At 53.1% G+C, this 225,714-nt stretch carries 244 protein-coding genes, 3 tRNA genes, 1 other RNA gene and 2 riboswitches (2 of these 250 only partly in view); of the genes, 59 read left to right on the top strand and 189 right to left on the bottom strand.

Annotated features, from left to right (window positions below):
• The 3 genes from EVJ29_RS04050 to EVJ29_RS04040 form a co-directional block, all read right to left on the bottom strand.
• Positions 1-1,208, bottom strand: partial view of an alanine/glycine:cation symporter family protein gene (locus EVJ29_RS04050; RefSeq protein WP_201738974.1) — the 5' portion only. The gene continues 211 nt to the left of window position 1, outside the view; 1,208 of the gene's 1,419 nt are visible here — the first part of the coding sequence; it begins with the start codon at positions 1,206-1,208; its stop codon lies beyond the left edge, outside the window.
• A gap of 60 nt (positions 1,209-1,268) precedes the next feature.
• Positions 1,269-2,174: a Gfo/Idh/MocA family protein gene (locus EVJ29_RS04045; RefSeq protein ID WP_131504739.1), complete on the bottom strand. Its 906-nt coding sequence runs from the start codon at positions 2,172-2,174 to the stop codon at positions 1,269-1,271.
• A gap of 69 nt (positions 2,175-2,243) precedes the next feature.
• Positions 2,244-2,426 (bottom strand): hypothetical protein, encoded by a 183-nt coding sequence (locus tag EVJ29_RS04040; RefSeq protein ID WP_016509062.1) that lies wholly within the window; start codon positions 2,424-2,426, stop codon positions 2,244-2,246.
• 197 nt (positions 2,427-2,623) lie between these two features.
• On the opposite strand from EVJ29_RS04040, the gene EVJ29_RS04035 reads away from it, so the two are divergent.
• Both EVJ29_RS04035 and EVJ29_RS04030 read left to right on the top strand, forming a co-directional pair.
• The gene (locus tag EVJ29_RS04035) at positions 2,624-3,586 is read left to right on the top strand and encodes a DNA/RNA non-specific endonuclease (RefSeq protein ID WP_131504738.1); all 963 of its coding nucleotides are present in this window, start codon (positions 2,624-2,626) and stop codon (positions 3,584-3,586) included.
• Positions 3,587-3,828: 242 nt separating this feature from the next.
• Positions 3,829-4,050 carry a hypothetical protein gene (locus EVJ29_RS04030; RefSeq protein ID WP_131458076.1) on the top strand — a complete coding sequence of 74 codons (222 nt, stop codon included), beginning with the start codon at positions 3,829-3,831 and terminating at the stop codon, positions 4,048-4,050.
• Positions 4,051-4,151: 101 nt separating this feature from the next.
• On the opposite strand, the gene EVJ29_RS04025 is transcribed toward EVJ29_RS04030, so the two are convergent.
• Positions 4,152-5,318 (bottom strand): THUMP domain-containing class I SAM-dependent RNA methyltransferase, encoded by a 1,167-nt coding sequence (locus tag EVJ29_RS04025; protein WP_131504737.1) that lies wholly within the window; start codon positions 5,316-5,318, stop codon positions 4,152-4,154.
• 110 nt (positions 5,319-5,428) lie between these two features.
• Positions 5,429-5,796: RNase P RNA component class B (rnpB, locus tag EVJ29_RS04020), an RNA gene on the bottom strand.
• A gap of 120 nt (positions 5,797-5,916) precedes the next feature.
• On the opposite strand from rnpB, the gene EVJ29_RS04015 reads away from it, so the two are divergent.
• The gene (locus EVJ29_RS04015; protein WP_070327210.1) at positions 5,917-6,321 is read left to right on the top strand and encodes a hypothetical protein; all 405 of its coding nucleotides are present in this window, start codon (positions 5,917-5,919) and stop codon (positions 6,319-6,321) included.
• Between the two features lie 55 nt (positions 6,322-6,376).
• On the opposite strand, the gene EVJ29_RS04010 is transcribed toward EVJ29_RS04015, so the two are convergent.
• Both EVJ29_RS04010 and EVJ29_RS04005 read right to left on the bottom strand, forming a co-directional pair.
• On the bottom strand, positions 6,377-7,831 hold the full coding sequence (locus EVJ29_RS04010; protein WP_236633378.1) for a S8 family peptidase: 1,455 nt from the start codon (positions 7,829-7,831) through the stop codon (positions 6,377-6,379).
• 106 nt (positions 7,832-7,937) lie between these two features.
• On the bottom strand, positions 7,938-8,345 hold the full coding sequence (locus EVJ29_RS04005; protein WP_131440802.1) for a hypothetical protein: 408 nt from the start codon (positions 8,343-8,345) through the stop codon (positions 7,938-7,940).
• Positions 8,346-8,514: 169 nt separating this feature from the next.
• On the opposite strand from EVJ29_RS04005, the gene EVJ29_RS04000 reads away from it, so the two are divergent.
• From EVJ29_RS04000 to EVJ29_RS03980, 5 genes are all read left to right on the top strand, one after another.
• Positions 8,515-9,405 carry a hypothetical protein gene (locus tag EVJ29_RS04000; RefSeq protein ID WP_131489710.1) on the top strand — a complete coding sequence of 297 codons (891 nt, stop codon included), beginning with the start codon at positions 8,515-8,517 and terminating at the stop codon, positions 9,403-9,405.
• Positions 9,406-9,484: 79 nt separating this feature from the next.
• The gene (locus EVJ29_RS03995) at positions 9,485-10,150 is read left to right on the top strand and encodes a response regulator transcription factor (protein WP_131489709.1); all 666 of its coding nucleotides are present in this window, start codon (positions 9,485-9,487) and stop codon (positions 10,148-10,150) included.
• Positions 10,147-11,502 carry a sensor histidine kinase gene (locus EVJ29_RS03990; RefSeq protein WP_131504736.1) on the top strand — a complete coding sequence of 452 codons (1,356 nt, stop codon included), beginning with the start codon at positions 10,147-10,149 and terminating at the stop codon, positions 11,500-11,502. Before EVJ29_RS03995 ends, EVJ29_RS03990 begins: the two co-directional genes overlap by 4 nt.
• Positions 11,503-11,568: 66 nt before the next feature.
• Complete coding sequence (locus EVJ29_RS03985) at positions 11,569-12,573, top strand: ABC transporter permease (RefSeq protein WP_131504735.1); 1,005 nt, start codon at positions 11,569-11,571, stop codon at positions 12,571-12,573.
• Positions 12,570-13,205 carry an ABC transporter ATP-binding protein gene (locus tag EVJ29_RS03980; RefSeq protein ID WP_131504734.1) on the top strand — a complete coding sequence of 212 codons (636 nt, stop codon included), beginning with the start codon at positions 12,570-12,572 and terminating at the stop codon, positions 13,203-13,205. Before EVJ29_RS03985 ends, EVJ29_RS03980 begins: the two co-directional genes overlap by 4 nt.
• Positions 13,206-13,382: 177 nt before the next feature.
• On the opposite strand, the gene EVJ29_RS03975 is transcribed toward EVJ29_RS03980, so the two are convergent.
• On the bottom strand, positions 13,383-13,802 hold the full coding sequence (locus EVJ29_RS03975; RefSeq protein ID WP_131504733.1) for a hypothetical protein: 420 nt from the start codon (positions 13,800-13,802) through the stop codon (positions 13,383-13,385).
• 171 nt (positions 13,803-13,973) lie between these two features.
• On the opposite strand from EVJ29_RS03975, the gene EVJ29_RS03970 reads away from it, so the two are divergent.
• Entirely contained in the window at positions 13,974-14,852 is an 879-nt protein-coding gene (locus tag EVJ29_RS03970) for an alpha/beta hydrolase (protein ID WP_070327201.1), read from the top strand.
• On the opposite strand, the gene EVJ29_RS03965 is transcribed toward EVJ29_RS03970, so the two are convergent.
• Positions 14,830-15,528: a CPBP family intramembrane glutamic endopeptidase gene (locus tag EVJ29_RS03965; RefSeq protein ID WP_131458005.1), complete on the bottom strand. Its 699-nt coding sequence runs from the start codon at positions 15,526-15,528 to the stop codon at positions 14,830-14,832. The two genes, EVJ29_RS03970 and EVJ29_RS03965, sit on opposite strands and share 23 nt — an antisense overlap.
• A gap of 87 nt (positions 15,529-15,615) precedes the next feature.
• Here EVJ29_RS03965 and EVJ29_RS03960 point away from each other — a divergent pair, with 87 nt between their 5' ends.
• A complete protein-coding gene (locus tag EVJ29_RS03960; RefSeq protein WP_236633385.1) occupies positions 15,616-16,299 on the top strand; it encodes a lysozyme in 684 nt (227 codons plus the stop codon).
• 33 nt (positions 16,300-16,332) lie between these two features.
• Positions 16,333-16,920, top strand: coding sequence for a DUF1643 domain-containing protein (locus tag EVJ29_RS03955; protein WP_131463566.1), 588 nt, complete (start codon positions 16,333-16,335; stop codon positions 16,918-16,920).
• Positions 16,921-16,933: 13 nt separating this feature from the next.
• On the opposite strand, the gene EVJ29_RS03950 is transcribed toward EVJ29_RS03955, so the two are convergent.
• The 9 genes from EVJ29_RS03950 to EVJ29_RS03905 all read right to left on the bottom strand — a co-directional run bounded on the left by EVJ29_RS03950 (position 16,934) and on the right by EVJ29_RS03905 (position 25,777).
• Positions 16,934-17,671 carry an energy-coupling factor transporter transmembrane component T family protein gene (locus tag EVJ29_RS03950; protein ID WP_131489705.1) on the bottom strand — a complete coding sequence of 246 codons (738 nt, stop codon included), beginning with the start codon at positions 17,669-17,671 and terminating at the stop codon, positions 16,934-16,936.
• Positions 17,671-18,999 (bottom strand): ABC transporter ATP-binding protein, encoded by a 1,329-nt coding sequence (locus tag EVJ29_RS03945; protein ID WP_161567326.1) that lies wholly within the window; start codon positions 18,997-18,999, stop codon positions 17,671-17,673. Before EVJ29_RS03945 ends, EVJ29_RS03950 begins: the two co-directional genes overlap by 1 nt.
• On the bottom strand, positions 18,992-19,567 hold the full coding sequence (locus EVJ29_RS03940) for an ECF transporter S component (RefSeq protein ID WP_070327197.1): 576 nt from the start codon (positions 19,565-19,567) through the stop codon (positions 18,992-18,994). Before EVJ29_RS03940 ends, EVJ29_RS03945 begins: the two co-directional genes overlap by 8 nt.
• Positions 19,560-20,153 (bottom strand): YkoF family thiamine/hydroxymethylpyrimidine-binding protein, encoded by a 594-nt coding sequence (locus tag EVJ29_RS03935; RefSeq protein WP_131504731.1) that lies wholly within the window; start codon positions 20,151-20,153, stop codon positions 19,560-19,562. Before EVJ29_RS03935 ends, EVJ29_RS03940 begins: the two co-directional genes overlap by 8 nt.
• A 79-nt stretch (positions 20,154-20,232) precedes the next feature.
• Positions 20,233-20,333, bottom strand: a riboswitch (TPP riboswitch).
• A gap of 65 nt (positions 20,334-20,398) precedes the next feature.
• The gene (locus tag EVJ29_RS03930; RefSeq protein WP_070327195.1) at positions 20,399-21,592 is read right to left on the bottom strand and encodes a GTP-binding protein; all 1,194 of its coding nucleotides are present in this window, start codon (positions 21,590-21,592) and stop codon (positions 20,399-20,401) included.
• Positions 21,593-21,927: 335 nt separating this feature from the next.
• Entirely contained in the window at positions 21,928-22,194 is a 267-nt protein-coding gene (locus EVJ29_RS03920) for a hypothetical protein (protein ID WP_131463576.1), read from the bottom strand.
• A gap of 12 nt (positions 22,195-22,206) precedes the next feature.
• Positions 22,207-23,088, bottom strand: a complete 882-nt coding sequence (locus tag EVJ29_RS03915) for an SMP-30/gluconolactonase/LRE family protein (protein ID WP_070327194.1) — start codon at positions 23,086-23,088, stop codon at positions 22,207-22,209.
• 163 nt (positions 23,089-23,251) lie between these two features.
• The gene (gene rlmN, locus EVJ29_RS03910) at positions 23,252-24,313 is read right to left on the bottom strand and encodes a 23S rRNA (adenine(2503)-C(2))-methyltransferase RlmN (RefSeq protein ID WP_016509033.1); all 1,062 of its coding nucleotides are present in this window, start codon (positions 24,311-24,313) and stop codon (positions 23,252-23,254) included.
• A 69-nt stretch (positions 24,314-24,382) separates the two neighbouring features.
• A complete protein-coding gene (locus EVJ29_RS03905) occupies positions 24,383-25,777 on the bottom strand; it encodes an amidase family protein (RefSeq protein ID WP_131463578.1) in 1,395 nt (464 codons plus the stop codon).
• 42 nt (positions 25,778-25,819) lie between these two features.
• Here EVJ29_RS03905 and EVJ29_RS15540 point away from each other — a divergent pair, with 42 nt between their 5' ends.
• Both EVJ29_RS15540 and msrA read left to right on the top strand, forming a co-directional pair.
• Entirely contained in the window at positions 25,820-26,059 is a 240-nt protein-coding gene (locus EVJ29_RS15540; protein WP_141737205.1) for a hypothetical protein, read from the top strand.
• Positions 26,060-26,103: 44 nt separating this feature from the next.
• Positions 26,104-26,203, top strand: a riboswitch (SAM riboswitch).
• A 61-nt stretch (positions 26,204-26,264) separates the two neighbouring features.
• Positions 26,265-26,783, top strand: a complete 519-nt coding sequence (gene msrA, locus EVJ29_RS03900) for a peptide-methionine (S)-S-oxide reductase MsrA (protein ID WP_131463580.1) — start codon at positions 26,265-26,267, stop codon at positions 26,781-26,783.
• Positions 26,784-26,812: 29 nt separating this feature from the next.
• Here the strand turns inward: msrA and EVJ29_RS03895 are convergent, their stop codons facing one another.
• The gene (locus EVJ29_RS03895; protein ID WP_131504730.1) at positions 26,813-27,676 is read right to left on the bottom strand and encodes a GRP family sugar transporter; all 864 of its coding nucleotides are present in this window, start codon (positions 27,674-27,676) and stop codon (positions 26,813-26,815) included.
• A 144-nt stretch (positions 27,677-27,820) separates the two neighbouring features.
• Here EVJ29_RS03895 and EVJ29_RS03890 point away from each other — a divergent pair.
• The 3 genes from EVJ29_RS03890 to EVJ29_RS03880 all read left to right on the top strand — a co-directional run bounded on the left by EVJ29_RS03890 (position 27,821) and on the right by EVJ29_RS03880 (position 28,975).
• A tRNA-Ala gene (locus EVJ29_RS03890) sits at positions 27,821-27,893 on the top strand.
• Between the two features lie 115 nt (positions 27,894-28,008).
• Positions 28,009-28,341 (top strand): four-helix bundle copper-binding protein, encoded by a 333-nt coding sequence (locus tag EVJ29_RS03885; RefSeq protein WP_131463583.1) that lies wholly within the window; start codon positions 28,009-28,011, stop codon positions 28,339-28,341.
• Between the two features lie 67 nt (positions 28,342-28,408).
• Positions 28,409-28,975: a 3'-5' exonuclease gene (locus EVJ29_RS03880; protein ID WP_131463585.1), complete on the top strand. Its 567-nt coding sequence runs from the start codon at positions 28,409-28,411 to the stop codon at positions 28,973-28,975.
• Positions 28,976-29,002: 27 nt separating this feature from the next.
• Here EVJ29_RS03880 and EVJ29_RS03875 read toward each other — a convergent pair whose 3' ends face one another.
• From EVJ29_RS03875 to EVJ29_RS03855, 5 genes are all read right to left on the bottom strand, one after another.
• Entirely contained in the window at positions 29,003-30,064 is a 1,062-nt protein-coding gene (locus EVJ29_RS03875; RefSeq protein WP_131504729.1) for a bifunctional glycosyltransferase family 2/GtrA family protein, read from the bottom strand.
• A 111-nt stretch (positions 30,065-30,175) separates the two neighbouring features.
• On the bottom strand, positions 30,176-31,165 hold the full coding sequence (locus EVJ29_RS03870) for a sodium:calcium antiporter (RefSeq protein ID WP_070327186.1): 990 nt from the start codon (positions 31,163-31,165) through the stop codon (positions 30,176-30,178).
• 213 nt (positions 31,166-31,378) lie between these two features.
• The gene (locus EVJ29_RS03865) at positions 31,379-32,227 is read right to left on the bottom strand and encodes an HD domain-containing protein (protein ID WP_131463588.1); all 849 of its coding nucleotides are present in this window, start codon (positions 32,225-32,227) and stop codon (positions 31,379-31,381) included.
• A gap of 115 nt (positions 32,228-32,342) precedes the next feature.
• Positions 32,343-33,047 carry an SDR family NAD(P)-dependent oxidoreductase gene (locus EVJ29_RS03860; protein WP_131463590.1) on the bottom strand — a complete coding sequence of 235 codons (705 nt, stop codon included), beginning with the start codon at positions 33,045-33,047 and terminating at the stop codon, positions 32,343-32,345.
• Positions 33,048-33,085: 38 nt separating this feature from the next.
• The gene (locus EVJ29_RS03855) at positions 33,086-33,643 is read right to left on the bottom strand and encodes a glycerol-3-phosphate responsive antiterminator (RefSeq protein WP_131463592.1); all 558 of its coding nucleotides are present in this window, start codon (positions 33,641-33,643) and stop codon (positions 33,086-33,088) included.
• A 121-nt stretch (positions 33,644-33,764) separates the two neighbouring features.
• On the opposite strand from EVJ29_RS03855, the gene EVJ29_RS03850 reads away from it, so the two are divergent.
• From EVJ29_RS03850 to EVJ29_RS03840, 3 genes are read left to right on the top strand one after another with little or no spacing between them, the layout of a single operon-like run.
• Entirely contained in the window at positions 33,765-34,184 is a 420-nt protein-coding gene (locus EVJ29_RS03850) for a GNAT family N-acetyltransferase (protein ID WP_070327182.1), read from the top strand.
• A gap of 37 nt (positions 34,185-34,221) precedes the next feature.
• Positions 34,222-35,415 (top strand): cation:proton antiporter, encoded by a 1,194-nt coding sequence (locus EVJ29_RS03845; protein ID WP_131463594.1) that lies wholly within the window; start codon positions 34,222-34,224, stop codon positions 35,413-35,415.
• Positions 35,416-35,421: 6 nt separating this feature from the next.
• Positions 35,422-35,832, top strand: coding sequence for an arsenate reductase ArsC (locus tag EVJ29_RS03840; protein WP_131489700.1), 411 nt, complete (start codon positions 35,422-35,424; stop codon positions 35,830-35,832).
• Positions 35,833-35,868: 36 nt separating this feature from the next.
• Here the strand turns inward: EVJ29_RS03840 and EVJ29_RS03835 are convergent, their stop codons facing one another.
• Entirely contained in the window at positions 35,869-36,498 is a 630-nt protein-coding gene (locus EVJ29_RS03835; RefSeq protein WP_131463598.1) for a DedA family protein, read from the bottom strand.
• Between the two features lie 104 nt (positions 36,499-36,602).
• Here EVJ29_RS03835 and EVJ29_RS03830 point away from each other — a divergent pair, with 104 nt between their 5' ends.
• The 7 genes from EVJ29_RS03830 (at position 36,603) to EVJ29_RS03800 (ending at position 43,668) form a co-directional block, all read left to right on the top strand.
• A complete protein-coding gene (locus EVJ29_RS03830) occupies positions 36,603-37,160 on the top strand; it encodes a DNA-3-methyladenine glycosylase I (RefSeq protein WP_131489699.1) in 558 nt (185 codons plus the stop codon).
• Positions 37,161-37,287: 127 nt separating this feature from the next.
• Positions 37,288-38,775, top strand: a complete 1,488-nt coding sequence (gene putP / locus EVJ29_RS03825; RefSeq protein ID WP_131463601.1) for a sodium/proline symporter PutP — start codon at positions 37,288-37,290, stop codon at positions 38,773-38,775.
• Between the two features lie 138 nt (positions 38,776-38,913).
• Positions 38,914-40,050 (top strand): CapA family protein, encoded by a 1,137-nt coding sequence (locus EVJ29_RS03820; RefSeq protein WP_236633384.1) that lies wholly within the window; start codon positions 38,914-38,916, stop codon positions 40,048-40,050.
• 128 nt (positions 40,051-40,178) lie between these two features.
• Complete coding sequence (locus EVJ29_RS03815) at positions 40,179-41,390, top strand: argininosuccinate synthase (RefSeq protein WP_070327175.1); 1,212 nt, start codon at positions 40,179-40,181, stop codon at positions 41,388-41,390.
• Positions 41,383-42,768: an argininosuccinate lyase gene (gene argH, locus EVJ29_RS03810; protein WP_070327174.1), complete on the top strand. Its 1,386-nt coding sequence runs from the start codon at positions 41,383-41,385 to the stop codon at positions 42,766-42,768. The genes EVJ29_RS03815 and argH overlap by 8 nt, the downstream gene beginning before the upstream one ends.
• A 110-nt stretch (positions 42,769-42,878) precedes the next feature.
• Complete coding sequence (locus tag EVJ29_RS03805) at positions 42,879-43,409, top strand: biotin transporter BioY (RefSeq protein ID WP_016510846.1); 531 nt, start codon at positions 42,879-42,881, stop codon at positions 43,407-43,409.
• Positions 43,410-43,473: 64 nt separating this feature from the next.
• Complete coding sequence (locus tag EVJ29_RS03800; RefSeq protein WP_016510851.1) at positions 43,474-43,668, top strand: hypothetical protein; 195 nt, start codon at positions 43,474-43,476, stop codon at positions 43,666-43,668.
• A gap of 29 nt (positions 43,669-43,697) precedes the next feature.
• On the opposite strand, the gene EVJ29_RS03795 is transcribed toward EVJ29_RS03800, so the two are convergent.
• The 5 genes from EVJ29_RS03795 to EVJ29_RS03775 form a co-directional block, all read right to left on the bottom strand.
• The gene (locus EVJ29_RS03795) at positions 43,698-44,549 is read right to left on the bottom strand and encodes a sulfite exporter TauE/SafE family protein (protein WP_131463605.1); all 852 of its coding nucleotides are present in this window, start codon (positions 44,547-44,549) and stop codon (positions 43,698-43,700) included.
• Between the two features lie 68 nt (positions 44,550-44,617).
• Entirely contained in the window at positions 44,618-45,505 is an 888-nt protein-coding gene (locus tag EVJ29_RS03790; protein WP_131463607.1) for an alpha/beta hydrolase, read from the bottom strand.
• Positions 45,506-45,546: 41 nt separating this feature from the next.
• Complete coding sequence (locus EVJ29_RS03785) at positions 45,547-46,329, bottom strand: aminoglycoside N(3)-acetyltransferase (RefSeq protein WP_201738342.1); 783 nt, start codon at positions 46,327-46,329, stop codon at positions 45,547-45,549.
• Between the two features lie 5 nt (positions 46,330-46,334).
• The gene (locus EVJ29_RS03780; protein WP_131504727.1) at positions 46,335-49,346 is read right to left on the bottom strand and encodes an SbcC/MukB-like Walker B domain-containing protein; all 3,012 of its coding nucleotides are present in this window, start codon (positions 49,344-49,346) and stop codon (positions 46,335-46,337) included.
• Positions 49,343-50,449 (bottom strand): exonuclease SbcCD subunit D, encoded by a 1,107-nt coding sequence (locus EVJ29_RS03775; RefSeq protein WP_131463613.1) that lies wholly within the window; start codon positions 50,447-50,449, stop codon positions 49,343-49,345. Before EVJ29_RS03775 ends, EVJ29_RS03780 begins: the two co-directional genes overlap by 4 nt.
• A gap of 105 nt (positions 50,450-50,554) precedes the next feature.
• Between EVJ29_RS03775 and EVJ29_RS03770 the strand changes: the two genes are divergently transcribed.
• The 3 genes from EVJ29_RS03770 to EVJ29_RS03760 are packed head-to-tail and all read left to right on the top strand — an operon-like array spanning position 50,555 to position 53,436.
• On the top strand, positions 50,555-52,288 hold the full coding sequence (locus tag EVJ29_RS03770; RefSeq protein ID WP_131463615.1) for an ABC transporter ATP-binding protein: 1,734 nt from the start codon (positions 50,555-50,557) through the stop codon (positions 52,286-52,288).
• The gene (locus tag EVJ29_RS03765) at positions 52,285-53,157 is read left to right on the top strand and encodes an NAD(P)-dependent oxidoreductase (protein ID WP_131463617.1); all 873 of its coding nucleotides are present in this window, start codon (positions 52,285-52,287) and stop codon (positions 53,155-53,157) included. Before EVJ29_RS03770 ends, EVJ29_RS03765 begins: the two co-directional genes overlap by 4 nt.
• 57 nt (positions 53,158-53,214) lie before the next feature.
• Entirely contained in the window at positions 53,215-53,436 is a 222-nt protein-coding gene (locus tag EVJ29_RS03760; protein WP_370454204.1) for a hypothetical protein, read from the top strand.
• Positions 53,437-53,458: 22 nt separating this feature from the next.
• Here EVJ29_RS03760 and EVJ29_RS03755 read toward each other — a convergent pair whose 3' ends face one another.
• From EVJ29_RS03755 to EVJ29_RS03700, 12 genes are all read right to left on the bottom strand, one after another.
• A complete protein-coding gene (locus EVJ29_RS03755) occupies positions 53,459-54,106 on the bottom strand; it encodes a DUF975 family protein (RefSeq protein ID WP_070327163.1) in 648 nt (215 codons plus the stop codon).
• Positions 54,107-54,165: 59 nt separating this feature from the next.
• Positions 54,166-54,828 carry a copper homeostasis protein CutC gene (locus EVJ29_RS03750; RefSeq protein ID WP_131463621.1) on the bottom strand — a complete coding sequence of 221 codons (663 nt, stop codon included), beginning with the start codon at positions 54,826-54,828 and terminating at the stop codon, positions 54,166-54,168.
• 18 nt (positions 54,829-54,846) lie between these two features.
• Positions 54,847-55,617, bottom strand: a complete 771-nt coding sequence (locus EVJ29_RS03745) for a DeoR/GlpR family DNA-binding transcription regulator (RefSeq protein ID WP_131439717.1) — start codon at positions 55,615-55,617, stop codon at positions 54,847-54,849.
• A gap of 225 nt (positions 55,618-55,842) precedes the next feature.
• Positions 55,843-56,457 carry a glycerol-3-phosphate 1-O-acyltransferase PlsY gene (gene plsY / locus EVJ29_RS03740; RefSeq protein WP_370251742.1) on the bottom strand — a complete coding sequence of 205 codons (615 nt, stop codon included), beginning with the start codon at positions 56,455-56,457 and terminating at the stop codon, positions 55,843-55,845.
• A gap of 11 nt (positions 56,458-56,468) precedes the next feature.
• Positions 56,469-57,353, bottom strand: a complete 885-nt coding sequence (locus tag EVJ29_RS03735) for a M15 family metallopeptidase (RefSeq protein ID WP_236633377.1) — start codon at positions 57,351-57,353, stop codon at positions 56,469-56,471.
• Positions 57,354-57,429: 76 nt separating this feature from the next.
• On the bottom strand, positions 57,430-57,849 hold the full coding sequence (locus EVJ29_RS03730) for an acyl-CoA thioesterase (RefSeq protein WP_071397620.1): 420 nt from the start codon (positions 57,847-57,849) through the stop codon (positions 57,430-57,432).
• 30 nt (positions 57,850-57,879) lie between these two features.
• A complete protein-coding gene (locus EVJ29_RS03725) occupies positions 57,880-60,141 on the bottom strand; it encodes an AAA family ATPase (RefSeq protein WP_131504726.1) in 2,262 nt (753 codons plus the stop codon).
• A gap of 57 nt (positions 60,142-60,198) precedes the next feature.
• A complete protein-coding gene (locus EVJ29_RS03720; protein ID WP_131504725.1) occupies positions 60,199-60,888 on the bottom strand; it encodes a hypothetical protein in 690 nt (229 codons plus the stop codon).
• Positions 60,889-60,991: 103 nt separating this feature from the next.
• Positions 60,992-62,557 carry a BCCT family transporter gene (locus EVJ29_RS03715; protein WP_131489692.1) on the bottom strand — a complete coding sequence of 522 codons (1,566 nt, stop codon included), beginning with the start codon at positions 62,555-62,557 and terminating at the stop codon, positions 60,992-60,994.
• Positions 62,558-62,684: 127 nt separating this feature from the next.
• Positions 62,685-63,173, bottom strand: a complete 489-nt coding sequence (locus EVJ29_RS03710) for a DUF3939 domain-containing protein (RefSeq protein ID WP_131463629.1) — start codon at positions 63,171-63,173, stop codon at positions 62,685-62,687.
• Positions 63,174-63,279: 106 nt separating this feature from the next.
• Positions 63,280-65,994 carry an aconitate hydratase AcnA gene (gene acnA, locus EVJ29_RS03705; RefSeq protein WP_131489691.1) on the bottom strand — a complete coding sequence of 905 codons (2,715 nt, stop codon included), beginning with the start codon at positions 65,992-65,994 and terminating at the stop codon, positions 63,280-63,282.
• A 202-nt stretch (positions 65,995-66,196) separates the two neighbouring features.
• Positions 66,197-67,792, bottom strand: coding sequence for a peptide chain release factor 3 (locus tag EVJ29_RS03700; protein WP_131458805.1), 1,596 nt, complete (start codon positions 67,790-67,792; stop codon positions 66,197-66,199).
• Positions 67,793-67,972: 180 nt separating this feature from the next.
• Between EVJ29_RS03700 and EVJ29_RS03695 the strand changes: the two genes are divergently transcribed.
• Positions 67,973-68,404 carry a DUF2621 family protein gene (locus EVJ29_RS03695; protein ID WP_131504724.1) on the top strand — a complete coding sequence of 144 codons (432 nt, stop codon included), beginning with the start codon at positions 67,973-67,975 and terminating at the stop codon, positions 68,402-68,404.
• Between the two features lie 45 nt (positions 68,405-68,449).
• Here the strand turns inward: EVJ29_RS03695 and EVJ29_RS03690 are convergent, their stop codons facing one another.
• A complete protein-coding gene (locus tag EVJ29_RS03690) occupies positions 68,450-68,908 on the bottom strand; it encodes a CcdC family protein (RefSeq protein WP_174545499.1) in 459 nt (152 codons plus the stop codon).
• 13 nt (positions 68,909-68,921) lie between these two features.
• A complete protein-coding gene (locus EVJ29_RS03685; RefSeq protein WP_016510637.1) occupies positions 68,922-69,620 on the bottom strand; it encodes a cytochrome c biogenesis CcdA family protein in 699 nt (232 codons plus the stop codon).
• Between the two features lie 189 nt (positions 69,621-69,809).
• Here EVJ29_RS03685 and EVJ29_RS03680 point away from each other — a divergent pair, with 189 nt between their 5' ends.
• Entirely contained in the window at positions 69,810-69,989 is a 180-nt protein-coding gene (locus EVJ29_RS03680) for an aspartyl-phosphate phosphatase Spo0E family protein (RefSeq protein ID WP_070327150.1), read from the top strand.
• A gap of 80 nt (positions 69,990-70,069) precedes the next feature.
• On the opposite strand, the gene EVJ29_RS03675 is transcribed toward EVJ29_RS03680, so the two are convergent.
• From EVJ29_RS03675 to EVJ29_RS03645, 7 genes are all read right to left on the bottom strand, one after another.
• On the bottom strand, positions 70,070-71,833 hold the full coding sequence (locus EVJ29_RS03675; RefSeq protein WP_131504723.1) for an ABC transporter ATP-binding protein: 1,764 nt from the start codon (positions 71,831-71,833) through the stop codon (positions 70,070-70,072).
• Positions 71,823-73,577 (bottom strand): ABC transporter transmembrane domain-containing protein, encoded by a 1,755-nt coding sequence (locus tag EVJ29_RS03670; RefSeq protein WP_131504722.1) that lies wholly within the window; start codon positions 73,575-73,577, stop codon positions 71,823-71,825. Before EVJ29_RS03670 ends, EVJ29_RS03675 begins: the two co-directional genes overlap by 11 nt.
• A 122-nt stretch (positions 73,578-73,699) precedes the next feature.
• On the bottom strand, positions 73,700-73,933 hold the full coding sequence (locus EVJ29_RS03665; RefSeq protein WP_070327147.1) for a YneF family protein: 234 nt from the start codon (positions 73,931-73,933) through the stop codon (positions 73,700-73,702).
• Positions 73,934-74,062: 129 nt separating this feature from the next.
• Entirely contained in the window at positions 74,063-76,054 is a 1,992-nt protein-coding gene (tkt, locus tag EVJ29_RS03660; protein ID WP_070327146.1) for a transketolase, read from the bottom strand.
• 199 nt (positions 76,055-76,253) lie between these two features.
• Positions 76,254-76,487 carry a DUF896 domain-containing protein gene (locus EVJ29_RS03655; protein ID WP_070327145.1) on the bottom strand — a complete coding sequence of 78 codons (234 nt, stop codon included), beginning with the start codon at positions 76,485-76,487 and terminating at the stop codon, positions 76,254-76,256.
• A 60-nt stretch (positions 76,488-76,547) separates the two neighbouring features.
• The gene (locus EVJ29_RS03650) at positions 76,548-77,192 is read right to left on the bottom strand and encodes a YneB family resolvase-like protein (protein WP_035386380.1); all 645 of its coding nucleotides are present in this window, start codon (positions 77,190-77,192) and stop codon (positions 76,548-76,550) included.
• 73 nt (positions 77,193-77,265) lie between these two features.
• Complete coding sequence (locus EVJ29_RS03645; protein WP_070327144.1) at positions 77,266-77,502, bottom strand: hypothetical protein; 237 nt, start codon at positions 77,500-77,502, stop codon at positions 77,266-77,268.
• Between the two features lie 200 nt (positions 77,503-77,702).
• Between EVJ29_RS03645 and lexA the strand changes: the two genes are divergently transcribed.
• Entirely contained in the window at positions 77,703-78,323 is a 621-nt protein-coding gene (gene lexA / locus EVJ29_RS03640) for a transcriptional repressor LexA (RefSeq protein ID WP_070327143.1), read from the top strand.
• Positions 78,323-78,763: a metal-binding protein gene (locus EVJ29_RS03635; protein ID WP_131463638.1), complete on the top strand. Its 441-nt coding sequence runs from the start codon at positions 78,323-78,325 to the stop codon at positions 78,761-78,763. The genes lexA and EVJ29_RS03635 overlap by 1 nt, the downstream gene beginning before the upstream one ends.
• 103 nt (positions 78,764-78,866) lie before the next feature.
• Here EVJ29_RS03635 and glnA read toward each other — a convergent pair whose 3' ends face one another.
• From glnA to hflX, 4 genes are all read right to left on the bottom strand, one after another.
• On the bottom strand, positions 78,867-80,207 hold the full coding sequence (gene glnA, locus EVJ29_RS03630; RefSeq protein WP_071397634.1) for a type I glutamate--ammonia ligase: 1,341 nt from the start codon (positions 80,205-80,207) through the stop codon (positions 78,867-78,869).
• Between the two features lie 45 nt (positions 80,208-80,252).
• Positions 80,253-80,657 (bottom strand): MerR family transcriptional regulator, encoded by a 405-nt coding sequence (locus EVJ29_RS03625; RefSeq protein WP_131463640.1) that lies wholly within the window; start codon positions 80,655-80,657, stop codon positions 80,253-80,255.
• 93 nt (positions 80,658-80,750) lie between these two features.
• The gene (locus EVJ29_RS03620; protein WP_131439743.1) at positions 80,751-82,046 is read right to left on the bottom strand and encodes a methionine gamma-lyase family protein; all 1,296 of its coding nucleotides are present in this window, start codon (positions 82,044-82,046) and stop codon (positions 80,751-80,753) included.
• 3 nt (positions 82,047-82,049) lie between these two features.
• The gene (hflX, locus tag EVJ29_RS03615; protein WP_070327140.1) at positions 82,050-83,294 is read right to left on the bottom strand and encodes a GTPase HflX; all 1,245 of its coding nucleotides are present in this window, start codon (positions 83,292-83,294) and stop codon (positions 82,050-82,052) included.
• 104 nt (positions 83,295-83,398) lie between these two features.
• On the opposite strand from hflX, the gene EVJ29_RS03610 reads away from it, so the two are divergent.
• The gene (locus tag EVJ29_RS03610; protein ID WP_070327139.1) at positions 83,399-84,394 is read left to right on the top strand and encodes a tyrosine-type recombinase/integrase; all 996 of its coding nucleotides are present in this window, start codon (positions 83,399-83,401) and stop codon (positions 84,392-84,394) included.
• 38 nt (positions 84,395-84,432) lie between these two features.
• Here the strand turns inward: EVJ29_RS03610 and EVJ29_RS03605 are convergent, their stop codons facing one another.
• Positions 84,433-84,981 carry a GNAT family N-acetyltransferase gene (locus EVJ29_RS03605; protein ID WP_131463642.1) on the bottom strand — a complete coding sequence of 183 codons (549 nt, stop codon included), beginning with the start codon at positions 84,979-84,981 and terminating at the stop codon, positions 84,433-84,435.
• A 147-nt stretch (positions 84,982-85,128) separates the two neighbouring features.
• Here EVJ29_RS03605 and EVJ29_RS03600 point away from each other — a divergent pair, with 147 nt between their 5' ends.
• Complete coding sequence (locus EVJ29_RS03600; RefSeq protein ID WP_131463644.1) at positions 85,129-86,286, top strand: MFS transporter; 1,158 nt, start codon at positions 85,129-85,131, stop codon at positions 86,284-86,286.
• Positions 86,287-86,350: 64 nt separating this feature from the next.
• On the opposite strand, the gene EVJ29_RS03595 is transcribed toward EVJ29_RS03600, so the two are convergent.
• Both EVJ29_RS03595 and EVJ29_RS03590 read right to left on the bottom strand, forming a co-directional pair.
• Positions 86,351-86,878, bottom strand: a complete 528-nt coding sequence (locus EVJ29_RS03595; RefSeq protein WP_131489689.1) for a hypothetical protein — start codon at positions 86,876-86,878, stop codon at positions 86,351-86,353.
• Entirely contained in the window at positions 86,868-87,623 is a 756-nt protein-coding gene (locus tag EVJ29_RS03590; RefSeq protein ID WP_131504721.1) for a hypothetical protein, read from the bottom strand. The genes EVJ29_RS03595 and EVJ29_RS03590 overlap by 11 nt, the downstream gene beginning before the upstream one ends.
• A gap of 147 nt (positions 87,624-87,770) precedes the next feature.
• Here EVJ29_RS03590 and EVJ29_RS03585 point away from each other — a divergent pair, with 147 nt between their 5' ends.
• A complete protein-coding gene (locus EVJ29_RS03585; RefSeq protein WP_131489687.1) occupies positions 87,771-88,319 on the top strand; it encodes a DUF4256 domain-containing protein in 549 nt (182 codons plus the stop codon).
• A gap of 24 nt (positions 88,320-88,343) precedes the next feature.
• On the opposite strand, the gene EVJ29_RS03580 is transcribed toward EVJ29_RS03585, so the two are convergent.
• From EVJ29_RS03580 to EVJ29_RS03465, 24 genes are all read right to left on the bottom strand, one after another.
• Positions 88,344-88,826, bottom strand: coding sequence for a hypothetical protein (locus EVJ29_RS03580; protein WP_131489686.1), 483 nt, complete (start codon positions 88,824-88,826; stop codon positions 88,344-88,346).
• Positions 88,826-89,071, bottom strand: coding sequence for a hypothetical protein (locus EVJ29_RS03575; protein WP_131463654.1), 246 nt, complete (start codon positions 89,069-89,071; stop codon positions 88,826-88,828). The genes EVJ29_RS03580 and EVJ29_RS03575 overlap by 1 nt, the downstream gene beginning before the upstream one ends.
• Positions 89,072-89,361: 290 nt before the next feature.
• Positions 89,362-90,543, bottom strand: a complete 1,182-nt coding sequence (locus EVJ29_RS03570; protein ID WP_070327133.1) for a glycine C-acetyltransferase — start codon at positions 90,541-90,543, stop codon at positions 89,362-89,364.
• A 15-nt stretch (positions 90,544-90,558) separates the two neighbouring features.
• Positions 90,559-91,635 carry an L-threonine 3-dehydrogenase gene (gene tdh / locus EVJ29_RS03565; protein WP_070327132.1) on the bottom strand — a complete coding sequence of 359 codons (1,077 nt, stop codon included), beginning with the start codon at positions 91,633-91,635 and terminating at the stop codon, positions 90,559-90,561.
• A gap of 169 nt (positions 91,636-91,804) precedes the next feature.
• Positions 91,805-92,065, bottom strand: coding sequence for a stage V sporulation protein S (locus EVJ29_RS03560; protein WP_016509762.1), 261 nt, complete (start codon positions 92,063-92,065; stop codon positions 91,805-91,807).
• Positions 92,066-92,091: 26 nt separating this feature from the next.
• Complete coding sequence (locus EVJ29_RS03555) at positions 92,092-92,886, bottom strand: TIGR00282 family metallophosphoesterase (protein WP_035386387.1); 795 nt, start codon at positions 92,884-92,886, stop codon at positions 92,092-92,094.
• 48 nt (positions 92,887-92,934) lie between these two features.
• The gene (rny, locus tag EVJ29_RS03550) at positions 92,935-94,497 is read right to left on the bottom strand and encodes a ribonuclease Y (RefSeq protein ID WP_370246299.1); all 1,563 of its coding nucleotides are present in this window, start codon (positions 94,495-94,497) and stop codon (positions 92,935-92,937) included.
• A gap of 189 nt (positions 94,498-94,686) precedes the next feature.
• Positions 94,687-95,736, bottom strand: a complete 1,050-nt coding sequence (recA, locus tag EVJ29_RS03545; protein ID WP_070327130.1) for a recombinase RecA — start codon at positions 95,734-95,736, stop codon at positions 94,687-94,689.
• Between the two features lie 76 nt (positions 95,737-95,812).
• Entirely contained in the window at positions 95,813-97,039 is a 1,227-nt protein-coding gene (locus EVJ29_RS03540) for a competence/damage-inducible protein A (RefSeq protein ID WP_131489685.1), read from the bottom strand.
• Positions 97,040-97,101: 62 nt separating this feature from the next.
• Complete coding sequence (gene pgsA, locus EVJ29_RS03535; protein WP_035386389.1) at positions 97,102-97,680, bottom strand: CDP-diacylglycerol--glycerol-3-phosphate 3-phosphatidyltransferase; 579 nt, start codon at positions 97,678-97,680, stop codon at positions 97,102-97,104.
• A gap of 29 nt (positions 97,681-97,709) precedes the next feature.
• Positions 97,710-98,564 carry a helix-turn-helix domain-containing protein gene (locus EVJ29_RS03530; protein WP_233589550.1) on the bottom strand — a complete coding sequence of 285 codons (855 nt, stop codon included), beginning with the start codon at positions 98,562-98,564 and terminating at the stop codon, positions 97,710-97,712.
• Between the two features lie 48 nt (positions 98,565-98,612).
• Complete coding sequence (locus EVJ29_RS03525) at positions 98,613-99,389, bottom strand: YmfK family protein (protein WP_071397654.1); 777 nt, start codon at positions 99,387-99,389, stop codon at positions 98,613-98,615.
• A 99-nt stretch (positions 99,390-99,488) separates the two neighbouring features.
• The gene (gene ymfI, locus EVJ29_RS03520) at positions 99,489-100,184 is read right to left on the bottom strand and encodes an elongation factor P 5-aminopentanone reductase (protein WP_131504720.1); all 696 of its coding nucleotides are present in this window, start codon (positions 100,182-100,184) and stop codon (positions 99,489-99,491) included.
• On the bottom strand, positions 100,181-101,440 hold the full coding sequence (gene yfmH / locus EVJ29_RS03515; RefSeq protein WP_131463660.1) for an EF-P 5-aminopentanol modification-associated protein YfmH: 1,260 nt from the start codon (positions 101,438-101,440) through the stop codon (positions 100,181-100,183). The genes ymfI and yfmH overlap by 4 nt, the downstream gene beginning before the upstream one ends.
• Positions 101,437-102,675 carry an EF-P 5-aminopentanol modification-associated protein YfmF gene (gene yfmF, locus EVJ29_RS03510; protein ID WP_071397657.1) on the bottom strand — a complete coding sequence of 413 codons (1,239 nt, stop codon included), beginning with the start codon at positions 102,673-102,675 and terminating at the stop codon, positions 101,437-101,439. Before yfmF ends, yfmH begins: the two co-directional genes overlap by 4 nt.
• Positions 102,676-102,682: 7 nt before the next feature.
• Positions 102,683-103,234, bottom strand: coding sequence for a cob(I)yrinic acid a,c-diamide adenosyltransferase (locus EVJ29_RS03505; protein ID WP_131439764.1), 552 nt, complete (start codon positions 103,232-103,234; stop codon positions 102,683-102,685).
• Between the two features lie 53 nt (positions 103,235-103,287).
• A complete protein-coding gene (locus EVJ29_RS03500; RefSeq protein WP_071397658.1) occupies positions 103,288-104,991 on the bottom strand; it encodes a HAMP domain-containing sensor histidine kinase in 1,704 nt (567 codons plus the stop codon).
• Entirely contained in the window at positions 104,991-105,707 is a 717-nt protein-coding gene (locus EVJ29_RS03495) for a response regulator transcription factor (protein ID WP_070327120.1), read from the bottom strand. Before EVJ29_RS03495 ends, EVJ29_RS03500 begins: the two co-directional genes overlap by 1 nt.
• 160 nt (positions 105,708-105,867) lie before the next feature.
• Positions 105,868-107,052, bottom strand: a complete 1,185-nt coding sequence (gene ccsB / locus EVJ29_RS03490; protein ID WP_071397659.1) for a c-type cytochrome biogenesis protein CcsB — start codon at positions 107,050-107,052, stop codon at positions 105,868-105,870.
• Positions 107,052-108,599 (bottom strand): cytochrome c biogenesis protein ResB, encoded by a 1,548-nt coding sequence (gene resB, locus EVJ29_RS03485; protein WP_236633376.1) that lies wholly within the window; start codon positions 108,597-108,599, stop codon positions 107,052-107,054. The genes ccsB and resB overlap by 1 nt, the downstream gene beginning before the upstream one ends.
• A gap of 19 nt (positions 108,600-108,618) precedes the next feature.
• The gene (locus EVJ29_RS03480; RefSeq protein ID WP_071397661.1) at positions 108,619-109,200 is read right to left on the bottom strand and encodes a redoxin domain-containing protein; all 582 of its coding nucleotides are present in this window, start codon (positions 109,198-109,200) and stop codon (positions 108,619-108,621) included.
• Between the two features lie 136 nt (positions 109,201-109,336).
• Positions 109,337-110,095, bottom strand: a complete 759-nt coding sequence (locus EVJ29_RS03475) for a pseudouridine synthase (RefSeq protein ID WP_071397662.1) — start codon at positions 110,093-110,095, stop codon at positions 109,337-109,339.
• Positions 110,096-110,689 (bottom strand): SMC-Scp complex subunit ScpB, encoded by a 594-nt coding sequence (scpB, locus tag EVJ29_RS03470; RefSeq protein WP_201738973.1) that lies wholly within the window; start codon positions 110,687-110,689, stop codon positions 110,096-110,098. It lies immediately after the preceding gene.
• Positions 110,667-111,434, bottom strand: coding sequence for a segregation and condensation protein A (locus EVJ29_RS03465; protein ID WP_070327115.1), 768 nt, complete (start codon positions 111,432-111,434; stop codon positions 110,667-110,669). Before EVJ29_RS03465 ends, scpB begins: the two co-directional genes overlap by 23 nt.
• A 79-nt stretch (positions 111,435-111,513) precedes the next feature.
• On the opposite strand from EVJ29_RS03465, the gene EVJ29_RS03460 reads away from it, so the two are divergent.
• Complete coding sequence (locus EVJ29_RS03460; RefSeq protein ID WP_131504719.1) at positions 111,514-111,984, top strand: DUF309 domain-containing protein; 471 nt, start codon at positions 111,514-111,516, stop codon at positions 111,982-111,984.
• Positions 111,985-111,994: 10 nt separating this feature from the next.
• Here the strand turns inward: EVJ29_RS03460 and EVJ29_RS03455 are convergent, their stop codons facing one another.
• From EVJ29_RS03455 to xerD, 6 genes are all read right to left on the bottom strand, one after another.
• Positions 111,995-112,351 carry a GCN5 family acetyltransferase gene (locus EVJ29_RS03455; protein WP_070327113.1) on the bottom strand — a complete coding sequence of 119 codons (357 nt, stop codon included), beginning with the start codon at positions 112,349-112,351 and terminating at the stop codon, positions 111,995-111,997.
• An 89-nt stretch (positions 112,352-112,440) separates the two neighbouring features.
• Positions 112,441-112,881, bottom strand: a complete 441-nt coding sequence (locus EVJ29_RS03450; protein WP_035386247.1) for a peptidylprolyl isomerase — start codon at positions 112,879-112,881, stop codon at positions 112,441-112,443.
• Between the two features lie 106 nt (positions 112,882-112,987).
• A complete protein-coding gene (locus EVJ29_RS03445; protein WP_131439774.1) occupies positions 112,988-114,289 on the bottom strand; it encodes a pyrimidine-nucleoside phosphorylase in 1,302 nt (433 codons plus the stop codon).
• A gap of 28 nt (positions 114,290-114,317) precedes the next feature.
• Positions 114,318-115,127, bottom strand: a complete 810-nt coding sequence (locus EVJ29_RS03440) for a purine-nucleoside phosphorylase (RefSeq protein ID WP_016509380.1) — start codon at positions 115,125-115,127, stop codon at positions 114,318-114,320.
• 13 nt (positions 115,128-115,140) lie between these two features.
• Positions 115,141-116,307 carry a phosphopentomutase gene (gene deoB / locus EVJ29_RS03435; protein ID WP_131439776.1) on the bottom strand — a complete coding sequence of 389 codons (1,167 nt, stop codon included), beginning with the start codon at positions 116,305-116,307 and terminating at the stop codon, positions 115,141-115,143.
• Between the two features lie 21 nt (positions 116,308-116,328).
• Positions 116,329-117,213, bottom strand: coding sequence for a site-specific tyrosine recombinase XerD (gene xerD, locus EVJ29_RS03430; RefSeq protein ID WP_016509359.1), 885 nt, complete (start codon positions 117,211-117,213; stop codon positions 116,329-116,331).
• Positions 117,214-117,420: 207 nt separating this feature from the next.
• Between xerD and EVJ29_RS03425 the strand changes: the two genes are divergently transcribed.
• Positions 117,421-117,801 (top strand): VOC family protein, encoded by a 381-nt coding sequence (locus tag EVJ29_RS03425; protein ID WP_131463668.1) that lies wholly within the window; start codon positions 117,421-117,423, stop codon positions 117,799-117,801.
• Between the two features lie 55 nt (positions 117,802-117,856).
• Here the strand turns inward: EVJ29_RS03425 and fur are convergent, their stop codons facing one another.
• Positions 117,857-118,336 (bottom strand): ferric iron uptake transcriptional regulator, encoded by a 480-nt coding sequence (gene fur / locus EVJ29_RS03420; protein WP_016509373.1) that lies wholly within the window; start codon positions 118,334-118,336, stop codon positions 117,857-117,859.
• A 112-nt stretch (positions 118,337-118,448) separates the two neighbouring features.
• On the bottom strand, positions 118,449-118,979 hold the full coding sequence (locus EVJ29_RS03415; RefSeq protein WP_071397666.1) for an NUDIX domain-containing protein: 531 nt from the start codon (positions 118,977-118,979) through the stop codon (positions 118,449-118,451).
• A gap of 77 nt (positions 118,980-119,056) precedes the next feature.
• On the opposite strand from EVJ29_RS03415, the gene EVJ29_RS03410 reads away from it, so the two are divergent.
• Positions 119,057-119,887 carry an aldo/keto reductase gene (locus tag EVJ29_RS03410; RefSeq protein ID WP_236633375.1) on the top strand — a complete coding sequence of 277 codons (831 nt, stop codon included), beginning with the start codon at positions 119,057-119,059 and terminating at the stop codon, positions 119,885-119,887.
• A 3-nt stretch (positions 119,888-119,890) separates the two neighbouring features.
• Here EVJ29_RS03410 and EVJ29_RS03405 read toward each other — a convergent pair whose 3' ends face one another.
• Complete coding sequence (locus EVJ29_RS03405; RefSeq protein ID WP_071397683.1) at positions 119,891-120,430, bottom strand: PadR family transcriptional regulator; 540 nt, start codon at positions 120,428-120,430, stop codon at positions 119,891-119,893.
• A 126-nt stretch (positions 120,431-120,556) separates the two neighbouring features.
• Between EVJ29_RS03405 and EVJ29_RS03400 the strand changes: the two genes are divergently transcribed.
• On the top strand, positions 120,557-120,871 hold the full coding sequence (locus tag EVJ29_RS03400; RefSeq protein ID WP_071397668.1) for a thioredoxin family protein: 315 nt from the start codon (positions 120,557-120,559) through the stop codon (positions 120,869-120,871).
• Positions 120,872-120,897: 26 nt separating this feature from the next.
• Here EVJ29_RS03400 and EVJ29_RS03395 read toward each other — a convergent pair whose 3' ends face one another.
• The 9 genes from EVJ29_RS03395 to EVJ29_RS03355 all read right to left on the bottom strand — a co-directional run bounded on the left by EVJ29_RS03395 (position 120,898) and on the right by EVJ29_RS03355 (position 129,203).
• Entirely contained in the window at positions 120,898-121,833 is a 936-nt protein-coding gene (locus EVJ29_RS03395; protein WP_131463674.1) for an NAD(P)/FAD-dependent oxidoreductase, read from the bottom strand.
• Positions 121,830-122,411 carry a CDP-alcohol phosphatidyltransferase family protein gene (locus EVJ29_RS03390; RefSeq protein WP_070327104.1) on the bottom strand — a complete coding sequence of 194 codons (582 nt, stop codon included), beginning with the start codon at positions 122,409-122,411 and terminating at the stop codon, positions 121,830-121,832. Before EVJ29_RS03390 ends, EVJ29_RS03395 begins: the two co-directional genes overlap by 4 nt.
• Entirely contained in the window at positions 122,411-123,295 is an 885-nt protein-coding gene (locus EVJ29_RS03385; protein ID WP_131490355.1) for an ABC transporter ATP-binding protein, read from the bottom strand. The genes EVJ29_RS03390 and EVJ29_RS03385 overlap by 1 nt, the downstream gene beginning before the upstream one ends.
• A complete protein-coding gene (locus tag EVJ29_RS03380; protein WP_070327102.1) occupies positions 123,292-123,993 on the bottom strand; it encodes an ABC transporter permease in 702 nt (233 codons plus the stop codon). Before EVJ29_RS03380 ends, EVJ29_RS03385 begins: the two co-directional genes overlap by 4 nt.
• Positions 123,990-124,766, bottom strand: coding sequence for an ABC transporter permease (locus EVJ29_RS03375; protein WP_070327101.1), 777 nt, complete (start codon positions 124,764-124,766; stop codon positions 123,990-123,992). Before EVJ29_RS03375 ends, EVJ29_RS03380 begins: the two co-directional genes overlap by 4 nt.
• Complete coding sequence (locus tag EVJ29_RS03370; RefSeq protein ID WP_131504718.1) at positions 124,753-125,925, bottom strand: ABC transporter substrate-binding protein; 1,173 nt, start codon at positions 125,923-125,925, stop codon at positions 124,753-124,755. The genes EVJ29_RS03375 and EVJ29_RS03370 overlap by 14 nt, the downstream gene beginning before the upstream one ends.
• 19 nt (positions 125,926-125,944) lie before the next feature.
• Positions 125,945-126,691 carry an SDR family NAD(P)-dependent oxidoreductase gene (locus tag EVJ29_RS03365; protein WP_236633374.1) on the bottom strand — a complete coding sequence of 249 codons (747 nt, stop codon included), beginning with the start codon at positions 126,689-126,691 and terminating at the stop codon, positions 125,945-125,947.
• On the bottom strand, positions 126,688-127,665 hold the full coding sequence (locus EVJ29_RS03360) for an MBL fold metallo-hydrolase (protein ID WP_236633373.1): 978 nt from the start codon (positions 127,663-127,665) through the stop codon (positions 126,688-126,690). Before EVJ29_RS03360 ends, EVJ29_RS03365 begins: the two co-directional genes overlap by 4 nt.
• Before the next feature lie 101 nt (positions 127,666-127,766).
• On the bottom strand, positions 127,767-129,203 hold the full coding sequence (locus tag EVJ29_RS03355) for an NADP-dependent glyceraldehyde-3-phosphate dehydrogenase (RefSeq protein WP_070327910.1): 1,437 nt from the start codon (positions 129,201-129,203) through the stop codon (positions 127,767-127,769).
• 228 nt (positions 129,204-129,431) lie between these two features.
• Here EVJ29_RS03355 and EVJ29_RS03350 point away from each other — a divergent pair, with 228 nt between their 5' ends.
• The gene (locus tag EVJ29_RS03350; protein WP_084812901.1) at positions 129,432-130,307 is read left to right on the top strand and encodes a chemotaxis protein CheV; all 876 of its coding nucleotides are present in this window, start codon (positions 129,432-129,434) and stop codon (positions 130,305-130,307) included.
• Between the two features lie 40 nt (positions 130,308-130,347).
• Here EVJ29_RS03350 and EVJ29_RS03345 read toward each other — a convergent pair whose 3' ends face one another.
• The gene (locus tag EVJ29_RS03345) at positions 130,348-130,719 is read right to left on the bottom strand and encodes an Hpt domain-containing protein (RefSeq protein ID WP_236633372.1); all 372 of its coding nucleotides are present in this window, start codon (positions 130,717-130,719) and stop codon (positions 130,348-130,350) included.
• Positions 130,720-130,865: 146 nt separating this feature from the next.
• Between EVJ29_RS03345 and EVJ29_RS03340 the strand changes: the two genes are divergently transcribed.
• Complete coding sequence (locus tag EVJ29_RS03340; protein WP_131490359.1) at positions 130,866-131,801, top strand: magnesium transporter CorA family protein; 936 nt, start codon at positions 130,866-130,868, stop codon at positions 131,799-131,801.
• Positions 131,802-131,848: 47 nt separating this feature from the next.
• Here EVJ29_RS03340 and EVJ29_RS03335 read toward each other — a convergent pair whose 3' ends face one another.
• On the bottom strand, positions 131,849-132,961 hold the full coding sequence (locus EVJ29_RS03335; RefSeq protein ID WP_131463684.1) for a PP2C family protein-serine/threonine phosphatase: 1,113 nt from the start codon (positions 132,959-132,961) through the stop codon (positions 131,849-131,851).
• A gap of 161 nt (positions 132,962-133,122) precedes the next feature.
• Here EVJ29_RS03335 and ytzI point away from each other — a divergent pair, with 161 nt between their 5' ends.
• The gene (gene ytzI, locus EVJ29_RS03330; RefSeq protein WP_131439801.1) at positions 133,123-133,290 is read left to right on the top strand and encodes a YtzI protein; all 168 of its coding nucleotides are present in this window, start codon (positions 133,123-133,125) and stop codon (positions 133,288-133,290) included.
• A 27-nt stretch (positions 133,291-133,317) separates the two neighbouring features.
• On the opposite strand, the gene EVJ29_RS03325 is transcribed toward ytzI, so the two are convergent.
• Positions 133,318-135,444 (bottom strand): DNA topoisomerase III, encoded by a 2,127-nt coding sequence (locus EVJ29_RS03325; protein WP_131504717.1) that lies wholly within the window; start codon positions 135,442-135,444, stop codon positions 133,318-133,320.
• A gap of 127 nt (positions 135,445-135,571) precedes the next feature.
• Here EVJ29_RS03325 and EVJ29_RS03320 point away from each other — a divergent pair, with 127 nt between their 5' ends.
• Positions 135,572-136,441, top strand: a complete 870-nt coding sequence (locus EVJ29_RS03320; protein ID WP_236633371.1) for a DMT family transporter — start codon at positions 135,572-135,574, stop codon at positions 136,439-136,441.
• Here the strand turns inward: EVJ29_RS03320 and EVJ29_RS03315 are convergent.
• The 3 genes from EVJ29_RS03315 to EVJ29_RS03305 form a co-directional block, all read right to left on the bottom strand.
• Complete coding sequence (locus EVJ29_RS03315; protein WP_131504716.1) at positions 136,436-137,818, bottom strand: MATE family efflux transporter; 1,383 nt, start codon at positions 137,816-137,818, stop codon at positions 136,436-136,438. The two genes, EVJ29_RS03320 and EVJ29_RS03315, sit on opposite strands and share 6 nt — an antisense overlap.
• Positions 137,819-137,899: 81 nt before the next feature.
• A complete protein-coding gene (locus EVJ29_RS03310) occupies positions 137,900-139,153 on the bottom strand; it encodes a peptidase U32 family protein (protein WP_070327090.1) in 1,254 nt (417 codons plus the stop codon).
• A gap of 10 nt (positions 139,154-139,163) precedes the next feature.
• Positions 139,164-140,066 (bottom strand): peptidase U32 family protein, encoded by a 903-nt coding sequence (locus EVJ29_RS03305; protein WP_131504715.1) that lies wholly within the window; start codon positions 140,064-140,066, stop codon positions 139,164-139,166.
• Positions 140,067-140,211: 145 nt separating this feature from the next.
• Between EVJ29_RS03305 and EVJ29_RS03300 the strand changes: the two genes are divergently transcribed.
• Positions 140,212-141,009, top strand: a complete 798-nt coding sequence (locus tag EVJ29_RS03300) for an SDR family NAD(P)-dependent oxidoreductase (protein ID WP_070327908.1) — start codon at positions 140,212-140,214, stop codon at positions 141,007-141,009.
• Between the two features lie 59 nt (positions 141,010-141,068).
• Here EVJ29_RS03300 and EVJ29_RS03295 read toward each other — a convergent pair whose 3' ends face one another.
• The 7 genes from EVJ29_RS03295 to rnz are packed head-to-tail and all read right to left on the bottom strand — an operon-like array spanning position 141,069 to position 145,730.
• Complete coding sequence (locus EVJ29_RS03295; RefSeq protein WP_236633369.1) at positions 141,069-141,410, bottom strand: hypothetical protein; 342 nt, start codon at positions 141,408-141,410, stop codon at positions 141,069-141,071.
• A gap of 17 nt (positions 141,411-141,427) precedes the next feature.
• Positions 141,428-141,973, bottom strand: a complete 546-nt coding sequence (locus EVJ29_RS03290) for a hypothetical protein (RefSeq protein WP_131439815.1) — start codon at positions 141,971-141,973, stop codon at positions 141,428-141,430.
• The gene (locus tag EVJ29_RS03285) at positions 141,946-142,908 is read right to left on the bottom strand and encodes an ATP-binding cassette domain-containing protein (protein ID WP_131504714.1); all 963 of its coding nucleotides are present in this window, start codon (positions 142,906-142,908) and stop codon (positions 141,946-141,948) included. The genes EVJ29_RS03290 and EVJ29_RS03285 overlap by 28 nt, the downstream gene beginning before the upstream one ends.
• On the bottom strand, positions 142,868-143,545 hold the full coding sequence (locus EVJ29_RS03280) for a hypothetical protein (protein WP_131490364.1): 678 nt from the start codon (positions 143,543-143,545) through the stop codon (positions 142,868-142,870). The genes EVJ29_RS03285 and EVJ29_RS03280 overlap by 41 nt, the downstream gene beginning before the upstream one ends.
• The gene (locus tag EVJ29_RS03275; RefSeq protein ID WP_233589555.1) at positions 143,523-143,918 is read right to left on the bottom strand and encodes a DUF4430 domain-containing protein; all 396 of its coding nucleotides are present in this window, start codon (positions 143,916-143,918) and stop codon (positions 143,523-143,525) included. The genes EVJ29_RS03280 and EVJ29_RS03275 overlap by 23 nt, the downstream gene beginning before the upstream one ends.
• Positions 143,919-143,932: 14 nt before the next feature.
• Complete coding sequence (locus EVJ29_RS03270) at positions 143,933-144,823, bottom strand: hypothetical protein (protein ID WP_131490365.1); 891 nt, start codon at positions 144,821-144,823, stop codon at positions 143,933-143,935.
• 1 nt (position 144,824) lies between these two features.
• Entirely contained in the window at positions 144,825-145,730 is a 906-nt protein-coding gene (rnz, locus tag EVJ29_RS03265; RefSeq protein WP_131458475.1) for a ribonuclease Z, read from the bottom strand.
• Positions 145,731-145,804: 74 nt separating this feature from the next.
• Between rnz and EVJ29_RS15445 the strand changes: the two genes are divergently transcribed.
• Positions 145,805-145,978 (top strand): hypothetical protein, encoded by a 174-nt coding sequence (locus EVJ29_RS15445; protein ID WP_167615642.1) that lies wholly within the window; start codon positions 145,805-145,807, stop codon positions 145,976-145,978.
• Between the two features lie 45 nt (positions 145,979-146,023).
• On the opposite strand, the gene EVJ29_RS03260 is transcribed toward EVJ29_RS15445, so the two are convergent.
• Both EVJ29_RS03260 and EVJ29_RS03255 read right to left on the bottom strand, forming a co-directional pair.
• On the bottom strand, positions 146,024-147,154 hold the full coding sequence (locus tag EVJ29_RS03260) for a M20/M25/M40 family metallo-hydrolase (RefSeq protein WP_131463704.1): 1,131 nt from the start codon (positions 147,152-147,154) through the stop codon (positions 146,024-146,026).
• 171 nt (positions 147,155-147,325) lie between these two features.
• On the bottom strand, positions 147,326-148,324 hold the full coding sequence (locus tag EVJ29_RS03255) for an aromatic acid exporter family protein (protein ID WP_131490366.1): 999 nt from the start codon (positions 148,322-148,324) through the stop codon (positions 147,326-147,328).
• A gap of 67 nt (positions 148,325-148,391) precedes the next feature.
• Here EVJ29_RS03255 and EVJ29_RS03250 point away from each other — a divergent pair, with 67 nt between their 5' ends.
• Both EVJ29_RS03250 and fadH read left to right on the top strand, forming a co-directional pair.
• Entirely contained in the window at positions 148,392-149,474 is a 1,083-nt protein-coding gene (locus tag EVJ29_RS03250; protein ID WP_236633383.1) for an N-acetylglucosaminidase, read from the top strand.
• Between the two features lie 90 nt (positions 149,475-149,564).
• Positions 149,565-150,335 (top strand): 2,4-dienoyl-CoA reductase, encoded by a 771-nt coding sequence (gene fadH, locus EVJ29_RS03245; protein WP_201738976.1) that lies wholly within the window; start codon positions 149,565-149,567, stop codon positions 150,333-150,335.
• A 33-nt stretch (positions 150,336-150,368) separates the two neighbouring features.
• Here the strand turns inward: fadH and EVJ29_RS03240 are convergent, their stop codons facing one another.
• From EVJ29_RS03240 to EVJ29_RS03205, 8 genes are all read right to left on the bottom strand, one after another.
• Positions 150,369-150,956 carry an HD domain-containing protein gene (locus tag EVJ29_RS03240; RefSeq protein WP_131463708.1) on the bottom strand — a complete coding sequence of 196 codons (588 nt, stop codon included), beginning with the start codon at positions 150,954-150,956 and terminating at the stop codon, positions 150,369-150,371.
• Entirely contained in the window at positions 150,956-151,630 is a 675-nt protein-coding gene (locus EVJ29_RS03235; protein WP_131463710.1) for a metal-dependent hydrolase, read from the bottom strand. The genes EVJ29_RS03240 and EVJ29_RS03235 overlap by 1 nt, the downstream gene beginning before the upstream one ends.
• Positions 151,631-151,668: 38 nt before the next feature.
• Positions 151,669-152,391: an amino acid ABC transporter ATP-binding protein gene (locus EVJ29_RS03230; RefSeq protein WP_070327076.1), complete on the bottom strand. Its 723-nt coding sequence runs from the start codon at positions 152,389-152,391 to the stop codon at positions 151,669-151,671.
• Positions 152,388-153,047 (bottom strand): amino acid ABC transporter permease, encoded by a 660-nt coding sequence (locus EVJ29_RS03225; RefSeq protein ID WP_201738347.1) that lies wholly within the window; start codon positions 153,045-153,047, stop codon positions 152,388-152,390. Before EVJ29_RS03225 ends, EVJ29_RS03230 begins: the two co-directional genes overlap by 4 nt.
• Positions 153,048-153,103: 56 nt before the next feature.
• Positions 153,104-153,772, bottom strand: a complete 669-nt coding sequence (locus EVJ29_RS03220) for a transporter substrate-binding domain-containing protein (RefSeq protein ID WP_236633368.1) — start codon at positions 153,770-153,772, stop codon at positions 153,104-153,106.
• Between the two features lie 305 nt (positions 153,773-154,077).
• Positions 154,078-154,419 carry a DUF952 domain-containing protein gene (locus EVJ29_RS03215; protein WP_131490368.1) on the bottom strand — a complete coding sequence of 114 codons (342 nt, stop codon included), beginning with the start codon at positions 154,417-154,419 and terminating at the stop codon, positions 154,078-154,080.
• Positions 154,420-154,478: 59 nt separating this feature from the next.
• On the bottom strand, positions 154,479-154,907 hold the full coding sequence (locus EVJ29_RS03210; protein WP_070327072.1) for a BrxA/BrxB family bacilliredoxin: 429 nt from the start codon (positions 154,905-154,907) through the stop codon (positions 154,479-154,481).
• 34 nt (positions 154,908-154,941) lie between these two features.
• Positions 154,942-156,126 (bottom strand): class I SAM-dependent methyltransferase, encoded by a 1,185-nt coding sequence (locus EVJ29_RS03205; protein WP_131490453.1) that lies wholly within the window; start codon positions 156,124-156,126, stop codon positions 154,942-154,944.
• Between the two features lie 99 nt (positions 156,127-156,225).
• Here EVJ29_RS03205 and EVJ29_RS03200 point away from each other — a divergent pair, with 99 nt between their 5' ends.
• Positions 156,226-157,002, top strand: a complete 777-nt coding sequence (locus EVJ29_RS03200; RefSeq protein WP_070327070.1) for a sporulation protein — start codon at positions 156,226-156,228, stop codon at positions 157,000-157,002.
• A 41-nt stretch (positions 157,003-157,043) separates the two neighbouring features.
• Here EVJ29_RS03200 and EVJ29_RS03195 read toward each other — a convergent pair whose 3' ends face one another.
• From EVJ29_RS03195 to EVJ29_RS03160, 8 genes are all read right to left on the bottom strand, one after another.
• Entirely contained in the window at positions 157,044-158,357 is a 1,314-nt protein-coding gene (locus EVJ29_RS03195) for a dihydrolipoamide acetyltransferase family protein (RefSeq protein WP_131463714.1), read from the bottom strand.
• Positions 158,358-158,368: 11 nt separating this feature from the next.
• Entirely contained in the window at positions 158,369-159,346 is a 978-nt protein-coding gene (locus tag EVJ29_RS03190; RefSeq protein WP_070327068.1) for an alpha-ketoacid dehydrogenase subunit beta, read from the bottom strand.
• Positions 159,346-160,344 (bottom strand): thiamine pyrophosphate-dependent dehydrogenase E1 component subunit alpha, encoded by a 999-nt coding sequence (locus EVJ29_RS03185; RefSeq protein WP_131464898.1) that lies wholly within the window; start codon positions 160,342-160,344, stop codon positions 159,346-159,348. The genes EVJ29_RS03190 and EVJ29_RS03185 overlap by 1 nt, the downstream gene beginning before the upstream one ends.
• Before the next feature lie 23 nt (positions 160,345-160,367).
• Positions 160,368-161,777, bottom strand: a complete 1,410-nt coding sequence (gene lpdA, locus EVJ29_RS03180) for a dihydrolipoyl dehydrogenase (RefSeq protein ID WP_131504712.1) — start codon at positions 161,775-161,777, stop codon at positions 160,368-160,370.
• Positions 161,761-162,852 (bottom strand): butyrate kinase, encoded by a 1,092-nt coding sequence (gene buk, locus EVJ29_RS03175; protein WP_131490370.1) that lies wholly within the window; start codon positions 162,850-162,852, stop codon positions 161,761-161,763. The genes lpdA and buk overlap by 17 nt, the downstream gene beginning before the upstream one ends.
• Position 162,853: 1 nt before the next feature.
• On the bottom strand, positions 162,854-163,975 hold the full coding sequence (locus EVJ29_RS03170; RefSeq protein ID WP_131463720.1) for a Glu/Leu/Phe/Val family dehydrogenase: 1,122 nt from the start codon (positions 163,973-163,975) through the stop codon (positions 162,854-162,856).
• 24 nt (positions 163,976-163,999) lie between these two features.
• A complete protein-coding gene (gene yqiS / locus EVJ29_RS03165) occupies positions 164,000-164,896 on the bottom strand; it encodes a phosphate butyryltransferase (RefSeq protein WP_131504711.1) in 897 nt (298 codons plus the stop codon).
• Between the two features lie 122 nt (positions 164,897-165,018).
• Complete coding sequence (locus tag EVJ29_RS03160; RefSeq protein WP_131463724.1) at positions 165,019-166,656, bottom strand: sigma 54-interacting transcriptional regulator; 1,638 nt, start codon at positions 166,654-166,656, stop codon at positions 165,019-165,021.
• 132 nt (positions 166,657-166,788) lie between these two features.
• On the opposite strand from EVJ29_RS03160, the gene EVJ29_RS03155 reads away from it, so the two are divergent.
• Positions 166,789-167,037 carry a DUF2627 domain-containing protein gene (locus EVJ29_RS03155; protein ID WP_016510497.1) on the top strand — a complete coding sequence of 83 codons (249 nt, stop codon included), beginning with the start codon at positions 166,789-166,791 and terminating at the stop codon, positions 167,035-167,037.
• Between the two features lie 616 nt (positions 167,038-167,653).
• Here the strand turns inward: EVJ29_RS03155 and spo0A are convergent.
• The 10 genes from spo0A to nusB all read right to left on the bottom strand — a co-directional run bounded on the left by spo0A (position 167,654) and on the right by nusB (position 177,260).
• Positions 167,654-168,385 carry a sporulation transcription factor Spo0A gene (gene spo0A, locus EVJ29_RS03150; RefSeq protein WP_131439845.1) on the bottom strand — a complete coding sequence of 244 codons (732 nt, stop codon included), beginning with the start codon at positions 168,383-168,385 and terminating at the stop codon, positions 167,654-167,656.
• Positions 168,386-170,083 (bottom strand): DNA repair protein RecN, encoded by a 1,698-nt coding sequence (gene recN, locus EVJ29_RS03145; protein WP_070327062.1) that lies wholly within the window; start codon positions 170,081-170,083, stop codon positions 168,386-168,388. It lies immediately after the preceding gene.
• Positions 170,084-170,096: 13 nt separating this feature from the next.
• Positions 170,097-170,546, bottom strand: a complete 450-nt coding sequence (gene ahrC, locus EVJ29_RS03140; RefSeq protein ID WP_016510386.1) for a transcriptional regulator AhrC/ArgR — start codon at positions 170,544-170,546, stop codon at positions 170,097-170,099.
• Positions 170,547-170,694: 148 nt separating this feature from the next.
• A complete protein-coding gene (locus EVJ29_RS03135) occupies positions 170,695-171,516 on the bottom strand; it encodes a TlyA family RNA methyltransferase (protein WP_070327061.1) in 822 nt (273 codons plus the stop codon).
• A gap of 6 nt (positions 171,517-171,522) precedes the next feature.
• Entirely contained in the window at positions 171,523-173,415 is a 1,893-nt protein-coding gene (gene dxs, locus EVJ29_RS03130) for a 1-deoxy-D-xylulose-5-phosphate synthase (protein WP_070327906.1), read from the bottom strand.
• A gap of 124 nt (positions 173,416-173,539) precedes the next feature.
• Positions 173,540-174,415, bottom strand: a complete 876-nt coding sequence (locus tag EVJ29_RS03125; protein ID WP_070327060.1) for a polyprenyl synthetase family protein — start codon at positions 174,413-174,415, stop codon at positions 173,540-173,542.
• Complete coding sequence (gene xseB / locus EVJ29_RS03120; protein WP_016510387.1) at positions 174,412-174,642, bottom strand: exodeoxyribonuclease VII small subunit; 231 nt, start codon at positions 174,640-174,642, stop codon at positions 174,412-174,414. The genes EVJ29_RS03125 and xseB overlap by 4 nt, the downstream gene beginning before the upstream one ends.
• Positions 174,611-175,960, bottom strand: a complete 1,350-nt coding sequence (gene xseA / locus EVJ29_RS03115; RefSeq protein WP_070327059.1) for an exodeoxyribonuclease VII large subunit — start codon at positions 175,958-175,960, stop codon at positions 174,611-174,613. Before xseA ends, xseB begins: the two co-directional genes overlap by 32 nt.
• Entirely contained in the window at positions 175,953-176,789 is an 837-nt protein-coding gene (locus EVJ29_RS03110; protein WP_131439853.1) for a bifunctional methylenetetrahydrofolate dehydrogenase/methenyltetrahydrofolate cyclohydrolase, read from the bottom strand. Before EVJ29_RS03110 ends, xseA begins: the two co-directional genes overlap by 8 nt.
• Before the next feature lie 87 nt (positions 176,790-176,876).
• Complete coding sequence (nusB, locus tag EVJ29_RS03105; protein WP_071397713.1) at positions 176,877-177,260, bottom strand: transcription antitermination factor NusB; 384 nt, start codon at positions 177,258-177,260, stop codon at positions 176,877-176,879.
• A 252-nt stretch (positions 177,261-177,512) separates the two neighbouring features.
• On the opposite strand from nusB, the gene EVJ29_RS03100 reads away from it, so the two are divergent.
• Complete coding sequence (locus EVJ29_RS03100; RefSeq protein ID WP_131504710.1) at positions 177,513-178,628, top strand: RNA-guided endonuclease InsQ/TnpB family protein; 1,116 nt, start codon at positions 177,513-177,515, stop codon at positions 178,626-178,628.
• Between the two features lie 279 nt (positions 178,629-178,907).
• Here the strand turns inward: EVJ29_RS03100 and accC are convergent, their stop codons facing one another.
• From accC to aroQ, 5 genes are all read right to left on the bottom strand, one after another.
• The gene (accC, locus tag EVJ29_RS03095; RefSeq protein WP_131504709.1) at positions 178,908-180,251 is read right to left on the bottom strand and encodes an acetyl-CoA carboxylase biotin carboxylase subunit; all 1,344 of its coding nucleotides are present in this window, start codon (positions 180,249-180,251) and stop codon (positions 178,908-178,910) included.
• 7 nt (positions 180,252-180,258) lie between these two features.
• Positions 180,259-180,705, bottom strand: a complete 447-nt coding sequence (gene accB / locus EVJ29_RS03090) for an acetyl-CoA carboxylase biotin carboxyl carrier protein (protein WP_131504708.1) — start codon at positions 180,703-180,705, stop codon at positions 180,259-180,261.
• Positions 180,706-180,819: 114 nt separating this feature from the next.
• Positions 180,820-181,386, bottom strand: a complete 567-nt coding sequence (gene efp, locus EVJ29_RS03085; RefSeq protein WP_070327053.1) for an elongation factor P — start codon at positions 181,384-181,386, stop codon at positions 180,820-180,822.
• Positions 181,387-181,416: 30 nt separating this feature from the next.
• On the bottom strand, positions 181,417-182,484 hold the full coding sequence (locus EVJ29_RS03080) for a M24 family metallopeptidase (protein ID WP_070327905.1): 1,068 nt from the start codon (positions 182,482-182,484) through the stop codon (positions 181,417-181,419).
• Positions 182,480-182,917 carry a type II 3-dehydroquinate dehydratase gene (gene aroQ / locus EVJ29_RS03075; protein ID WP_131504707.1) on the bottom strand — a complete coding sequence of 146 codons (438 nt, stop codon included), beginning with the start codon at positions 182,915-182,917 and terminating at the stop codon, positions 182,480-182,482. Before aroQ ends, EVJ29_RS03080 begins: the two co-directional genes overlap by 5 nt.
• Before the next feature lie 141 nt (positions 182,918-183,058).
• Here aroQ and EVJ29_RS03070 point away from each other — a divergent pair, with 141 nt between their 5' ends.
• Both EVJ29_RS03070 and EVJ29_RS03065 read left to right on the top strand, forming a co-directional pair.
• On the top strand, positions 183,059-184,000 hold the full coding sequence (locus EVJ29_RS03070; RefSeq protein ID WP_070327051.1) for a DUF1385 domain-containing protein: 942 nt from the start codon (positions 183,059-183,061) through the stop codon (positions 183,998-184,000).
• A 16-nt stretch (positions 184,001-184,016) separates the two neighbouring features.
• Entirely contained in the window at positions 184,017-184,430 is a 414-nt protein-coding gene (locus tag EVJ29_RS03065) for an SA1362 family protein (RefSeq protein ID WP_016510385.1), read from the top strand.
• Positions 184,431-184,456: 26 nt separating this feature from the next.
• On the opposite strand, the gene hpt is transcribed toward EVJ29_RS03065, so the two are convergent.
• Together hpt and mntR are read right to left on the bottom strand one after the other, a co-directional pair.
• Positions 184,457-184,984, bottom strand: coding sequence for a hypoxanthine phosphoribosyltransferase (gene hpt, locus EVJ29_RS03060; RefSeq protein WP_070327050.1), 528 nt, complete (start codon positions 184,982-184,984; stop codon positions 184,457-184,459).
• 174 nt (positions 184,985-185,158) lie between these two features.
• Complete coding sequence (gene mntR, locus EVJ29_RS03055; RefSeq protein ID WP_070327049.1) at positions 185,159-185,587, bottom strand: transcriptional regulator MntR; 429 nt, start codon at positions 185,585-185,587, stop codon at positions 185,159-185,161.
• Between the two features lie 164 nt (positions 185,588-185,751).
• On the opposite strand from mntR, the gene EVJ29_RS03050 reads away from it, so the two are divergent.
• The gene (locus EVJ29_RS03050) at positions 185,752-186,132 is read left to right on the top strand and encodes a rhodanese-like domain-containing protein (RefSeq protein WP_016510373.1); all 381 of its coding nucleotides are present in this window, start codon (positions 185,752-185,754) and stop codon (positions 186,130-186,132) included.
• Between the two features lie 59 nt (positions 186,133-186,191).
• On the opposite strand, the gene EVJ29_RS03045 is transcribed toward EVJ29_RS03050, so the two are convergent.
• The 16 genes from EVJ29_RS03045 to EVJ29_RS02970 form a co-directional block, all read right to left on the bottom strand.
• The gene (locus tag EVJ29_RS03045) at positions 186,192-186,419 is read right to left on the bottom strand and encodes a thioredoxin family protein (RefSeq protein WP_070327048.1); all 228 of its coding nucleotides are present in this window, start codon (positions 186,417-186,419) and stop codon (positions 186,192-186,194) included.
• A gap of 13 nt (positions 186,420-186,432) precedes the next feature.
• Positions 186,433-187,377, bottom strand: coding sequence for a permease (locus EVJ29_RS03040; protein ID WP_131504706.1), 945 nt, complete (start codon positions 187,375-187,377; stop codon positions 186,433-186,435).
• Positions 187,370-187,681 (bottom strand): ArsR/SmtB family transcription factor, encoded by a 312-nt coding sequence (locus EVJ29_RS03035; protein ID WP_236633367.1) that lies wholly within the window; start codon positions 187,679-187,681, stop codon positions 187,370-187,372. Before EVJ29_RS03035 ends, EVJ29_RS03040 begins: the two co-directional genes overlap by 8 nt.
• A 167-nt stretch (positions 187,682-187,848) precedes the next feature.
• Positions 187,849-189,324 (bottom strand): aminomethyl-transferring glycine dehydrogenase subunit GcvPB, encoded by a 1,476-nt coding sequence (gene gcvPB, locus EVJ29_RS03030; protein ID WP_070327045.1) that lies wholly within the window; start codon positions 189,322-189,324, stop codon positions 187,849-187,851.
• Positions 189,324-190,661 (bottom strand): aminomethyl-transferring glycine dehydrogenase subunit GcvPA, encoded by a 1,338-nt coding sequence (gene gcvPA / locus EVJ29_RS03025; RefSeq protein ID WP_131464900.1) that lies wholly within the window; start codon positions 190,659-190,661, stop codon positions 189,324-189,326. The genes gcvPB and gcvPA overlap by 1 nt, the downstream gene beginning before the upstream one ends.
• Before the next feature lie 25 nt (positions 190,662-190,686).
• Entirely contained in the window at positions 190,687-191,760 is a 1,074-nt protein-coding gene (gene gcvT / locus EVJ29_RS03020) for a glycine cleavage system aminomethyltransferase GcvT (RefSeq protein ID WP_070327044.1), read from the bottom strand.
• A gap of 147 nt (positions 191,761-191,907) precedes the next feature.
• Complete coding sequence (locus EVJ29_RS03015; protein ID WP_070327043.1) at positions 191,908-192,246, bottom strand: hypothetical protein; 339 nt, start codon at positions 192,244-192,246, stop codon at positions 191,908-191,910.
• A complete protein-coding gene (locus EVJ29_RS03010) occupies positions 192,243-192,728 on the bottom strand; it encodes a shikimate kinase (protein ID WP_236633366.1) in 486 nt (161 codons plus the stop codon). Before EVJ29_RS03010 ends, EVJ29_RS03015 begins: the two co-directional genes overlap by 4 nt.
• Entirely contained in the window at positions 192,721-192,981 is a 261-nt protein-coding gene (locus tag EVJ29_RS03005) for a hypothetical protein (protein ID WP_131504704.1), read from the bottom strand. The genes EVJ29_RS03010 and EVJ29_RS03005 overlap by 8 nt, the downstream gene beginning before the upstream one ends.
• A gap of 5 nt (positions 192,982-192,986) precedes the next feature.
• Positions 192,987-193,481 (bottom strand): hypothetical protein, encoded by a 495-nt coding sequence (locus EVJ29_RS03000; protein ID WP_131504703.1) that lies wholly within the window; start codon positions 193,479-193,481, stop codon positions 192,987-192,989.
• The gene (locus tag EVJ29_RS02995; RefSeq protein ID WP_131504702.1) at positions 193,417-193,653 is read right to left on the bottom strand and encodes a hypothetical protein; all 237 of its coding nucleotides are present in this window, start codon (positions 193,651-193,653) and stop codon (positions 193,417-193,419) included. Before EVJ29_RS02995 ends, EVJ29_RS03000 begins: the two co-directional genes overlap by 65 nt.
• Positions 193,640-194,077: a prepilin-type N-terminal cleavage/methylation domain-containing protein gene (locus EVJ29_RS02990; RefSeq protein WP_131504701.1), complete on the bottom strand. Its 438-nt coding sequence runs from the start codon at positions 194,075-194,077 to the stop codon at positions 193,640-193,642. The genes EVJ29_RS02995 and EVJ29_RS02990 overlap by 14 nt, the downstream gene beginning before the upstream one ends.
• On the bottom strand, positions 194,074-194,397 hold the full coding sequence (locus EVJ29_RS02985) for a prepilin-type N-terminal cleavage/methylation domain-containing protein (RefSeq protein ID WP_083273936.1): 324 nt from the start codon (positions 194,395-194,397) through the stop codon (positions 194,074-194,076). Before EVJ29_RS02985 ends, EVJ29_RS02990 begins: the two co-directional genes overlap by 4 nt.
• A gap of 14 nt (positions 194,398-194,411) precedes the next feature.
• Positions 194,412-195,389, bottom strand: a complete 978-nt coding sequence (locus EVJ29_RS02980; protein ID WP_070327037.1) for a type II secretion system F family protein — start codon at positions 195,387-195,389, stop codon at positions 194,412-194,414.
• On the bottom strand, positions 195,359-196,177 hold the full coding sequence (locus EVJ29_RS02975; protein ID WP_236633365.1) for an ATPase, T2SS/T4P/T4SS family: 819 nt from the start codon (positions 196,175-196,177) through the stop codon (positions 195,359-195,361). The genes EVJ29_RS02980 and EVJ29_RS02975 overlap by 31 nt, the downstream gene beginning before the upstream one ends.
• Before the next feature lie 59 nt (positions 196,178-196,236).
• Positions 196,237-196,608, bottom strand: a complete 372-nt coding sequence (locus EVJ29_RS02970; RefSeq protein WP_016510368.1) for a Spx/MgsR family RNA polymerase-binding regulatory protein — start codon at positions 196,606-196,608, stop codon at positions 196,237-196,239.
• 265 nt (positions 196,609-196,873) lie between these two features.
• On the opposite strand from EVJ29_RS02970, the gene EVJ29_RS02965 reads away from it, so the two are divergent.
• Positions 196,874-197,137 (top strand): DUF2626 domain-containing protein, encoded by a 264-nt coding sequence (locus tag EVJ29_RS02965; protein WP_070327035.1) that lies wholly within the window; start codon positions 196,874-196,876, stop codon positions 197,135-197,137.
• 39 nt (positions 197,138-197,176) lie between these two features.
• Here EVJ29_RS02965 and EVJ29_RS02960 read toward each other — a convergent pair whose 3' ends face one another.
• Positions 197,177-197,797: an MBL fold metallo-hydrolase gene (locus EVJ29_RS02960; protein WP_070327034.1), complete on the bottom strand. Its 621-nt coding sequence runs from the start codon at positions 197,795-197,797 to the stop codon at positions 197,177-197,179.
• 157 nt (positions 197,798-197,954) lie between these two features.
• Between EVJ29_RS02960 and EVJ29_RS02955 the strand changes: the two genes are divergently transcribed.
• Positions 197,955-198,134, top strand: a complete 180-nt coding sequence (locus tag EVJ29_RS02955) for a DUF2759 domain-containing protein (protein WP_070327033.1) — start codon at positions 197,955-197,957, stop codon at positions 198,132-198,134.
• Positions 198,135-198,225: 91 nt separating this feature from the next.
• Here the strand turns inward: EVJ29_RS02955 and EVJ29_RS02950 are convergent, their stop codons facing one another.
• The 22 genes from EVJ29_RS02950 to EVJ29_RS02845 form a co-directional block, all read right to left on the bottom strand.
• Positions 198,226-200,139 (bottom strand): LTA synthase family protein, encoded by a 1,914-nt coding sequence (locus tag EVJ29_RS02950; protein ID WP_131490377.1) that lies wholly within the window; start codon positions 200,137-200,139, stop codon positions 198,226-198,228.
• 223 nt (positions 200,140-200,362) lie between these two features.
• Positions 200,363-201,325: an ROK family glucokinase gene (locus EVJ29_RS02945; RefSeq protein WP_304984974.1), complete on the bottom strand. Its 963-nt coding sequence runs from the start codon at positions 201,323-201,325 to the stop codon at positions 200,363-200,365.
• A 93-nt stretch (positions 201,326-201,418) separates the two neighbouring features.
• Positions 201,419-201,613: a YqgQ family protein gene (locus EVJ29_RS02940; RefSeq protein ID WP_070327032.1), complete on the bottom strand. Its 195-nt coding sequence runs from the start codon at positions 201,611-201,613 to the stop codon at positions 201,419-201,421.
• Between the two features lie 2 nt (positions 201,614-201,615).
• Entirely contained in the window at positions 201,616-202,632 is a 1,017-nt protein-coding gene (locus tag EVJ29_RS02935; protein WP_131490378.1) for a M42 family metallopeptidase, read from the bottom strand.
• A 15-nt stretch (positions 202,633-202,647) separates the two neighbouring features.
• Complete coding sequence (locus EVJ29_RS02930; RefSeq protein WP_131490379.1) at positions 202,648-203,706, bottom strand: rhomboid family intramembrane serine protease; 1,059 nt, start codon at positions 203,704-203,706, stop codon at positions 202,648-202,650.
• Positions 203,707-203,854: 148 nt separating this feature from the next.
• Positions 203,855-204,811: an L-lactate dehydrogenase gene (locus EVJ29_RS02925; protein ID WP_070327029.1), complete on the bottom strand. Its 957-nt coding sequence runs from the start codon at positions 204,809-204,811 to the stop codon at positions 203,855-203,857.
• 169 nt (positions 204,812-204,980) lie between these two features.
• Entirely contained in the window at positions 204,981-205,751 is a 771-nt protein-coding gene (locus EVJ29_RS02920) for a DUF92 domain-containing protein (protein ID WP_131490380.1), read from the bottom strand.
• Positions 205,730-206,284, bottom strand: a complete 555-nt coding sequence (locus EVJ29_RS02915; RefSeq protein WP_071397741.1) for a 5-formyltetrahydrofolate cyclo-ligase — start codon at positions 206,282-206,284, stop codon at positions 205,730-205,732. Before EVJ29_RS02915 ends, EVJ29_RS02920 begins: the two co-directional genes overlap by 22 nt.
• A gap of 56 nt (positions 206,285-206,340) precedes the next feature.
• On the bottom strand, positions 206,341-206,505 hold the full coding sequence (gene rpmG / locus EVJ29_RS02910) for a 50S ribosomal protein L33 (protein ID WP_016510885.1): 165 nt from the start codon (positions 206,503-206,505) through the stop codon (positions 206,341-206,343).
• An 84-nt stretch (positions 206,506-206,589) separates the two neighbouring features.
• A complete protein-coding gene (locus EVJ29_RS02905) occupies positions 206,590-208,791 on the bottom strand; it encodes a 1,4-alpha-glucan branching protein domain-containing protein (protein WP_131463756.1) in 2,202 nt (733 codons plus the stop codon).
• A gap of 12 nt (positions 208,792-208,803) precedes the next feature.
• Positions 208,804-209,568 carry a DUF4912 domain-containing protein gene (locus EVJ29_RS02900; RefSeq protein ID WP_131504699.1) on the bottom strand — a complete coding sequence of 255 codons (765 nt, stop codon included), beginning with the start codon at positions 209,566-209,568 and terminating at the stop codon, positions 208,804-208,806.
• Between the two features lie 119 nt (positions 209,569-209,687).
• A complete protein-coding gene (gene phoU / locus EVJ29_RS02895) occupies positions 209,688-210,350 on the bottom strand; it encodes a phosphate signaling complex protein PhoU (protein ID WP_131463758.1) in 663 nt (220 codons plus the stop codon).
• Between the two features lie 15 nt (positions 210,351-210,365).
• Positions 210,366-211,127: a phosphate ABC transporter ATP-binding protein PstB gene (pstB, locus tag EVJ29_RS02890; protein ID WP_233589588.1), complete on the bottom strand. Its 762-nt coding sequence runs from the start codon at positions 211,125-211,127 to the stop codon at positions 210,366-210,368.
• Positions 211,128-211,230: 103 nt separating this feature from the next.
• Positions 211,231-212,142: a phosphate ABC transporter permease PstA gene (pstA, locus tag EVJ29_RS02885; protein ID WP_131463761.1), complete on the bottom strand. Its 912-nt coding sequence runs from the start codon at positions 212,140-212,142 to the stop codon at positions 211,231-211,233.
• A gap of 1 nt (position 212,143) precedes the next feature.
• Complete coding sequence (pstC, locus tag EVJ29_RS02880; protein WP_131463763.1) at positions 212,144-213,088, bottom strand: phosphate ABC transporter permease subunit PstC; 945 nt, start codon at positions 213,086-213,088, stop codon at positions 212,144-212,146.
• A gap of 84 nt (positions 213,089-213,172) precedes the next feature.
• Positions 213,173-214,111: a PstS family phosphate ABC transporter substrate-binding protein gene (locus tag EVJ29_RS02875; RefSeq protein WP_131463765.1), complete on the bottom strand. Its 939-nt coding sequence runs from the start codon at positions 214,109-214,111 to the stop codon at positions 213,173-213,175.
• Positions 214,112-214,263: 152 nt separating this feature from the next.
• Entirely contained in the window at positions 214,264-216,321 is a 2,058-nt protein-coding gene (locus tag EVJ29_RS02870) for a peptidoglycan D,D-transpeptidase FtsI family protein (RefSeq protein ID WP_199749299.1), read from the bottom strand.
• A gap of 153 nt (positions 216,322-216,474) precedes the next feature.
• Positions 216,475-217,083 (bottom strand): superoxide dismutase, encoded by a 609-nt coding sequence (locus EVJ29_RS02865; RefSeq protein ID WP_071397750.1) that lies wholly within the window; start codon positions 217,081-217,083, stop codon positions 216,475-216,477.
• A gap of 84 nt (positions 217,084-217,167) precedes the next feature.
• Positions 217,168-218,637, bottom strand: a complete 1,470-nt coding sequence (locus tag EVJ29_RS02860) for an alpha-amylase (protein ID WP_131490381.1) — start codon at positions 218,635-218,637, stop codon at positions 217,168-217,170.
• Between the two features lie 122 nt (positions 218,638-218,759).
• Positions 218,760-218,833, bottom strand: a tRNA-Ile gene (locus EVJ29_RS02855).
• 4 nt (positions 218,834-218,837) lie between these two features.
• Positions 218,838-218,914, bottom strand: a tRNA-Met gene (locus EVJ29_RS02850).
• A gap of 114 nt (positions 218,915-219,028) precedes the next feature.
• Positions 219,029-220,675 (bottom strand): Na/Pi cotransporter family protein, encoded by a 1,647-nt coding sequence (locus EVJ29_RS02845; protein WP_131490382.1) that lies wholly within the window; start codon positions 220,673-220,675, stop codon positions 219,029-219,031.
• Positions 220,676-220,875: 200 nt separating this feature from the next.
• Between EVJ29_RS02845 and EVJ29_RS02840 the strand changes: the two genes are divergently transcribed.
• Positions 220,876-221,316 (top strand): hypothetical protein, encoded by a 441-nt coding sequence (locus tag EVJ29_RS02840; RefSeq protein WP_236633364.1) that lies wholly within the window; start codon positions 220,876-220,878, stop codon positions 221,314-221,316.
• A 21-nt stretch (positions 221,317-221,337) separates the two neighbouring features.
• Here EVJ29_RS02840 and EVJ29_RS02835 read toward each other — a convergent pair whose 3' ends face one another.
• Positions 221,338-223,023 (bottom strand): methyl-accepting chemotaxis protein, encoded by a 1,686-nt coding sequence (locus tag EVJ29_RS02835; protein WP_131490383.1) that lies wholly within the window; start codon positions 223,021-223,023, stop codon positions 221,338-221,340.
• Positions 223,024-223,241: 218 nt separating this feature from the next.
• Here EVJ29_RS02835 and ispG point away from each other — a divergent pair, with 218 nt between their 5' ends.
• The gene (gene ispG / locus EVJ29_RS02830; protein ID WP_016508052.1) at positions 223,242-224,363 is read left to right on the top strand and encodes a flavodoxin-dependent (E)-4-hydroxy-3-methylbut-2-enyl-diphosphate synthase; all 1,122 of its coding nucleotides are present in this window, start codon (positions 223,242-223,244) and stop codon (positions 224,361-224,363) included.
• A 70-nt stretch (positions 224,364-224,433) separates the two neighbouring features.
• Positions 224,434-225,018 (top strand): hypothetical protein, encoded by a 585-nt coding sequence (locus tag EVJ29_RS02825; RefSeq protein WP_236633363.1) that lies wholly within the window; start codon positions 224,434-224,436, stop codon positions 225,016-225,018.
• Between the two features lie 32 nt (positions 225,019-225,050).
• On the opposite strand, the gene EVJ29_RS02820 is transcribed toward EVJ29_RS02825, so the two are convergent.
• A protein-coding gene (locus EVJ29_RS02820) for an NAD(P)H-hydrate dehydratase (protein WP_131490384.1) crosses the window boundary here: on the bottom strand, positions 225,051-225,714 show its final stretch. Its footprint extends 734 nt past the window's final position; 664 of the gene's 1,398 nt are visible here — the last part of the coding sequence; its start codon lies beyond the right edge, outside the window; it ends in the stop codon at positions 225,051-225,053.

Genomic DNA, 225,714 nt, shown 5'->3' with positions numbered 1-225,714 from the left:
ACGAGTCCGGCCGAGCGGACCGAGCCGAACATGATCATCCCTAGCACGGCGATACGATAGATGACAACATACACTTTCCGTTCCGAGATGAACTCGATGTTCGTCTCTCCATAGTAATAGTTCGCTAAAATCGAGCTGAAGGCGAACAGCAGGATGGCGATCGTCATGAGCGTCGTCGCGACCGGTCCGATCTCCGTCAACAGCGCCTCTTGCGCGAGCTCGATACCTTGGAAGTCTTCAGAACCAGGAACCCCGGAGATCAAGACGATCATCGCGGTCGCCGTACAGATGAACAGCGTATCGACGAAGACACTGAGCGATTGGATCAACCCTTGCTTCACCGGGTGGCTGACCTCAGCGGTCGCGGCGGCGTTCGGCGCCGACCCCATCCCCGCCTCGTTCGAGAACAAGCCGCGCCGTATACCTTGAAGCACCATCGCTCCGACGGCCCCGCCGAACAATTCTTGGAAGCCTAGCACACCTTCTGAGAAGATGGCCGAGAACACGGCCGGAACGACGTCGAGATTCGTCAGCACGACCCAGAGCGCGAGCAAGATATATCCACCCGCCATGATCGGGACGATGATCCCGGACAACGTCGAGATCGACCGGATCCCGCCGAAGATGACGATCCCCGTCGCAACGGCCAAAATAACACCAATCCAGACCGTATCGATGGCGAAGACGTTATTGACAGAAAGCGCGATCGTGTTCGCCTGCACGGAGTTAAAGGCAAAGCCAAACGCGAACGTGATGAGGATCGCAAAGACGATCCCGAGCCAACGTTGACCGAGCGCCCGCTCGATGTAATAGGCCGGTCCGCCGCGCCACGCCTTGCCGTCATGCACTTTGTACACTTGGGCGAGCGTGCTCTCGACGAAAGCCGAGGCCGAGCCGATCAAGGCGATGAGCCACATCCAAAACACGGCCCCAGGTCCCCCGAGCGCGATCGCGGTCGAGACACCGGCGATATTTCCGGTGCCGACCCGTGCCGCCGTCCCGATGGCGAACGCCTGGAACGAAGACACTTGCCCTTTCTCGTGTTTGATTCCTTTGACGAACAATAACTTGAACATTTCCGGCAACATTCTAAACTGCACGAATCCCATCCGGATCGTGAAGAAAATCCCACCGGCAATCAATACAAAAATAAGAACGTACGTCCATAACAGGTCGTTCGCTTGCATGACCAATTCGCGGACATCCACTGCGCATCCCCTCCTTTTATGGAGTTCTTACCCGGTCTAGCCCCGCCAGAAACGATTCCGTCACCGCGTTGCCGCGTCCAGTATTTGTTCACAAAGGGCATGGGTCGTCAAGCTGTCCTCGGCGCGAACACAACCGTTCGGCTCCCCGTTCAACAGTTTGAGAAACGAGTCGATCATCGTCGTAAAGCCGCGCCGTGTCAAATTCGACTCCCACGGGCTCAAGGCGCGCTCGAGCATGCCGTCGGGCGTATAGTCGTAGACGCGCTCGACGTCTCGAGAGACGCGTTTTAGACCCGGTGACATCACTTCCATCACTTCTTCGGTGCAGCCGTTGTCCCGGTTCATGATGCCGACCGCCTCGACGCCGCCGGCCGTGAAATTGATCTGGAGCTGTTTGAGCGTATCCCCTTCATAACGCGTCCGAACAGACAAGTCCTCGACCGGATTGAGACCGGTCAAGTAACGGAGCGTATCGACGACGTGGACGAAGTCCTCGATGATGAACTCACGCAGCGTCGCCGGCTGATATGTACGATTCTTTTGGATCAAGACGAGGTTCGGGTTCTCGACTTCTTTGAGCGCCGCCGTCGCCGTCGCAAAACGACGGTTGAAGCCGGTGACGAGTTCGACCTCGTGCTCGTCTGCGAGCCGGACGAGACGTTCGGTCTCCTCGAGCGTGAACGTGACCGGTTTATCAATGAAGACGTGGACGCCTTGCCGAAGGGCGTACTCGGCTTGTCCGGCATGCGCTGACGTCGTCGAATGGATCAACACCGCATCCATCTCACCGAGCGGGACGTCCTCAAGCGCTCTGAAGTGACCGCTGAATCGATATTGACGGACGAGTTGTTCCGCTTTCCCCTGATCCCGCGAGACAAGATAAACGTCTATCCCGTCTAGCCCGGCATAGACCGGTAAGTACGCTTTCTTGGCAACATCACCTAAACCAACAACGACTAATTTCATTTCAACATCACTCCTCTTTCGATTGACTGAACAAAACCCCAAAGCGTCGGCCCGGGGTCGATGGTTCATTTAATGGACCGCTAAAATTTCAAAACTTGTGATTGGCTTACGAATGGCGTCCGATACGATTTGATAAAGATCAGCGAGTTGCTCGTTATCGTTCAAGTCCGGCGTTCGATCAAGCTCGACTTCACACGTTCGTGTCGTCTGCTCCTTGTCTTGAAACGCATATTCAATCGTGTATAGTTGCATGAGACGTCTCCTCTCCACTATGTATACGTATGTATTACCTGTAACTGAACGATTGAAACGCTTCAAGTACACCTAGTCAAATCGTTCATGTTATATATATTCAGAAATCCTACAATTTCCAATCATAAGCCTTGTATAATCATTCAAAGATTCCTAGAATGAACAAGTATGTACCAAGTGATTAAAGGAGTTTTTTAATGAAAGCACGATTTACTTATTTAGCCTTACCGCTGGCGATGTTTCTACTGGCCGGATGTAGCACCGAAGAAGAGACGTCTCCTATCGATGATACGATTGAAGTGACCGATTCGCAAGAAGAATCGTCCGATGTGGCTGAGTCTCAAGCGGAATCCGTTGAAGTGACCGATTCACAAGAAGAACCCGCTGTCGAGACGGAAGCGGAGGAACAACAATCGACTAGCGATCGCTTCTCTGGTTATGAACGTGTCGAAGTCGATGGTGGTGATTTATCCGGACATCGCGAGGCGAATGTTGTCGTCGACGTCGGTTTCGGAGACCGTGAGTATTGGGCGTTCACGAACGATCATGGGCAACTCGTGAAAGTGACAGCTGACGAGATCATCCTACAAGATGATGAGAGCGAGGACGTCACCTCGTCAGGACGCTACTACTGGGACGAGGCGAAAGTCCCCGGCGTTGAACATCAATCTTTAGATGAAGGACATGTCATCGCCGATTCACTTGGGGGCGTCTCTAACGCCTTTAATATCACCCCGCAAGACAGCACGCTCAATCGGCACGGGGACCAGGCTTATATGGAAAGTGTGATCCGTAGTGCGGGCGGGGCAACCGATTTCGAGGCCATCATCACGTATCCGGATACCGAGACGCAAATCCCGTCGAGCTATCAATACACATACACGTTGAAAGGCAATGTCATCGTCGACAAGTTTGACAATGTGAACCCGGACGAGGTCAATGCCGGCCTCGGTCTGACCGAGAGCGAACCAGAACCGGAGGCTGCTCCCGCTCCCGCTGCAGAGCCGGTTGGCGACGTATCAAGCGTCGATGCGAACGGGAACGGGCAAGTGACGATCCAGGAAGCGAAAGACGCCGGCTTCAGCATGCCGATCACGAGCGACCATTGGCTCTACCCGCATATGCGGGATAATGATGGGGATGGAATGGTCGGCGAATAACACGTAACCTCCCCGCGTCAGTCAACTTTTTTAACGCCGATTTCACAGTATATGTGACGACGCTCTTTCTAATTAGAGGAAGAGCGTTTCTTTTTGTTGAATAAGATATGCAGTCGAATGTTTCACGTTTCTCTTGAATGATGGTGAATCGGGATGGAACACAAATTTCCAAATTTTTAACCCCGCCTTATTAGGAGTTATTGCTGTCAGTACGGTATACATATAGTTTAGGAGGTTCAAATATGAAACGTTTAGTGGGTTTGCTGATCATTACGCAAACAATTTTGTTTGGCATGTTAATCTTTCAATTGAATGAATTAGCTGATTCTGTCTTACAGGCTGCATCTTACGTAGCAACACAAGAAGGATCGCTTGCATGGGGTGGAAACATCTCGCCTTGGTTTTTGTTTTTACTTCTCGGATTGACATTGCTAGGCGCCTATTTAACGTTTTCTAAAGAATAAGAAGCATTTTTGTCGTCCGAACAGAAAAAAGACCATAGACATGTGTCTACGGTCTGAAGTCGCTCTAGAAGCGTTTCTTTGTATCTACGAGCAATGACGACTTACTTACCTTCTGAAGTCGTCTCGACTGAACGTCTCGGCGGACGTTTGCCGAAGAACTGGTAGTACTGCGTCTCGATATTCCCGTTATACAGCTTGCGGCGCTTCGTCGCCGGGCGGCCGTAGGCTTTCTCGAAGTCTTCGTAACTCGTCAACATATAGACGCTATAACCCGGATATTTGGCATATTGCTGCCCAATCCGCTCGTACAGCTCGATGATCTCGTCTTCCGTCTGCAACCGCTCACCGTAAGGCGGGTTGCCGATGATGATCCCGTAATCCTCGGTCGGCTTGAGCGCCGCCGCATCGGTGTGGACGAACGTGATCGCGTCACGGACGTCGGCGAGGTCGGCGTTGTCTTTGGCGAGTTTGACCATGCGCGGGTCGAGGTCGATGCCGTAAATCTTGAGCGGCTTGTCCCACTCGGCTTTTTCGTTCGCTTCATTGATTGCCTCGTACCAAGCTTTCTTCGGTACACATGGCCAATCTTGCGAACAGAATTCACGGTTTAATCCCGGTGCGATATTGCGACCGATGAGTGCGGCCTCGATCGCGAGCGTACCAGAGCCTGTGAACACATCATAGAACGGCATGTCCGGCTTCCAGTTCGTCAGCTTGATCATCGCTGCGGCCATCGTCTCTTTGAGCGGTGCCTGCGAATGAAGCTCGCGGTAGCCGCGACGATGGAGCGCGTCACCCGACGTGTCGATCGTGATCGTCGCCACGTCTTTCAAGAGCGCAACTTCAATTGGATAGATCGCACCCGTCTTCGGAAGCCATTCATCCGGTTTGTTGTATCCGCGTTGCATCGCATCGACGATCGCTTTCTCGGTGATTTTTTGGCAGTCGCGGATCGAGAACAGTTGCGACTTGACCGAACGTCCGTCGACGGTGAAACGGGCGTCCCACGGCATCAGCTCCGTCCAAGGCAAGTCGACGACACCGTCGAATAGTTCCGTGAACGTCGTCGCCTTGAACTCGGCGACGACGAGTTTGACGCGGTCGGCCGTTCTGAGCCAAATGTTCAAACGGGGAATATCCTCCATCTCGGCGTCGATGTAGACGCGTCCATTCTCGATTTCACACGTGTAACCGAGGTCACGTACTTCTTTAGCGACGAGCGCTTCGATGCCCATCGCTGCAGTTGCGATCAGTTTTCGTTTTGCCATATGATCCCTACTTTCCTAATTCGTAATTGTTAAGCGTAAAATGGTCAAGTAAAAAGGAGCTCAAGTAAGATTGCTTGAACTCCTTGTCAATGTAAGTTGAGACTATGCTGCCCTGTAAGCCATGTTCTGTACTCCGGTGCTCGTAGCGGTTTCCCTGGCACGATGGAGTGACAATCATCTATCTGCGCCGCTTGGCGCCTTCCGTCCCGTTCGATTCCAGTCAGGAAGTTCCCCTACCATAGTTTGGGTTTCTCGCTCGTGGGGTTTACCTCGTTCCACTCTGAACGTTTCCGAACAGACTCCGTCACTGTGGCACTTTCAAGAAGCTTGCACCGTATCCGAAGACTTAGGTGCTTCTTCTGCCGTCAACTTGCGTTGCCTACACTTATCTTTTCGTGTAGCACGATCACTACAGCCATCACAGGCTGTGCGAGCATGGACTTTCCTCAAGACTTGCGTCCCGCGATTGTCCAGACTTCATAGTCACTTAATCATTGTAGCGGATATTGCCAAATATGACAACTAAGAAACCGAACTTGATTTTCATTGGCGTCAGCGCTAAAATAAGGCGTGTTCCATTGAACAAGGAGGGATTTTGATGCGTCAAGATGCAAAGAAAGGTTGGATCCAACGACTGACCTATGTGATCGAGATCGATGACATTAAAGCGCTCCACCCGAACAACGGCGTATTCGCCTTCTACCGTAAAAATCGACTCGTCCGAGGATTTGAGCCGTTTGACATTAAAGGACCGAATGAATTGTCTAAACGCGCTTATCACTTCGATCACCATAACTTGGCCCATTTACAGGAACGTTTTCCTGAATCGATTCCTTTATTCGACGCGTCGAAACAGACGCGACGCGTTTGGAGCGACGCCGTTCGCGTCGGTCTATGTGAAATCATCATCGACGGGAAGCTAAGTTTTGAACACATCGACGACAACGGCAACGTCTTAGAAGCGAATATCCGCTGGAGCGGTGAAGCTATCACAATCGATTAACGAATTAAAAACGCCCGCATCTTTCGACTCGTCTGTCGGAGATGCGGGCGTTTTTTTATATCGCTTCAGTCGTGTCCGTCGTTTCTTCGACGACAGGTAATGCCGGGGCATACTTCGTCGAGACGACTTTTTCGGAGATGTCGGTCGGTTTCAAGAGGACGGTAAGGCCTTCGGCGGTACTTTTACGGACCGGAAACGTTCCCGGTATATGCAGTGCCTCATAGACGACTTGATTGTCTTTATCGAGCACGGTGACGGTCCCTTTGCGCGTCGTCGTCAGTTCGAACGTCTGCGCATCGGCCACTTTGATCGCCACGGACGGTTTGACCGGGTTCACGTACGTGAATGAACGACTGGCTGAACGTTTAAATTTCCCGTCCGTCACGACCGCGGTTAGACGGTACTGCCCGCTCGGGAGCCAGTCCCCACCGGCGAACATGGTAAAAGCCGGATTGTTTGCGGTCAACGTCTTCACTTTGCGCGTTCCCTGATAGAGGTAATAAGACGTCTTCAAGTTCGGTTTGTTCGAAAGAGCCAGCTTCGCCTCCGTCACATAACGGTTCCGTAGCGTCGCTGGTGACGTGATCGTGACCGGACGCGGCGTCGCGTCAAGCAACCGCTTCGTGTTCAGTTCGGTGTACGTCTTCCCGCTGACGCGAGGCATTTTTTGAAGCAGTCCCTCGATCTCAGCCGGTGTCAAATACGGATTGACCGACTTGACGAGCGCAAGCCCAGACGAGACCATCGGCGCCGCCATCGATGTCCCATCCATGTAGATAAAACTGTTCTTGACGCCGAGCGATAAAATGTTCACGCCCGGTGCGACGATTTTCACTTGGCTATCCATGTTGCTAAACGAGGCGACACGGCGATTCGCATCGACCGCTCCGACGGCGATGACTTCTTTCATATTGGCGGGGAAAGAAGTCTTCGCGCCGTCATTTCCAGACGAGGCGACGATGACGACACCTTTCGCCCGGGCCCGGCGGATCGAGTCGGCGAGCACTTTATCGTAATCCTGTCCCCCGAGTGACAAATTGATGATGTTCGCACCTTTGGCAACGGCCGTGTCGACGGCTTTGGCGACCGTCCACGAATCCGTGAACTCTGAGTTCTTCCCGTAGAAGACGTTATAGAAATGATAGCGGACGTTCGGTGCGAGACCGGCCATCCCAAATTTATTGTGCAGTCCCGACATGATTCCGGCCGTGTGCGTGCCGTGATAGTCGACACTGTATGGCCCTTTAATCGAATTGACGACTCGTGGTACGTTATAGAGCTCTTTATGGCTCCGGTCTGCAGATGAATCGATCAAGGCGACGACAATGTCTGACGCCCCACGGGTCGTGTTCCACGCTAAATCGGTACCGGTCTGCTTGATGTAATATTGGTTCCCGACCCGCGGCTCTGTCACAACGTACCCATGCTTCTCTAACAACACCGGCTTAGACGCCCCGGCAGTCGAAGGCACGAGTAACGTCAAAGCCGTCAGTAGAAGAATTTTTTTCATCGCCTTACGCTCCATTCCAAACTTCCTAAGATTTACCCATTATCTCAAATTTCACGACGGATTTCCCTTTTTTCTTAAAAAAAGGTTGTGACATTTTTCTGACGGTTTACCAGTAGTCCGGCTCATCAGGATGTTCCATCTCAAAATCGATAATTTTACCGATCGTCAAGTACGTATAATACCGGGCCAACTCCGTCCGGTAAGGGTCCGGTGTAAAACCTTCTAAATCTTCACCGAGCGGCGAACCGTCAATCGTTTCGAACTGTTGACAGAAGAATGACTCCGTCTCTTTATTCCAGACGATATTGTCACCGATATAGCCACTTCCAAAGCGGATATAGTCGATGATCGAAGGGACGATCACTTCAGCCGGGAGCCGTTCACTCATCCGTCCGACCAATTCATAGCGATCCCGGTCCGCATAATCAGCTTGTTCAAGCGACGTACATTTCAACACTTCTTTATTGATCTCGATCAACACGACATAATCCCCAGACTCAATCGACAGCTTCATCTCTTCACCTCATCTCAATCTCCACTGATCCGTCTATGTTAACAACTATTCGGAATAAAATGCCGAAATCCTGTATACCTGTACAAATTTTCCAACGGCTCGATTCGCACAACATGATGAAATCTGTTTTTGTTATACTAAGGATATGAATCAAGAGAGGAAGTGCACTATGGCCAAACGCCCTTTGACCCCTCGTGAAAGCGAATTGATCGCGACCGCCCTGTTTGTCGTCGGGAGCGTCCCTTACGCCGGACATATCGACCGGCTCGAATCGCTGACACTTCGCGACATCGCAGACGACTACTTGTCCGGAAAACGTCCTGCCGCGGACGCCGTCGAGGCGCTCGACCAGTACATTTTCGTACGCCGCCATCGCTTTAAAAATGTTACGCCTCATAACCTATGGACGCTCGACGACCGGACCGAGCAGGAAGCGCTCCGTTATATCGTCAGACGTCCGGAATTGAAGAAAGGTGAGACGTTAAACAAGCAAAACTCGCCGTTCACGATCGGACAAGATGTCGAATTCAAAGTCGACAAACAACTCGACCGCGGGCAATTCCGCATCTATATCGGGAAATTGAACGGGTACACGATCAAAGCCCAGTCGAAAGAAAAAGACAAGCTTAAATCCGTCAAAGGCTGGATCACCCATCTCGACCGCAAAGACCGGCTCGTTTTCGTCAATATTTCCGAGTTCGGGCGCGAACCGATTGACGCCGACATGTTGGTCCAGTTCGAGGCGATGAGCGCGGGACTGCTCGGCTGGTTCGATACGGCCACCCTGCCGACCGAAGACGAAGCGAAGACGGCCAAACAAATGATCGCCACGCTACAACGACGCGACCAGCCGTATTGGTTCACACTGACCCAAGCGTTGAACCATCCTCGACCTGAACATGTGAAACGCTGGAATACGGTCGTCAACTTGCTCGTCAAAGCAAGCGCCGGTGACGCGGCCGCCGTCGAGACGCTAGAAGTCAAAGAAGACAAATACTTTAAAGACGCCTTTTTACGGGCGCTGCGATCACTTCACGCCGAGTTGACGAAACCGACGTGACCGTGTCTTGACAGGTGGCTTCGGATTACCCGAGGTCACCTGTTTTCACCGTGGTCGCCATATGGAAAGGAAGAGGGATATGCACGTATTGATCGTAGAAGACGACCCGGCCATCTTGCGCCTCATTGAAGGGACGCTGCGGCAAGCCGGACATCACGTGTCGGTCGCCATGGACGGACACGTGGCCGAGCAATTGTTTTTATCGAACCCGGCCGACGCCGCCGTCATCGACATCATGTTGCCCGGGATGGACGGGCGACAGTTGTGTCATCGCTTGAAGGAGCTCGTGGACATCCCCGTCATTTTGCTGACGGCGCTCGGGGAATGGGAAGACAAACGGAGCGGGTTCGAGCATGGCGCCGATGACTACATGACAAAACCGTTCATTCCGGAAGAACTATTATTCCGGCTTCAAGCCGTGGCCAAACGGTATGAAAAAGTCGCCGCCTCATTGATCAAGGCCGGGCCGCTCACGTTAAATCTCCGGGAATATCGCCTCACCTTCAATCAAGAGACGATTCACCTGCCAAAACGCGAATTTGAGCTGTTGTACCAGCTCGCTGCCTTTCCGGGACGCGTGTTCAGTCGCGACGAGCTGATCGAGAACGTGTGGGGGTTAGAGTTTGACGGCGACGACCGGACGATCGACGTCCACATCAAACGGCTCCGTAGCCGCCTACCTGATGAGACCGTCATGATCCGAACCGTCCGGGGCATCGGCTACACGCTCGAGGTGAAGCCATGAGATCGCTCTATTCGCGAATCGTCGTGACCGTGTTCATGATTTTACTCTTGTCGGGTGCCATCGCCCTGCTCGTCAGTAACGTCGCCTATTACACGTGGTGGCAGCCATCGTACAGCGCGAAGACTGAACAGATGGCAAGTTCCGCGCGCGGCTACTTTGACAATCATACCGATCAGGACGAGACCGCATTTTATTCGTTGCTCGCTCAAAGCGGCTACCAACTGTTCGTCGTCAAACCTGACGATCGCATCATGCGTTACGGTGGAACGTTCCGAGACGAGACGATCGATGACGAAACGATCGATGCGGTCCGCTCGGGCATCGCCTATGAAGGGATGCGCGATTACCCGTTCCACTTGTTTTTGCTCGGTCTGTTCGATAACGAGGTCATCAATACGTACGGCTTCAACGTCGCAGGGGCTGACGGGGATGATGCCGTCTTCCTACGTCCGGACTTGAGTGCCCAAATTCGTGAGCTTCATCTGTTCGTCGGACTATTTTTCGCCGTTCTGACCGCTTCGGCTTTCATCTTGATCGCCTTGGCGACCACGCTGCTCGTCCGGCCGCTTAAGATCCTCACGGCTGCGACGAGCTCTGTCGCCTCCGGAGAGCGCCCGAGTTCGCTCCCGCTCAATCGTCATGATGAGATCGGTACGCTCGCACGTCGTTTCGCCCTCATGATCGATTCACTCGAAAAGTCAGAAGGTGAACGGCGACGGTTCGTCTCGAACGTATCGCACGAATTTCAATCACCGCTCACTTCGCTCACAGGCTACGCGAGTATTCTGGCCGATCAGTCGACAGGCGAGGCGAAAGAATATGCGACGATCATCCGGAATGAGACGGAACGTCTGTCAGGGTTGACCAAACAGCTGTTGATGCTCGCCCGTCTAGATGAGGCCAACGTGTCTCTCCAGACCGAGGTCGCGATTGGCCGCTCCATCGAAGACGTGATTCGCATGCACGCGTTCGAACTCGATCAAAAAGGAGTCGCCGTCACGACGGATCTCGATGCGTCGCTCGTCGTCACGGGCGACCCCGTCTTGTTGTCGCAAGTTTGGTCCAACTTGTTGTCCAATGCGATTCATGCCTCACATGAGGGCGGGATGATCACGATCCGGGCCTACGAGGAGACACGTCCGACCGTCTCGATCCAAGACGAAGGTGTCGGTATGGACGATGCGACAAAGGCTCGCTTGTTCGAACGCTTCTATAAAGCCGATCTGTCCCGGACGAGTCGCGGCACCGGACTCGGGCTCGCGATCGCGAATGACATCGTCCGCTTGCACGGCGGGGAGCTCCTCGTCACTTCAGAGCTCGGGCGTGGCAGCGTCTTTATCGTTCGCTTGTAGGTTTGTTCATATTCCGTTCATGTTCGTCAGCTATGCTTCCTTCATCGACATGAAGGAGGTTTTTTTATGGAGTTAGGACTGAAAGAAATGTGGCGTCAAAAACGGAGGTTCTCGCTCATTTTTGTGATCACGCTGCTCATCGTCTTGTTGACGACGCTGATCACCGGACTCGCCGATGGGCTCGCTTATGATAACGGTGCGACCGTACGTGAACTTGATACAGACACGTTTCACTTGTCCGCTGACGCGGAAGGTCAATTGACGCGATCGTTCATCGAACAAGCGCCAACGGACGGTTTGACACCCCTTGCAGTCAAACCGCTCACGTTCGTGAACGAGACGAAAGTCGATGCGACCATTTTCGCCTTGCCGGCCGATTCGTCGATTGGACCGTCACTCGACCTCGAAGTCGGGGAAGTGCTCGTCGACCCGAGTTTTCTTGAGACATTTGTCGTTGGAGATACGGTCGAAGATTTCACGAGTGGGTATCGCTTCACCATCGCCGGCGTGACGGATGGACGGTTCAGCCACGCCCCGGTCGTCTGGACGACGATGGAGACATGGGCCGCCTATCAACAGGCGGCCGGTGGTCCGACTTACGTGTCTGCTTTACTTGGAGAAGGCGACACGTCCCTCTCCGCGTACACGAAACAAGAAATCATCGAGTCCGTTCCTGGCTATTCGGCCGAACAAGGCACGTTCGATATGATGCGCGGTTTTCTATTAGTAATCGGCGCATTCATCTTGACAGCATTCTTCTATATGGTGACGCTACAAAAGTTGCCAGAGCTCGGGATTTTAAAAGCAATCGGCATTCGGACACGTTCGATCGGCACAGCGCTCGTCAGCCAAGTGTTCGTCACCGTCGTCTTCGCGAGCGGCGTCGCGTCACTGATCACATGGCTGTCGACACGTATCGTCCCAGAAGCGATTCCATTTCAATTTGAGCTTGCGAACGTGATGCTCTTTAGCGCACTCTTCGTCCTCATCTCGCTCCTTGGGACGATCTTGCCACTACAAACACTACGCCGGCTCGACGCAGCTGACGCCTTAGGAGGTCGAATGACATGAAACTGACTGGCATTTATCACGCATATGAACAACCGATTTTGTCTGGGATCGACTTGACCGTCTCTCCTGGTGAGTGCATCGGGATCGTCGGACCGAGCGGTAGCGGGAAGAGTACGCTCCTGCAAATTCTCGGGTTATTGAAACAGCCGGATGCCGGGACACTCTATCTCGATACGGTCGATGTATTTACACTAGACGAAGAAGCGAGACGGAAGTTACGCCTCAATGAGATCGGGTTCGTCTTTCAAGACGCCCACCTCGTCCCGTATTTGACGGTCATTGAACAACTTGCACTCATTCAGGCGGAAAGTGACACAGACGGCGACGCGAAACAGCTGTTGACAGATTTCGGACTCGGCCATCGATTGAACGAGTTGCCGAATCGTCTCTCCGGCGGCGAACGGCAACGGGTCGCTGTGGCCCGCGCACTCATCAATGACCCGTTGCTCCTGTTGGCTGATGAACCGACAGCAAGTCTCGATTATACGAATGGCCGCCTCGTTATGGAGCGTCTCGCCGCAGCGGCGCATGAACGGAACAAACGAGTGATCGTCATCACCCACGATGAGCGCATGCTTGATGTGTGCGACCGAGTTCTCCGTTTACGAGACGGTCAGCTCGAAACGCTGTAACATGTATGTCGCATGCTTGCACACTACTCGCTTAATCGGGGGCGCTAGCATCGGGACACCCCGCTTCTGATTGAGGAGACTATAGAACTTTAACTGATTATGAGAAGAGGAGCGCCGACCCGGAGGGGATGACGCTCCTCTTCTTTCAGTATCTATGGCAGCGTGTTGAAGTTTTCATCAACCGACCCGATGCCTTTCCGGATGACGGATGAGGTCGAGATGATAGGACAACCAGGCGCTGAACGTGATATGAACGGATAACGTCCGCATCACATCGATGTCAATCTGTTGAATCTTCAGAAGCCTCTCTTCGATATGGTGTGAGACGAGGAAGACGTCGGATAACGCCAGGAGCGCCCGCATCGCCTCATCTGGTTTGACGCCCGCGGTTATCGCGAGCGTATGTAGCGACAGATGAATGCTGCGAGTTGTCCCGGCCAAGTAACATTCGATCAACGCATCGAGTACAGGCGACAAATGTGTGGTCTCGTGCGTCCCCCGCTGATAGATGCTGATCCCCTCTTCGGTCACGTAATCCGTCCGCCCCATTAAACAAGCTTGAATCATCCGATACATCGCTTCACGCGTCACGTTCATCCGCCTCCTTCTTTTCTGCCGTTTCAGCATAATGTCAAACGACTCACGGGGCAAATATCCTTGTTCACACTTCCATAGACAATTCGGTCACATATGCTCGGACATTAGTAACTCGAACGTGAACGAAACGATTCGTTTCGGGTACAATAATGGAGAAGGGAGCGGTTTTATATGCAGAAAAAATGGAAGTACGGTCTCGCGACTTTGTTCACAGGCTATTACGCCGTCAGTTATTACGCGTTCAAGCGGATGACTCGCGGAAAACGTAAGACGCCCGAGATGCTCTTAGCACCCTATACGAAAGAAGATCAATCCTTTTATCACGACGTGCCGTTCGAGCACGTCTCCCTCCGTTCCCGTGACGGCTACCGTCTGTATGGCCGGGTCTATCGGAACAATAATCATAAAAAGTGGATTGTTTTTGTCCACGGTTATACGGCCTCCCACAGCTTTATGGCACCGCACTTGGCGATGTTCCACCGGCTCGGCTATAACTTGCTTGCGGTCGACTTGCGCTCACACGGAGAGTCGGAAGGGGTGTACGCCTCGTACGGATACCACGAGAAACATGACATCGTCGACTGGGTCGAGTGGTTACGCGACCATGAGACGGTCGATCAAGTCGGGCTCCACGGCGTATCGATGGGCGCCGCGACGATTCTTCAGGCCGGCCCGCTCACTGATGTGGATTTTTTGATCGCCGAGTGCCCGTTCGATGACATGAGGCAACTCATGCGTCACCAATTGAACGTGCTACATCGCTTACCGGGTGACTTGTTGTTGCCCGGCATCAATTACTTCTTGTGGAGTCGGGCCCGGTTCACGATGCGGCAAGTCCGACCGAAAGTAGCGCTCGCATCAATCACTGCACCGGTGCTGTTCATCCATGGCACGAAAGACGACTTTGTCCCGACCTGGATGTCCGTCGAGATGAACGCACTCAACCGCCAGAACGCGCTCGCACTCATTCACGGCGCCGAGCATACGAATTGTATCTTAAAAGACCAACCTGCCTACGAGAACGCTGTCAGTCAGTTTTTGCGTCGGTGACGTGAATCGGCCCGGCGATCAAGTCGAGCAACGTATGGATGAGGATCAACGGCCACAGCATTCCCATCGCCAAATATAAATAGCCGAACAGGAAACCGACAAGGCCCGTCGTGACAACCCCTTTCGGACCCTGGTACGCATGGGCCAGACCGAACAGCCCGCCCCCGATGATGGCGAGCGTCGCATCCGGGACGTCCGTGTATAAAGAAATCGTATACAAGAGGACGCCGCGGAATATGAACTCTTCGGTCGCCCCGGCCGTGAACGATACTGCGCCCCACGCCCTCGCTTCGTCGGTCGTGCGCGGAAGGAGCAATCGTTCAATCTCAAGCCCGTAAAACGGCCGAAGCTTTGTCCGTAACGCGGCCGACGTCTTGACGAGCAAATAGAACGCGATGAGACCTGAGATGACTATGGTCGAAAAGAAGAAATACTGCCAGGCGCGCCCGTCCCCATCCGGCGGCGCGAACCCGAGACCGACCGCTTCCGGCGGGACTTGGAACAAGAAGACGAGCGCTAGTAAGAGCAGGCTCAGCCCCCATGCCGACTTGATCGTCTCTTCATAGACACGGGTTCTCCCGAGCGCCTCGATCATCGGCTTCACGAGCCGGGCGTTGAATAGTTGTACGATCAATAAATACGCAAGAATAATCGTAAAGACGACCTGTTCAAGCATCTATATCCTCTCCTGTCCTTCCTGTTAGCTATATGCTACACTATTCGGGTATTGTCTAGAAAGCTAGGAGGCGGAATCTTGAAACGAATGATGCTGCGACTGACCGGCGTAATGCTTGTGATCGTGCTGTGCCTCGGCGCAATCGGCTGGTTTGGTCAACATGATAAAGTGAACAACGCCCTCTACCGGGCCTATTACGGTGACCACGGTATCCCGGCGGTCCACCAAGACGTCTACAAGGAAGCCGCGGCCACCTATGACGTCGATTGGCGGCTACTCGCCGCCGTCCACCGTGTCGAGACGATCTTCTCGCACAGTTCATCGATGCGCTCTTCGGTCGGCGCGATCGGACCGTTCCAATTTATGCCGCGGACGTGGCTCGGTTGGCAGTACGATACGGATGACCAAAAAGGTGATGTCCCGGAAGACGAAGTCGATTTGACCGACTTGACGCTGATTGAGCAGTACGGCGGCTTAGGCCGAGACGGGGATGATGACGGCAAGGCCGACCCTCATAGTTTGGTCGACTCGGCCCATGCCGCCGCTTACTATTTGAGCGAGCACGGCGGGCAGACGACTGATTCAGTCGACTCGATTCAAAACGCCATCTTTGAATACAACCGGAGTGACCAGTACGTGTCAGACGTCATGTCCTTTTATGAGCAGTATCAGGACGAGCTGTCTTTACTGCCTGGTGACGCGACGACGACGACGCAGCAGGTCGCCCGGTATACGATCCGGTATCTCGATTGGTTCGCAGGCTGGGCATGACCCGGCACTACTTGGTTAAAGTGAGGAAACAACATGAACACGCATATCGAGGAAGTGACGATTCGAGTCAAATCGATATTTAACGAAGACAAGACAAAGCGTTACATGCGAACGTATGAATTCACCGACGTCGTCGATGGGGTGATTTGTGCCGTCATCATCTATTCTCCACGGATGAGCGATGCATTTTTATCTGGTACGACGACTCAACGCGCCTACATGCTCATGCGGAACCATTTGGACAAACCGATCCGCGAGATGCGCGTCATCAGTCTCGTCCCGACGCTCGCCATCAATGACAACCTACCCTACGTCGAGTCTCAACTCGACGAAGTGAACTTTCATTACGTGGAAGAGACGCTCGACGAGGTCGAGACGAGCGGCGGCATGATCATCGTCGGTTGGGGTTCGCCTGGGCGCCTCATGCACCATTCCACACTGTACAAGACGTTATTCGCCGAGCACGAGGCGAGCATGTATTGTATCGGTACGACGTCAAAAGGCGAACCGCAACAAATTCGCATGGCCAATGAAAATACGGTACTCGAAGCGTTCAATAACGAATCGATCAAACCGAAATTTAAGATCTTGAAAGAGACAAAACAGGACGACTCGAAATGAGTCGTCCTGTTTTTTATCGCACGCCGATCCATACACTTACTCCGAACAGCGTGAACAAGAGTGACGCCAACAGAAAATCGTTTCGCGTGACCGGAATCACCTCGTACGTGGAACGATGTTCACCCGTAAATCCCCGAGCCTCCATCGAGAACGCGATCCGCTCGGCTTGACGGATAGCGCCGGCAAGAAGCGGGATTAGGAGTTTCGGGATGTGCCGCACGTGATCGATCCGGGTGTCGAGGCGCACGCCACGTAAGGCATGCGTTTCATAGAGCTGCATCAGTTCGATCTTTAAAATCGGGAAAAAGCGAAAGCCGACGAAGACGCTATAGGCGATGTTCGGAGACAATCTCGCCTGCTGCATCAGACTGTAGACGAACCGCTTCGGGTCCGTCGTCAGCGTGAACAGAAGCGACAGGACCGTAAAGGCGAGGACCCGAAGCGAAAGTGTCGCCGCCAACAACACGTTCTCCTCGGTGACATCATTGCCGAAGAGCGAGAACACGACTTGCCCGCTCGCCTCTCTGCCGAAGACGAGCGTCGTCCAAAGCGTCCCGAGCGCGGTCAGTAAAAATGGGATCATGAACAGTCCCCATCGCTTCCAGCTCACGTCGGAAAAGATGAATTGGAGGGCGATTGTGCCGAAGAAGACGACGAGCGGAGTCCACGGGTTGTACACGAAGGCGAGACCGAACATGAGACACGTCACGGTCAAGAACTTGATTGTCGGGTTCATCTCGTGAAACGTCATCAAAACGCCTCCGTCAACAGTCCGTGGGCCCGCAATAAGTCCGAGTCGTCCCAAATCGACGCATCGTACGGCCCACTCAAGTTCCCGTCACTCATCAAATAATACGTGCTCGCGGCACGGGCGAAACTGAGATCGTGCGTTACGAACAAGACCGTCTGCCCCGCACGGACTCGTTCAGCCATCAATGCATGGAGCGCTCGAAGTGATGCCTCGTCTTGACCGGCCGTCGGTTCATCAAACGCGAGCAGTTGTTTACCCGACAGAAGCATCACCCCGATGGCGAGTCTCCGTTTTTGACCGTGACTGAGTGAGAGTGGATGGGCGTCACGCAGACGTTCAAGCCCGAGGCGTGCCAACATGTCCTCGATTGAACGGTTATGTCCATATGCTAGTTCCCGCGACACGTCACTCGTCACAAACAAATGCGCCGGGGATTGCGGGACGAGCCCGACTTCACGGTGATGCCGCGCCAGGCTTTTTAGCCACGTCGATTTGCCGCTGCCGTTCCGACCGAGGATGGCGATCACATCCCCGGGGGCCACTGCGATTTTGCTCGCTGCAAGTTGAAACTTTTTGTGATTCACTTTCGGTATCTGAAATAATGTGTTTGTGCCCCGTGTCGTTTCAATCGGCGTAAATGTATAATCCGGTTGAACGACGAACGATCCATCGCCTGCGATCCTTCCGTTCACGAGTTCCAGGTGCCGGTCAAAGAAGTCGCCCCACATGTACGGACGATGCTCGATGACGACGATATTGACGTTCCGTGCGGACTTGTCGAGCCAGCGAACGAACCGACGTGCCGTCGCCGGGTCGAGGTGTGAGAGCGGCTCGTCGAGTAAGAGCCATTCCGGACATCCGATCAAGGCACAGGCGACGTCGATTTGCTGCTTCTCGCCCCCTGATAAATCATGGATGGTGCGGTGGCGATAATCGGACAAATGTAACTCGTGCAAAATCGCTGAGACACGGTCCATCATCTCGCTTCGGGCGACCGAAAAGTTTTCGAGCGTGAAAATCAGCTCTTCCTCTACCGTCTGCATGACGAACTGGCTGTCCGGGTCTTGAAACACCGTCCCGACGCGGCGATTCACCTCGCCAGGCCGATACGTGGCATAGGACCGACCGAATAGATGCAATCGCCCCGTCACAATCCCATCACAGTTGTCCGGGTAGAGCCGATTGAACAAGGCGAACAAAGTCGACTTCCCCGACCCGCTCGCCCCGGTGATGAGCGTTCTGCCGTCCTTAAGACGAAGTGTGATATCTGTCAATACGTCGCGTTCTTCCCCCGGGAAACGAAACGCCAGACGCTCGGTCTCAACCATGTGCCTTCCTCTGCCGGGTGACGGCATACCCTTCTAGCGCACCCGTTCGAAGCAACAAGTCGCTCAAAATCTTCCCGCCGATCCCTGCGATGAGCATCCCGCTCGTCGCCCGTAGTGCGAACATCAAAGCCACGTACGTCGGACTGAGCGCGCTGAGACCTCCCATGACGTACGTATATGCGAAACTCGTCACTGCCGCACCGAATCCGGCGAGCATGAGCACCCACAAGTCATACCGCTTATACCCGGTTAGTGCGAACGCCGCTTCGGCGCCGAGTCCTTGAATGATGCCGACGAGGATGATGCGCGGACCGATCGCATTGCCGATCATCATCTCGATCGACGCTGCGAGCACTTCCGACAAAAAGGCGGCGCCTGGCTTTCGAATGATGTAGGCGGTAATAATCGAGACGATGAACCAAATCCCAAAAATCCATTCATAGGCGATCGGCCCGATCAAGCCGGCCCACAAGTTCCCCACATGGACGAACGCCAAATAGACGACGGCAAAGACGACCGATAAAATCGACAACAAGACGATTTCTTTCAACTTCCATGAGTTAAGCATCGATGCGTCCCTCGTGTGACGGACTGTTCACACTGAACGTGACCGACATGACGACGTGGCTCGACTTCTCGCGAACACGGTTGAACGTCGCCTCATAAAACGCGAACACCGGCTCGATGTCTCCGTGAATTCCTGAGGCATAATGCATCGCGTCATTGAACACACCCCGTGCTTTCGCGAAATCGATCTCTTCATAGATGATGTCCATGTAATCATCATCACCGAGCGGGTAGAGCGCGAACTGTGAAGAGACGTATTGCGCACCTACCCGCCCGTTCACAGGTTCACTCGATACGTCGAGCAGATTGTCCCCGGCTGTGTCACCCGGACAGCCAACCGAGAACGTTCCACTCATCGAGACGTGGGTCCCTGTCTTCGTTGCGTGTGACAAGACTGCTTTCGCGACGTCAAACACGTGCTCGGCCCGACCGCGAATCACGGTCGACACATCGTCCGTGTGCCTCCAGACGTTGCTTAAATCAGTTTCTTTGAGTGCTCCTTTGATGACCGGTATGAACTCTGACGTCATCGGGCTTAGCGTAAAGCGGAACCCGACGATCGGGCTCGTTCCACATTGTTGATTCATGATGATTCCCCCTTTATTTGGTTACACAAAAAAGCCGCATCCATGAGAATGCGGCCACTTATCCAATCATCAATCCATCAGAAAAAGTGCCACACTTCCTCACGCCAGTATTACCTGGATCGAGTTATAAGGGATTGGAGCCATGCTCACATCTCAGCCGAAGCACCCCTAGTGTAGTCCAATGTATGCGGTTGTTCATGCAAGCAAAAGTATAGCCGTTCGATTCTGAATTGTAAACGGTTAAATCATGAAAACGTCGCGATTCCGTTTCCTGGAAGCGTATCCCGTAACGTTGTCCAGTCTGACGCCATCTCTTCGTCTGACAGTAGACAGGCGTCAAGTTCAAGCTCGACGCGCACGCGGTCCATTCGGTGACCGATCAAGACGAGCTCCGTCTGGCGGTCGCCGTACGGCTCGATGTAATCGGCCTCAAGCTCTGGTTCGGCGGCGAACATCTGCTTTCGTTCCGCGTCAGGAAGCGTCGCGAGCCAACGGCCGGCATGTTCGAGCGTCGACGCGTACCCCGCTTGGGAGAACAGGCAAGCGATGTCGTTCCGTGAGGCGATCCATAAAAAACCTTTCGCCCGGACGACTTCTTCCGGGAACTGTTCGATCCACGCATGTAAACGCTCCGGGTGGAACGGACGGCGGCGGCGATAGACGAACGAACTGATGCCGTACTCTTCGGTTTCAGGGGTATGGTCGTCTGTCTCGAGCTCTTGGATCCATCCGGCGGCATGCATCGCCTGGTCGAAGTCGAACAAGTTCACGTCTAACAGGTCGGACAACAATACGTTCCCGTACGTACTTGTCAAAAGTCGCGCCGCCGGGTTTAACGCGCGCAACAGACTTTCGATCTCGTGCAGTTCCGGTTCCGTGACCCGGTCCGCCTTGTTGAGGACGATGATGTCGGCAAACTCGACTTGATCGACGAGCAAATCGACGACTTCCCGGACGTCACCCGTGTCGACAGCCTGTTTCCGTTCATGCAGCGATTCGCCCGAGTTGAAGTCTTTTAAAAATCGATATGCGTCGACGACCGTCACCATCGCGTCAACATACACACGGCTCGTCAAGTCGATACCCAAGGCGTCATCCGCATATGTAAACGTCTGCGCGACCGGGATCGGTTCCGAGATACCTGACGACTCGATGATGATGCCGTCGAGCTGTCGGTCGTTCGCAATCTCGCTGACCGCCTCGAGTAAATCTTCTCGCAACGTGCAGCAGATGCAGCCGTTAGACAGCTCCACCAACTTCTCGTCCGTCCGTGAAAAACCTGCCCCGTCAATCAATCGCTCATCGATGTTCAGCTCGCTCATATCGTTGACGATGACGGCATATTTTTTACCATCCCGATTGTTCAACATATGATTGAGCAACGTCGTCTTGCCACTTCCTAAATATCCGGACAAGACTGTGATCGGAATTCGTTTCATGATGTATACCACCTTTAAATCGTAATCATTACTTTTTAGATAATGAACGGGATCACGTCCGTTGTCAACAAAAAAACACGCTCAAAAGGAGCGTGTTTTCTTGTTGACTAACATGATTGTTATCGCTCGTCCTTCCAGCGCCCACGCTTTCCGCAGGCAATCCCGGAGCCGCATCGCGACTCACGTCGCTGCTGGGTCTCCGTTGGTTTGCTTTCCTGCAGGAGTCGGGGCGCCATCGAACGAGCAACGCAAACGGTCGCCATCTAGCGGCCATTTGTCTTTTTCTGAGGCCCCGACGGCCGAAGAAAAAGCTCTGGATATGTTCTTCGTACCAGTTATTCTTCTAACGCTTTCCGTTCCGCCTCGGAGCGAGGATACGTGTTCGCCTGCCACTCGGCCCGGTAAATCGAATCGAGTTGCGTCAATCCGACCTCGTCATCATCCTTATCGGCATCCACACTCGGCGTCTCGTCCCACTTTGGTTCAAGATACGTATGGTCTTCTTTCCGGGCCCGGTCGTCCAATAACTTTTGAATCCCGACCCGAGCCACCGCCGCTAGTGCCAATCCGATTCCCGCTCGCACGAGCAATCGCTTCACCATAGCCGTCCCTCCTTAACGTCCAAACCGATAAAGTGGCATCCCTTTCACGTCCGTATCGATCTTGAAGACCGAACCCGCATCCGGATGAGCGGCGAGCGCCTCGTCGTCCATGCCTTCCCGTGCCGTCGTGATCGCCAATTGTTTTAAGTCATCCCCGATAAAACTACACGACGTGACGTTCGGCGCCGGGACGATGACTTCAAGCACTTTTTCACCCGTCTCCGGATTCCACCGCGTGACGCGCCCGCCTGCAAAGTGGGCAATCCATAAAAAGCCGTCTTCATCCGACGTCATGCCGTCCGGGAACCCGTCCTCATTCTTGAAATCAATGACGACCTCACCTTCCCCGAGCGTGCCCGTTTTCAAATCGAACGGGAACTTGCGAACCGTCTCGGTCGGCGTATCGATATGGTAAAACGACGTATGGTCAGGTGACCACGTCAACCCGTTCGATAACGTCAATCCGCTCAACATGACCTCGGTCGTGCCGTCGCGGTTCAAGCGGAACAACGTCGCCTGCTCAGACTCGTCTTTTAAGTGGAGCGTCCCGGCGAAGACACGACCGTACGGGTCGGCTTTCCCATCGTTGAAGCGAAGGACACCTTCCGGGTCATCAAGTTCGACGAGTTTATCGAGTTGTTTCGACGTTTCATCCCACTCATAGATACCATCCTTCAATCCGACGATCACGCCGTCGGTCACTTTAGGGACGACAAACCCGACCTGCTGTCCCATATCAAACGAAGATAATTCATCTTCTTTCTCATCGTACCACCAGAGCGCGTGCCCTTCGATATCGACCCAGTAGAACCGCTTCAGTTCAGCGTCCCAGCAAGGCCCTTCCCCGAGCGTGTTTCTGACTCGAATCCATAACGTAGCGTTTACTGTCTCCATTGAATTGCCTCCACTCTCTGCTTTGATATCAAAAGACTATTCCCTGAGGGGGTAAGGACTATTCATCATTCACAAAAATGTTTAAAGATATTTCTCATCTGACGCATTATACGCCCGGGCACGATAAAAACGCTCCGAATCGGTTTCGATTCGGAGCGTTCGTTTATTTGGCGCCTTCGACGTTCATTTGTTTACTGCGTAATTGGCCGCACGCCGCATCGATATCGGTCCCGTGCTCGAGACGCACGCCCGTATTGATGCCCCGTTTTTTCAAAACGTCGTAAAACGCCATGATGTCCTCGGTCGTACTCCGTTCGTACTGGATGTGCTCGTTGACCGGGTTGTATGGGATCAAGTTGACGTAAGACTTGTCTTTGATGTCATCGATCAACGCCGCGAGTTCTTCGGCATGTTCCGGCAAATCGTTCACTTTCGAGAGCAAGATGTACTCGAACGTGATCCGTTTATTCGTCTTCTCGACGTAGTAGCGGATCGCCGGCATCAGTTTATCGAGCGGGAACGCCCGGTTGATCTTCATGATTCTCGTCCGCAGCGCATCGTTCGGCGCGTGCAGCGAGAGGGCCAAGTTGATGCGCAGGTCAAGGTCGGCGAACTTGTAGATCTTGTCGGCGAGCCCACTCGTCGAGACGTTGATTTTACGAGGAGCGATCGCGAGACCGCGCTCGTCTTTGACGACACGGAGGAAGTCGACCAAGTTATCAAAGTTATCGAATGGCTCCCCGATTCCCATGACGACGATGTGGCTGACGCGGTCATCTTCACCGACCTCGTCTAAATAGTGTTGAACGGTCATGATCTGTTCGACGACCTCACCCGCCGTCAAGTCGCGTGTTTTTTTCAAGAGGCCGCTCGCACAGAAACTACAGCCGATGTTGCACCCGACTTGTGTCGTCACACAGACGGAACGTCCATACTTATGGCGCATGAGCACCGTTTCGATATAATGCCCGTCGTGCAGTTTAAGTAAGAATTTGACCGTGCCGTCACCCGCTTCTTGTTTGACGAACAGTTCTTGTGTCGTCAGCGCATAGTTCGCCTCAAGCTGTTCGCGAACTTCGGGACGAACCGCGATCTCGTCGAGCCGTCTGACACGGTCGATGTAAAGCGAGTCCCATATTTGTCTGGCGTGGTAGGCACTGTATCCCCAAGATACGCAAGCGTCCGACAGCTGATCAAATGTCAGCCCATATATAGATGATTTCATTGTAATCTGTCCTTTCTTCAATCCGCATACGTACCATTGTAGCGGACGTGAGCGACAGGTGCAACGTTCTTACATAGGCGGGATCGGACGCGTCACGTGGCGTTCGAACGCGTAGGCGATACGGATGAGGTCTCGTTCCGCATAGCTCGTACCCGTGAATGACAGCCCGAAAGGTGCCCCGCTCTGTTTGAGCTTGTATGGGATCGTGACCGTCGGGTGCCCTGCCTTCGCCGCCATATCGTAATTCAAGTCGTGTGGCAACGCCAGGGCGTGAAGCGTTTGTTCCATCAATAAACGATCGAGGCCGTCCGTTTTCGCGTGCCGGACGTCGGCTAAGCGTCGCTCGAGGTAGCTCGACTCGGTCAAACGCCCTGATAACTGATTCGCTTTCTCGAACGTAACTTGTCCGTGCGGGATCGTTTCCGGGTGAAGCTTGTTCCAGTCCATCAAGTCCTTGAGCGTTTCATACGGGAGCGCTGTCGTCGCCAAATACGCCTCGATCCCGAGCTTGAACTCATGGTAGAGGACGTCGCCTTGGTCAAGTCCGTCGTTTGACGGCAGGTCGACTTCGACGAGCTCGACCCCGCTCGCTTTGAGTAACGCCAGCGCCGCTTGATAGAGCGTCTGTTCTTCATCCGACAGTTCCGCCTTCACGAAACCGACGCGCATGCCGACGGCTTGACGTTCGTCGAGACACGTCCGGTACGGTGGACCGGCCGGTAGATGTGTCGTCGCCGGGTCCGAGTCGTCTTCCCCGCACATCGCTTCTAGTGCGAGCACCGCGTCGCGGAGCGTCCGCGCCATCGGACCGGCCGTATCTTGCGACCGCGAAATCGGGATGATCCCACTCCGGCTGATGAGCCCGACCGTCGGTTTGATGCCGACGATGCCGTTATGGACGCTCGGGTGGATGATCGACCCGCTCGTCTCGCTGCCGACAGCGAGCATCGTCAAGTTCGCAGCGACCGCTGACGCCGAACCAGAACTCGAACCGCCGACGTCGAGATTGTCACCATACGGATTGAGCGTCTGGCCACCGACCCCGCTCCATCCGTTCGGCATGTCCTCCGTCAAAAAATTGGCCCATTCCGATAAATTGGCTTTGCCGAGAATGACCGCCCCGTGCTCACGGAGGCGACGGACGAGTTCAGCGTCACGACCGGCAAAGTGATGCTCGAGCGCTACGGCGCCGGCAGTCGTCCTCATGAGTCCCGCCGTCTCGATGTTGTCCTTGAGTAAAACGGGAATACCGAGGAGTGGCAGCCGGTCTCCGCGTCGGTAGGCACGGTCAGCCGCCTCCGCCTCAAACAACGCGTCCGGGTTCACTTGGATGACCGCTTTCAGTTTATCGTTCAAGCTAGCGATCCGTGTCAAATAGTAGGCCGTCACGTCCCGGGCCGTGAACGTCCCTTCTTTATATCCGCGCTGTGCGGTCTCGATGTCTAGTTCAAATAAGTCTTGCATCCAATTCCCTCCTTATAGGCAATGTTATTCGGTATTCGCTTAATGCATCGAATCCCCTTCTTTTTATCGCCATTGGATGTGCAACTTGATACACTAGAAGAAACGTTATTGGAGGTAGCCATGTCCCGCTCTTACATCCTTGTTTTACTGTCCGTGTTCGCCCTGTTCTTTCTACAATTGTTTGGGGATGATTTGCCGTGGGCATTCCCTGCGTCCATCGCCCTCATTATCTTGATTGTTGGTGCCACGCTATTTCAACTTCGGCGCACACCAAATCGTTGACGTTTAAACGAGACAGATGATATGATGCTGTCACCAACTACATATCGATATCTTGAGTGAACGAGAGACCTGGCTCTACGACTTCACAGCAACCTGCTTCGGCAAGGTGCTACTTCCAGCAAGGCATCGCCTTGGACGATATGACAAAACGCTCATGTCGATGACATGGGCGTTTTTTTGGAATGAACATGAGGGGGATTTTATTTTGGAAAAAGCTACATTCGCAGGTGGTTGTTTTTGGTGCATGGTGACACCGTTCGAGGAACAGCCAGGAATCGAAGGAATCGTATCCGGTTATACAGGCGGACACGTTAACAATCCGACGTATAAAGACGTCAAGACAGGCACGAGTGGTCACTACGAGGTCGTCGAGATCACGTTCGATCCTTCTCAATTCTCATATGAGCGCCTGCTCGAATTGTATTGGATTCAGACTGATCCGACCGACGACGGCGGCCAGTTCCAAGACCGCGGGCAACAATACGCGCCCGCCATCTTCTATCATACGGAAGAGCAACGCGTGGCGGCAGAACAGAGTCGCGACGCGCTCGCCGCGAGCGGAAAGTTCAAACAACCGATCGTGACGAAAATCTTACCGGCTGACGTCTTTTACCCGGCCGAAGACTATCATCAAGATTATCATAAAAAAAATCCGGCCCACTATAAAGCGGACCGGAAACAATCTGGCCGTGACGAGTTCATCGACCAGACGTGGACAAGCTGACAACGACGGGCCTCATGCCCGTCGTTTTTTTAGCTCTTGGCAAGCCCGAGCATGAATCCAGCGACCACGATCAGACCGATCCCCATAAACACGAAGACACGTTCTTTCGTCGTCTTTTCTTCTTTTAACAAGTAAATGCCACCGAGCGTTGCGACGACGACGTTCAATTGTGACAAGGCGAACGACGTGGCGATGCCGACTTCTCCGCTCGAGACGAACAACCCGAAATTCCCGATGCCCCAGGCAAGCCCGGCGAAGATGTTCTTGAACGTCTTCGGATCAATTTTTTTCACATCTTTTTCACGAAGACTGAACAAGAGCGCGGCGATGAACATCCCGAGTGACTGCGGTAGGATGGCGGTGATGCCGTCCACTTCAAAGTAGTTGGTCAGGACGGCGTACGTCACGTAACCGATGCTCGAAACGAGGAGCACGAGTAGCCCTTTTTTCAAAGCACTACTGCTGTCCGATTCTTTATTTTGTTGATATGACGTCATGACGGCCCCGATGATGATCAAAACGAGGGCCGAGAAGCCGAGCCATAGCTCGGTCGATGTCTTCCAGTCCCCGAGAACGATGACTCCGAACAGTGATGTCCCGACAAGCTGCATCCCTGTACTGATCGGCATCGCTTTCGAGACGCTTAAAATTTGGAACGACTGGAACTGAAGGTACTGTCCGAGCGCCCAGAACACACCCGAAATGAAACCAGTCACGATCGCGAGCGTCGTGAACTCTGGTTTGAAGACGAGCGCGATGACAACCGCCATCACCATCGCGCCGATCGTCGTGCCGATCAATTGTTGAATCGGCTTGCCGCCGACAATAGATACGATAAGCGGGATACTCCCCCACATGAGTGCGGGCAGTAGCGCTAGCAAAATCATCTCCATACGTTGCACCTGCTTTCTTAATATAACATTCTGTCTATTTTTCCCGGCTCTAGCGCTCATTAAACTTCAAAAAAATGATTTTCAAACTTCTTTCGTTTTTCTTGTTGCCAAATCATTTATTAGAATGATATAATAATTTCCAACGGGGCATTAGCTCAGCTGGGAGAGCGCCACGCTGGCAGCGTGGAGGTCAGCGGTTCGAGCCCGCTATGCTCCATTCCTTAAGTCGGTCCACTGATGTGGGCCGGCTTTTTTGTGTCCCCGCCTCGGTTTAAGTCGACACGAACCGGGTAATGATTGTAAGACATCATTTATCTTAAGGGGGACTTCCAATGAACCGAGCCTCTGTCGAAGAGACGATTTTGGCCGTGATCGATTGTATCCGGGCGAGCAACCATTGCTTCTCGAAATGTTTACAAGAAGAAGACCTGCTGATGGTCTCGGAATGTATCCGGTTGACGAAAGAATGTGCCGAAGTCGCCACACTCACCTTGAACGCGCTCGAAACCGACTCTGCGTTCACAAGACCGATCGCGGCGCTCTGCGCGCAAGTGTGTGATACGTGTGCCGTCGAATGCGGGCGTCACTTATACGACCATTGCCAACGTTGCTCTGAGGCGTGCTTGCGCTGCGCCGAGGCGTGTCGGCACCTCTCGGCCGCATGATCGCTTTCCAGTCTAACCTTGTGTTAGACTTTTTTTGTACAGATTTTTAACGAAGAGAGGAACTTTTATGCCACATTCTATTCTAGCAATCGACGTCGAGACGGCCAATCGCGACAGTCGGAGCATCTGCTCTGTCGGTTGGAGTTTACTTACAGACGGTGAAGTCGTCGAGACGAACCAATTGCTCGTCAATCCTGAGGAAGACTTTGACCAAGGCAACATTCGCGTCCACGGGATTCGCCCGAGCGACGTCTGGGACGCCCCGGCATTGCCCGAAGTGCTCGAACAGCTCTATCCGACACTGAACGCCGTCGACGTCGTCATAGCCCATAACGCCGCGTTTGACATGGGTGCGCTCCGCAAAGCGATCGCCAAGTACGACTTGTTCACTTTCCCGACGATTGAATACGGCTGCACCGTCAAGTTGTCCCGCAAGCTATACCCGGGGCTACCGAACCATAAGTTGAACACGATGGCCGAGCATTTGAACGTCCCGTTCATCCACCACGATGCCGCCGAGGACGCCCGCGTCTGCGCCCTGCTCATGCGCGACATGATGATCAAGACCGGGATTACCGACGTGCGCGAGTTGCACCGCTACACGTCGGTCAAACTCGGAACGCTCGCTTATTGACGAAAGGCCCGACAGCTGTCGGGCCTTTTAGCGTTTGAAGATCCATCTCTTTTGGACGTAGTAACTCAATACGAACAACACACTGTCGACGGCGACCTTGAGGATGACCTCGCCGTCCCGGAACAGCAGGAACAACACGTAGACGAGACTCGCCGACAGCGCCATCTGCACAGCGACCAGCCCAAAGTATTTCAACATCGAGCGCTTCGCTTTCGATTTGAAGACGACTTTCCGGTTGACGTAATAATTGAATAACGAAGACACGATTCGCGCCAAAACCGTCGCCACGATGACATGGACTGATTCGAACCATGGATTCAATAAGAAAATCAACAACGCGTAAACGCCGATGTCCATTAAGAATGAAGCGACTGATGATAAAGAATAGGCCAAAAACATGCGATAAATGAGAATCGAATCGATGACTGGACGAAAATGTGAAGACGCGTTCTCGTCAACGTATACCGTTTCGATCGGTGTTTGATGGATCGGTACTTGCAATCGTTTCGTGAACGTCAACATGTTCATCTCGAACTCATAGCGGTTGCCCGGAATATCGATCAGTTGCTTGGCATAGCGGAGCGGAATCGCCCGCAGTCCGGTCTGTGTGTCGTTCAGACGGAGACCGCTGCCGAGCAACATGACAAATCTCGTCATTTGATTGCCGAACCGGCTCCGGAACGGAATCGCAGGCGACGAGAAATCACGACAACCCATGATCAGATGATGCGGCCACTTCACCCCTTCATCGTACAGGTTACGGACGTCCGCCGGCAGATGTTGTCCGTCCGCATCGACGGTGATCACGCCGGTCGTCTCCGGGTACGCATCGACGATGTGGCGGAGCCCGGTCTTTAGCGCTGCGCCTTTGCCGGCATTTTGTTCATGCTCGAGCACAGCGGAGACGTCCGCCTTTACGCCATCAAACACGGCACGGCACGTATCGGCACTGCCGTCGTTCACGACGATGACATGGACGAACCCTTTGTCCTTCAACTCCTGGACCAGTGTGACGAGCGCTTGATCAGGGTTATAGGCCGGTATTAATACGACATAGTCGTCTAAACGTTCCACGGCATGCATTTGCATCGCCACCCCTCCTTCTTTCCTCTTATACCCCAGTCAGACGAAAGTGATACCGAGACAAGAAAAAAAACGTGATGGCTTTGCGCCATCACGTCAAACAGACGAGCTGATGATTCATCCGGTAAAGATGAGATATGAAGAAACGGCGTAGACGAAGACGACGAGAATCGAAGGAAGGGCGTATCTGACTTTCGATGTCACGTCTTTGCGAAGGACGCTGTACATGACCAAGATCGACAGAATCGTGATCCCGATCGCCGTGACCAAGTGTGATGCCGACACATCCGCTAAAATCGACCCGTTCTGATAAAATACGTCCGACATGGCGATGATGAGCATGTTGAAGATGTTGCTCCCTAAGATCGAGCCGAACGCCAAGTTGACGTTACCGAGTTTCAAGGCGACGAATACCGCGACCGCTTCAGGCAGCGACGTCGACGCCGCAATCAAGAAACTACCGACGAAGCTTGAACCGAGCCCTGTGACGACAGCGATCTGGTCACCCGTGATCGACAGCGCCGTCCCGGCCGCCATGATGACGAGTGCCGCGATAACAAACCCGACGCCGGCTTGTTTCACTGAAATCGTATCAGTCACGCTCGCACCGACTTCTTGCTCGACTTCTCGTTCGGCCGTCGGTTCTTGAGGCCGCTTCCCGATATAGTAAATCCCAATCGCATACAAGACGGCAATTAATATCGCGTCAATGCCAATGCCTAGTACCGTATAATCAATCCGGACGATGAGCGCGATCATCGTGACGAGCGTCAACATCAATCCGAGACTGGCCGTATATAGGTGGTCTCGACTTGCGTCATTGAACAGTCGCTTTTGACGATAAAATAGATCGAACATCGCCAAAATGAAGATGTTGAACAAGTTCGAACCGAGCATGTTCCCGATCGCGATATCCGGGTTGTTGATCAAGACGGCGGATACGCTCGTCGTCACTTCCGGAAGTGACGTCGCACCTGCAAGCAAGACCGTCCCGACGAGCATCCCGCTCATCGTCGACTTCTCACTGATGACATCAGCGTACGTCGATAATTTTATGGCAGCATACACTGTAATCGCAGCGGCCAAAATAAAGTAAATAAATACCATGTAAATTTTTCTCCCCTTTTCATGAATTCAAAAAGACCTTTTTATGGACGCCGAAAACGCATCCATAAAAAGGTCTTGCGGACTTGGTAAGAAGCTCGATGGACCGAGTGCATACGCACCGTAATGACGACCCATCGACCACGTTCGTGGTCGCTACTCCCCTTCTCATGTTCATGACGAATATAACACGTTCAAGGTCACTTGACAATCATTTCACTTCAACAACGTGATGACGTCCTCAGACCGGAGCGCGGCCCGGTAAGATAATTCGTTGATTGCTTGCAAGACGGGAATTGACAAGTCTTGTCTAAGACCGCTGTCTTGCAGTTGGTCTTTCAGCGTTTCGAGTTCAAGCCTTTCCGCTTCAGAGCCGTGACGATAGCCTTCCCGCATCGACTCGTTCAACTCGTAAGCAGTTTGACAAAGCGTCGACGACTCTTGGAGCCAATCGTCTTCGTGAAACCCATGCCCGATCACATCGAACAGTTTGTTCAATTTCTCGTCACGGTCTTCTTCGACACCGTAGAACAGCAAATTCAACTCGATCTCAAATTCATCGATCAAACTCGTCGTCTGACTGAAAGGCTGAAGCGCGTGGAGCAGCTCATGATAGTACCAAGACTGATCACGAAGTGGCCGCTTGAATCGTCCCCACACCTGCTTTCCTTCACGCTCAATGTCGAGTCGGATCGAGCGCAGATTATGTAACTTGTCTGCCGCTAGAAGCGCGACTTCATCATACTGGAGAGTGTGCACTTTCTGAATCGTCATCCGCTTACGTTCTTCCCACGAGTGATGCTTCCCCGGTTCCGAAACGGCTTGGACTAACCGGGCGACTTCTCGTCCGAACTCCTGTTCAATCTCCTCGGCCGTCGTCAGCGTGTCTTCTAGTAAGTCATGGAGCAGTCCGGCCGCTACGACCGGAATCGGCTGCCGGTCTTCGACGAGCAACATCGAGACGGCGACCGGGTGGGTCACATACGGAATGTTCGTCCCTTTGCGAAACTGTCCGTCATGACGGACGGCCGCAAAACGTAAAGCCTCTTCGATCAGCTGGTGCACGACGCTTCCCCCTTCAAATTTGTTTACTCACTCCTTCCTGTTATACCCATGACTAGGACTTATCACTCACATCCGCATTTAAAATATAGGGTAATGCTCCTACCGGCAGACTTCATCAAGACTCGTAAATCATTTTCTTTGTCATTCCACCATCGACGACGAGGTTATGTCCGTTCACGAAATCGTTCATCGGATCGATCAAGTACGTAACGGCACGGACGATATCTGTCGTCGTACCGACCCGGCCCGACGGATGTTGACGATGGTCGACGTCTCGCAACGGTTCGTCGGACGTATGGATCCAACCTGGGCTGATCGCGTTCACCGTAACCGGTCGAGACGCGAGCGAGACGGCCATCGAATTGGTCAATGCGACAATCCCGCCTTTTGACGCTCCGTACGCTTCCCAGTCCGGCTCGTTTTGGTGCGCGCGCGTCGAGGCGAGATTGATGATGCGTCCATACTCCGCCCCTTCATTTAGCGTCAAAAATGCTTTTGAACAAGCAAACGTCCCGACAAGGTTGACATCGATGACATGTTTAAACGTCTCGACGTCCAACTCTTCAATCGGGGTCTCAAGTGACGACACGCCCCCATTATTGATTAGAATATGTACGACACCGAAGTCTTGTCCAATCTTCTTGAAAGTGTTGGACACGTCCTCATGGTTGCCTAAATCCATCTGTATGAACGTCACATCACGAAGCAACGGGTCCTCTCCGATGTCGAGTCCGATGACGTGATAAGACTCCGCAAAATGATGCGCGAGCGCGTAACCGATCCCTTGACTGACTCCTGTAATGATCATTGTCTGTTTCATCGTCTATCCCCCCTCGAAATCATTTACCCGGAATGTGCTTACTTAAGTCCTGCCGTACGCCAAAGCGTTTGATCGGACGTCGTCACGACCGTCGCCCCGGCCGCGAGTGCTTGCTCAACTTCGTCTAGCGACGTAATCAATCCGCCCGCGAACACGGGGATACCCGTCTGTTCTTTGACGAGCCGGATGTATTTAGGGACGAGCCCCGGCAAGACCTCGATGTAATCAGGTTGCGTCCGATTGATTAACCGATAGCTTTTTTCGAGCGAGCTCGAATCGATCAAAAATAGGCGTTGCACGGTCTTGACTTGTTTTTGTTTCGCCTTTAGGATCACATTCCCTTTCGTCGAGATGATGCCGTACGGTTTATACGACTGACAAATATATTCGGTCGCGAACTCGTCGGCCTTCAATCCTTGGATCAAATCGAGATGGACGAAGACCTGCTTACCGTGCGTCTCAAGCAACCGAAAGACCGCATCGAGACGCGATATGTGGATCTCAAGCAAGACGCCGATGGCGAATTCACTTTCCAGAAAAATTTCTACATCCCGCATATCACGAAGCGCGGGCAAAATCGATTGGTTCTCAAACATTTGGCCGTCACACCCTTTCCATTTTCTTTCATTATTCGGACAAAGGCTTTATGAAATCAAGGTTTATGAATTCAATATAGCGGGAAAACGATTACAACTTGTGTGGAGGGGGACTCATCTTATGGTAAATGAAGTCGAGGTACGGATTGAAACACCGACACCGGAGCAACATCAACAGCTCAGGGTCAAGGCCGGAATGCCAAAGCGTTCAGACAAAGGAACGATTAAAGGACTGGCCAACACGCTATTCGGTGTGTGCCTATATAGAAACGATGAGATGGTCGGCATGGGTCGCGTCGTCGGGGACGGGGGGATGGTATTCCATCTGGCCGATATCGTCGTCGACCCGGATTGCCAAGGCCTTGGGCTCGGGAAGCTGATCATGGAACATTTGATGGACTGGATCTTGAAAGAAGCGGACGAGACGGCCATCATCAGCTTGATTGCCGACATCCCGGCCGACGGGCTGTACAAGCATTTCGGTTTTGACTATTCGCGGCCAGAATCGGTCGGCATGGAGTACCAGTGGAATCAAGACTAGTCGCTGTGGACGGCGACTCGTCACAAAGGGGTGACGTATGGAACTATTGAATATTATCGTTTTACTCGGTTTAGGACTGACCGTCATCTCCGTTCTTAGCCTCATCATCGAGCGACTCTTCTTCCCGAGTATATTGGCATTTATCGCGATCGGGGTCGCCGTCGGCTTCTTCTGGGATGGGAACGAAGTGTTCAAGGTCGCCGGTGAGATTGGGATCATCTTATTGTTTTTCTTGCTCGGACTGAAGTTCCCGTTAACAGAGCTCGTCAAGCGAATGAAACAAGTTTGGAAAGCAGGCGTTTTAGACATCGTGCTCGCGTTTGGTGTCACGATCGGCATCGCTTTGCTGTTCGGGCTCGATTTTCCGCAAGCTTTCTTGATTGGGGCCGTCCTTTATGCGACGAGCTCGTCCATCTCGGCCCGGTTGCTCGAACGGAACCCGGACAAGCACGAAGATATTAAAGAATTCGTGCTCGCCTTGCTCATCTTTGAAGACATCTTCGCACCACTCATTTTGACCGTCGCTCCGTTCATCATTCAAGACGAACCGATTGCTTTCTCTGACATCGGCAAAGTGTTCGTCGGTTTCCTCGTGTTCGGGGTATTATTGTTTGTCGGATCACGCTTCGTCACGAAACAACCGAAGATCGCGAAGCACCTGCTACGTCAGGACGATGCGAGCATCGGCTTGATCGGCTTGATCTTATTCTTCGCGGGCATCGGCATGATATTCGGGTTATCGGAGATACTCGGAGCGTTCATCGCGGGGATCATGTTGGCCGGCATTCACGACGTCAGACCGTTGAAACGTCTGACCGTACCGGTCCGTGATTTGTTCTTACCGATTTTTTTCATCTCATTCGGAATCTCGATCAACCTCGAGCAAGGAGTGATCATCAACACGCTCTTCTTCGTCTTGATCGTCTGGGGCGTGCTGTCGAAGTGGATCGTCGGCCGTGTCGGCGGCAGGCTGTACGGGTTGACGCGGGTTCAAGCGAACGAGGCCGGTTTCTCGCTCGCACCTCGAGGCGAGTTCTCGATTCTTTTCACCGCGCTCTCGAACGGTGCCATCAACTTGTTCGTCGGATTATACATTTTCGTTTCCGCCATCATTGGCATCGTCTTGTTCCGCTTCTCTGAAAGTTTAGCGGCGAAGACGGAGCAGACGCTCAAAAGAGTCTTGCCCGAGGAAACTGATAGAAAACCTGACCAAACCGATAAAGGAGACTGAAAACTCATGGTTGAAGTTGCCTTCGTATGTATTCATAACTCATGCCGCTCTCAAATGGCAGAGGCGATCGGACGCGATGTGCTCGGAGATATCGCCCGCGTCCACTCAGCCGGCACGGAAGATTATCCGGAAGTAAAGCCGCTCGCGCTCGAGGCCGTCCGGGAGATCGGTCTTGATCCGTCGGGTCAACACCCGAAACGGCTTGACGAGATTCCGGACCGGCTCGACTATTTGATTACGATGGGTTGCGGGGTCGAGTGTCCGTACGTACCGACGACATATCGGGACGACTGGGGGCTCGACGACCCTTCCGGTCAGCCGCTCGAAGCGTTTCGGGAGACGCGTTCGCAAATCATCACGAAGATGAAGCAGTTGCGCGAACAGATTTTGAACGACCATCCTGAACTCCAAAAATAACGGGCCCTCTTAGGAGGACCCGTTTTTTAGTCGCCATCAAACCGACGACGCTTTGTTCGACTGTTTCCGTTTCCGCCGCTTCCGCCACAAGACGAAAGCGATGATCGCGATGACGAGAAGCGCGTACATCACGTATGAATACACGTCGAGATAGCCTAAGATCGATTCCCAGTTCTCCCCGACCCGAATTCCAATATAAATCAGAATCGAATTCCAGATCACCGTTCCGGCTGTGCTCAACAGCAAAAATTTAAGGAACGGCATGTTCGACATACCGGCCGGCAGCGAGATCAAACTCCGAACGACCGGCATGAGCCGACCAAAAAAGACCATCCAGCCGCCATAGCGGTCAAACCACGCGTCCGCTTTTCGGACGTCATCGATATCGAGTCGAATCCACTTCCCGTGTCGTTTCGTCCACCGCTCAATCTGTTCGACGTCTAAATATAATCCGATGCCATACAACAAGACCGCTCCTAAAATGGCACCCGCTGTCGCCGCCAAGACGACGACCCAGACAATCAAGTTTGTTTTGACCGCAAAGAACCCACCGAACAGCAAGACGACTTCTGACGGGATCGGCGGGAACACGTTCTCGATAAAGATCATGAACGCGATGCCGAAATAACCGTACTGTTCAATGATACTGATCATCCAATCTCGCATAAATCCATCAACCTCCAATATGACGTATTATACCCGTCCATGAACGTCGGCAATCGTTCCGACGTGCTAAAATGAATCGACAACGAAAAGGAGATGAAAGCAACATGGAAGAGACGTCACGCTGCCCTTGGTGCGGCACAGACCCGGACTACGTTCGGTATCATGACGAGGAATGGGGCAAGCCGGTCCACGATGACAAGAAACATTTCGAATGTTTGACGCTCGAGAGCGCGCAGGCAGGGCTCAGCTGGATCACCATCTTACGGAAGCGTGAGAATTATCGGCGCGCGTATGCCGATTTTGATGTCACGCGCGTCGCCGACTATACCGATGTCGACATCGAACGGCTGCTGTCAAACGATGGCATCGTCCGTAATCGCCGCAAGATTGAAGCGTCGATCAACAACGCCAAACGGTTTCTCGAGATCCAGCACGAGTTCGGTACATTCGATGCGTACATCTGGTCGTTCGTCGACGGAAGGGTCATCAACAACGACTGGACGTCGGTCGAAGAGGTTCCGGTGACGACGGAGCTATCGCATCGCTTGAGCACAGACTTGAAACGACGCGGCTTTAAATTTCTCGGTCCGACGACCGTTTACGCCCATCTGCAAGCGACCGGTCTCGTCAACGACCATCTGATCGACTGCCCCGCCAAATGATTTTTTGTTATTTTAGTCAATGATGAAAAATAAACGTGCAGCCGATTCAATTTTGTGACAAAATCTTGTCAAGGTATAAGATATAGATTTTGAAAACGTTTTCACAACTGAATGAGGGGGCTGTTACATGAATGGGATTTTAGTTTCCATCACGATTTACATGGTGCTCATGGTCGTACTTGGCGTCGTCGCCTATCGCCGTACAGAGAGCATCGGCGACTATATGCTCGGAGGAAGAGGGCTCGGTCCAGGCGTAGCCGCCTTGTCGGCCGGGGCATCTGACATGAGCGGTTGGCTACTGATGGGCTTGCCGGGCGCCATGTTCGCGACCGGTCTCTCGAGTGGGTGGATCGTCATCGGGTTGACGATCGGCGCCTACTTGAACTGGCTCCTCGTCGCCCCGCGTTTACGCACGTATTCGTATTTGTCAGAAGATGCGATCACGATTCCAGACTTCTTCGAAAAGCGGTTCAAAGATTCTCGGGGCACGCTGCGGACGTTCTCAGCCGCCGTCACCTTGATTTTCTTCACACTGTACGCGACGAGCGGATTCGTGGCCGGCGGCCGGTTGTTCAACGCCGTCTTCGGCATCGAATTTGTGACGGGCGTCTTGATTTTAGCGTCGATCATCATCCTGTATACGTTCATCGGCGGGTTCCTCGCTGTCAGTTGGACGGACTTCGTCCAAGGACTGATCATGTTGTTCGCGCTCATTTTCGTTCCGGCGATCGCGATCACGGCGACTGATGGCGTCTCGAACGCGCTCCAAACGATCGGTGATATCGATTCGGCGCTGCTCGATCCGTGGACGGGCCAATCGTTCATCGGGATCGTGTCTCTATTCGCCTGGGGGCTCGGTTACTTCGGACAACCACATATCATCGTCCGCTTTATGGCCATCGAAAAATTACAAGATATTAAGACCGCCCGCCGGATCGGCATCTCGTGGATGCTCTTCACCGTCGTCGGGGCGATGGCGACCGGATTGATCGGTCTCGCCTACTACACGCAGCAAGGACTTGAGATCGACAATCCAGAAAATATTTTCATCAATCTATCAGACCTATTATTCATCGACTTGATCACGGGCGTGTTACTCGCTGCACTGCTTGCCGCCATCATGTCGACCATCTCGTCGCAGTTGCTCGTCTCGTCTAGTGCGGCGACGACCGATTTCTATCAGAAGTTTTTCCGCAAACAGGCAGGTGACCGTGAACTCGTCATGGTCGGCCGGATCACCGTCATTCTCGTCTCGGTCATCTCGATTTGGCTCGCCTTCGGTGCTGATGATACGATCTTGAACCTCGTCGGCTACGCTTGGGCCGGTTTTGGTTCCTCGTTCGGCCCGCTCATCTTGTTCAGCTTGTTTTGGAAGCGGACGACGCGCCAAGGCGCACTCGCGGGCATGTTGACGGGTGCATTTATCGTCATCGTCTGGAAGAACTTCGCCAGCGACTGGTTCGGGACCGTCGGTGAACTGTATGAGATGATTCCAGCGTTCTTCTTGTCGGCGCTTGCCATCTATGTCGTCAGTTTGATGACACCGCCACCAAGCACGACAATCACGAACGAGTTTGAACAGATGGAGCACATATTGAAAAAAGAAGGCATCTGAACCGCACAAAGTACCGGGATCCACTACCCCGGTACTTTTTTGTCTGTCGTGACAAAAGGAGATTTAGCGCTTTTGCCGAACTCCTCTATATACACGTTCGATTTCAAACGAAAGGAAGTGACCACTCACTTGAAACGAGTGATCTTGCTAAAACAACCTGCCCTGCTTTTGTCCCTCCTTTTCCTGTTCGGCTGCACCTCAGCCGATGTCGAAACTACGCAACCCGAGCAAACTGAGAATCCGCCGGTCGAGACGGAACAACCGGTTGATACCGTGCCCGAAGAACCGGAACCGGTCGTGACGACGACGTCCATTTACGCGATCGGCGATATTTTATTGCACGACTCCGTCTACAACGCCGCCAAGAACGGTGACGGCTATGACTTCACCCCCGCGTTTGAAAAAGTTGCGCCCGCTTTGGCCGAAGCCGACATTACCGTTGCCAACCAAGAGAGCATGATCGGCGGCAGTGACATCGGATTGTCGAGTTACCCTGCCTTCAATAGCCCCTACGAGATCGGTGATGCGTTGCAAGAAGCAGGCATCGACCTCGTGACGACAGCGAACAATCACACGCTCGACCGCGGCGTGAAAGCGATTGAGAATTCAATCGCCTACTGGAACTCGATCGATATGCCGTATACCGGTTCGTTCTTATCCGAAGCAGATAAAGCCAACGTCCGGACGCTGACCGCGAACGACATCTCGTTTGCGTTCCTCGCCTACACGTATGGGACGAACGGTGTCGTACCGAAGCAGCCGTATCACGTCAATTACATTGACGTCGAAGCGATGAAACGAGATATCGAGGCGGCCGAACAAACCGCCGAGCTGACCGTCGTGGCACTCCACTTCGGGAATGAGTACGAGCCGCTCCCGAACGAAACGCAAGAAACACTCGTCCAACAACTGTCCGATCTTGGTGTCGATATCATCATCGGCCATCATCCGCACGTCCTGCAGCCGACGGCCTGGGTCGACGGCGCTGCAGGCAATCGAACGTTCGTCGCCTACTCACTCGGAAACTTCTTGTCTGGCCAGCAAGGCGATGAGCGGAATACGGGCGGCATCGTCGGTATCGACATCGTCAAGACAACCATCGACGGCGAATCGACGTTTGAGCTCACGAACCCGATGTTCTATCCGACGTTCACACGGCAATCGAGCGCGGGCCATTTCGAGGTCGTCCCTCTCCAGTCCGCCAAACCTGAGCTATTCAACGAGACGAGCGAGCATATGAAACAATGGATGCCAGAACTCGAGATCATTCAGTGACGAACCACTTTTCATAAGTGGTTCTTTTTTTTTTTAGGAAAACCATTGCTTTCCACCCCAGCATCCTTTAATGTAAGTTGTATATTTATAAAAACAGATGAATAATTATGTATAAGGGGTGCAACGAAATGAAACAAAAACTCGTATTAGCTTATTCAGGTGGATTGGATACTTCGGTCGCCATCAAATGGTTGAACGAACAAGGGTATGACGTCATCGCTTGTTGTTTGAACGTCGGGGAAGGCAAAAATTTGGAGCATATCCAACAGAAAGCGCTCAAGGTCGGCGCCGTCAAATCAGTCGTCATCGATGCCGTTGATGAGTTCGTCAATGACTTCGCTCGTTACTCGATGCAGGCTCACACGATGTACGAAGGTGTCTATCCGCTCGTCTCCGCCTTATCACGGCCGCTCATCTCGAAAAAGCTAGTCGAGGTCGCACAAGCCGAAGGAGCCGTCGCTGTCGCTCACGGCTGTACCGGCAAAGGCAACGATCAAGTCCGGTTCGAAGTATCGATCCACGCGCTCGACCCGTCGCTCGAAATCATCGCACCGGTCCGGGAATGGAAATGGTCGCGGGAGGAAGAAATCGCCTACGCCGCCAAACACGATATCCCGATTCCGATCGTGCAAGCAGAACCGTTCTCGATCGACCAAAATATTTGGGGTCGTGCCGTCGAGTGTGGCATCCTCGAAGACCCGTGGGCCGCTCCGCCAGCAAGCGCCTATGAATTGACGGCGCCGCTCGAGGATACGCCGCATGAACCAACGTACGTCGAGATTGAATTCAAACAAGGCGTCCCGGTCGCCCTCGATGGGAAACCAGCGACGTTCACGTCGATCCTTGAACAATTAAACATCGCCGCCGGCGCCCACGGGATCGGCAAGATCGATCATATCGAGAACCGGGTCGTCGGTATCAAGTCGCGTGAAGTGTATGAGGCACCTGGGGCGATGACGTTGATCACGGCACACCACGCGCTCGAGGCGTTGACGCTCGTTCGTGAAGTCGCCCATTTCAAGCCGATCGTCGAACAAAAATTGACCGAGACGATCTATAATGGCCTGTGGTATTCACCGCTCACGAAAGCACTCCTCGCCTTCATCGATGAGACACAACAGACGGTGACCGGAACGGTGCGGATGAAACTGTTCAAAGGTCAAGCCATCGTCGACGGACGGAAGTCGCCGATCTCGCTCTATGATGAACAACTTGCCACGTACACGTCAGCCGATACGTTCGACCAACAGGCTGCCGTCGGCTTCATCAAACTTTGGGGCCTACCGACAAAAGTCCAGGCCGAAGTGTTAGCCGAGAAAGGATTGATGCCCCATGAGTAAACTATGGGGGGGACGGTTCGAGCAGACAGCGAGCGAATGGGTCGACGAGTTCGGTGCCTCGATCCATTTCGACGCCCAGCTCGTGCTAGAAGATATCGAAGGGAGCATCGCCCATGTGACGATGCTCGGGGACCAGCACATTTTAACCGCTGACGAGTCCGAACAGATCATCGGCGGTCTGAACACCCTCGCTGAGAAAGCACAAGCCGGCGAGCTGTCGTTCAGCGTGTTCCATGAAGACATCCACATGAACCTCGAGTCGTTACTTCGCGAGGAAATCGGTCCGGTCGCCGGGAAGATGCATACGGCACGCAGTCGAAACGACCAAGTTGCGACCGACATGCACCTGTATTTGAAGCGTCGCGTCGGTGAGACGATCGAAGGCATTGAAGCACTACAGACGGCGCTCTATAACCATGCGGCAAACAACGTCGAGACAATCATGCCAGGCTACACGCACTTGCAACGGGCACAACCGGTTTCGCTCGCCCACCATTTGCTCGCATATTTTTGGATGCTCGACCGTGACAAGGAACGCTTCAGTGACAGTTTGAAACGGATCGATATGAGTCCGCTCGGTGCCGGTGCGCTCGCCGGGACGACGTTCCCGATCGACCGTCATCGGTCGGCCGAGCTGCTCGGTTTCAGTCGGGTCTATCCGAATAGCCTCGACGCGGTCAGCGACCGTGACTTCATCTTAGAATATTTATCAAACGCATCACTCCTGATGATGCACTTGTCACGGTTTTGCGAGGAACTTATTTTGTGGAGCAGCGAAGAATTTAAATTCATCACGATCTCAGACGTGTTCTCGACCGGTTCGAGCATGATGCCGCAAAAGAAAAACCCCGACATGGCCGAGCTCGTCCGCGGCAAATCGGGTCGTGTCATCGGTAACCTGATGGGTCTACTCACGATCATGAAAGGTCTACCGCTCGCTTACAACAAGGACTTGCAAGAAGATAAGGAAGGTATGTTCGACACGGTCAAGACACTTCAAGGTAGTTTGAGCATCATGACCGGCATGATTCAAGACATGACGTTCCACGCTGACACGATGAAACAAGCGACCGAGCGCGATTTTTCGAACGCGACCGAGCTCGCCGATTACTTGACCGCGAAAGGACTGCCGTTCCGCGAGGCCCACGAAGTGACGGGTACGCTCGTCCGCTACTGTATCGAGCAGCGCCTCTACTTGTCAGAGCTTCCTTTAGAGACGTATCAAACTCACTCCACTTTGATCGGGACTGACGTCTACGAGGCACTCTCACCGGTCACGGCCGTCAAACGCCGGAATAGCTACGGCGGGACCGGCTTCGATGCGGTACGGACGCAACTTACGGAAGCGGCCACCAAACTTCATCAACCAACGAGTTGACACGAAAGCACCTGGCCAATCATGACCAGGTGCTCATTTTATGCTTGCCAACGTAAATCACTAGATGTTAACCTATATGTAGTCAACGTTAACAGAAATGAGGTTTACATATGAAAATTCATGATTTGACACAAGTGGCCATCGGTGCCGCATTGCTAGCTAGTATCGGTTCTGTCGCCATCCCGATCGGACCCGTCCCGATCACGCTACAAATGCTCGGCATCATGACGATCGGCGCCATTCTCGGTGCCAAAAAAGGCGGACTCGCCGTCGTCGTCTATCTACTTCTCGGAATGATCGGTCTCCCGGTGCTCAGCGGTTCCGGCGGCTTGGCTCCGTTCGTCGGCCCGACGGTCGGTTATTTGATCGCGTTCCCAATTGCTGCTTACTTGATCGGGTGGTTGTCGGAGCGATATCGCTCTTTCCCCGCCCTCGTTGCCTACAACTTGTTGATTGGTCTCGGTTTCGTCTATCTCGTCGGCAGCCTTGGCCTCCAAGCCGTATTCGGTCTATCGTTTATCGATGCGCTTAAAGTGAACATCCCGTTCATCTTCGGCGACGTCATTAAAGCGGTGCTCGCCGCAGCCATCGCCGTCAAAGTCTCGGCAAATTCGCAAGTCCGACGTTTACTTGCTTCGTGAGTGTTCAAACGTTTCGCCTTCTTCCTTATGTGGAACTTATATAGTATGGAAGGGGGGTGTCCTTATGAGCGATTCAACGTTTAAAAAACGCTTGATGAAAGCGACCCATCTCCATCGCTCCACAAAAGGACCAAAGCGCGGCAAAGATGAATCGCGTGATGAGAAACGCGACACAGAGGCGTTCGAACGACGACTCCGTGAAGCGAAGAGCAAAGTCGGCGAAATCCAAGAAAACATTGATCATATTTCTAGACGCTAAAAACCCCGTCCACGGACGGGGTTTTGTTGTCATTTCTTTCGTCGCGGCCGGATGAACAGTGCGACGATGAACGAAAGCGCCAGGACGACGAGCAGTCCGAGCGAGATGTCATTGAAGCCGAGCAAGTTAAGGGTGACGCTGATGGCGACGGCGACGTAAAATCCGCCGAGCGCTTTCTTGACGAGCTGCGAACTGAACCGTTGTAACTGCTTCGCCCCGATCGGCGAACCGATCATCGCACCGGCAATAAGCGCCAAACCGTGCCAATAGTTCGTATCAGCACCGGCGACCGCGTAATTGATCACGCCCGAGACGACGATGAGGAACGCCGCGGCGATACTCGTCCCGACAGCCCGTTTCATCTCGGTGTTGAGCAGTTTGACTTGGAGCGGGGTCAATACGAACCCGCCGCTGACGCCCATGAGTGACGAGATGAATCCGCCGAACAGACCGATAAAACCGAGTCGTGGCACCGATTCCGATCCGATACTTCCCTCCTCATGTTGCTTCGAACGGAAAAACGAGACGGCGAAGTATGTGAGTAGCGCGATGTAGGCGAGCGAGATAACGGGCTTCGCACCGTCGAGCGTCTCTAAGTAAAAGACGAGCGGCGTCGCCACCCACGTCCCGACGACCCCGAACGCCCCGATCAAGAGGGCGTGTTTTGGATTGACGTTTTTCAGTTTGAGATGTGAAATCGTCCCGGCCGTCGTCGACCCGAGCGTCAGCATCAAGCTGAGCGCGATGGCCGCACTCGCCTCATATCCGAAGACGAGTAAGAGCGGCGTGAGTAAGATACCGCCCCCGATGCCGAAGAATCCGCTCAAAATCCCGATGAGCGTTCCGAGCAGTAAAAATGATAGTAACGCAGTGACATCCATATAGAACCCTTCTTTCATTCATTCTCGTTAGCAATCATATCAAAAAGGAGCGCAAGATGCGCCCCCACTCATAACGACCGCTCTAAAAAGTCGAACAGTTTTTGACGGTACTCCGTCTGGAATGATTCGTGTGACGCCACGTGTCCGTCATTGTCGGTCACCCAGAGCTCGATCCCGTCATTTTTCTCCACCAACTGCTCACTTTCAGACACTGGGATGGCGTCGTCGCCTTTCCCGTGAATGAGCAGGATCGGGGCCTCAATTTGAGCGACATCGTCAATCGGCTTCACGATATCCGCGTCAAGGCCAGTGAACCACGGCGTCACGGTCATGATGACCGGTGTGAACGGGAAGTTCGGCAAATCGCTCCATATCGGCAGATTCGTCTCGAGATAACCGCGAAGATCGCTAAACGGACTGTCGGCGATGACGGCCGCGACATCCATCTCATCGGCTGTCGCGAGTGCCGTCGCCGCTCCCATCGATACGCCGTATAAGACGATCGGTCCATCCGTCCGCTCATTCGCAAAATCGATGGCCGCCATCAGGTCCGTCTGTTCTTTCGCCCCGACCGTCACGCGATCGCCTTCCGAGATGCCCGAGCCACGAAAATCAAACGTCAAAAACTGGTAGCCTTGCTCATGGAACTCAGGGATGAGTTCTTTCAGCGGCAAGTCGGACTGCTCGCGGTTTTTTCCATAACCATGGGCGAAGACGATCGTCGCCCGTGGCGTCGGATGAGGGATCCACCAGCCGTACAGGTCGCTGTCGTCCTCTGCCTGGATCGTCACGTTCTCATATTTGATGCCGAGCGCCTTTGGCGTGAACGTCAGCGTCTCCCGCACCGGTGACGTCAATTGGTCGCCGATATGGGCCGAGATGCCGACGACGGCCAACATGGCGACGATCACCACGACACTTACCGCAATTCCTATATATTTTCCCCATCGACTCATCGCCCGACTCTCCTTCATCTTCAAAATATTGCCCGATCGTTTCATCGGAGCCAGCTCCGTAACGCGATCAAGGCGTGTTGCACCGGCTCCCATGTCGACGCCGGGATCAAGTAACACGTTGCTTCATGGATCACGAACGTCTTGACGTCCGCCCGCTTGACGATGTTCTCCCCGATGGCACCGAACGGGTCGCTGTTGACGTCCGTATGTTCGAACGTCTTCCACACCCGCTCGCCATTCTCGTATAAGGCGCAACCGAACTGCTTCACCGGTCCGTCGATCCCATATTCGGCATAATGCCATAACGTCGTCGCATCGAGCGGCGACCCGAGATGGAGGATACGAGCGTCTCGTTCAATCATTTTTTCGATCGGTGACCCTGGTCCGAATCCGATATCGGTCGTGTGATTCGCGACCAGTTGCTCGGCGTCACGACCCCAGGCCGCGACCGACCACATCGGATGCTCGCTCCGGTGTACGTCCGGATACGTCCGGAACAGCTCGGGGACGCGGCCCATGCCGCGAGTCGCCGTTTTCCGTTGATCAAAAGCAGGCATCTCGGCTCGGATTTCGTCCCACCACTCGCTTGGGACGGGCGGCGCCTCCCATTCGGCCGGGTCGGAGTTGTCCCCACTTTGAGTCGCCATCATGATGAGCCCGGTCGGCCCGACGACGTCTTGTAACGCTTCGATCACCGCCTCCGGTCCGCCGCAAACCCACCCGAGCTTGGATAACGAGCTGTGCACGAATAATGATTCCCCCGACTTGATGCCGCTCTCGCGCAACCGGGCGACCAAACTTGATCTTGTTTCCATATGTTTCATCGGTTTCACTCCACAACGAGCTGGATCGTCGACCCGCTTCTTGATTTTTTCACTTCGATCCGCGCATCGACGCGGTCTTTCAACTCTTGGACGTGGCTGATGACACCGACGAGACGTCCGCTCGACTGCAGCGACATCAACAGTTCGATCGCCTGGTCGAGCGATTCGGCGTCGAGCGTCCCGAATCCTTCGTCGATGAGCATCGTCTCGAGACTGACACCACCGCTCAGTTGCTGGACGACCTCGGCCAACCCGAGCGCGAGGGCGAGCGAGGCTTTGAACCCTTCTCCACCCGACAAGTTTTGGACGCGCCGGGATTGTCCCGTATAGGCGTCAAAGACCAATAATTCGAGTCCAGATTTTGCGTTCCCTTTCGCCGTCTCGACTTTTCGCTCGAGTTGGAACTGCCCACTCGTCATCAGATCAAGATGAATGTTGGCCGCATGTAAAATCTGATCGAAGAACGCCGTCTGCACATACGTCTCGAACGTCAGTTTCTGTGGGTTCAAACCACGACCCGTGTCGGCGATCAGTTTGACCGTCTCGAGATTACGTTGCTCGTCTGCGGTCTGGTCTCGAAGCCGGTCCCATTCCGAAATGACATGGCGATGGCGCTTCAATTGGCTGTCCGCATTGACGAGTTGTTCCGCCAATGCGTCGAGACTTGCCTGCGCTGTCGTCAATCGGTCGTTTAACAGAACGAGATCCGGTTTGACCGCATCACCGATCTTGTCGGTCAATGCGTTGAAGCCATGTTCGAGGCGGATCCCGTCTGCCTGTTCTTCCGCGAGTTGTTCTTGCAGCGACGACAACGTGTCGATCTGTTCGACGTGTGTCAAAAAGACGTCACGGCTCAATTCGTTTTTCGCTAGCGACTCCTCGAGCTCGGTCTCGGTCTGGTCAAAACGTTTCTGCTCGAGGTCGAGCCGTTCGTTCAGAAGCCGCAAACGTTCTGCTTCGGTCCACTTCAAGCGTGTCACGTCTTCGAGTTCGCGTTCATACTGCGCGATAACTTGCTGCAGTCGTTCGAGCCGCGTCGATTGCGCGTCACGTTCGGCTTGCAGGTGTTGCAGCGAGGCCGCGTCCGGTTGCCGCATCGCTTGCAGCCGTTCTTGGACGGCTTGCAACCGCTCGAGCAATTGCTGCCGTCGCTCCGTCAGTTCGCGTTTCTCTTTCTCTAATCGTTTTAGTTCTGTCATGACCGTGCGGTACGTGCGTTCCGCTTGAGCACGCGCCCGCTCTTCATCTCGAAGCGAACGGATGAGTCGCTCTTGCAGAGCGGTCGCCTCTTGAACCGACCCGGGCAAGTCGAGTGCCTGTCGTGACGATTCGAGTTCGTCTCGGACTTCTTCGGCCTGTTGCTTCAACGCCCGGTAGTCCGCTCTCGCCTCGTGCAAGGCCGCCTCATATTGTTTCAGCGTCTCTGTCGCGGCGACGAGCTCGCCTTGGTCACTCGTCACCTCGTGCGACGCGACCGTCCCATGGGTCCGCGATCCACATACGGGACAAGGCTCACCGTCGACGAGCGTCGCACTGAGCTTCTGTGCCCATAACGCCTGCTCTTCATGCATGAACTGCTCGACGATATCCGACTGGGCCTTGTGACGCCGTTGTGCTTCCTTGCCGTTGCGCTCGCACGATGCGAGCCGCTCCGTTACAGCTTGAAATCTTGCCTCGAGTTGCGCGTGTGCCGTGAGCCGGTCATACTTCCGTTCAGCTTCGACGAGACGGTTCGGTGTCGTTTCCTGTGCGAGCTCTGCTGACAACGCCTCTTCCTGCCGTCTCAGTTCGGTTAAACGAGAATCGTCCTTGAAGACGGCGAGTTGGTCGGTCAAGCGTTTCAACTCGTCTCGCTCTGTCACGGCGGTCTGCCATTCGTCCACGAACGGAAGCATGTCATCGATGGCTTTCAGACGGGCGGTGATCGTCTCGACTTCTTGCTTCGAAGTCGCGATGCGCTCCGTCTTGGCGTGGAGCTCGTCTAGTTTGCTCGCGTATTGTGTCGACCGTGTTTGAACACCGTCGATGTCATGATTTAGCCGTTCAATATCTTGTCGATTCGCCAAGTAGCGATCGTATAACGGTCGGACACGGCTTGATGCCTCCAACCGTTCAATCAATCGGCGGCGCTCCACCCGGTCAGCTTCACCCGATTTGTAGCGTTCAAGGGCGCGTGCCTGCTCGTCACGTTCGACGAACAAACGGACGAGCGCGTTCGCCTGTTCGAGTTCGCTCCGTATCGCATCGACCCGTTTCGATTGTACGTCCCGTTCGCCTCGTAACGACTCGGTCGCCGTCAGCAGACGCTCTTCTCTGGCCTCGAGCCAGTCCTGAATCTCCGGCAAGTTACGCCCGGCGACGGTTTCGATGTCATCGTCTTCAAGTTCGAGCAGCTTCAAGCGTGTCGTCTCGGTCGCCCACTCGACTTGTTTCCGGTACTTGCCATACCGCTCGACCCAATTCTCTTGAAACGCTCGATACGCCTCGGTCTTAAAGATCGACTGGAGGATCTGTTGTTTCTTCATCGAGTCCGAGTCGAGTAGTTGGCGGAACTGGTTTTGCGGGAGCAGCAGGATTTGGCTGAACTGCTCATAATCAAGTTGCAGCAACGATTCGATCTGCTGCTCGACATCCCCGACTTTCGTCGCTAGCGGTTTCCAGCTGTCCGCCCATTCATAGAGGACGGCCTCATGCGGGATCGGTGTCTTATTTTTCGGGTGCGGTTGTTGGGGCTGGCGGACGATCCGGTACCGCTCCTCACGAATCGTGAATGAGAAATCGATCTCCGTCTTTCGTTCCGGTTCGGCGTATTGGCTTCTAAAATCGCTGGCGTTCCGGAGGGCACCGCTCGCCCGTCCATACAAGGCGAACGTCATCGCGTCAAAAATCGTCGTCTTGCCGGCGCCGGTTCGTCCACTGATGACGAACATCGAGCGCCCTTCAAGCTGTGTGAAGTCGATCTGTTCCGTCTCGGCATAAGGACCGAATGCGGTGATCGTCAATCGTTCAGGTCTCATATCGGTCCATCTCCTTCCACGAATCGTCGTACCGTCTCATCGGCGTCTCGGCCATGGACAGCTTTAAAAAACTCCATATAGACGTCCTCGATTGACTGCCGTTCGAGCGTCTCACGCTCGAAGCGGGACGTCTCGTCTTGGCGGCGCAACAGTTCAAGCTCGAGATGCAAAATGTTCGGATAGACGGTCCGCAGTTTCGCCATCGGGTCGAATAACGCAGACTCGTCGGTCAAGACGATTTTCAAGTAATCATCCGTTTTCTCGTCTTGATAGAACACCGGATCGAGTAGTTCATTCAACGTGCCCGTCAAGATGCGCAAGTCGCGTCTTGCTTGAAGCGGACGACGGCGGCGCGTCCATCCTCCGTCCCATTCGATGACGTCGACCGATTTCACGTGGTTCGCCTCAGAGAATGAATATTTCATGAGCGAACCGCTATAGGCGATCTTATCATTGCGGAGCGCGTCGCGGTTATGGAGATGGCCGAGCGCCGTATAACCGAACGGTTCGTATAGTCCTTTGGCGACTTGTCCGGCCGTGCCGACCGACAGTTGCCGCTCAGAGTCGGTCTCGAGACCGCCGGCGACGAAGCTGTGGCCGATCCCGACCGCTCGGGCATCGATGGAACCGAACGATTCGACGACGGCCGTGAGCGCGTCGTGATGGGTCCGGATCGTCTCGTCTTGCAGCGTGTAGCGGATCCGGGCCGGTTCTAAAAACGGCATCAAGTAAAACGGGATGCCCGCGACGATGATCGGTCCCGCACCCGGCTCATACTTCCCGACGATATGGAGCCCGACTTTCGTCAACAGTTTCGAACTATATTGGAGCCGTTCGGCCGAATCGTGGTTGCCGGCGATTGCGAGCACGGGGATGTTCCGCTCGAGCACGAGCGCTTTCCACATCTCATCGAGCAAATCGACTGCTTCAACCGGGGGAACGGACCGGTCATACAAGTCCCCGGCGACGATGATCGCGTCCGGTTGTTCCTCGTCGACAATCTGTAGAAACGATTCAAATAAAATGATGCGTTGATCTTCTGTCATGTGGCGGCCGTGGACGATTTTTCCTAAATGCCAATCGGCCGTATGTATCCATTTCATTCGTCCTCACCTCTATTTCTATTCTAGCATTTTTCACCGTAACGGTTCGACGTCTTGACACTTGTTTTCGAAACAGCGACAGTTAATAGGAAAGGGGGACGTTCGATGGAGTCCACAACTACTTGGCAAGCTTTCCTTCGCTTGTTCCGAGTCGCCAAACCGCCGAAACAATTGTTTATCGGTGCCGTATTGATTTCTTTAGTCCAAGCGATGGCGGCCCTCGCCATCCCGCTCATTTTGCAACGTGTCGTCGACAATTGGAGCGAGGCCGTGCTCGACGCCCGGCTCGTCGCCATTTTTGTCGTCGCTTTTCTCGTCCAAGTCGTCTCGAGCGCCATTTCCATCTATTGGCTACATATCGTCGGACAACGCGTCGTCGCCAATCTCCGGACGACGTTATGGGAGCACCTCGTCGCGTTGCCGATCCCGTTCTATGACGGTGTCAAATCGGGGGACCTCGTCTCACGCCTGAACAACGATACGACGACGCTGCAACAGCTGTTGTCGGAACAGAGCGTCCGCCTGCTCACTTCGTTCGTGTCGGTCATCGGGGCCGTCGGTATCTTGTTCACGCTCGACTGGCAGATGACGCTCGTCATCTTGTTCTCAGTCCCGACGACGCTCGTGATCGTCATCCCGCTCGGCCGCAAACTTCGAACGATCGCCAAGAAGACGCAACACGAACTTGGCGGGTTGTCTGGATTTTTCGCCGAGCTGCTCGGTGAGATCCGGCTCGTCAAATCACAGGCGACCGAACGTGAGGAAGTCGCCGAAGGGAGCCGGCGGATTGAACGCTTGTTCGATTACGGTGTGAAAGAAGGACGGATCCAAGCGATCTTGATCCCGCTCTTGAACGTCACACTGACGGCGATGCTGATCGCCATCCTCGGTTTCGGGGCGTACCGTGTCTCGACCGGGGCGTTATCGACCGGGGCGCTGCTCGCTTTCATGCTCTACTTGTTCCAAATCATCACCCCGCTCATCACGATGACAGAATTTATCACGCGCCTGCAAAAGGCTCGCGGCGCGACCGAGCGCATCTCTGAACTGCTCGCGGTCGAACCGGAACGTTACGCCGCTGCCACGGAACACATCCAACAGTCGACACTGACGTTCGAGGACGTCACGTTCCGCTATGATGAGCAACCAGTCATCGACGCCATCTCGATGACCGTGCCGTTCGGGGCGACGACCGCGATCGTCGGACGGAGCGGCGCCGGCAAGACGACGCTGTTCGCGCTCGTCGAACAGTTTTACGTTCCATCGTCGGGGCGCATCCTTTATGGCGACCGCGACATCGATTCGTACGGTCGCGACAATTGGCGGCAAGTCATCGGCTACGTCGCCCAAGACTCGCCCGTCCTCTCGGGAACGGTCCGCCAGAACATCTTGTACGGCCTGAAGCGTGACGCGACCGAGACCGAGATTAAAAACGCCTGTGAGATGGCGAACGCTTGGTCGTTCATCGAGGTGATGCCGAACGGGCTCGAGACCGAGATCGGTGAACGCGGTGTCCGTTTATCGGGTGGCCAACGGCAACGGCTCGCCATCGCCCGGGCGCTGCTCCGCGACCCCCAAATCTTGTTGCTCGATGAAGCGACGTCGAGCCTTGATTCAGAGTCCGAGCGTGTCGTCCAAGAGGCGCTCGACCGGCTCATGCGAGGACGGACGACGCTCGTCATCGCCCACCGCCTCTCGACCGTCCAACACGCCGATCAAATTATCGTCCTCGAGAACGGAGGAATCAGCGGACTCGGTACGCACAAGACGCTGCTTCAAGACAACGAATTATATGAACGGCTCGTTAAACAGCAACTACTAGGAGGAAATCAACCATGAAGACAATCGGATTTATCGGACTCGGCGTCATGGGTCAATCGATGGTCAGAAACTTAATGAAGGCAGGCTATACCGTCCAAGCGTACACGCGGACGAAAGACAAGGCCGCCGACCTGCTCGCGGAAGGTGTGACGTGGTGTGACTCCATCGAAGCGGCGTGTCAAAACGCCGATGCGGTCATCACGATCGTCGGCTATCCGTCAGACGTCGAAAGCATCTATTTCGGTAAAGGGATGATTCTCGACTCCGCCGAACCCGGCACACTCGTCATCGACATGACGACGTCGTCACCGAAGCTCGCCGAACGAATCGCTGAGGCCGCGATCGACCGCAGCCTACTCCCGCTCGACGCCCCGGTCACGGGCGGCGATGTCGGCGCCAAGGACGGGACGCTATCGATTCTCGTCGGCGGTGGCGAATTCGCGTTCACGAAAGCAATGCCGCTGTTTGAAGCGATGGGGCAAGCGATCGAACGGATGGGATACGCCGGGAGCGGCCAGTACGCCAAACTCGCCAACCAGATCGCGATCGCCGGCATCATGATGGGCAACGCCGAACTGCTCGCCTTCACGAAGCGTGCCGGGCTCGACCCCGATCAATTGCGCCAGACGATCCGTGGCGGCGCGGCCGGCAGTTGGACGCTCGAAAACCTGGTACCTCGCATGATCGTCGCAGATTATTCCCCAGGCTTCTTCATCAAACACTTCATCAAGGACATGGCGCTCGCCCTCGAGAGCGCGCAAGAGTTAGGTGTCAAACTGCCGAGCCTCGAGCTCGCATACCGACTCTATTCGATTTTAGAAGAGAACGGATATGGTGAGAACGGGACGCAGGCGCTCATCGAATACTACATGCACCAGGACGTTTGAATCGACGTTGTTGTGGAATTAGTAGTACAGAAGGGAGTGATCATGATGCCTTGGAATATGAAAGATTATCCAGAGTCACTGAAAAACTTCGACCCGCTCGTCAAAAAGAAAGCGATCGATATCGCCAATGCCCTCATAGCTCAAGGGTATTCCGATCAAAAAGCGATACCGATCGCGACAGAACAGGCTAAAAAGTGGCATGAACATGCGACGAATGAAGAGAGACAAGACTTTAAGGATGCGCCCGATCCACAGAAGACGGATCGGCACGGATCATAAAAAAACCACGGTCGGCTGAGATTCAGCCGGCCGTGGTTTCGTTTGCTTGTCTTTCTGCTTTGATTTCAAGGTAGAGCCCGCCGAGCGCCGTATGAAGATACGGCTGGACGAAGATATAGGCGATCCCGCCTGTCATGAGGACAAGCACGTACCAACCGATAAAGCTTGCATACAGCCTGAGCATGATCTGTTTTTTCCCGCGCATGAGGCGTCGGCTCTCACGCATCGCCGTGAACGCCGTCAGTTCGGGCTGATCGCGCAGGATGAACGGGACCATTCGATACGTCAAGTAAAACCAAACGCCCGGGACGATCAAAAAGAGCATGAGCACGTTCAGTCCAAGATAGAACACGGCGTAATACGTGACGGCACGGACGTAGTCTTTAACGGACCCGAACGACTCGAGCAAAAGACCGAACCTTGGTTTTTCCGCTTTGGCGATGTCGAGGAAAATCCAGTTTCGTCCCATTTCGAGCGGGGCGAGCAAGACGGTCGCACCGTACAAGAGACCGATCGAGACGAGCATGACGGACGGGTCCGTCGATGACAAATCGAGTTGCGTCGTGATCATCGCTTGAACGAGCATCGTCGAGAGCACGGCAAGGAGTGAGATCCCCCAGTTTCCGGACAACATCCGGAGCGCAAATTGTTTATAGACTGCTGATTGCATGACGTCACCTTCATTATCGTTTTTTTCATTATAGCAAAAAAACAGTCATCCGACTGTTTTTAGCGTGTCATTTGCTCGAGCAGGTTTTGAAATTTCGCCTCGTCGAGTCTCCCGTCCGTCCGAACGCCGTTGCCGACATGGACGAAAGGAACATCGAGTCGGGCGACGAGTTGAGCGACGTTGTCCGCCGTGATCCCGGCTCCAGGCAGTATCGTCATCGTCGCCGTGTCCCGCATCGCTTCGAGACGTTCGATCCCTTCAACGGCCGTCACCGCTCCCCCGGACGTCAAAATTTGATCAACTTCCGGAAATCCGTTCAACACGTCCAGCGCTTGAATGAGATCAGCCGCCTCGTCGATCGCCCGGTGGAACGTGAGCGCCATGTTACCTTTATGCTTGATGACCTCGCCGAGCAGCCGTTCATCGATTCGTCCGTCTTCCGTCAATGCGCCGAAGACGATCCCGTCGGCCTCGAGCTCACGGCATAGCCCGACATCCGCCAAAATCGTCTCACTATCATCTTCGCTGTAGACGAACGAGTCGGTATGCGGCCGGATCATGACGTGGACAGGGATCGTGACGTTCTCCAATACGTTACGGATCGTCCCGAAGCTCGGGGTCGTCCCACCGGCACGCATATCGGCAATCAGTTCGAGCCGATTCGCCCCGTATCGTGCCGCTGCTTTCGCTTCGTTTAACGTCGTGACGATGACTTCGATCATAAATGACTCCTCCTTTAGTTATGGAGCGAAACGCCATTCGACCTCGTGTTCGGCCAACGTCCGCTTCCAATCGGTCGGTTCTGGAAAATCTGAGATAATCGTCGTCACCGTCGAGAAGTCGGAGACACGATATCGTTTCTGTTGATTGAACTGGGTGTGGTCGGCGAGCAGATAACACATGCGGCTCTGCGTCATGACGGCTTGCGTCACAGTCGACAGCCCATGGGCGTCACACGTCAGCCCGAGCGTCGCGTCGACCCCTTCGACAGACAAGATCGCCATATCGAACACGTACGCTTTCAGTTGTTGAAGCACTTGTTCGCCGACGGTAACGAGATGTTTCGGGTCAATCGTACCTCCGAGCAATTGAATATCGCCCGTGAACACACCTTTGGCCCGCTGCTCGAATAGCGCTTTCGCGACCATGAGTGAAGGCGTGACGACCGTCAAGTTTCGCCCACGGAGCCTTGACGCGACTTGCTCGGGGGCGACACCATGCCCGATGTAGAGCAGCATGTCGTCTTCGACAAGTTGAAACGCCGTATAGGCGATGCGACGAATCCCGTCCATGTTCGAAATCGTCATCGGCTGGAACGAGACGCTTTGATGCAAGACGGCTCCCCCGTATACCCGTTTGATGCGATGTTCTTTCTCAAGCTCTTCTAAGTAGCGGCGAATCGACTCCCCCGAGACGTTCAACCGTTCGATCAGTTCACTCGTCTTCACTTTACCTTCCCGCTCGATCCACTCGACAATCTTTTGTTTACGTTCTTCTCCAATTAACGACACAAGCCTGCCTCCTCCGCAAAAATCACTTCCTCTCTCATTTTAGCGAACGGATGTAAATTTAACGTAAACTGAAAGTAAAGAACGGGCAAATCCAACACTTTTTTCATTCTTTTTAGCAAAAATCCACGGAAATCCACAACAATTGGTCGGTCGTTCGAAATCGTTTCGTCGCAAACGACAAAAACCGAACAGAACCTGATAGACAGGTCCCGTTCGGCAACATCTTTATTTTTTCTTTTGGAACAGCGGCACTTTCGGTTCGGTGCCCGCGCGGATCCGTTGCCAGTTCGTACGGTGCTTGATGATGATGAACAAGGCGAGCGGCACGATGACGATGAGCGGCAACCAATCTTTCGTGATGACGCTATACGTCACGACCGTCACGAGTCCGACGGCTGACGCCGCCATCGACGAGAGCGACACCATCTTCGAGATGAGGAGCGCCACGATAAACGTCCCGACGACGACGAAGAAGAACCATGGGAACGCCGCGAGTAAGATCCCGGCGCTCGTCGCGACCGATTTTCCGCCTTTGAACTTGGCGAAGATCGGGTACGAGTGGCCGATGATGGCTGGAATCCCTGCGAGCAAGAGACTCATGTCGCTCCCGAACAGGAGCGGCAACAGCGCCGCGACCAACCCTTTTCCCATATCTCCTAACAATACGAGCGTCCCCGCTTTTTTTCCGAGCACGCGGAACGTGTTTGTCGTCCCTAAGTTCCCGCTCCCATGCTCCCGCACATCGACTCGATAACCGAGCTTTCCGACGATGAGCGCAAATGGGATCGAGCCGAGCAAATAGCTGACGATGATGATCATCACTTCTGTCATGTAAGGCATCGCAATTCCCCTTAGTCCATTAATTGCTCGAGGTAGCGCTCGAACGGAACGTTCGCTTTATGAACGTTCGTCGCATGGTCTACCCCGATATATCGTAAGTGCCACGGTTCATACATATAACCGGTTTCCGCTTCGTAAGCACGTTGGTAACGGACGATAAACCCGTACTTGTGTGCATTGTCGGCAAGCCACTTGCCCTCTGTCGTCTGTTCAAGCTCTTGCGTCAGTTGATAACCGACCGATGCGCTCGAGACGTCGATCGCGAGCCCTGTCTGATGCTCAGAGTGTCCCGGAGGCGCCGAGTACTTCATGGCCTGCTCCTTGCCGTCACGCGCGACGTAGGCGTTGAACAACTGCACTTGATACGCATACGTCCGGAACGCGCTCGTCCCTTTCAAGTCAATCCCGGTCGCTTTCGCGTCCTTCATGAGTGACTCGATGGCACGGGCCGCTTCTTTACGCAACATTCTACGCTCACCGGTCGCCGAATCCACGAAATCGATGTTCGCCGGCACCAAATCGGCCGGTTGATAATCACTCGGCAAGGCAATCTGTTTATTGACGAGGACAAGTGCGTCCAACTCAAGGTTTGCTTGCCCGTTCAATTCGATCGGTTGACTCGGGTCGTCTGGTTCGGCCACTGGTTCTTCCTCGACCGGCGGCTCTGGTTCGGTCGCCGGTTGTTCGTCCTTATCCGTTTCGGCCGGCTCTTCTGCTTCCGGAGCTGGCTCTGCCGGTGCCGTCTCGTTATCAGTCGGCGTTTCCGCCGGCTTCTCCGTGTCAGACACGGTCGGTTGCTCTATCGGTTCGTTCGGATCAGCTTGTTCGCTTGTCGTACATCCCACTAACGTGAGCGTCAAGGCGCAGCACACCATCAACATAGATGGTTTTCGCATGCGATCTTCCCCTTTCTTCATACAAAAAAATACCGTCAAGATATGATACCACACTGACGGTACAAAGGAACGACTGTTATTGAACCGGGCTCAAGACTTTCAAATACATATTGTGCCATGCCGGGAATTCCCGATCGAGCCGGATCGGCTTGAAATCGCCGCGCTTCACGACGACATGCGTCGTCTTCGCGGTCCCGACCAAATCGTTGTTTTGGTCGGTCAACTCATATCCGTAGACGGTACGGATCTTCGAATAACTGTCGACCCAGACGCGCACGTTGACCGTGTCTCCGAACGTGACGCTCTTCTTATAGTCGACCGTCACGTTCGTCACCGGCGACACGAATCCGGCCTGTTCCATGTCTTTATATTCCACTCCGAGTTGTCGTAACAACTCGGTTCTCGCGATCTCAAGGTAGACTAAATAATTCGCATGATAGACGATCCCCATCATGTCCGTCTCTTGGTATCGTACAGGAATCTGAATCGTATGCATCAAATCGCCCTCTTTTCAGTATACAGTATATTATAACTTACTATTAATATCTACTACTAAAATCTGATTTAACTCGCTATCTTCGGCGTTCTCGGCGATGAGCCGGTACGATTGCCGGGCGATCGCCTCATCGACGAGCGACAGCGCTGTCCGTGCGTTCGGTTTATCTGCATGCTTCAGTCGTTCGGCCAGTGCGGCTTCGACACCGTCCCCGAACGCATAACCGAACTTCTCGGCATAGCTGTTCGCGATTTGGGAAAGTTGGGCGAGTGAATAGTCGTCGAACTGAATCGTTCGTTTGATCCTACTGCTCAGTCCTGGGTTCGAATCGATCAACCGGCGCATCGGCGCCTCATAGCCCGCCAAAATGACGACGAGGTTCTCCCCGTGCTTCGGCATCTCGTCGACGAGCGTATCGATCGCTTCGCGTCCGTAGTCGTTCGGACCGCCGTTCAAACTGTACGCCTCATCGATCAGCAATACCCCGCCGAGCGCGTCGCGGATGGCTGCTTTCGTCTTTTGAGCCGTCTGTCCGACGTAGCCGCTGACGAGGTCGGCACGGCTGACGACTTTCAAATGTCCCCGTTTCAAGTAGCCAGTCTTCTTCAACAACTGAGCGTACACGTGCGCAAACGTCGTCTTGCCGGTACCGCTGTTGCCGACAAGCGCGGCGTGAAGTTGGACCGGAGCCGTCTTCAGCCCGAGCTCGCGCCGCCGTCTTTGAATCGTGATCAACGCCTCGATCTCCTGAAGCTGTCGTTTCGCTTCTTCCATCCCGATCATGTCATCAAGCGTCGGAGCCGTGCCATCTTCGCTCGTTGCCTCTTCAAAGTCGAGCTCTGTCAACAAAGCCATCTCATCGAGCGGGGCGTCGGCACCGAAACGAGATCCTTTTTTGAACATCGCATCGAGCAAGATGTTATGGACGGTCCGGGCGTTCCCGAACGTCGCATCGACTCGTTCCCGGTCAATCCGGGCGATGAGGGCGCGCTTGGCATCGGTCGTCAGCACATAGTTGTTCTCCTCGGCCACTTTCTCACCGATCGCGACGAGCTCTTCGTCGCTGTAGTTCGGCAGCTCGTAATGGTTCGATTCAGGGAACCGCGACCTGAGTCCTGGATTCGCGAGTAAGAAGTGGCGCATCTCTTCCGGATAACCGGCCAGGATGACGACGAACTTTCCGGCATATTCCCCGCTCGTCATAGCGGCGACGAGTGTGTCGATTGCCGATTGTCCATAATCGCTCCCGCTCGCATCTTGCCGTTTGAGCGCGTATGCCTCATCGATGAACAAGACGCCCCCTTCGGCTTCCTTGACTTTATTCATGACTTGTTCTTCCGTCTGGCCGACGAAAGCACCGACAAGGCTCGAACGGTCTGCCTCGATAACATCAGGCCGTCCGAGAAGACCGAGCTCGAAATAGATCTCGGCCATGAGCCGGGCGAGCGTCGTTTTGCCGGTACCGGGGTTCCCTGTGAAGACGAGATGGAGCGATGGTTGATGTTTCGACGAGAAACCGGCCTTGTCCCGTTCTTTTTGGAACAACAAGAACCGATACCACGCTTTTACCCGCTGCTTCACTTCCGTTAGACCGATCATCGACTCGAGCGACTCGATCGCACTCGAACGGACCTCCCGTGGGCGTTCCGGCAACAGCTCGCAAATCGCATCGATCCGTTGTTTGACGAGACCGACCCGCTCACCGAAACGACGGAACGCCTCCCGGCTGAAGTAGTTGCCTTGCATCGACGCGAGCAGTGACGCGGTGTCATCTTCGAGTGACGCGACTTCTTGCATCGCTTCGATGACGACCTCGAACAAACGCTCCAATTGATCTTTGAACTCGGAGTCCCGCAGATCTGACTTGGCCCGTTCGATTTCGTCGTGTAACCGATCGAGCTGATCGAGCAGTTCGGACGTCTTCGCTTCGTACTCAGTCAAAATTTGGACTTTCATCGAGGCGTAGTCGGCTTCGCGAAGAGTCGGCCAGTCGACATGGAGCGATTGTCTGAAACGGCGCAACTTCTCATTCAGTTGGCTGACCCTCAGTTCGGCCGGTAAAGCGCCGAGCGACTCGAGTTCCTTCACCCAGCGATTGAGGAGCGGATCGATCGTTCGGTTGTGCTGCAACCGTCTCGTCGAAAGCAGTGTCAACGTCCGGATCAACTCGTCGTTATGCTCTGTCGCACGCGACCAGTGGGCATAGGACAAGAGCGCCGCTTCATCGACCTTGTCGCCTTGTTCCCACCGTTCCAAGTCATTCTGAACTTGTTCCAAATGGATTTGTTTCATAAAGTTCTCCCTTTCAGACGACAAAGGAGCCGACGTCTCAGTCTGCTCCTCGTCGGGTTATAGTGCTTCAAAAGAAGTCATGCGAATTGAGTGGAACAAGTTCCCGTTGTTGCGTGACTCAGCAGCGAGCAGGATCCGTTCGTTCACATCGACGTAATACGTCACCGCTTCCTCATTTTCGTCTTCGTCGAAGATCGATGGGTATTTCTCGACCCACTCCGCAGGCACCGCCTCGGCGGATTCCGTTTTGACGAACGCCTGAGCTGTCCGACCGATGATATTGACGTCACCTTCACCCGTGCCTAACGTCCCGTCATCAAGCCACTTGCGAATCTGTTCGTTCGTCGCCCGCGACAAGAACGGATGGGGAGCGACTGCACCCGAACTCGTCTCTTGACTGTTCGTTTCGTCGCCTTCCGGATTGAACTCACGGTACATCGTGCCATCCCATGCGGCCCGGGCACCGGCGTTCGGTCCCGATACGACCTCGGATACGAAATGTCCGTTCTCATCGTACGTGACGAGGTAGTTGCGAACTTCGAGCGTCTCCCCGTTTTCTGGCAACTTCTTCTCTTCATAGCCGATTTCGACGGACGTGTAGAACGGTTCGGTCCGATTCTCACGACCATTGTCATCATCATCATTCAAGTTGGTGACCAAATAAAAATTATAAGCGAGCAGAGCCCCGACGATGAGGATGCCGGCAAAAATGATCCAACTGAGCCGCTTTTTCACTTCTCGTTTCATAACATGCCCTCCCAATATTCTTCACTTACTATCCTACACTAGCGAGGGTGCCATGCAAAACATTTACAACTAAAAAAAGGGCCTCGACTGAGACCCTATAATTTTATCCAAGTTTATCTTCATCACGCTTATAGCTTTCAATCCACTTATCCCGTTCGTCCGGTTCATCGGCCAAGTCCTTGAACAAGGCGACAATCATCAGAATCAGCACGAAGATGAACGGGAAGGCGACAAGGATCGCGACGGCTTGAAGCGCGCCGAGACCACCCGCATACAAGAGCACGGCTGCGATCGATGATTGGATGAAGCCCCAAATCAACTTGATCCGCATCGGCGGGATGAGTTTCCCTCCTGTCGTCAACATCCCGAGCACATATGTCGCCGAGTCGGCTGATGTGATGAAGAACGTCGAGATCAAGAAGATGGCGACGATGCTGAGCACCGTCCCGAATCCACCGAACGTCTCGAACAAGGCGAACAGTCCGACTTCCGTTCCGATCTCGTTGACCGCGTCGATCAAGTTCGCCCCGCCGAACAAGTCAGCCCAAATGGCCGATCCGCCGAAGACAGAGAACCAAAGCAGTCCGAACGATGTCGGCACGAGCAAGATTCCGATGATGAACTCACGGATCGTCCGACCTTTTGAGACACGGGCGATAAACGTCCCGACGAACGGTGACCATGAGATCCACCACGCCCAGTAGAAGATCGTCCAGCCGTTGATCCACTCGCGCTCGACCGGTTCAAAAGCACCCGTTCGGAAGCTCGTCGTCGGCAATTGTTGCAAGTACGTCCCGATTGTCTGCGTGAACAAGTCGAGAATGAACGCGCTCGGTCCGGCGATGAGCGTCGCGACGAGCAAGACAATGGCTAGGAAGATGTTCGTGTTACTGAGAATACGAATCCCTTTATCTAATCCGGTCGAGGCACTGAACATATACAGCACCGTCACGACGGCGATGATGATCAACTGCGTCGAGAACGCGTTCGGTACGCCTGGAATTAAGTAGTGAAGCCCACCGGCAATCTGCTGGGCACCGAATCCAAGTGACGTCGCGACCCCAAACGCTGTTGCGACGACGGCCAAAATGTCGACCGTCTGTTTGACCGGACGTTCATAGCGGTCATTGACGAGTGAACCGATCGTCTCCCCGATCGTCGCCGGACGCCCTTTGCGGAACGTCGAGTAGGCGATGGCGAGAGCGATCATCGCATAAATCGCCCATGGGTGGAAGCCCCAATGGAAGAAGGCGTAACGCATCGCCGTGCGCGCATCACCTTCCGGCGTCGGCGACTCGAATGGTGGCGCATGGAAGTGAAGCAACGGTTCCGCCGCTCCCCAGAAGATGAGACCAATTCCCATCCCGGCACTGAACAGCATGGCGAACCATGTCAAATATCCAAAATCTGGTCGGTCTGTATCTTTTCCGAGCCGAATCGACCCGAAGCGCGAAAAGATTAAAAAAATCGCGACGAGTAAAATCCCGGTCGCGCTGAGCAGGTAGAACCAGCCCATCCCGTTCGAGAGCAAACCTTGCAGTTTCGTCGTCACGTTGATCAAGCTTGCGTTTCCGAGCAAGCTTTCAGGGAAGATTCCCCAAATCGTAAAGAGGACCGTAATGATGGCTGATACGATAAATACGGTCGTCACTCGACTTTCTCTTTCCATAATCTCACTCCTATTCAATTTTCTTATTTTCATATACGTTTTCCACCCTAACACAGTTTACAATCTCGGCACAACCCGAAAACGTGTTCGCTCGTGTCGCGATGAAAAAAGTGACGATGGAATCTCGTCACTCGGTCGACTTCGGTTCTAACGATACGATCAACGTCTCATCGACGACGTAATAGGGCCGTTTTGGCAACACTTTCAAATAGCCGCCTTCACGCAGACGCGTCAAATCAAGTTGCGCCGTCTGTTGGAATTTACGTAGCGGTAATTTTTTTTCTTGCTCGAAATATAAGTCGAGCGCCCGCTGCACCTGGTCCATCTCATAGACGACGTCACGCTCGTCCTCTGGGGCGATGTGGAACGTCTCTTTTGACATGTAAAACCGCTGTCTTGGCTTGCCAGGCAAGTGACGTTTCAAACGTCCGAGATCGATCTCTTGGGACTCGTCCAACAGCACCGTCCGGTTGACCCCTTTCGGTAACGTCTGTTCATACTCATGAATGGCTTCTCGTAGCTGCGGCAACGTGATATCGACTTCTTGCTCGACCACGTCTTCTTTTTGCGTCAGACGCTGCCACCAATTTTTACCTGACCGTGTTTGTCGCTCCATACACTCCCCCCTCTCCCCGTTCCTTTCCCGTTATCTTTGACCATCTCACCTTATATTCGCATATTCACGAAAAAAACCTTCCTTTTTTCAAAGGAAGGTCTGACGCTTATTTCAATTTGTTACGGAGGACCATCTGGAGGATCCCGCCGTGACGGTAGTAGTCGATCTCAATTTCCGAGTCGAAGCGGGCGACGACTTTGAACGATGTCACCGTGCCGTTTTCATGCGTGGCCGTGACGTTCAAGATGTCGCGCGGACGTACCGACTCATCGACTTGGATATCGAGTGCCTCTTCGCCTGTCAGTCCGAGTGACTCCGCAGACTCACCGTCCATGAACTGGAGCGGTAACACACCCATCATGACGAGGTTTGAACGGTGAATCCGTTCGAAACTTTGGGCGATGACGGCACGAATACCGAGCAGGTTCGTACCTTTGGCTGCCCAGTCACGCGACGAGCCCATGCCATAGTCGTTTCCGGCGAGCACGATCAAGCCTGTGCCCTGCTCTTTATATTTCATAGCCGCATCATACATCGGCATGATCTCACCTGTCGGCCAGTACGTCGTGTATCCGCCTTCTGTGCCAGGCGCGACTTGGTTACGGATACGGATGTTCGCGAACGTACCGCGCATCATCACTTCGTGGTTACCACGACGCGACCCGTATGAGTTGAAGTCGAGCGGCGCGACGCCTTTCGACTGCAGGTATTGCCCAGCTGGTGTCGTCTTCGAGAACGCTCCTGCCGGCGAGATGTGGTCAGTCGTAACCGAATCGGCGAACTTACCGATGACACGAAGACCATTAAGTGGGAGCACAACGCCCGCTTCCGGTTCGAGGTTTTCGAAGAACGGCGGGTTTTGGATGTACGTCGAGTCGTCCGAGAAGTCGTACAAGTTACCTTCTGGGACGGCGAGTGCGTTCCAACGTTCGTTGCCCGTGAACACCGTGTCGTACTCTTTACGGAACGCTTCCGGCGAGACGACGTCTTGGACGACCATCTTGATCTCATCGTTTGACGGCCAGATGTCTTTGAAGAAGACTTCGTTGCCGTCTTTATCCGTCCCGAATGATTCGTTCATGATGTCGAAGTTGACCGACCCTGCGAGCGCGTAAGCGACGACGAGTGGCGGTGACGCCAAGAAGTTCGCTTTGACGAGCGGATGGACGCGGCCTTCGAAGTTACGGTTACCCGAGAGCACGGACGACACGAGAAGATCGTTCGACGTGATCGTCTCTTCGACTTCGCGGTCGAGCGGCCCAGAGTTCCCGATACATGTCGTACAGCCGTAACCGACCGTGTTGAACCCGAGCTGGTCGAGGTACGTCGTGAGTCCGGCTTTATCGAGGTAGTCAGTAACGACTTTCGAGCCCGGGGCGAGCGACGTCTTCACGTATTTCGGTACCGTGAGTCCACGTTCGACGGCTTTCTTGGCCACGAGGCCAGCGCCGACCATGACGTAAGGGTTCGACGTGTTCGTACAGCTCGTGATCGCCGCGATCGCGACGTCACCCGTCTGCATGTCGACCGATCCATCCTCATAATGGATGGCAGCTTTCTTGTCGAGCTCGGCACGGTCGAGACCGAAGCCGCTGTGTCCGGCCGGTGCGCTCAAGCTGTCGATGAACGCCGTATGCAAGTCAGACAAGTTGATGCGGTCTTGCGGACGTTTCGGGCCTGCGAGTGAAGGTTCTACTTTAGACAAGTCGAGTGTGAGCGTCTTTGTGAACGCCGGATCGGCTTGATCAGGTGTGTAGAACATGTCGTTCGCTTTCGAGTACGCCTCGACGAGGTCGATCAACTCTTCTGAGCGACCTGTCGTACGCATGTAGTTCAACGTTTCCGTATCGACCGGGAAGAAGCCGCAAGTCGCCCCGTACTCAGGCGCCATGTTGGCGATCGTCGCCCGGTCAGAGAGCGGCATCGTGTGGAGCGACGGTCCGAAGAACTCGACGAACTTGCCGACGACTTTCTCGTTACGAAGCATCTCGGTCACGACGAGCGCGACGTCTGTCGCTGTGACACCTGGGTTGACCTCACCGATGATCTTGACGCCGACGACGTCTGGTACCGGGAAGTATGACGGTTGGCCGAGCATGCTCGCTTCGGCTTCGATTCCGCCGACGCCCCAGCCGAGGACACCGAGTCCGTTGATCATGGTTGTGTGCGAATCCGTTCCGACGAGTGAATCTGGATACGCGACATTACCTGTCCCATCATTCTTTTCAAGCACGACCGACGCCAAGTACTCGAGGTTGACTTGGTGAACGATTCCCGTCGCCGGTGGTACGGCACGGTAGTTGTCAAACGCAGTCTGAGCCCAACGCAAGAATTTGTAACGCTCTTCGTTCCGCTCGAACTCGATGTCCATGTTTTTCATGAGCGCGCCGGCGAATCCGTAGGCATCGACTTGGACCGAGTGGTCGACGACGAGATCGACCGGGATTTCCGGGTTGATCTTGTTCGGGTCGCCACCAAGGTCAGCCATCGCTTTACGAAGTGAAGCGAGGTCGACGACAGTCGGGACACCCGTAAAGTCTTGCAAGACGACGCGAGCCGGTTTGAACGGTACGTCAATGTCTTTCGAGACTCCGGCAGTACCCCATTTTGCCAAGTTCTCGACGTGTTCTTTCGTGATGGCACGACCGTCTTGTTGACGCAAAACTGATTCGAGCAAGACGCGAATCGAATACGGGAGGCGGCTGAGTTCCGTCACCCCATCTTCCTCTAACTTTTTAAGCCGGTAATAATCGTAAGCTTGTCCGTTGACCTCGAACTGTGTCCGAGATGAAAAAGCGTCTACTACGTTCGTCTGTTCCATACAATTTCCCCCTTTTTGAAAGCGACGACCACAGCAGTTGCCGTAATCGCTTACTTATCACATGTTTATCATAATACAACTATAGCGCGACGTAAAATACATTCCGTCACAAATTAGTCATAAGTAAAACTTATCATTTACTCCAATCGTCTCAAAACACGAAAAAAAAGACGGCCATCTAAGGCCGTCTTTACAATCTAGCTTATTCGGCACCGATCTCGACATTGACATCGAGTGCGTCGACGAGCGTCAACTCATCTTCATAGCGTTCTTTGAAACGGTCAAACGTGAACTCGTTGGCGAACAAGAACACAGGGCGTTCCCAACGGTCGGTCACGAGCATGTTCCGTGAGTCTTGGAACGGCTTGAGCGCCTTCAATTCTTTGTCTTTCACCCAGCGAGCGACACTGTACGATACCGGCTCCATCCGGATGTCGACCCCGTACTCGTTATTGAGACGATATTCGAACACCTCGAACTGGAGTTGACCGACCGCGCCGAGATAAATTTCGTTATACTCGTTGCGGTACACTTGGATCGCTCCTTCTTGGGCGAGTTGCTCGACACCTTTGTGGAAGTGTTTCGACTTGAGCGAGTTGATCGGCGAGACGCGCATGAACAATTCCGGCGGGAACGTCGGCAACGCCTCGAACGCGATCTTTTGCTTCGACGTCGTGATCGTGTCACCGATTTGGTACGTCCCAGAATCGTAGATCCCGATGACGTCACCGGCAAACGCCTTATCGACAGTCTCCCGGTCGTTGGCCATCAACTGCGTCGATTGACTCAGTTTGATTTTCTTGCCGGTCCGCGTCAACGTGACGTCCATTCCCCGTTCGAACACACCCGAACAGATGCGGACGAAGGCGATGCGGTCACGGTGGGCCGGGTTCATGTTCGCTTGAATCTTGAAGACGAAACCACTGAAGTCTTCAGACGTCGGGTCGATCGGACCGACGTTCGATTTACGGGCCTCTGGGGCCGGCGACATATCGAGGTAGTGGTCTAAGAAAGACGTCACCCCGAAGTCGACGAGCGCCGTACCGAAGAAGACAGGTGTCAGCTTACCTGATTGGATCGCCTCGACGTCGATGTCGTTGCCGGCACCGTCTAACAGGTCGATCTCGTCGCGCAAGTTCGTCAAGTTTTCTTCTGTCAAGTAGTCGGCGAGCACAGGATCGTTGACCCCGTCCTCGTTCAACGTGAGCTTGCCTTTCTCGCCACGGAACAAGTGGATTTCGTTCTTGATACGATCGAACACACCTTCGAACTGCATCCCGCTGCCGATTGGCCATGTGACGGCGACCGAAGGCATACCGAGCACTTCTTCAAGTTCTTCCATGAGCTCGAGCGGATCTTTCGCCTGACGGTCCAACTTGTTCATGAACGTGAAGATCGGGATACCACGCATACGACAGACTTGGAATAATTTCTTCGTCTGTGTCTCGATCCCTTTGGCGGCATCGATGACCATGACCGCGCTGTCGACAGACGTCAAGACGCGGTACGTGTCTTCTCCGAAGTCGTTGTGACCCGGCGTGTCCATGATCGAGACGACCTTGTCGCGATAGACGAACTGCATGACAGACGACGTGACAGAGATGCCCCGTTGTTTCTCGATCTCCATCCAATCGGACTTGGCGTGTTTTGAGTTTTTGCGGGCTTTGACCGTCCCCGCCTCGCGGATCGCTCCCCCGTGTAAGAGCAATTTCTCCGTGAGTGTCGTCTTACCGGCATCCGGGTGGGAGATGATGCCGAAAATGCGGCGTTTCTCTACTTCTTGTTTTAATTGGTTCATATATTGTCCTTTCCCTTCCAGACTTTCAACTTCATTCTCATTTCTGACTGCAACGCTCTCTATTCTAACGAAACGGTGTCGTTTCGTCCATCATTATAGGATGCTCATGCTTTTGTATTCGCGGTCTTTTTTGTATACTAAGCTTGAATGATTGTGAAATGAAAGAACGGGGGAAAGACGATGCCAGAAAACTTGATGATGTATTTCATTGTCTTCTGGGGATTTGTGATGATCGGGTTGATGACGATCGGCGGATACTTCATGTTCCGTAAGTTTTTAAAACGGATGCCGAAAGAAGACGGCCGCTCTCTCCTAGATGTCGAGGACGATTACATCGCGAAGACACGCCACCTGTGGACGCCCGAGACACGGACGCTACTCGATCGGCTCGTCACACCAGTGCCTGAGCTGTTCCGCGATGTCGCCATTCGCAAGATCGCCGGCAAGATCGGACAGTTCGCGCTCGAATCGAGAGCGAAAGTGATGACGACGGAACTCGTCGTCAAAGGATATATCGCCGCCACACCGAAGCGGGACCACAAGTTTTTGAAGAAAGCGCTTGAAGAAGAGCAAATCGATTGGATGACTTATAAGCGTTATTTCCAACAGTGAAGATTCGAAAAACAACGGCATACCTCGCTCGAGGTATGCCGTTGTTTATGTCGTCGCGATGCGCTTATATTTTTGATACATGGCGATCCGCCACGGCACGATCATGCCCCAGGCGATCAAATAGAACAAGCCGCCCGTCGCGAAAATGTTGACCTCATCGCCGAGGAACGCTTTCATGACCGTCCTGATCGCGAGTAAGGCGAAGACGACGATGAAAAACGCTTTCGAGCGGGATAAATAAACCTCACCATCACGTTTTTCGAAATTGGACGTCTTGATCAAAAAGATACTAAAAATCAAGCCTACGACAAGCGCCTCACCGACTTCGAGCCATGTCAGACGAAAAGCCGGCACTAAAAATTGAAGCATGCCCGTCGACATCGCGAGCGGTGGAATCAAGATTTTTTTCGCATTCGTCGGTCGGGCTGATGCCTTCACGCGAACGAAACTCGCGATGACCCCCATCAGCAGTGCGACGAGAGTCGATCCCCAAAATATCGACATATGGTCAGCCCCTTTAGAATCCGGTGAATCCCACTAGTTCGCTCATCCAGGCAGCGAAGCGGTTCATTCCATCAAAATATAATACGACTCCGAAAGCCATCATCAAATAGCCTCCGAACTTTGTTACTTTCGCGCTGTTGCGCGCCAAATATTTGATTTTGCCGACGAAGCCGGCCATGACGAGAAACGGGATCGAGAACCCGATGACGTAAGCGAGCATATACCCCATGCCTTGGCTCGGGTTAGACGCAGCCAGTGCGATCACCCCGGCGAGAATCGGTCCTGTGCACGGCGTCCATCCGGCTGCGAACCCGATTCCGATCAACACGGTCCCAAAATACCCGCTCTTCCGTTCTCCAAGTGCGAGTTTCTTTTCGCGCATCATGAAGCGCGGTTGCCATAGCCCCGCTAAAAAGACCCCGAACACAAAAATAAGGATTGCCCCGAACATGCGTAGACTATCTTTAAATTGAATGAAGAAGTCGGCGATCAACGAAGTTGATAAACCGAGGACGAGAAAGACGATTGAGAATCCGAATAAGAATGAGAACGTATGAAACCAAGCCGTCCGTTGCCGGAGCCCTTCGCTTTTCAAGTCAGAGACAGATACCCCTGTGATATACGACAAAAAGACCGGATAGAGCGGCAGCGTACACGGTGATAAAAAAGACAAGACGCCCGCCCCAAAAGCGAGCCATAAAGTGACTTCCATGCGTTTTTCCACCTTTCAGCCCCATTATAGCGAAAACCATTTCAAAATGCTCGCATCTTTTCTCCGTCCACTTCGTCCGATTTTGTAATCATTGAAATGGAAATGTAACTTGTGATGTGTAGTGTTGAATGCTAAGATTTGGATATTCTACTTCACCAGGTTCTATTTTAATATGATGGGGGAAATACCGTGGCGGTCATCACAGCTGAAACCTTACACTATGCCATTGAACAAAAACGCGATGAACTGTATGAAATCGCCTCGCAGTACAGTTGGACGTCTCCAGAAGTGATTCATGTCAGCCAAGAGCTAGACACGTTAATCACGTCTCACGTCCTCTCGAAACACCTAGCAGACAACTTAAATTGATCATCAACTCCAGCTCGTCACTTTCTAGTGGCGAGCTTTTTCCATGGAAAAAGGACACCCCTACGGGTGTCCTTTGCAAATTATGACATCAGACGTTGTCCTGATTGTAACTCGTACATTTTTTTGTACAATCCATCATGCTTCAATAAGGCCTGATGATTGCCCCGTTCGACGATCTCGCCGCGATGTAAGACAAGAATCAAGTCGGCATCCTGTATCGTCGACAAGCGGTGGGCGATCGCGATCGTCGTTCGTCCACGACGCATCCGGTCGAGGGCGAACTGTACCCGCTCCTCCGTCTCCGTGTCGATCGAGCTCGTCGCCTCGTCCAAGATCAGGATTTTCGGATCACGGGCGACCGTTCGGGCGAAGGCGAGCAACTGCCGTTCCCCGCTCGAGAACGTCGCTCCCCGTTCGCCGACTGTGTGACCATACCCCGTCTCGAGTTTTTCGATGAACGTATTGGCTTGGACAAACTCCGCCGACTGGCGTACTTTATCGGAATCAACTGTCGGGTTGAACAATTTTAAATTATCTTCAATCGTGCCACTGAACAGGAACGGGTCTTGTAAGACGAGACCGATCTTATCGCGAAGTTCCACTTCCTCGAACTGTTCGAGCGGGTGTCCGTCGATGGTGATCCGTCCCCCTTCATACGGATAAAACCGAGTGAGCAAGTTGATGATCGAGCTTTTCCCGCTCCCCGTGTGACCGACGAGCGCGACCGTCTCACCCGGCTTGGCGACGAATGAGATGTTCTTCAAAACATCGACTTCCCCGTCATAACTGAACGTGACATCGTCAAACCGCACTTCTCCTGCCCCGATTGCTGCCTCGCCAGAGAGACTTTTTCCTGGCGCCGGTTCATCGGTGTCGAGCACTTTGAAGACGCGGTCTGCCGAGACGACCGCTTGTTGGAACTCACTCAGCCGTTGCATGATATCGAGCACGGGGCGGAAAATGCGCTCGATGTAACTGATGAACGCATAGACGACCCCGACTTGAACTTGTTCCGTCATCGACAGGAAGCCATAGTAGCCGAGCAAACCGATGATCGAGAACGCAAGCAACAGCTCGATGATCGGGCGGAGCAACATACTATCGAGCTTCAAGTTTTTGAAGCGTGCTTCTTGATGCGCCTCGTTCGTCGCTTCGAATTGACGGACGAGACGCTCTTCTTGACGGAATTGTTGAACGATACCCATACCGTTGATCGACTCGCTCAACTGCGCGTTCAGTTGCGATAACAAATCACGGACTTGGGCAAAGTATTTAGTCGAGTACCGGCGATACGCCCAAATGATGAGCCAAAACAACGGGAGGAGGACGAGCCCGATCGTGGCAAGCGTCGGCTCTAAAATGTACAGGAAGATGTACGTCCCGAGCAATTGAACGCCCGACTGGACGAACGTGCTCATCACGCCGACGTACAACTCTTTCACCGCTTCCGTGTCGTTCGTGATCCGGGAGACGAGCACACCCGCCGGCGTCCGGTCGAAATAGGCGAGACGCAGCCCCATCACATGGCGGAAGATGTCCATTCGAATATTTTGGACGATTTTAAGGGCGATCTTCTGAAACGCAATCGATTGTAAATAGTCGAAGATGACGGCTGAGATGTGTAACACCATATAGACGACGAGCAGCGTGACGACCCAATTCGTCGGATAGACGCCCGGTGTCACGAACTCATCGATGAACACTTTGATTAAAAACGGTCCGGCAAGCTTCGCTCCCGTCGCAAGAAGCAAAAAGACGAAGGCGAGGCTGAGCGGCCGGCCGTATCGTTTCGTATAGGCCAATAACCGCTTGATGACCGCCCATTCTTGAATATCATGCTTCATGGTGGCCCCCTCCTTCCACGATCGCCTCAAGTTGTTGGCGGTCGTACGTTTCTTTGTACCAGCCCGGTTCTCGGATGAGATCGTTGTGTCGGCCTCGCTGAATGACTTGGCCATCAGCGAGTACGAGAATCTCATCGGCATGCTCCACTGCCGACAGACGGTGGGCGACGATCAATCGAGATTGCTCCGGATTGCCGACACGGAAATGTTCGATGATGGCTTCTTCCGTCTTCGCATCGACGGCGGACAACGCGTCATCAAGGATTAATAGATCGGCCTCGATCATAAGCGCCCGGGCAATCGAGATACGTTGCTTCTGTCCCCCCGAGAGCGTTACGCCGCGTTCCCCGACGAGCGTGGCATACCCTTCCGGCAACCGTAAGATGTCGTCATGCACTTCGGCGATTTTGGCAGCCTCCATGATCTCATCCATTTTTGCTTCCGGTTTTCCGAAGGCGATATTGCTCGCAATCGAATCCGAGAACAGGAAGTGGTCTTGCGGGACGAGGGCGACTTTATCTAGTAGAAGTGATTTTTTGACTTGACGAACATTGACGCCGCCGATTTTGATTTTACCGTCGGTCACGTCATATTCACGGGTCAACAATCGAACGATCGTCGTCTTACCAGAACCGGTCCGACCGACAATCCCGAGTGTCTTGCCACGCTCGATCCGGAACGTGACATCACGCAGCACGGTCGTATCGTCATAACGGAACGAACCGATATCCGCCTCGAGCTCGGAATGATCCAGTTTCGTCGAAGCCATCGGATCGTCTTGGATCTCCGGCTTGATGGCGAGCATGCGCTCGATCCGGTCGTACGAAGCCCGACCACGTTCGACGATATTGAACAACCAACCGAAGGCGAGCATCGGCCAAGTGAGCAGACTAAGATAAGCGGTAAAACTGACGATTTGACCGATCGTGAGCTCGCCTTGTTCAATCAAGTAGGCCCCGTAGCCGATCGACAATATGTAAGATAATCCGACGATCCCGAAGATTGTCGGGTCGTACAAGGCGTCAATTTTAGCGACACGGACGTTTTTTGCCATGACTTCATCTGACAACTTCTCGAACGATTCGACGTCGTGGTCGACTTCCCCGGTCGATTTCAAGACGCGAACCCCACTCACACTCTCCTGAACCTTGTCATTCAATTCGGAAAATGCCGCTTGGGCGACACCGAACCGGCTATGGAGCATCTTTCCATATCGTGTCGTCAAAATGACCATGATCGGCAGCGGCAGTAAAGCGACGACCGTCAGCTTCCAGCTGATCGTCGTCACCATCGTGATGATGACGAACGTACCCATCGTCACACTGTCGACGAGCGTCAAAATACCCGCCCCCGCCGTCGTCGAGACAGCCTGGACATCGTTCGTCGCGTGCGCCATCAAATCGCCGACACGCGACTTTTTATAAAACCGTTGATCCAAATCCGTGAAGTGACGATACAGTTGGCTCCGGAGCAGGCGTCCGAGCCGGATCGAGGCCCCGAAAATGAAATAGCGCCAAAAAAAGCGCGCCACATAGTTTCCGATCCCGACAGCCGCAAGGCCTCCTAACAGCATCCACAGCAAGTCCGCTTCGAGCGAACCTTGGTTCATCCCATCGATGACTCGACCGATGATGCGCGGCGGTATGAGCTCGAGTGCGGCGACAAACATGAGCAAGACGATACCGACTGCATACGTCCGCCATTCGAGCCTGAAGAACCAAGCTAATTGTTTAAATACACGAATCTGAAACGCCCCCTATATCTTGAAATAAGACTATTCATTTATGGTAGCGAAAGTTTGTTCGATTGTCGAACAAAAGATGAATAAAAAAGCACTTCGCGGGTGCGAAGTGCTTCGGTGACTCATTATGATTTTTTTTCGTTCTTCGCTTGAACGTTCATGGCACGCATCACTTGGTTGACTTTTTTCTGTGACGGCTTTTGACCCATCTGCATCATTAACGTACGAATCATGTCTTCGTTGATTGGTGGGTTCTGTTCAAGGTAGTTCATCATGTATTTACGAGCGATGAAGAACCCGATCGCGATACCCCCGATAAGTGCTGCCACGACAAGAAGAATCCAAATAAATGTACTCAAGGTTTTACCTCCTCTACCATATGAAACATCGTTTTTTACTATACACTATATTGCGCTAATTCGCTAGTCGTCAGAAAAAAAAGTGATGACCTAGACATCGTCTAGGCCATCACACGTTTTTAATGATAATTATAGTGATTTGACAGCGTCGACGACGTTCTCGACCGACATGCCGTATTCTTTCATGAGGAGGTCTCCAGGAGCCGAGGCACCGAACTTGTCGATTCCAAGCACTTTACCGCCGAATCCGACGTATTTGTACCATCCGAGCGTCGAACCTGCTTCAAGCGAGACGCGTTTCGTGATCGACGAAGGAAGAACTGATTCCTTGTACTCTGCCGATTGGGCTTCGAACAGTTCCCATGACGGCATTGAGACGACAGCAGCGTTCACGCCTTCAGCAGCGAGTTGCTCGCGTGCTTCGACGAGGACATGGACTTCTGAGCCTGTACCGAGAAGAAGGACGTCCGCTTCGCTAGACTTACCTGCGACGACGTAGGCACCTTTCGCCGCGTCTTCGACAGATGTTCCTACGAGTTCTGGCAACGCTTGACGTGTCAAGACGAGAAGTGACGGAGCTGACGTCGTCGTGATCGCTTGTTTCCAAGCGGCGATCGTCTCTTTACCGTCTGCCGGACGGAGAACTGACAAGTTCGGCATCGCCCGGAAGCTCATCAAGTGCTCGACCGGTTCGTGCGTCGGACCGTCTTCACCGACTGCGATCGAGTCATGCGTCAAAACGAATGTCGACGGAATTCCCATGAGTGCAGCGAGACGGACCGCTGGACGGAGGTAATCCGAGAAGACGAAGAACGTTGCGCCGTAAGGAAGTACGCCACCGTGAAGTGCCATCCCGTTGACAGCTGCCGCCATTGCGAATTCACGGACACCGAACCAGATGTTACGGCCAGCCGGATCTTCGTCGAAGTCAGCCGCTCCTTTAATCATCGTGTTGTTCGAGCCGGCGAGGTCAGCCGATCCACCGAACAATGTCGGTACCGCTTTCGCAATCGCGTTCAAGACTTCTCCGCTCGTTTGGCGCGTCGCTTTTTTCGAACCGACTTCAAACGTTGGCAACTCGCTATCCCAACCTTCAGGAAGTTCGTTGTTCATCGCACGTTCGAACTGAGCACCGAGTTCAGGATGAGCCGATTTGTAGGCTGCGACGAGCTCGTTCCAATCCGACTCAGCTTTAGCGCCAGGCTCAACGACTTTATCGTTGAACAAGTCGTACACTTCGTTCGGGACGTAGAAGTTCTCGCCTTCCCATTTATAGAACTGTTTCGTGAGCTCGATTTCTGCTTCTCCAAGTGGAGCGCCGTGTGATGCCGATTTACCTGATTTATTCGGTGAACCGAAACCAATGACCGTCTTCACTTCAATCATCGTCGGTTTAGACGTCTCAGCTTTCGCCTCGTCGATCGCTTTGGCGATCGTATCGATGTCCGTTCCATCCTCGACGCGAATGACTTGCCATCCGTAAGCGTTGAATCGATCTTCTACGCTTTCCGAGAACGACTTATGGAGATCCCCGTCAAGCGAGATGTCGTTTGAATCATACAAGACGACGAGTTTACCGAGTTTCAAGTGACCGGCGAGTGAGGCAGCCTCAGCCGACACACCTTCCATCAAGTCACCGTCTCCACAAATTCCGAACGTATAGTGGTCAACCACGTTGAACTCGTCGCGGTTGTATGTTGCTTCCAAATGCTTCTCAGCCATTGCCATACCTACAGCCATCGCAATCCCTTGACCGAGTGGTCCCGTCGTCGCGTCTACACCAGCCGTGTGACGATACTCAGGGTGTCCTGGCGTCTTCGAGTCTTTTTGACGGAACGACTTGAGGTCGTCGAGTGAAAGGTCGTAACCAGACAAGTGAAGCAGCGAGTACAACAGCATCGAACCGTGTCCCGCTGAAAGGACGAACCGATCGCGGTTGAACCAGTTCGGGTTTTTCGGGTTGTGACGCATTTTGTCTGTCCAAAGCGTGAACGCCATCGGGGCCGCACCCATCGGCATACCTGGGTGACCTGAGTTCGCTTGTTGGACAGCATCAATCGAGAGCGTCCGAATCGAGTTAATCGCTAATAATTCTTTAGTAGTTGTTTCCACTAATTTCATCCTCTCTGTTGTTAAGAAAGTTTCTACCCGTCATATTTTAGCACACTCAATCGTGTGTCACAACTAATTAAATAGTATGTCACATTGATTGGAATCGTTTACTTCCATACGTCTGTTTTCGAGGGAATGGTCGAACCTTATCGAGCTTCGTGTATAACAAACATGCACATCCTATACGAAATAGGATGTGCATTCGAGTTCATTCAGAACGGTGTCGGTTCTGTTCGTCTTTTAGTTTTTCTGGTGTCACGTCGTTGCCTTCCGGATCGACGACTTTCATGCCCATCATCTGGGATTTGAACGATTGACGGAACGCTTTTAAATATTGTTGACGCAACGCTTGTTGCTCGTCCATCTCTTGTTGTGACAAGCCGTCTGTCTTTGCCTTGTTGGCGAGGAAGTTAATCCGCTCCAATTGTTCGGGTGCTAACATGAGGTTCGCCCCCTCTCTACTGAATTTGTAGTTCTACTGTACAAAATCAGGGCGCAGGAATCAAGTTTCTGGCACTGCCACATGTTCCAAATAGCGACGGTTCACAGTCGCTTTCGAGACTTCGTAGCCGAATCCGCGGAGCGTGGCCGCGATCTCAGCGAAGGTGAGCCCCCGCTCCCGAAGTTGGACGATCTCCTCGATCGGCACTTCGATCCGGCTCCTCCCACCTTGGTCATGGTGCTGAATGTTGCGTTGCGGGTTGAAGCCGTTCGCGACCGCCCGGCGCATACCGCGCGATATCTTGGCGTTATGAATCTTCCGTTGATACTCCTCGACGACGCTGACAATCTCAAGCACCATCTTCTCGGCGTCAGAGACGACGTATTCGTCGGACGACTGCATCGTCAACAGCCGGACGTTATGCTTCATGAGCGTATGCAAGATGGCGATTTTTGCATTCCCTCGGCCGAGGCGACTGTCATCGCTCACGAGCACGGCATCGAGCTTTGACGCCGACACATGCTCTAACAGATCGAGCAGACCCGTCCGATTGACCTCGAAACCGCTCTCTTGTTCGGTGATCACATCGATCACTTCCGCATCGAGACGTTTGGCCATCTGTAACAATTCCGCTTCTTGCCTCGTGAGCGAGGTTTCCTGAGTTGACTTGTTCGTCGATACGCGACAATAAATGACGACTCGCATCTCGTCACTCCCTTTCTTTCCAGTCATCCTTTTACGATACACAGGATGAGCGGGTGTTCGCAATCCAAATCGATCATTCAGCGGCGAACCACGTCGTTTTCCGTTCTTCTTTTTCCGCACGTTCCGCTAACAGCTGGGCTTCGAGCGTTTCCGCTTCGTTGAACGCAACTTCTTGTTCGATACTTCTTTCGACCGTCATCACTGTCGGCTCGACAACTTCGCCTTGGCGAAACTCGCCGACTAAGTAAAAGGCGAACATCCCGAGCACTACCATTCCGACCAATATGAATCCGTTGATTGTATCTTTCATTTGAACCGCCTCCAAATATGAGAATATGCGTTCTTAGGAACGTCTGTTCGTTTATCTGTTCTCATCATAAAACAAGAACTTCTGTTCGGTCAAGAAAAAACGAACGAATGTTTGTACGCTCATATGTTCTTGTGTTAAAATAAATCCATAAAGAATAGGATGCGTTCGCAGGTTATTCGACATAAACGAGGTGAAATCCATTGAAAAAAATGTCAGCAAGACAGCAACAGATTCTTGATTTTATAAAAGCTGAAGTTCGGACGAAAGGTTATCCGCCGTCAGTCCGAGAAATTGGTGAAGCCGTCGGTCTCGCATCGAGCTCGACCGTGCACGGTCACTTGGACCGTCTTGAAAAACGTGGATTGATTCGGCGCGATAAGACAAAACCGCGTGCGCTCGAAGTGTTGAGCGAGGACGCCCCGTCAATCGAGGAGCGTGAGACGGTCATGTACGTCCCGGTCATCGGGAAAGTTACGGCCGGAACACCGATCACGGCGATCGAGAACGTGGAAGAACACTTCCCGCTCCCGGCCCATATCGTCGGTTCGGATAACGTGTATATGCTCTCCGTCTCTGGCGATTCGATGATCAACGCCGGAATCCTCGACGGAGACCGTGTACTCGTGAGACAACAGAACACGGCAGACAATGGAGAGATTGTCGTCGCGATGACGGACGAGGGTGAGGCGACCGTCAAACGGATCTACAAAGAGGCGTCGAAAGTCCGACTCCAGCCGGAGAACGATGAACTTGAGGCGATGTATTTCGATAACGTATCCATTTTAGGGAAGGTCATCGGTGTATACCGGACGATCCATTAATGGCTAGCGGCAAGACACATACGCGTACGAACCTCGTGGCAATCGGTGCTTTAGCGATTGCCACGCCTTTTATTGATGTCGATATCCCGACTACCCTTTTCCTCGGTGCGCTTATCGGGACGTTCTGGCTCTCCCCGGACCTCGATTTAAAATCGGATGCATACTATCGGTGGGGACCGCTGCGTGGCTTTTGGCTCCCTTACGTGAAGCTGATGCCGCACCGGTCTCCGCTGTCGCACTTGCCGGTGTTGAGCGATCTCATTCGTGTCATCTACCTTGGCTTCCCGCTCGCGCTCATCCTTACGTTCACTCCGTATGAAGCGGTTGTGAAGACGTGGCTCGACTTGAACGGCATCCCGTTCTTCCTCGGTCTCGTGTTCGCGACGACACTCCATACGGCGCTCGACTACGCGTCCACGTTTTTCAAGCGTGCGTTCTAATCCCAAAACAAGCGACCACTCAATTTCGAGTGGTCGCTTGTTTTGACTAAAAAAACGCCCGATCCAAGAAACTGGATCGAGCGTTTTTTCAAGTTCATTCGACTTAGTAGAGCGTCATGTACTGATCGCGTTCCCACTCTGTTACTTGCGTGCGGAACATGTCCCACTCGATCTCTTTCAACTCGAGGAAGTGTTCGCCGATGTGGTCACCGAGCGAATCCATGACGATTTTGTCGGCGCGGAGTACTTCGAGCGCGTCGAAGAGTGTCGCCGGAAGATCGTCGATCCCGTTCGCAACACGCTCTGGCTTGTCCATCACGTAGATGTTGCTGTCGATCGGTTTCGGTGCTTTCAAATCTTTCTCGATGCCGTCAAGACCAGAAGCCAAGAGGGCCGAGAGCGCGAGGTACGGGTTCGCCGCCGGGTCGACCGAACGTACTTCGATACGTGTCGAGAGGCCGCGGGCAGCCGGTACACGAACGAGCGGTGAACGGTTACGAGCGCTCCATGCGACGTAGCATGGTGCTTCGTATCCAGGCACGAGACGCTTGTACGAGTTGACCGTTGGGTTACAGATCGCCGTGAACGCACGTGCGTGCTCAAGGATACCAGCTGTGAAGGCGCGTGCCGTATCCGAGAGCTCCATGTCACCGTTCGGGTCGTAGAACACGTTCGTGTCGCCTTTAAAGAGTGACATGTTCGCATGCATCCCTGAACCGTTGACACCGAAGAGTGGTTTCGGCATGAACGTCGCGTGAAGGCCATACTTCGCCGCGATCGTCTTGACGACGAGTTTGAACGTTTGGATGTTGTCGGCAGTCGTTACCGCATCCGCGTATTTGAAGTCGATTTCATGCTGTCCTGGTGCGACTTCGTGGTGTGACGCTTCGATCTCGAAGCCCATGTTTTCGAGCTCGATAACGATTTCTTTACGGCAGTTCTCGCCTGAATCGACCGGTGCCAAGTCGAAGTAACCGCCTTGGTCGTTCAATTCGAGTGTCGGCTGTCCGTTCAAGTCTTTCTTGAAGAGGAAGAATTCTGGCTCTGGTCCGACGTTGAACGCTGTGAAGCCGAGCTTTTGCATGTGCTCGAGGTTGCGTTTCAAAATGCCGCGCGGGTCACCGCTGAACGGTGTGCCGTCCGGATTATAAATATCACAAATTAAGCGAGCGACTTTACCGCTGCCGTCTGTCCATGGGAAGACAACCCACGTGTTAAGGTCTGGATAGAGGTACATGTCTGATTCCTCGATGCGTACGAACCCTTCGATTGAAGAGCCATCGAACATCATCTTGTTATCAAGTGCTTTGTCCAATTGGCTGATTGGCACCTCGACGTTTTTAATCGTACCGAGGATATCCGTGAATTGAAGACGAATAAAGCGTACGTCCTCTTCTTGTGCGATCCGTTTGATGTCTTCTTTTGTGAACGTTTTTCTGGCCATGGTAAAAGTCCCCTCTCACATTGTGTAATGGTTTGTGTACTGGCGTCATCGATAAAAACGTGACAACTCTCCTTGGATGAGCGACGTTTTATTGAAACGACCAGCTTCTTGAAGCTGCGTTTTCAATAATTGATGTAACTCTTTCTCGGAAATCTTTGGCGGTTCGCTTGGCGGGGCCGTAGAAGCAGATTGTTCTGTCTCTTTGGCACCGTCGTTGTCGAGCATATGGCGAATCGCCGCCAAGTTGAAGCCTTGGTCAATGAAATCTTTGATTGCGAGTAAACGTTCGACATCATTAAAGGAATAAAGTCGTCGTTTCGATTCCGTCCGACTAGGCGAAACCAGACCCTGTTCTTCGTAATATCGAATCTGCCTGCCTGTCAGTTGCGTCAGATCTTGGACGATCCCAATCGGAAACAACGGGTTGGAGCGACGAAATTGATCGGCCATCCCTTACCCCTCCTTTTCTGTCTCACAATGTGAGAATAATACATGACAACTTTCCTGTCAATAGATGTTAAGAAAGTTAACATGACATTTCGGTTACAACGTTTGAGTTGAATTTTCACGGTCAAATGTGACGAGCCCTTTCGTCCGCAATTGGCTCAAGGCGAGCATTAACGCGACTTTAACGTGCGCATAGGTCAAGCCGCCTTGGACGTATGCCGTGTACGGTGCCCGGAGCGGTCCGTCCGCTGATAGTTCGATCGACGAACCTTGGATGAACGTCCCGGCTGCCATGATGACGTCATCCTCATATCCTGGCATATAGGCCGGTACCGGCAGTGCGTGGGCGTTGACCGGGGACGCCATCTGAATGCTCTGACAGAACGCGATCATCTTGTCGCGGTCGCGGAACGTGACCGATTGAATCAAATCGGTCCGCCGTGACGTATAATGCGGATCGGTTTCAAAACCGAGCAGGCCGAGCAGGCTCGCCGTCAAATGGGCCCCTTTCAACGCTTGGGCGACCGTGTGCGGCGCCATATAAAAGCCTTGATACATCTCCTGCAGCGAATAGAGCGACGGACCGGCCTCGCTGCCGATGCCTGGCGTCGTCATCCGGAACGAGCATCGTTCGATCAATGCTTTCGTCCCGGCGATATAGCCACCCGTCTTCGCCAAGCCACCGCCCGGGTTTTTAATGAGCGAACCGGCCATGAGGTCGGCCCCGACATGTGTCGGCTCAATCGTCTCGACAAATTCGCCGTAGCAGTTGTCGACGAAGACGAACACGTGCGGGTGCGCTGCTTTGATCGCCGCGATCGCCTCGCCGATTTCTGTGACTGGGATGCTGCGTCGATTGGCGTACCCTTTCGAACGTTGGATGCCGACGAGCTTCGTCTCGGGGCGGATCCGTTCGATCGCAGCCGCGACATCGATTTGATCGTCTTTCAACTCGACCGTATCGTAGCCGACACCGAGTTCTTTCAATGAACCGCGGCCGTCGCCACGGATGCCGACGATCTCTTCGAGCGTATCGTACGGTTTACCCGTGATATACAAGAGTTCATCTCCCGGTAACAACACACCGAACAAGGCAATCCCGATCGCGTGTGTCCCCGAGATGATTTGCGGACGACAGAGGGCGAGTTCGGCCCCAAACACGTCCGCATAGATCGACTCGAGCGTGTCGCGCCCGATATCGTCATAGCCGTACCCGGTCGTCGGATTGAAATGAAAATCCGACACTTTATGCTTCTTGAACGATTCGAGGACACGGTATTGGTTGAACTCCGCCGTTTCCTCGATCGCTTCAAAATAAGGTTTCACCCGTTGTTCCGCTTGCTTGACGAACGGGGCCAATTCATCGTAATGCTCAATCTTTTCTTGCCACATCATTCACACCTCAAATGGTTTCAGCGTCGCATATAGACGCGTGTCTTCTCTCATATAACCGACAAGTTCGACCGAGCCGTCGTCAAGGAAGTTCTCCTCGAGCCGGTACATCGAATCTTTGGCCGGATGGTAATGTTCGAACGAGCTGACTGGCAAGACGACGTGCACTTTCGTCAACACGTCCGAAATCTTGTCCTCGATCGCGCCGATGAGCGTCTCGATATCGGCCGAGTCGAGCGCCGAGATGACGAGCGGTCCACCGACGAAGTCAGCCGTCAAGCGATCTTTCTTGTTGTACACTTCGAGCTGCGGCAACTCACTCGCGCCGAGATCAGACAAGACCGAATTGGTCGTATCGATCTGGTTCATGTAGTGCGGGTTTGACGCGTCGATGACATGAAGCACGAGATCGGCCCCGAGCACTTCTTCAAGCGTCGAGCGGAACGCGGCGACGAGTTTCGTTGGCAAGTCGCGGATGAACCCGACCGTGTCGGTGATCAGCACTTTCCCGCCGCGCGGCAGTTCGAGCTCACGCGTGAGCGGGTCGAGCGTCGCGAACAGTTCGTCCTGTTCGTATGTGTCGGCATCGGTCAGACGGTTGAAAATCGTCGACTTGCCGGCGTTCGTGTAACCGACGAGCGCGACTTGGAACACACGGTTCTCTTTCCGGCGCACACGGTAGCGGTCACGGTGCGCGACCGTGCCTTCAAGTTGCTTCTTGATCTCATCGATGCGGCGCTTGATGTGACGACGGTCACTTTCAAGTTTCGTCTCACCCGGTCCACGCGTCCCGATCCCGCCTCCGAGTCGTGACAACTGTGTGCCTTGCCCGATCAGGCGTGGGAGCAAGTAGTTCATCTGGGCGAGCTCGACTTGGAGCTTCCCTTCCTTCGACTGGGCCCGTCCGGCGAAGATGTCCAAGATAAGTTGCGTCCGGTCGATCAATTTCATCTCGTCCGGGTCGTTCAACGAGATCCGAATGTTTTTCGATTGGGCCGGTGACAGCTCAGCGTTGAAGATGACAATATCCGGCTCGAACTGTTCGATGAGTACGGCGAGCTCCTCGACTTTCCCTTTCCCGATAAACGTCCGGCGGTCGACTTGTTGCCGTTTCTGGTCGAGTCTTGCGACGACCTCACCTTTTGCTGTATCGACCAACTCGACGAGTTCACCCATCGATTGTTCATATGTCCAATCGTCGACGGTCGGTAGCTGACACCCGACGATAATCACTTTCTCTCGTTCCATATACATCCCTCATTCCTAATAAGTCTCATCCTCCATCTTACCACGAATCCATGAATGGAGAACGTCCGTTTGTGGTACGATATGAAGAGAAGGAGGGACGTCCCATGACGAAACGCAGAAAAGAGTACTCGCTCCCCGAGTATATCGAAACGTATTTATATCATCTCGGTGCGAGCGGCCGCCAGCCATCGACGCTGAAACGCTATCGCTACGACTTGATCGACGTGCACAAATACTTCAGCGACCATAACGTCGAACTCGTCACCCCCGAGGAATGGCTCGCCGTCCCGCTCGAGTCATGGAAGACGTTCATCAACGATTTTTTGATCGAAGAGAAACAGTACCAACAGGCGACGGTCGCCCGCATCGTCACCGTCATCAACAGCTTGACCCAGTTTTTGAACCCGCTCCGCAAAAAGATGCTCGCCTATTCGCAACCGGCGCACACGCTCACCATCGACCAGATCGCGTTACAGTCCGAGTTCGACAAGCTCGTCCGGACGATCCGGTCGCCGCGGGGATTGAGCGAGAACCAGCTTCAGGCCCATCCGTACCTCGTCAACCGCAACGCGCTCATCGTCACACTGTTCTACAAATACGGTTTGCGCGTCCATCATATCATCCGTCTGAAAATGAACGACCTACACTTGGCGAGCTACGAGTTCGATGTCTATGACCGGCTCGGTAACAAATTCACGCTGAAGCTGACGCCTGAGGACCAATCACTCCTCATGAACTATCTCGCTGACATCCCGACACCGGTGCGCCCGCGCTGGTACTCGGAAGATCCCGTCTTCGTCTCGTTCGACTTTGCCCGGATGACGTTCCGCTGGGTGTACGCCAAGAATCAGCCGAAACAGCTGACGATCGTCATGATCACGAAGATGATGCGCCAGTTGAACGAGCGCAGCGGCGTCACCCGCTCGGTCACCCCGTCGATGCTCCGGAACGCCCATGTCTTGAAGACGTATGCGACCGACATGACCTCTCTCGAGCGGATGAACGTGACGTGCATGCATAAAGAGTCGTCGCTCCGCCGTTATGAGCAGGCGTATGCCGAGTTCGGTGCCGAGCTGTTCGGTGAAAATGTGACGAACTAAAACCCGCCCTTTTCCGAGGACGGGTTTTGCTTTGTCGATCAATGGGCCCATTCATCTTCTAGTAACCCGTAGACGACATGGTCGACGTACCGGTCGTACAGCCATTCGGCGTCTCGAAGCACGCCTTCTTGTTTGAAGCCGAGCCGTTCCGGCAGCGCCCGGCTCTTCACGTTCCCGGTCGCGACACGGATCTCAATCTTATGTAAGCGGAGTTCCTTAAATCCGTACTCGATGATCGTTTCAAGTGCTTGGCTCATGATGCCATGCCCTTGAAAGTCTTGGCCGAGCCAATAGCCGACCGTCCCGCACTTGATGCCACGATCAAGATCGTTGAAGCCGATCGTCCCGGCTAGCTCGCCTTGATACAGAATCGCGAACGATTTTGGATAGCCACCCGTCTCGATCAATCCTTTGATTCGTCCTTCGATGTTCTGCCGCGAATCCTCAACCGTCTCCGTGTAATCGAGCCACCCGAGCCACTCGCGAAGATATGGCTTCGATGCCATCGTCAGTTCGAACAACGCCTCCGCGTCGTCGACGGTGAACATCCGTAGCTGTAATTTTTCATCGATATTATAAGCCAACATGTTACCGTCCCCCCATCCATCTCCCATTTATTGTGTTCACTGATGATTTATTGTAAGCTATCTGTAAATAATTTGAAAGCGGTGAAAATATGTAATCTGGCTTCATCCATCCCATCCAAAATTGAATAGTCCTGGGGGAGATTTGTGATGAAGTCATTTTACACGCTCTTGGTCAGTCAATGGCTGGCCAACATCGGTGACGTGCTCTATATCGTCGCCTTGATCGCCTTATTGTATCAACAGAGCGGTTCCGCCCTCGCAGCGGCTAGTTTCCCGATTGCCGTCACGATCGGCATGACCGTGAGCGGTCTGTTCTTTGCCCGCGTCCTATCTCGGTTCACGCTCGGTCAGACGCTACTCGTCACGCAATTACTGAAAACAATCCTACTTCTTGCGGTGATTCAGACGGAATCGGTCTACGTCCTCGGTCTTGTCGTACTAATCGCTTTCTTAGACGGGTTCGCCCGTCCGGTCCAGGCGTCGTTCATTCCCCGGCTGACGACAAATCGCCAACAAGCAAACAGTCTCGTCCAAGGGTCGAACCAGTTCATCCAGCTGGCGATGTGGCCGCTTGGGACGATTCTTGTCGCTTCGTTTTCAAGCGAGGTGGCTCTAACCGTCGCTTTGATTTTGTTCACGCTGTCAACGCTCGTCACGTTTCAATTCGTCCATTCGCTCGACCACGATGTGACGGAAACAGAGCTTGAATCGGACATTTCCCTAAAGGACAGCCTCGCCTTCGTGCGAACAGCACCTTATGCTCGACTGATCACGGTGTTCGTCACGTTCGAATCGTTCGTCAGCACACTTTGGATTTCAGCGCTCCTACTCGTCTATTTGGAGCGCCATCTCCACATCGATACGAGCTGGTGGGGAACGATGAACGCGAGCTTCTTGGTCAGTATGATCATAGCGAGCGCTTACCTGTACCGTGCAAAGCGCAACAGTTCGCTCGCCATCAGCTCCGTCTTGTCTGTAGGGGCCGCCCTGTTGTTCGGGCTGACGTCTCACATCGTGTTCGCACTCATCGCGCTCGCGATTCAAGGATACGCCACCCAGCTCCTCATCATCCAGACGAACACAGCGCTCCAAGAGACGACACCGGCCGCACAACTCCCGTACGTCTACAGCGTCCAACAGACGACCTACACGTTCGCCTTCAGCATCGGCAGCCTGACGTTCGGTATGCTCGCGGACGGATTGCCGATTGCGGTCGTCTACTTGATTGGCGCAGGTTTGACCATCCCACTCGTCTGGCTCGGCCGACAAATCGACCAGATGGACGACTTGGTCCAATCCGTGTAATAGTAAGGCGCCTTCTCAGTAGGAGATGGCGCCTATTTGTATTTTCGAATGTTCTACATATCGCTTACGACTTCTCGTAGTAATGCTCCCCGCCAAAATAGATGGTCGGGCTGCCGCGACGGATACAATTCAACCCAATCGCCGTCTCGACAGTCGGGTCCGATATAGTGATGATTTCGAGGACCGTATCCAATCCGCAAATCCGATAGTGACAAAATGTAGCAACATCCGATTTGATGCACTCCCACAATTGGAAATGCGTTTCTTGTAGCTGCTCGAGATAGCCTGATCTTGAATAGCGAACGATTTGATGCCCTTCACATTTGTCGTGAGGCGTCATCACCACCCCATCGGCATACGATTCATCGATGATTTCCATATAGATGACGTCTTTGAAGCAAAGCTTCACGTTCACCATCTCGCTTTGCGGATGAATCCCATTCGCCTCGAGCCGCTCACGGAAGGAGGCGTTCCGTTTCCTAGGGTGGTCGAAGAGCTGTAGATTGAACGTCAAAGTTTTGGGTCCGATGTCATAATTGAAAGCAAACACGTGCATCATCCCGTCATACAGAAACAAATCTTCAAATCTCATTTGAAACCACCTCACCAGGATGTTCATACTGAAACACACCGTACCCATACCCTTGCGTCAAATCGCCTCCGATGAACAATGAGACGGTTCCTGTCTCGGTTGGGATTAGGAATCGAACACCTTCCCACTCTTCATAGTGATCCAGAATTGACACAAGTTGATGGATAGCTTGTTCCGATTGTTGAGAGACATCACAGCTCACCTTATACGTTTTCGGCCACACCCATTTTCTACTAGATTCAACTGTATAATTGCTTCCCGTCCGCTTCGCCCATGACTCAATATCTGATAATAATTTATTTTTGTATAAGACGACTTGGAATGAGATAACACCGAATGTGGTTAATAAGTTCGCAATGAATGCCGCAGGGGCCTTCACTTTCGGTAAACCGAACTGTCTCCAATGGCTATCCGGTGACAAACCATAAGCATCCTCCATTTTCAAAGAATATGTATCCGGATCATGAAACGTTTGCCCGTGCGCGATTAAAAAATCGACAATCGATACGTTAGGGTGGTTTTGCTCGAGTATACCCCCTTCTTCCGTATGTAGCTCGCGAGCGTACGGATCATACAAAAAAACTAGTTTTTCATTTGAATAGATGCCGAACGGTAACGTCAAATCGATCCATCGAAGCTGAATCAATTGTGGCTTCGTCACATGTAAGTTCAGCTCTGAAAAGTCTGTCACCCGGTAAGACGCATGCGGCAGACAACCTGACCAAATCGTTTTGAGTTGAAACAAATCAATTTTCTGGAACGTCTTTGCGTGTAGTTGCTGAACATTTATGTTATCGAAGTTCATCGTGCGTTCTCCTTTCGCTCAATGAATTATAAATGATGACGAAAAATATCTTATACTAAGAGAAACTGCTGAAATGGAGTGAGAAACATGCCCAACCTCTCAAACGAAGAAACAATCGACTTGTTAAACACGCTCAAATCGCGCTTTCAAACCCACATGGAGCGGCATCCCGATGTCGTCTGGTCAGACGTGTTGACGAAGCTTGAGACGAATCCGGACCAGCTCCTTACACTCTCTGAAATGGAACGGACCGGCGGCGAACCTGACGTGATTCGACTTCCGAACGGTGACCTCGCCTTTTGCGACTGCTCACCGGAAACTCCGAGCGGACGACGGAGCCTCTGCTACGATGAGCAGGCGTTAGCCGCACGGAAGAAGAACAAACCAGAGGGGAGCGCCGTCGCGTTGGCCGAAGAGATGGGGATTGAACTATTGGATGAGGTCACGTATCGTCATCTGCAAACACTCGGCGCGTTCGACTTGAAGACATCGAGCTGGATTGCCACCCCGGGAGCGATTCGTCAAAAGGGCGGCGCCTTGTTCTGTGACCGCCGCTATGACCACATCTTCGTCTACCACAATGGTGCGGATTCCTATTACGCGGCCCGCGGGTTCCGAGGGATGTTCATTGTTTGAGCAAGGCCAAGTGCCTTGCTCTTTTTATGTGAATAGCCACTTGAAGACGAGCGGAATGTATTTGACGAAAAAGAGACTCACGAAGAAGAGCGACGGTGCTTTCAACAACCAGATGTACCAGGCATTCTCTTTACGCATCATAATCAACACGATGCCATTAATCAAAGCGTTCTGTGTAACATGAGGTTCGTGCATCCATTTACTTACTAACGTCCCCCATCCTGGAAAGGAATCCAGACCAAACGTTGCCGAAAAATCCGGCGACGTATCGTACTTAATTCGGACGTACCATGCCATCGCATAAACCGAAACGAAAACCGAGGCCCAAATCGTCATCCCTAAAAACAAGAAAAAGTCTTTCCATGACTCCACGTCGATAGAGAACACGACGACCAAAATCCCGATCCCAATCACAACGTTAATAATGAACAGCGGTGAAATCGTCAGAATAGAGAATTCTTCCGCTGTCATAAACGACCCTAAAACTAAACTTGAATGTTGGTCCATCAACGCATCCTCATCGCTTTCACGTGCGGTAACAATGCGTCATACAGTTCGACGTATAGTCCCATCCCCAAGCCGATGCCGATAAGTAACAAGATTGCCCCCAAATGTTTTGTCGTCATAAATATAAGGACAACGTGAATCACAATCGTAGCGATGATGCCATCCACGCTCCCTGAACTATCCGTGATCGCTTTTCCCGGTTTAATCAATAGATAAATGCCCGCTGTCGAAAAAAGTACACTCATACAGGCGATTCCGATAACATCAATCCATAATGACATTCTTTGAACTTTTTAATTCTAAATTCGGTATTTGAAATAAAATTAAATTCTAAATTATTCTTTTTCAAATTTTAGAGTCTGCACCCTCGAATGTCTACCAAAATTTTCAAGACGAACCAGTATAACTTGTTCAAATAGGTCATCTCTTACTCCACGGTTGATTAAGTTGACACGATATATTCATAGATTGAAGAGGATAGTATAGACGTTTTTGACACATAAAAAACTGCAGACAAATCGTCTGCAGTCCAATCTTACGCGTGAAGCGTGACGTTCAACTCTTCGGCGACCGCCTTGAAAGCGGCGAGCGCGCGTTCGAGGTCGTCACGGGTATGTTCCGCCGTCACGATCGTCCGGATACGGGCCTTGCCTTTCTCGACCGTCGGGAAGGCGATGCTCTGTGCGAACACGCCGTGGTCTTTCAGCTTGTCCGAGAACGTGTGCGCGAGCGTCTCCTCACCGAGCATGACCGGCGTGATCGGCGTCGTCGCGTGGCCGATGTCGAAGCCGAGGTCACGGAGACCCGATTTGAAGAACTCGGTGTTCGCCCATAGCTTGTCGAACAGTTCCTCTTCTTCTTTCATGACCCGGATCGCCTCACGGTTCGCCGCGACGACCGCTGGCGGGTGTGACGTCGAGAACAAGAACGGACGCCCTTTTTGGATCAAGAAGTCACGGACGTCGTTCGAACAGGCGACGTAGCCGCCGAGGACCCCGATCGCTTTCGACAACGTCCCGACTTGGAGGGCGACGCGGCCGTCGAGACCGAAGTGGTTGACCGTCCCGCGTCCATTCTGACCGAGGACGCCCGACGCGTGCGCGTCGTCGACCATGACCGCAGCATCATACTTCTCGGCGAGCTCGACGATCTCCGGGAGCGGTGCGATGTTGCCGTCCATCGAGAAGACGCCGTCCGTTACGACGAGCCGCGTCCGGTAGTCTTGCGTCTCTTTCAAGGCCGCCTCTAAGTCTTCAAGGTCGGTATGCTTGTAGATGCGACGGGCCGCTTTCGTCAGACGGATTCCGTCGATGATCGAGGCGTGGTTGAGCGCGTCACTGATGACGACGTCTTCCGGTCCGAGCAGCGCTGATAAGACGCCGAGGTTCGTCGCGAATCCCGATTGGAACACGAGTGCCGCTTCCGTATGCTTGAACTCGGCGAGCTCGCGCTCGAACGCTTCATGCATCTCGAACGTTCCGGCGATCGTCCGGACCGATCCCGTCCCGGCCCCGAACGCTTCGACCGCTTCAATCGCGGCTTGTTTTAAGCGTGGGTGGTTGGCGAGTCCGAGGTAGTTGTTCGACGATAATTGGACGAGCGACTTACCGTTGATCATGACTTCGTTCCCTTGCGCCGATTCGAGCGGCACGAGCGAGCGGAACGTGCCCGCTTGCTTCATTTCATTGACTGCTTCTGTAATATGTTCAAATGCCATATCGATTCCCCCTGTTTATGGTAGTAAGACGACTTTCCCGCATTTCCCGGCCCGCATGAGCTCGAAACCTTGCTCGAACTCCTCGAGCTTGAAGACGTGGGTGATGATCGGTTCGACGTTCAATTGGCCGGACGCGAGCATTGTCGACACTTGGCCCCACGTCTCGTACATTTTACGACCGGTTATGCCTTGGACCCGGATTCCTTTGAAGACGACGTCACGCGTCAAATCGAGCGCGACCGGTCGTGCCGGAAGTGATAACACGTTGACGTCACCGCCCGCCGTCACCATCTTGAACGCCTGGTCGATCGCGACCGGATGCCCGCTCATCTCACAGACGACGTCGATCCCGTCCCCGTCCGTCTCAGCCATGATCAGGTCGAGCGGATTTTGGTCCATGCTGTTGATGACGACGTCCGCTCCCATCTGTTCTGCGAGCTTCAACCGGTACGGATTGATGTCAATCGCATACACGCGGCTCGCACCGGCCGCCTTGGCGACGCCGACGGCCATGAGACCGATCGGGCCGCAGCCGACGATGGCGACAGATTGTGCCGTTACGTCACTTGCGAGCACTGTATGGACCGCGTTCCCGAGCGGTTCTTGAATCGACGCTAGCTTCGACGGCATCGTCTCCGGGTTGACCCATAAGTTCTCTTCCGGCATGACGACATACTCGGCGAAACAGCCTTGTGTGTCGACCCCGATGATTTTCGTATTTTTACAGATATGATACTGGCCACGCAAACATTGTTTACACTGATGGCAGACGATGTGCGTCTCAGCCGACACGGTCTGACCGACTTTGATGCGCTTCGCGCCTTCCCCGAGCGCCACGACTTCCCCTGAAAACTCATGCCCGAACACGTAAGGCGGTTTGACCCGGCTCTTTGCCCAGTCGTCCCATTCATAAATATGGACGTCGGTCCCGCAAATCGATGTCGCTTTCACTTTGATCAATACTTCACCGGCACCCGGTGTCGGAATCGGCACCTCGACCAGCTTTGCCCCAAATCCGGCCGTGTGTTTTTGAATCGCTTTCATAACAGGTGTCGTTGCTTCCTTCTCTGTCGTTGACACGAGCTGTTCCATCGAAAACGTCCCCCTCTTGTCTGTTTGTCGAACTTCACGTTCTCTTTCATCTTGTCATAAAATGACGAAACTGAGAAGATAGAACCTCATTTTTCAACAAAAAAGAGAAGCCATCCGCTCCGATGGCTTCTCTTCACAAGAATAGGACCTATGTCCCGACCGCACAAGCTCATCTAGGTTCGATGATGAGCTTGATGGCAGTTCGTTCTTCCCCGTCAATTAGAATATCCGTGAACGCTGGAATACAGATCAAATCAAGACCGCTCGGCGCGACGAAACCGCGGGCGATGGCGACAGCTTTGATGGATTGATTGAGCGCACCGGCGCCGATCGCTTGAATCTCACACGTTCCTTTTTCACGAAGAACGCCAGCTAATGCACCCGCAACGGAGTTGGGATTCGATTTTGCTGAAACTCTGAGTACGTCCATTCTTGTTTCCCCCTCGGGTAGGTTGTTCAATCAAACCAGACGGTCTGATCATCTAGGTGTATGCGTTCGATCTTGGTCGCTCGTTTCGACTGGTCGTCGATCGTGATTAAAACTCCATTAAGTTGTTCCCGTCCCTCGGCAACTTCAAACCGGACCGGGAGTTGTGTCACAAACTTTTTCAACACGACAGACGCGTCCATGCCGAGGACACCGTCGAGCGGACCGGTCATCCCGACATCAGTGATATACGCCGTCCCGTTTTTGAGCACACGCTCATCAGCGGTTTGGACATGGGTGTGCGTCCCGACGACGGCTTGGACACGGCCGTCTAGGTGATACCCCATCGCGATCTTCTCACTCGTCGCCTCGGCGTGCATGTCGACGAAGATGGCATCGACGTCGTCCCGCACCTCATCGACGAGGGCGTCGACTTTGCGGAACGGACAATCGAGCGACGGCAAGAACACCGTCCCCATGACGTTGATGACGGCAAGCTTCTTCCCGTTCTGCTTGAGCACCATCATGCCGACACCGGGCGTGCCGTCCGGATAGTTGGCCGGACGGACGATACGCTCGGCGTCGTCGATCCAATCAAAGATTTCACGGTTGTCCCATGTATGGTTCCCCATCGTCACGCCATGGAATCCAAGTTCGAGAAATTGTTGGTATATTTTTTTTGTGATACCGCGTCCGTTGGCTGCGTTCTCACCGTTGACGAGCATGAACGTCGGACTATATTTGCTTTTCAAGCGCCCGATTTGTGCTGCCAAGATGTCACGACCCGGTTTCCCGACGACGTCACCGATAAATAAAATCTTCATAAATATTTCCTCCTTCAAAACAGAAAAAGCGGAGAATGTCTCCGCTTTTTACTTCGCATAATCGACGGCACGCGTTTCACGAATGACCGTCACTTTAATTTGTCCTGGATAATCCAGTTCATCTTCGATCCGTTTGCAAATATCGCGGGCCATCTTGTTCGCCACGACGTCGTCGACGACGTCTGGGCGGACGATGATGCGGACTTCGCGTCCTGCTTGGATCGCATATGATTTCTCGACACCTTCGAACGACTCACAAATTGACTCGAGGCGTTCTAAGCGGCGAATGTAACTCTCGAGCGTCTCTTGACGAGCGCCCGGCCGTGCCGCAGACAGCGCGTCTGCCGCTGCGACGAGAACAGCGATCGTCGATGTCGCTTCGACGTCTCCATGGTGCGAGGCGATCGAGTTGATGACGACCGGATGTTCTTTATACTTCGTGGCCAGCTCAACGCCAATTTCGACGTGGCTGCCCTCGACTTCATGGTCGATCGCTTTCCCGATATCGTGGAGGAGTCCCGCTCGCTTGGCGAGCGTCACGTCTTCCCCGAGCTCGGCGGCCATCATGCCGGCGAGGTGGGCCACTTCGACCGAATGGGCGAGTACGTTTTGACCGTAACTCGTCCGGTAACGCATGCGCCCGAGTGTTTTGATAAGGTCAGGATGTACCCCGTGGATACCAGCCTCGAACGTCGCTTCCTCACCGTATTCACGGATGCGCTCATCGACTTCGCGGCGTGACTTCTCGACCATCTCTTCGATCCGGGCCGGATGGATCCGTCCGTCTTGCACGAGTTTTTCTAGCGTCATCTTGGCGATCTCACGACGGACCGGGTCAAATCCGGACAAGATGACCGCTTCAGGCGTGTCATCGATGATGAGATCGATCCCAGTGAGCGTCTCGAGCGTGCGGATGTTACGTCCTTCACGACCGATGATGCGCCCTTTCATCTCGTCACTCGGCAAGTTGACGACGGATACCGTCGTCTCAGCGACATGTTCAGCCGCATAACGTTGCATCGTGAGAGACAACAAGTGTTTCGCTTTTTTATCAGCTTCAAGTTTTGCTTTTTGCTCGATGTCTTTTTGAAGGAGAGCAGCATCGTGAAGCGCTTCCTGCTTCGCTTCGTCCATGATGATGGTTCGTGCTTCTTCTTTCGACAAGGCCGCCACGCGTACAAGTTCTTGACGGGCTTCCTCGTATAATTCCTCCACTTTGCTTTCGAGCGTCTCTGCTTCACGTTTCCGTTTCGCAATGCCCGCCTCGCGTTCATCCAAAGCATCTTCTTTCCGTTCGAGCATGTCTGCTTTCCGGTCAAGAAGCTCTTCTTTTTGAACGAAGCGATTCTCTTTCACTTTCTGCTCTTCGCGACGTTCACGTAACTCTTGTTCCGTCTCATTGCGAAGTTGAATCATCTCTTCTTTTACTTCAAGCCGTGCCTCTTTTTGCATCGCTTCCGATTGTTGTTTCGCTTGCTCCACAATCTTGGTCGCTTCCGTCTCAGCACCTTGAATCTTCGCTTCGGCGATCGATTTACGCACAAAAAAACCTGCAACAAAAGCTATCGGCAAAAGGAGGATCAGAATAAGCCAATTTAGCCATTCCATCATGTTCACCTCCCTTTCGCAAGGTTATTTTATTTTTTTAAGATTGAATGACACGGGGGGACCCGCGCATAGCTTTATTGTACTTATTTACTTGTTAGAATGCAATGCAAGGACAGGATAGAACTCCCAATTCCTTAAAAAATATTGTGATATACAAAAACCCCGCTCGGACGCATCCGGCGGGTCGCTTGCTTAATCTTCTTCGATGAGTGAGAGCACTTCATCACTGTCGGCTTCGACCGTGACCGTCTTCTCACCGTTGAGACCGTAGTGATCGCGAATTTGTTGTTCGATCGCTGCGGCGATTTGTGGATTTTCTTTCATGAACTGCTTCGCATTTTCACGACCTTGTCCAACGCGTTCTTCGTTGTACGAATACCAAGCACCGCTTTTTTGAACGATATCAAGATCGGCACCGATATCGATGAGTTCACCTTCACGTGAGATCCCTAGACCGTACATGATGTCGACTTCAGCTGTTTTAAATGGTGGGGCGACCTTGTTCTTGACGACTTTGATCTTCGTCCGGTTACCGACCATTTCTTGGCCTTGCTTCAACGTCTCTGCACGACGGACTTCTAAACGAACCGACGAATAGAATTTCAAGGCACGTCCACCTGGAGTTGTTTCCGGGTTCCCGAACATGACACCGATTTTTTCACGAATCTGGTTGATGAAGATGACGATCGTCTTCGATTTGTTCGTCGCACCCGACAACTTACGGAGCGCTTGGCTCATGAGACGGGCTTGAAGTCCCATATGTGAGTCACCCATCTCACCTTCGATTTCGGCTTTTGGCACGAGTGCCGCTACCGAGTCGACGACGAGGATGTCGACGGCACCAGAACGAACGAGCGCTTCTGCGATTTCGAGCGCTTGCTCCCCTGTGTCCGGCTGTGACAAGAGCAGTTCATCGATGTTGACACCGAGGTTGTGCGCGTACTTCGGATCGAGCGCGTGCTCCGCATCGACGAACGCTGCTTGGCCACCGCGTTTTTGGACTTCAGCGATCGCATGGAGCGCCACTGTCGTCTTACCTGAAGATTCTGGTCCGTACACTTCGATGACACGACCACGTGGATAGCCGCCTGCGCCGAGCGCGATGTCGAGGGCGATCGATCCTGACGGAGTGACGGATACTTGTTGATCTGTATTTTCACCGAGGCGCATGATTGAGCCTTTACCGAATTGTTTCTCAATTTGGCGTAATGCCATTTCTAACGCTTGTTTACGATCACTCATAGATTAATGAGCCTCCTTTGATTTGTATCTTCATTATAAACGAACCCAACCTTTTACACAAGGTTTTTACGAACGTTTATTCGCCTTTTTTCATTCGTTGCCACAATGCCCATAACCCATCCTTGGCCGCGCGCGCCTGGATGACGTTCCGCTGTTGGTGTGGATAGACGCGTTCGATCACTTCCATACCTGACGGCGTCTTCACCCCGATGAACACGGTGCCGACCGGTCGACCCGAATTTGAGACGGGTCCGGCCTCACCGGTGAAGGACAATCCGTAATCCGAATTCGTCTGATCAGCGAGCCCTTGGATCATTTCTAAAGCAACTTGTTTTGAGACGACCGACTGTGACTCAATTGTAGCAAGGGATACCCCTAAAAACCTATTTTTTAGCTTGTCCGAGTATGTGACGACGCCTCCTAGAAAGACTTCTGACGCCCCTGGGACCGCCGTCAGCATCGCTTGGACTTGTCCCCCGGTCAACGATTCGGCGATCGATAGCGTCGCGTGGCGCCGTCTTAGCTCGCGAATCAAATGCGCAGCCAGCGTATCCTCGTCTGAACCGAAATAATAGGCGCCGACACGGGACAGAATGTCTCGTTTGACGCGGTCGATCATCTGCCGGGCCGCGTCCTCGGTCTCCGCTTTCGCGCTGACACGCAGTCGCGCTTCCCCTGATTCCGCGTACGGGGCGACTGTCGGGTTCACCCCGTCCATTAGATCGGATACCGCCTCGTCAAGCGCCGACTCACCGATCTCATAAAAACGTAGTGATTCAGAAACGATCGTCGCACCCGAAAACTTGCTCGGAAACGTCGCTTCGACAATCGCTGTCATCTCGCGTGGCACCCCGGGCAAGAGCAGCCACGTCGTCTCGTCCTCGACCCACATGCCGGGAGCGAGACCGGCCGGATTGTGGAGCACTTCAGCTCCTGATAAAACATCTGCTTGTCTGGCGTCCCCGTCGTTCATGGCTCGTCCCCGCGAGGCGACAAAGCGTCGGATCGTGTCTAAAGACGCTTCGTCCCGAACGAGCGGACGGCCGAGCAAGTCAGCGAGCACTTGTTTCGTGATGTCGTCATTCGTCGGACCAAGTCCCCCGGTGACGATCACGAGTTCGCTCCGCCGCTTCGCTTGCTCGAACGTTTCTCTCAGGCGATCGAAGTTATCCCCGACCACTACATGATACAGCACGGACAGCCCATATTTCGACAACTGCTCTGATAAGTAACGGGCGTTCGTGTTCGAGATTTCCCCTAAGAGTAGTTCAGAACCTACCGCAATGATTTCGGTCCGTTTCATCGAAGTTCCTCCTTTGATTCAAAAAAAAGACGAGTTGCTCCCACAACTCGCCTGTCGTCGATTTACATCGATTTTACAATGATCTTATAGTTTTGTGCGAAATACTCGGCCCCAGAATAAATCGTCAAGACGAGTGCGAGCCACATCGCCCACTCCCCGAACGGGATGCCGATATAGTTGAAAATCGGGTTGCCGAACAATAAGAAGATGATGGCAAAGAGCTGGACCCATGTCTTCGCTTTACCCGACTTACCGGCCGCCACGACAATTCCTTCATCAGCCGCGACGAGACGAAGCCCCGTCACCGCGAACTCACGTGACAAGATGACGACGACGACCCATGCCGCGACGAGGTCCATCTCGACGAGCAAGACGAGCGCCGCCGTGACGAGTAACTTGTCAGCGAGCGGATCCATGAACTTGCCGAAGTTCGTGACCAAGTTGTGCTTACGGGCCAAGTGCCCGTCAAGCCAATCCGTAATCGCTGCGATCGTAAACACGACCGCGGCGATGAATTGATGGAGCGGTACTTCCGCCCCGAGGAAAGCGATGTCTCCCCAGTTAAAATCTACAGCGAGCAAGACGACGAATACGGGGATGAGCAAAACCCGCAACATCGTCAGGCGGTTAGGTAGGTTCATCGAGAACTCCTCCTCTAGAAGACGTCGACTTATTCAGCGTCGACTCTCTTCACAAATATATTTTGTGTGACCGGAGAATCAGCAAGCTCAAGCTCACGGCCGTTGACGACAATCTTCTCGACGCCACCGATCAAACCGATCCGAATCCGAAGCGTATCTGTTTCGGCACCTTCGATGACGATCGGGTTTTGTTTCGATTGGTTCGGATATTCCGGTGCAAGGAACGCTCCTTCAAGCGATGTATCGCGAACGCCGACATAAGTCGCCGGTGATTCTTTGACGTGAATCTCGGTCGTCAGCTTGTCAGCTGTTGCGATCTCATACGTGAGGTCGGCCCCGTTCGTTTCCGTCACCGCGATCGGTCCGGTTTCTTCTGGCGGCTCTTCCTCGGCCGGTGTTTCTTCGACCGGCGCTTCTTCCGTCGGCTCTTCTTCAGGAACGTCTTCATTTTGATTGATCGTCACGCCTGAAGCCGGTGGTTCAGCCGGTGTCGCGTCCTGTCCGCCTCCAAAATCGAGATTTCTAACGACGTAGTAGACCGCTGTCACAAGCAAGAAGGCGACAAGCACGAGCATGATTTTCGGCACCCATCTCGAGACGCGGCTCGACGTCTCGGAAGCTTTTGAATAAGTTTGCTTACGTGATAATTGAGCGGTCGGTTGCGGTTCGATTTTCGGTAAATCTTTTGCATATGTCTCGTAAAGCTCATCGACATCAAGACCGAGCGATTCCGCATACGTTTTGATGAACGCCCGTGCATAAAACGAACCAGGGAGATTTTTATAATCACCTTCCTCGATCGCGATGATATAGCGTTTTTGAATCTTCGTCGTCTGCTGAATTTGGTCAAGCGTCAGACCGCTCGCCTCACGCCTTTGTTTCAAAAAAGTCCCTAGTTCTGTCAAAGGGGTCCACACCTTCCATTCAATTAATTATTCAAACCATTCTGCTTCACGATTCGTTTCTTGCGGAATGATGATGATTTCATCTTGGTTGTTTCGCAGTTCGATAATATAGTCAAAGTCCTCAAACACGCAATCGGTATTGCGGACGTAAAGATCGGGATGCTCGATCACTTTGACGGCAGGCAGACGCATGACTTCCCGGATCAACTGACGATGACGTTCGTCCATCGTCCGCGTCGAAACGGCGCCGTCGATTATGTAGACGTGATCGCCTTCTCGTTCTTCTTCAAACAGTGACGTCCGGACCGTCTGTTTCATGAGCGTCGACGAGAGAAACAGCCAACGCTTGTTTGCGCAGACGCTCGCCGCGACGATCGACTCTGTCTTGCCGACGCGCGGGTTGCCCCGGACACCGATCAACAGATGTCGTTCTTCTTTCATCAGTTCAGCGACAAAATCGACGAGTACTCCCAAATCTCCACGCACGAAGCGAAACGTCTTTTTGTCGTCGTTGTCGTGTTCGATATAGCGGCCGTGACGGATCGCAATCCGGTCCCTCAGTTTCGGGCGGCGGAGTTTGATGACGACGATTGCTTCCATCTTCCGCAAAATATGCTCGAGCCGATGGACGTGATCGGCGGCCGGTGCCTTGAGCAACATCCCACGACGTTGCAGATCGACCCCGTTGATGGTCACGATCGAGATTTGGAGCATCCCCATCAGCGAGGCGATATCGCCGAGGATACCGGGGCGATTTTGGCAAAGTTCATATTCGAGATACCATTCTTCGAACTTATGATCCATCTCGTCCACCCTTTCCGAATGTAGGCTCGCTACCTTGTTCATTCTAAATTATTTTAGAAGAATTGAAAAGAACTCGTTTCAACCGAGGCGACAAAGTTTTCACTGCCAACCGCCATCGACCCGTAACACCGTGCCGGTCACGTAGGACGCGGACGGTGAACAGAGGAAACGGATCGTCTCGGCAACTTCTGTGACATGACCGAGACGGCCGAGCGGAATCTCATCTCTAACGTCTTGTTTCGTCTCTTCTACCGTATCATTCATCGGCGTCTCAATCCACCCCGGCGTGATGGCATTGATGCGAACATTGAACGGGCCGGACTCGCGCGCGAACGCTTTGACGAAGCCGAGCTGTGCCGCTTTGACGGTCGAGTACATCACTTCTCCGGCCGCTCCGACTTCCCCCCAGACGCTCGAGACGATGACGATGTCGAGCGGGCGATCGTAAGCTTTTTGCCCGACGACGTGTTGAACGAGTCGAACCATCGCGCGCACATGAACGCGATAGAGACGATCGAGTTCAGTGATGTCCGCGTCGACGAGCAGCCCGTAGGCGTGGTTACCGGCGACGTGAATAATCCGATCGACCGCGCCGACCGTAGCGAGCCAGGCGTCTAGCTCCTGGTCGTCGCCGAGGTCGCACGTGACGACTTGTCCTGACAAACCCTCTGTCTTCACGAACGCTTCGAGCGCTTCCGTGTTCGCGTACGCATGTAAGATGAGCTCATCATCGCGAAAGGAAAGGGCGACGGCACGACCGATCGCCCCACTCGCCCCGGTGATGAGTGTCGTCATGGTTTTTTGACGACACAGACGGTCCGTTGATCCGGTTTGAACAATCGGTCATACGTGTCGTATAGGTCTTCAAGCGTGACCGCGTCTAGCAGCTCAGGCAAATCGAACATGTTCCCGCCCGTTAGCGCGTAGCGTGAAAATTGGTTGGCGATGAACTCGGGTGAGTTGAGCGCCTTCAAAAACTGCCCTTTCATCATCCGCTTCTTACGGTCGAGTGTCTCATTTCCAATGTCGAGCGGACGCTCGAGCACCTCGGTGATGCGGGCGACGAACGCATCGACATGCGGTGTCTCCATCGACAGCACGGCGAAGGCGAACGATTCTTCCGACGTATAGTCGAACGAGAAGGCATCATCGATCAACCCTTCGGCGTAAAGCTCTGCATAGAGCGGCGCCGTCGTGTCAAACAAGGCGTGCATGAGCAGTTCGACGGCCAGTTCTTGTTTCATCCCGTCTTCCCCGGCGCGTGGCGTGTCCTTGTAGCCGATCATGACTTTCGGGACTGATACGTCCATCTCGATGACACGCGTGGCTAAGCGGACCGTTCTCGGCTCTTGCACGTGTTCGCGTTCAGTGAGTACAGGCGGTTCGAACGTTTTCGCGGCCTGATTCGAACGGATCTGTTCGAGCACGATGTCAGGGTCGATGTTGCCGACGACGAACAGCGTCATGTTACTCGGGTGATAGAACGCTTGATGACACGCATAAAGGTCAGCGGCCGTGATCGCGCTGATCGACTCGATTGTTCCGGCGATATCGATCTTGACCGGATGCGCTTCATACATCGCCTCGATCAAACCGAAATAAAGACGCCATCCTGCGTTGTCTTGATACATTTGAATCTCCTGGCCGATGATGCCTTTCTCTTTCTCGACCGAAGCCTCCGTAAAGTACGGGTCTTGGACGAAATCAATCAACGTCTTTAAGTTCGCCTCGACGTTTGACGTGGCACCGAACAAATAAGCGGTCCGGGTGAATGATGTGAAAGCGTTCGCCGACGCCCCGAGCTGTCCGAACTTCTGGAACACATCGCCATCCTCTTTTTCGAACATTTTATGTTCAAGGAAATGGGCGATGCCGTCGGGTACTTCGATCCAGTCGTCCGTTTTGAAGCGGCGGTCGATCGAACCGTATTTTGTCGTGAATGTGGCGTACGTCTTTTCATATCCAGCTTTCTTCAGCAAGTAGACCGTCAGCCCGTTATCGAGAACGACGTGATGAATCGTCTCACCGACGTTTGGAAAATCTAGTTTCATGCTGTCCCCCCCTTTAAACAATAAATCGCCTTCAGTTTGATTTGACTCGAGAGCGCGGCCACGTCTTCTCGCGTGGTCCGGGCAAGGATGGCCATCTCTTCTTCGAGTGAGAACGGACGGATGTCCGAGCCACTCATCCAGGCGATCAGTTGACGCGGACTGTCACCGAGTTGGCGCCGTTGATGGAACAACATCTCTTTCGTCTGCTCAAGCGTCATGTCATCGAACTCTCCTGCTTGCAGGTCGGCAAGTTGGTCGGCAATGATTTGTTCTGTTTTTACTTGGTTCAAGGCATCGATCCCGGCATAGACGAACAACATCCGGCTAAGCGAACTGTATTGCGACGCCGCATAGTACGCCAAGCTCTCCTTTTCACGGACGTTCATGAACAGTTTCGAGTGTGGGAACCCACCGAACAAGCCGTTGACGACTTGCATCTTGATCGCGTCCTCGCTGCGCGGGTCAACGTTGGCCTCATAGGCGAGGTGAAGTTTACTCTGCTTCACGTCCTGCTGTTCCTCAAGTCGTTGAAACTCTCGGTCGACCGGTTCAGGATACTCTCGGACGAGCGGCGAGCCGAGCGTTTCGAGTGGCAAAAACGCCTCGGTCACTTGGTCGCGCGTGACGTCCCCGACGACGTAGACGTCGATGCGGTCGTGCTTGATCATGGACGTGTACGCCTCATAGAGCGATCGCGGCGTCACCTGGTCAAGTTGTTCGAGTGTCCCGAGCGACGGGATCGCGAGTTCTCCACCGAGCAGTTCTTGCAATCGCTGCTGGGCGAAGCGCATTTTATCATCGTATACCGACTCGATACGTTGACGCTGTAGACGGGATTCTTGTTCGACGATGAGCGGTTGGAACGCGCCGTCGTAAACGTTCGGGCGGAGCAACACTTCTTCTAGTAGCTTGATCGCCTGAGACAGGACCGGTTCCCCGACGAGCCGGTCGTTCACGACTTCTAGTTGGAACTGGATGACATGCTCTTTCCCGACTTTTGACGCACCGGCGAATAGGCTGGCATCATATAATTGTTCGAGCGGTGTATGAAACAGTTCAATCGACGGATACGCCGCCGTCGCTTTTTCCATGACGTACGGCAGTAGCGCCCGGTCGGCAATCGTCTCTGCAGACAACGGCGCCGCGAACGAGACGAGGCACGTCGTCGTTTTAAATTTATCGGTCGGATAGACCGAGTAGTGGAGCTGGTTACGGAATTGTTCGATCCCTTTCATGAATCATCTACTCCTTTTTCGTTTTCGGTTGGAACACGGACGCACCGCGCGCATACTCTTGATCGGGTACGCCCGCCACCACGTTGGCATAACGGGCGGCCGTGAACAAGTAATCGCTTAAGCGGTTATAGTAAGACAATTGACGAACGGCCGCATCGATGTTGACGAGCTCGCGTTCGACGCGGCGACAGACCGTCCGGGCGACGTGCAGACTCGCCGAGGCCACGCTGCCCCCCGGCAGAATGAAGCGGACGAGTTCTGGACACTTCGTCTCTAGTTCATCGATCCACGTCTCGAGCTCGGTGACGATCGCTAAGTCGACTTGCTGCGGCGGATCTTGTTTGTACATCAGTTCTGAACCGAGGTCGAACAGATCGTGCTGGATTTTCGTCAGTTGATCCCGTAACGTCGCGTCCGTCTGGTGCGCGAGCGCGAGACCGATGTGACTGTTCAATTCATCTAACAACCCCATCGCCTCGATTTGCGGGTGTACTTTCAAGACGCGTCCGCCGATCAATGACGTTTCACCCTTGTCGCCTCCACGTGTATATCGCTTCATGTCATTTCCTCCTCTATGCCACAAATGGTGACCCATAGGAGTCACCATTGTCGTTATGATTGCGGTTGGTCGTAAGGGAGCCGAATCGTGAACGTCGTCCCTTCACCGTACACGCTCGTGACGTCGACCGTGCCATGATGGGCGTCGATGACGTTCTTGACGATGGCGAGTCCGATGCCTGTTCCGGTCTTCCCGCCGCTCGTCCGGGCCTTGTCCGCTTTATAGAACCGCTCGAACACAAACGGCAAGTCCTCTTTCGGGATTCCGCTGCCGGTATCGGTCAAACAGATCAAGAAGCCGTCCGCTTCTTCGGTCGCCTCGAGCCGAATCGCTCCGCTCTCGGTGTGGGCGATGGCGTTGCCGATCAAGTTCGTGAACACTTGTTCTAACCGGTCCCCATCCGCTTCAATCATCCGCTTCGGAGCCACGGTCGACAACGTGATCCCTTTCTCGTTCGCCATCTGGTTAAACTTGCGCATCACCCGAGGTAAGAATTCGCCGAAATCGAACGCCGCGAACTGCATCGTCTCTTTCCCTGATTCGATTCTCGCCAAATCGAGTAAATCGTTGACGAGCCGGGCAAGCCGTAACGACTCGTCGTAAATGATCGAAGCGAATTCTTTCGTCGCCTCGTCACTCTCGGTCATGCCGTCGATGATCGCCTCGGAATAGCCTTGGAGCGTCACGAGCGGTGTTCGCAGCTCGTGGCTGATGTTGGCGACGAAGTCGGTCCGCATCTTGTCGAGGCGGTGACTTTCGGTCGTATCACGGATGACGACGACCGCTCCCTCGAAATCTTCCTCCCCGAGGAGCGGTGTGACCGTCAACGTGTAGTAGTGATCGTCTTGCTTCACTTCAATCGTCTTCTCAGGCGCACCGCCGACGACGTCTTCGTAGAGCGCGAGCACGACTTCGTGCGGTTGATCGTCGTGCAATAACGGCTGTGCCTGCGGGTTCGTCACGATCACGTTCGCATGGCGATCGAGCGTGATGACACCGTCTGCCATCGAACGTAGAATCGAAGCGAGCTGCAGCCGTTCGCGGTCGAGCGCGTTCACGTATGTCGACAGCTGGCTGCTCATCGCATTGAATGAGCCGGCAAGTTCACCGATTTCGTCATTCGTCTTCTGGACGAGCCGCAGATCGAACTGTCCTTCACCCGTCTTATTGACGGCATCCCTCATCTCACGCAGCGGGGCCGTGATCCGGGTCGATAAGAAGAAAGCGAACACGGTCGTGACGATGATCGCCGAGGCGACCGTCCAAAAGATGATTGTCCGCGCCCCTTCATTCGCGCTTGAGATCGCATTGAGCGGCTCAATCAAATAGAGTGTATACTCGCCCGTCTCAAGAGAGAATGTCGTCCGATATGCCAAGGCAGCCTGGTCATCGAACGACGAGAAGTTCCCGATCGCCGTCTCCCCTACAGCTTGATAAGGACCCCATGACTGACGTCCGAGTTCGGTCATCAAGCCATCGACTTCCGTGCCGAAGTTCGAACGGACCGACCCGTTCTCTAAAATATAGTTCGCTCCGTACACTTCGATGATTTGGTCGACCGTCCGTGACGAATCGCCTTCCTCTAGCAAGACTGACTGGACTTGCCCACCGAGTTTCGCTAAATGCCCACGTTCCTGATCAATATGGAACGAGTTGAAGAACTCGAGCATTAGGACGGATACGATGAACAAAATCAGGCTGACCAACACGAGGATCGTCAGCCACAGCTTCGTGACAATACTATTGCGGCGGATCATCACTCACTGACGACTTCAAACTTGTATCCGACACCCCATACCGTCGTGATCATTTGGGCCGCGGATGGAGAGACACGGTTCAATTTCTCACGAAGCCGTTTCACGTGCGTGTCGACCGTTCGAAGGTCTCCGAAAAATTCATAGTTCCATACTTCTTTTAACAGTTGCTCCCGCGAGAACACTTTATCGACTTGTTTGGCCAGGAAGAATAATAGCTCATACTCTTTCGGCGTGAGGGCGATTTCTTCTCCGTCGACCGTGACGCGGTGTGCGTCATTGTCGATCGTCAAATGCGGGAACACGATCAAGTCTTTCGACTTTTCGGCCGTTTGCAAAAACTTTGTCGAACCTGAGCGACGGAGTAGCGCTTTGACGCGTAAGACGACTTCACGAGGACTGAACGGTTTGACGATGTAGTCGTCCGCGCCGACCTCGAACCCTTGAACCCGGTCGATCTCCTCACCTTTCGCCGTCAGCATGATGACAGGTGTCGCTTTCGTTTTACGGAGTTCGGTACACACCTCGACCCCGTCCATCTTCGGCATCATCAAGTCGAGCAAGATGACGTCAAAGTCGCCTTCAAGTGCGAGTTGAAGCGCTTCTTCACCATTCGTCGCTTCTTCGATCACGTATTGCTCCCGTTCTAGATACATTTTTAACAGTCGGCGAATTCTTTCTTCGTCGTCGACTACTAGAATTTTTGTTTTATCAGCCATCAACTAAACCTCCCAGAGAACCATTACAAGATGTAGCGAATGTTGCACAATTGTGAACATTTCGCTCTCTTTCATAACTATACCACTCTATTATTTCGCTTAACAACGGTGAGTTGTATGCCCTTACGAAAAAGAAGCCACCGAAGTGACTTCTTTTTCATCAAGCGTATGAATGTAATCCGGCGATGACGAGGTTGACGAACACTAAGTTGAACATGATGACGGCGAATCCGCCGACACAGAGCCATGCTGCTTTCGTCCCCGTCCAGCCCCGCTGGATGCGCATATGCAAGTAATAAATATAGATGAGCATCGTGATGAGCGCCCATACTTCTTTCGGGTCCCAGCCCCAGAAACGGTTCCAGGCAATCTGCGCCCAAATCATGGCGAAGATGAGCCCCCCAAGGATGAAGACCGGCAACCCGATCGCGATCGAACGGTAGCTGATCTCGTCCGCGAGGTCAAGATCGACTTTCTTCGCGAGCGGTTGCAACGCTTCCGCAATACGTTTGCGTAAGACGACGAACCGGAGCACGAGGTAAATGACGGCGCCAGCGATAACCGACCAGAGCAACGTGTTCAACTTCAACGTATTGATGAACGTCGGCAATTCGAGCGATAGTCCACTCGCACCTGATAACAGTTGTGCGCCTTCCGGTACGAACAAGATCGGCATGAAGTATTCGTACGACTCTTGCGTACCGCGGTCATTCGTAAATTCGACGACTCCGCCGGCACCGATTGCTTTAAACAGCATCGATACGAGGATGAAGCCGAGCGTGCACATGAGGACGAACATCGTCACTTCTAGCCATGTGCGCGATTTCGATTGTTCGCGCATCGACGTCTCGTTCAGCAAGAAGATCAAGCCCGAGGCGAAACTGATGGCGAGAATCCCTTGACCGAGCGCGGCCGTCGTGACGTGAATTTTCAACCAGACACTGTTCAGTGCCGGAATGAGCGGTGCCACTTCGCTTGAGAACATCGATGCGAACGCGATGACAAGAAGCGCCACCGGCATGGCGAACAAGCCGAGCACATCGTTTTTATAGATCCCGTAGACGACGAGAAAACCGAGCACCATCATCATTCCGAAGAATGTCGTATACTCGTAAAGGTTAGAGACCGGCGCGTAGCCGACCCCGATCCAACGCATGATAAAATATCCCATTTGGGCGACAAAGCCGATGACGGCTAGCGTGAACGCATACTTACCGTAAGCGATCCGGTTGACGTTTCGGTCTTTGCGCATGCCGCTGACCGCGATTGTGAACAACACGGTCGCCACGGCGTAAAGAATGAACGCGATCAAGAGCAGGCGGCTGCTCCACTGAATCCACTCCATTATGATTCCCCTCTTTCTTTAGTTGAGTCGATGTCTGCCTTTTTTTCGAACCGAGCCTGGTCTTCCCAAATCGGCAGCCCATTTTTTTCTAGGAGCGGTGTGATCTCGCGGTGAAGCGACGACGGGTTCTTGTTCGTGAATCCAGCCACGAGCACGTCCGTCTCGTTATGACGTCGGATCCAGACCCGGCGGTGCGGCCAATACATCCCCATGACGATCCCGATCATGAAGATCGTCCCACCGACAATTAAAATCGGATACGTCGAGTCGCTCTTGACCCGAAGTCCGCTCGTACTCGCCATTTCCGTTCCTGCGAACTGGATCGCGTAACGATTGTCTTCATCGGCAACGTTCAATCGAATCCCGATCAAGTTCGATTCGGTCGTCCCATCCGGGTTCTCGACCGCTAAGAAGAAAGCAGGGTTCAACGCCCGTGGTGATTTCGTATCCGGCTGTCCGTTTCGAACTTCAAAGTCCGGATACAAGTCGTTGAGCGTCACCGTGACCTCGCCGAGATCGTATGTCGTCTCAGGGTCCGTCAAGTCAACCGTGAACGGTCCGTATATGTCACCTGTCTGTTTGTCACCGACGTTAAACGACATCGACAAAAACTCCGGTCGGCTTGAATACTGTTCCTGATACACTTCGTACTTATCAAATTTGAACGGATGGTTCACTTTCGTCGAACCGGTTTCGACTTCCTCGAGTTGCGGCGATCCGTCCTCGTTCGTTCCGGTCTTCTTGAACAGTGTCAGTTCCGTCTCATAGTTTTTCGGGACAGCACCGGCTTTTTCAATCGCTTCGGCGAACTTGGCGTCCTCCGCATTATTTTCTGGATCATACATCTCGAGGATGAACTGATCGTTACGAATGTAATACGTGTCATCGGTCGCCTCGAGCGCGACCGTGTCCCCTTCTCTCACCCATTCGAGCGTATCGGTGTGAAATGCCGGGAAGACGCGGAGCATCGCCCCCATAAAGAAGATGACAAGCCCGATGTGGTTGATGTATGGACCCCAACGACCAAACCGATACTTCTCGGCGAGTAGCGCATCGCCGTCGCGTTTTACATGATAACGCTTAGACTTTAATGCCTCACCGAGCGCGTCGATCTGTTCGTCCGTCCCTTTACCTTCACCGATCAGGCGTTGCCCGCGCATGAAGCGGTCGGTGCGTCGGACCGGTTGATATTTCAACGCTTTATACAACGGAAAGAATCGATCGATCGAGACGACGATCAGTGACAACGTCAGCATCACGATCAACGTGATGTACCACCACGACGTATATAAGTTATGGAATCCTAACGTGTAATAAATCGTTCCTGGCGTGCCATATTCTTCGGTATAGTATTGACTAGCCGGCAATTGTTGCGGAATATACATCTCTTGCGGAAATGTCGTCCCGACCGCAGAGCCGACGATAATGAGTCCAATCAACCAAAGACCGACTTTGACCGATGCAAAGAAACTCCAGACACGGTCAATCCAAGATCTCGGACGACGCTTCGACCGTAAATCGGCGCCGTCGTATTTCATATCTAGCATGTGTGCGCCCCCCGTTCGCTTACAATGACTTCTCGGCTAACTCTAACAGTTTCTCTTTCGTGAGTTCGCCTTCATACTTTTCAATGACTTTTCCGTCGGCATCGATGACGAACGTCACCGGTAAGTTATAAATGCCGTACGCCTTCTCGACTTCGCTACGTGTATCCATCAAGATCGGATAGTCGAGTTCGACGCCGAGATCATTGATAAAGTTGTCGACCCGCAGCGGCGTCTCACCGACGTTCACGGCCCAAAAATCCACGCCCATATTTTGAAGCGTGGCATAGTTGTCTTGTACGACCGGCATCTCTTTCTCGCACGGTTCACAGAACGTACCCCAGAAATTTAACAGCATCCCTTTCCCATCATACGTTTCGCGCTCGACCATCGTCGCACCGTCAAGACTGACGAGTTTAAAGTTCGGCGCGTCGTCTCCGGCCTCGACCCGGCCATCGTTCCCGGCCTGCTCGATCAATTGCATGATGACGACCGCACCGGCAAACAGCACCATCGTCATAATCATGAGGCGCCAAAATGACCGCTTTTTCTTATGGGCCATCGCTTGATTCATCCGATCGCCTTGTTTCGTCTCTTTCGTCATGATTTCACACCATCCTTCAGTTGCTATTGTACTGAAAAAACAACGATAACGCACATTAACAGACTTTTTTCATCTTTTTGTCACAGAATCTCCACAAAAGAAAAAATCATCCTGTGTAAGGACGATTTTTAACTTGTTATTTTTTCTTTTTCTTGCCTCGTGGTTCATTTGGCACGACCGGGTTCGCGAGCTCACGGAGCTTGCTCACTTCCTTGCGTGACAACTCGCGCCAGTCGCCTGTCGTGAGTCCGTCGAGCGTCAAGAAACCGAACTGTTCGCGCTTCAGTTTGATGACTTCCGAACCGACTGCTTCGAGCATGCGTCGAATCTGACGGTTGTGCCCTTCCGAAATGACGATTTCGAGAATCGCCGAGTTCTTCTTATGGTCGACTGTCTTCATTCTGACTTTCGCGCTGCCCGTCTTATAACCGTCATCGAGCTCTAAGCCTGACTCGAGCTGCTTGATAGCGATATACGAAGGGATGTTTTTCACTTTCGCGACGTAACGTTTCGGGATTTTGAACTTCGGATGAGTCATCATGTTCGAGAATTCTCCGTCGTTCGTCAAGATGATGAGTCCCGTCGTATTGTAATCGAGACGACCGACCGGGAAGACACGTGACCCTGGTGGGACGAGATCGGTAACGACTTTGCGTCCTTTATCATCGTCGACCGTCGACACGTAGCCGCTCGGTTTGTAGAGCACGTAGTAGACGTGTTCTTCCTGTTCGATTTTGACGCCGTCGACTTCAATCTCCGACTTCGGTCCGACTTTCGTCCCGAGTTCACGAACGACTTTGCCGTTAATGCGAACCCGTCCGTCTAAAATCATTTCTTCGGCTTTACGCCGTGAGGCGATACCCGCTTGGGCAATCACTTTTTGTAAACGTTCCATTTAATCATTCTCCAATCTATCTTCCGTAATCGAAGTTGGCTGGCCGAAGAACAGATCGCCTTCGTCTGCCAACTCGTCAACAAACGTTAATGGTGGCAACTCCTCGAGTGAATTGAATCCGAAATAGTCAAGGAAATGCTCGGTCGTCCGGTACAGTTTCGCGCGCCCGATCGTCTTCGCCCGGCCGGCTGATTCAATCAGTCCTTTTGACAACAACGTATGAATGACGCGTTCGACTTTGACACCGCGGACTTCCTCGATATCGGCCCGTGTGACCGGCTGCTTGTAGGCGATGATGACGAGCGTCTCCATGGCCGCACGAGACAGCGCCTGTTCGGCCATCGTCCCGACATACCGTTGAATGTACTCGGACACGTCCGGGATCGTCACGAGCTTGTACACGCCGCCCGATTCGATCAATTGAAACGGACGCCCCGAATCCGTGAACGACGCCCCTAGCTTATTCAATTGTTCGCGGGCAGCGGCCTCAGAAATATCGAGCGTATCTGCTAGCGCCCGGACTTCCATGCCCTCTTCTCCGACGACAAACAATAGGCTTTCAATGATCGTTTCATAAGACAACAACGGCTTCATCCCTTTCCTTTGACGCTTCGACAAACGAAATGTGAATATCTCGGTCGACTTGCTTTGTCGTGACGACTCGTAACTTAATCAACTCAAGCAGCGCCATGAACGTGACGACGAGGTCGGACACGTCCGGCCGTTCTTCGAAGAATGCAAAGAACGACGTGTTCCGGTTCGCCGACACATGCTCATGCAAACGGGTCATCTGCTGTTCGAGCGTCCGCTCTTCCCGCTTGATCGTCTTTTTACGCCGTTCTTTCCAACGCTTCCGCTCGACCATCTTTGAATAGGCATGCAACAAATCTGAAAAGTTGAGCGGTCCATCGTAAGGTTGGACCAGTTCAGACATGTACCGTGTCAAATCTTCGCCGGGACGGCTATATAGTTCGAGCCGTTGCTCTTCCTGCTCGCGCATGAAGACGACCGCTTCTTTATAAGCTTTGTATTCAATCAACTGTCGAATCAACCCTTCCCGAGTCGGCTCTTCGCCGAAATCCGGAATCTCATCGTCCTCGATCGGGACCGGTGGCAACAGTTGTTTGCTCTTTAATTGGAGCAACGTCGCCGCCATGACCAAATATTCACTGGCCACATCGAGCTCAAACTTTTGCATCGTCCGGATAAAGGCGACATACTGGTCCGTGACTTCGGAAACAGAGATGTCGGCGATATCGAGCTCCATCTTGCCGATCAAGTGGAGCAACAAGTCGAGCGGGCCTTCGAACGTATCGATTTTGACGTTATACGCTTCCATAGAGACACCTGCCATTTAACATTTTTGCGCTTTAGTATAACATGTTTTGTAGTACAGTGACCACGAAAGGAGAAAATTGATGCTTACCCCTTTTTATCAGTATACATTGCTGTTTGAATGTCATGCCGATTATTTCGAGTGCCACGAGGTGCTCGAAGAGGCGTGGCAGGATGGGAACCGTGAACATCTCGGCTATGCCGTCTTGATCCAGTACGCCGTCGCCCACTACCACTTCCGCCGGGGCAATACGGCCGGGGCCGTCAAGAGCGTCGCTGCATTGAAGCAAAAGCTTCCTTTGGCCAAAAGCTCTCTTGAACCGCTCGGCATCGACATGGAGGCGTTCACACGCGACTTGGAACGTTGGCCGCTCTCGGACACACTCCCGCTAGACGAGGCGACACGCCGACAAATCGACCGGTTGAAACCCACGTTCGAACCGACCTCCCTGACTTTCGACGAGCTCGTCCATAAACATATCCACCGTGACCGGACGCCCGTCGTTGAAGAGCGTCTGCTCGCGCTAGAACAACGACAAAAAGCTAGGCGCTGAGCCTAGCTTTTTATATCGAGACTTGATTCCATTTATCGAGCAAGTCACTCGTCTTCCCGTGACCGACAAGCGTCAAATCGAGCGGTAACAAGTTCCGCGTCTCATCGAGCAGTTCATATGAACGTTTTTCGCCACGGAACGAAGGCGACAAGGCGATATGATGGATGCACATGGTCGTCTCAAGCTGTTCCATCCCGATGATCCCGACGAAGTCTTCTTCGACTTTCCACAAGTAGAGGAACTTCGAAGCATCTTCCTCGTAAGACCGTACGAGTTCGAGAAGGGCGAGCGGAGACTTGTCGCTACATGAAAATGCGAGCAGCCCCATCGCCGTCTTCTCGTGCGATTGTTTATACTTCACCAGCATGGCTGGTCTCACCACCTTTAGTCAGACATGTTTCACGAAGTGAACACGTGAGAGACATGGCTCATTGTGCCATAACGTTTAGGCAGAAATCAATTCTCATCCCAAACTTTGACTTCAGCCATCTTCGTGCCTTGGCGAAGTTTGACTGCGTGCTCAAGACCTGACGTCACTTTACCGAACACAGTATGAACCCCATCAAGGTGCGGTTGTGGCGCATGGACGATGAAGAACTGTGATGAGCCCGTGTTGCGCCCAGCGTGTGCCATCGAAAGCGAGCCGGCTTCATGTTTGTACGGGAACGAAGTCGATGTCTCGCAAGGAATCGTTTTACCTGAACCGCCCATACCTGTTCCGTCCGGGCATCCGCCTTGACTGACGAAGCCTGGGATGACACGGTGGAACGTCAATCCGTCGTAGAAGCCGCGGTTCGCGAGCTCTTCGAAGTTGTCGACCGTGATCGGTGCTGCGTCATGGAATAAATCAAATTCAATCATTTCACCGTTCTCTAATTTCATTGATCCTTTTTTCATATGGAAATACCCCTTTATGTTCATATAGTCAATAATCACTCACATTACCCATCTTATCAAAAAAAGACGTCTGCCTCCACTGTTTTGTGGAAACAGACGTTCTGACTTACTGGATGACCGCGTGGACGAGCGGACGTGCCTCTGGTTGAGTGGCGCCGATCGTGTAAGCATGATCCATGCGTTCAAGTGCCGAAGACATGTCTTCGATGTTTGAACGAAGGACCGCGATGACGTCACCAGCCTCGACTTTGTCGCCGACTTTCTTCTCGAGCGTGATACCGGCCGCGAAGTCGATCAAGTCGTCCTTCGTTGCCCGTCCCGCTCCGAGGAGCATCGCTGCGACACCGACCTCGTCCGCGATGATCGATTCGACGTAACCGGCTGTCTTCGCGACGAACGTCGTCTCAAATTTCGCTTGCGGGAATTTAGTCACATCATCGACGAGTGAGGCGTCCCCACCTTGTGCCGCGACGAACTGACGGAATACTTCAAGCGCGTGACCGTCGGCCATCCGGCGTTCAAGATCGGCGTATGCTTCGTCAAACGTCTTATAAAATTCACCGAGGACGGCCATATGACCGGCAATCGTGAGTGCGATCGTTTTCAAGTCTTTGACGTCTTTCCCAGACAATACTTCAATCGCCTCTTTCACTTCGTTCGCGTTCCCGATCTCAAAGCCGAGCGGTTGGTCCATATCGGTGATGACGGCGATCGTCTTGCGACCGACGTTCTTCCCGATGGCGACCATCTCTTCAGCGAGTGCTTTCGCGTCGTCGAACGACTTCATGAACGCACCAGACCCTGTCTTGACGTCAAGGACGATGCTGTCGGCACCGGCCGCGATCTTCTTCGACATGATCGAGCTCGCGATGAGCGGGATCGACTCGACCGTCGCCGTCACGTCGCGGAGCGCGTAAAGACGTTTGTCGGCCGGCGTCAAGTTGCCCGTCTGCCCGATGATCGACATCTTGATGTCGTTCACTTGCTTCGTGAACTGCGCTTCTGTCAACTCGACGTTGAACCCTGGGAATGATTCGAGCTTGTCGATCGTCCCACCTGTATGACCGAGCCCGCGCCCGCTCATTTTAGCGACCGGGATACCGATCGAGGCGACGAGTGGGGCGACGATCAAACTGATCTTGTCACCGACGCCACCAGTTGAGTGCTTATCGACTTTTTTCCCTTTAATTTTAGAAAGGTCGATGACGTCACCTGACTTGACCATTTCCATCGTCAACGCCGCCGTCTCTTTCTCGGTCATGCCATTGAAATAAATCGCCATCGACAAAGCAGACATTTGATAGTCTGGAATCGTCTCATTCGTGAAGCCTTCCACGACGTAGCGGATCTCCTGTTCGTTTAATTCTCCACCGTTACGTTTTTTCAAAATCAAATCGACCATACGCATAAGTTTCGTCCTCCTAGAATTGTTTTAGTCACATGCTTTTAATCGTGCCACGTACGAGTGAAAGGAAGTCTTGACGGACGCGCTCTGTCGTCTCGATGACTTCTTCGTGGTTGAGCGGTTGGTCAAGGATACCTGCGGCCATGTTCGAGACGCACGAAATTCCGAGGACACGCATGTCTGAGTGACGAGCCACGATGACTTCTGGTACGGTCGACATGCCGACGACGTCGCCGCCGAGCAGACGGGCCATCTTGACTTCGGCCGGTGTCTCGTATGTCGGACCGGTGTTCCCGAAGTAGACGCCTTTTTGAATCTTGAGACCGAGGTCTGACGCGACCCGCTCTGTCAACGCGACGAGTTGTTTGTCGTACGCCTCTGACATATCCGGGAAGCGTGTCCCGAAGTCGCTCGCGTTCTTGCCGATGAGCGGGCTCGTGCCGAAGAAATTGATATGGTCCGTGATGACCATCAAGTCGCCCGGGTTGAACGCCTCGTTGCAAGCACCAGCGGCGTTCGTGACGATGAGCGTCTCGACACCGATCAATTTGAGGACACGGACTGGGAACGTGACTTGTTCCATCGAATATCCTTCATAGAAATGGAACCGTCCTTGCATCGCAACGACACGTTTCCCTTCAAGGTCACCAAAGACGAGCTGTCCGGCATGACCTTCGACTGTCGAGACCGGGAAGTGCGGAATATCTTCGTAAGGAATCGCGACCGGATTCTCAATCTCGTCGGCGAGCACGCCAAGACCCGATCCGAGAATGAGTCCGATTTCTGGCGTTCCGTTCATGCGTTCCTGTAAAAATGCTTTTGTTTCGTTCCAATTTACCATGTGTAGTGCCTCCTCAAATTTCGTTTAAGAAACTGTTTCCGATTGCTGGTGCGTCGACGTCAAAGTTATCCGCCACCGTGGCGCCGATATCTGCGAACGTAGCGCGAACGCCGAGGTCGACCGCAGTCGAACCGTGGTGATGGACGATGAGCGGGACATATTCCCGCGTATGGTCCGTCCCTGGTGCCGTCGGATCGTTACCGTGGTCGGCCGTGATAATCAGCAAGTCGTCTTCACGCAAGCGAGCAAACACTTCAGGAAGACGGGCGTCATACTCTTCGAGCGCGACCGCATATCCTTCCGGATCCCGGCGATGGCCGAACAATGCGTCAAAGTCGACGAGGTTCAAGAAGCAGAGCCCTTCGAACTCCTCATCAAGCGAAGCGACGAGTTTGTCCATCCCGTCCATGTTCGACTTCGTACGGACCGCTTTCGTCACGCCTTCTCCGTCATAGATATCACTGATCTTCCCGAGGGCAATCACGTCTTTGCCAGCTGTTTCGAGCGTGTTCATGACCGTCTTGCCGAACGGTTTGAGCGCATAGTCGTGACGGTTTGACGTCCGGACCCAAGCACCAGGCGTTCCGAGGAACGGCCGGGCGATGATCCGTCCGAGCATGTACGGATCTTCGCGCGTGATGTCGCGCGCGTATTCGCAGATGCGGTACAGTTCTTCGAGCGGGACGACTTCTTCGTGGGCCGCGATTTGAAGCACCGAGTCGGCCGACGTATAGACAATCAACGCACCTGTCGCGACATGCTCTTCACCGAGCTCGTCTAAAATTTCCGTTCCTGATGCCGGCTTGTTGCCGATGATGTCGCGTCCACTGAACTCTTTAAGCCGGTTGATCAAATCGTCCGGGAATTCCTCGAACACACGGAACGGCGTATCGATGTGGAGACCCATGATTTCCCAATGACCAGTCATCGTATCTTTCCCGGCCGAAATTTCTTCCATCCGCCCGAACGCGCTCGGCGCGCTTGACGGTTCGATGCCTTCGATCGGTTTAATGTTCGCCAATCCGAGCTTGCCCATGTTCGGCATGTTCAGGCCGCCATGCTCACGAGCGATGTGACCTAACGTGTCTGAACCGACGTCTCCGAACTGGTCGGCATCTGGAGCTTCCCCGATCCCGACTGAGTCCATGACGACTAAGAATATACGTTTAAATTTCTTCACAAAAGTTCCTCCTTTAAGTGTCTAGGCCCGCGGGTGATGCTTACGGTACACATCGTGGAGCCGCGCCTTGTTGACATGTGTGTAGATTTGAGTGGTGGAGAGATCGGCATGGCCGAGCATTTGCTGGATGGCGCGCAGATCGGCACCATTCTCGAGCAAGTGCGTCGCGAACGAGTGACGCAACACGTGCGGTGTGATCTCTTTCGGGATACCGGCGTCTTTCGCCCGTCGCTTGATGATCTTCCAAAACCCTTGGCGGCTAAGCCGACCGCCACGTCCGTTCAAGAACAACGCCTCGGTCTCCCGACCACCGAGGCCGTTTCGCGCTTGCTGGATGTAACGTTCGACAAAATTTTGGGCGACCGACGACACCGGAATGATCCGGGCGCTCTCGCCTTTGCCTTCACACTGTAAATACCCCAGTTCAAACTGTAAATCATCCAAATCAAGACCGAGAAGTTCGCTGACGCGCATGCCTGTCCCGTAGAGCAGTTCGAGCATGGCACGATCCCGAAGCGCGAGCGGATCGTTCGTCGGGACGCTATCGAGCAAGCGCTCGACTTCGTCTTGCGACCACGTGTCCGGCAGATGTCGTTCCGCTTTCGGCGTCTCTAAGTAAAGTGCCGGATCAGTCGAGGCGCCGCCGCTCATCTTCAGATGGTGATGAAACGTGCGAATCGAACTGACGGCTCGCCGCAGTGACGAGGCGGCCCGACCCGCTTGCGACAGTTCCTCTAAATGCTTGACGATATGTGAGCGCGTGACTTCATTCCACTCGGTCACCCCAAGTTGGGTTAGTGTCGATAAGTACTGGGTCAAATCGCTCGCATAGGCTTGTCTCGTGTTGGTGGACATTCTTTTCTCAACCGTCATATATTGTAAAAACGACTCGACTTGCGAACGCATGACATCCCCCTCCTTCCTCGCTACACCTGAATACGCTTACATCATATCACTTATGTAAACCGTTGTGAAGACGTCTGACCTCATTTTTTTGTAAGTTTTTTTGACAGTTTTTTGTCATCGATTTCACGCCCGTTTTCTCCAGGAAATCGACTGACAATCCCGCTGCATCACTGGTAAGATGAACGTAGTTGAAAAGGAGGGATGACGATGAACATCGAACACGTTGCCGTATGGGTCCACGACCTCGAACGGATGCGCCGCTTTTACGAGACATACTTTGGTGCCAGCGCCAACGACAAATATACGAACCGGCACAAACAGTTCACATCGTATTTTTTAACGTTTCCGGAATCAGCGTGCCGACTCGAGCTGATGTCGCGGTCGGACATCCAAGGCGAAGCGATGCCGACACTCGGCTGGGCGCATGTGGCGTTCGCGCTAGGCAGCGCCGAGGCCGTCGACGAATTAACGGCGCGCTTGCAGGCTGATGGCTATGAACTCGTCGATGGACCGCGTCTGACCGGGGACGGCTATTATGAGAGCGTCGTCCACGATCCAGAACGAAACAAAATTGAACTGACGATTTGATCTGATGATCAACATAAAGGAGGACAAGCCGCTCGGCTTGTCCTCCCTTGTTTCGTCAACCGTTAATGACGGCTTTATGCCCTTCGAGCGTGACGCCTTTCGCTTGGCACACTTTACAGATGCCATGGAACGTCAAACGATGGTCTTTGATTAAAAATTCATACTTGCTCTCGACTTTCTTCTCGACGTCGACGAGCAGGTCTTCCATGATCTCTTCGACTGATCCGCACTCGACACAGACGAGGTGATGGTGCGAATGGTTCGCCCCTTCTGGTCTGAGATCGAACCGGGCGACACCGTCACCGAAGTTGACTTTGTCGACGACGCCGAGCTCGGTCAACAGTTCGAGTGTCCGGTACACGGTCGCGAGACCGATTTCGGGTGCGATACTCTTGACGAGCATGAACACGTTCTCTGCACTTAGATGGTCTGTCTCATTCTCAAGCAAGATACGGACCGTTGATTCTCGTTGCGGTGTCAATTTATATCCTTTGGCGCTCAATTGCTGTTTGATCCGTTCAATTCGCGTTTCCATAAGGCGCCCCCTCTTTACATAATTCACTATTCAAAGCATACCGAAGTTCCGTCGATTTTTCAAATTAAAATCATTACTATGTAAGTCTATCACAACCTACTACAGATTAGAATTATTTCAATTTAGATAATTGCCACCATTGAATCGCCATAATCGTCTTGGCATCGGTGATCCGGCCACTCGCTAAAAGTTCGCCCGCTTCTTCGAACGTATAACGTTCGACTTGTAAAAATTCGTCCTCGTCTAGGTTCATCGCTCCCGCCGTCAAACCTTTGGCGACGAACACGTCAACGCGCTCACTACAAAATCCAGGTGCCCCGTAAAACGAGAACATCTTTTCAAGCGACTCGGCTTTATAACCGGTCTCTTCCTCGAGTTCACGCTTCGCACTCGCGAGCGGCTCTTCTCCGATTTCAAGTTTCCCGGCCGGAATCTCGAGTGACATCGATTCGAACGCTTTCCGGTATTGCTCGACGAGAACGATCTTGTCGTCCTCATCGATCAACAATATCGCGACGGCCCCATTATGATACACAAGCTCTCGGACCGACGTTCCTCCGTTCGGGAGCGCGACGACATGCTTCTCGACATCGAAAATCTTCCCTTGATAGATGACTTCCCGTTCAATCGTTTTCTCTTCCATGGTTATGTACTCCTCACGTTTTCTTATATACTGTAATTATGAGTCAAATCAATGGACGGAACAAGGAGGAATTATCGATGGCAGAACTTGGACTAGGAACGATGTCGATTTTAAAACAAGGTGACGATGAGGGCCGACGGATTCTCGAGGCGGCTTACGCGTCAGGGATCCGTCATTTTGACACGGCTGACGTCTATGACCGTCACGACGTCGAACGGCTCGTCGGTGAGACGTTTGCCGGTCGGCGGGACGATTTGTTTTTGACGAGCAAAGGCGGAAATGAATGGACCGAGGACGGAATGCGCTGGAACCCAACCCCTTCTTATTTAGAACAGGCGCTTCACGGTTCTCTCGAACGACTACAGACGGATTACTTAGACTTATATTACGTACATGGTGGAACGATGGAAGACGACCTTGACGCGACGATCGATTTCATGCGCCGACAAAAGCAGGCCGGGGTCATCCGTCAAATCGGGCTCTCCTCGATTCGTCCGAACGTGATCCGCTACTGGCTTGAGCACGGGGAGCTCGATGTCTTGATGACACCGTACTCACTGCTCGACCGCCGCATCGAATCGCTCGGGCAAGACGTTCCGCTCGTCGGTCGAGGACCGCTCGCTAAAGGGCTGTTGACCGATGAATGGTCCGAGCGCTTGAGCGCTAAGGGCTTCGAGTCGTGGAGCGAACCCGAGTTACGCAACCTCCTGTCGACGTTACCACACCCGATTCAAGCGTATGCGCTCGCTGCCGCGAAACGGACGTGTGCCGTCGTCTTGCCTGGCGCTTCTTCTGTTGAGCAGTTGCAGCAGACGATTGACGCGTATCATGACGACATCAATGAGCGTGCACTCGATAAACTACTGGCTCGTCTACCGATTCATCCGTATACAAAACATACGACCTGAACGTCAGGTCGTATGTTTATCGCGCTGTTTCATTTGTTCGATCGCCCAATCGGCCCAATCGGCATAGTTTTCCATCATGCGGATCGCATATTCACTCGTCAATAAGTACCCGAGCGTGTCCGCTTCCGATTGATGGGCTGCTTGGAACGCACGAATTTGATGTGCGACTTGTTCATGATGCGTTTTCGTCTCCTCGACGTAACGGATCGCCTCGTCGAGCGGAAGCAGTTGCAGCAGGCTGACGCGCAGCAGGTTCTCATCTTTCATCTTCGGCTGAAACGACGTCGGTTGTCTGAGCCAGTCAATCAACTCTTGACGTCCCGTCGCTGTGATCGAATAGATCTTCTTATCGGGAAGATCATGTTGGGTCACATGCTCTGACGAAACGAGGTGCTCGTCTTCCATCTTTAACAGTTCCCGATAAATCTGTGTATGATGGGCGTGCCAAAAGTGGATCATTTGCGCTTTGAACGTCGCGTTCAAGGCGTAGCCGGTCGCAGGCTGATGGGTCAACAACCCGAGTAGTGCATGACGTAACGCCATAACCATCACCATTCCCTTGCAGTTCAGTTTTTTTAAGTGTAGCACAATCTCTTGTAAGTCCGAGAATGTCAATCGGTTGACGGGCGCACCGAAGACACAGACAATGAGAGAAAGGAGTGATCAATCATGAAACCAATACAATCTGAACAACAATTCCAAACTGCCATTCAAGATAAAGGAATGGTCATCTTCACGACGTCTTGGTGCCCGGACTGCCGCCGCCTCGACATGTACGTCGACGAACTCGTCAAAGACTACCCGCAATTCAACTGGTACGTCGTCGATCGCGACGAACTGCCTGAACTGTCTGACACGCAGGAAGTCCGTGGCATCCCGTCACTGCTCTTCTATAAAGAAGGCGTCAAACAAGAACACCTTCATTCGGCGCATGCGAAGACGGAAATGCAAATTCGGTCGTTCCTCGACACGTTGAACGCCTAATCAAAAGACGACCGCGGTCGTCTTTTTTAGTGCGTGAATTTCTGCATGTAGCGCCTGTCGATTTGACGCTTGATCCAATACGAACACCGGCCGTGCCACGTCAAGCGCCCAAACGTGAGTAAGGCGTGTCCCGGGGTCGTCAATAAAATATTGAGCGACGTCCGCTGTTTGTATGGCTTTTGGTCACCGAGGAGCGCCGACGCGACGTGACGGCCCGATCGGACCGCGTCGACGCCTCCGTTCAAGCCCATTGCCATATCCCCGGTGATGTAAATATCTTGATACGTCGCGTGACGCAAATAAGCGTCGGTCGGAATAAACGACCCCTCCTCGGCAAGGCCTGAGCGGTGCCACCACTCGACCGGCACGACTCCAGTCGCGTCAAGGACAAGACCGTCTGGCGCGTCCCCACCCTCATACTGTTGCGCGATCAGCGTCACCCCGCTTGCAACGAGACGACGGGCAATATGACGGCCGACCCGGTTCGGCAAGTCGGGCAAAATCTGCTTCGCATAGAGCGTGACGTGTTGCTTCGACCTCACGCAAGCGAAAGCGAGCTCGACGCCAGCTTTGCCCCCTCCGACGATTGTGACCGCACGGCTCGCTTGAATGTGTTCGATTGCTACGTCTGTCATCGGTTTCAAGCCCGTTCCGATCCCTCGGCTCTTCGCACCTGTCGCGAGCACGAGATGATCGTAAGCGATCATACCTTGATCGGTCTCGATGATTCGTTTGACAGGGTCGAGCGAGATGAGTCTGCTCGCGACCGGTGTGACGTCCGGTCGCAAGTTGACGACTGCCGAAGCCATCTCATTTGCGATCACTTGGGGGAACGCCCCGGTATAAATCGTTTCCTCAAGTCCGACATAACTGACCTCGTACCGTTCACGCAACTGTTCGATCCGCGCTAAAATTTCGAGTTGCCCGTGACCGAGCCCGACTAGGACGAGCCGCGGCTTCATCGTAAAATCCGCCGTGCTTCCAACAGGCGCTGGCTGATCGTGAACACTTCAAGGATGAGGAACAGCGTCGCGACGACCCCGATCCACGACGGGAACAAAATCATGAGCGTGAACAAGATGAAGCACTCCGTCCGTTCAAGGAGACCTGGTTGATAATAAAATGATTTCTCAGAACGTTTTGAACTACTGGCTCCGACGGCGAGAAACAGCGTCATCGCAACGACGAAGGATCCGAGCAAGAAGAGAAAGACCGGCATGTGCTCAGGGTAACGAAGCGCCAGCGCGACGACGACCGAGATCTCGACGATGCGATCGAAGACGAGGTCGAGCACTGTGCCAAACCCCGTCTTCCGAGAGCGGCGCGCCATCGTCCCGTCAATGACATCGAGAAGACCCGACAACCAAAGCAGGGCGACCGCTGTCCAAAGCATGTCATTATAAATAAAGAACCCGACCGAGATCCCGATGATCCCTCCAAGGATTGTCACTTCGTTCGGTGTGAAATTCCATTTTAGAAGCCGATCGGCCCCTCGTTCAACGATGGGACGAACCCAGCGGCTTCCGTACGTGTCTAGCATCAAACCACTCCTTTTTTCTTCCGCAAATAGTAGGTCTCCCCGACCTGAAACGATTCATCCCGGGGGAGAATGACGTACGTACCGGTCGCGAGGCGATACTCGCCTAGGCGATTGCCGAAGCGATTCAACTGTCGGACGAGTACGACCGGTTCGCCTGCTTGTTTAGTCACTTCCATCATCGTCGCCGGATAAGACGAACCTGAAAGCTCGATAAAGTCTCCAAACGCCGGCTCAGTCTCGTAAAGTTCGCCTGGCGTCCCCGTCGCTAGGACTTCTCCGTCCTCGAGCAACGTCACCCGATCGGCGACGAGCATCGCTTCTTCCCGGTCGTGGGTCACGAGCAACGCCGTCAACTCGAGTTGTTGGACGAGGTCCCGGATCAGCCGCTGCAACTCGTACTTCAAATCCGGATCGAGATTCGTGAACGGCTCATCTAATAAAATGAGCCGCGGCTCGGCCGCAAGGGCACGGGCAAAACTGACACGCTGTTGCTCGCCTCCGGAAAGTTCGTGGATGTCATCGTCATATCGGCCCGGAAGGCGGACACGGGCAAGCCACGCCTCTGCCTGCTCCCGTGACCGATTTTGAGTCGCGAGCGTCACGTTCTCCCCGACCGACAGATGCGGGAACAGAAGCGGTGATTGTGACAGCATCGTGATGCGCCGCTTGTGAGGAGGCGTCCCGAGGAGCGGCTCTCCGTCCCACGTCACCGTCCCCGTGTCTGCCGTCTCAAGTCCGGCGATAATCCGTAGCAACGTCGACTTCCCGGACCCGCTCACCCCGACAAGCGCATGGATCTCTTTCTTGTCAACGATCAGGTCGACCCCGTTCAACACGTCGCGTTGTTTAAAGTTTTTTTGTATTCCCGTAACGACTAAACTCATCTTAACCGCTCCTTCATAATTCTTACCGCTGCGCGGAACAATCCTCCGAGACCGATATACAACAAGACCGGCAACAAGATGAGGACCCACGTGTTTTGTAGTGCCAATGAAACGTCATTTCCCGCATACGATTGATACAGTTGTGTCGTGACGGTCGGGATGAGCCCTGCACCGATCAATTGCACGAGCACGAACTGACCGAGAACGATGACCGTCGAGAACAAGACGATCGTCCGCATCGTCGCCGCCAACAAAGGAAACAGCACCATGCTAAATCGAGGCAGCGGCGGCAGTGTCATCGTCTGCTCAAGGAGCGGACGTCCGATCACATACATCGCATTGTAGGCGAGCCGGATCGAGTACGGGAGCGTCGAGACGAGCAAGACGAGCAAGACACCGGCATAAGTCCCGACGAGCCCGACGTTCGCGAGCACGATGTACATACCGAACATACTCGCCATGACCGGAATGAACAACGGGATAAAGACGAGCCACTCGACGAGTGTCCGCCATCTCGACTCTGTAAAAATCAGCCACCACGCTGTCCCGAGACCGAGCCAGACGTTGATGACGGCCAAACTGATGACGTAGAACACCGTGTTCATGAGCACTTCATCCAATCGGATCGGAGAAGGCAAACCGAAGAGTAAGCCGAGAAACGGGAACAAGATGAAACTGATGATAAGGACCCGACTCATCGCCTCACCCCTTTTTCAATCCGGCGTCTTCGTTTGGCCGTAACGAGATACGATACAAAAGCCCCGACTGAGATCAATAGTGTCCAAACGAGTGCGACCGCGTAGGATTCATTCGCGTTTAAAAACAACCCTGTCGTCAGCCGTTCGTATGCGAGCACCCCGAGCAGCTCCGGGAATGTGACCCCGAGCAGGGCCGGTACCTCGTAAGCGAACGAGATGAACGCCACTAAAATCCAAAACGAGTCCAAGAGTGGCTTCAGTAAAAACGGCCACTCCGCGACTTTGAACTGCTCGAACCGTGTGAGTTGGAGCGTCTTCGCCATATCGAGATAGCCGCGATTCAGTTGCCCGTATGTGCCGAGCATCATCAAAAAGACGAATGGCACTTCTTTCCACACATACGTCAATATGACGACAAAGTGATGGCGCTCGTTCGCTTCCACAAGCCCGTAAAACGGAAAACCGCCCGAGAACAACAACAAAAATAAATACGCACCTGCGACATGCGGCACGAACATCGGCAATTTGAGCAGCGCTGAAAGCCAAACCGCCTCTCGAATCCGGACCGTTCGTGCCAACCACGTCCCGATGAGTAGCGAAATCGTCGTCGAGACGAGCGTCACGTAAAGCGTGACGGCTAAACTCGCCCGCCACGCCGCATCGCGCCAAAGTGACGTCCATTCGAATGAAGCGGTCTCACCGGCTAGAAACGCCAGACCGGCTAGCGGTAGCAATAAGACGATGACGCTCAAGCCGACGCTACCTCGCGACACGGGACCATCCTTCACGAACTTGATCGATCACGCTCGGCCCGAAGTCGGCAATCGAACGTTCGGCAAGTTGTTCAGGGTCTGGATACGTGACGCCCGTGTCCAGTTTGAGGAAGGCTTCCCGGTCCGCTCGTTCAAGCTTCGTCAAATCGAGCGACGTCCCGTCCCCCCAATACGTCGCATTTTGTTTGGCGAGTTGGGCTTCCGGTGACAACAATTCATTGATCACGACGATGGCACCGTTCGGATTGCTTGCGTTGAACGGGACCGCGAGAAAATGCGTCGAGGCGATTGAATGGTCGAGGACGAGTGCACGCGTCCCGTCTGGAAACACGCCGTCGTTTCGCTCGGCCTCAGCACGACGCTCATTGAATCCCATCGTCATCCACACGTCACCTTTCGCATAAAGTTGGTCGAGTTGGGCGAGTGACTTCGGATACGTCGCTCCTTGTTTCCACAGATTCGGTGACCACGTCGCGAGTTCATCCCAAAATGCATCCGGGATTGTTTGATCGCTTCGAATCGTTTCCCCGTACTCGGCATAGAGCAGATGGCGGACGAACGCGTTACCGGTGAAGTCTGTCACTTCAGGATACGTGAAACGGCCTGGATTTGCTTCGGTCCAACGATGTAGTTCTTCGAACGTCGCCGGAGGATTCGTCACTTTGTCGGCATCATAGTGCAGCACGAACTGAACGTTGCCCCACGCCACCTCGAGTCCGTCGGTCGGCGTCCCGGCGTCGGTCGCTTGCGCGGTTTCGTTCAAAAGTGCTGCGTTCGGGATTTTATCGAGCAGGTCGCCTTGTAGAAGCTCCGCCTCGGCCGCGTTTCTAAAATTATCACCATTGATCCACATGAGGTCGATCGTGCCCGCCTCTCGGTTCGAACGTTTATCGAGTGACAGTTGGCGAATGAATTCGGCCGTGTCCATCGGGACGCGATTCAACTCGATATCGTATGTTTCTTTCAGGCGCGGTGCGACGTAGTCATCGATGTAACGGTTGATGCCGTCGTCCCCACCCCACAAGTAAAAGTTGACCGTCGTTTGCTCAGCCTCTTGAACCGCCTCGTCAAACGTCGGGGCCAAGTCTGCTCCCGTCGTCCCGCAGGCGCTGAGGAAAACAAGCGCAAACAGCAGCCCAAATTGTCGTATTCGTCGCATCGTACTTCCCCTCTCTCTACTACTTTTTGTCAAATCCCCGTTTTGCCAACCGTTCGAACCAAATCGGGCACATTGCGTACAGTTTTCCGCCTAAGTCCATCCACCACGGGGCGTTGACTTCACGTTTCGACTGTTCAAACGCTGAGACGACCCCCTGTGCCAACTGATCTGGGTCGAGCATGATACGACGCACACTCTGTTCATAGCGCCCCGTCTTATCAGCCCGATCAAAGAACGGCGTGTTGATCGGACCAGGATTGACCGTCAGTACATGGACACCTGCCGGCTTCAGCTCGAGCCGGAGCGCGTTTGAAAACTGGAGCAATGCCGCTTTCGATCCGGCGTACACGGCCGACTTCGGGGTCGGCACTTTGGCAGCTTGCGAGCAGACGTTTATGATCGTCCCGCCTCGCTTCATCCGGCGCCCACAGTCACGCGACATCACCATCGGCGCGATCGCATTCAAGCGCATCGTCTCTTCGATGACGTCCGTCGTTTGATCAACGACCCGGTCAAACTCACCGACGCCGGCGTTGTTGACCCAACCGTCGATTGGTCCATATTTCCGTACGACATCGTCGACGAGCGTCTCATAACTTGTCAAAACATCCGCGACCATCCAGTCTGCAGATAGTTTCGTCCCGAGCTCTCGAAGGCGCGTCTCGTTTCTGGCAATTAACGTCAGCTTATAGCCCGCTGCCGAAAAAGAATGCGCCAAAGCGGCACCAAAGCCGCTCGACGCACCCGTGATCACAATATGTCTCATTCCATTGCTTCCTCCACTCTCACATAAATCCATTTGCCATCGGCTAACTGCTTGACGACATGACCGCGCTCCTCGAGCAATGTCAACCGCGCGAACACTTCGCTGAAGACAAGCGGCATCGCCCGGCGCATCTTCCGCCCGTACAGCCGCATCGACCAATCGAACACACTCAAGCCGTCGGCCCAGTCGTTCAGCAGCTGCTCGCTCCGTTCATAGCGTTGACTGATCCTTGATTCGATGAGTACCCGCGGATGCTGAATCGGATTGCCATGTCCGCTCACGACGAGCTTAATATCAAGCTCCTGTAACTTTCTAAGCGAGTCGAGATACAGTAAGACCGGTGACGCAAACCCTTCGTCCTCATACGGTTGTTCGATCAACGGGTTCGGTTCGACCGCATCGATCAAATGATCACCGGCGATCAAGACGCCGCCCGGTCCGAGCAGTCCGAGTTGATCGCTCGCGTGTCCAGGCAGGTGAATCGTCTTCCATGCCCCGTCGCTCGTCACGTCTTGTCCTTCTTCGAACGTCATCGTGACGGTCGTCGGACCGATCCAACGTAGCGCCTCCCGGTAGTCCGGCAACTTGTTGATGATCGACTCCGGTGCCCCGAACCAATGAGCCAGTTCATATAAGAAGTGATTGCCTTTTTTAATAAAGTTCGGTGTCTGTTCCAAATAACGAACGAGCTTCTCGTGACCGTAGACTGGAATCGAGGCGTCCCGCAGCCGCCAAGCTTGACCGGCATGGTCGGCATGATGGTGCGTTAAAAACAGAAAATCGATATCCGCTAGCGTCAGTTCGAGTTCAGCCAATTCGCCGTTCAAGGATGCCCATGCCTCTTCCGTATCCGGGCCACAGTCGACCATGAAAAACCGGCCCCCATGCTCTACGATGTATACGTTCACGTTACCGACCTCAAACGGTGTCGGAATATCGAGTCTTGCCAGTTGGCTTGAAATCCAGTTCGCCACGTCCACACAACCCCTTCCACCTATCTTCATTCATTATACCTGTCAGAAAGAAGGGATTTCAATGGCACAAAAAAAGGAGGGGATTTCTCCCCTCCAATCGTTTATAAGTTGATGACGGTCACTTTATCGCGTGTCATCGTTTCAAGACTGCGTCCAATCCCTTGGACACCGAGACCTGATTGTTTCACACCGATGAACGGGAAGTGGTCAGGACCGCGTTCCGTTCGACCGTTGACTTGGACCGTACCGACTTCAAGCTTGTCGGCGACCGTGAACGCACTGTTCACATTTTGCGTGAACACGCTCGCTTGAAGACCGAACTCTGACTCGTTCGTCAGTTCGATCATCTCGTCGAGCGAGCTGACACGGATGATCGGAAGAACAGGTCCGAACGGCTCTTCCCAAGCGACACGCATCTCACGCGTGACGTGATCGAGCAGCGTCGGGTGGAGCAGGTTGCCGTCACGTTCGTTACCGTGGACGACCGTCGCACGCTTGTTGACGGCGTCGTCAATCAAGCCTTGAACGTAGTCAGCCGACTTTTTGTCGATGAGCGGGACGATGAAGCTGTTGTCGACTGGCGAACCAACCGTGAGCTTCTCGACACGCTGTTTCAACATGGCGACGAGTTCGTCCGCTTGATCTTCGAGCACGAAGACGCGTTTGATCGCCGTGCAACGCTGACCCGAGTAAGAGAACGCACCGCTGACGATTTGATCCGCCGCAAGCGTCATGTCCGCGTCTTCTAAGACGAGCGCCGGGTCTTTGCCGCCGAGCTCTAAGACGACCGGGACCATCGATGCCTGTTGTGACAAATGTTGACCGGTTCCTGTACCGCCTGTGAATGTGATCATGTCGACACCTGGGTGCGACGTCAAGTAGTCGCCGATGACCGAACCGCGACCCGTCACGAGGTTCAACAATCCGCTCGGAAGACCGGCGTCTTGCAGTGCCTCAACCATTTTGACGCCACTGATCGCACCTTGCGTCGCCGGTTTGAAGACGACCGCGTTCCCCGTTATAAGGGCTGGAGCGATTTTAGCAGCGGCTAAGTTGACCGGATAGTTGAATGGTGAGATCGCGAGAACGACACCGAGTGCCTCTTTTTTGATGATCGCCATTTTGTTCTTTGATCCGCCCGGGAACGAATCGCCTTGCATGAATCCACCTGTGAAACGAAGTCCTTCCTCAGCCGTATAACGAATAATCTCAGCTGTGCGGACGACTTCCTTCTTCGCGTCGCTCAAGTTCTTCCCGACTTCGCGCATGATGATTTGACCGATCTCATCGACGCGTTCTTCGAGTTTGTCCGCCCATGCGTACAACAGCTCGGCGCGCTTGTTGACCGGAAGCGCCGCCCACTCTTGTTGTGCACGTTTAGCACCGTGAATCGCCTCGTCGACTTCGTCGCGCGACATCGCTTGGACGTGTCCGACGATTTCTTCTGTATAAGGTGAAACGAGTTCGATCGTCTCATTTGTTGTTGATTCTTGCCATTGCCCGTTAATTAAATATGGATACGTGTTCATACTCATAATCTCTATCTGCCTCCTGAGTAAGCTGTGATATCTCGTTGCCACCCTCATTGTATGCAAAATCAATTCCGTTGAACAACTATAAAGATTCAGTTTATGTAATGTAAACGGTTACTCCATGACTTTTCGTGATTTTTGACCTGACTTTGACACTTTTCAACTGAAGACTTTGATCGATTTGACCGATAGAGAGGAAGAGAGAACGCGATATAGGAGGGACCACCATTGAGCATGGATCATAATATTTTACTTGAAGCAGGTACGAACGAGTTAGAAATCGTCATTTTCCAGTCAGGCCCGTTTATTTTCGGGATTAACGTCATGAAGGTTCGCGAGATCATCACGATGCTTCCACTCACCCCGTTACCTGGAACGCCTGAGGCGATCATGGGGTTGATCGAACTACGCGGTGAAGTCATGACGGTCATCGATCTCCCGATGGTCATCGGCCATCCACGTGAAGCCGGAGACGGGGATCGCTTGATCGTCTGTGAGTTTAACGGTGAGAAATCGGTGCTCCGAGTCGACCAAGTGACAGAGATCAAGCGCATCTCATGGGAACAGATCGATACACCGTCAGATCTCGCCCGCGGTGTCCAAGGCATCACGAACGGCGTCGTCAAAACAGGAGACCAAATGATCATTCTTCTCGACTATGAGCGCATCGCTCTCGAGTTGTCACGAAAAGACATCATGGCTCGTGAATCCGTCAAACGACTCGGTGCAAGGGAACGCTCGAACAAACAAGTGTGGATCGCAGAAGATTCGGAGATGCTTCGCACCTTGATCATCGACACGCTCGATGAGGCAGGCTACTTCAACACGACAATCTTCAACAACGGGAAAGAAGCGCTTGATGCGTTCGAGCAAGATGGTGTCGAGTGCGATCTGCTCATCACCGACATCGAGATGCCACAAATGGACGGGTTACATTTGACGAGACGGCTACGCGAAATGGACCGCTACGCGACGTTACCGATCGTAATTTTCTCGTCACTCATCTCAAACGACTTGAAACATAAAGGCGACGCCGTCGGCGCGAACGCACAAATCACGAAGCCTGAGATCGGCATGTTGATCGCGACGCTCGATGAGTTTTTAGCCTAATGACAAACGGAGGGGCCGCAAAATTGCGGCCCCTCTTTCATTACACCAATCGATTGAAATAGGCGTCCCACTCGACAGCGAACCGTTTCATTTGACGCTCGATGTCTTCAAGCACCGGTTCAAGGTTCTCGACCTCGTTCGTCTCACCGGCGAGTTCAAGTTGTTGGAAATGCGACGCCGTCTCGTCGAGTCCGACCGAATAAGAGGCGCCCTTTAACAAGTGGGCGAGTTGTTCGATTTGTTCATGATCTTTCGTCTCGACCACGCGCTTTAATTCAGGAAACTTCGCCTCGAACTGGGCGACGTACGTCTCTGCAATCTTTTTCAGAAAATCTTTATTTCCACTAGCGATTTGATGGAGCTCTGCTAATTTCTCTTCGTTAAACAGAGCGTTTTGGGGTGTTTGAGTCATCTCCATCCCTCCTTCTACTCATTCCTTCTGACATTCTAACTCACTGTAGTATGTTTTCGAGAGAAAACAAAAAATCTCCTTCTTTGCGATTGCACTCTCCTACTCGCCTACCTATAATAAAGTTGAGCTAAGGTAGGAGGAAGATTATGCTAACGATTTACCGTACCGACGCATCTGGTCGTGTGCACGAGATCGAAGACTTTGACAAAGGAAGCTGGATCCAACTCGTCAATCCGACGAAAGACGAGGCCGATCAAGTCATTGCCGCCTCCGGCATTCCTGAAGACTTCGTGTACGACCCACTTGATATTGAAGAAAAGCCGCGCTTTGAGAAAGATGACGAAGGCCTGCTCATGATCATTGACGTTCCATACGTCGAAGAAGACGATACGGGACGTGCCTATAATACGATCCCACTCGGTATCATCGTCACGGGACGACATTTCATCACCGTCTGTTCGCGTGACCTCGATGTACTCAACTTGTTCGCTAACGGCAAAGCCCGCTTGTTCCGGACAAACTATCGCAGCCGGTTCGTCTTCCAGATTTTGCACCGAGTCAGCATGACGTACTTGCGGTTCCTTCGCCAGATCGACCGGCGAATGGAAGAGCTAGAGCAAGAACTTCAACGTTCGATGCGAAATCAGGAAATTTTCCAGTTGATGAACTTACAGAAGTCGCTCGTCTACTTCATGACATCGCTCAAAGCGAATGATAGCGTCCTCGACCGCATCGTCAAGACGCCGAGTCTTGAGAAGCATGAAGAAGATGAAGACTTGTTAGAAGACGTATTCGTCGAGCATCGTCAGGCGATGGAGATGGCCTCGATTTATAACGACATCATCAGCATTAAGATGGATGCGTTCGGGTCGATCATCTCGAACAACGTCAACTTCGTCATGAAGTTCTTGGCGTCGATCACGATCGTGCTCAGCATTCCGACGATGATTTCCGGGATCTTTGGGATGAACGTCCAAGTCCCGTTCGAAGGTCAATCAATCGGCTTCATCTTTGCCATCACATTGATGGTCGGTTTTTCGAGTCTCGCCTTTTATATTTTATGGCGGAAACGTTATTTCTAGACAAAAGGATGAAATCGTCACGAGCGACGGTCTCATCCTTTTGTCATTTAAATAAGCTTTACCGTGACGAGACACAAGTCGTCGTCAATCTCGATTTTCGGGACGAGCCGTTCGGCAACGTGACGGGCATAATCTAAGCCGTACGTGGCGATGTCTTTTTCAAGCCAACGGATGCCGTCATCGATGTCTTTGCTGTAACATTCCATCAGTCCGTCCGTGTACATATGCAGGACCATACCTGGCGTGATCTTGATTTCTTTCGATTCATAATTCGGTTCCTCGAACATGCCGACCGGCACCCCAGTCGTCTCGAGACGAGTCATCCCTTCCGGAGACGTCACGATCACAGGCGGATGGCCGGCATTGACGTACTCGATGCGTTGATTCGTCGTATCGATGTAACAATAGACGGCCGTGAAATAACTTTGCATATCGTCGCCCGAAAACAGGAACGTCATCTGTCGGTTCAGTTCGGTCATGACGTCGACCGGGTACTGGACGTTGGCGACAAGGCCTGGCAAGATCGAGCGGATTCCCATCGTGATCAAGGCTGAAGACACGCCGTGACCCATCACGTCGAAGATGATGACGCCGTAACGATCAGGCGCGACTTGGAACCAGGCGTACATGTCACCCGCCAATTTTTTAGATGGCAGGTACAGCGCCCGCATATCGATTTCCGCGCTACTGATTGGTGGGGTCAGCGCGCTCTGCTGAATCTTTTGGGCCAAATCTAGGTCATATTGGAGACGCGCCTCATATTTTTTCCGTTCATCGACGGCCGCTTTGTAACGGAGCGCCGAGCGAATCCGAGCGAGGAGTTCGGTGATTTTGATCGGCTTCGTCGTATAGTCGGACGCTTCAGCATCTAGCCCTTCGGCAATTTGCTTCTCTTCGGTCCGGCCCGACACCATGATTACCGGCAGTTCTTCATATCCTGTCATTTGTCGAATCCGTTTGCACGTTTCAATCCCTGAGATGCCCGGCATCTCGACATCGAGCAGGACGAGGTCATACAGCGACGGGGCTTGCGGGTCCATGAGGAGCGCGAGAGCATCTTCACCACTTGAGACCGAGACCGTCTCATAATCGTGTTGATGCAATAATTGTTCGAGAACCATCGTATTGACCGGTTCGTCGTCGACAATCAAAATCGCCATAGTCATCCCTACCTTCTCTGTCAGTGTTCTTCTATATGTTATTGTATCATATCTAATCAAGAGACCAACCATTTCAAACCTGTAACAGTTGTGAGAGACTCAAACATGGAGAACGTCTCAGATTTTTGTCATACTAAGAGAAAGAAAGCGAGGAATGCGCTATGGGATGGATATTTGCCGTGAGCGGATTGATTATTTTACTCGTCTTGGTCGCCTCTGTCGTCGTCATCCAAAAAGGATACGCCTACAAAGACAACAAAGACGACATCGTCCTCGATTACGATGAGATTAATCGCCGCATCACCGAACAAGATCAGCAGGACAAATAGAGCCATCCACGACGGATGGCTCTATTTTTATTTGAATTCGAAACGGAGCGCCCCTTTTTCAAGATAGAGCGTGGCATCAAACGTCTTGTCGCCTTTTTTGAACGCATGAACATTTGACTGCCCGCCGTTGATCATCTGTTTCAGTTCATCTTTCGCGAGTCCGACGCCGAGCACTTGTTTCGACATCGTAAACTTGCAGCCCTCACGATACCCGCTGCACCCGATGAACTTCGGATGCTCGACGAGTCCTTTTCCACAGCTCGGACAGACGCCAAACGACGCTTTTGGCCGCGAGGCAGATTTCTTCCCGAATCGTCTCGGTTCAATCGTATAGCCTTCCGGATTCGCCGCCGCGACTCTCGCTTTGGCTTCTTCGACGAGATGAATCGACATCTTTTTCGCCTGGTCGATGAATTCGGCCGCAGACGCAGACGCCTGTCCGATCTCATGGAGCCGCTTCTCCCATTTCGCGGTCATGGCCGGCGAGGCGAGAATGCTGTCGCCGAGCACATCGATTAACAGACGGCCTTTATCGGTCGGGACGAGCTCTTTCTTTTGAAGTTCAACATAACCCCGCTTCTTCAAGCCGTCGATTATGTTCGCCCGAGTCGCTTCCGTGCCGAGCCCCTCGACTTCTTTCATGATATGGATCAGTTCCTCGTCGTCGAGCTGTTTCCCGGCGACTTTCATCGCCATGATGAGCGCGCCTTCCGTATACCGTTTTGGAGGATCGGTCTGTTTCGATAACACTTCGACTTTCTTTTCAGTCAACGGCTCACCGGTTGTCAGCACCGGAAGCTCGACGTCTTTTGACTTCATCTCGACGACTTGACGGTACCCGGGGCTGACAACGACCGTCCCTTTTGCCCGGTATAAGTCTTCCCCGTCCATGAGGTCGACGGTCGTCTTCTCGAGTTTGGCCGGGGGGGCGAACGCTGCGAGAAAGCGGCGGTTGATCAAGTCATACAGCTTCGCCTCATCCCCGCTAAGTCGACCCACATCGCCGCACGCTTCGGTCGGAATGATCGCATAGTGATCGCTCACTTTTTTCGCGTTGACGTAGCGGCTGTTCCGGGACGGGTTCTCGGTCAACACGTCAGCGAGTCCAGCATATGCCGCAGACTTCAACAGCCGTGCTTTCGTTTGGGGGAACAGCGTTGCCTCGTCCGGCGTCACGAAACTGGAATCGGTCCGTGGATAACTGATCCACCCTTTCGTGTACAGCTTCTGGGCGATATCGAGCGTCTTCTTCGCCCCGAAACCAAAGCGTTTGCCGGCCTCAGCTTGGAGACCCGACAGACTGAACCAGAACGGAGGGTGTTCCACTTTCTCTTCTTTATCGATTGATTTTACGATCGCCGTCCCGGTCGCTCGGTTGACGACCGCTTCGGCTTGTTCACGCGTCTTCAACTTCGTCGTCTTGCCGAGCGTATATTTCGCTTTGAACGTGCCCCGTCCTTTTTGGAGCGTCGCTTCGACCTCGAAATAAAGCTCCGGGACGAACTGTTTGATTTCACGCTCCCGATTGACGATCAAGGCGAGCGTCGGCGTCTGGACGCGTCCGAGCGAGAATACGTCTTCAATCCCGATCGTCTTTAACAGCGTCGTATACGCGCGCGATGCGTTCATGCCGACGAGCCAGTCGGCACAGGCGCGGCTCATCGCCTCATGGTAATACGGAATCGTCTGGTCACCAGGCAACAGCTGGGCGAAACCGCGATCGACCGCCTGCTCGGTCAAACTCGAGATCCATAAGCGCTCGAGCGGTTTTTTGTTGCCGGCAAGGCGCAAGATGAGACGAACGATCGCCTCTCCTTCCCGCTCGGCGTCAGAAGCGATGATGACGTCCGTGATCGAGCGGTCGTGGAGCCATTTTTTGATTGTCTGGAACGGCTTCGACTTGCCCTTCGAGATGCGATAGTCGAACCGATCTGGGACAATCGGAAGTGATTCATATTTCCAAGATTTCCACTCCGGACGGTAGTGGGACGGCTCTTGGAGTTCACATAAGTGCCCGACTGCCCAGACGACGATGGCACCTTCCGGGAAACGAGGGCATGCCGCGATTTCAATCTCGTCTTTTCTCTTTTTTGATGGATACGGTGCCGCCAGCTTTTGTGCCTGCGACGGTTTCTCCGCAATGATTAATCTCATGTGATCCCTACTTTCGTTGTCGTTCGGACGATCTCGTCGGAACGACACTTTCGAAAAAGAATGTTTTTTCTCGTATGTTTCATTATATCATTAGAGGAATATGTACAAAACCAAAGGGGGATGCCTGTTGTCTTATTTAATTTTATTTGCCGCCGTCTTTTTCCTGTCGACGAGCGTCTTGTTCGTCAAATGGACGTCCGCTCCGGCGGAGACGGCCGCATTTTACCGCATGCTGATTACGTGTGTGATGCTACTGCCATTTGTTGACTTCAAGTCACTCATTGGGACACGCCTTATGACGCGATACGCCTTGTTGCTCAGCGGGACACTGCTCGCGTTTCATTTTTGGCTTTGGTTTCTATCGCTTGACTATACGACCGTCGCGAGTTCGACATTGTTCGTGACGTCGAGCCCGATTTTCGTCTTGATTGGAAATGCACTCTTTTTTAAAAAGCATCCGACACGAAAAGGGTTGGCTTTCGCGCTCATCGCTGTTTTGGGCGGAATGCTCGTCGCGGCAGGTGACCTTCAACTCGGACGTGAAGCTCTGTTTGGGGACCTACTCGCCTTAGTCGCCGCTCTGCTCATCGCCGGCTATTGGCTCGTCGGCCAACACGTCCGTGCCGAAATGAACACGAATACATACTCGTTCAGCGTCTATTTCGTCGCCACGGTCGTTCTCTGCTTCATGCTCCTCTTCCGGGGGACGACTTTTACCGCCTTCGAATCTGTCAACTGGTGGTATTTCCTTGCCCTTGCCTTCTTCCCAACGATTTTAGGACATAACTTGTTCAACTACGCCCTCGCTCGTGTCAGCGCGACCGTCGTCAGCATCACCATCCTCGGTGAAGCGCTCTGGGGCATGTTGTTCGGATTCGTCTTCTTCGAGGAACGGCTCGGCGTGATGCAATGGATCGGCGCGGCCGTCTTGCTCGGCGGAATCTACTTGTTCCTAAAAGAAGACGCCCGCTCTACAAGAACGGACGTCGTTTCATAAGTTGGTCACTTTCGCTTCTGCCTCTTCTTCAGACGGACGGAACAATAGCTTGCGGTCCCATACCGCCATGCCGACCGCTGTCAGGAAGGTCAAGCCGTCGGCGATCGGGAAGGCGAGCCAAACACCGAACACACCGAAGAAGTTCGGTAAGATAAACACGAGCGGAATCGTAAAGAGCGTCTGTCGAGACAACGACAAGAACATCGCGACCCGGGCTTTCCCGAGTGATTGATAGATGCCGTTGACAAGCATTTGGACGCTCGTTAAAAACGAGACAGCGAACAGGACATGAATCGCCGTCACCCCGCCAGCAATCAAGTTCGCGTCGGACGTGAACATGCGCATGAGCGGTTCCGGGAACAGCTGGAGCGTCAGCCAGATGAAGACCGCAATCGCGATTCCGGCCCGTAGCGCCGTCCAAATCGTCTCGCGCATCCGCTCGAACTGTCGCGCCCCGAAGTTATAGCCGACTATCGGTTGCATGCCTTGGACGATGCCCATGATCGGCATCCCGACGAGCGCCATGAACTTATTCAAAATGGCGAACGTGGCCAATTCTTGGGTCCCCCCATACGTCCCGAGCATGATGTTGACGAAGACGAACAAGATCGATTGCGACACCATCATGACGAACGAGGATGACCCGATTGCCATAATCTCCTTCAACTCGCCGAACCGCAGCCGAAACTTCCGCCATTGGAAGTCGAGCTCGGTCCGGCGATTTTTTGCGAAGAAGAAGCGTAACATGAGCACCGACCCGACGACTTGAGCGAGCGCCGTCGACCAGGCCGCCCCGTAAATACCCCATCCGAACGTGAAGATGAACAGCGGCGTCGTCACCAAGTTGACGACGACGGTCGTGAGCATCACTTTCATCTGATAAGGTGCCTGTCCTTCGGCCCGCACCATCGCGCTCGCCGCGAGCGTGAACATGAAGAACGGCGAACTGATCAGCGTGACCGATAAGTATTGACGACTCAATTCCATGATCTCCGACGTCGCTCCGAACACGGTCAAGATCGAGTCGAGCATGAAGATGGCCGAACTGACCGCGAACGCGGCGAACACGCCTACGAGCACGAGCACGTTCATGAACGTGACGGCGGCACCGGCGTCATCTCCTTTGCCGAGTTTCCGCGAACTGATCGAGGCCCCACCGAGACCGACCGCACTCGAGACGGCCATTAGAATCATTTGAATCGGGAACGCGATCCCGATCGCGGCCACGGCAGCAGGGCCGATGCCACGCGAGACGAAAATCGTGTCAATTATATTATAGAGCGCCGTCACCAGCATACCGATCATCGCCGGCAGCGACAGCTTGAACAGCAGGCGTCCGATCGGATCGGTCCGGAGTTGCTCCGTGTTCTGATTCATCCTTCCATCCCCTTTTTCGTATATGTTAATAGGGTAGCAAGATTGGATGGAACGGTCGACTATGTTGCCTTGACGGATGTGTCAACGGGCACTCGAAGCGGGAACTTTCACTGCTGCCACTTTTCGTTTTCGCATGATGAAGTCGGTCGCGACAGGTTGGTCGACTTTGACGCGTACCGTCATCATCGCCTGGTTCGCCGTCTCGAGCGGCATCCCGGTCTCATCGAATAACTCGTCGATCCGTTGCGTGAAGCGGACGAACCCGGGGCCAAAGAATTCGACTTCTTCTCCGCGGCGGAAATGGTTACGCTGCTCGAGCGTCGCCATGCCTGTCGACGCTTCATACGAGATGACGCGCGCTGCGAACGCATATTGCGGGATGGAACGCGGTTTGCCGAACAGTTGCTCTTTCTCGGTCGGGATGCCGTAATAGAACCCGCTCGCGAGCTCCCGTTGCGCCGCTTTCCAAATCTCTTCTTCCCATGCTGGGTCGAAGACGAATCCTTCAGGATCCGCGCAGTAGGCATCGATGACTTGACGATAGACGTTACAGACGGTCGCCACGTAATGGATCGACTTCATCCGTCCCTCGACTTTCAAGCTATCGACGCCGGCATCGACCAAATCGGGTATGTGCCGGACCATCGCAAGATCGACCGAACTCATCGAGAACGGTTCCTCATCGCGCGCTGCCATGTCGTCTGTCAACAACTCATCCGCCTCGAAGAAGCCGTATTTCCAGCGGCACGACTGGGCACAGCCGCCGCGGTTCGCATCGCGGAGCGCCATATGGTTCGACAGCGTGCAACGTCCCGAGTAGGAGATACACATCGCGCCATGGACGAACGCCTCGATCTCGACGTCGACTTGACGCTTCATCTCTTTGATCTCTTCCATCGATACTTCACGGGCGAGGACGATTCGCTCTAGCCCTTCCTCTTGCCAAAAACGGAGCGTCTCGTAGTTCGTCGCCGACGCCTGGGTCGACAAATGGACTGGAAGACCGGGCGCGTCCGTTAGACAGACCTCGATCATGGCCGGGTCCGAGACGATGACGGCGTCGATGCCGATGTCACGGAGTCGACAGAAGAAATCGCCCGCGCCATCGATATCCCCTTCATGGGTCACCATGTTCGCGGCGACATACACTTTCGCCCCGCGCTCGTGCGCGAATGCGACGCCTTCAGTCATCTCCTCGTATCCGAAGTTGCCGGCCCGCGAGCGGAGCCCGAACTGTTGACCACCGATAAAGACCGCATCGGCCCCGTAAAGAATCGCCATCTTTAATTTTTCTAAGTTTCCTGCCGGAGCTAGTAGTTCTGGACGTTTTTTCATCTTGATTCCCTCACTTGATCTCTTCTGGATTTCGTAACAGCAGTCCGGTCCCAAGCCGGAATTGTTCAGGTTGGAGTTCGGCGAGACGCCGTTCCATGAGCGTGCGGTCGAACTGGCCATTCAACAAATCGGACCGGGCTTTGTCGAACAGACGGACGATGTCGACGAACGCGTCCCCGGCATGCCATCCTTCGAGTTTCCACGTATGCAGTCCGCCTTTTAAGAGCACCGGCAATTGACCCATGAGCGTCAAATCTTCGGAGAAGACGTGCGTCCCATTGTCGTCTTGGTAGACGGGATAGCGACTGTCCGCATCAGACGGTTCGCTCATATAGTACTCGCGCGCTTCCGCGTCTCCTCTCGACCGACCGATCTCATTGAAATAGTTCGTCAATAGCGGTCGTTTCGAGTGATGGATACATGTTGGTCCGTACACTTGAACCTCGACGGGGAGCCCGATCTGCTGTTGAATCATCCCAAGTTCGGTCAGTGTCACTTCACGGGCCGCGACCGCCCCGATGGCGTCGCGCTTACCCCAAAATTGAATGTGTCGCGCCGACGTGACGAGCGTTTGAGCATCGTACCAATAGGGGATATTGGCATTACGGATCAAGCGGACGGCACCTGGATCGCCCGCCGTCACACTGTCGATCCCGATTTGCTTGAGCGCGTGTAAATAATCCGGCAACGCCTCGATTTGATCGTTATGCATCAAATTGTTGACGGCAACCGTCACTTCTTTGCCGTAACGATGGGCGAGCGCTGTGACTTCTCTCACAGCAGGAAGCGACCAGTCACCTTTATGGCGTAAACCAAACGTCGACTCTCCGATATATAGACGGTCTGTCCCCGCCATGATCAGCGCCTCTGCTTGTTCGACGCTTTGTGCTGTAGTAACTAGCTGAATCATCATCTGTTTTTTCTCCTGACTTTGTGAGTCTAATCACATATTCTTGATATACTTTAGCACACGTTCAAGCGTGTCGACGAAGCAGGAATTTAACAACTGGTGAAGAAATCAGTAACAATGTATGACTTTTTAATTGAAGGAGTGGACGATTTTGACAAAAACAGCCTTGATTACCGGTGCCTCGACTGGCATCGGCCTAGATCTCGCCGTCTTAGCGGCCCGAGATGGATTTGACTGTATTCTCGTAGCTCGTAGCGAGCCACGGTTACATGAACTCAAAAAAGTGCTTGAAAAACGATACACGATTAACGTGCACGTATTCGCACTCGACCTATCTGAACACAATGCCGTGAAACGGTTGACGAACGCGATTGACGACGCCGGGCTCACGGTCGATTTTTTAATCAATAACGCTGGTTTCGGTACGGCCGGCGAGTTTATCGAGCTCGATGCGGAAACCGAGGCCGAAGAGGTCCGGTTGAACGTCAACGCCTTGACCGAATTGACGAAAGCGTACTTGCCTGACATGGTCGCCCGCAATCACGGCTATGTCTTAAACGTCGCCTCTGTCGCCGCATTCCAGCCGGGACCGTATATGGCCGTCTATTACGCGACGAAAGCGTACGTCTTATCACTTACAGAAGCGCTCCATGCCGAGACGAAAGGCACAGGCGTAAACGTCAGCGTCCTTTGCCCGGGTCCGACCGACACCGGTTTCTTTAACCGGGCCGGCAGTGAAATGATGGTATCGAAAATGCCGTCTCATCTCGTCGCTTTCTTCGGTTATAAGGGCGTCATGAAAAATAAACGGGTCATCATCCCAGGTTTGTCGAACCAAGCGCTCGTCGGACTCGCGAAAATTATGCCGCGAGCGGTCAGTCTCGAAATTTTACGTCGATTCCAAAAACCGACAGATGCCTCGGTCGAACAGCTCCCAACATCTTGAACCTAAAAAAACAGAGCGACTCAAACGTTTGAGTCGCTCTGCTTTTTTAGGTTGAGGAATCAGTCGCCATGGCGTGACAGCTGAATCAGACGTCGAATAAAGATAAAAGCTGGTATCACCGTCATGAGCGCCGTCGTGACGACGAGAGACCAGGCGAACACGGCTTCAAGTGTGACCGTTCGGGCTCGTAGCTCCTCGAGAAGATTGACGTTTTGAACGGACAAGACGGTCATCAGTGCCGGCCAGACACTAGAAGCGAGGATGCTCAACATCGCGTATCGTGTCCGAATGAGCCGACGCGACATCAAGAAGATATTGACGGCCATAAACAATAGTCCGATGAAGAGGAACAAACCGATCTCATACATATTGACGTATCCGCCCATGCTCAACCACCTCACTCGAGTAGTACTCATGTTTACCCGTCTTCTCGGACAAATATGCGAACGAATAAATCATGTAGGACGATCAAAAAGAAGACGTTTGCGATTCCATGCGCCAAATCGAACGGCAAGCTAAGGATGAGCAATTTGATAAAGTCGGCTCCAATCACTTCCGCGAACGACAAGTTCGCCGTCCAGCCGAATAAAAAACCAGAGCCGAGCCCGATTGACCAAAGTAACATGCGCGACCGTAACAAGATCGGTCGTAACAAGTAAACGAGCGTGATCACGAGCAGCCAACCGAGAAACTGATACAAAACGAACGGACCGAGCCCGAGTAAAAGTCCAGATAAAATCGGGACGAATAAAGCGAGCATGCCTGCACTCGTCCATCCAAAATAGAGCGCGGTCAGCATCAATAATGCGGTCGTCGGTTGCACGTTCGGTATGGCCATGAAAAGCCACCGTCCGATGACGGCGAGCGCAAGAAGCTGCGTCAATACAGAAATAGGTGACTTCGTCCGCTCAAACTTCGACAAAAGTGCGAACGCGGTTATGAGGGCGAGGACGTAAGTGACCATAACGTACTCCGATCCACGTACTGTTCGCGCGTGCCGTCAAACACGACCGCTCCGCTCGCCATACATAAGACATGACCTGCCGCCGCAATCAAGCGTTCATCGTGGGTCGCACATAAAACACGCGCCGTCTCGGCTTTTTGTACGATTGCCGCAACGAAGGCGTCGCGTTCGTTCTCCGACAGTCCGACCGTCGGCTCGTCGAGGACGATGAGTGACGACGTGGACGCGAGTACCGCCTGCAACTGTTCGACCCGTCGATTCAACGATTTTGGGAACGGTCCGTACTCGGGGTCTGCCGGAAGATAGAGCGGCCGCTCTGATAACTTCACTTTCCCGTATAGCGGACGCAGACTCTTCGCCATCAGTTCTAGGAGTGTCGACTTGCCACTGCCGTTCGTCCCGATGCACACCGTTAACCCTGGTCCGTCAGACCGGTACGACACGTGTTCGACCGCGTAGGTGGGTTGCAACGGATGACGATAGGAAACGTCTTTGACGTTAATCGATGCTTCACTAGACGACTTTACGACCGTAAACGCATGTGTTGCACCGCCTTCACGCGACCGGTCCGTATAAGCGACGCTAATCCCGAGCTGTCCTAGCCGCCGAAGCAGCATCGACAAGTGTTCGCTTCGGAATCGATCGAGATAACGGAACGGCTCGATGAGAACGAGCGCATCGGGATTTTCGCCGAGCACGTGAGCGATTCGAACGAGTTGTTGTTCTCCGCTCGAGCATTCATCAAATCGTTTTTTGGACAGATGATCGATTTGCAAGAGAGCTGCCAGTTCGGCGCCGCGCATCGCATCATCACCGGCGAGCAGTGAGGCGACCGAACCGGCGAGCGGGTCATCGAGATTGACGATATGGGCCCGCTCTGAAGCGACCCACTCCTCAATTTGCTGACGTCCGTGCTCTGAGGATAACCAACGCATCTCGCACCCCTCCTTTCGTCAAATACGGGTAAAGCAACCAGATGAGTGGTGACCACTTAAGCGCCGCCACAAAGCAAATAAACAGGATGAACAGATGAACGAGATCATCGCCTTGGAATGAACGTAGGCGCGGCAACGCGTAAACGGGTTCACGGCGCTGGCTGTCAATCCCGACGACGATCGCTTCTCGCCAATCTTGTCGCTGGTGACTGCGGAGCGACAAACGGATGGCCCGTTCCATCGACGGGACGAGCGCCCAAGCACCGTACAGCAACCGGGTCGATTGCGGAAAGCGTCGCAAGAGCGGCAATAGCCGTTCTAATCGCATGAAACGGCTCGCCCAAACCATTCCGAATAAAAACGTCGCCAAGCGGACAATTTGGTCGCTGAGCGCACGGATGGAGACGTCCCACTGGAGCAAAATCGGTGCGAGCGAGATCAGCGCGAACGCGACAAGCAGACCGAGCATCGCGACGGGAAAGCGCCGCTCCAACAGTAACAACAAGACCAGCCCGGCGAGCAGACTTAACGAACCGTTCACATGGATCAAGACGTACAGATGGACGAGTAGAAAGAAAAGGAGCGTGACAGCATGTCTACGCTCCCAATCCGCCTCATTCGAAGAAAGAAATCGCATCTTCTTCAAACCGCCATTGGATAATATCGGTGGACTCGACTTCTTTTGCAGCCGCCCCTTCATCGCCAGGGCTGCCGTTAAAGGCGTACACCCAACCAGATGACTGACCGGCCGATTTTTCTTGAATCCCGTCGATTGCCGTGACGTAGGTCATCTCCCCGCTTCCGACCGAATCAATCGGCAATTCTGTCGCCTTGAGGGCATCGAGCACCGTCGACCCATCCTCTAGGCAGACACTTTTCTCATGGTACAACGTCTCTTCTGTCGACGCGTCGTAAACGGAAATTGTCGGTTCGACGTCACAAGACTCACTTTGTCCGTTCGATGTCTCTTCTCCAGCACAAGCTGCCAATAAAGGTATCATCATACCCATGATGAGCAATTTTTTCATTGATCCGTCAAATCCTCTCGTTGGTGGATGGAGTAGTTGTAAAGAATCGTATATTTTTCGCCTGTCGTTCTGCCTTCACGGGTCAAACCGGTCAATTGAATACTGTTGGCGAGCACGGGTTCGCGCTGGAGCCAGAATTTGACGATTCGTCCGTCCCGGTTGATCATGAGCATCGCTTCGTTCTCGAACGTGTACATGTCGTACAGTCCGTCAAATGAGAGCTGCAAGAGCGGTGCCTCGACTTGTTTGGCAAAGTCTTCCCACGCTGTCCCCCGTACGGCTTCGATCACGTGTTCGAAGTCAACGAGCTTCTCGAAAAAGGCTCGACCGGAACTTTTGTTCATCTCATCGACTTGACGATATTCAAGTTCCCCTGAGTCGTCATAGTTGATGCGGATTTGCTGGAACGAGCTGCTGCGTTCGACCATGAGCAAATACTCGAGTGACTGCAGTTCACCGTCCCGGTCGACGACTATCTTGCTACGATCGAGCTTGATCACCTCGCCGTTGATCCGGCGTAAAATCGTATCTGTCATCCGGTCGAACGACTCGTCTTGCACCGACACCGGCCCGATTTGTTGAGATTCGGCCCGGAATTCGGATTGGTCGAACAAAGGTACGAACAGTAAAACGATGAAGAAGAAGAAGCCGACGAGTGCCCCGTACCATTTATACCGGCTGTTTCGTTTTGGAAAGAACAAGAATGACATCAAAAATCCGATTGGGATATGAAACCCGCCGATCGGAAACGAAACGATTCCGAGCAACGAGTAGAATAAGAACTTGGCGAAAAAGTTCGGTTCTGGCTCTTTCAACTGATTCAATCTTACACCTAGCAACAGGCTGATGACGATGAAACCTAGCCAAACGTATAGTTGTATTGTCACATCAATCCCCCACTATAAACTCGGAAAAGTCGGTTGCCACATGGCTATCCGCAAACCCAGACACGACCTCGGCCTCAAATTCTGCTTCCCGGCCTTGGTAGCGGGCCGAGATATGGGTGACGATCAACCGGCCCGCTCCCGCCTCGTTCGCGAGCCTTGCGGCTTCGACCGTCGTCGAGTGACCATACTGTCTCGCAAGTTTTGACTCCCCTTGCATAAACGTCGCCTCGTGGACAAGAACGTCGGCAGCTTGTGCGAGCACGAATGCATTCTCGCACGGAGTCGTATCCCCTAAGATGGCGACGATCGCTCCACGGACCGATTCTGTGACATATTCTTTAGACGCGTATGTTTTCCCTGCAAATTCAAACGTGTCTGCTTGTTTGATTGTCCGATAGACTGGACCGCTCGGAATACCGAGTGCTCTCACTTTGTCGACGAGGAGCGTCCCCGGACGCGCCGGTGCCTCGATGCGAAACCCGTAAGATGGAAAGCGATGCGCGAGCTTCCGCACCGTGACGAGGTGACCGTCTTGCTCGAACGTGTCCCCGTCCTCATATTCGACAATCGTCAGGTCATAGCCTAAATATGAACCGGTCAGTTTCAACGTCAGCTCGAGCCATTGCTTGATGCCACGCGGCCCGTACAGCGTGAGCGGATCCTTTCCGTCGAGGGCGGAACGCGTCGATAAGAAACCTGGCAACCCGAAGACATGGTCCCCGTGTAGATGCGTGATCCAAACAGCCGATACTTTTCGCGGTTTGATCGTGGTATGGAGAATCTGGTGCTGGGTCGCCTCCCCGCAATCGATCAGCCACGTCTGTTTAGGCAATGTAAGTGCGAGCCCGGAAACGTTCCGTTGTTTCGAAGGCATGCCTGAACCAGTTCCTAAAAAATGTAACTTCATAAATATATTTGTCCTTTCTGCTAGCCTAATCCATGCTATACTTGAGTCACTCGTTGAAAAGGATGTGATCCGTGATGAATAAAGTTGAACATTCCGATGCTTTGTATGAAGTGATTCGGGAACGAGCGACTTCAATGAATCGCAAACACCAACAAGATGCAGGCACCTCGATCCGAATTCACGACATAGCGACCGAACTTCACTGCTCAGACGAACTCGTCTTAGAATCGTTGGAGTTCGCCGCATAAACACACGAACACATAGGAAGAGCCGACTTAGCGTCGGCTCTTTTTTTAGTTTGTTTCCCGTGTTGCGACTTGCTCGACAATTTCAACAACGAGTTCAATTAACTTATACAGTTCGACGAGTGGCATGCGTTCGTTCGTCGTATGGATTTCTTCATACCCGACAGCAAGGTTAACCGTCGGAATGCCTCCACCGGCGATCACGTTCGCATCTGAGCCCCCGCCCGAATGAAGGATACGAATCGGACGTCCAATCGCTGTCGCCGCTGACTTCGCCACTTCGACGACCTCGTCGCCTTCTTCGAACTTGAAGCCCGGGTACATGATGTCAATCTCGACTTCAGCACGACCACCGTGCGTCTCAGCAACTTCGATATACGCTTGCTTCATCGCTTCAGCTTGCGCTTCCATCTTATCGTGGATAAGCGAACGGGCCTCGGCGAGCACTTCGACGTAATCACAGACGATATTCGTCGCGCGTCCGCCTTCGAAGCGTCCGATGTTAGCCGTCGTCTCTTCATCGATCCGGCCGAGCTTCATTTTTGCGATCGCTTTTGCTGCGATTTGAATCGCCGAGACGCCTTTTTCTGGGGCGACACCGGCGTGGGCCGTCTTCCCGTAAATTTTCGCGTTCACTTTTGCTTGGGTTGGAGCTGCCACGATAATATCGCCGACCGGTCCGTCCGAGTCGAGGGCGAAACCGAATTTCGCATCGATTTTCGAGAGGTCGAGCACTTTCGCACCGACGAGACCCGATTCTTCACCGACCGTGATGACGAACTGGATCTGACCGTGTGGAATTGCCTCCTCTTTCAAGACCCGAACGAGTTCGATCATCGCTGTAAGCCCCGTCTTGTCGTCGGCACCGAGAATCGTCGTCCCGTCTGTGACGATATAACCGTCTTTAATACTCGTTTTGATGCCTTTACCTGGTGTGACCGTATCCATGTGGGCCGTGAAGTAAATCGGGTCAACGCCCTGTTTCGTCGCAGCCAACGTGACGATAAGATTGTTTCCTGAATGCGCAGTTTTTGTCGATGCGTCGTCTTCGTAGACGTCACATCCGAGTTCTGTGAAGACCGACTTTAAATGCTCACAGATGACCGCTTCTTCTTTTGTCTCTGAATCGATGCTGACCAACTGTAAAAATGTGTCCAGCACACGTGTCTCGTTTACCATAAAAACATCCCTCCATCCAAACATTTCTTGGTTATTATAACAAACTCATGTCGTTTGCACGAACCTTTTCCATTCTGTACAATGAGGTCAAACACGTTTTGGAGGATCCTCATGAGAAAAAAACAACAAAAACGACAACGCATCATTCAAATCGGCGTCGTCGTCATCGTATCAATCTTCTTGCTTAGCACGTTTTTGTCGGGGATGGCCATGTTCCTGTAACAGGAGAATGTACCGTTCTTTCAAGATCAAGTAACTCTTCACATCTGACAAAATATTGAGCAGCGACGAGCGTACCTCAAATTCCTCACGCGATGTGGGGAGAGGTACGTTTTTTCGATAATGGTCGATGATTTCCTCGAGCTCGCGAAGAAACGCCGAGGCGTCAGCCTGCTCGTTGACGTTGTCGCCGACGCGGCGTAAAAATGTGGCGACGGGTTTCGCCTCATTGACGACCATCGTGATCTCCCGCGCATTATCAGCAATCCGCTTCAAAATGTCGTACTGGCGCTCGCGCATCCGGAAGTATAGATAGTCCATGTCTTCGTTGCGCTTCCCGATCGAGTTTCCCATCCGGCGGAGGGCCAAGTCTTTCCCGTTCTTTAAATAGTCACGCGTCTTCAACAGCATCATCGAATGGTTATTGTACACACCGGTCTCGACACAGGCTGCGACGTCATAGAAGTGGACCGCGAGCGCCCGATTGATACTCTCTTTAATGCGCTCGATGTCTTTATCGAGCGTCGGCATATACATGTTGACGACGAGTCCGACGCCAACCCCGATCGCGATCAACAGGAGTTCGTTCAAGAACAAGTCGAGTGAGAACCGTCCTTCGGTGTACAGATGGGTCAAGATGACGACACTCGTGATCATGCCGTCCTGCAGTTTGAGCTGTTGAACGAGCGGGATGAACATGACAAAATAAAGTGTAAGCGTCGCCGGCGAATAGCCGAGCAGCGTGAACATCAACGCGCCCATCCCGATGGCGAGCAAGCTTGCCATGACACGTTCATATGAGGCCCGAAATGACTTCTTGCGCGTCTCTTGGATACTGAGGATGGCGATGATGGCCGCGAAGACGTAATAATCGAGATGGATCGTCTCAGCGATGAGCATCGCGATCCCAGCCGCGACCGCCGTCTTTAACGTACGTGTACCAATTTTCATATCATTCCCTCCTCTCATACAAAATTGTTTACTAGTTTTCTCTGTTTGGCAATCCTCAAGTTTGGAAGTGATCCTATTGAAGAAAAAACAACGACGCCGGCTCTTGCCCGCCCTGCTCAGCTTAGCACTTGCCATCTTCGGCTTTCTTTGGTTACAAGAGCGAGGCAACGGGACGTACACCGTCGAGACGTTCGCAGATGGTGACGTCTCGTCCCGTCACTTCGAGTCGCTCGCTGAAGCCCGCACCTATATGGAACGCGGCGGCAATCGCGCCTTGCTTGGCCCGTCCGGCGAAGTCATCGACTTTACCGGCACCGGCATCGCCGTCACGCCGACTGACCGGGTCACGAACCTGTATAAAGATGCCGCGTTCAAGGAGCGGCAGTCGTACGTCGCCGGCGGCACCCGGCTTAGGCTCGTCGGAAAGGGTTCTGACCATTTGCGAGTCACCATCTCCGGTGCCGACGTGTACGTACCGCTGGCCGACATGACGCTATACCCGGACGCCGTCGTCGAGAAACGCGGCTATTACGAGATGCGGGACGGACAAGTGCTCCATACCGTTGAAGCGAACGGGAACTTGGCTGGGACGTTTTTGGTCGGACCCGCCCCGCAGGAAACGTCGGACCGGTTTTATACCGAAAACGTCCGGGACGTCTTCGATTCACCGTACCAATTCGCCTCGATTCAGTCCAAATCGCCGTACTCGGCCCGCGAACTCGATCAATTTCTCGCCACGCTCGGTGACAGTCCGCTCACCGGAAAAGGTGATGCCTTCAAGGACGCCGAAGCCGAGTTCGGTATTAACGCCCTGTTCTTACTCGCCGTCGCCGGTCACGAGTCGGGATACGGGACGTCCGCGATCGCCCGCGATAAAAATAATCTCTTCGGGTTCAAAGCGACAGATGACGACCCGAGCGGCAACGCCTCGACGTTCGCTTCAATCGAGGCGAGTGTCGATGCTGCGGCCCGCTTGTTCGCCGAGAAGTATGTGACCGGATCGTACGACCGCGGCCCGTTCCCCGGCAACAAGCAAGAAGGTGTCAACGTCTTCTACGCCTCGGACCCGTATTGGGGCGAGAAAGTCGCCGGGACGATGTATCGCATCGACCGCAAGCTCGGATTAAACTATTTGGAACAGCTCCAGTGACGGCCAAACGGCCGTCGCTTTTTTTTTGCAGGAATCCCTAGAGTCAAACCCGAATACTAAAAATGAACGACCATTCATTCAAAGGGGGAGATTCATTTGAAAACGATTTGGATTACCGGCGGTTCGTCCGGCATGGGGAAAGCGATGGCGCTAAAATTTAAAAGCGAAGGCTGGAACGTTGCCATCAGCGGCCGTAACGAAGAGCGCCTGCAAGAAACGATGGGTGAACTCGAGGCGATCGGTGCGGGTCAAGCGTTACCCGTCCAACACGACGTCCGCGATTACGAGGCGTGCGCCCAAGCGCTCGATCAGATTGTCGAACGATTCGGTCCGGTGCATGCGCTCGTCAATAACGCCGCCGGCAATTTCGTCTGCCCGATGCTCGATTTGACACCGAACGGTTGGACGAGTGTCATCGACATCGTTTTGAACGGCACGTTCAACTGTACGCACGTCCTCGGAAAGCACTGGGAGCGCGAACAACTCCGTGACGGTTCGATCATCAACATGGTCGCGTCGTACGCGTGGCAGGCAGGTGCTGGTGTCGCACCAAGCGCCGCCGCTAAAGCAGGCGTACTGAATTTGACCCGGACGCTCGCCGTCGAATGGGGCTATCAGTTCGGGGCCCGCGTGAATGCGATCAGCCCGGGACCGATCGAACGGACTGGCGGGGCCGACAAACTCGCCGTCCACGTCAAAGAAGTCGAGCGCATCCGCCGCAACGTCCCGCTCGGCCGCTTCGGGACACCGGAAGAGATCGCTGACCTCGCTTTCTGGATGACGTCGGATGAGATGCGTTACTTGAACGGTGAATGCATCTCGCTCGACGGCGGGCATTGGCTCAATAAACATCCATTTTAACGCCAAACGGCCGAGGATCCCTCCTCGGCCGTTTTACATATCTTCGCCAACCCATTCCGCCTCGAACTGCTTCAAGAAAGACGTCATGAACGCGTGACGGTCGCGGGCGATCGCTTTCGCCCGGTCCGTATGCATCCCGTCTGCGAGCAAGAGCAGTTTGTCACTAAAATGCGCGATGGCGCTCGACGGGTCGGCCGGATCATAGAGCGGTGTGCCACGTGATCCGGCATACTGGAACGTCCTGGCGATGCCGATCGCACCGACCGCATCGAGCCGGTCTGCGTCTTGAATGATCGCACTCTCGAGCGTCGTCGGCAGTCTGCCTTGCGAGAACGACGTCTCCGCGATGACGGCGAGTATGTGATCCGTCTGGCTTGTACTGAGGGCGATCGTCTCGAGATGATGCCGGACGAGCCCTTTGGCTCGACCGAGTTTCGCGTCCTCGACGTCATGAAGCAGCGCCGCGAGTGTGACGACGAGCGGGTCGACCGCCATCCCTTCAGCGAGATGTTCGGCGAGCCGACGCACCCGTTCGAGATGACTCATGTCATGCCCGGTATGATCCCCGGTATGAAGCTTCGTCACGAAGCGTTCGGTCGCTTGAATCGCTTGACGCGCCATCAAATCTCGATCGTCGTGTTCGGTTCGATCAACAGACCGCGCTGATGTAACTGGTCACAGAAGGCACGTGCATCTTGTTTGATCGGTGGGAACGTATCGAAATGAATCGGGACGATTCGTTTCGCCTGCAGCCAATGGGCGGCATCGAGCGCGTCAACCGGCCCCATCGTGAAGTTGTCCCCAATCGGCAGGAAGGCGACGTCGATCTCGAACCGTTCACCGTACAGTTTCATGTCCGAGAACAATGCCGTATCACCCGCATGGTAAAGCGTCAGCGAGTTCGTCTCGATGATGAAGCCCCCCGGCATCCCCATATAGACCGGGACGTCGCCCATGTCAAGGCTCGAGCTGTGGAACGCCTGCGTCATCGTCACACGGCCGAACGGGAAGGAATACCCGCCCCCGATGTTCATGCCGTGGACCGAATAGCCTTTTTTCTCGTAATAGGTCGCGAGTTCATGTGTCGCGACGATCGTCGCGCCCGTTTCTTTCGCGATCAGTTCGACGTCCTCGATATGATCAAAATGCGCATGCGTCAACAAGATGTAGTCGGCTGTCAATGTCGCCGGGTCGACGTCTGTATGCGGGTTACTCGTCAAAAACGGATCGATCAAGACGCTCATTCCGTCGATATCGAGCTGGACTGTCGCATGGCCATAGTAAGTGATCTTCATTCGAATCCTCCCTTTCTGGTGTCAGATGGAACGTGTCATCACAAGACTTTTTCTAAGAACCGTTTGGCTCGGTCCGTCTGCGGGTTGAGGAGCAGGTCGGCCGGTTTGCCTTCCTCCATCAAGATGCCTTCATCAAGGAACAGGACACGGTCAGCCACTTCACGGGCAAAGCCCATCTCGTGCGTGACGACGACCATCGTCATCCCTGAATCGGCGAGTCCTTTCATGACGTCGAGCACTTCATTGACCATCTCCGGGTCGAGCGCCGACGTCGGCTCGTCAAACAGCATGACGTTCGGCTCCATGGCAAGCGCCCGGGCGATCGCGACACGTTGTTTTTGTCCGCCTGACAACTGACTCGGATAAGCATCGATCTTCTCCGATAATCCGACACGCTCGAGCAACGTCTTCGCTCGTTCGATCGCTTCAGCCTTGCTGACTTTCAACACGTTGATCGGTGCGTACGTCAAGTTGTCGAGCACGTTCATATGCGGAAACAAGTTGAACTGTTGGAACACCATCCCGATATTTTGCCGTGCCTTCGAGACGTTGGCCCCTTTTTTCGTCAACTCGTATCCGGCGACGCTGACCGTTCCGCTTGTCGGCACTTCGAGCATGTTCAAGCAACGTAAGAACGTCGACTTACCGGAACCCGACGGACCGATGACAGCGACGACTTCTCCTTTTTCAATCGAAGTCGTAATCCCTTTCAACACTTCAAGGTCACCGAACTGTTTGTATAAATCCTTTACTTGTATCATCTGCCATCACTCTTTCTTAACCGTTTTTCAAGACGTTGACCAAAGTATGTCAACACCATTACTATCGTAAAGTATATCACACCGGCGAACAGGAGCGGTTCGAAGTAGATCGCCTTCTGTCCTCCGACGATTTGGGCCCGGCGCATAATATCGAGGACGCCGACCGTCGAGACGAGTGCCGACTCTTTCGTGAGCGTGATCATCTCGTTGACGAGTGCAGGCAAGATGTTTTTAAACGCCTGCGGCAAGATGATCGAGCGCAGCTGTTTGACATAAGGGACACCGAGTGCGTCAGACGCTTCCCACTGGCCTTTGTCGACCGCTTGAATCCCGGCCCGAATGATCTCCGAGATGTACGCCGCCGAGTTGAGCGAGAAGGCGATGACGGCCGATTGATAAGGTGTCGTGATAAAGCCCGTCAACTGCGGCAAGCCGAAGTGGATGATGGCGAGTTGCAAGATGAGCGGTGTTCCCCGGAACACGGCCGTGTAGGCGTGTCCGATGAAGTTGACGAGACGGTTCGGCACAATCTTGAACGTGGCCACGACGACACCGAACGTGATCCCGAACAGCGCCGAGACGAGCACGACTTGGAACATGACCGGGATCCCTTCAAGAATGTACGGCATAGAATCATAAATCCGACTAAAATCCATTATAAGTTCCTCCTAAAAAAGGCTGACTGATGTTTTCAGTCAGCCTTAATCCATAATTATTCAGCTGGTGCTGCCTCTTCTTCGAACCATTTTTGAGCTAACTTCTCGATTTCTCCTGATTCGATCAATTTGTTCAACTCTTCGTTGAACTGATCGCGGAGCTCATCGTCTTTACGGAAAGCCGCGGCCGAGCCGGCTTCTTCTTCGTCAACGATTTCAAACGTCGCTAGCTCGCTGTCTTGGTCGAGGTACTTCTTCGCGACCGTGTCTTCGATGACCATTGCGTCGATGCGGCCTGTCTTGATCTCTTGAATGATCTCAGGGATCTTGTTCAAGGCGACGATTTCCGCGCCGGGGATCTGGTCTTTGGCAATCCCTTCTTGGATCGAACCGAGCTGGACGCCGACTTGTTTCCCGTCTAGGTCTTCAAGCGTTTGAATCGCGTCGCCTTTTGATAGAATCAAGTTTTTCGCCGTGAAGTAAATATCTGTGAAGTCGGCGTTCTCTTTCCGCTCTTCAGTCGGCGTCATGCCCGCCATGACGAAATCGACGCGTCCGGCGTTCAAGGCCCCGAGCAAGCTACCGAAGTCCATATCTTCTATTTTCAATTCATAGCCCATGTTGTCGGCCACTTGTTTGGCGATGTCGATATCGAATCCGACGATCTCGTCACCGCTCGCCGTATCGACGAACTCATAAGGGAAGTAATCCGCGCTCGTCCCCATGACGAGGACTTTGTCGTCTTCCTCATTCGTCGACGATGACCCGCCTTCATTGACGTCGGCGCCACAGGCGACCGAAAATGCAGCCAGTGCTGCGATACATAATGCTAGAAAACTTTTTTTTCATGTTCATTTTCCCCTTTTCAACAAGATGGAATTGTCAGAACTTTAACAAAATTATGACATATTTGTTTTTCTGTCTCAATAGTTCTTTCGCTCTTCATATGTCTGACTTGTCTTCAACCACTATATACACATAATTATTAATTGTAAAGTATATTCATGCATAAAAATCAAAAAAATTACGGTCACATCCGCTCGTAAGCGAAATACGTGACCGTACCGTTATCTGTCGACCCATAAGGTTGCACCCGTTTCACCGACGTGATCGGGATGGCGCTATATACGTGCGGATAGCGATCTCCGTCCTCATCTAGCTCGTAGTGGAGCAAGCTACCAAGGCGCTTAATATGGAACGAGACGAGCACGACCCGCTCCCCGTGATAGTGACGCCTCGCGACTTTACTGATCTGTTGCGGGGTGCAGCAACGAACGTACCCTTCTGTTTGGAGCGATTCTTCGTTGATCTCACCTCGCGACAAGGCGATCGCATATTCCGCCTCACTCATGATTTTAACGACTGGTTCCATTCGATCGATCCCTTCTTAAGGAAAAGCGCAAAGGCAAAGCCTTTGCGCCCACACATTGATTACGCGTAATAAATATCGAACAACGTCTGTAACTGTTCGACGAGCTCTTCAGCCGTCGACGACTCAATCGTGCTCCGTTCGACCATCGTGACGATGTTTCCATCTTCGAGTAGCGCGATCGATGGTGACGACGGGGCGTACCCTTCGAAATACTCACGAGCCCGGTCCGTCGCTTCCCGGTCTTGTCCGGCGAAGACGGTGACGAACTGATCCGGTTTCGTGCCTTCCATCTTGTTCACATAGGCCGCGGCCGGACGAGCGATCCCACCGGCGCAACCACATACCGAGTTGACGAGCACGAGCGTCTTGCCTTCTTTCTTCAGTGCCGCATCGACTTCTTCCGGTGTCGTCAGTTCGGTGTATCCTGCTGCCCGTACCTCATTGCGTGCCTGTTCGACTACATCTTGAAAGTATAATTGAAAATCCATATTGTTTCCCCTTTCGACTTTCGTCTTATCTTTCTTATTTTACGTCTTGTGGATCGGTTAGGACAAGTCTATCGCTCAACTGACCTTCAAGGAACGGGTCCGCACCGAGTAACGACTTGAACGCTTTGTAGCGGACGCGCTGCTCTTCGGTCGCTTCGCGGTTCGTCAAATAGGCGCGAATCAAAATATTTTTTGGTGTATGTTCCATGTCGATAAATTCGAGCAACTGCGCTTCATAGCCGACGAGACCGAGCAGTTCGGCCCGGATCGAATCGGTGGCGAGCGCCGCGAACCGTTCCTTGACGAGGCCGTGTTGAAGCATGACGTCGAGGCTCGGCGCCTCGAGTTGCCGGTTCAGTTCTTTCTGGCAACACGGCACGCTCAAGATGACTTTCGCCCCCCAGCGGACCGCTCGCGCGAGCGCCATGTCGGTCGCGACGTCGCAGGCATGGAGCGTGACGACCATATCGACCGCCGACTCGCCTTCAAATTCATTGATGTCCCCAACGAGAAACTCGAGCCGCTCGTAGCCGAGGTCGCGGGCGATCCCGGCGCACTCCTCGATGACTTCCTTCTTCAAATCGAGCCCGGTGATGTGTACGTCATACCCTTTCATCTCATGCAAGAAATGGTACAAGGCGAACGTCAGATACGATTTGCCCGAACCGAAATCGAGAATCCGGACAGTCCGGTCGGTCGGGAGGTATTTGATCGAATCCTCGATGAACTCGAGGAACCGGTTGATTTGTTTAAACTTATCGTACTTCTGACGCTTCACTTTCCCATCTACCGACTGGACGCCGAGGCGAATCAGGAACGGGACCGGCTCATCGACCGGCAACACGTACTGCTTTTCGCGGTTGTGCGTCAGTTTCACTTGCTTCACGTCCGTTGGCCGCTCTTTATACGTTACTTTAAACTTTTTCGAGAGTTGGAAATGGAGCTCGGTCGCTTTCAGCTGAAACTGTCCTTGCCGGAAGTTTTCGAGCAGCTGTCCAAGCTCTGCGATCGCTTCTTCCGTACGTAAATTTTTATGTTTCATGACGCGCTCAAATTGGTATTCAAACTGTATGTGGTACTCATCTTTCAACAATACCGGCTTCAGTTTCACCCGGCGTAAATCGCTCGATTTTTGACGTGGTTGACTGATTGTCGCCGTCACAAGCTCCCCATCTTCGATCAGACCGTTGAGCCGTTCCATCAAATCTGTATATTCCACTTGATTCATCCTTTTTTTAAGTAGTTGCGAAACTTTTTAAACGTGCATCCGTACATACTATTACACGAACACGTGCAAACGTCAAAGGAGGATCACCATATGTTTAAAAAGTTACTTTCATCGATTGGAATCGGGGCTGCGACTGTCGATACGCGCCTGGCGGAGAACAGTTGTGTTCCCGGCGGTACGCTCGACGGGGTCGTCCACATCAAAGGCGGCAACGTCGAACAATCGGTCGACCGTATCTACATTTTCTTCAATACGCTCTACAAGCACGAGGTCAATGACAAGACGACCTATTCGACGTTCACGATCGAAAAAATCCTGTTGAACGAGGCACCATTCATGATCGGACCGGACGAAGTGAAAGAGATCCCGTTCACGATCGAAGTGCCGTTCAACACACCGATCTCCGTCAGCCAGTCGAAGACATGGATCGAGACCGGCCTCGATATCGCCCAAGCGGTCGACCCGAAAGACGAGGACTCGATTCTCGTCAAACCGAACCGCGAGCAGCAAGTCATCCTCGACGTGCTCGACGATATCGGTTTCCGGCTAAAAAAAGCCGACACCGAGATGCTGCCGGCCAGACATCGCTCGGGACGACTCCCAATCGCTCAAGAGCTCGAGTATTCGCCGAACGGCACAAGTTTCGGACGTCGGCTCGACGAACTCGAGGTCATCTTACTGCAAGACGAGACGAGCCTCGACTTGTTGATCCAAGTCGACAAGAGCGTCCATAGTTTAGGCAGTCTATTCGCCGACTTAACCGGGACCGATGAGTCGACACATCGGCTCAGTTACTCACAGGCCGACTTATCTTCGCCCGAACGTATTCGCCGCGACATCGAGTCATTGATTGAACGGTCAATTTAACGAAAGGAGCCACGGACATGCGTCCATGGCTCCTTTTTGGATCAATAAAGTGTGTACGTGTTCGGGTCGATTGATTCGAGCGACTGTTTAATCGCCTGTAAAAACTGTCCGGCGACGAGACCGTCGAGGACGCGGTGATCGACCGACATGCACAAGTTGACCATGTCGCGTGCCGCGAACATACCGTTCACCCAGACGGGACGTTTCACGATCGATTCGACCGAGAGAATCGCCGCTTGCGGGTAGTTCAAGATCGGGGCCGATTGGATCGATCCGAAAGCGCCCGTATTGTTGATCGTGAACGTGCCGCCACGCATCTCGTCGGCTTTCAAGCGGTTTGCGCGGGCACGGCCGGCGACGTCTTGAAGCGCGACGGCGAGCCCTTTGATGTTCTTCTCGTCCGCATGCTTGATGACCGGGACGTAGAGCGCATCGTTCGCCGCGACGGCGACCGATAGATGGATATCTTTATGGACTTTGATATGGTCCCCGGCCCACTCCGAATTCATCATCGGATGTTTCTTCAGACCCTCGACCGCCGCCTTCATGAAGAACGGCATAAACGTCAACTTGACGCCTTCCCGTTCGAAGAACTCATCTTTCAATTTGGCGCGCGCCTCGACGAGGTTCGTCACGTCGACTTCGATCATGAGCCACGCGTGCGGTGCCTCGTGCTTCGAGCGGACCATGTTGCTCGCGATCGCTTGACGGACACCCGCCGTCGGGATCATCTCAATACGGTCTGACGATTCACTCGGTGTCGAAGCGGTCATTGGCGCGACGACAGGCTTCGTGACGGTTTCTGGCACATCGAGCTTCACTTGCGTCATCGTCTCTTGAACCGGTACTTGCGTCGCCGGTTCCGGTTGACGCGGACGACCTTCCGATAAGTAACGAAGGACGTCTTTGCGCGTGATCCGGCCACCGAGTCCTGAGCCGTCGAGTTGATCCAAATCGATATCATTCTCACTCGCGAGACGGATGACGGCCGGTGAGAAACGCCCGTTCGCGCTTCTATTACGCGGCGGCGCGGAAACAGGAACGGTCGCGACGACCGCAGCCTGTTCCGGCTGCTTCGTGTCTTCAGTTGTCAATTCGGCGGGCTCATCGGTAGCGCTTGCGACTTCCATCGTCAAGACCGGCGTGCCGACGCTAACGGTATCGCCTTCACCAATCAACAGCTCTTTAATGATCCCAGCACTCGTCGCCGGGATCTCGGCCGTCACTTTATCGGTCATGACCTCAGCGAGTGGTTCATACTCTTCGACCCGGTCGCCCGGCTTGACGAGGAATGTCGTGATCGTCCCTTCGGTCACACTTTCCCCGAGTTGTGGCATCTTGATCGTCTGTTCCATAAGACCCCTCCTTAAAACGCAGCGAGCTGACGGGCCCGCTCCGCAATTTTTTCAGGGGATACGATGAAATACTTCTCCATCGGTGGCGCGTACGGCATCGCCGGCACGTCCGGTCCTGCCAAGCGTTCGATCGGCGCATCGAGTTCAAACAGCGCTTTCTCGGCGATGATGGCTGCAACTTCCCCGATGATGCTGCCTTCTTTATTGTCTTCGGTCACGAGCAGGACTTTACCCGTCTTCTTGACGGCTTCGACGATCGCGTCTTGATCGAGCGGATAGACCGTGCGTAAATCCAAAATATGCGTGCTGATCCCTTCCGCCTCGAGCGTCTTCGCGGCTTCTTGGGCCATATGGACACAGAGGCCGTACGTGATGATCGTCACGTCGTCGCCTTCGCGTTTTACGGCGGCCTTGCCGATCTCGACCGTATAGTCGTCAGTCGGTAAGTCCGCCTTTAACAAGCGGTACGCCCGTTTATGCTCAAAGAAGAGGACAGGATCGTTCGAACGGATCGCCGCCTTGAGCAGTCCTTTGGCGTCGACCGGGTCGGACGGGATGACGACTTTCAAACCAGGCGTCGAGTTGAACATGCCCTCAACCGACTGTGAATGATAGAGCGCGCCATGGATCCCGCCCCCGAACGGCGCCCGGATGACCATCGGACACGTCCAGTCATTGTTCGAGCGATAACGGATTTTCGCCGCCTCGGACACGATTTGGTTGACGGCCGGCATGATGAAGTCGGCGAACTGCATCTCGGCGATCGGCCGCATCCCATACATGGCCGCACCGATCCCGACGCCTGCGATCGCACTTTCAGCGAGCGGAGCATCGATGACACGGTCCTCACCATACTTTTCAATCAAGCCTTGCGTCGCCCGGAAGACACCACCGCGGACGCCGACGTCCTCACCGAGCACGAACACGTTCTCATCGCGTTCCATCTCTTCATGGATTGCTTCGTTGATCGCTTCAATAAACGTTTTCATCAGTTATCCCCCTCGTACACGTGGTCCATCGTCGATTCCGGTGACGCGTAAGGCGCCTTGTCGGCGTACGTCGTCGCTTCGTTCACTTCGACGTCGACTTTCGTCTCGATGTCTGTGAGTTCGGCCTCGGTTGCGACGCCATCTTCGAGCAATCGCTTCCGGAACAACTGAATCCCGTCGCGGTTTTTCAGTTCGGCGAGTTCTTCTGACGAGCGGTACGCCTTGTCATCGTCATCCGACGAGTGCGGCACGAGCCGTTCGACTTCCGCCTCGATCAACGTCGGCCCTTCTCCGCGGAGTGCGCGGGCGCGCGCCTCTTTCACGGCGACGTAGACGGCGATCGGGTCTGTCCCGTCGACCGTCACTCCTGGCATCCCGTATCCTTTCGCCCGGTCCGAGACGCGCTCGCAGGCGAGTTGCTTCGACAGCGGTACCGAGATCGCGTACTTGTTGTTCTCACAGAACAAAATGACCGGAAGTTTATGCACGCCGGCAAAGTTTGCCCCTTCGTGGAAGTCCCCTTGGTTCGACGAGCCTTCACCGAACGATACGAACGTGACGAGCTCTTCTTTTTTCAGTTTGGCCGCGAGTGCGACACCGACCGCGTGCGGCACTTGCGTCGTCACCGGAGACGACCCCGTCACGATGCGAAGTTGTTTCGAGCCGAAGTGACCTGGCATTTGCCGGCCGCCCGAGTTCGGGTCTTCCGCTTTGGCGAACGCCGACAACATCAAGTCACGCGCCGTCTGACCGAAATGCAAGACGACGGCGACGTCCCGGTAGTATGGGAGGATGTAGTCGGTCCCTTTCTCGAGGGCGAACGCCGCCCCGACTTGGGCCGCTTCTTGTCCTTGACACGAGACGACGAACGGGATTTTTCCGGCTCGGTTCAATTTCCACATCCGTTCATCGATTTTACGGGCCCGGACCATCGTCTCAAACATCGCGGTGAGGTCTTGTTTCGACAAGCCGAGCTCTTCATATGAATTCACAGTCATTTGTTCCATTTCCTGTTTCCTCCTTAGGCGTGAATCGGTAACCCGTCCACGGCGAGCGCCGCTTCTTGGAATGCTTCGCTCAGTGCCGGGTGCGGGTGGACGAGCTGACCCATCTCCCAAGCCGTCGCGTTCAAGACGAGGGCGAGCCCGCCTTCCGTGATCAGTTCTGTCGCTTTCGGTCCGACGATGTGGACTCCGAGCAGGTCGTCAGTGTCCGAATCTGAGATCAGCTTGACGAATCCGTCGGCTTGTCCTTCGATCCGGGCTTTTCCGAGACCGTTGAAACGGTACGTCCCCGTCTTGACAACGTGTCCCGCTGCTTTTGCCGCCTCTTCGGTCAATCCGACCGATGCGACTTCGGGTACACCGTACACACAGCGCGGGATGACGTTGTAGTCGAGCGGTGTCGGTTCTTGACCGAGAATCGCTTCGACCGATTTGACACCTTCAGCTGACGCGACGTGGGCGAGCTGGAGTTTACCGATGCAGTCACCGATCGCAAAGATGTGACGTTCTTTCGTCCGATATTGCGAGTCGACTTGGATGACGCCGTTCTCGACGATGATCGACGTGTTCTGCAGCCCGAGGTCTTCCGTATTCGCGATCCGACCGATCGAGACGAGCACACAGTCGACCGTAAGTTGTTCGTCACCGACCGCGAGCGCGACATCGTCCGCTGACACGGTCGTCCGTTCCGGGTCGACCGTCACATTTTTCTTCACACGCACGCCGCGCTTCTTGAGCAGTCGCTCGACTTCTCGCGAGACGGCCTTGTCTTCGAGCGGTAACAGACGTTCGCCGACCTCGATCAGCGTCACGTCGACATCGAGGTCGATCAGCATCGACGCCCATTCGACGCCGATGACGCCGCCTCCGATGATGGCGATGGACGTCGGCAACTGCTCGAACCGGAGCAAGTCGTCTGAATTGAGGATGCGCTCATGATCGAACGGCAACCCTGGGAGCTCCCGGGGGATCGATCCCGTCGCGATGATCAACTGGTTCGGCAACAACAGCTCCGACTCGCCGGTTTCATCCTCGACCGCGACCGTTCCCGGTTGGGGCGAGAAGATGCTCGGTCCCAAGATCGAGGCTTTGCCGCGGAACACTTCGATTTTCCCTTGCTTCATCAAGTGCTCGATGCCTTTCTCAAGGCCGGAGACGAGCTCTCGTTTGAACGTTTGTGCCCGTCCCATGTTGAACGTGACCGTCTCGACTTCTACGCCATACGTTTCGCCATGTTTCGCCGTTTGATAGACGTGCGCTGCCTTCAAGAGCGCTTTTGTCGGGATGCAGCCTTTATGTAGACATGTCCCGCCTAGTTTTTCCGCCTCGACGATCGCGACGTGCTTACCGGCCTGCGCCGCTTTGATCGCGGCGACGTAACCACCAGGTCCGCCGCCGATGACGATGACATCAAATTCTCGTGCCATGTGTATCCCCCTCATATGCTTTTACAGCTTCTTCCTGCCGGATGATCCGAAGGGCCCCTTCCGTGAGCGCCTTCAATTCATCCTCACCCGGATAGACGTGGACGGGTGCCAAGTAGCCGACCCGGTCTTTGATCTTCCCGGTCAGCCAATCCGAGTAGGCGATCCCGCCCGTCAAGATGATGGCATCGACGTTCCCGGACAGCGTGGCCCCGTGCTTGGAGATCTCTTGGGCGACTCGGTACGCCATCGTCTCATAGAGAAGTGCGGCCTTATCGTCACCTGCCGTCATCCGGTCTTCGATTTCGATGGCGTCGACCGTTCCGAGGTGCGCATACAGTCCACCACGACCGACGATTTTCTGTTTCATATCGTTTTTATTATACCTGGTACTATAACATAGTTCTACTACCTGTCCAACAGGAATCGAGCCGGCTCGTTCCGGTGCGAGCGGACCGTCCCCGTCGAGTCCATTGTTCACATCGATGACGTTCCCGGACGCGTGCGCCCCGACCGTGATGCCGCCCCCGAGATGCGCGATAATCAAGTTGAGCTCATTGTAATCGCTTCCATTTTCTGCGGCAAAGCGCTTGCCCACGGCTTTTTGATTCAAGGCGTGGAAGATGCTCCGTCGATTGATTTCTGGCATGCCCGTCGCTCGAGCGAGGTCATGCATCTCGTCGACGACTACCGGGTCGACGATAAAATTCGGTACTTGAAATAATTCACCGAGCTTATGGGCGATCAAGCCGCCCAAGTTGGATGCGTGCACGCCGTAGCGCCCGCTCGTGAGATCTTCGCGCATGAGTTCATTGACAACATATGTCCCCGAAGTCATTGGGGCGAGCAGTCCGCCGCGACCGACGATCGCCGACAACGATTCGCCGGCGATGCCTGATTCAATTAACAAGTCCCGTACTTCTCGCTCCCGGTGAGGCAATTGTTCCGGGAGTGACAATCCTGTGACATCTTCTCCGTGGCGGACCGTTTTCGACAAAATTTCGTCTGAGCCCTCAAATAAACCGACTTTCGTTGACGTCGATCCCGGGTTGATCGCTAGAACGAGTTGTCTCGTCATGTTAGCGCCCACCTAACAGGCTCTTTTCGACTTTCAAGAACTGGCTGCGCGAACGCGACATCATCTCGATGCGCTCTTCGGCCATCTTCTCTGCCGCGACGTGAGTCGGTACCCCGTCCCGTTCAGCGATTTCGAACACACGCTGCATGTTGTCATAAATCAAGTCGACTTTCTTCATGGCCCGCTCGCGGTTGTACCCTTCGAGCTCATCGGCCACGTTGATGACACCGCCTGCATTGATGACGAAGTCTGGTGCGTACAAGATGCCTCGCTCCTCTAACACGTCGCCGTGACGGTCTTCAGCGAGTTGGTTGTTGGCCGCACCGGCCACGATTTGAGCTTTCAGTTGCGGGATCGTCGCATCGTTGATGACCGCACCGAGCGCACATGGCGCGAAGATGTCACACTCGACCGCATAAATCTCATCCGGTTTGACGACTGTCGCCCCAAAGTCCGTCTCGGCACGTTTGAGCGCGTCTTCGTTAATGTCCGTGACGATCAGATGCGCGCCTTCCTCATGCAAGTGGCGGCACAAATTATAGGCGACGTTCCCGACACCTTGGACGGCGACCGTCTTGCCGGCGAGCGAGTCGGAACCGAACTTCCACTTCGCGGCCGCCTTCATGCCGCGATAGACACCGTACGCAGTAACAGGAGACGGGTTGCCGCTCGAGCCGAACGCTGGGCTGACGCCCGTCACGTAGTCGGTCTCCATATGGATGAAGTCCATATCGGCGACGGTCGTGTTGACGTCTTCAGCCGTGATGTAGCGGCCGCTGAGCGACTGGACGTAGCGGCCAAAGGCACGGAACAATGCTTCCGATTTGTCCGTCTTCGCGTTCCCGATGATGACGGCTTTCCCGCCGCCGAGGTTGAGTCCCGCCGCCGCATTCTTGTACGTCATCCCTTTGGCGAGACGTAGCACGTCTGTGAGCGCCTCTTCTTCTGATGTATAATTCCACATCCGCAGTCCGCCGAGGGCTGGTCCGAGCGTCGTATCATGAATCGCGATGATCGCTTTCAAGCCTGATGCTTGATCTTGGCAAAATACGATCTGCTCATAGTCTTCAGCCTGCAATACGTCAAAAATTCGAAAGCGTGGTTCCATGTTTGTTTCCATCATTTTTTATTCCTCCTGAGTCATCAGTTATTTTTTAGCGTGCAATAGGGCGAACGCGAGCGAATAAAGTTTCGCCTCGGCCGTATCGGCCCGGCTTGTCAAGACGACGGGGGCACTGGCCCCGACGACGATCGCCGCGACGCTGGCCCCGGCGAAGTACATGATCGATTTATAAAGGACGTTGCCGACCTCTATGTATGGAACGAGCAATAAGTCGGCTTGTCCGGCCACTTCACTAGCGATTCCTTTTTGTTTGGCGGCAATCATGTCGACGGCGTTGTCGAGTGCGAGCGGTCCGTCGACGACGCAACCCTTGATTTGACCACGCCGGTTCATCTGGGCAAGGAGTGCGGCGTCCATCGTCGCGGTCATTTGCGGATTGACCACTTCAACTGCCGCGATTGCAGCGACACGCGGCAACTCGTAACCGATGTCTCGCATCGCGCCGACCGCGTTATGAATGATATCGACTTTTTCTTCGAGCGTCGGAGCGATATGGATCGCCGCGTCGGTCACACCGATCAACCGCTCCCGATTTGGAATTTCGAACAAGGCGACGTGGCTTAGCGTCCGGCTCGTCCTGAGTCCCGACTCCCGGCTGAGCACCGCCTTCATGAAGACCGAGGTCGACACCATTCCTTTCATGAGAACATCAGCCTCGCCGTTGCGAACCGCAAGTGTCGCTCGTTTGGCGATATCGACTTCTCCCTTGACGTGCAAAATATCGATCGTCGACTCGGCAATGTCATGTTCATCACACAAGCGTTTAATCTCCCGGGCGTCACCGAATAGGATAAATCGTGACAATCCATGGTCGGTCGCAAGCTTGACGGCGCGGATCACTTCCACGTCGGCCGCCCCGGCAATCGACACGGTGCATCCATCTAACCGTTTTGCCCGTTCGAGCATCCTGTCAAAGTTCATCGTTGTCCCCCCTAACCTGTCTACACTTTATATTATGCAAGTTTGTTTCCATTTTTGAAAGCGCTTTAAACAAAGGGCCACCCTGCAATATATTACATAGTAAGCAAAATTATGCATGCATATTACTGCAGACGTTCAAGTTTATTATACAGCGTCCGGATCGAGATGTGTAACCGCCGCGCTGCTTCTGATTTGTTCCCGTCCGCTTCAGCGATCGCCCGGTCGATCAAATCTCGTTCATAGCGAGCGACGGCGTCTTGAAGCGATACGGCTTCGACTGATCGCGCCGTGACGGTCCGTGTCGATAGTTGAAGGTGATGGGGAGCGATCCATTGCTCAGAACTTGCCATATAAATCATCGCCCGGCCAATCACATTCTCAAGCTCACGGACGTTCCCTTTCCAGTATTGACTCTTTAATAGTTCAATCGCAGCTTGATCGACCCCGTGGACGAGTCGACCGTACTCTTGATTCAGTTTACGGATGATCCGCTCGCAAAGCGGCTCGATCTCTTCAAGCCGGTCACGGAGCGGCGGGATGTGGATTGGCATCCGGTTGATCCGATAATATAAATCCTCACGAAACGTCCCGTCCGCCACTTTCTGTTCTAAGTTCGCGTTCGTCGCCGCGATGATCCGGACATCGACCGGGATCGCGTTCGTGCCCCCGACTCGAACGATTTCATGTTCTTGGAGGACACGGAGCAGCTTGACTTGAACGTCGACCGGGAGTTCGCCAATCTCGTCTAAAAACAAAGATCCGCCGTCCGCCTCCTCGAAATAGCCGACTTTCCCGCCGCGCCTTGCCCCGCTGAACGCACCGTCCTCATACCCGAACAGTTCGCTCTCTAACAGCGTCGGCGAGATGGCTGCACAGTTGACCCGGACAAACTTTTTAAACTTCCGCGGCGATTCGCCGTGGATGGCGTGGGCGAACAGTTCTTTGCCGGTGCCGGACTCGCCGCGTATGAGCACGGTGACCGGCGTGAGTGCCGCTAGGCGGGCTTGTTCGATGACAAAGCGCATCGCTTCGCTCGTCGCAATGATATCTGTAAATTGATATTTCGCCTCCAAGTTGCGAATCCGCGTCTTCGCTTCCTTCAACTCATCACGCAACGCCCGAATTTGGGACACGTCGCGAATGACGCCGACGGAACCGCGCAGCTTCCCTTCGACCACAATCGGTTCGGCGTTGACGAGGATGTCTCGGCGCGTCGCCCCGATCTGCATCCGAATATCACGTACGCCTTGACCGGTCGATAAAACTTTCAAGTGCACGCTCTCCTGCATTCCAATGTCGGCCGTCGCCGGTTTATCAACGACATCTTCTTTTTTAAATCCGGTCAAGCGGGTATAGGACGGATTGATTAAAATCGTATTCCCGTTATGGTCGGCGACCGAGATCGCCTCGCTCGTACAGTCGATGATCGCTTCGAGCATCTGTTGGTTCTGCTTCAGCCGCTCGACGACGATCCGGATAAACTCGCCTGGCAGCACGACCGCCTCCGAAAAATGGTCCTTCAGTTCAACGAACGTCTCGCTCTGTCCGGTCGTCTCGATCACAAAGTCGACTTTTTTGTCGGCACACGCGCGCCAATCGCTCGAAGTCTGGATGCCCCAACTCCGTGCTAGCTTCAATCCCTCTGCCGCTATGTCCGAGTCGATGACGGCAGCGACGGTGACGAGTGGGGAATCAAGGAGCATCTTGAGCACCTCGGTCCCGCCTTTCCCCGCTCCGACAATCAACAATCGTTTATTCATTTTTAAAATCCCCCATTTTCCTAATCTATATTCATGCTACTCAACCGCCTTCCTTTTCGCAACTCTTCGAAAAAGGCAGTGTCTCCGCTCTCGTTTTCTGTTAAAATAATGAGTGGAAAAGGAGGAGATACTATGCGTGTGATCGCGCTTCTGATCCTAATCATCCCAGGCCTATTCGGCGTTTACGGCATCAAGCTTTTACGTGACAGCTTCTTTTTAAAAACGAGTGCCCCATTCACATGGATCGAGTCGGTTGCTGCAGCATCGATGTTGCAAGGAACGTTCGGTCTGTTACTGGCAATGGGCGGTATCGGTTTCGTTGCAGGGTATATCTTTAATCGCGACAAGAAGACAGGAAAAGTCCCACGAATAGATTCTTGAACACACAAAAAAAAGGTTCCCTAACTTGACTTCATTTCAAGTGCGGAACCTTTTTATTCATATTGAATTGTGATCACTACGGATGATCTCCTTTCAGACTTGCTATACTGCTTTGACATGAGATCCAATGGTCTTCTTAATGAAGAAGTTTGAAAGAAATTAGTAACTGCCGTCTTGCGTGAACGGAAACGTACTCATTCGAGTTACTAACAAATATTCATCGGGTCATGTCCAACCATCCATTGTGAAGTCGAACGCTTGCCATGAGATGTTCAACGATTGACAACACTCCTTTTGGTCATCTGAACGATTCGTTTTACCCTGACATGGGTCCCTAGCTTCGAACCGATGTCGGAATCGTCTCGCAAATGAGCGAATGTCGCGACCTCTCGTCGGAACAATAACGATTTGAGATGTCGTTCGCACCTCTGAGCTATTAACGGATAGCGAGCCGAGATGATTTCTTGCTCTAACCTGTTCCGGAACATGTTAGAAAGCGTTCATCTGACGCTCGTCCAAGTAACTTGGTACACCTTTATTATAACAAGAATCATCAAAAATGCAAGCGCTTTCTTTATAAAAAAAGAAAAGAAATCAGGGGATTCCCCTGACTCCTTCACTGTTGTTTGAACGATTGGTACGTTACGAAATACGAAATAAATTCTGAGTTTTTCGGGCTGCGCTCCCGCTCTGGACGACCGTCAAACATCTCGTGATCCCGCATCCCGTTTTCCCAAGCCGTCTTAATCGCGTGACGCATCGCCCGCTCGACCCGAGACGACGTCGTCTCATGTTCTTTGGCGATCATCGGATACAATTCCTTTGTGATCAACCCTAAAAGTTCTTGCCGCTCCCTCACATAGACGACCGCTTGGCGGATATACTTAAATCCTTTGATCCGCGGCGAGATGCCGAGCTGTTGCAACAAGAGCGAGATGTCGAGTTCTTCTGGCGACATCGGTTCGAACTCGCGGCTTGAACCCGCAGCCAGCTCGCGGATTTTAGAAATCAGTTGTTGAATGTTGAACGGTTTGACCAAGAAATAAGAAGCACCCAGTTGAACGGCTTGTTTCGTGACTTCATCTTTCCCGAAAGCGCTGAGCATGATGACTTCCGGCTTCGTGTTTGGCAAGTCTACTTGAAGCCGTTCTAGCACACCGATCCCGTCAAGATGCGGCATGATGATATCTAGCAGTAGCACATCCGGCTGGTGTGTCTTGACGACGTCTAAGCATGCTTCGCCGTCGAAAGCGGTCCCTACGACTTTCAAGTCGGACTCGGACTCAAGTTGTCGAGTCAACAAGTCGACGATTTCACGATTGTCGTCCGCAATGCATAATGTAATCAATTAAGACACTCCTTCGATAAACTTCCGTTTTAATTGGAGGGACATATCAAGCAGCTCCTCCACATGCTGTTTCGTCAGATCGGTCATTTGCGCACCGGCAATCATTCTTCCGAGTTCATCGATGCGGTCCTCATGGCTAAGCGCGGCGACGTTTGTCTTCGTCCGTTCGTCCGTCTCGGTCTTTGTAATATACAAGTGATGATCCGCCATGGCGGCCACTTGGGCCAAATGCGTGATACAAAGCACTTGTGAACCGACCGACAAGCGGAAAATCTTCTCCCCCATCGCTTGGGCAACCCGTCCCGAGACACCCGTATCGACTTCGTCAAAAATAATTGACGCGACACCGACCGTCCTTGAGAAAATCGATTTTAACGCGAGCATGACCCGTGACAGCTCTCCGCCTGAGGCGACTTTCGCTAGCGGCTTGAACGGCTCTCCGACGTTCGTCATCATATAGAATTCGACTTGATCGAGCCCGTCCGCCTTGCACGATACTTCTTTGAATCGGACCTCGAACTTCGTCTTCTCCATATAGAGCTCTTTCAACTCACGCTGAATTGCCTTCTCAAGCTCGCCGGCTGCTCGTTTCCTTGCTGCCGACAACTCGAGGCCGGCCGAACGCATCAAATGTTCGAGCCTGTCGAGACGATCTGTTATTTCTTGAAGATGTTCTTCCCGATTTGTCATCGTTTTTAACTCTTCTGTGATTTTTTCTCCGTACGTGATGACGTCGTCAATCGTCGCCCCGTATTTCCGTTTCAATTGTTGGAACAACGCGAGGCGCGTTTCAATCTCATCGAGCCGGATCGGATCAAATTCAAGCGAATCGAGTTGGTCGCGCAATTGGAACTTGGCGTCTTCAAGCAGGAAGTATGCGTTCGAGATCATCTCGGCCATCGGCGCAAGTGATGCCGTGAGCGCCGAACCTTCTTCCATCTCCCGCATCGCGATGCCGATTTGATCAATCCCTTTCCCCTCGTCCGCAACGGCGTCGTAGGACAAGCGGACGTGCTGATGAATCCGTTCAAAGTTTGCAAGTTCGTTCCGTTCTTCAGTCAACGCCTGCTCTTCCCCGACTTTGAGCTCGGCCGCGTCGATTTCATTCGTTTGAAACGATAATAAGTCCATTCGTTGGGCCAATTCCTGCTCGCTCTGACTGAGTCGTTTCAGTTCATCAGCGACACGTTTCCAATCGGTGTACGTCTCGTGATAACGCGCTAACAACGGGGCCAGATCCGTTTCGCCGAAACTGTCCAATATGCCGAGATGATGCTCGGCATCCATCAAATGTTGGTGCTCGTGTTGTCCATGAATATCGACCAAGAGACGTCCCAACTCACGCAACGTCGACAGCGGCATCATTTTGCCGTTGACACGACACACACTCTTACCGCTACTATGTAAATCACGGCGCAAAATGACGGTCCCTTCCTCGATCTCGATTCCGTACTGCGTCGCCGCCTCGATGATCAAGTGATCGGGTTCGACTACGAACAGCCCTTCGATTTCCGCTTTATCTTGACCGTAACGCACGAATTCACTCGAACCTCGTCCTCCGACGAGCAGTCCGATCGCATCCAAAAGAATTGATTTTCCCGCCCCGGTCTCTCCGGTCAATACGGTCATCCCGCGCTTGAACGTGACGTTCAATTCATCGATGATCGCAAATTGTTTGATCGATAGTTCTGCTAACATCTGATAATTCACCTCATAACATTCCGAGTAGTCGTTCGATGATCTGCTTCGCCTGGTCCTCATCCCGCGCAATCATCAAGATCGTATCATCCCCGCACACTGTCCCGATTAATTCATCCCATGACAAGTGGTCAATCAAGACGCCGATCGCGTCCGCATTACCGGGCAACACTTTCATGACGACCAAGTTTTGGGCCGAGTCGACTGAGACGAAGCTGTCTCCGAGTATCCGTTTCATCTTGCCATACGGGTTGAAGCGCTGGTCGGCCGGCAGACTATACTTATAGCGGCCGTCGTTGAGCGGCACCTTGACGAGATGAAGTTCTTTAATGTCACGCGACACTGTCGCCTGCGTCACTGGGTAACCAGACCGATGGAGTTCGTCCACGAGTTCATCTTGGGTCTCAATTTCACGATTCGTAACGATTTCTCGAATTTTAATCAATCGTTGTCCTTTGTTCATACGCCCTGACACCTCATTTTTCGTTTCACATATACAGTATCATTCTAAAGTATTGACGAAAAAAGGTCTACCATTCCAAGGTTGAAAAGGAAAGATATGGTGAGCAACCACCTTTAAAAACAGCTGCAGACAAATCGTCTGCAGCTGTTCATACGGTTTTCTTCAGTTGAGTATGTGCCTTGTCGATGACCGCTGACACGTCGAGAGCTGGTTCGACCCCACCGATCCCCGTGTAACGGGCGAACAGCAAGAATTCGATATTGCCGTCACCGCCAGTGATCGGCGAGAAGTCGAGCCCTTCGACCCAGAACCCTTCAGATGCGAAGTAGCGGACCATCTCATTGACGACGCGTTCATGAATCGACCGGTCCCGAACGATGCCTTTTTTTCCGACATCCGCTTTACCGGCCTCAAATTGAGGCTTGATGAGCGCCATGACGACACCGTCCGGTTTTAAAATTTGTTTTAACGGCGGAATCATCAGCCGAAGCGAGATGAACGAGACGTCAATCGTCGCAAAGTCGGGTTGAATCGGGAACTGCTCGTTCGTTGCGTGCCGAAAGTTCATCCGTTCCATGACGACGACACGTTCGTCGCTCCGAAGCTTCCAAGCCAACTGATTGTAACCGACGTCGACCGCATACATTTGCGTCGCCCCGTTTTGAAGGGCACAGTCGGTAAAACCACCCGTCGACGAGCCGATATCGATCCCGATACGCCCGGAGACGTCGAGCGGGAACACTTGGAGTGCTTTTTCAAGCTTTAGCCCGCCACGGCCGACGTAAGGCATTGTCTGCCCTTTGACTTCGAGCGGGATGTCGTCAAACACTTTATCGCCGGCTTTATCGAGCCGCTCCGTCCCGCTGTATACGATTCCGGCCATGACGGCCCGTTTCGCTTTCTCTCTCGTCTCCGCTAATCCGCGATCGACGAGCAATACATCTAATCTTGTTTTATTTCGTTTTTCCATAATTCCTCACACATTCTGTCGATTTGTCATTTGAATGAACTGCTCTACCGATTCCGCGATTTGAGATGGTCTGAGCCCGATCTCTTCTAGCAGTTGATTGACCGCGCCATGTTCAATATAACGGTCCGGAATCCCTAGACGAAGGACGCGCGGGAACTGTCTCGCATCACTCGCATGCTCGAGCACGCTGCTTCCGAATCCTCCGGCAAGAACGGCCTCTTCGAGCGTGACGAGCGGGATGCCTTCCTCATAGAGCGCGGTAAGCATCGCATCGTCGAGCGGTTTAATCGTACGGCAGTTGATGACCCGTACGCTCCGTTGTCCTTCGAGGAGCGTTCTCACTTCTAGCGCATCTTGTACTTGCGGCCCGAACGTCAAGATAGCCACGTCCGTCCCGTCAGCCACGACTTCCCACTCATCGAGCGGAAGTTCACGCAACGTCTCACTCATCGGGGTACCGATGCCCTCTCCACGCGGGAACCGCACAGCGATCGGTCCATCATCGTATTTTAACGCCGTGTAGACGAGATGTTGCAATTCTTCCTCATCTTTCGCCATCAAAATCCGAATGTTTGGCACATGGCGCATGAAGGCGATATCGAACACGCCTTGGTGCGTCTCCCCGTCGGCGCCGACAAGGCCCGACCGGTCAATCGTGAAGACGACGTTCAAGTTTTGGCGGCAAATATCGTGCACGAGCTGATCATATGCGCGCTGGAAGAACGTAGAATAGATCGAAACGACCGGTTTGAGACCTTGTGTCGCTTGACCTCCGGCGAGCGTGACCGCATGTTGCTCGGCGATGCCGACGTCAAACATGCGTTCCGGGAATTGCTTGTTGAAACAGTCCAGTTTCGAACCGACGCTCATCGCTGGCGTGATCAACGTCACACGCTCATCCGTCTCCGCGACTTTCGTAATCGTTTCGGCAACGACTTTTGAATAACTCGGTCCTTTGACTTTCCCTTTAATGACTTCACCAGATTCAATCTTGTACGGTCCGAGACCGTGCCACGTCCCGATGCCGTCTAGTTCGGCCGGGCGATAGCCTTTGCCTTTTTTCGTGATGACATGGACGAGTACCGGTCCATCAATTTTTTTCGCATACTCGAGTGTCTCGAGCAAATCTTTCAAATCGTGACCGTCCGTCGGTCCAAAGTAAGTGAAGCCAAGTTCTTCGAAGAACGTACCCGGTATGAGTGCCGACTTCAACATATACTTGACTCGTTCGCCACTGCGTTCGAGCGAACTTCCGACAATCGGGATGTGCTTGATGAGCGCTTCGACTTCCTCGCGGGCATGCTTCAGTTTACGTGACGCCCGCATCCGGCCGAGCATATTATGCATCGCCCCGACGTTTGGTGCGATCGACATTTCATTGTCATTTAAAATGACGATGACGTTTTGTTTCTCGGCCCCGATGTGATTGAGTGCTTCGAGCGCCATTCCGCCCGTGAGAGCACCATCTCCGATGATGGCGATGGCGCGATCATTCGCTCGTCCTTTTAGCTCGTTGGCGATGGCAATCCCCATTGCCGCCGACAACGAGGTCGAACTGTGCCCCGTCTCCCATACATCGTGCTCGCTCTCACAGCGCTTCGGAAACCCACATAAGCCATTATACTGGCGAAGCGTGTCGAACTGGTTCGTCCGTCCCGTTAAAATTTTGTGGACATAGGCTTGATGCCCCACGTCCCATACGAGTTGATCTTTCGGACTGTCAAATACACGGTGCAAGGCAAGCGTCAACTCGACAACGCCGAGGTTCGGCCCGAGATGCCCTCCCGTTTCTGCCAATTTTTCAATCAAGAACCGTCTGATGTCTGCGCCAAGCGCTTCGATCTCGGTCACCGACATTTTCTTTAAAAATGACGGGTCTTGAATGGATGTCAGGTCCATGATGACCATCCTTTCTCCTGTCGTATTACTGATTCGTACCTTACATTTTACAAGAATGTGTCCATATATGCTATACATACAGAAAAACAAAGGTGACACGATGTGCTCATCGTGTCACCTAAAGTCAATGATTGCGTTTGACGACAAAGTAAAGTAGCTCATGCAAACGAGGTGAAGCGACCGACAGTTCGGCGAGCGCAGCTTCAGCTTGTGCGACTTCTTGAGCGAGCGCTTGTTTCGCACCGTCAAGACCGAGCAGCTTCGGATACGTCGATTTATCGTTCCCTTCATCCGAACCGACACGCTTCCCAATCAACGCCTCGTCGCCTTCGACGTCTAAAATGTCATCTTGGATTTGGAACGCAACACCGAGATGCGCTCCGAAACGCTTCAATGCCGCTTGGTCGCTTGCGGACGCATCGGCCAAAATCGCTCCTGCTTCGAGCGCATAGACGAGCAGCGCCCCGGTCTTGCGGGCATGAATCGACTGAAGCGTCTCTAACGATACGTGTTGTCGTTTCTCGGCTAGCATATCGTCTAGCTGTCCACCTACCATCCCGGCACTACCGGCCGCCTCGCTGAACCGTGAAATCAAACTCACTAGTTTTTCAGGCGCGGCGTGCGTGCGGGTGATCACTTGAAATGCGTCCGTCAAGAGCGCATCGCCCGCAAGGATCGCGGTCGCTTCATCAAACTGACGATGGTTCGTCGGGCGGCCTCTGCGGACATCGTCGTCGTCCATCGCCGGCAAATCGTCATGAATGAGTGAATACGTATGTACCATCTCGAGTGCGACGGCGGCTTCGTGACCGAGTTCAATCGGTCGGCCGTATGTATCGAGGACGGCGTACAGGAGGGCCGGACGAATCCGTTTCCCACCTGCCTCTAATGAATAGGTCATCGCTTCGAACAGTCGCTTCGGCATGGCCGCGTCGTCAACGAGACGACTCATCGCCTGTTCGACCGCACGTTTCCACTCATCGAGCATCAACTGACTCATACGGCGCCTCCTTTGTCACGGAGCGTACCGTCCAGTTCTAAAATTTCGTCCATTTTCTTTTCGGCAGCCGTCAATTTTGACTGACAAAGCGCCGACAGACGAACACCTTCCTCATAGAGCGTCATCGCTTCTTCAAGCGCGACTTCTCCAGTCTCAAGTTTCGCCACGATGTCTTCGAGTCGGGCTAGCGCCGTCTCAAACGTCTGTTCTTCTTGTTTCTTCGCCATAATGTCTCTCCTTCACTTCCGCGACGGCATGACCGTCACGGAAACGGATCGTCACGACTCCGTCATGTAGTTGTTTGACATCTTTCACGTACGTCCCGTCTTGCTCGGTAAGCGTATAGCCTCGGGATAGGACCGCGAGCGGGCTGACCGCATGCAACCTGCCGACCTGCGCGGCAAAGCGTTCGGTCGGCCGTTCGAGCGGCCGAATCCGGTTCAGTCGTCCTTCAAATTGACGGTACCGTTCATCGTTCGTCCGCAGTGCCCGAGCCAAATTCCGGACATCGAGCCGCTGCTGCGATTGAGCGAGACGATGGCGGGCGAACGTCAGTTGTTTGGTGACACCTTGCTCGAGACGGATCTCAGCCTGAGCGAACCGGTCCCGCTTTTGTGAGAGCGTGAACCGCGGCGACTTCAACCCGTAGCTGTTCGCCGCCCGTTCGAGCCGGTCGCGCACAGCTGTCATTTGATTCGTGACGGAACGCTGCAACTGCATCGTCAAACGCTCGACGTCTTTTCGCTGCGCATCGATCGTCGCCGTCGCGAGTTCCGCCGCAGCCGTCGGTGTGGCCGCACGTAAGTCGGCGACGAAATCGGCAAGCGTGAAGTCGGTTTCGTGACCGACGGCCGAGATGACCGGAATCGTCGAGTTGTAAATCGCTTCAACGACGATATCTTCGTTGAACGCCCACAGTTCTTCGATCGAGCCGCCGCCCCGGCCGACGATCAAGACGTCACAGTCCGTCCGTTCGTTCATCCAGCGAATCGCACTCGCCACTTGCGGGGCCGCCAAGTCACCTTGGACGGCAACCGGGGCGAACGTGATGGCTACGTGTGGCGCCCTGCGCCGCAGTGTCGTCGCGATGTCGTGCAAGGCAGCACCTTTGGGGGACGTAATGATCCCGATTCGTTCAGGGAAGGCCGGGAGCGAACGCTTCCGTTCCGCGTCGAACCACCCCTTCGCTTCGAGTTCGCGTTTTCTCGCCTCGTAACGCTCAAACAATAGACCGACACCGTCTTGACGCATCAGTTCAACGTACAGCTGAACGTCACCCGTCGCCTCGTACATCGTCACGCGCGCGACGACGACGACGTTCATCCCGTCTGTCGGTTCGAACGTGAGCGTTCTGGCGTCACGTGAAAACATGACGGCTTTCATACGAGACGCCTCATCTTTCAACGTGAAATAGCAATGACCCGAAGCGTAACGTTTAAAGTTCGAGATCTCACCGACGACCGCGATTTGTTGTAAAATCGGATCGTCGTCAAGCTGTCGTTTGACGTAACGGACGACTTCGGACACTTGAATCGGATTAGCCACGCGAAGCGACCTCGACCGTGTTATGCATGAGCATCGTGATCGTCATCGGTCCGACGCCGCCAGGTACAGGCGTGATGGCGCTCGCCACGTCTTTGACACCTTCATAGTCGACATCCCCGACGAGACGATTGTCGACACGGTTGACACCGACGTCGATGACGATCGCACCTGGTTTGACCATGTCGGCCGTGACGAGTCCGGCCCGTCCGACCGCGACGATCAAAATATCGGCCTGTCTCGTCATCGCTCCGAGGTCAGCCGTCTTCGAATGGCAATACGTGACAGTCGACGACTCGTTCAAAAACAGCATGCCGACCGGTTTGCCGACGATCTGGCTTCTCCCGACGACGACGACATGCTTCCCGACGAGGTCGGTCTGCGTTTTGACGAGGTGTAAAATCCCGTGCGGCGTGCACGGCAACAGCGTGTCAAGACCGAGCATCATTTTCCCGACGTTCTCCGGATGGAAGCCATCGACGTCTTTTTCTGGAGAAATCCGCATGATGACGCGAGATTCATCGATATGGTTCGGTAACGGGAGTTGGACGAGAATCCCATGTACCGCTTGATCTTCATTCAATAAATCAATCAGCTTCAGTAAATCCGCTTCGGTCATGTCATCATCAAATCGAAGTATTTGCGAGTCGATGCCAATCTCTTTGGCCGCTCGCTCTTTCCCGCGAACGTAACTGTGGCTCGCTGGGTCGTCCCCGATTAAAATGACTTTTAATTTCGGGGTGATGCCGCGCGCCCGAAGAGCTGTCACCTGATCTTTCAACGTTTCCCGATACGATGCTGCGATTTGTTTCCCGTCGATCACTACTGCCATCTCTCTCATCCCCCATTGTCTTAGGTTTCTCTGTAGTTGGTGTGGTGTCTTCTCTATTTGTTTAACAGACCGTGTGCTTGTCTTCGCTTACGCTTTAATGATGTTCCCGAGTACGCCGTTCACGAGTTTGGCCGCTTCTTCGTCAGCGAATGACTTAGCGAGTTCGACCGCCTCGTTGATCGTGACTTTATCTGGAATCGTTTCGACATAAAGCAATTCATATGTCGCCATCCGAAGAATCGTCCGCTCGACGTTGCCGAGTCGGTCAAGCCGCCAGTTCTTTAAGTTCTCGATGAGCAACGCGTCGATCTCGTCTTTCTTCTCCAACGTTTCAACGACGAGTTGCTCGTAGAATGGATCTGTTTCCATACCGTCGAGGGCAAATTCGATAGCCTCGTCTACCTCAAGTTTTGATACTTCGATTTGAAAAAGCGTTTGAATCGCTTTTTCCCGTGCTTCATGACGTTTCATTCAGATACTCTCCTTTTGCTTGCTTTCATCTTTAATCGGCAAGGATACCCCTACTTCAATCGTGCGCCGGGCACAGCCCGACGATAAGTGGGGGAGAAATTGCCGCCGGGACTGAATCACGCATGTCCGTTTTGGCAGACAACGTCGCTATCGATACCGGCCTCATCTCTTGCCCATCCTCTCCGGTTGTTCGTTTGTAAACTGTTCTCTACGGGAAAAAAATATTATCTCTAGTGAAAGGCGGTGAACCCAATGTCCACCATCACTGCGAAGGTCCAACTCTTCGTCCCGCCCCCTCAAGCGGCTATCCTGAGGGCAACGATGGACGCATACCGGTCGGCTTGTGACTGGCTGTCGGGACACGTCTTCGAGACGAGGGACCTGAACCAGGCGAGCCTCAACGACTCGCACTATGCCGAGCTCCGGCAACGGTTCGGCCTGAAGAGCCAGATGGCCCAGTCGGTCATGAAGACGGTGATCGCTCGGTACAAGTCGGCGAAGTCGAACGGGCACGCGTGGTCCCGTGTGGAGTTCAAGCGTCCCGAATACGACCTCGTCTGGAACCGCGACTACTCGCTCACCCAGGACCGGTTCAGCGTGAACACGCTGGACGGACGGATCAAGCTGGACTATGCGCGTAAGGGCATGAGGCAGTACTTCAACGGGACGTGGCGGTTCGGCACAGCCAAACTGGTGCACAAACACGAGAAATGGTTCCTACACATCCCCGTGACGAAGGCGTTCCCCGAACTCGACGACGCTTGCGTCACAAACATTGTCGGTGTGGACCTCGGCATCAACTTCCTGGCGGTCACGTACGACAGCCAGGGCGAGACCACCTTCTACGACGGAAGAATGGTGAAGCACAAGCGAGGCACGTTTAAAGCGACCCGCGAACAGCTGCAACGACGGCAGACCCCATCGGCCCGCAAGCGGCTGAGACAGCTCGGCTCGAGAGAAAACCGTTATGTGACCGATGTGAACCATCAGGTCACGAAGGCACTCGTCGACCGATACCCGAGGGGCACGCTGTTCGTGTTGGAGGACCTGACCGGCATCCATGCCGCCACAGAGAAGGTGCGGGCGAGAAACCGCTACGTCTCCGTGTCGTGGGCGTTCTACCAGTTCCGTCGCATGCTCGAGTACAAGGCCGCACTGAACGGTCAGAAGGTGATCGTCGTCGACCCGAGACACACCTCCCAGACCTGTCCGACATGCGGGCACACCGAGAAGGCGAACCGAGACAAGAAGCTGCACACGTTCCAATGCAAGAACTGCCGGTACCGATCGAATGATGATCGCGTCGGCGCGATGAACCTGCATCGGAAAGGCATCGAACACATCGGTACAGGTGCCACGGGAGCATGACCCCCATGGAAGGGGCGAGGTCAACCGTCCCGATGTTCCGCCACGCGAAGGTAGGAGGCGCAAGCGCCGTCCGCACTACCGGGCAGGAACGAGCGTAACCGTACTCTACGAGGGTAGAGGCGCCGTCGAGTCCTCGACGGACGCAAGCCCCCACCTCAAACGGACCGTCAAGGCGTTAAGTGGCGGGTTGTTGACTGTGATAGTTTAGCATAAAGCACTCACAAATTCAGTACAAAAAACAAGGAAGCCCGAAATAATGTTCGGGCTTCCTTGTTCGACTCATTTCGTCAGTATCATTTCTTTTTCGACAAATTTCGTGTCGAACGCACCGTTACGGAAATGTTCGTGCGCCATGACTTGTTGATGGAACGGAATCGTCGTATGAATACCCGACACCGTGAACTCGTCAAGGGCACGGAGCATCTTCGCGATCGCTTCCTCGCGCGTAGGGGCGTGGACGATCAACTTCGCCACCATCGAGTCATAGAACGGCGGGATGACGGCACCTGCGTATAAGCCGCTGTCGACCCGTACCCCCATTCCTCCTGGAACGATATATTGATCGATCTTGCCGGCCATCGGACGGAAGTCGGTGAACGGGTCTTCGGCGTTAATGCGGCATTCGATCGAATGACCGCTAAAGACGATATCGGCCTGTGAGATGGCGAGCGGATGCCCGAGCGCGACTTCAAGTTGCGCTTGGACGAGATCAAAGCCGGTGATCATCTCCGTGACCGGATGCTCGACTTGGATTCGCGTGTTCATTTCCATAAAGTAAAACTCGTTCGATTCAGGGACGTAAATAAATTCGATCGTCCCGGCGCTCGAGTATTGGATCGCTTTCGCCGCTTTGACGGCCGCTTCTCCCATCGCTTGGCGCGTCGCCTCGTCGATCGCAGGCGACGGGGCCTCCTCGATCAGTTTCTGCATCCGGCGTTGGATCGTGCAGTCCCGTTCTCCTAAATGAATGACGTTCCCATACTGGTCAGCGAGCACTTGCACCTCGACGTGACGGAACGATTCGATATATTTCTCTAAATAGACGTCGCCGTTCCCAAAAGCTTGTTTCGCTTCTTTACGGGTCGCGACGAGTCCTTTGATGAGCTCTTCTTCGTCGAAAGCGACACGAATCCCGCGTCCGCCGCCTCCGGCCGTCGCCTTGATGATGACCGGATAACCGATTTCTCGAGCGAGTTCAATCGCCTCATCATCCGTCACGACACCGCTCGATCCCGGGACGACAGGAACACCTGACTCGATCATCGTCCGCTTCGCTTCATCTTTAATGCCCATCTTCCGAATCGCATAGCTGCTCGGACCGACGAACTGGATCCCGCACGCTTCACTCATCTCGGCGAACTCGGCATTTTCTGCCAAAAATCCATACCCAGGATGGATCATCGTCGCATCGACCGCACAAGCGACCGACAAGATGTTCGGGATATTCAAATAAGAGTCTTTCGACGGGTTCGGCCCGATACAATACGCCTCGTCCGCGAGACGAACGTGCAACGACTCACGATCTGCCTCCGAAAAGACGGCGACTGTCGGGATATTCATTTCTTTGGCTGCCCGAATGATTCGTACCGCGATCTCGCCGCGGTTTGCAATGAGTAATTTCATAGCGCCCTCACTTCACGCTAAAGAGCGCTTGGCCATATTCGACTAGATCGCCGTCGGCGACGAGGATTTCAACGACTTCCCCGCTGATTTCGGCCTCGACATCGTTGAACAGTTTCATCGCTTCTAATATACAGACGACCTGACCCGTCTCGACACGGTCGCCTACTTTGACGTACGAGTCTTTATCCGGGGCCGGGCGTGAATAAAACGTTCCGACCATCGGTGATGTGATGGTACGTAAGTTGCTCACTTCCGCTTGAGGCGCTTCGCTCTCTTCTACGGCTGGTGCAGATAACGGAGCAGTAATCGGTTGAACAAGCGGTGTGCTCGCGACGATTTGCTGCGCCGTTTCTTTTTTTAATGACAGTTTGAACTCGGACGTCTCGAGCTCCATCTCATGGATAGACGTCTGGTCGAGCAGTTCAATCAGCTCTTTAATATGATCGATTTGCATGAAATAAACCCCCTATTTATACCTGGTACTAATCTCTACTCTACTATAACTGGTCAGACCAGTGAATGCAACGACAAAAAAAGTGCCCATTCGTTTGAATGGACACTGCTCGTATTACCCGTTATAACGTCCCATGAAGTCGCCGGTACGTGTGTCGACCGTCACTTTTTCACCTGGCTCGATGAAGAGCGGGACTTGAATGATATGGCCAGTTTCGACCGTAGCGTTCTTTTTGACGTTCGACGCCGTATCCCCTTTAACACCTGGGTCAGCTTCTGTGATCGTCAAGACGACCGTCGTCGGAAGTTCGATCCCGAGGATCTCACCGTTATAATCAGCGATGCTCACTTCCATGTTCTCGAGCATGAACGGAAGCGCCGCTTTCACTTGCTCGCCCGTCAATTCGAGCTGCTCATACGACTCCGTATCCATGAAGACGTACGTGTCGCCCATCGGATACAAATACTGCATTTTTTTACGTTCGATGTGAGCGCGTTCGACCCGCTCGCCGCCCCGGAACGTCGTCTCTTGAATCGCGCCAGAACGTAAGTTGCGCATTTTCGTACGAACGAACGCTGCGCCTTTACCTGGTTTGACGTGTTGGAACTCGATGACTTGCCAAATCGAACCATCTGATGTTTTGACTGTTAACCCTGTCTTTAAATCGTTTACTGATACCATAGTGATTTCCTCCTAAAAATGAGCTGAGACTCAAGCCTCGATCGTGATTAACTCTTTTGGCGACTGCGTGAGACGGACATTTCCATCCTTCGTGATGACGACATCATCCTCGATACGGCAGCCACCGATGCCGGCGATGTAGATCCCAGGCTCGATTGTGACGACCATCCCAGGTTCGAGCACCGTGTCAGACCGGAACGACAACCCTGGCGCCTCATGTACTTCCATTCCGAGTCCGTGACCGGTTGAGTGGCCGAAGTACTCGCCGTACCCGGCTTCTTTGATGACGTCACGCGTCAACGCGTCAGCCTCGATGCCAGTGATACCGGCCCGAGTCCCTTCCACGCCTGCCAGTTGGGCACGCAACACCGTGTCATAAATCTCGCGCAATTTGTCTGAGATCTCGCCGACTGCGAGCGTACGCGTAATATCCGAACAGTACCCTTTGTAGTACGCTCCGAAGTCGAGCGTCACGAGTTCACCGGCTTCGATGACTTTGTCACTGGCCACACCGTGCGGCAATGCCGAACGATGACCAGAAGCGACGATCATATCGAATGAAGACGAATCCGCACCTTGGCCGCGCATGAACATCTCCAACTCATTGGCGACTTCTTTCTCAGTGCGTCCCGGGCGAATGAACGTCTGGATGTGGGCAAACGCCGCATCAGCAATCGCCGCAGCTTCCTTCATTATCTTAATCTCTGCCTCGTCCTTAATCAAGCGCAGCTTTTCCACGATCCCTGACGTCTCGACCAGTTCAGCCGCTACCTCTTTTTCATACGTCCGATACGTCCCGACCGTCATGTCATCTTGTTCGATTCCGAGACGCTTCACCCCTTCTCGGCTCGCGATGTCAGACACCGACTTGATGAGCGATGTTTCGAGCTCGATGATGTCATAACCGGTTACTTGGCTAGCTGCCTGCTCGGTATAGCGGAAGTCCGTGATGAAACTCGCCGCCTTCGCTGTGATCAAAATGACCCCACTCGACCCGGTAAACCCAGACAAGTAACGAATGTTCTCTCGTTTCGTCACGAGCAATCCATCGATCCCGTTCATTTCTAACTGAGCTTGTAGCTTGTTGACGCGTTCAATCATGTCGATTCCTCCAATGTTCGATGAGTGCACGCAACGCGAGCGTATAGCTCGTCAATCCGAAGCCACTGATGACGCCGAGGCAGACACCGGCAAGTTTCGATTCGTGACGAAACGACTCACGGGCATGCACGTTCGAGATATGTACTTCGACGACCGGGGCTGAAATAGCGGCAATCGCGTCCCGCAATGCAATCGACGTATGCGTATACGCCCCGGCGTTCAAGATGACGCCCGCGTAATCATACGCCTCATGCAGCGCATCGATCAGCTCACCTTCATGATTGGACTGGATGAACGTGAGACGAACATCTCCCGGTGCTTCGAGCAACAGTTCTGCCGTCAAGCCTTTCAGCGAGACATCCCCGTACACATCCGGTTCCCGTCTACCTAGCAAGTTCAAATTCGGTCCATTCAAGACAAGTATATGCACAAGCCTTCCCCCTCATTCGTCAAGTCTTTCTTATTGTAACAAATTTATGCGAAGAGCGATAATTGCGTCACCTGAGGTTTCGTTTTTCGATCGAATCACGTTATAATTCAACTATATACTTGTCAGAATCGAGGAGAACCTATGAAAAATAAAAAGTTGATCCCCGTCGGCGGTCAAGCACTCGTCGAAGGCGTCATGTTCCAAGGACGCACCGAGAGCGCCTCGGCCATCCGGCGTAAAGACGGATCGATCGAGACGTTCAAACAGCCTCGACTCCTCGTCCCGTGGGTCCAATCGTTGAAAAAAGTCCCGTTCCTTCGTGGCATCGTCGCTTTATACGAGTCGTTAAAGAACGGATCGGCCCACATGAACTTCGCGAGCGATCGCTATGACGTCGACCCGAGCGAAGACGTCACGGAGAAGCCAGAGCAAAAGCAAAACATCCTCATGGTCATCATGATCGCCATCGTCGGTGTCATTTCTTACATCTTCGGCAAATTGATCTTCAACGTCACCCCGGCGCTCCTTGCCGCTATGTTCCAAAACGTGCCCGCACTGTCCGGTCACGTGATTCAAAACCTGCTCGAAGGGGGAATTAAACTAGTATTACTGCTCAGCTACCTATACTTGATTTCATTGACCCCGCTCATCAGACGCGTCTTCCAATATCATGGCGCCGAGCATAAAGTTATCAACTGCTACGAATCCGGACGACCGATCACCGTTGATAACGTCCGTTTAAGCTCACGCCTCCACTATCGGTGTGGTTCAAGCTTCATCCTGTTCACCGTTTTTGTCGGCATCGGCGTCTATATGGTCGTCCCGATCGACCCACTTTGGGTCCGGCTCGTCAGCCGGATCGCGCTGTTGCCGGTCGTCATCGGCATCTCGTTCGAGGTGCTTCAATTCACCAATCGCTTCCGGGAGCATCGGTTTTTATCCGTGCTCGGTAAACCAGGACTTTCATTGCAACTATTAACGACGCGAGAACCGAACGACGAACAGATCCGCGTCGCCATCGAAGCGTTCGAGACGTGGGAACGTTCCGAACTCGGTCAACCGGACGTCCAAAGAGAGGGATAAAGAGGAGGAAAACACCATGATCAGACAAAGAATCGGCTCGACCGCGGCGACCATCGTGTTCATCTTAGGCTTCATCGGAGTCGGACATATGTTAGCGACCGATCCTGGTCGATTGTTCAGACAGCTACTCTTCATCGGTATTTTCGGGTTAATCTTTTACGTGATTTACCGGGTCTTCATGGCTCCTAAAATTTCGGCCGAGGACGTGCGTTACCGGAAGACCGCGCAAGCGTCGAAAAAACGGATGGCGCGACCGGGCAATAGCCCTAAAGTCAAACCGTCCGCAGCGGCCGCTAAGAAAAAGAACACCAAACCAGGCTCGAACGTCACCAAACTGTCGAAGCGCACGAGCGTCCATCGCAGCGACGCCCCTCACCTGACCGTCATCGAAGGGAAAAAAGGCAAGAAGAAAAAGAAAGCGAACATGTAAAAGGAGCGCCTCGAGAGGCGCTCCTTTTAGTCTGTCTCGACAAATCCGATATACGGTAAGTTGCGGTATTGTTCCGCGTAGTCGATGCCGTACCCGATGACGAACTCATCTGGAATCTCGAATCCGACATAATCCGCGTCAAGTTGGACGAGGCGACGAGCCGGTTTATCGAGCAACGTGCAAATTTTCAACTCTCCCGGTTGATGCAGCTTCATATGCTGACACAAAAACTTGAGCGTCTGGCCGGTATCGATGATGTCCTCGATAATGACGACATATTTCCCTTCGACGTCGAGGTCGAGGTCTTTCCGAAGTTGGACGTTCCCGCTCGAGACCGACTTTTTCCCGTAAGACGAAGTCGCGACCGTGTCCAGTTGGACGCTCCCTTTCATCTGTCGCATCAAATCAGCGGCGAACACGAGTGAACCTTTTAACACGGGGACGAGGACGATCGGCGTCCCGGCCGCATCACGTTCGATCTGTTCCGCGAGTTCAGCGACGCGCTGTTTAATCTGTGCTTCATCAAATAACTTCCCTTTGATTTGAATGTTCATTTGTCGGCGATTGTTCGCCGTCACCCCCTCATTTATCTATCCAGCAACCATTCTATCATACAATCACCCTAAAAATAGACTTTAATTCAATAAAACGATGTTAATGTTCGGCTTTCGCTTCGAATGCCTAAAAAAAGACCACCATCCGATTCAACGATCGGATCGCGGTCGATTTCACTCATCCCGTGTCATATTCAGTTCTTGAAACTGTCGAAACTGCTCCATCAGCTCAGGTTTGTCTTCGAAGAATTCGACGAATTGGGTCATGCAGTCGAGCGTGTTCGAGCTCAAATGATGTTCGATGCCTTCAACATCCTCATAGACGTGCGCTTCATCGACCCCGATCAGCCGTAGGAACGACTCGAGCATCGTATGCCGCTCGACGAGCCGCTTGCCGATTTTCTGCCCTTTATTCGTCAACATCAGGCCTCTGTATTTTTCATATACCAAATAACCTTCCCGGTCTAACTTTTGCACCATTTTCGTGACTGAGGAGGGATGCACCCCTAAATGTTCGGCGATATCAGATACACGAGCGTATCCTTTCTCGACCATCAGTAAGTAGATTCGTTCTAAGTAGTCTTCCATACTCGGTGTCGGCATGGGCGTAGCCTCCCCTTATGTTCCGTTCTCCAATCTCCATTTTAGCGTAACCCGTGTAAAACCGAAAGCAGAACGGGCAAATCGTCTAGTCAATCATTGTCTCATGACCTTAAATTCTTTATAATGAATGTTGGTGAAACTTAATAGAGAAAGGGAGAACATCAATGGGAATCGAAACAATCCTCGTCATCATCCTCTGGGCTGCGCTCATCGCATATATCGTCTGGCGCTTCATGCCGGCTCGTGGTTTGAAAAAAATGAAACAAGAAGAATTTCGCGCTTCGCTCCGCAAAGGACAATTGATCGACGTCCGTGAACCGAACGAGTACAAGGGAGGCCACATCATCGGGGCCCGTAATATCCCGGTCGGCCAGATGAAACTTCGAATGAAAGAGCTACGGAAAGATCAACCGATCCTCATGTACTGCCAAGGCAAGTCACGTACGAACCAGGCGGCCAAACTGCTCATGAAAAATGGCTACACCGACATCTATATGCTTGAAGGCGGATTTAAAAACTGGAAAGGGAAAGTCAAAAAAGACTGACCCTCACAAACAAGCGTTGCTCCAACATTCGTTGGGGCAACGCTTGTTTGATTGAACGTTCAAAAGAATTTAGCGATTGATTTCGGTGCTAAAACTTTCCCTACCGATTTGATTTCCTCATTGACGACGAGGCCAGGCGTGCTCATAATTCCATACGACATGATTTGCTCGATGTCCGTCACTTTTTCAACCGTCGCCGTCTTCCCAGTTAATCGTAGCGCTTCTACGACATTTTGCTCCAGCGTTTTGCAATTGCGACACCCGGTCCCTAAAATTTTTATGTTCATGTTCGACTCCTCCTCATAGTATAAAGTTGAATAAGTAACCAATTATCGTGATCCCCAACGTCACAATGACAAAGAAAATGATGACGAGCTCTTTCTTCAACACTCGGCTCAACAGTAGACCTTCAGGTACAGACAAAGCGACGGTCGACATCATGAACGCAAGAGCCGTTCCGATCGCCATTCCTTTCCCTACAAGCACTTCGATGACTGGCAACGTCCCGATCGCATTGGAATAGAGCGGGACCCCGATCAACGTTCCAACGATTGGGCCATACCAGTTATCTCCCCCTGCGACACGCATAATGAACTCGGCCGGGATGAACCCGTGAAACCCTGCCGCGATCGCAATCCCAATCAATAAATAAGGTCCCACTTTTTTCACGGTCTCATAGACGCCATTGAACGCTGTCACTAAACGATCTGCTTGTGATAACTCAACCGTGACCGCGACTTGTTGACTTTTGATTTGATATACGTAGTCTTGCACATACTTTTCAAGATGTAACTTTTCAATTAGCAGGCCAGCGAACAATGCGACCATCACCCCTGCAAATACATATAAGAACGCGATCTTCCAACCGAACATCGAGATGAGAAGGACGATGGAAATTTCATTCACAATCGGTGACGTGATGAGAAACGTGAACGTCATTCCGAGCGGAATACCCGCTTCCACGAACCCGATGAAAAAGGGGATCGTCGAGCAGGAACAGTATGGTGACAAGACGCCTAGACCAGCGGCACCAATATATCCGCCAATTTTCCGCTTGCCACTCAAATAGTCGCGAACTTTTTCTACAGGGAAATAACTGTGAATATATCCGATCACAAAAATCATAATGCTCATCAGCACGGTTATTTTCACGACGTCCATCACGAAAAATTGTACAGCTTCACCGAAACGGCCACTTAGATCAAGGACGTCGTATGCGATAAAGTCTCCAATCCGATCAAACATGTTCACCCACTTCTTTCTCTATCAATTGGAAAACGGTGTTCCGTCCCAAGCGTGTCGAGCGAATGACTTCACCACGCTCTAGCAAACGGAGGTGATGTGTCAACGTAGAGTTCGGCACCTCGAGCGCGCTCGACAGTTCACATAAGCACATCGGGGCTATGCCTAACAGGCGGACGATCTTTAACCGAGTTGGATCTGCCAGTCCTTTATGGAAGGCGGCTTGTCGCTCGAGCTCTTCCTCATCAAATTGACAGATACGTAAGGATTCGCGAAGTTCTTCGTCTGTTTTCAAAGTCCATTCCATCTTCATCACCTCCTCTTATATAACTAGTTTGCTAGTTATATAGTTTCAAGTCTACACACTTGTTCAACTATTCACATTTAAGACATTTTTTAGTTCATACAATCGTCACAACCACTCATCTTGGCACAAATCAAAAACCCGCTCGCGAATTGCGAGCGGGTTTTGGCTTAGTTGATTGACGATGGTTGGCGTCGCTCATACTTCAATACCGGCTTACGGGCAGCGAGCGTCTCGTCGAGTCGTTTGACGACCGTCGTGTGCGGCGCCGTCTGAACGATTTCCGGATTCTCTTCTGCCTCTTTGACGATTTGGAGCATCGCGTCACAGAACGCGTCGAGCGTCTCTTTCGATTCCGTCTCGGTCGGCTCGATCATGATGCACTCCTCGACGTTGAGCGGGAAGTAGATCGTCGGCGGATGGTATCCGAAGTCGAGCAATCGTTTGGCGATGTCGAGCGTACGGACACCGAGTGCTTTTTGACGTTTACCCGACAAGACGAATTCGTGCTTGCAGTACGTGTCGTACGGCACATCGAACGCGTCCTTCAAACGGGCGAACATGTAGTTGGCGTTCAACACTGCTTCGCGCGAGACACGCGTCAGTCCTTCGGCGCCCATCGTCTTAATGTAGCTGTAGGCGCGTACGTTGATGCCGAAGTTTCCATAGAACGGTTTGATGCGTCCGATCGACTGTGGGCGATCGTAATCGAGCGTAAAACCTGAATCCGCTCTTTTTACGATCGGTGTCGGCAAGTACGGGATCAAGTCGCGCTTGACGCCGACCGGTCCCGAGCCCGGGCCGCCGCCGCCGTGCGGTCCTGTGAACGTCTTGTGCAAGTTCAAGTGGACGACGTCAAAGCCCATATCACCAGGACGGGCGATCCCTAGAATCGCGTTCGAGTTGGCCCCGTCGTAGTACAGTTTACCGCCTGCCTCATGGACGACTTTGGCAATTTCAAGGATGTCCGCCTCGAACAAACCGAGCGTGTTCGGGTTCGTGAGCATGAGCGCTGCCGTGTCGTCCCCAACTTTCGCCTTTAAGTCAGCGAGGTCGACAAGTCCCCGCTCATCCGATTTGACCGTGACCGTCTCGAATCCGGCGACGACGGCCGAGGCCGGGTTTGTCCCGTGCGCCGAGTCCGGGACGAGTACTTTCGTCCGATTCATATCGCCGTTATGCTGGTGGAACGCTTTGATCAACATGAGTCCGGTCCATTCCCCGTGGGCACCGGCTGCCGGTTGGAGCGTCACTTCGTCCATCCCTGTGATTTCAGCGAGCTGGTCTTGAAGGTCGACCATCATCTCGAGCGCCCCTTGGACCGATTCGATCGGTTGGAGCGGGTGGATGTGGGCGAACCCAGGCAGACGTGCCATATCTTCGTTCACTTTCGGGTTGTATTTCATCGTACATGATCCGAGCGGATAGAAGCCGGAATCGACACCATGGTTCCGCGTCGACAGCGACGTATAGTGACGAACGACATCTAGTTCCGACACTTCCGGCAGTTCGGCCGCCTCTTGACGAATCATCGACGCCGGTAACAGCGCCTCAATATCAACTTCTGGCACGGTCGGTGTCGGCAAGTTATAACCGGTCCGTCCGGCACGTGACACTTCAAAAATGAGCGTTTGTTCGTGTTGCATCAGTTCGTCCCCCCAACCACTTCAATAAATCCGTCAATCTCTTCTTTCGTGCGCAGTTCGGTCGCACATAGCAACATCTGTGTTTGACGATCAGCATCATACGTTCCGAGAGGCAATCCACCGATGATCCCATTGTCAAGCAAGCGGCGTGACACGGTTTCCGCATCGGTACCGAAATCGACGACGAACTCGTTGAACATCGGTCCTTCGTCGATGATCGGGTAACCGGCCGACTTCAGCGCCTCTTTCATATAGTGGGCCGTTTGAATGTTGCGGACGGCCATGTCACGAATCCCATATTTCCCGAGCGCGGACATCGTGATCGAGGCGGCGAGCGCATTGAGCGCCTGGTTCGAGCAGATGTTCGATGTCGCTTTATCGCGGCGGATATGCTGTTCCCGTGCCTGTAGCGTCAAGACGAAGCCGCGTTTCCCGTCCTCGTCAACCGTTTGACCGACGAGACGACCCGGCAGTTTACGCATGAGCGCCTTTTTGACGGCGAAGTAGCCACACGATGGACCACCGAAACTTTGCGGGATCCCGAACGGTTGGGCATCGCCGACCGTGATATCGGCCCCGAGCGCACCAGGAGACTCTAAAATACCGAGTGCGAGCGGGTTGCTCGATACGACAAAGAGCGCACCGGCATCATGGGCCGCTTTCGCGAGCGTCGCCAAGTCCTCGACGCGACCGTAGAAGTTCGGGTACTGAACGACGAGACACGAGGCGTCCGTCAAATCGACGTCCGTCAAATCCGTCACGCCGGCCGCAACATGCGTATATTCAACTGAAAGTCCCGGTCCATCCGCGTATGTGCGGATGACGTCTTTCGCTTCCGGGTGAACAGCACCGGAGACGATGACACGTTTCTTCTTCGTATGAGCGCTCGCGAGGTAAGTCGCTTCCGCGAGTGCGGTAATGCCGTCATACATCGACGAGTTGGCGACGTCCATCCCCGTCAGTTCACAAATCATCGTCTGGAACTCGAACATCGCTTGCAGTTCACCTTGTGAAATTTCAGGTTGATACGGCGTATACGCCGTGTAAAACTCAGAACGGAGCAACATGTGGTTCATGACGCTTGGCGACAAGTGGTCGTACATGCCGGCTCCTAGAAAACTCGGATGTGATTTCGTGTGAAGGTTCTTCTCGGCAAGCTTCGTCATGTGGCGGACGAGATCGACTTCTGGGAGCGGAGCGCCGATGGCAGATAACGATGCCGTCTCCCGGAGCGTGGCCGGGATATCTTCAAGCAAATCTTCGATCGATTCGACACCGATCGTCTGGAGCATATCGCGTTCGTCTTGCTCGGTCATCGGTAAATAACGAAATTCCATTCTGTTCATTCTGAATCCCCCTGTATCATTTACGTTTATAGAACGGTGTCGGCACACGTTCGGCTTCTATTTGTTTGCCCCGAACTTCGACGATGAAGTTTGATTGTTCGACAAACCGGCGATCAATCCGGGCCCAAGCGATCGATTCGTTAACGGTCGGCGGCATCGTTCCCGTCGTGACGACGCCGATCGTCTCGCCGTCAAACAAGACGGGCGCACCTTGTCGGGCAATCCCGCGGCCGAGCAGCTTCAAGCCGATCAGACGGCGCGGAATATCTTCTTTTTGTTTGACGAGGGCATCTTTCCCGACGAAGTCGGTATCGAGCTTGACCGCAAAGTTCAAGTTGGCCTCGAACGGCGTCACCGTCTCGTCTAACTCATGCCCGTACAGCGGCAGACAAGCTTCAAAACGGAGCGTGTCACGTGAACCGAGCCCGCACGGCGTCACTTGTTCTGCTTCGAGCGCAGTCCAAATCTTCGCGACATCTTCGGCCCGGGCGTATACTTCGAACCCATCCTCACCTGTATAGCCACTCCGCGAGACGATTGCTGGCACACCGGCAACGTCGCCGCTCAAAAACCGGAAGAACTTGATCTCATGTAGCGGTAAGTCCGTGATTCGTCCGAGTACTGTTTCTGCAATCGGACCTTGGATCGCGATTTGACCGTACGCATCCGATTCATCGGTCACAGTGACGTCCCCTGATACGTATCGACGGACGTGGGCCACGTCTTTTTCAATATTCGAGGCGTTGACGACGAGCCAATACGCGTCTTCATCGAGCCGATAGACGAGCAGGTCGTCGACGACCCCGCCGTCAGGTAAACAAAACAAGTTGTATTGCGCTTGCCCGATATTCAGCTTCGAGACGTCATTCGTCACAAGACGTTGGACGTTTTCGAACGCGTCCGGACCTTCAATCCGAATTTCCCCCATGTGCGATACATCGAACATGCCAACCCGCTCCCGAACCGCTTGATGCTCTTCTTTGATTGACGAGAACATGATGGGCATCTCAAACCCCGCAAAATCCACCATCTTCGCCTTCGTAGAAATCAGGTCGTACAAAGGCGTACGTTTCAACGTTAACTTCTCCATAATATCCCCCAATCCCGAACGTAATTAATCCATTTGATGAAATATTTCGTTTTCTATTCCACTCTATCAATTTTTTGACGCGCTGCCTAGCAAAAATGGGCAAAAATAAAGAGGATTGAAAACGAAAACGTTTTCATCCTCATTATTTCATATTTCAGTCTCAGTGGAAACGCCTGAACGATCGATTCCAGCGGTCCGCTTAATTTCCTTCGTAAGGCCGACCGTTGCCTGTTTCAGTTCGAGCGATTCGTCTTTCACTTTAACCGAATAAGCCTTCATTTGCTTCACCGATGCGTTGACCGTGTCGATGTGCTGTTTGATCTCACCGACCAAGCCTTGAATCACATTCATTCGAATCGTAAACCGTTCCGTCAACCGTTTCACACGGCGCAGATCGGTCTTCATTTTGTTCCGATACAATAAAAATCCGTATCCACCTAGCCCGACGAGTGCGAGCACGATAATACCAAGATTAATCCAAATCATCTGTCTTCCTCCTTCAACCGATCTAGTTCACAAGCAATCGCTTCCGAGCTCAATGAGGCGTCGATTGTCACATCGGCGTAAGCGTAAAGCGGACGCCTGCGCTCGTATAGCGCCTCGACGCTCCTTTTACCAAGTTGCACGAGCGGGCGGTCCGAGTCTTTAATGCGCCCCCAGCACAGTTCGAACGGCAACTCAAGGGCAACGATGCGCCCATGCCGCCGCATCCATTCGATATTTTCTGAGCGCTCGACGATTCCGCCACCTGTCACGATATAGTCCGCATGAACGTTTCGAAGCATCGCCGTCTCTTCGGCCCGAAACGCGCTCTCACCGTGTCGGGCGAAATAAGCAGGTAAACCCATCCCAAGATGCCGTTCGAGCGCTTCATCCAAATCGATGACATGATTCGATTTTTCAAGATATCGTTTTAAGCTTGATTTACCTGTACCCATAAACCCGATGATGTAAAACGGTCTAGTCATCGAAATAAATCACCTCTTTATGCTTTTCTCCCGTCTTCAACCGGATCTCGACCTCCGTCGTACCTGGCCCGAGCGGTCGGCAGAAAATCGTACCGGTCGGTTTGACGATGATCTCTGCTTCTGTCTGGCACGAATGTTTGGCGACCATGAGATGGGATTCGAAGCGAATCGCCAAAATTTCGAGCGTCAGACGTTCCGTGCTTCGTTCGATATCAGTATACCAAAACAAAGCTGCACCTAATAGCCACGTCAAGAGGACTAACGTAGAGATGACGAAGAACCCGAGCGCATGCACATCACGGACTTCTCCCGCGGACCGATCGAGTCGGTCCACTGAATCCGGTAGCCGTTTCCTAACGGTTCGACGCGATAACCATCGATTCCTCTTATAAATAACAAGTTCCCTCCTTCTTCGCCTACCATGACTAAGTTCCGATTGATCTGCTTGAGCGTCCACGTCCACGTCGTCTCATCGGGTCGAACGTACGTACCGACGAGTCTACCTTCTTGCACCTGACAGTCACGACTGTCGAACAGTTTGCGGACGATGAGTTGTGGTGTCGTGTTCACTTGACCGCGCGGTTGTTCGTAAAACGCCTCCCCGAGCGCTAAAAAGTGGACGAGCAGCCCGATGAACAAGGGGAGCAACAATAATGTGAACGTCATCTCGAGCAACGTGAAGCCACCCTCAGAGTGTCGGCAGACATATGTCTTGTTCACAAATTTCGACTTCACCGCTTGGATCGGCCGCATCGAGCAACACCTCCCCTTGAAGCCGTTCATAAGTCCGAACCGTCGCCTCGAGACGCTCCAACCGCTCCGTACCCGCCGTAACGAACGGCGCAATCACACCGACCCATCCGAGCAGGAGGGCTAGACTTAAACAAACTTCCCAAAACGTGACGCCTTGCTCATCCTCCCCCACTACGGATCACCTCCGGCTCATACGTGCCCATCCTGAACTTCAACGTGACCGCGACTTGGCCCGTGTAAAATTTCCACCGCCCGGCATACGTCGCCGCCGACTTTGAAAAGACGATTTCGTTCGTTGTCGGCAGGCTCATCTCGACACCGTCGGGAACGACGCCTGAAGTGATCGACGTCGTCCCGCACGTGATGTGATACCGCCGTTCTTTCATGTACCATCTCAAGCGCGGGACACATTTTTCGTCGGCGGCCACATACGGATACTGGCCGACCTCGGCGATGTCTTGGACGAGCGCCTCCGTGAAGTCGATGAGCGCGAGCCGGTCCATCGAACGGACGGTAGGCGTCGCCACTAAAAGGAGTAGCGACAGGACGACGAGTACCCAAGCCATCTCGACGAGCGTATAGCCGTCTTGTCTCATTTCAGCGCCAACGCACCTGTGCTCGGCGTGTACGTGTAGGTCATCGACTGACAGCTATATTCGAGCGGGTTCTCGGTCGAAGCACGTTTGATGACGGCGAGTGATTCTGGATACGCCTTATGTTCCGCATAGTATAAATTGATTTCAGATTCGACAATCCGTACGCTCCCTTCACAGCTGACGCTATCCGCCCGTGACTTCCCGTCCGACATAGACGGGACGAGTAGCAGCAACAAGACCGAGATGATCAGTAACACTGCCGCCATTTCAACGAGTGTGAATCCTTGCTCTGCCTGACAGTCTGATTTGAGTTTTGCCACGATAATTCTCCTCCTCATAGTTGGGCCATGATCAATTTGACCGGCAAATAAATCGTATAGAACATCATCGTCACCATGACGGTCAAGAAGCCATATAAGAGAGGCTCCGTCTTGGCAATCAGTTGCTTCCAATACAGTTCCATCTCTTCAAAGATCAAGTCTCGATGTAACGCCATTATCAACCCGAGGTCTCCACTCACCGTTCCGACCCCGAACAAGCTGACGACTTCATGATCGAGCAGACGTTCCTCTCGGGCCGCCGCCTCCAACTCGATCCCACCAGACATCCGGTCATGGATGCGCCGGGCGATTTGCGCCACTTCCCCGTCCCCGTGAGAGAGACGCTCGATGACGTGACGAACCGAAATTTGCCCTTCACTCAGTAAGGACAGTTCGCTGACAAACAAATACGTGATATACAGTCGTCTTCCCCGCTCGACGAATCGGATCGGGACGGACCGGCCTCGCTTCACGACCCAATAGCCCCAGCCACCTGTCAAAACGAGCGCGACGAACAAGCCCGGGAAAAAACTTCGTGACAAGAGGATGGCGCTGATTCCGTCTAAATCGTCGACCTGCACCATTGAGAGCAATTTCGGAAAGATGTACAGCGCATAAATGGCACCAAGCCCTAAAAGCATCGTCAAGATGACGAGCGGATACCTCGCCAGTTGTTTTAACTCTTGCTGCAGGCCTCGACGCATCATCGATAAGGCAAGCACTTGTTCTAGACCTTCAATGAAATGATGTCCCCGTTCCGCCGTGACGAGCATGTCTCGCATGCGGGCATCCGTGACGAGTTCTGAGAATACGTCGGCGAGTGCCAGACCACTCTCGAGCTTTTGCCGCATCGCACGAATCAGTTGTTTTTGCTTCCCCCGCTCATGCAGCTCGAGCGTCTCGAACGTCTTTTTCAACCCGACCCCTCGTGCTTGCAGTCGCAGGAAGCGCCGGATCGTGTTCAGCTCCCTACTGGAACGGACATCGACCATGAGCAAGTCACCTCCTCTCTCCGCTGCAACACACACCAATGGCGCGGCACCTCTACTTTGCCGATCAACTGTTCGAGACGGCGTTCACCGTCTTCGATACTCGCCGTATGAAACGTCGCGATCGTCAAATGTCCGCTCAGTGCCGCATCATGCGCGACACGCAGTTCTTCACTCGTCCGCACCTCCCCGACAACGATGATATCCGGGTCGGCTCGCAACGTTTCTTTCAACAAACGTCTATGATCCAGTCCTGCCAATACATTCACCTCGAGCTGGATCACACCCGTCAATTGCTGTTCGGGAGGGTTTTCGATCGTCACGATCCGGTGGTTCTTCAAACTTTCAAGAAAAGCATAGAGGACTGTCGTTTTTCCGGCCCCCGTCGCGCCACCGATTAAAAACAAGCCGTGCCGCAGCTCAGCCATGCCTTGAAAACGCAACACATCCACTTCAGATAACAACTCTTGAAGTTGGAACGAGACGTTCGGCAGACGCCATGACATGAGCACATCAGTAAATGACGGCAAAAACGTGACCCTGATCATTTCTTCGTTTCGATCATATATCCCGGATTGCGGAACCCGATGATCCGTTTCAGCGAGCGAACACCAATATTTCATATGTAATGTGAGCCGTTCGTAGTCTGGACGTGGTATCGTCTCAAGCTTTGTGATCGACGTCCCGTGACGCGCCTGTGCGATAACGGCGTCTTTGCCTGGCATGAAATGGACATCGCTCGCCTCGAGCCGTCGCGCCGCTTTAATCAATCGATCAATCACCAGTTTCATTGTCCCCACCTCATAAATGAGCATAAAAAAAAGCCCACTCTTAGGAAAGTGGACTTGTCTTATGAAACGTTTACCGAAGTCAAATCATGGCGGCGGGCATACGTCTCGATTGATGCCTTGTCGTAGCCGACAATGACTTCTTTACCGTCTGTCAAAATCGGGCGTTTCAACAGCTTCGGATTTTCGCTCATCAACTTCAGCAATTCGCTCAGTTTCAATTCATCGACGTCAACGTTGAGCTGTTTGAACGCTTGACTTCTCGTTGCTAGGAGTGAATCGACTCCGTCTTCGCTAAGTGCAAGTAGCGTCAAGAGTTCGTCTACCGTCGGAGCGTCTCGGAAAATATGGCGTTCGTTCACATCAAGTTGTTGCTCTTGTAAAAACGCTTTCGTTTTTCGACACGACGTACAGCTTGGATACGTATAAAACATAAGTTCACTTGCCACTTTCAGCGCCTCCTTTTATTTGACAACCTGTTCCGTTCAATGTTTGTAAGTTGATTATACAACCTATTCCTCTTTTTGTACATAGTTTGTACAACCTTTTTTGAATTTTTGTACAACTTTATATAACATATCGATTTCACATATTTTTCACGATTATTTTGCTCAATTCACACGTTTTCATAGCATTTTTCTGAATGTGTTGGTAAAATAGTGAATGAGAATGGAATAATGTACGTATGGGGGGATTAACATGGCGAGAATGTTCCGTGTCCTAGGCTTTTGGACTGGGTTGATCGCGGCGCTGGCTTTCGTGGGCGCACTCGGTGGAGATCAAAGCAGTAGCGAACATACTGGTGACTTCGTCGTAATGGGTCTTGTCTTTTTAGCTCAAACAATTTTCTTTGTCGCACTAGGCTACTTGAAACTGACTGAAAAAACGTATGTATACGTGTTCGGCGCTTACTTGACTGTTTTCTTCGTCGTCTTCACGTATTGGAGTAACTTCCAAATGTAAAAAAAGATTGTCTCTCGTTGAGACAATCTTTTTTTATGTTCACCGTTCAAAAAATGGATTTGAACGAATTTCAGCTTCGAGTGTCGTCTTCGGTCCGTGACCTGAATAGAGCACCGTCTCGGCCGGCAATAATTGACGCATCCGATCGATCGATCCGAGGAGCGTCGATTGGTCGCCGCCGAATAGATCGGTCCGGCCGACCGATTGTTTGAAGATCAAGTCCCCGCAAAAGGCAACACGTTCGCTCGGGATGTGCAATGTGACACTCCCCGGTGAATGACCCGGCGTGTGATGCAACTCGATTGTAAACGCACCAATCTCTAGCTTCTTACCTTGATAAGTTCGTTCGGCCGGTCGCATCGATGAGTGGGGCAGATGGAACTTTGCCGCCCCGTTCTTTTCACCGTCGGCGAGCCATGACCGCTCGGCTTCATGAACATAGACCGGTACCGGATAGCGATCGCGCAGCGCATCGATGCCGCCGATATGGTCAAAGTGGGCATGCGTCAACAAAATGGCGTTCAATCCGCCGAAACGTTCCACCGCCTCAAAGAATTTCGGGTCGTCCGTGCCCGGGTCGACGATAACGACCGTTCCGTCTTGTTCGAGCACGTATCCGTTCTCTTGGGCAAGGCCCGATGTGATTTTTACAATATTCATCTAGAACACCTCCACAACCATTCTAAACGATATTGTGGCAAAATTGTAGCGGTGGCAACCTTTGCTCGACAGCGTGTGTTATTTCGGATAAAATAATAGTGATATTTCAGTGAAATTTTTATGAATTTCATGACGTATAATAAAGGGGGAACTCGTCATGCATTTGTATGAGCCATTTGGATGGATTTCACTCATCGTAGCACTCGTTGCACTTTGGGGGATGGCCCGTTCATTCAAAAAACGCCAATTCTTTCCACTTGCGTTTGCCGGAATCACCGCGCTCGTCTTTGGATTCTTTGGCGTCGCAACATTGATTTTCGGTGGAATCCCAGGTTAATGTTGACTTACCACGAAGACGACTGCGGTCGTCTTTTTTTATTCCGTAAAAAAAGCGCTGACGTTTAACGGTCAGCGCTAGCTCTTGATTATTAATCGGTTTGTTCTTTAAAGCGAAGCAAATCCGAATAGATCAAGTCATCGTTCATTTGCAGGATTTTTTCGGCTTCTTCCGTGACCGGTCCGCAAAGTGTCGTATCTTCAACCGCTTCTCCAGTCGTCGCATCGTAACACATCGATTGCGTCCACACGTAATCGTCCGTGACGACCGTGCCGTCTCGGAAGATGGCGCGACTGTTGCGGTCTTCAGCGAACAAGTCGTTCCCGAACCCGACCAAGTCCGACGTATCGATGCCGAGCAAGTGCAGGAGCGTCGGCTTCATGTCGATATGACTTCCGATCGTCTCATGGACTTCGCCTGTTTCTTGGCCCGGCAAATGGATGGCGAACGGTACTTGTTGAAGTTTCGCCACATCATACGGCGTCAACTCTTCTTTACCGAGCAAGCCGGCCACCGCGTCGTTATGGTTTGTCGAAATGCCATAGTGGTCACCGTACACAACGAAAATCGTATCTTCCCACATCCCGTTCTGTTTCAGTTCGTCGATGAACAGGCCAAGCGCATAGTCTTGGTAAGCGAGTGCCTGCGGGAAGTTGTTAAGCGTCGTCGAGTTCGTCTCGAATTTCGGCACGAGTTCGTAATCCTCGCTCGGCATCGTATACGGGAAATGGTTCGTGAGCGTGATGAACTTCGCATAGAACGGTTGCGGGAGTTCCTCGAGCATCGGAATCGATTGTTCAAAGAAACTATCGTCCAACAAGCCCCACTCCGTCATGTCCTCAGGATTCCCAAGGTCGTAACTCTTCTCATCATAGAACATGTCGACGCCGGTGTTCTTGTACATCAAATCGCGGTTCCAAAACGATTTGTTGTTCGCATGGAACACGGCTGAATAATAGTTCTCTTCTTTGATCAGTTCAGGAAGAGCTTGGTACTCATTATCGGCGTTCGTGAAGTAAACGGCTCCACGTGGCAGGCCATACAGCGAATTGTCGAGGGCGAACTCGGCGTCTGACGTTTTCCCTTGCCCGACCGTATGGTAATAGTTTGGCCAGTAATGGGACTCTTCGATCAGCTTGTTCAAGTTCGGCGTGATATACTCGCCGTTCGCGGCTTTCATATTGTGCGTGAAGTTTTGTGTCGACTCGAGCGAGACGACGACCACGTTTTTACCTTTATATTTTCCGAACAAATCCGGATTCGGCGCCGCATAGTTTTGGCGGGTATACTTTTCAATCTTGGCTAACTCCGACCCATCGGCCATCGCTTTCTGCGCGGACGTCTTCGTTTGAAGCATCGCGTCATAGACGTGGAAATTGAACGTCCCGATGTTTTTGACGAGCAGCTCACGGTCGAACGAACGCGTCAACAGTTCAGGGCGTTCCGTCTCAGCAAGCGACAAGTTGAACAAGAACACGGCGACAGCTGCCACGAACGTGATGAGCGCCCGGCGGTGAGACGCGGTGGTTTGCAACGTATTGATCTTCCATAGTACGAACGGCAAGACGAGCACGTCCCCAAGAATGATCAAGTCTTTCCATTCAAGCAGTGATATGAATGAAGTCGACAGCGTCTCCATGTTCGACGGTTGCAAAATGACAGGCATCGTCAAGTAGTCCGTAAACTCGCGGTAGTAGACAGCGTCCGCGAACAACAGGAACGAGGCGACCGCATAAAGGGTGTACAGCACCCACTTTTGCTTATTTCCTTTAAAGAAGAAACTAAAAGCGAACAAGAACAAGGTCGAGCTGATCGGACTGATCAACAAGATGAATGCTTGAGCTGTGTTTTCAATCGGGATGTTAAAGAAAAATTGGTATACTACGTACGTCTTCGTCCAAAGTAATAAACTAAATATCCAAAATAACCGATATTCTTGAAACGAAGCGCGGACCGTTTCATTCAGTCGCATAGTCAGCTTCGATAAGCTTTGAGATGACTTCATCTGACGGCCTCCTCCTCTTTTCAGTTTTAAGACGTCCTCAAGCAGGATGCGCCATGAATAAGTTCAATAACATGTAGTTGGCTTGTTATCTATTTCACTAACGGTAACAGTCCAGTATCAAGTCCAAATCTTACCCCTTTTTTAACAAAAAATCAACCACACCTTTACAATTCCCTTTGTACGTCAAAAGCACACATGCGAGATCGCATGTGTGCTTTACAGGTTAGACTCTAGTCGGCAAAAAATGTTTTCGTGCCAGCCAAGCGCAGCCGATGACCCCGGCGTCATTCTCGAGTTCGGCAATTTTGAACGTCGTCGACGTATATACCCGTTCAAGGGCAAACCGCTTAAATTGTTCATCGAGCGGCTCGAGCAAAGCTTGTCTCGCTTTTGAAACGCCGCCGCCGATCACGATCATTTTAGGGTTCAACGTGTTGGCGATGTTTGAAATCGTCAACCCAAGATATTCCGTCATCTCTTCAACGACTTCTGTCGCGACCTCGTCTTTCGCTTTATAGGCCTCAAACACATCGCGAGCCGTCACTTCACCTAACTCGTTCAATGACGTCGTTCTCCCTTTACGCTTTTGTAAGGCGAGACGGGCGATACCGGTTGCTGAGGCGATCGTCTCGATGCAGCCTTTGCGCCCACATCCACACATGACCGCTTTCGCCTCGTCGCGCTCGACCGTGATATGCCCGATCTCACCAGCCATGCCGGACGCCCCATGGACGATGTTCCCGTTCGTGATGACACCGCCGCCGACACCCGTACCGAGTGTGATCGCGAGCAGTTCAGACGCTCCTTCACCGGCGCCTTTCCACATCTCACCGAGCGCGGCCGCGTTCGCGTCATTCTCGAGCACGGCCGGCAATCCGACTGCTTTCTCGAATTCGCCGACGAGCTCAAAGTTCTTCCATCCGATGTTCGGCGAGTATTCGACGACACCTTCTGAGAAGTTGATGAATCCTGGAGCTCCGATTCCCGCACCCGCAAAATCTTGCTTCGCTTTTCCGGATTGCTGAAGGTACGCTTCAAACGAGGCGGCGATATCAGTCGGGATATGTACCCCATTATCACGGATGTCCGTCTTGATCTCCCACTTATCTGAAATGATCCCGTTCATGTCCAAGACGGCCATTTTCACCGTCGTCCCACCGATGTCGATTCCTAATAACCACTTCATGCATTCCACTCCTCGTCTCAAATAAATCGCTTTCATCCAATAGTCTACACTATAAAACCTCTTGTGCAAACATTTGCACAAGAGGTTTTTCTGTCAATCTATTGAATTTTTTAGTTCATGCGTCAGAATAATCTTTGCCGTGTCATACTCGCGCTGTTCGATCATCCCACCGGCGTTCAATTCGTCTAACTCCATCATCATGAGACCGATCTCGGCGTCACGCTCTCCGATGTAAATAATCGTGCCAAACGATTTTAAAAACTGTTGCACGTCATAAAAGTTTCTCATTATTATTCCCCCATCGCGGTCAATACGTAGCGATACAGCAACGCTCGTGTCGCCTCGAGCGATGTTTGGTGCGTCCGCTCATAGCTGTGGCTCGACTCGATCCCAGGACCAATGAGCGCATGTCTTACGTCATAGCCGGCCCGGATCGCAGCTGATGCGTCCGAACCGTAGAACGGATAAATGTCGACTTTGAACGGAATGTCGTGGTCGCGGCAAAGCTTTGTGAACTGACGACGCAACTCGAGATCGTACGGTCCTGAAGAATCTTTGGCACAGATCGATACAGTGTACTCGTCCGAGTGTTGCCCGTCCCCGAGCGCCCCCATATCAACTGCGATGTACTCGTCAACTTCGTCCGGGATCCCGGCGTTCCCGCCAAAACCGACCTCTTCATAGTTCGAAATTAAATAGTAGACCGTATGTGGCAAGTCCGCTTTGACCAAGTCACGCGCCAAATCGAGCAGGATGGCGACCGACGCCTTGTCGTCAAGATGACGCGATTTAATATAACCCGTCTCCGTCTGTTTGAAACGGGGATCGAACGAGACGAAGTCCCCGACTTCGATTCCTAACGCTCGGACGTCGTCCGCCGTATGAACGTCGGCATCGAGACGTACTTCAATGTTCGCCGCCGTCCGCTCGGCACTGTTCGTGTCTTTATAGACGTGCACACTCGATTGATGGACGAGGATCGTCCCGTCCACTGCCTCGCCCGCTTCGCGATGGACGAGACAGTTCTCACCTTCGATCGCGGTCCAAGCGTAACCGCCGACTTGTGTCAGCCGCAAGCGTCCGCTCGGCAACACTTCCTTCACCATCGCACCGAGCGTATCGACGTGGGCGGTCAAAAGACGGGCCGGCCCGCTTTGTCCAGGAAACTTGGCCAACAATGCACCTTTTCTCAACCGGCTCGTCTCAACCCCGAGGTCCGTGAGCTCACGTTCGACGTAACTGACTGCTTCGTGCGTCATTCCAGAAGGACTCGGGATCTCTACTAATCGTTTTAACGTATCAATCATGTTGTTACTCCTTTGTCATCGATGATATCCGAGCCAGTATAGTGTCCCGGTCAATAAAACTGCCAGCGCCGTGAACAACAGGCGCCATTTTTTTGTCGTTTCATCAGGTAATCCGACCACGCCCGCCATCAAAAATCCACCGATGAGGCCCCCCGCATGGGCCGAGTGGTCCAAGCTGGCACCGAGGACGAAGGCGAGCCCTACGTTTAATCCTAACATAATAAACAGCGGTGGGCCGAGCGTCTTCATGAACAGCGAGCGGTCACGCAGTCCGAAATAGAGCAGTGCGCCGACGAGACCGAACAATGCGCCGGACGCCCCGGCCGAAATCGCCTCACTGAACGCGTAGGAGGCGGTCGACGCGATGACGCCCGCCAACAGATAGATCGTCAAGAACCTCGGTGACCCATACATGCGTTCGACGAGCGGGCCGAGCGACCAGAGCGCGAACATGTTGATCGCAAAATGAAACCAGCCGATATGAAGGAACATCGGTGTGACGAGGCGCCACCATTCGCCATCGTCGATGAGCGGATTGACTTTGGCGCCGAATCGGATGAGCGTGTTCGGATCGAGCGTCGAGCCGAGCGATTCGGCGAGCCACATGACGACAAACGTCAACATCATGAGCGCATAGACGAGTTGCGGTTCACCGAATGAGAATCGCTTCTTCAGTTCGGCTTTTCGCTGTTTATCGAGTGCGAGCGCGAGCGACCGAAACCGGGTCTCATCTTGTTCATCGCCACACGCGTGCCTGTCGAGTCTCACCTTGGCCGCGACTTGGAACGACAACGTCTCAAGTCGCTCCTCATCGACGAGAGGGTCGCCGTATATATGAACGTGAAGCTTCGCACGCCCGAGTCGTGCGAGTCGGAACGAGCTCATGACCGCCTCGATCTCGATCGCGACATGGTTTGCCCACGCCTTATCCGTCTTTATGTACAGGTGATAGAGGTCTCCAGCTTTCGTGTCGAACAATACCAGCGCGCGCGAAGGCTCGAGTATACCTTCGACCCGACCGCCCGCCTCGACCGCATGGTAAATGTCTTCCCAAAAACATCCCGGTTGCGTCAACTGAATCCCCTCCTTTCCTTCTGTCTTAATTGTAATCCAATTCGATCATGACGACAAAAGTTGGCGCTTTCTGAATCTGTCCGGCGTCCGTACCAACACATAAAAAACGTAGCCGGCATACGCCGACTACGTCTATATCGCGAATATATTATAAAACAGGTTGCATCGTTTTCAACAACACGTCTGCCGAATGGAGCATTTTCTGCTTCTCTTCTTCTGATAATTCGATTTCGACGACTTGACGCACGCCTTGGCGGTTGATGATTGCCGGCACACCGATATGAATATCGTTCAAGCCGTACTCTCCGTCCAAGTAGGCACCGACCGTGAGTAGCGTGTTCTCGTTACGGAGCACCGCTTTGACGAGACGAAGCAAGCCGAGACCGATCGCATAGTACGTCGCGCCTTTACGTTCGATGATGTGGTACGCAGCGTCACGAACGTTGACGTAGATGTCTTCAAGGTCTTCCCACGTATACTCGTCGTTCTCTTCGAGCAACTGTTCGACCGATTTGCCGTAAATCCGGGCGTTGCTCCACGCCGCGAACTCGGTATCGCCATGCTCACCCATGATGTAAGCGTGGCAGTTGCGCGGATCGACGTTGAAGTAATCACCTAGCATGTAGCGGAGGCGTGACGTATCGAGTACAGTCCCTGAACCGAAGACGCGATGTTTCGGAAGACCCGAGTATTTCCAAGCCAAGTGTGTCATGATATCGACCGGGTTTGATGCGAGGATGATGATACCGTCGAAGCCAGAAGCCATGATTTCAGTGATCATCGATTTCATGATTTTCGCATTTTTCTCAACGAGGTCGAGACGTGTCTCACCTGGTTTTTGAGGAGCGCCAGCCGTGATGACGACGATATCTGCAGCACCGCAGTCCGTGTAATCTCCAGCCCAGACGCGCATCGGTGACGAAGCGAACGAGACGCCGTGGTTCAAGTCCATCGCTTCGCCTTCTGCCTTCGCCTTGTTGATATCGATGATGACGAGTTCTTCACATAGGCTCGCTGTCGTCAATTGATACGCGAAGCTTGCACCGACCGCTCCGGCCCCGACGAGAGCGACCCGTGTTACTTTTGCATGATTTAATGTTTCCATGTTGTTTTTCCACCCTTCAAACAATCTGTTTCATGTTTTTGTTTTGTCTGTTACACCTAGATTGTAACATCATTCACAAACAGTCAATACAAGAGAAACCGTTTTCAGTTTGGCAATATTGTGACAAAATTCACATTCGTTTGAAACACCCTCATTCTCTGTACTACCCTTAGGCGAAAACAAGAAAACCAATCGCTGCCGCGGAGGCGATCGCCAAGAAATTAACGGCGTCGTTGCCGAGAAAGCGCCATCCAGATACATAGTCGGTCGCTTCACCGTGATGCAGCTTTTTCTCCGTCAGTTTTCGGCACGTCCGACAGCGATACTTACGTTGCACGGTCGCACCGAGCAACGTATCGACGACGCTGCCGCTCAGACCGAGCGCAATCAATAGAAATAGCGTGCCCATCGTTATGTTTAAGAACGGGAGCGATGACAAGACGATGATCGTCGCGCCGGCGACGGACATGAGCGTACCGAACGGTGACACACCACCGCTCGTCCCCGGTTCAACTTCACGCAATGTCAAAATAGAGCGCGGTCGGCGCGATGCGAGGACGCCGAACTCGGACCCCCACGTGTCACTCGTCGCCGCCGCGATTGAAACGACGTAAGCGAATAGCCACGCCTCGTTCGAAGTCATCGCCATTCCGACGGCGGTGAGCATAGCGATTCCTCCGTTCGCAAGCACTTGCACGAAGTCACGCGGTCCGGATTTTTCGACGATGTCATCGACCGACGCCTTGTCGCGGGCGCGATATTTTGAAGCGAGCGAGGACGTCGAAAAGAACACACCGAGCAAGTACAGCCCGAACCAGCCAAAACCAAACCCGATGACCGTCCCTGTCACGATCGTCAAGATCGCCCCAGAGAACGTCAACGACCGGAGACGATATCCGGCCAGTGCAACTAGACAAGTTACGAGGACGATTGAGAGCATCGAATCATTTCCCTTTCTGTCACGATCAGTTCGACAGGTATGTCGTGTGGTTCGATCGGTATTTCGTCGAGCACTTGTACGTCGTAGGCGAGCGCGATCGTCGCACCGCGATATGTCGCTAAGAAACGGTCGTAATAACCCCCGCCCCAACCGATCCGATATCCAGAACGGTCAAAGACACGGCCTGGGACGATACAGACATCGATGTCGAGGTCGGTTTCCGCGGTCGTCGGCTCGAGAATACCCATTACCCCCGGCTCGAGGTCGCTGAACGTCCTGATTTCGTGGAACGTGAGCCCCTGTTTCGTTACTTTCGGCACCAACACCGATTTTCCTGCTTTTAAAGCTGTATCGATGAGCGGACGCGTATTCACTTCAAGATCGAGTGACAATGTGAGTGCGACCGTATACGCTTGTTGCCACTCAGGGAGCGACGCCACGGTATGTAGGATCGCTTCATCACGCCCGTCACGATCGGTGAGCACGCGAATATTCACATGAACCGCTTTTCGGAGCTCTTGTTTAGCTGTCATTTGTTATTCCTCCTATCGAAAAAAAAGGCCGCCACATGAGTGACGGCCGGTCTCAATTATTTCACTTCGCGGTAAAGCGTGTGACGACGGAGACGTGGGTTGTATTTGCGCAATTCGAGGCGCTCTGGGTTGTTACGTTTGTTTTTCTTCGTGATGTACGTGCGATCGCCTGTTTCTGTGCAAGCTAGTGTGATTTTAACGCGCATATCTTTCACTCCCATCTTACTAATGTTGTATCAAGTGCTTTTGCTTTACAGTCTAAGCATACTCAATTATCCTACCAAGTTTTTTTTGAAAAAGCAAGGTTATTTCACGTTCTTTTTCAAACGTTTCTGCCCGTACGGTGACGCGTCGAGCGGTAGGCACGTTTTTACGTTATCGCCGATCACATACCGCGTCGCGAGCTCCTCGATCGAGAGCTGTTCACCGACATAAACCGTATCAGCTTCCGAGAGGACGCCGTTCTCAATGCGATGGATCGCATCGAACAGGCCACCGTGCCCGTGCGGGTTGCGGGTCGTTTCAAATGACAACATAGTTGAGTATAACGGAACATCTAGTGACTTCGCAAGTGAACGTGCCGCTGGAATCGTCATCCAATCAAAATGATGGACCGCTTTGAAGTTGACCATCGTCTGTAACTGTTGGACGAGTTTCACGTAGGCGACGTTCTGAGCAGCGATTTGGTTCATGACATGCTCTAGAAACGGACTCGTGAGTGGGACCCGGTACACGTGCACGCGATTGTGGCGCTCATATTCAGGCAATCCTTCACTGTGCGGCGTGAGGACGTAAACGGTCTCCCCGTCAGCCGCTCGTGCCTCGACTTCAGCGACGACGCGGTGACCGAGGTCGCCCACTATATTGCCTGTATATTCTGGCGTGAGGACGAGAATGACCTCACCTTCTTCGCCACGCTCCTGCGTCACATAATAGTCGTGTGGAGATAGGAACGTATCGATATCAATATCCACGTCGTCTAAGAACGGATAGACCGTGTAGTGCTCGTCTAGCAAGCGATCCGATAGCTTGCCTTCGTAGAGCGCCGTCTCGAGTTCGGCAAACAGACGGGTATGTTCGCGGAAACGTTCGGCGGCGTATTGCGCCGTCGTCTGGCCGTCCAAGATAAACGCCCAATCACTCGAGACTGAGAGCACATAATGACGAATGAGCTGTCTCAAAGCCCGGTCGGCGAGTGGCGAGGTGTTCCGATAGTCGGCTACGTCTTTGACGAGTTGCGTCTCCATCGTGTGCAAATGTCTGAGCATCCATTCGTTGCGTTCGTTGATCCACACATCGCCGTAACCTTTCCGGCCCCACGTGTTCATCGAAACTTGTACTGTTTGCAGGTCTTGGAAATGACGCTCGAGGAAGAGTGCCGGCGTGATCGTCTCAATCCCGTATGCCTCTAGTCGCTCTGCGACTTGCCCTAAAAATTCAGGGCCCTCAAACCACCAATGGCCGAACAGTTCGGCGTCAAACGGTGCCGTGACGAGGAACGGCGGGAACGTTTGTCCACCGTGCGCTTCTAAATGCGCCGCGAGCGTCTCGGCGAAATCGGTCGCGTGATTATCGATTTGATGTTCGGCCCATCCGCGGACGTAAAAGTCTTTTTCGTCGCTGTCGCCCGTGATGCGATGCATCTTCAGACCTGTGTCGAAGCGGATGCCCTCTGGATGCATGAACGCTTGAATGTATTCCCAGTCCCGGTCGTAGGCGAGATCGCGATAAAACTCGCGATAGTCCGGATGCCCCGGATAACCGATCATCGAACTCCAAATCTTCCCGGAGATGATTTGATCACGTGGGAATAAAGCGACTCCGTGCGGCGAATAGACAGGCGCACCGATGCCTTTGTCCGGCGTCGGGTCGGCTTCGAGCAACGCGTGCTCATCGACGAACGTGTAGCGAATCCCTTCCTCATAGAGGATGCGGTCGACTCCTGGCGTATACGCACATTCCGGTAACCAAATGCCGGTCGGACGGAAGCCGTAATGCCGCTCGAAGCAGTTCAATCCAGTCCGAATCTCGGCCCGTGCCGCCTGATCGGTGAACAGATGCGGGTTGAAACCGTGTGTCGCCGTACATGTGACCATATCGATGAAGCCTTGCTCACGATATGTACGGAACGCATGGTTCAAATTTTTCTCCCAATGGAGGAACGTGTTCTTCAAGTCTTGATAACGGCGTTCGTAAAAATGAAGCGTCTCGACTTCTTGTTCGCTCCGACCCTCAGCCAGTTCGATTGAGATCAGTTCAAGCATCTCATCTAAATGCCCGAGATAGCGATCTTGGACGAGTGGGTCGGCGAGCATTTCGATGACGGGCGGAGAGATACTGACCGTCCAATGCAGGGGCCGTTGAAGTCGATCGACTTGCCACAGAATCGGGATGTATGTCTCGGAGATGGCTTCATATACCCAGCGTTCTTCTAGCCGGTGTTTCTCTTCATGCCTCACGTACGGAAGATGGGCATGTAGGACGAGTGAAAAATAACCTGGTTTCATAGTGTGTCCTCCTCAGCGTACGCAGCGGTATGCAGAATATTTTGGTAACGTATCGAGTAGTTCTGGTGACTCGACTTCACCGAATTGCCAACGTCTGACCGGCTCGGCAAAACGTCCGACTCCTGCCGGTTCGTTCCGCGGCGTATCAATCGGCATCGAGGCGACGAGCGGAAGAAATTCGCCTTCCATCGTCCGAATCCCGAATTCGAAGACGTACGTCGTGTTCGGGTCGAGCGGACGGACGAACCAGCTGTTCGTCATTTCCGGCAACTCGAACGTATAAGACCGGTTCGCATGACCAGATGTGTAATCGAGCAGGGTGATGTCTAAGATGCGGAACGCCTTCGGCAAATCTTCCCACGGGCGCATGAACTGCATCGTCAGCGTCTCTTTCACAGCGTCTGACACTTCCCAAAAAACATAGATCGCGTTCGGGGATTGAACGACCGCGTGCATGAGGTCGACATCGTAGCGGTCTGGAAGCTTCCAAAAACCGTCTGGACCTGTTTCAAGGAGCGGTGACTGCTTCGGCTCTTCGTGATGGAGTGTCGAGGCGACCTGCCCCACTGTTGGAGCTTCTTTCTCGTTTCGTTTCATTCTATCCTTCCCTTCATTAGAAGATTTTTTAGGAGCGGTTGTCGGCTTGGTGACCTCACCGTTCTGGGAACGCCATTTACGCCATGCGTACTGGACTTTTCCGACTGGCATGTCTAATTGTTCTGCAATCTGTTTTAACGTAAGCCCTTGTTGTTTCAAGGATACGATTTTTTCTTCCATTTATGTCTGGCTCCCTTCCAAAAAAAAATCCATATGCTCTACGTATTCGTTCTTTTTCAGTGAACTCCTGCACAAAAAAAAGTAAAGAACAACAGACCTGTTGTTCTTTACCACTTTTATCACTGATTTAAATCATAATGCTTCCCTTTTTCGAGAAAAATCAAATGTTCCCCGAAATTGGTCACATGGTCGCCCATCCGTTCGAGATAGCGGGCGATGTTTGCAAACTCATAAACATCGTTCGTTCCGACCGTCATCGTCGGTAGACTTCCGATATATTGCTTGATCACCTGTAAGTTGAGATCATCGATGACTTTATCCATCTCATTCAACTCACGGACCCGGCTGGCTTCACCTTTACGATAGGCACGGGTTGCGAGTTCAAGCATATCGATCAACTGTTCGGCCATCTGCTTGAGCGGCTTAATGTCAAGCAAGTACGGGACGTGCTCGATTCGCGTCACGGCTTTGGCGATGTTCGTCGCGTAATCCGCGATCCGTTCAAGGTCGGTCGCGGACTTCATCGTCACGATCAAGCGACGAAGATCGGTCGCGACCGGTTGTTGTTTGGCAATCAAGAGAATCGCCTGGTCGTTGATTTCAAGTTCGAGGTCGTCTAGTTCGTTATCATTGTCGATTACCGTCTGGGCGAGCGTGAGGTCTCGTTTCTCAAGCACCTCGATTGCTGTCGCCGTTTGGCGCATCGTCAAGTTCGCCAGGCGAACGACTTTCTCTTCTAGTTCGTTTAATTTAACATCAAAAAATGCGCGATTTTGTGCCATAGTAATCTCCCCCTCTTAACCGAACCGGCCAGAAATGTAATCTTCAGTCCGCTTGTCAGTTGGATTCGAGAAGATTTTATCGGTTGCGTCGAACTCGACGACTTCCCCGTTCAAGAAGAACGCCGTCTTGTCAGACACACGTGCTGCCTGTTGCATGTTGTGCGTGACGATGATGATCGAATATTGTTCTTTCAACTCTTGGACGAGCTCTTCGACTTTAAGTGTCGAGATCGGGTCAAGCGCTGACGTCGGCTCGTCCATAAGAATAACGTCTGGTTCAATCGCAAGTGTCCGGGCGATACAAAGGCGCTGTTGCTGACCACCTGAGAGACCGTAAGCGTTCTCGTTCAAGCGATCTTTCACTTCCTCCCAGATTGCGGCGCCGCGTAGTGAGCGTTCGACGATCTCGTCGAGCACTTTTTTATTTTTGATCCCGTGCGTGCGCGGTCCGTACGCGACGTTGTCGTACACGGATTTCGGGAACGGGTTTGGCTGCTGGAACACCATCCCGACTGACGTGCGGAGATCTTCAACTCTATAGTCACGATCAAAGATGTTGCGACCGTGGTAAAGAATCTCCCCGTTCGTCCGCACCGTCGGGACGAGTTCGACCATCCGGTTCAACGTCTTGATGAACGTCGACTTCCCACAACCAGACGGACCGATGATGGCCGTCACTTCGTTTTTCTTAATGTCGAGATTGACGTCGATCAATGCTTGATCGTCGCCGTACCATAAGTTCAAGTTGTTCACGACATAGGCGCTGTCTTTTTGCATCGCGGTCTCGTTCGGTTGGGTCGTCGTTGTATTCACGTTGTGATCTCCTTTAAGCTCTGTTTGTTTCATCATCTCGAGAGTCCTCCTCGTTTACTGCTGCGACTTAATGTCGATTTGTATACTTGTTGCGGATATAGATTGCGACCGAGTTCATCGTGATGAGCACTGTCATCAAGACGATGATACCGGCAGCGGCAAGGTTTTGGAATTCTGCTTGTGGACGGCTCGTCCAGTTGTAAATTTGGATTGGGAGCGCCGTAAAGTCTGAAAATACATTGTTCGGTGTCGTCGAGATGAACGTCGCCGCTCCGATCATGATGAGCGGTGCCGTCTCGCCGATGGCCCGGGATACGGCCAAGATGATCCCGGTGATGATCCCTGGAATAGCTGACGGTAAAACGACGTTGAACGTCGTCTGCCATTTCGAGGCACCCATAGCGAGCGACGCGTGACGTAACTCCATCTTAACGGACCGTAACGCTTCTTGTGACGCGACGATGACGATCGGCAAACTCATCAGACCGAGCGTCAGCGCCCCAGTCATGACCGAGCTGCCAAGTCCGGCCGTCCGAACGAAGAACGTCAATCCGAGCAAACCGAACACGATCGACGGGACACCCGCCAAGTTCGAGATGTTCACTTCGATAAACGATGTGAGCCGGTTTTTCGGTGCGTACTCTTCCAAATAAATCGCGGCACCGACACCGACGATAAACACCATCGGCACGATTAGCATCATGAGCCAAAGCGTCCCGATCAAAGCCGGATAAAGACCGGCCTGTTCGGCACGGCGTGACGGGAAGTTGCGGAGGAAGTCGAGATTGACCCAGCCGCCACCTTTTGAGATCACGTCATAAATAAGCGTCGATAAGACAAGCAAGGCGAAGACGAGCCCCGCTAAAAAGATGTATTTAAATACTTCGTTCAATCGTAGGCGACTTTTAATCCGTCGCGATACGGTCTCATGGTCAATATAGTTCTTCGTATTCTTGAACTCACTGTTCGGCAAAGCCATATTAGTACTCCTCTCTGAAGCGGCGCGTCACCCAGTTCGCGAACAAGTTCATCACGAGCGTAAAGATGAATAGAAGCGCACCGACCGCATAGATACTATAGTATTCGATTGTCCCGTAACCAGCGTCACCTTTGGCGATCTGGACGATATACGCCGTCATCGTTTGGATCGCGTTGAGCGGGTTGAACTCGAAGTTCGGTTGCGACCCACCCGCGATCGTGACGATCATCGTCTCACCGATCGCTCGACTCATCCCGAGGACGATCGAAGCGATGATCCCTGAGAGCGCGGCCGGCATGACGACTTTGAGGGCGACTTCTAGACGTGTCGCACCGAGGCCGAGTGCCCCGTCACGAATCTTTTTCGGAACGGCACTCATCGCGTCTTCCGAAATCGAAGCGATCATCGGGATGATCATGATGCCGACGACGATCCCTGGACTGAGGGCGTTATAAATCTTCAACCCCGGAATGAGCGACTGCAAGATCGGTGTGACGAATGACAAGGCGAAGAACCCGAAGACGATTGTCGGAACGCCGGCGAGGACTTCAAGGATCGGCTTGAGAATCGTCCGGGCCCGTTCAGACGCGTACTCGCTCAAATAAATGGCCGATGCGAGTCCGAGCGGCACCGCCACGATCATCGCGATGAGCGTGATTTGGAGTGTGCCCATGACGAGCGCCCAAACACCGAAACTCGGATCCGCACTGAGCGGGTACCATTCGGTCGAGCCGAGGAAGTCGCGTACCGGGACTTTTTCAAAGAACTTGAACAGTTCGAAACCGAGCGTCAAAGCAATCCCGATCGTCGTGACGACCGAGACAAATGCGCTCAAGAATAATAAGAACGGCATGACCTTATCAAACACGTTCGTCGTACTATATTTTTTTTGCTTATTCGCGTTAATCATCTCTCGAATCGAGAACTCATTTTTTGATTCGTTCATCTCGTTTATCGCTCCCTACCTCTTCATACTAGAAAGCATGGCGAGAAGGCGAGAGAGTCTCTCACCTTCTGCCATTTGCTCTATTTATTCACCAGCGAGTTCATCAATCAGTTTAGCGTTCTCATCGTAACTTGCTTGCTCCATCGCGACGTAGCCGACTTCTTCAGCAAGTGCTGCGGCATTTTCGTTCATAAAGCGTGCGAAGTTTACAACTTGCGGCTTTTCTTGCATCGATGCGTTGTTCACGTACGTGTAGATTGGACGTGACAGTGGATATTCGAACGATGTCACGTTCTCAGCTGTCGGCTCGACGCCGTCTACTTTCAACGCTTTCAACGTTCCTTCGTTTTCAATGTAGTACGCGTATCCGAAGAAGCCGATCGCGCCTTTCGTTCCGGCAACACCCGTCACGAGGACGTTGTCGTCTTCTGACAACTGTGCATCTTGGCGAACGTCTGTATCTTCGAGAACTGCTTCGTTGAAGTAATCGAACGTACCTGAGTCTTTACCAGGTGAGAAGAATGAGATCTCTTCATCCGGCCAGTCCGAGCGGACGTCTTTCCATGTCTTCACGTTGCTGTCTGTCCACATCTTGTTAAGCTCATCCATCGTGATATCATCGGCCCAATCGTTCTCTGGATTGACGACAACCGCCAATCCGTCAAGTGCGACCGCGATTTCTGTGTATTCGACACCGTTCGCTTCAGCTTCGGCTGCTTCTTCTTCTTTGATTTCACGCGATGCGTTCGAGAAGTCTGTCTCACCGGTCACGAAACGTTTGAAGCCGCCGCCCGTTCCAGATACACCGACCGTTACTTCAACGTCTGGCTGTTCAGCTGAATACTCTTCAGCGACCGCTTCCATGATCGGGAATACGGTAGACGAACCGTCCATGACGACTTTACCTGAAAGTGCGTCCCCTTCGGCTCCGCCGTTTCCTTCTTCATTGTTTCCACACGCGGCACCGACGATGGCCACCGAAGTGATTGAAGCGAGTAAAGCTGATTTTTTCATCCAAGACATTTCTGACGTCCTCCTTGAGTTTGCTTTGATTTGTGTTGCGGGTCTGTTGTTTCGTCCTACAATTAACATCCTAATAAACTACTATTAACGATAAATAAACGGAACGTAAAAGAATTGTAAAGATAAAAAAAGAAGCCACCGAAGTGACTTCTTTACTGGAGCTGTGCTTGGACGTCTTCTAAATCAAAATATACTTTCATGATGTCATGGGCGACGCGCGTGTTGACGCCTTCCGCCTCAAGACCTGGCATGATGATCGCCCACGCGATCTCTGGGTCGTCGTACGGAGCCCAGCCGACGTGGTTCGAGTTGAGCGTCTTGATCGGCTCACCGTTCGCGTTTCGTTTCGCTTGGCCGTCCGGCCCTTCCGCGATCGCTTGCGCAGTCCCGGTCTTACCGGCCGCCGTCATCCCCGTCTGTTGGAGAATCCGTGACGTTCCGGTCTCGACCCCTTGACGGAAGCCTTGACGCGAACGCTGGATGAACTCGTCGCGGATGTCGACTTTGTTCAGCGCTTTCGGCTGGAACGTGCTGACGACTTGTTTGTTCATCTCATCGAGCGAGCCCGGTTCAATGATCTCTTTTAACAGATGCGGCTGCACGCGATATCCGCCGTTGGCAAGCGTCGACGTATATTGCGCGAGTTGGATCGGCGTATACGAGATGAACTGACCGATCGACATATCCATCAACAGTGTGACGCGGTCGGGCACGCTCCGGAAACCGATCGATTCGTAAGGAAGATCGATGCCCGTCTCGATCCCGAGTCCGAACTGTTTATAGTAGTGCTCCATCGTATTGAACGCTTCGGTGACGTTGTCACCGACGATTTGGCCGGTCGAATAATAATCGGCGAGCCTGAGCGCGATCTGGAACATGTAGATGTTCGACGACATGGCAAGCGCATCGAGGTCGTTGATGTTCCCCATGTTCCGGTAAGACGATTTGAGCGAAGACCCGATGCGGATCGGCGCGTCGTAAATGTATTCGCCCGGCTTGATGACTTCTTCTTCAAGTCCGAACGCGACGGTCGCCCCTTTGATCGTCGAGCCGATTTGGCTCGCCCGGAGAACGGTTCCTGTCGAGACGTCTTTAAACTCGTTCGTCTCAAGATCTAACTCTTGCCCAGACAAAGCGAGCAGCTCGCCCGTCTTCGGATTCATGACGACGACGAAAGCCCGGTCGAAGTGCGGACTCCCCGAACGCCCGGCACGGATCGCCTTCTTCAAGATCTCATCGACTTCTTTTTGGAATTCGATGTCCGTCGACAAGATGATATCTTTTCCGGGATTACCGCTCACGCGCGTAGGCTCACCGACCGGTTGGCCTTTATACGTCGTGAACACGTCATAAGCCGGGGTTCCGCGTAAAATATCTTCATACTGTTGCTCGAGATAAGACGTCCCGACCCGATCGTTCAACCCGTAGCCTTTCGCCTGATACGAGGCCCGTTGCTCGGCCGGGATTTGACGATAGCTTCCGAGGAAGCTTTGGAACGTTTCACCGAACGGATAGGCCCGCTGGTAATACGGTTCGACGCTGACGCCTGGCAACAGCTCCAAGTTTTCTTCGATCAAAGCCATCTCTTTCGGCGACGCGCCGATTTTGATGACTTGCGGGTCTAACGCGTACCCGCTCTCCATATTATGTTTGATAGCGATGATCTCTTCGGTCGCATCATCGAACGTGATCTCTGCTTGCGTGATTGAATCAAGCAGCAACTGATCGACTGCTTGGTTCGACAAGGCGGCCCGCTCTTCTTCCGGCAGCTCGGCGAGAAGCGATTGGACTCGTTCTTGCGAGCGCTCAGGATCGATGGCGATCCAATAGTCCTTGCGGTCCCGTTCGGTCACTTTGCGATCTTTCTCCGGAATGTCGACGATCTTAGCAAGTTTGACCGCAACATCGAGACGCTCCTCCGTTTTCGTCACTTGGGAGCGACGGTACATGACCGAATAGTTCGAGATTGTGTCGGCCAACACTTGACCGTTCCGATCGTAGATTTTGCCGCGAGGCACCTCGTACTTGATTTTGCTCGACTCGGTCTTTTGAACCTCTCGGGCGATCAACTCTCCGTTGACGATTTGGACGACGCCTAACCGAAAGATCAACGTCGCAAACAAAATGAAGACGATAAAAAACAATAAATTTAATCGTAACGGAAGGTGGTTACGCCGTTTTTTCGGCACTTTCACACGGTGTCTAGCCAATTCAGTTATCTCCTTCCACTTTCAGTTGCTTCTATATTATACTTTTCTGTATTTCTATTTTCAGACTCGATTTTTACTATATCATAATTTGTTTACAAATTAATGAAATGTAGAAAAAATCCCGAGATTCAACCGAATCTCGGGATCGTGTCATTATTTGGCGTCAGCGTAAAGCTTCGCGACGTAATCCCAGTCGATGACGTGGAAGAACGCTTGGATGTAGTCCGGGCGACGGTTTTGATAGTTCAAGTAGTACGCATGCTCCCAAACATCGAGTCCAAGGATCGGCGTGATGCCTTCCATGATCGGTGAATCTTGGTTCGGTGTCGACGTGACTTCGAGCTTGCCGCCTTTGACGACGAGCCAAGCCCAACCTGAACCGAAACGAGTTGTAGCGGCTTTCGTGAACTCATCTTTGAACGCGTCAAAGCTGCCGAACGCTTCGTCGATCGCCGTTGCGAGTTCGCCCGTTGGCGTCCCGTTCTCGTTTTTCTTCAACAACTTCCAGAAGAACGAGTGGTTCCAATGACCGCCGCCGTTGTTACGAACAGCTGTCTGAATGTCAGCAGGAAGCGAATCGAGTTTTTGGAGCAAGTCTTCAAGTGAAGAGTACTCTACGTCTTTTCCTTCGAGTGCATTGTTCACGTTCGTGACGTAAGCGTTGTGGTGTTTCGAATGGTGGATTTCCATCGTGCGTGCGTCAATGTGTGGTTCGAGTGCATCGTATGCGTAATCAAGTTGTGGTAATTCAAATTTAGCCATAACTAAAATCCCCCTTAAAATTGGTTTGAACAACGTTCGTTTTAAATGTAACAGATTTGTGACGGCTTACTCAATTGTAAAGGCTTATTCCACATCTTCGTCCGGCAACGCCCAGACCGAGATCGATCCTGCCGCTACTTTAAATACCCCTTTTCCATCTTCGTCAATCTCGATGATTTCATCGATCGTCTGCGTCAAGTCGACCCATTTCTCACCGGCACGATGCTCCCCGACGTACATCTGTTTCTCCGCCTCTTCGTTATTCGAGATGATGACGGCACAACCTGAACGCTCGATATCCTCGCTGCCGTGTCGGACCCAGCCGATCACGTGCTCGTTATCGAAGTAGTCGTCTTGTTGCCCATACGCTTTTTCACGACGGGCGTACAGAAGTGGATCGATGGCCAGCTTCTTCCCTTCGACCGGGTGGGGCCCGTTGATGCCGTAGTAATCACCGTAGAAAACACACGGATAACCGTCTTGGCGGAGTAAAATCAAACCGTAAGCACTCTGTTTGAACCAATCTTCGACCCATGACTCGAGCGCCTCGGCCGGCTGTGAGTCATGGTTGTCGACGAACGTGACCGAGTGAAGCGGGTGGGACTGGACGAGTGTGTCGTCAAAGATCGTCCGCAAATCAAACGATGCGCCTTCAATCGAGGCACGCTGCAAATTGTAATGGAGCGGCACGTCGAACAGATCGACGTGGTAGTCGATGTTGTCTAAAAAGGCGCGGCAATCTTCGAGCTCCGACTTCCAAAACTCACCGACCAAGTAAAAGTTCTCGCCTTTTTCATCTTTCATCGTTTGGCTGAACTCTTTGACGAAATCATAGTTGATATGTTTGATCGCATCGAGACGGAAGCCATCACATTTCGTCTCTTCGATGAACCACTTGCCCCAACTTAACACTTCTTCCCGGACTTCCGGATGATGATAGTCAATGTTCGCAAACATCAAATAGTCATAAACGCCGAACTCACTATCGACGTTGTCATTCCATTTTTTGTTATCGCCTAAAATGAAGAAGATACCGCTATGCTCGCTCGCCGCGTCATAGTCCGTGCCGTTGAAATGATGGAAGTTCCATTTGAACGACGAGTACTTACCGTTTCGCGCTTTATAATCAAACTTCGTCCAACCTTCAATCTCAAACGGTTCTTCCGACAACACTTTCGTCCGGTCTTCCGGGTCGACTTCTAACACGTCGAACTTCTCGGTCGCGTCGGCTCCGGCTTTATGGTTCAACACGACATCCATATATACTTGCATCCCGAGTTCTTGGGCGTGTTTCGTCGCCTCAAGCAGCTCTTGCTTCGTCCCGTATTTTGTGGCGACGGTTCCTTTTTGATCAAACTCGCCTAAATCATACAAGTCATAGACACCATATCCCGTATCCTCATCACTTTGACCTTTTGTGACCGGTGGCAACCAAAGTGCGGTGATTCCTGCTTTTTTTAATTTAGAAGCCCGTTCTTTCAATCGCTTCCAATGCTTTTGGTCAGCCGGGACGTGCCATTCAAAAAATTGCATCATCGTATGATTTCGTTCCATCTCGCTTCGCCTCGTTTCATATTTTTCAAAAACAAAATGCTAACGGATATTTACCCGCGTCTTCACTTTTGAAAACAACAATGTAAACAAAAAAGCAGCTTTCATTAGAAAGCTGCCCTCGATGGACCCTGTAGGACTTGAACCTACGACCGGACGGTTATGAGCCGTCTGCTCTAACCAGCTGAGCTAAGGGTCCTTATTGGTAGCGGCGGAGGGAGTCGAACCCACGACCTCACGGGTATGAACCGTACGCTCTAGCCAGCTGAGCTACACCGCCACGTTGTTATACAGTAATAATATACTGAAGGAAGCCTCTACTGTCAATGAAAAGTCACACGTACGCAAAAAAGTCTTGCTACTTATAACTTAAGTAGCAAGACTTTTTGAAACGTTAGACCGATATTTCGTTCGTTGCATCTTCAAGTGTGATTTCCGTGATGTTCATCGCATGGTCACCGATCCGCTCAAGGTTCGAGAGCATATCGACGAAGAACATACCAGCTTGGCCGTCACATTCACCTGTGTTCAAACGAACGACATGATTTTTACGGAATTGACGCTCGAGCATGTCGAGTTTCGCTTCCATCTCGATGACTTGACGCGCCTCGACCATGTCACCGCTCGCAAGCGTTTGAAGTGACTTCTCGAGTGTGGCCCGTGTCAGATCATACATTTCCGTCAACTCTTTTTGAGCATCAGGTGAGAGGGTGATCCGTGTCGCCGTCTTATAGTCGATCAACTCGATGATGTTCTCAACGTGGTCACCGATTCGCTCGATGTCGTTGATGGCATGCATGAGTGTCTTATGCTGTTGTGATTCGTGCTCCGTCAAATCGACGGCCGCCAATTTGACGAGATAATCCGTGATTTTAGAGTTCAATGAGTTTAACGCTTCTTCGATATGTGCCGACTTCTCAGCGTGTTTCTTGTCTCCTGACGCCATATAGCTGCGCGCTTCGTCAAGACCGAGCTTCGCGAAATCACCCATGCGGATGACTTCATATTTTGCTTGCTCGACCGCGATCGAAGGCGACTGTTGGATGAAGACAGGGTCTAGATGTTGCGCTTTCGTATCGACGATTGAATCTTCACCTGGTACGAGTTTCGTCACGAGCCAAGCAATCGTCCCGATGAACCAGAACTGGACAAACGTGTTGACGACGTTGAACGTACCGTGCGCGAAGGCGATTTGCATCTTGTCTTCGATAGCTAATAAGTCTGTGATCCACAAAATATATCGCGTGAAGAGCGGCAAAATAATCAAGAACATGGCTGTCCCGATCAAGTTAAAGATAACGTGAGCTGCCGCCGCACGACGAGCCGCGACCGAGGCACCGATTGAAGCGAGAATCGCCGTGATCGTCGTCCCGATGTTGTCACCGAACAAGACAGGCAGTGCTGCATCGAGTTGGATCGAGCCACCTGCGTACAGTTCTTGCAAAATCCCGATCGTCGCAGAAGACGATTGAACGATGACCGTGAACACCGTACCGACGATGACGCCTAGGAACGGATTGTCACTCATCGATTGCGTCAAATCAATGAAATATTCACTCGAACGAAGCGGGCGCATCCCGTCTCCCATGAGTTCGAGACCGTAGAACAGCATCCCGAATCCGAAGAAGATTTGTCCGAGGTGTTGGAATTTCTCTCTTTTAAAGAAGAACAAAAGAATCGCACCGACTGCGATAATCGGAAGTGCATAAGCACCAATGTCAATCCCGATGATGAACGCCGTTACCGTCGTCCCGATGTTCGCACCCATGATGACCCCGATCGCTTGACGGAGCGTCATGAAACCGGCGCTGACAAGACCGACCGTAATGACGGTTGTTCCACTTGATGTTTGAAGTAAGACCGTAACAATGATCCCGGCTAGTACTCCGAGGAACGGATTCGATGTATACTTATCAAGGATGTCGCGGAGTCGATCTCCTGCAGACTTTTGAAGGCCGTCTCCCATCGATTTGATACCGAATAGGAAGATCCCTAATCCTCCAAAAAACATGAATAACATTTCTTGCAAATTGTATTCCACGATTTTTGTACTCCTTTTGATTGTGAATTGGTTGTGTTTAATTGGTTCTTGTTGCCCTACTCATTATGCCTTCTTCCCTGAGTCGATGTAAACACGTTTAATGTTAAGGTTTTATTAAATAGCTGTCTTATTTTTATGTATTTTAGATAATTTGTACTATAACAGAATGGGGTTTTGTCTGTATGCTTAAAACGACATCAATGTTTATCCGCCATAGCCTGCTACCTACGAAGCAAACGCTACGGCTCCGTCTAGCTCCGCTACACGCTTATATGTTGGCGAGCCTCGTCTTTACAATCGTCGCGACTGTCTTAGATTACCTCGTCTTGCGGCCCGATTTTTTCGCACCGATGTGGCTGTTTTTACACGGCTTCGCCATTTTCTTCTTCTATATGATGTGGGTCGCCGTCGCCGCCTTGTTCGTTCAACTCGTGACGAGACTTCGAATGAAGAAACCGTGGCCGTATCGGCAAGCTTGGCCTTACGCGGTCGCGATGACACTCGTCCCGACGCTCGTGCTCGTCGCCTTGTATCACGCCGTGTCCGCACTTCTATGGCTCGGTTTCGTCGTCACGATCGTCTACTTGACCGTCCCACTATTCCAAATCCCGCTTAAACAAAAAAACTCGGGACGGCGCTAATTCGCGCTGTCCCGAGTTTTATCACGTCTTCGGTGCAAGTTCAGTAAGTACTTCCTGCAGGCGTCGACTTTGGTGACCCAGGTCTGTCCCGGCTGCTTGTAACGTTTCTTGAACGTCCGTCCATACTTCGACCCCTTCATACAATTCGTTCAACTTCCGCTCGAGCGCCAAGCCGATTTCTTTCAGTTGTTCGTTCGCTTCCGCCATGTGGAGCAACTGCCTTCCCGTTGCGGCCGTCTGATCCGTGATCGATTGGAACTCAAGCATTTGGTCACGCACTTCGTAATTGATTTTCGCAATCCCTGCTTCAACTCGGTCCAACGCCTCACCTAGATGAAGGATATCGTCGCCGAAGCGAATCATATCGCTAAAAATTTCTTCCCGTTCGGATTTGATTTGCCCAATCGCCGCAACGGCAAGTATCGAAGATTCATTCGTCACTTTCGCTAGCTGACCGACTTCATGAGCGACGACAGCAAACCCTTTTCCATGTTCCCCGGCACGAGCCGCTTCGATCGAGGCGTTCAGTGCCAACATCTTCGTGGCTGCCGCGACCGATAAGATCGTCTGAAGCGCTTCGTCGGCTCGTTCTGACGTTTTCGCGCTGTCGCGTAAACGTTCTTGGATACTACCCGCCTTCTCTTTGAACTGCTCGCTCACGCCTCTGACCGAAGCAAACGAGGCAATTTCGCTCGAAATCGTTTGTTGCAGCGCTACCGCTCTCAAGTCAACAGCCGAAATATCTTGTTTGAGTGCCGCGACATGGGCCGCAATGTCCGTAAAGCGATGCGTCGATTCGCTCGTGAACGCCTGATACGATCGACTCGTCTGTTCGACCGTACTTGCGACTTCTTTAAAGGCGACAACTTGTTGTTCATTTGATGCAAGTTGCCGCATGAACGTCGGCAAGCTCGTCTCAAACGCCGATGACGTCTCGTCCATCGTCAGCAACGACTTTTTCCACAGCCCGATGAACGTATTGTATTCACGCTCTAAACTACGGATCTCGAACGACTTGGCTCCTAAGTCTACTTCTTTGAAAGCACGCGTCTCTACCGCCTCACGCAGTCGCGTCGCAAACTGCGATAACGGTCTGACTTCGCGACGGATCATCCGAGAAAATAAATAGATAATGATTCCCATCGCTATGACAATCACAGCGAAAAGCGCCTGTCGAAGTTCCCACATCGACCCAAGTACCGATTGTCTCGTGACAGCCAATACGTAATGAGCTTGTAGTTCTGGGATCGGAACCGTTGCTAAGAAGAAGTCGCCTCGTTCGATGACTGCGAGTTCGTTCACTGTCACTTCATTAAATTTGTCTTCAAGCTGCTTGCTCGCTTTTTTTCCTGTCAATTGCTCGACTTGCTCGTCTCGTATCAAATACTGACCGGCCTCGAGTCCGTCCGCTGATAAAATTGACGCCTGTTGCATATACGTCGACTTCAACGAGCGTACCAACCCTTTTTCATTTGATAGGTATGCCCCATACGTCGTTTTGACTGTCTCGCGCATGACTGTCGCTTCTCGGAGTAAGCGCTTCTCGACTTCAGCTGTCAACAGGTGTTCCGCTTTCAGCGCGAACCAACCGAACGTCGTCAAAAACAGGATGACGACAAGCGGCATCAGCGTCCATTGGAGACGCCGTTCAATTTTGACGCCTTCAGGACGCCGTTGCTTCCACAGCTGTTGCAATCGCGTTAACACATCTAATCCTCACCTTTCTCAACTTGCTATTCGTCCGATATATCGGTCTTGAGACGGTGGAAAATTATGAAGCATCTGTTAAGATAACGTTAGACTTTGTAAAGAGCACATCTTAGGAGCGCTTGCCGGGTGCTTTTTCACAAGCATTTCGTTATGATAAGAAAGAAACCAACCATCTAAATCGATTGGAACCTTTCCAAAAGAAGGAGATTACGTATATGTCAGAAATCTTACACCGTTCATTAACTCGTCCGATTCGTGTCGGCAACGTCATCATCGGAGGGTCTGATGAAGTCGTCATTCAGTCGATGACGACGACGAAAACGCACGACGTCGAAGCGACTGTCGCCGAAATTTTACGTCTTGAAGAAGCAGGTTGCCAAATCGTCCGCGTCGCTTGTCCAGATGAGCGAGCGGCCGACGCGCTCGCTGAAATCAAGAGTCGCATCAACATCCCGCTCGTCGTCGATATTCACTTCGACTACAAATTGGCGTTGAAAGCCATCGAAAGCGGTGTCGATAAGATTCGGATCAACCCCGGTAACATCGGTCGCCGTGAGAAAGTCGAAGCGGTCGTTAACGCCGCTAAAGCGAAAGGCATCCCGATCCGCATCGGTGTCAACGCCGGTTCGCTCGAGAAGCAGTTCCTCGAAAAATACGGATATCCGACAGCTCAAGGTATGGTCGAAAGTGCGATGCATCACGTCAAGATTTTAGAGGACCTCGGTTTTTACAACACGATCATCTCGCTCAAAGCGTCTGACGTGAACCTTGCCCTCGAGGCGTACACGCTCGCCGCGAAGACGTTCGACTACCCGCTCCACGTCGGGATCACTGAATCAGGACCGCTGTTCTCAGGATCACTCAAATCAGCGGCCGGACTCGGTGCGATCCTCTCACTCGGGATCGGCTCGACGGTGCGTGTGTCGCTGTCTGACGATCCTGTCGAAGAGATCAAAGTCGCCAAAGAAGTGCTCAAGTCGTTCGGCCTAGCCGCTAACGCCGCGACGCTCATCTCTTGCCCGACATGCGGCCGCATCGAAATCGATTTGATTTCGATTGCGAAAGAAGTTGAAGAGTACATCCAAAACATTAACGTCAACATCAAAGTCGCCGTCCTCGGCTGCGCGGTCAACGGACCGGGTGAAGCACGTGAGGCGGACATCGGCATCGCCGGTGCCCGTAACGAAGGCCTGCTCTTCCGTCACGGGAAAATCATCCGTAAAGTACCGGAAGCAACGATGGTCGAAGAGTTGAAGAAAGAAATCGATGCCATCGTCGCCGAGAAACTTGCCGCGCGTGAGCTTGAAGAACAACAACTTGCCAACCAATCTAACTAATCTCTCGCCCGCTCGGTTGCAACCGAGCGGGCTTTTGATACAATGAGTGTTATGGCAAGGAGGAATCAAGATGCACATTGGGATAGATTTAGACGGAACCGTCACGGATCCGCAAAGTTGCTTTCACTATATGAACGACATGCTCGGTTACGCCATCGATTATCATCAGGCGACCGAATACGAGCTCCATACGTACACGAATATGACGCAACATGATTTTTGGACGTTCATGATCGAACACGGTCATGAAGAAGCCATCTATCGGCGTTCACTCCCTCACTCTGAAGTGAACGAAGTGCTCTGGCACATTCGGAAAACGCACCAACTTCACTACGTGACGGCGCGCAGCGAGGCCGTCCGCTCCGTCACCGAGGACTGGATCAAACAGCATGAACTGCCGCTCGACTCATTGATCATGACAGGCAGTCACGACAAAGTCGGCGTCGTCAAAGATCTCGCGCTCGACTTGTTCATGGAGGATCGCTATGAGAATGCCATCTCGATCCATGAACAGACATTGATTCCGGTGCTCTTGTTCGACGCCCCGTATAATCGTCGACCGTTACCGGACGGGGTGAAACGCATCACGTCTTGGAACGAGGCACTCCATCTCGTCGACAGCTTCGAGACTACAAAATCCATCATCACCCTATAAAAAAGAGGAATCCGCCGCCGGATTCCTCTTTTTTATACCAGTCCGATCGCCTCGATGACATCGCTCGCGAGAACGCTTGCCGGATGGATCCGTTCACTCGCCGACCTAGCGGCTAACGCGTGCCATAGGACGGCTTGTTCGTTCGGGGGCTGCTCTGGCTCGATCCGCGCACTCCGGGCCCAAAGCGCGAGCAGCATGCCGGTCAGGACGTCACCGCTCCCGCCTTTCGAGAGTGCCGGTGCTGCGACCGTGTTGACGGCACCAGTCCCGTCTGGCGAAACGATCAACGTGTACGTCCCTTTTAGAATGAGATGAACCCCATGTTGCCTCGCAAAGTCTGATGCGGCCTTGAACCGGTCTGCCTCGATCATCTCGACCGTCTGTCCCGTCAACCGGGCAAGTTCACCGGGATGCGGGGTGAGCGTCAATGGGCCCGACGCCTGTAAGTGTTCCTGCGTCAGCGCACCGGCATCGACGATGATTGGCGTCGTCCGTTTCTTGACCGCTTGCCAAGCGTTCGTCAACCGTTCATCCTCGACCATGCCGGGACCGATCGCCGTCGCCGCGTATCGTGCATCCGGTATGGCATCGATCTCGTAAAACATCGCCTCCGGTAACGTTGCGGCCAGTGCCATCGCCTCAGCCGGCACCGCCAAATCGAGTAGTCCGAGTCCGCTCCGAAGGGCGGCCTGAGCT

This window comes from Exiguobacterium sp. SH4S7 (genome assembly GCF_004336795.1).
Taxonomy (GTDB): domain Bacteria; phylum Bacillota; class Bacilli; order Exiguobacteriales; family Exiguobacteriaceae; genus Exiguobacterium; species Exiguobacterium aurantiacum_A.
Note: the sequence above shows the minus strand (reverse complement) of the source record. Positions and strands in the feature narration are given on the sequence as shown.

Bases quoted from the DNA above. Each gene is read 5' to 3' on its own strand.
- EVJ29_RS04045 (WP_131504739.1), bottom strand. From the start codon at position 2,174: ATGAAATTAGTCGTTGTTGGTTTAGGTGATGTTGCCAAGAAAGCGTAC.
- EVJ29_RS04040 (WP_016509062.1), bottom strand. From the start codon at position 2,426: ATGCAACTATACACGATTGAATATGCGTTTCAAGACAAGGAGCAGACG.
- EVJ29_RS04035 (WP_131504738.1), top strand. From the start codon at position 2,624: ATGAAAGCACGATTTACTTATTTAGCCTTACCGCTGGCGATGTTTCTA.
- EVJ29_RS04030 (WP_131458076.1), top strand. From the start codon at position 3,829: ATGAAACGTTTAGTGGGTTTGCTGATCATTACGCAAACAATTTTGTTT.
- EVJ29_RS04025 (WP_131504737.1), bottom strand. From the start codon at position 5,318: ATGGCAAAACGAAAACTGATCGCAACTGCAGCGATGGGCATCGAAGCG.
- EVJ29_RS04015 (WP_070327210.1), top strand. From the start codon at position 5,917: ATGCGTCAAGATGCAAAGAAAGGTTGGATCCAACGACTGACCTATGTG.
- EVJ29_RS04010 (WP_236633378.1), bottom strand. From the start codon at position 7,831: ATGAAAAAAATTCTTCTACTGACGGCTTTGACGTTACTCGTGCCTTCG.
- EVJ29_RS04005 (WP_131440802.1), bottom strand. From the start codon at position 8,345: ATGAAGCTGTCGATTGAGTCTGGGGATTATGTCGTGTTGATCGAGATC.
- EVJ29_RS04000 (WP_131489710.1), top strand. From the start codon at position 8,515: ATGGCCAAACGCCCTTTGACCCCTCGTGAAAGCGAATTGATCGCGACC.
- EVJ29_RS03995 (WP_131489709.1), top strand. From the start codon at position 9,485: ATGCACGTATTGATCGTAGAAGACGACCCGGCCATCTTGCGCCTCATT.
- EVJ29_RS03990 (WP_131504736.1), top strand. From the start codon at position 10,147: ATGAGATCGCTCTATTCGCGAATCGTCGTGACCGTGTTCATGATTTTA.
- EVJ29_RS03985 (WP_131504735.1), top strand. From the start codon at position 11,569: ATGGAGTTAGGACTGAAAGAAATGTGGCGTCAAAAACGGAGGTTCTCG.
- EVJ29_RS03980 (WP_131504734.1), top strand. From the start codon at position 12,570: ATGAAACTGACTGGCATTTATCACGCATATGAACAACCGATTTTGTCT.
- EVJ29_RS03975 (WP_131504733.1), bottom strand. From the start codon at position 13,802: ATGAACGTGACGCGTGAAGCGATGTATCGGATGATTCAAGCTTGTTTA.
- EVJ29_RS03970 (WP_070327201.1), top strand. From the start codon at position 13,974: ATGCAGAAAAAATGGAAGTACGGTCTCGCGACTTTGTTCACAGGCTAT.
- EVJ29_RS03965 (WP_131458005.1), bottom strand. From the start codon at position 15,528: ATGCTTGAACAGGTCGTCTTTACGATTATTCTTGCGTATTTATTGATC.
- EVJ29_RS03960 (WP_236633385.1), top strand. From the start codon at position 15,616: ATGATGCTGCGACTGACCGGCGTAATGCTTGTGATCGTGCTGTGCCTC.
- EVJ29_RS03955 (WP_131463566.1), top strand. From the start codon at position 16,333: ATGAACACGCATATCGAGGAAGTGACGATTCGAGTCAAATCGATATTT.
- EVJ29_RS03950 (WP_131489705.1), bottom strand. From the start codon at position 17,671: ATGACGTTTCACGAGATGAACCCGACAATCAAGTTCTTGACCGTGACG.
- EVJ29_RS03945 (WP_161567326.1), bottom strand. From the start codon at position 18,999: ATGGTTGAGACCGAGCGTCTGGCGTTTCGTTTCCCGGGGGAAGAACGC.
- EVJ29_RS03940 (WP_070327197.1), bottom strand. From the start codon at position 19,567: ATGCTTAACTCATGGAAGTTGAAAGAAATCGTCTTGTTGTCGATTTTA.
- EVJ29_RS03935 (WP_131504731.1), bottom strand. From the start codon at position 20,153: ATGAATCAACAATGTGGAACGAGCCCGATCGTCGGGTTCCGCTTTACG.
- EVJ29_RS03930 (WP_070327195.1), bottom strand. From the start codon at position 21,592: ATGAAACGAATTCCGATCACAGTCTTGTCCGGATATTTAGGAAGTGGC.
- EVJ29_RS03920 (WP_131463576.1), bottom strand. From the start codon at position 22,194: ATGGTGAAGCGATTGCTCGTGCGAGCGGGAATCGGATTGGCACTAGCG.
- EVJ29_RS03915 (WP_070327194.1), bottom strand. From the start codon at position 23,088: ATGGAGACAGTAAACGCTACGTTATGGATTCGAGTCAGAAACACGCTC.
- rlmN (WP_016509033.1), bottom strand. From the start codon at position 24,313: ATGAAATCATCTATATATGGGCTGACATTTGATCAGCTGTCGGACGCT.
- EVJ29_RS03905 (WP_131463578.1), bottom strand. From the start codon at position 25,777: ATGCAAGACTTATTTGAACTAGACATCGAGACCGCACAGCGCGGATAT.
- EVJ29_RS15540 (WP_141737205.1), top strand. From the start codon at position 25,820: ATGCATCGAATCCCCTTCTTTTTATCGCCATTGGATGTGCAACTTGAT.
- EVJ29_RS03895 (WP_131504730.1), bottom strand. From the start codon at position 27,676: ATGGAGATGATTTTGCTAGCGCTACTGCCCGCACTCATGTGGGGGAGT.
- EVJ29_RS03885 (WP_131463583.1), top strand. From the start codon at position 28,009: ATGAACCGAGCCTCTGTCGAAGAGACGATTTTGGCCGTGATCGATTGT.
- EVJ29_RS03880 (WP_131463585.1), top strand. From the start codon at position 28,409: ATGCCACATTCTATTCTAGCAATCGACGTCGAGACGGCCAATCGCGAC.
- EVJ29_RS03875 (WP_131504729.1), bottom strand. From the start codon at position 30,064: ATGCAAATGCATGCCGTGGAACGTTTAGACGACTATGTCGTATTAATA.
- EVJ29_RS03870 (WP_070327186.1), bottom strand. From the start codon at position 31,165: ATGGTATTTATTTACTTTATTTTGGCCGCTGCGATTACAGTGTATGCT.
- EVJ29_RS03860 (WP_131463590.1), bottom strand. From the start codon at position 33,047: ATGAAACAGACAATGATCATTACAGGAGTCAGTCAAGGGATCGGTTAC.
- EVJ29_RS03855 (WP_131463592.1), bottom strand. From the start codon at position 33,643: ATGTTTGAGAACCAATCGATTTTGCCCGCGCTTCGTGATATGCGGGAT.
- EVJ29_RS03850 (WP_070327182.1), top strand. From the start codon at position 33,765: ATGGTAAATGAAGTCGAGGTACGGATTGAAACACCGACACCGGAGCAA.
- EVJ29_RS03845 (WP_131463594.1), top strand. From the start codon at position 34,222: ATGGAACTATTGAATATTATCGTTTTACTCGGTTTAGGACTGACCGTC.
- EVJ29_RS03840 (WP_131489700.1), top strand. From the start codon at position 35,422: ATGGTTGAAGTTGCCTTCGTATGTATTCATAACTCATGCCGCTCTCAA.
- EVJ29_RS03835 (WP_131463598.1), bottom strand. From the start codon at position 36,498: ATGCGAGATTGGATGATCAGTATCATTGAACAGTACGGTTATTTCGGC.
- EVJ29_RS03830 (WP_131489699.1), top strand. From the start codon at position 36,603: ATGGAAGAGACGTCACGCTGCCCTTGGTGCGGCACAGACCCGGACTAC.
- putP (WP_131463601.1), top strand. From the start codon at position 37,288: ATGAATGGGATTTTAGTTTCCATCACGATTTACATGGTGCTCATGGTC.
- EVJ29_RS03815 (WP_070327175.1), top strand. From the start codon at position 40,179: ATGAAACAAAAACTCGTATTAGCTTATTCAGGTGGATTGGATACTTCG.
- argH (WP_070327174.1), top strand. From the start codon at position 41,383: ATGAGTAAACTATGGGGGGGACGGTTCGAGCAGACAGCGAGCGAATGG.
- EVJ29_RS03805 (WP_016510846.1), top strand. From the start codon at position 42,879: ATGAAAATTCATGATTTGACACAAGTGGCCATCGGTGCCGCATTGCTA.
- EVJ29_RS03800 (WP_016510851.1), top strand. From the start codon at position 43,474: ATGAGCGATTCAACGTTTAAAAAACGCTTGATGAAAGCGACCCATCTC.
- EVJ29_RS03795 (WP_131463605.1), bottom strand. From the start codon at position 44,549: ATGGATGTCACTGCGTTACTATCATTTTTACTGCTCGGAACGCTCATC.
- EVJ29_RS03790 (WP_131463607.1), bottom strand. From the start codon at position 45,505: ATGAGTCGATGGGGAAAATATATAGGAATTGCGGTAAGTGTCGTGGTG.
- EVJ29_RS03785 (WP_201738342.1), bottom strand. From the start codon at position 46,329: ATGAAACATATGGAAACAAGATCAAGTTTGGTCGCCCGGTTGCGCGAG.
- EVJ29_RS03780 (WP_131504727.1), bottom strand. From the start codon at position 49,346: ATGAGACCTGAACGATTGACGATCACCGCATTCGGTCCTTATGCCGAG.
- EVJ29_RS03775 (WP_131463613.1), bottom strand. From the start codon at position 50,449: ATGAAATGGATACATACGGCCGATTGGCATTTAGGAAAAATCGTCCAC.
- EVJ29_RS03770 (WP_131463615.1), top strand. From the start codon at position 50,555: ATGGAGTCCACAACTACTTGGCAAGCTTTCCTTCGCTTGTTCCGAGTC.
- EVJ29_RS03765 (WP_131463617.1), top strand. From the start codon at position 52,285: ATGAAGACAATCGGATTTATCGGACTCGGCGTCATGGGTCAATCGATG.
- EVJ29_RS03760 (WP_370454204.1), top strand. From the start codon at position 53,215: ATGAAAGATTATCCAGAGTCACTGAAAAACTTCGACCCGCTCGTCAAA.
- EVJ29_RS03755 (WP_070327163.1), bottom strand. From the start codon at position 54,106: ATGCAATCAGCAGTCTATAAACAATTTGCGCTCCGGATGTTGTCCGGA.
- EVJ29_RS03750 (WP_131463621.1), bottom strand. From the start codon at position 54,828: ATGATCGAAGTCATCGTCACGACGTTAAACGAAGCGAAAGCAGCGGCA.
- plsY (WP_370251742.1), bottom strand. From the start codon at position 56,457: ATGCCTTACATGACAGAAGTGATGATCATCATCGTCAGCTATTTGCTC.
- EVJ29_RS03735 (WP_236633377.1), bottom strand. From the start codon at position 57,353: ATGCGAAAACCATCTATGTTGATGGTGTGCTGCGCCTTGACGCTCACG.
- EVJ29_RS03730 (WP_071397620.1), bottom strand. From the start codon at position 57,849: ATGCATACGATTCAGATTCCTGTACGATACCAAGAGACGGACATGATG.
- EVJ29_RS03725 (WP_131504726.1), bottom strand. From the start codon at position 60,141: ATGAAACAAATCCATTTGGAACAAGTTCAGAATGACTTGGAACGGTGG.
- EVJ29_RS03720 (WP_131504725.1), bottom strand. From the start codon at position 60,888: ATGAAACGAGAAGTGAAAAAGCGGCTCAGTTGGATCATTTTTGCCGGC.
- EVJ29_RS03715 (WP_131489692.1), bottom strand. From the start codon at position 62,557: ATGGAAAGAGAAAGTCGAGTGACGACCGTATTTATCGTATCAGCCATC.
- EVJ29_RS03710 (WP_131463629.1), bottom strand. From the start codon at position 63,173: ATGGAGCGACAAACACGGTCAGGTAAAAATTGGTGGCAGCGTCTGACG.
- acnA (WP_131489691.1), bottom strand. From the start codon at position 65,994: ATGGAACAGACGAACGTAGTAGACGCTTTTTCATCTCGGACACAGTTC.
- EVJ29_RS03700 (WP_131458805.1), bottom strand. From the start codon at position 67,792: ATGAACCAATTAAAACAAGAAGTAGAGAAACGCCGCATTTTCGGCATC.
- EVJ29_RS03695 (WP_131504724.1), top strand. From the start codon at position 67,973: ATGCCAGAAAACTTGATGATGTATTTCATTGTCTTCTGGGGATTTGTG.
- EVJ29_RS03690 (WP_174545499.1), bottom strand. From the start codon at position 68,908: ATGTCGATATTTTGGGGATCGACTCTCGTCGCACTGCTGATGGGGGTC.
- EVJ29_RS03685 (WP_016510637.1), bottom strand. From the start codon at position 69,620: ATGGAAGTCACTTTATGGCTCGCTTTTGGGGCGGGCGTCTTGTCTTTT.
- EVJ29_RS03675 (WP_131504723.1), bottom strand. From the start codon at position 71,833: ATGAAGCATGATATTCAAGAATGGGCGGTCATCAAGCGGTTATTGGCC.
- tkt (WP_070327146.1), bottom strand. From the start codon at position 76,054: ATGAAATTAGTGGAAACAACTACTAAAGAATTATTAGCGATTAACTCG.
- EVJ29_RS03655 (WP_070327145.1), bottom strand. From the start codon at position 76,487: ATGTTAGCACCCGAACAATTGGAGCGGATTAACTTCCTCGCCAACAAG.
- EVJ29_RS03650 (WP_035386380.1), bottom strand. From the start codon at position 77,192: ATGCGAGTCGTCATTTATTGTCGCGTATCGACGAACAAGTCAACTCAG.
- EVJ29_RS03645 (WP_070327144.1), bottom strand. From the start codon at position 77,502: ATGAAAGATACAATCAACGGATTCATATTGGTCGGAATGGTAGTGCTC.
- EVJ29_RS03635 (WP_131463638.1), top strand. From the start codon at position 78,323: ATGGCTAGCGGCAAGACACATACGCGTACGAACCTCGTGGCAATCGGT.
- glnA (WP_071397634.1), bottom strand. From the start codon at position 80,207: ATGGCCAGAAAAACGTTCACAAAAGAAGACATCAAACGGATCGCACAA.
- EVJ29_RS03625 (WP_131463640.1), bottom strand. From the start codon at position 80,657: ATGGCCGATCAATTTCGTCGCTCCAACCCGTTGTTTCCGATTGGGATC.
- EVJ29_RS03620 (WP_131439743.1), bottom strand. From the start codon at position 82,046: ATGTGGCAAGAAAAGATTGAGCATTACGATGAATTGGCCCCGTTCGTC.
- hflX (WP_070327140.1), bottom strand. From the start codon at position 83,294: ATGGAACGAGAGAAAGTGATTATCGTCGGGTGTCAGCTACCGACCGTC.
- EVJ29_RS03610 (WP_070327139.1), top strand. From the start codon at position 83,399: ATGACGAAACGCAGAAAAGAGTACTCGCTCCCCGAGTATATCGAAACG.
- EVJ29_RS03605 (WP_131463642.1), bottom strand. From the start codon at position 84,981: ATGTTGGCTTATAATATCGATGAAAAATTACAGCTACGGATGTTCACC.
- EVJ29_RS03600 (WP_131463644.1), top strand. From the start codon at position 85,129: ATGAAGTCATTTTACACGCTCTTGGTCAGTCAATGGCTGGCCAACATC.
- EVJ29_RS03595 (WP_131489689.1), bottom strand. From the start codon at position 86,878: ATGAGATTTGAAGATTTGTTTCTGTATGACGGGATGATGCACGTGTTT.
- EVJ29_RS03585 (WP_131489687.1), top strand. From the start codon at position 87,771: ATGCCCAACCTCTCAAACGAAGAAACAATCGACTTGTTAAACACGCTC.
- EVJ29_RS03580 (WP_131489686.1), bottom strand. From the start codon at position 88,826: ATGGACCAACATTCAAGTTTAGTTTTAGGGTCGTTTATGACAGCGGAA.
- EVJ29_RS03575 (WP_131463654.1), bottom strand. From the start codon at position 89,071: ATGAGTGTACTTTTTTCGACAGCGGGCATTTATCTATTGATTAAACCG.
- EVJ29_RS03570 (WP_070327133.1), bottom strand. From the start codon at position 90,543: ATGGCATTTGAACATATTACAGAAGCAGTCAATGAAATGAAGCAAGCG.
- tdh (WP_070327132.1), bottom strand. From the start codon at position 91,635: ATGGAACAGCTCGTGTCAACGACAGAGAAGGAAGCAACGACACCTGTT.
- EVJ29_RS03560 (WP_016509762.1), bottom strand. From the start codon at position 92,065: ATGGACGTACTCAGAGTTTCAGCAAAATCGAATCCCAACTCCGTTGCG.
- EVJ29_RS03555 (WP_035386387.1), bottom strand. From the start codon at position 92,886: ATGAAGATTTTATTTATCGGTGACGTCGTCGGGAAACCGGGTCGTGAC.
- rny (WP_370246299.1), bottom strand. From the start codon at position 94,497: ATGATGGAATGGCTAAATTGGCTTATTCTGATCCTCCTTTTGCCGATA.
- recA (WP_070327130.1), bottom strand. From the start codon at position 95,736: ATGAGTGATCGTAAACAAGCGTTAGAAATGGCATTACGCCAAATTGAG.
- EVJ29_RS03540 (WP_131489685.1), bottom strand. From the start codon at position 97,039: ATGAAACGGACCGAAATCATTGCGGTAGGTTCTGAACTACTCTTAGGG.
- pgsA (WP_035386389.1), bottom strand. From the start codon at position 97,680: ATGAACCTACCTAACCGCCTGACGATGTTGCGGGTTTTGCTCATCCCC.
- EVJ29_RS03525 (WP_071397654.1), bottom strand. From the start codon at position 99,389: ATGGATCATAAGTTCGAAGAATGGTATCTCGAATATGAACTTTGCCAA.
- ymfI (WP_131504720.1), bottom strand. From the start codon at position 100,184: ATGACGACACTCATCACCGGGGCGAGTGGGGCGATCGGTCGTGCCGTC.
- yfmH (WP_131463660.1), bottom strand. From the start codon at position 101,440: ATGAAACTAGATTTTCCAAACGTCGGTGAGACGATTCATCACGTCGTT.
- yfmF (WP_071397657.1), bottom strand. From the start codon at position 102,675: ATGAAAGGGATCGAACAATTCCGTAACCAGCTCCACTACTCGGTCTAT.
- EVJ29_RS03505 (WP_131439764.1), bottom strand. From the start codon at position 103,234: ATGAAGCGATATACACGTGGAGGCGACAAGGGTGAAACGTCATTGATC.
- EVJ29_RS03500 (WP_071397658.1), bottom strand. From the start codon at position 104,991: ATGATCCGCCGCAATAGTATTGTCACGAAGCTGTGGCTGACGATCCTC.
- EVJ29_RS03495 (WP_070327120.1), bottom strand. From the start codon at position 105,707: ATGGCTGATAAAACAAAAATTCTAGTAGTCGACGACGAAGAAAGAATT.
- ccsB (WP_071397659.1), bottom strand. From the start codon at position 107,052: ATGGAGTGGATTCAGTGGAGCAGCCGCCTGCTCTTGATCGCGTTCATT.
- resB (WP_236633376.1), bottom strand. From the start codon at position 108,599: ATGCTAGATATGAAATACGACGGCGCCGATTTACGGTCGAAGCGTCGT.
- EVJ29_RS03480 (WP_071397661.1), bottom strand. From the start codon at position 109,200: ATGACGAAAGAGACGAAACAAGGCGATCGGATGAATCAAGCGATGGCC.
- EVJ29_RS03475 (WP_071397662.1), bottom strand. From the start codon at position 110,095: ATGGAACGTTTACAAAAAGTGATTGCCCAAGCGGGTATCGCCTCACGG.
- scpB (WP_201738973.1), bottom strand. From the start codon at position 110,689: ATGAAGCCGTTGTTGTCTTATGAAACGATCATTGAAAGCCTATTGTTT.
- EVJ29_RS03465 (WP_070327115.1), bottom strand. From the start codon at position 111,434: ATGGAAGCGTATAACGTCAAAATCGATACGTTCGAAGGCCCGCTCGAC.
- EVJ29_RS03460 (WP_131504719.1), top strand. From the start codon at position 111,514: ATGCTTACCCCTTTTTATCAGTATACATTGCTGTTTGAATGTCATGCC.
- EVJ29_RS03455 (WP_070327113.1), bottom strand. From the start codon at position 112,351: ATGCTGGTGAAGTATAAACAATCGCACGAGAAGACGGCGATGGGGCTG.
- EVJ29_RS03450 (WP_035386247.1), bottom strand. From the start codon at position 112,881: ATGAAAAAAGGATCAATGAAATTAGAGAACGGTGAAATGATTGAATTT.
- EVJ29_RS03445 (WP_131439774.1), bottom strand. From the start codon at position 114,289: ATGCGTATGGTCGATTTGATTTTGAAAAAACGTAACGGTGGAGAATTA.
- EVJ29_RS03440 (WP_016509380.1), bottom strand. From the start codon at position 115,127: ATGGTAAATTGGAACGAAACAAAAGCATTTTTACAGGAACGCATGAAC.
- xerD (WP_016509359.1), bottom strand. From the start codon at position 117,213: ATGCGTTCGCAAGTCGAGTCGTTTTTACAATATATGACGGTTGAGAAA.
- EVJ29_RS03425 (WP_131463668.1), top strand. From the start codon at position 117,421: ATGAACATCGAACACGTTGCCGTATGGGTCCACGACCTCGAACGGATG.
- fur (WP_016509373.1), bottom strand. From the start codon at position 118,336: ATGGAAACGCGAATTGAACGGATCAAACAGCAATTGAGCGCCAAAGGA.
- EVJ29_RS03415 (WP_071397666.1), bottom strand. From the start codon at position 118,979: ATGGAAGAGAAAACGATTGAACGGGAAGTCATCTATCAAGGGAAGATT.
- EVJ29_RS03410 (WP_236633375.1), top strand. From the start codon at position 119,057: ATGGCAGAACTTGGACTAGGAACGATGTCGATTTTAAAACAAGGTGAC.
- EVJ29_RS03405 (WP_071397683.1), bottom strand. From the start codon at position 120,430: ATGGCGTTACGTCATGCACTACTCGGGTTGTTGACCCATCAGCCTGCG.
- EVJ29_RS03400 (WP_071397668.1), top strand. From the start codon at position 120,557: ATGAAACCAATACAATCTGAACAACAATTCCAAACTGCCATTCAAGAT.
- EVJ29_RS03395 (WP_131463674.1), bottom strand. From the start codon at position 121,833: ATGAAGCCGCGGCTCGTCCTAGTCGGGCTCGGTCACGGGCAACTCGAA.
- EVJ29_RS03390 (WP_070327104.1), bottom strand. From the start codon at position 122,411: ATGCTAGACACGTACGGAAGCCGCTGGGTTCGTCCCATCGTTGAACGA.
- EVJ29_RS03385 (WP_131490355.1), bottom strand. From the start codon at position 123,295: ATGAGTTTAGTCGTTACGGGAATACAAAAAAACTTTAAACAACGCGAC.
- EVJ29_RS03380 (WP_070327102.1), bottom strand. From the start codon at position 123,993: ATGAGTCGGGTCCTTATCATCAGTTTCATCTTGTTCCCGTTTCTCGGC.
- EVJ29_RS03370 (WP_131504718.1), bottom strand. From the start codon at position 125,925: ATGCGACGAATACGACAATTTGGGCTGCTGTTTGCGCTTGTTTTCCTC.
- EVJ29_RS03365 (WP_236633374.1), bottom strand. From the start codon at position 126,691: ATGAGACATATTGTGATCACGGGTGCGTCGAGCGGCTTTGGTGCCGCT.
- EVJ29_RS03350 (WP_084812901.1), top strand. From the start codon at position 129,432: ATGGATCATAATATTTTACTTGAAGCAGGTACGAACGAGTTAGAAATC.
- EVJ29_RS03345 (WP_236633372.1), bottom strand. From the start codon at position 130,719: ATGACTCAAACACCCCAAAACGCTCTGTTTAACGAAGAGAAATTAGCA.
- EVJ29_RS03340 (WP_131490359.1), top strand. From the start codon at position 130,866: ATGCTAACGATTTACCGTACCGACGCATCTGGTCGTGTGCACGAGATC.
- EVJ29_RS03335 (WP_131463684.1), bottom strand. From the start codon at position 132,961: ATGGCGATTTTGATTGTCGACGACGAACCGGTCAATACGATGGTTCTC.
- ytzI (WP_131439801.1), top strand. From the start codon at position 133,123: ATGGGATGGATATTTGCCGTGAGCGGATTGATTATTTTACTCGTCTTG.
- EVJ29_RS03325 (WP_131504717.1), bottom strand. From the start codon at position 135,444: ATGAGATTAATCATTGCGGAGAAACCGTCGCAGGCACAAAAGCTGGCG.
- EVJ29_RS03315 (WP_131504716.1), bottom strand. From the start codon at position 137,818: ATGAATCAGAACACGGAGCAACTCCGGACCGATCCGATCGGACGCCTG.
- EVJ29_RS03310 (WP_070327090.1), bottom strand. From the start codon at position 139,153: ATGAAAAAACGTCCAGAACTACTAGCTCCGGCAGGAAACTTAGAAAAA.
- EVJ29_RS03305 (WP_131504715.1), bottom strand. From the start codon at position 140,066: ATGATGATTCAGCTAGTTACTACAGCACAAAGCGTCGAACAAGCAGAG.
- EVJ29_RS03290 (WP_131439815.1), bottom strand. From the start codon at position 141,973: ATGGTCACTTACGTCCTCGCCCTCATAACCGCGTTCGCACTTTTGTCG.
- EVJ29_RS03285 (WP_131504714.1), bottom strand. From the start codon at position 142,908: ATGCGTTGGTTATCCTCAGAGCACGGACGTCAGCAAATTGAGGAGTGG.
- EVJ29_RS03280 (WP_131490364.1), bottom strand. From the start codon at position 143,545: ATGCGATTTCTTTCTTCGAATGAGGCGGATTGGGAGCGTAGACATGCT.
- EVJ29_RS03275 (WP_233589555.1), bottom strand. From the start codon at position 143,918: ATGGGTATGATGATACCTTTATTGGCAGCTTGTGCTGGAGAAGAGACA.
- rnz (WP_131458475.1), bottom strand. From the start codon at position 145,730: ATGAAGTTACATTTTTTAGGAACTGGTTCAGGCATGCCTTCGAAACAA.
- EVJ29_RS15445 (WP_167615642.1), top strand. From the start codon at position 145,805: ATGAATAAAGTTGAACATTCCGATGCTTTGTATGAAGTGATTCGGGAA.
- EVJ29_RS03260 (WP_131463704.1), bottom strand. From the start codon at position 147,154: ATGGTAAACGAGACACGTGTGCTGGACACATTTTTACAGTTGGTCAGC.
- EVJ29_RS03255 (WP_131490366.1), bottom strand. From the start codon at position 148,324: ATGAAAATTGGTACACGTACGTTAAAGACGGCGGTCGCGGCTGGGATC.
- EVJ29_RS03240 (WP_131463708.1), bottom strand. From the start codon at position 150,956: ATGGCGCGTCAAGCGATTCAAGCGACCGAACGCTTCGTGACGAAGCTT.
- EVJ29_RS03235 (WP_131463710.1), bottom strand. From the start codon at position 151,630: ATGAAGATCACTTACTATGGCCATGCGACAGTCCAGCTCGATATCGAC.
- EVJ29_RS03230 (WP_070327076.1), bottom strand. From the start codon at position 152,391: ATGATACAAGTAAAGGATTTATACAAACAGTTCGGTGACCTTGAAGTG.
- EVJ29_RS03225 (WP_201738347.1), bottom strand. From the start codon at position 153,047: ATGGATTTTAGTCGGATTTATGATTCTATGCCGTACATTCTTGAAGGG.
- EVJ29_RS03220 (WP_236633368.1), bottom strand. From the start codon at position 153,772: ATGGGGACGAGCGCGGATTACTTCCCTTATGAGTTCGTCGATACGGCG.
- EVJ29_RS03215 (WP_131490368.1), bottom strand. From the start codon at position 154,419: ATGGAACCAGTCGTTAAAATCATGAGTGAGGCGGAATATGCGATCGCC.
- EVJ29_RS03210 (WP_070327072.1), bottom strand. From the start codon at position 154,907: ATGGATTTTCAATTATACTTTCAAGATGTAGTCGAACAGGCACGCAAT.
- EVJ29_RS03200 (WP_070327070.1), top strand. From the start codon at position 156,226: ATGTTTAAAAAGTTACTTTCATCGATTGGAATCGGGGCTGCGACTGTC.
- EVJ29_RS03195 (WP_131463714.1), bottom strand. From the start codon at position 158,357: ATGGAACAGACGATCAAGATGCCACAACTCGGGGAAAGTGTGACCGAA.
- EVJ29_RS03190 (WP_070327068.1), bottom strand. From the start codon at position 159,346: ATGAAAACGTTTATTGAAGCGATCAACGAAGCAATCCATGAAGAGATG.
- EVJ29_RS03185 (WP_131464898.1), bottom strand. From the start codon at position 160,344: ATGACTGTGAATTCATATGAAGAGCTCGGCTTGTCGAAACAAGACCTC.
- lpdA (WP_131504712.1), bottom strand. From the start codon at position 161,777: ATGGCACGAGAATTTGATGTCATCGTCATCGGCGGCGGACCTGGTGGT.
- buk (WP_131490370.1), bottom strand. From the start codon at position 162,852: ATGACGAGACAACTCGTTCTAGCGATCAACCCGGGATCGACGTCAACG.
- EVJ29_RS03170 (WP_131463720.1), bottom strand. From the start codon at position 163,975: ATGATGGAAACAAACATGGAACCACGCTTTCGAATTTTTGACGTATTG.
- yqiS (WP_131504711.1), bottom strand. From the start codon at position 164,896: ATGAACTTTGACAGGATGCTCGAACGGGCAAAACGGTTAGATGGATGC.
- EVJ29_RS03160 (WP_131463724.1), bottom strand. From the start codon at position 166,656: ATGAATAAACGATTGTTGATTGTCGGAGCGGGGAAAGGCGGGACCGAG.
- EVJ29_RS03155 (WP_016510497.1), top strand. From the start codon at position 166,789: ATGCGTGTGATCGCGCTTCTGATCCTAATCATCCCAGGCCTATTCGGC.
- recN (WP_070327062.1), bottom strand. From the start codon at position 170,083: ATGTTAGCAGAACTATCGATCAAACAATTTGCGATCATCGATGAATTG.
- ahrC (WP_016510386.1), bottom strand. From the start codon at position 170,546: ATGAACAAAGGACAACGATTGATTAAAATTCGAGAAATCGTTACGAAT.
- EVJ29_RS03135 (WP_070327061.1), bottom strand. From the start codon at position 171,516: ATGGAAAAACGAAATAAAACAAGATTAGATGTATTGCTCGTCGATCGC.
- dxs (WP_070327906.1), bottom strand. From the start codon at position 173,415: ATGGACCTGACATCCATTCAAGACCCGTCATTTTTAAAGAAAATGTCG.
- EVJ29_RS03125 (WP_070327060.1), bottom strand. From the start codon at position 174,415: ATGAGTCAGTTGATGCTCGATGAGTGGAAACGTGCGGTCGAACAGGCG.
- xseB (WP_016510387.1), bottom strand. From the start codon at position 174,642: ATGGCGAAGAAACAAGAAGAACAGACGTTTGAGACGGCGCTAGCCCGA.
- EVJ29_RS03110 (WP_131439853.1), bottom strand. From the start codon at position 176,789: ATGGCAGTAGTGATCGACGGGAAACAAATCGCAGCATCGTATCGGGAA.
- nusB (WP_071397713.1), bottom strand. From the start codon at position 177,260: ATGAAACGTCATGAAGCACGGGAAAAAGCGATTCAAACGCTTTTTCAA.
- EVJ29_RS03100 (WP_131504710.1), top strand. From the start codon at position 177,513: ATGTCCACCATCACTGCGAAGGTCCAACTCTTCGTCCCGCCCCCTCAA.
- accC (WP_131504709.1), bottom strand. From the start codon at position 180,251: ATGAAATTACTCATTGCAAACCGCGGCGAGATCGCGGTACGAATCATT.
- accB (WP_131504708.1), bottom strand. From the start codon at position 180,705: ATGCAAATCGATCATATTAAAGAGCTGATTGAACTGCTCGACCAGACG.
- efp (WP_070327053.1), bottom strand. From the start codon at position 181,386: ATGGTATCAGTAAACGATTTAAAGACAGGGTTAACAGTCAAAACATCA.
- EVJ29_RS03070 (WP_070327051.1), top strand. From the start codon at position 183,059: ATGAAAAATAAAAAGTTGATCCCCGTCGGCGGTCAAGCACTCGTCGAA.
- EVJ29_RS03065 (WP_016510385.1), top strand. From the start codon at position 184,017: ATGATCAGACAAAGAATCGGCTCGACCGCGGCGACCATCGTGTTCATC.
- hpt (WP_070327050.1), bottom strand. From the start codon at position 184,984: ATGAACATTCAAATCAAAGGGAAGTTATTTGATGAAGCACAGATTAAA.
- mntR (WP_070327049.1), bottom strand. From the start codon at position 185,587: ATGCCGACACCGAGTATGGAAGACTACTTAGAACGAATCTACTTACTG.
- EVJ29_RS03050 (WP_016510373.1), top strand. From the start codon at position 185,752: ATGGGAATCGAAACAATCCTCGTCATCATCCTCTGGGCTGCGCTCATC.
- EVJ29_RS03045 (WP_070327048.1), bottom strand. From the start codon at position 186,419: ATGAACATAAAAATTTTAGGGACCGGGTGTCGCAATTGCAAAACGCTG.
- EVJ29_RS03040 (WP_131504706.1), bottom strand. From the start codon at position 187,377: ATGTTTGATCGGATTGGAGACTTTATCGCATACGACGTCCTTGATCTA.
- EVJ29_RS03035 (WP_236633367.1), bottom strand. From the start codon at position 187,681: ATGGAATGGACTTTGAAAACAGACGAAGAACTTCGCGAATCCTTACGT.
- gcvPB (WP_070327045.1), bottom strand. From the start codon at position 189,324: ATGCAACACGAACAAACGCTCATTTTTGAAGTGTCACGTGCCGGACGG.
- gcvPA (WP_131464900.1), bottom strand. From the start codon at position 190,661: ATGGAATTTCGTTATTTACCGATGACCGAGCAAGACGAACGCGATATG.
- gcvT (WP_070327044.1), bottom strand. From the start codon at position 191,760: ATGGAGAAGTTAACGTTGAAACGTACGCCTTTGTACGACCTGATTTCT.
- EVJ29_RS03015 (WP_070327043.1), bottom strand. From the start codon at position 192,246: ATGATTTGGATTAATCTTGGTATTATCGTGCTCGCACTCGTCGGGCTA.
- EVJ29_RS03010 (WP_236633366.1), bottom strand. From the start codon at position 192,728: ATGACTAGACCGTTTTACATCATCGGGTTTATGGGTACAGGTAAATCA.
- EVJ29_RS03000 (WP_131504703.1), bottom strand. From the start codon at position 193,481: ATGCGGCCGATCCAAGCGGTGAAGTCGAAATTTGTGAACAAGACATAT.
- EVJ29_RS02990 (WP_131504701.1), bottom strand. From the start codon at position 194,077: ATGAGACAAGACGGCTATACGCTCGTCGAGATGGCTTGGGTACTCGTC.
- EVJ29_RS02980 (WP_070327037.1), bottom strand. From the start codon at position 195,389: ATGGTCGATGTCCGTTCCAGTAGGGAGCTGAACACGATCCGGCGCTTC.
- EVJ29_RS02975 (WP_236633365.1), bottom strand. From the start codon at position 196,177: ATGAAACTGGTGATTGATCGATTGATTAAAGCGGCGCGACGGCTCGAG.
- EVJ29_RS02970 (WP_016510368.1), bottom strand. From the start codon at position 196,608: ATGTTTTATACGTATCCAAGCTGTACGTCGTGTCGAAAAACGAAAGCG.
- EVJ29_RS02965 (WP_070327035.1), top strand. From the start codon at position 196,874: ATGGCGAGAATGTTCCGTGTCCTAGGCTTTTGGACTGGGTTGATCGCG.
- EVJ29_RS02960 (WP_070327034.1), bottom strand. From the start codon at position 197,797: ATGAATATTGTAAAAATCACATCGGGCCTTGCCCAAGAGAACGGATAC.
- EVJ29_RS02955 (WP_070327033.1), top strand. From the start codon at position 197,955: ATGCATTTGTATGAGCCATTTGGATGGATTTCACTCATCGTAGCACTC.
- EVJ29_RS02950 (WP_131490377.1), bottom strand. From the start codon at position 200,139: ATGAAGTCATCTCAAAGCTTATCGAAGCTGACTATGCGACTGAATGAA.
- EVJ29_RS02945 (WP_304984974.1), bottom strand. From the start codon at position 201,325: ATGAAGTGGTTATTAGGAATCGACATCGGTGGGACGACGGTGAAAATG.
- EVJ29_RS02940 (WP_070327032.1), bottom strand. From the start codon at position 201,613: ATGAGAAACTTTTATGACGTGCAACAGTTTTTAAAATCGTTTGGCACG.
- EVJ29_RS02935 (WP_131490378.1), bottom strand. From the start codon at position 202,632: ATGATTGATACGTTAAAACGATTAGTAGAGATCCCGAGTCCTTCTGGA.
- EVJ29_RS02925 (WP_070327029.1), bottom strand. From the start codon at position 204,811: ATGGAAACATTAAATCATGCAAAAGTAACACGGGTCGCTCTCGTCGGG.
- EVJ29_RS02920 (WP_131490380.1), bottom strand. From the start codon at position 205,751: ATGCTCTCAATCGTCCTCGTAACTTGTCTAGTTGCACTGGCCGGATAT.
- EVJ29_RS02915 (WP_071397741.1), bottom strand. From the start codon at position 206,284: ATGACAGCTAAACAAGAGCTCCGAAAAGCGGTTCATGTGAATATTCGC.
- rpmG (WP_016510885.1), bottom strand. From the start codon at position 206,505: ATGGGAGTGAAAGATATGCGCGTTAAAATCACACTAGCTTGCACAGAA.
- EVJ29_RS02905 (WP_131463756.1), bottom strand. From the start codon at position 208,791: ATGAAACCAGGTTATTTTTCACTCGTCCTACATGCCCATCTTCCGTAC.
- EVJ29_RS02900 (WP_131504699.1), bottom strand. From the start codon at position 209,568: ATGGAAGAAAAAATCGTATCCTTGAAACAACAAGGGCTTACGTTAAAA.
- phoU (WP_131463758.1), bottom strand. From the start codon at position 210,350: ATGGCACAAAATCGCGCATTTTTTGATGTTAAATTAAACGAACTAGAA.
- pstB (WP_233589588.1), bottom strand. From the start codon at position 211,127: ATGCAAAAAGACAGCGCCTATGTCGTGAACAACTTGAACTTATGGTAC.
- pstA (WP_131463761.1), bottom strand. From the start codon at position 212,142: ATGGCTTTGCCGAACAGTGAGTTCAAGAATACGAAGAACTATATTGAC.
- pstC (WP_131463763.1), bottom strand. From the start codon at position 213,088: ATGAACGAATCAAAAAATGAGTTCTCGATTCGAGAGATGATTAACGCG.
- EVJ29_RS02875 (WP_131463765.1), bottom strand. From the start codon at position 214,111: ATGTCTTGGATGAAAAAATCAGCTTTACTCGCTTCAATCACTTCGGTG.
- EVJ29_RS02865 (WP_071397750.1), bottom strand. From the start codon at position 217,083: ATGGCTAAATTTGAATTACCACAACTTGATTACGCATACGATGCACTC.
- EVJ29_RS02860 (WP_131490381.1), bottom strand. From the start codon at position 218,637: ATGGAACGAAATCATACGATGATGCAATTTTTTGAATGGCACGTCCCG.
- EVJ29_RS02840 (WP_236633364.1), top strand. From the start codon at position 220,876: ATGTTTATCCGCCATAGCCTGCTACCTACGAAGCAAACGCTACGGCTC.
- ispG (WP_016508052.1), top strand. From the start codon at position 223,242: ATGTCAGAAATCTTACACCGTTCATTAACTCGTCCGATTCGTGTCGGC.
- EVJ29_RS02825 (WP_236633363.1), top strand. From the start codon at position 224,434: ATGCACATTGGGATAGATTTAGACGGAACCGTCACGGATCCGCAAAGT.